Origin of the sequence: Shewanella sp. WE21 (assembly GCF_002966515.1) — a bacterium.
In the GTDB taxonomy this organism is placed as follows: Bacteria; Pseudomonadota; Gammaproteobacteria; order Enterobacterales; family Shewanellaceae; genus Shewanella; species Shewanella oncorhynchi.
This window is the reverse complement of record NZ_CP023019.1, coordinates 1,730,142-1,960,827: the sequence shown is the minus strand read 5'-3', so window position 1 is coordinate 1,960,827 and position 230,686 is coordinate 1,730,142. Positions and strand designations below refer to the sequence as shown.

Below are 230,686 nucleotides of genomic sequence, written 5' to 3'. Positions count from 1 at the left end.
GGTTTATTTTGCAGAAGAAAAGGGCTACCAGGGGCCACAAAAGAAAATTTCTTGCGTCGTATAATGGACTCTGGCACCGTTTTGGTTGCGAGTTGTTTGAGCAGGTATTTTTCATTGCCGTTTTTTAGCATCAACTCTGGTGGTATCGTGCGTACAAAATTAATTAAATCAATATCAAGAAATGGATATCTGGCTTCCACCGAATTAGCAAATGTGACTCTGTCGCCATGATCGGCTAATAAGTGATCGGCGATACGTAGTTTAAAATCAACATAAGAGCGCTGATGAGTGGGATGACGATTGGCTATCCGTGCAGGGTTAATTATGGGCTGGGAAGTACAGTGTTGCCCAAGCAAAGCGGCGTTGGTATCAGCCGAATAAAGTGAGCTCTTGAGAGTATGAAACTCGTGATAGTTCTTTTCGTAGAAAAAGTTTTCATCTCCCCATAGCGTTTTTCTGGCTTGTTGTTCCAGCATAAACTCAAGGTCAAAGGATTCTTCTTGTCCGCGTGATTGCTGGGCCAGACGATAACCCACATATCCCGCAAACAGTTCGTCAGCACCTTCACCAGTTAATACTGCTTTTATTCCTTGTTGTTGAACCATCTGTGATAACGCTAGCGAGCAGGTATTATAGGACTCTTTTAAGGGGGATTCGGCTGCGATAACAGCCTGAGTCAAGCGTTGGTTAATTTGCTCATAATCAAAAATCTGTTCATGATGGTTTGAATGTATTTGGTTAACCACTTGTTGTTGATATTGCCGTTCGTCAATATCCGCACGGCCAAAACCAATGGCGAATGAGTTGAATACTTGCTGGGGGTCCATATCGTGGGCCAGTGTGGCGATAAGTGATGAGTCTAGGCCACCACTCAAATAAAAACCCACAGGAACATCAGCATGCAAGCGTGTTTTTATTGCCTGACGTAGTAAATAATCCAGTTTTTCAACGTAATATGCATCTGTGTGAGGTTGGATATTAGGGTTATGCTCAGGGTAATCAAGATCCCAATATTGCTCAATCTGCATACCTTGCTTATCTACTGTCATGACATGACCGGGCGGCAAGCATTTAACGTCATTAAAAATGGTTCTTGGGCTAACCATACCTGGAAAGGTGACAATTTGATCTAGGCTGATTAAATCAATGCTACGACTGACATCAACACTGTTTAAAAGGGTTTTTATTTCAGAACCAAATAACAATGTATTATCTTTATAATGATAATAAAGTGGAGCAATACCAACATGATCTCTGGCTAGGATAAGTTTTTGCTGCTTAACGTCGTGTAAAGCAATAGCAAACTGGCCGTTAAGTCTGTTAAGAAAATTGATGCCATATTCTTCATATAAGTGCGGTATCACCTCGCAATCCATTTGCGAGCGAAAGCGATGCCCGCGTTTAATTAAATCATTTCTAAGTTCCTGATAATTAAAAATCTCACCATTGACGACACAAGCAATACTTTCATCCTCGTTAAAAATAGGTTGGTTACCCAGCTTCAAATCAAGAAAAGACAAACGTCTGAAACCAAAGCAGGCTTGCTCGCTGGCATACAACCCCAGATCGTCAGGTCCTCTATGAATAATGCTTTGAGTCATTCTTTTTAATAGTTCAATATCAGCATGTTGGCCGGCTTGAACATCTTGCATAAAAATCCCTGTAATTCCGCACATATTTCTTCCTTAAAATTCTTCGTCTATGGCGAGAGCGGCATCTAAAAATTCAGCTTGGGCTTGTTGTTCTCTTGTACTGAGCAAGCTTTGTTTTAATTCTCTGATTGTGCGCTGAGGCTGTTCCAATATTTGTGAAATTAACTGGATCAACTGATCCTTCATGGTCGTGATGCCAGCTTCATCTAGCAGTTGATTGTTATATTCGATCACCAGTTCGAGGGCGTCACCCTTGACCAGCATAATATTCAGATCTGCTCGGCTAGTGGTGGCCGTTTCGAGGATCTTGTTAAAGCGCAATCCATCTAATTGGTAATGTGAGTAACTTTCATATTCCATCACATTTAGGATGATGCGATAAAAATCGCCAATCGTTCCTTCTATTAGATCAAGCTCTTCTAGTACTTGCTCAACGGGATAGAGCTGGTGTTGCATTATGTTGTGCAATTGAGTCTTTGTGGTATTAAGCAAGTCAGCGAAACTGAGCTCGGAGGTTAGCGCTTGTCTCAATAAAAAGGTGTTTAAGTAAAATCCGACTTGTGACTGTAACTGTGGCAATTGGCGATCTGCGATGGGTGTGGCATAAATAATCTCATCAGTGGCACAATAATGACTGAGTAGTACACTGGTTACCGAAGCAAAGAAGGTGTAGAGACTGATACTATTATGTCGGCAGTAGTCTTGCATTGCACTGGCTAGAGCTTCATCTAGGATGCTCCGGTACCAATGTCCGCTATACCGTTCAGTGTTGCTGGCATTAGGTAATAACATGGGGCGATTGACCCCTGCCAGTTGTGTTTGCCAGAAGGCTTTATCGTTCAGTGCTTGAGCAGTGTTAAGCACCTTGTTGTGCCAAGCTGTATAATCTTTATATTGAATGACTAAAGGCTGAAGAGTCGGTGCTTGCTGCCGGCGATAGCAAGTATAGAGTTCGGATAATTCTTTTAAAATAATGCTGTTTGACCAGCCATCACAAATAATATGATGGGCATTAAACATTAATACTTGGGCCGGTTTTTCAGTGCTTAGTTTAACTACAGTGATCTGAAATAGAGCATCGGTTTCTAAGTTAAAATGATGTTGTGCTAACTCCAAATACAGTTGGTTAAGTGCAGGGGAGTTAATGGTGATTGCTGCGGGTTCGAGCAAGGTTAATGGAAGTTCGATATCTGAATGTATGTGTTGTTTAGGTTCACCTTGGGTAAAAATAAAATTAGTACGTAACGATTCATGTCGACAGATCAACTGAGAAAAGGCTTGTTTGAAGGATGGGATGCAGAGTTCACCTTCAAGTAAAAATGCGGCATGGACATTATAGGCAACACTTTGTTCTTTGACCTGAGAGACTAACCACAACCTTTTTTGTGCACTCGATAAGGCATAGAACGCTTGCTGCTTTATGGGTGAAATCTCAATCAATGATTGCTCATTGGTCGTCAGCCATAAATCGAGGGCGGCGATATTTGGGTGTGCAAATATTTCATTGATGGATACTGGGGTTGAAAACTTCTGTGATAGCGCAGCACTAATGAGCATGGCTTTGAGGCTATGCCCCCCGAGCGCAAAGAAGTCATCGGTTAAGCCCATCGATGGTATTTGTAAATGTTGTTGCCAAACATCAAAAATGACTTGCTGAGATGCGGATAATTTATCTGTTGTAGTCGTGATGCTGATGGGTGTTTTCTCGTGGCTGTTAAGCAGTTTGTTTATGTCGAGTTTACCGTTGGCATTCGTTGGAAAATGCACGACTTCAAGATAATGGCTGGGACATGTATAGGCAGGTAAATGCTCGGACATGAACTTTCTGAGATCTGTCACTGTCACAGGTTCACTGCTTTGGTAGTAGGCAACTAATTCATTACCACTCTTATTTTGTTTGTTGATCACTACCGCGCGTTGTACTTTGGGGTGTTGCTCAAGTACATTGATGACCTCTCCAAGCTCTACCCTGTACCCCCTGATTTTTACCTGATCATCAAAGCGGCCATTAATGTGTATCTCATGATTAATAACAACGCCGCAATCTCCTGTTTTATACACACGTTTGTCTGGTGAGAGGGGCAGAGTGATAAATTTAGCTTGTTCAAGATCATCATGGTTTAAGTAACCCTGAGCTAGGCAATCTCCTTCAATACAAATTTCACCATGTTCACCATCGGCTACCACAATATTGTTGTGATCGAGTATATAAACCTTACAGTTAGCTATGGGCTGACCAATACTCATGTTGTGACGGTATTGCTCAAACGTTGCGGCATTAAACTCACGTGTGATACAACCGATAGTGGCTTCTGTCGGACCATAATGATTAACAAATACGGTTTCTTTGAAGCATTGCAAGTAATTGGCGACATCATCAGCTCTGAGCTTTTCACCGCCGAGTATCATTAATCGAAGTTTTAACCCTAGTGCGGGGGTGAAGTCATGGTGATTGACCAAGACTTGAAACAATGAAGGGGTCATTTTGATAAAAGTCAGGCGTTGCTGCGCAATATAATGCAGTACGAAGCTAATATCCTGCCGAGCCCCCTTATCGAGTAGATGCAAAGAGGCGCCAGACAGTAAGCAACCCCACATAGAGGTATAGCCTAAGTCAAAGGCATAAGAAGACAGTAAAACACTGCTATCCATATGGTTTATAGCGTATTTTCCAGTAAGCCAGCGACAATAGTTCATCAGTGAACTATGGCTTATTTTAACGCCCTTGGGTCGGCCAGTGGTACCTGAGGTATAAATAATATAGGCCAACGTATCAGCTGTTATTGCCGTTACAAGTGGCTGCTGACTGAATACGGCGTAATCTACTCGGTTTAGATCGCAGCGTGAATAAAAGTCTTGCTGAGAGATATGGGATTCAGTGAGTAGCACTTTAGCCGCGCTATCTTTAAGGATGTAATTAACCTTTTCCCTTGGAGCATCAGGATCAATGGGGATATAACAGCAACCAAGTTTTAATACCGCAATTAACGCTGAGATCAGAAAATCACCTGACTCAATTTGAATGGCAATGCGCTCTTTGGGACAAATATTATATTGCTCTTTAAGCATGTGGGCCAATTGGTTGCTTTTCTGGTCTAGCTGCTTATAGCTGATTGTCTTATCTTGATATTTTACCGCAACATGGTTGGGGTAAAGTTTTGCTACAGCATTGAAACGCTCAATTAAGTGAGCGCTTTCAGACCAATCAAGCTGCTGTTCAGCTTCGAGTTCAGCAGGAATATCTACGGGTATTGGCAGAATATGCTCAAGTTTTTGCTTGGGTGATTGTAATACGTTGTCCAGCAACAACAAGGTTAAGTCTCCCCAACTGGCAATGGTCGCTAAATTAAACAGATTTTGATTGTAATGAAAATTAATACTCAGTTGTTGTTGCTGTACGATAACCTCAAAGGAAAAGTCATAAACACTCCCTTTTTGAGCTAATGTTTGTGGGATAAATTCAAGCTCAGGGATGGCCAGCACTCGATCGTCTGCTTGTTCAAACACAAAACTGACATCAAATAATGGATTACGGCTTCTATCACGGCGCATGCCTGATTGTTCAAAGTGTTGTGCAACTAGCTGATCAAAAGGATATTCTTGATGGGCATACACTCCTAGACAATTTTCTTTGACACTTTGTACTAAACCTTCAAAGGTATGGTGGTTGTCGAGGTGATGTTTGTACACCACGGTATTGGTCAGCATACCCACTATGTGATTAAAGCCTTTGGGTTGACGCAATGCTACCGGAGCACCAATGATAGTTTCATTATTGCCCGTGAGTCTGCTGAGCAGTAGGTGGCAACCGCTCAGCAGTAACATATATAGAGACACATTTAATTGTTTAGCCAGCGCGGTTAATTGCGCCGTTTTTGCTGGTGATAAAGAAAATGAGTGGGTATGACCGTTAAAGGTTTGCAGTGTGGGTCGTTGATGATCCAGTGGTAACTGTGTGGTCTGTTGATAATTGGCAAAGTTATTTTGCCAATACTGTCGGTCTAACTGGAATTTAGTTGAGGTCAAATAGTCCGTTTCCCAGTTGACAAAATCTTCAAACTGACTTGGAGTCGCTAGCGTCGTATCGCCATTGTTGCTGTAAGCACTGATAAACTCTTGAAACAGAATGTTAGCGGAATAACCATCGGCAGCAATATGGTGGATATCCAGCATAAAGACATGTTCATTGGGCGCTAGGTTGACTAATTTAGCCCTTAGCATGGCGTCATTTTTTAGATCAAAAGGCCTGAAAAAATTGGCACTGGACTGAGCTAAGGTTTCTGCTGTTGCCTGTTCAAGGCGGGGAGGGAGCTCAGGGTGAACAACGCGGATAAACTCACCCTCGAACAGCTCAAAGGTGGTCCTAAGACTCTGATGACGCTGAGATAATAATGTTAACGCCTGTTGTGCCCTGTTAGCATCAATGGGGCCATTAATTTTTGCAATATACGATAGGTGATAAGCTTGCTCTGCTCCTTTAAGGCTATTGAGTGTAAACAGACGTTTTTGTGCAGAGCTCATTAAAGAGTGCTGCTGACTGGATTTACGCAGCGACTCCTTCGGGGGTAAGGGCGAAGTTGTAGTGGTAAAGGTAAATCCACCCTGTCTAAGTTCGTTAATACTATCGATGACGGCAGTGATAATATTGTCGATATCTACTCGAGTGTGGCAAGTGGACATAAAACAGATCCGACGCTCCCAAGTGTAAATGCCTTTGGTCATCATCAGGTAAAAGAATAGATCCATTTCAATGGGTTGCAACGCCAGTGCATAGCGCCCAAAAGATTCAAAGCGGAATATGGGGCCACAGCACTTGACTTCAATTGGCACTTGGTTTGCAGCGAAATAATCATTAAGTCGAGTCACCAGTGACAATGTAAGGGCATTAGTTTGCTGGTATAAAAGCGCTCCCTTAGCTTTTATTTCTAATAGTACTGATTTTGCAGCTGCCAATGCCATTGGATGATTTGCAAAAGTTCCTGCGATAAAAGTCGCGGTAGTTTGAGGAATTGAATCGTCCTGATACTGCCAGAGCCCCCCATCGATCACATCCATAAAGCGACGTTTTCCGGCGACAATACCTATGGGTAAGCCGCCGCCAATGATTTTTCCGTAGGTGACTAAGTCGGCTTGAATATCAAAAAATGCCTGGGCGCCACCGGATTGAAGTCTAAACCCAGTAATTATCTCATCGAAAATAAGCACGGTATCCGATGCTGTAGTTAGGGCTCTGAGCTGTGCTAGAAACGTCTTGGGTTGCAGCGCTGGATTGCGACTCTGTACCGGCTCGACCAAAACGGCAGCGAGTTCGGTTCCCAACTGCTCAATGATTTCCAGTGCTTTGGGATCCCCATAAGTGAGAACTATCGTATCCTGCACTGAGCCCAGAGTTATTCCAGGGGTGGTTGGATAGCTGCCTTGTTCATCATTTTCCGCCAGAATGGCATCATAAATACCGTGATAGGAACCAGAAAATTTGACTATCTTAGTGCGACCAGTCTGGGTTCTGGCGATACGCAGTGCTAGCATTATAGCTTCTGACCCAGTGTTACAATAGGATACGCGGTCAACACCGGTTATTTCTTTGAGCATCTGGGTGACTTCGCCTAATAATGATGAATGCGGGCTCAATACAAAGCCTTTGTCCATTTGCTGTTTGACCGCATCGATAACAAATTGTGGTTTGTGACCAAAGAAATGGACACCATAACCGATGGCTAAATCAATATACTTGTTATTATCAATATCCCATAAATAGGCTCCCTTGGCTTCATTTGACACAAGGGGATAAAGAATTTCTTTGAGTGTTTTACGAAAATTAAGACTTGTCAGATAATGAGCAAAATCACCTTTGTGAGTCTGACTAAAGGCCTTGGACTTTGCGGTTTTGATGCAATATGCGCTAATTAACTGGTTAACGAAGGCTTGCTGTGTATCTGAGAGGTTATCCTCACTAAATTTAGTTAACCTGAAATTGGTTTCAGGATAAGCCGTCCTTGGTGACGGCGGTATTGCTTTGGATGGCTCTGAATTTGTAATGTTATCCTTGCCGAGATAATTCAGTTGCGCTTGGCATATCGCCTGTACGGTTTGAAGCTGCTGGCCCAATAAATTCGCAATATCATCATTTGAGGTAACTGGATTCGATAATGAGACTTGCTGTGGTTCATCTAGTTGCGGTTGTTGATTGTTAAATGGTTCTGGTTGCAGGGTGATCCGTTCAGACAAATAGTGGTGCAGCTTTTCTCCACTGCTGCATTTGTCATAAAAATAGGCCAAAGGGATGTCAATGCTAAACTCTTCAAAAACCTCATTTTTTAATCTGGCTAGCATGAGGGAGTCTAGTCCTAAATTGAGAAAGTTCAGATGTTGTTTTTGCTGGTCGAGTTTGATGCCTGAAATACCTTCAATCAATCGAGCTAGAGAATTTATGATCCCCACAGAAGGTAATGATATCGGTTTCAGAGGTTGGGTATTTTCCCGTGACGTTGCAGGTTGCGTCGAGGTGCTCTCTAGGACATCAGCATGTATCGGGAACGTTGTTTTCTCAAATCCATAATAGGGAAGATCAATAATTTTGCCTAATGGATGAGACACCATTGCCTTCCAGTTCACAGGATAATGACGGACATATAAATCAGCTAAAGTCTGATAAAAAGTATCCAGTGATGGCTTAAGCGCTCCCCGTTGGCTGGCAAGATTAAGCAAGTCTGAGTGTGATTTTAAGGTTTTCGCGGCGAAAGCAGATAGCGTTGCAGTGCCTCCTATTTCGACAAAAGCATGACAGCCATGTTTGGATAGGGTGTCGAGTCCGGCACTAAAAGTGATGGTTTCGCAAATATGAGTGAGCCAATAATCTTTATGAGTGATTTCACTGTGTTTACCCGGAGTCGTCAGAAAGCCAGTCAAATCACTGACTATCGGTAATTTCGGAGGATGCAGTGTCACTTCATCGAGAATGTGACTAAAAGGCTCTAGTACGGATTGCATTAAGGGTGAATGGAAGGCGTGAGAGACCTTCAATTCTCGATAAGGAAGCCCCAAGTCTATCATTGCCTCAATGATAAGATTGATCTCTGCGATACTGCCACTCAAAGTTAAATCAACAGGGCTATTAATTGCTGCAATCGCAACGCTATTACCTTGTTTTGTGACTAGGTCCTGAATAATCGAAATTGGCGCGGCAACAGCGACCATGGCGCCCTGGAGTTTGACCTTGCTCATTAATAGCGCCCGATTAGCGACTAAATGAACCGCATCTGGGAGGGTTAATACCCCTGCAGCTAAGGCTGCGGTATATTGTCCTATGCTGTGTCCTAATACGAACTGGGGTTTAATGCCGAAATCTTCGAATAATTTTATCAGGGCATAACCTATAGAAAAAATGATAGGTTGTGCATATAAAGTATTATCAATTAATTCAGATCCGTCTTGATATAATACGTCTTCAATAGACTTATTGAGGTAAGGGGAAAATAACTGGGCACATTCAGCTAAGGCTATATTGAAAACCGAAAAATGTTGATGAAGCGCTTTCGCCATATTGAAGTATTGCGATCCCTGTCCTGTAAAAATAAAAGCGATATTTCCTGGGTTTTCTGTTGGCTCAGAGTGGTAAGTGTTATGGATTAATTGCGCTAAAAGTGATGCTTTATCACTACCCACTACCGCCAAGCGGTAGGGGTAATCTTGCTGGTTACGCTGGCTGGCAGTCGTAATGTCCTGAGCGCTATGCTGGCTATGGCTTAAAAAATCGATGTATTGATTTTTACAATGACGTAAACTCGTTAGAGTTTTGGCTGTTAGTATCAATATTCCAGCTTTATTATCTTCAATATCAATCGCTTCATATATAGGATTGTTTTGTAGAATAAGATGTGAGTTGGTACCCGACAGACCAAAAGAGCTGATACCACAAGTGATTTTTTGGGTATTGTCCAGAGTGTGGTGTTCACTTAATGGCTTAAGAGGGATTTTGTCCCAGGGCACTAGCCTATTATATTGGTTTAGATGTAAGTTTTTCGGAACAATGCCATGCTCCATGGACAAGATAAGTTTAATTACTCCAGCGATACCTGCAACCGCCTCCAAGTGGCCAATATTTGATTTTATAGATCCTACGGGTAAGGGATTGTTAGCGGCACGCTGTTCAAAAATGTTGCTTAAGGCATTAAGCTCCTGAGGATCGCCGAGCTTAGTGCCAGTTCCATGGGCCTCAAGATAGTGAATATCGTGAATACCCACCTTTGCTTGAGCCATAGCATCACAGATAACTTGCTGTTGTGCTAATCCATTAGGTACTGTCAGGCCACTGCTTTTTCCGTCGTGATTGACTGAAGAACCAGCAATAATCGCGCGAATAGAATCACCATCTCGCTGTGCATCCGATAGACGTTTAAGCACTAGCATTGCACAACCTTCACCACGGCCATAACCATTGGCACTGTCATCGAAAACTTTACATTTTCCATCATCAGAAAGTGCATTAACCCTACTAAGGCTAATATAACCTTGTGGCGTTAGTATTAAATTGACGCCACCAACCAGTGCCTGATCAGCTTGCCCGGTTAGTAAGCTGGTACAGGCAAGATCGATAGCAACTAAGGATGAGGAGCAAGCTGTATCTAAGGTAAGGCAGGGGCCCGTTAATCCATAATAATAAGAAATACGACCTGAAGCGATACTGGCGATGTTGCCAGTTAAGCTATGTTCTTTTAACGTTGAACTGCGATTTTGTTCGAAGGACTGATGAGCAAAATCACTGTTTGCCATAGCAATGTAAACTGCAGTTTTTGAACCATTAAGGCTTTCATTTCTAATACCAGCATTATCAATGGCATGCTGACTAACGGTGAGCAGTAAACGTTGCTGAGGGTCCATTACTTTGGCCTCAACGGGTGTGATACCGAAAAAACTGGCATCAAACTCATTAACCTGATCAAGAAAATAACCTTTTTGGGTTTTTATACTTCCAGGGGTATTTGCTTGATCATAATATGATTTATTGCACCAGCGGTCGCTGGGTATCTCTGAACAAAGGTCTTTACCTTCATAGAGATTATTATAAAAAGTTTCGTTTGATTGCTGACTTCCTGGAAATTGACCTGCAAAACCGATAATTGCAATGGCCTCTTTTTCTTGGCGGATTGATTTGGTATCTGGAAGTTGCAAGTTTTCGGGTGGCTTCGTTTGAGCTTTAACTTGTTCTAGTAGAAAGTTTTCGAGTTGTGTGAAGGTTGGGTAATCGAAGAAGCTTGATACAGGTATCTCGATGGCTAATGTCTCTTGCAGTACGGCATGAAACTCAACCACTTTTAGCGAATCAACACCATGATCTGCTAATTTATCATGATAATTTGTTACCTGATAACCGAGTAATTTTGTTAGTGTTGTGTGTAAATAATAGTGGAGTGTTTCGTCACTCATTGGTGGCAATTGTGTATTTGACTGGGTTTGTTGCAGTTGTTTTATCTCATTAAGTATGGGCTGATAATCACCATTAATGAAATTTTGCTGAAGTTGGAAGCGCTGAACCTTGCCACTAGTGGTTTTTGGTATATCGTTAATGGGTACCAAGGCATGAATACTCAGACCCATACTGGTTTGTAGATAACGTCTAAGCTTATCGGCTACGTTTGTAAACTCATCAAGATTTTGTTTATAACGTATAAATATAACCAGTTGTTCTATATTGTTTTTATTTAAGCAAACGCTGCAGGCAACAATATTACGCAATTGTATTTCAGGTATGCGAGCACACATTTGTTCAATGTCATGGGCATAAATATTTTGGCCATTGATAATAATCAAATCTTTGGCGCGACCCGTGATGGTTAGCTGCTGGTTGTTGATAAAGCCTAAATCACCAGTGTTAAGCCAGCCATCTGGGTGTAGTACTCTGCGAGTTTCCTCCTGGTTATGAAAATAGCCGGAGGTAACATTTGCTCCTTTTATGTGGATTAACCCTATGTGGTTGTCAGGTATATCCTTGCCAGTAGCATCGGCAATTTTGATCGCGCATTCATCAATCGCAGTGCCTACCTCAATAAAGGTAATGGCATCAGGGTTATCAGGCATCACATGAACAATTTCTTGTTGAAAATTAAGCTTAGTGCGATCAAGGTAGTGCGCTTTTATTGGGGCGCCTGGTTTCGGGACCGAGACTCCAACACTGGCTTCTGCAAGCCCGTATACTGGATACATGCTATTGTGAGCTAATCCATAAGGGGCCATAGTGGCAAGAAATTGCTCAGCTAAGGTGAGAGAAATAGGTTCGGCACCATTAAATATGATCCTGACACTTGATAGATCCCAGTCCGGTTGACGCTTTTTCATTGACAGTAATAGTGCGTTTAAACCGTAATTAGGAGTAAATAATATAGTGCCTTGATGCTGTGATGTTTTATCCAGCCATAATAAAGGTCTTCTGATAAATGTGCGGGTATCAATCAGCACTTGTTTGATGGCCAGTAAGGTCGCGGTTAAATGAACCGCAATCAGTCCCATGTCATGGGTTAATGGCATCCAGCTGATCATGACATCGTTGATTGTTATCTCTGAACAGTTTGCAAGAGCTTTGATATTGGCTACCAAATTCTTGTGGGTTAATACCACACCTTTAGGTTGACCAGTAGAGCCTGAGGAGAATTGAATAAAAGCGGTATCATCGGGGTTGACATCGCAGATAAGGCTAGCAAGATTTTTATCGGAATTCGAAGGTAGCAAAGACAGATCAAGTGCTTTATCTCTTATTTTAGCAAAGTCGCTTTGTGAGCCTGTACGCTGAGAATATTTTTCAAGATTTTCCAATAATATGGGAGAGTCAAAACACAAGGTGGGATTATTAAGAAGTGCCCAGACGGAAAACACTTTTTTTAAACTGTCATCTTTGGTGCCAACAGAAATTGGCACAGGGATTATCCCCCCCAGAATACACGCCCAAAAGGTTGTCGTAAAATGTTGAAGGCCTTCTAACTGGAAAACTAACTGATCCCCTTTTCGTAAACCTAGATGATCAAGGTGTGATAATAATTGCAATGACTGGCTATAGAGTTGTCGGTAATCAGAAGTGACTTCATCACTACTATTGTTGCAGTATATTAATTGCTGTTTGCTACTCTTATGGGCAAGCAGGGTATCGACTAAAGTCGTAATTTTATTAAGTGAGGCCTTACCGTTCTTGTTAGTCAAAATTAATATCCTATATTATTTAACTGAGCTGATAACTGATAGCTGATAGCTGATAGATAAGGGGTCATGATTCACATAGATTACAATTTAAATATTTCAATTTTAATTTTTGATAATTTAGAGACCTAGAACCTCAGGGCGAGCGCATGAACGTTTTTCAACCTAAATACGTGCAAATAACAATCATACCAAGTTCAGTCAATAACCAATTTCATGGCTGGAACATGAAGTATTTGACAACATGCCACCTTGTATAAAAAAGGCCCTCTCATGCGGTAGTCTGCCTAGAACCTTTATCATCTGGCTCTCAGCAGAATGAAAACCCACATCGTCATGCCTCAAATAGCGGTTGAATTCTGCAGAAACATGCTCTTCGAGCACATGTAACGCAACACCTGCATATCCTATGATTAAATGCTGTATAAATACGTCCACCCTCCGTATGAAACGCAGCTTAATATAAGCAAAGAGTGACAATTATCTTGAAAAACACCGAACGTGCTGATGGTGAGATATAATGTTCTAGTTCACTAAGAAAAACTCGTTTAGGATGAAAATTCTGGCAAGGAAGGAATAAAGCCGAGATGGTTAGGTGTTGAGCCTGAGTCGATAAGTAAACGGAGGGAGAGTAAAGAGTGTAGGATGTCATAGCAATAGCTTTATTATTTAGCGGTATAGTAGTATATACAATAGTCAACCCCACGATTTCTATTTGTGCTAGAAGCGTTTCATTTTATGCCCGAGAGCGGGATTGACTTATTATCATTACGTAATAACGAGTACTTACTGTGGTAAAAGCTAAAATATTTACTATACCAAAACCTAGAATAGCGCCAAAGCTTCGTGTATTTTGCTTTCCTTTTGCTGGCGGCTCGTTCACCACTTATATTCCTTGGGTTCATTGCCTTAATGACGACGTAGAATTAGTATTAATTACTCTCCCTGGGCGAGCCTCTAGAGTGAGCGAACCTTCACATGAACAGATGGAGTCAATTATAAGTGAATTACTGGGGCAGAAATCTATCTTTGCTCATGTCCCATATATTTTCTTTGGACATAGCCTAGGTAGTCGAATTGCTTTTGAATTAGCAGTGAATCTACAATCTTTAGGTATCACAGCGCCACAGTATTTTATCGCTTCAGGCAGTAGAGCTCCTCATTTAGAGTCCCGCCGTGGAAGTATTCACCACCTTCCTAAAGCAGAGTTTCTTCAAAAATTAGGCGAGCTCAATGGCACGCCTAAAGAAGTGTTATCTAATAGTGAATTGATTGATTTTTTTATTCCTGCTCTTCGTGCTGACTTTAAAGTCGCCCACGATTATAGGGCAAAAAAAATACCGATAGTAAGCCCTATTCTGGTATTGGGTGGGGAGGATGATATTGATGTTACGCACCTTGAACTTCTAGCGTGGACGGAACTTTCTCAACGTGGAACCCAGATAACGCTTATACCAGGAGGTCATTTTTTTATTAATGAACATCAAAGTGCAGTGATAGAGCAAGTTGATTTTGTGGTAAATCTTGTTTTGACTTGTAATGAAATACAGCATATTGATAAATGTGAACTTAGCCAATAGAAAGGTATCAATATGGGTAACTTTATTAATAGCACTTTACTTCCCTTCATTAAAGAGCAGCCTATGTCTATCAGTAACGTTACTGATAAGGCATTTTGTCACGGTGTGATAAATAGTTTCATTTCTAATGAATGCTGCTGGCTTATTGAAAATCCTGAGATTGTGATATTTTCGTGTGATTTTGACAAAAAGCATTTTCTAAAAGAACTCTTCAAAGAGTTGTCGATCTACTTTCCTTGTGAGCTGGCTCAGGCCGTCAAAAAAAGACAAGCTGAATTTTTAGCTGGAAGATATGCTGCTAAGCAAGCCATGGCTCAATTAAAAATGCCTTCACATCCGTTGCCAATAATCTCAATAGGTAAGGATCGTTGTCCAATATGGCCTAATGGGCTAGTAGGCTCAATTACCCACAATAATACACAAGCGCTATGCGCGCTGCTCGTTGAACCACATTCTGCTGGGGCGTTCATCGGGATAGATATTGAGAGTTATATTTCTGCTGAAGAGTCAATCGGATTTGTAGAACTGGTACATACAGATGCTGAACTTGCGATAATATTGGCACAAGGGATCCCTGTGCATATGGCAACAACACTGATATTTTCCGCTAAAGAAAGTTTATTTAAAGCCCTGTATCCACAGGTTGCTAAATATTTTGACTTTAATTGTGCAGTTGTAACAAGTTGTTCCTTGGAGCATCAGCAATTAACGTTTGCGCTGACCAAATATTTCCCAGATCAAAATTACATAAAAAAAATGTTTCGATGTAGTTTTAGGCTAAATCCGCAATCTGTAGTCACGTTAATTACCGGAAAATGGTAGTTCTGCCCTCACTTGTTGGCACTACATCTGAGGTCTCCTCCATGCTCCGGATCCTGTCGTGAAAACTGAGAATCTCTAGAGCGCGCCTTGATAGGAGATCTTATTGATACACCAATACTGATCTGATCCGCTAACTCTGGACACTTGTGAAGCGACAATAAAGTTTGCTACCACGAGGGGTTAGTGTAATAGCAAAATAACGATTGATCGGTTTCAAACTCACTTCTTGACAAAAATACCTTATATCTAATGCACTTAAGATGAGTAATAGCATTAGTAAAGTTATGGCAACCAGATTAGTTTTCACTGACCACGCATATTCTTTGCTGATATCCACTAACGCAGGCTTGCCATTGTGTTCACTCTCCGACACGCAGCAAGTCCCTCCCTGAATGCTCGACCGCCCCGGTCGTATCGCTAATCACCGGGCCCACCTGTTTAACATCGGTGTAGCCTGTTTGTTTTAAAGTAGATATGTGACTCGTTTTTGGACAAAACCTTGCTAGATTTTTTACACTAATTTATTAGTTTCGGATTAATATTTCTATGGAGTAACGCCTTACTAAGGTGTGAGCAACGCTGCCACCTTATCTAAACCATTGCACAGTAAACATGAACCAACCTGAACTGAAAATGCCAAGCGTTGGGAGTCACCCTTAAATGCTTTGTTGAACGAAGCCGCTTTGCGGCAGGAACAAGATAAAGCCATCCTTTTGCCCCTCATCCTAAATACTTGCTAGACGCGACCTGCTTCGGTCGCAAACCTAGGAGTATCATCATGGACATTCACGAACAACAACGCTTTGATTTACTTTATGAACAACATCTTACCAACTTAACCTTGCAAGGCAAGCGGCCTGCAACCATTGATGCCTACAGCCGAGCTATACGCCGTATTGCGGCATATTTTGACTGCTGCCCCGATACCCTGACCTCCGATGATTTAAAGCGCTATTTTGCCGATTTGATTGCCTCACATTCATGGAGTACCGTCAAACTCGACCGCAACGGTTTGCAGTTTTTCTACTTTCACGTCCTCAACAAATCTTGGCAGTTGCTTAATATTGTTAAGCCACCACAGGTGAAACACCTGCCCGATATCCTGACGCCCTGCGAGGTCGCGATGGTTATCAGCCTCACGCGTCAACTGCGTTATCAGGTCTGTTTCTTAACCCTGTACAGCATGGGTTTGCGCCTAGGAGAAGCGATTTCATTGCAGGTTGGAGATATTGATGCGGGACTGATGCAGGTGCATATCCGTGATGCTAAAGGTGGCAAGGATAGACTGGTGCCTTTACCTCAACACACCTTGTTAGCCTTACGCTATTATTGGCGCACCCACCGTCATCCTCGTTGGCTATTTCCGGGTAAAGATAATCAACCTGACTCACTCATGGACAGAGGCGGGCTTCAAAAAGCCATGAAGCAAGTCATTTTCGAGTGCAACATTCATAAAGCCATCAGTCCGCACAGTCTACGCCACAGTTATGCCACCCATTTGCTGGAGCAAGGACTCGATTTACGCTCAGTGCAAACACTGCTCGGCCATCACAGCCTGAATACCACCGCCCGTTACACGCGGCTCACTGATATCACCCGTAAAAATACCTGTGAGGCAATTAACCAACTGACCAACGACTTGGCCTTGAGGTGGGAGTGTGGGTTATGAGCCAGTTTATCAATATTTTACGTCAACATCTGGCGGATTTTCGGCGGCGTTATGCCCATCAAATCACCCCAGAAATACATGCTGCTATCCATGCCATGCTCAGCTGTCGTTGCAACACGGCGAGGGTTAGCTGCTGGGGTTGTCAAACCTGCGAGCAACAGCTTGAGTTTCCGCTCTCTTGTGGTCATCGCAGTTGCCCACAGTGTCAACATGGCACAACATGTGAATGGCTGAGTAAACAACAAGCTAAGTTATTACCGGTGAATTATTTTATGGTGACCTTTACCTTGCCGTTTGAATTAAGAGCCATAGCGAAGTCGCAACCCGAGCCGTTCTATCACGCCATGTTTACCGTGGCAGCGAGTGTACTCAAAGACTTTGCAGCACGCTCCCCTAAGCTCAGTAGTGACATCGGCTTCACCGGCGTACTGCATACTCACAGTCGACGCAGAGACTACCATCCACATCTGCACTTCATTATCCCTGCAGGGAGCTACCACTCAGGCAAGCGGCAATGGCGCAAGTGTAAAACCCATTACTTATTTAACGCCTTTAATCTTGCCAAGGTGTGGCGAGCACGTTTACTGGCTTATCTGAGTGACACACTTCAACTCACCCTGCCACATCAATCCCACTCAAAATGGGTGGTCGATTGTCAGTTCGTGGGTAATAAAGGCGCACCTGCACTGCAATATCTGTCGCGCTACCTTTATCGGGGCGTATTACCCGACAGCAGTATTTGTCGGCATGTCGATAATCAGGTGAGTTTTACCTATCAAGACAGTCAGACTCGCTGCCAACAAGTACGCAGCTTGCCCGCGGTCGAATTTTTGTGGTTGATATTACAACATGTGTTACCCAAAGGATTACGGCGAGTGCGTGACTATGGCTTACTGCGAGGCAATGCCAAAAAGCTAAGGCAACAAATCCAACTGATGCTGGCCGTCGCGGGTGCAGTGTTCCCCATGTTACCTGAGGTCAAACGTACCTTAGCCGTGCGCTATTGCCCTTGTTGCCATCAAGCGATGCATTTTATGGGCGTTCATATGCGTCATCGACCGACAGGGGCTAATATCACCGCCTAAGGCGAGAAGCATAAGGATAACGGGTTAACCAAACAGAATGAGGACTCGATAACGGCTTGATGAACAAGTGATAAAAATATTAGCTCGTTCGCTAAGGGCGGGTCATGTCTGCATAAAAGTCTCTTTCAAAATAAGACCTTCACCAGTACAAATTCTCAATCCGCTATTTGCATAATAAAGTGTCAACAACCAGCATCGGGCTTGTTCAACACTTGGGATAAGGTCGCGGCTACGCGCGGCCTATCCTTATTTGTTATAAATCATCAAACTCCAGCGCAAAATCAGTTCTTGATACCTTTGCTCGCTTGAACTTTACAAGGCTAAACTCAGGCTCACTATTCAAAATTTCATGAATCGAAGTAATTAATGCTTCATCTGCATTGGCACCAACAATCACCTCAGTAACAGCAGAACAAGGGAAATCAAATAAGTAAGCCGCAGGAGTTATTTGCTCATTTACTGAACTGGCATCAGTAAGAACAGAGCACATCCTCCATTCTTGTTCATACTTCCACTCATTTGATTTAAGCAGAAACATCTCAATTGAACTCATATCCATCATAGATTTTGATGGTCTTTTATCTGAATACTTAACCTTCCGAAGATGATAAAACTCGTCTTTTTCTGAACGTTTTGTATTAAAAAACTCAGCGCTAGCATCAAAACCTAAACAAAACCCTCGATGTGAATCAGCATAATGCGCCCACATTAGCAAATTATCATATTTATCAGTAAGACTTAGAATACCAATTAGTTCATTGGACTTTTCAGTAAATACATCTGAAACTACAGCTCCCGTGTTTTCAAGTATTTCACTTACAGGGTTATGATTGCTAGCTAGAATTCCACCGAGCATATCTCGTAAATCTGACTTAGAAACCTGACTTCTCAAATGAGCTGGAAGCTTAGATAATTGCTCATCAACTAAAACATCAAAGTTATTAATAAGGTAATTCTGAAAATATTCAGGCGATGCAACTGTTGATATTCTTGGTTTAAACTCAAAAGGGTCATTGAATGCTGATGGCTGAGAAAACCTGATTGATTTATTCTTAAGAACATCAATGCGAGCAGGTTGAAGGTATTTGAATAATTTCATATTTTCAACTTTGATTTATAACGCTGTTTTAAGCGTCTAAAAATGGTTTGTTATAATTTTTGAAGCACGAACAAAGCCGACTGTTTTTTGTCCGACTTGAAAACCCTTGTTAGCTATTCAATTCATTAATAGCTCGACTCATACCTTTTTCAATTAATTCCAATGCTTTCTCTTGGGACAATTCTTGATGACTACAGCGACAAGTAACCAAATAGTTAGAGTTGTTGTCTTTAGGGTACATAGCGAAAGTAATGTATTCATGATCACTTTTAAATACTTTTGCCCCCTCAATTAGGCCAAATGATAAAGGCAAACGTTGATCATAGTCATGGCATCTTTGTACAAGATCTAAAGCGTCACCAGCATTATTATTTATTTTAATAATATATTTGTCTTTTCCCGTTGGAGTAACGTCTTTATACACCGTAGCATTTACTGCATAAACCGATATTGATTTCACTTCGTTCATTATGACTCCATTGCAAATTTGATGAATAGCTAACATTTTATTCGTGCGTATGCGCGTTTACCACGGCCAGCTTGGCGCATCATTTCCCGTTACGGCTTTAGAAAAACTAGTTCCAGTAAAAAACATAACCTATTTGTCGCAGCTGCATAGGCAATTTCAAAAAATTCACTCACTATCTATCACTCCAGAGTCATAACATTTTAATATTTATGCGATGCGACGCATAAATCGCTTGTTGGATTTGGCCGCTGCCACATCCACATATTTGTATAAGTGATGCTATTGAATGAGTTTTAATCCTTAAGGCCGTATAAATTCATTAGCCGTATTTTTTCTTGGTTAAATATGTAGTCATAGTCTAAAGTGTCTTCAAGGCTATCTTTTATAGACATTAATTTCTTAATAATCATCCAAGCGCTATAATTTGCGAATGGATTAAGTCCAATAAAATTACCAGCATTATCATCTTTAACCTTTTGTATTTCATTTATTTTTACAACCTTCTCCCATGCTTCTTCTGTATTCCAGTTTGATACAAATAGTAATAAGGATGAAAGTGCCATCAGCGGGTTAGATTTAAGAAGTGCATTAGTAGTTAGTTTTTGTGATAAGAAACTATCATTCTTGCAGATCTTTATTGCAAGTTTTAGACACTGTAGATACTTATCAGCTAGCACACTTCTGTCGAAGCTTAGGGTATTTGAGTCGCTTTTTACTATAGCTATAGCTTTTTTTACGACAGCCTTAAGTTGTATCTCTGTATAGATAGGGCTCTCAACGACATAATCCCCTAATTTGTAATGAGGGTATTGATGACATAGGGACTCATAAACCTCTCTATTAATATCAAAGCCTTCTCTTGATGCCGCTGTGATGTCTAGAACAAATTCTTTAAAATTTCTTTCAGATCTAACAAATGAGCTTCTAGCAAGGTTTATTATATGTGGAGAAATATCAAACAAACATTGACCATTTTGCCTTAGATCAAGAAACCATTGCCTCATATCACGCATGTCACATTGACTAAACAGATTGTTTTCTATACCAATGCTTACCATGACACCAATTTGCTTTGTTATAGGAGATCTAGAATTTCTAAAGTCGACTTTACCATCATTGGCTATCAATTTTTGCTTGTCTTCCCCATTATAGAATTCACAAAATGGTAAGTGGGCATCAACTCCATGATCATTTCTAAACGCAAAGTGAGTCTGCGATACTGTTCTCCCTGTCTTTGTAGAAACACCTTCTCTAACTACATAGCCACCTGTAACATTACATGCTGGACACTCAATGTCATTTTTTACAAAATTTTGAAACGAAATATTTGTAGGGTTAAGTCTTTGATCGAAAAGTGACTCTAATTGAGTTACATCTAATTCTCGTTTATAAGCATTTGAATAGGCAGTGATTGGCATTTTTAAACTCTCAACGTTTTGGGTTATAGCATCATTAATTATCAGTAGTTAAGATACCACCTTAAAGACAAACTGTACTGGTCAACCTAAACTAGACCCTTTCACATCAACTTTTCTATAGGCAAAGCTTTACTTGGCCCATTTCCCTTTTGAACTGCGAAACACACTTTGGGGCATAAACGTGCCAGAACTGATCGGCTTGACACGAGTTTGGACAAAACCTTGTTAGGTTGTTAGCTCTAATTCGTGAATTTCGGATTAAAATTTCTATGCGTAACGTTGCGTTCACCTGCGGATTGTAAGTAGCGCGTTGAGATAAACTTAGCGCAGCGATATTGCAAAAGCGCTACTTACAATGCGTCAGGTGCAATGCCTTGTTATATTAATTTTTTAACAGATTGAGCACCAAAATAAAAACCAATGATGACTGTTAAAGAGTTTGCAAGAATATCTGGTATTGGCATTTGTTTGATAGCAAGATAACCAATTGCCAAGTTAACGGTAGTGTTCAAATTTCTGTGTCATTTCTTTAAGCTATACCAAAAAGAGATGATTTATGACCACACCTACTTTTGATATCAATGCTGCCATTCAAGCACTACGCTGTAGGATCCCCTCATAATTCATAACCCCAACAACCATGAATTAATGAGAATTCAGCTAGTTTCTTCGCAGCACAAAGCAAATCATCTGCTGATATGGGGTAATCATGCCGTCGACGCAGCAGTTCTTTGCCCATCCTGATTGTTGATAGCACATTCCTTTTCTTTAACGTGTTTGCTTGGAAGTGCCGCTGTAATTGCTGTGTTTCCCCGTATAATCCTACCCACCAAAATGCCAGTTGCACCAATAACGCTATCAATAGCAGTATGTCCATCCTCACCGCATAACGTGTTCTGCTATGACGTAAACCAAAGCCATATGCGGGACTTTTTAAATCTCTAAAGGTTTCTTCTATTTGCATCCGCTTTTGGTAGATATTGACCAGTTTTTGAGGCGACATGGCTTCCATGGTCAAGTTAGTCACCAGTGCCCAAGGCTCTTTGGCGGTCAACTCATACGTCCATTGCGCAGTATGGTGACAGTCTGTTGTCGTACTTCGCTGACCTTTTCTGCCTTTACTTGGGGCCCTGAACAATACCATCTCACATAACAAAGGTTTCTTTACCGATAACGCCACCCGCCCAACATGTTTTGCGCGACGACGGGCTTGGGGATAAAGCGCTTTTAGTGAAAATTGGCGACCGAAAGGATGCGGCCGATAGACACTCAATCCTCTTACGCGACCCAGCCAATACCAACCGAGCTGCTCAACTTTTCGAAACCATGGATTACGAAAGCCCGCGTCAGTGACTATCAGCGGGGTGATGTTGTCAGGTAATACTTTTCTGAGTTCATTAAGAAACTGATTATGGGCGGTTTGAGTGCCTTGCAGCACTAACGGAAATGTTCGTTCGTAGAGCGTGATAGAGCGACCTTTGATAGCGATAGAGGCGCGTAGCGCAATAAGCTCACGACCTTCACGCATATCTGACCAATCCACCAATATTGTCGGCATCGTATGTGCTGTTAGCAACCACTTTGCATGCCACTGATAAACAGCCATTCTTTCATGGTGAAGATGCGGGTTGCCCAACAATCTATCCATGCGTTTTATTGAGTGCTTAATATGAGTGCTGGTGCCATCAATGTGCCGCCCTAAATGCGTTAGGGTGAGGCAATCCGCGTTGATAAGTGCTCGGCAAGCAACCATGAGGGTATTGAGTCGCTTTTGATGGATTTCTGGACAATGTTGATAGAGAGATTGATGTAAGATAGTTAACACTTGCACCTTGAAGCCCTGTGATTGATGTTTGTTCGCACTTCCATCAGATCACACTTCAAGGTGCAAGTTCACTCCAATCTAATGATTTATATGTAAATCATCAGGGGATTCTTCAGAGCACTACGTGAAGGTAAAGACCTCACCGGCAAGGATGGCATCTTAACCCCTTTGATTAAGCAACTCACTGAAGCGGCCTTGGCGGCTGAGCTGGATGGCCACTTGGCGAGCACTGAAGGCGCCAATCGTAAGAATGGCAAAACCACTAAAACAGTTAAAAGCCCCCTTGACAACTTCGAGTTGAACACGCCCAGAGACAGAGCGGGCACCTTCGAACCTAAATTAGTCAAAAAGCACCAAACCCAACTTACCGATGAAATGGAGCGTAAAATCATTGGCTTATTTTCATTAGGCTCCAGCTATCAAGATATTCGCGCGCATATCGAAGACATGTACGGCATGTCGGTGTCCAACGGCACAGTGAACGCCATCACTGACAAGTTACTACCAGAGCTTCAAGCGTGGCGGGAGCGCGAACTAGAGCCACTTTACCCCGTCATATGGCTCGGTGCGATTCACTATAAAATTAAAGAGAACGGCCGCTTTATCAGCAAAGCGGTTTACACCATTTTGGCGCTTAACGTCGACGGTAAAAAAGAACTATTAGGCTTATATCTGTCTGATAATGAAGGCGCTCACCATTGGTTAAGCGTGCTAACCGACCTGTATAATCGTGGCGTTAAAGACATCCTCATCGCCTGCGTTGATGGCCTTAAAGGCTTTCCTGAAGCGATTGCAACCATTTACCCGCAGACGGAAGTGCAACTGTGTGTCATCCACCAAATTCGCAACTCGATGAAGTATGTCGCCTCTAAGCATCAAAAGGCCTTTATGGCGGATTTAAAGTGCGTTTATAAGGCAGCCACCTTGAATGCGGCCGAGATGGCATTGGATGAGCTGGAGACGAAATGGGGCGATAAATACCCCGTGGTGATTAAATCATGGCGCAACAAATGGGCGCTGCTATCGGTGTATTTCAAATACCCTGACTATGTCCGCACCGCTATCTACACCACCAATGCGGTTGAAGCGGTACATCAACAATTCAGGAAGTTAACCAAAACGAAGGGCGGTTTTGCTAACGAGAACAGTTTACTCAAACTGCTTTACGCGGGTATATTGAAGGCCTCTGAGCGCTGGACTCATCCTATCCAAAACTGGAATTTGACGCTATCACAGCTCTCAATCCATTTTGAGGGGCGCTTAGAAAACCATATCGACCTGTGAAATTAACCTGACACAGAATTATGAACAGCCTCAAGTAAGTATCCACTTAAGACTTCCCTCAAAATGTATCAACAAGTAGTGACAAGAAAATGGATTTTTGGAACAAACATTTTGCAGAAAAAAGAAAGGACAGAGAAGAAAAAGCTTATTTAAAATGTGTGATTAAACTTACTCACAAGGCCATTCAGTAGAACAATGATTCCCAAGCATTCATAACAAGTGGAAATAGATCTTCATTCAGCACATGTAAATAAGTTTCCGTAACGTATAGCTTAAAGAAATGACACAGAAATTTGAACACTACAATCCGACAAAAGTGCGTTATCTCGGATGATGTAGCGTTCATTTTGGTTTGTCATACATCTAATCTGTAGCAAAGCTAAAAATTTAGATGAGCACTGTTCCTATTTGATCTAACTTTTTTCTCTCGACTCACTTCTGTTAAGAACAAAAATAAGTTAAAAGTTAGATGACTTTGATGAAAATTAGATAATTGGCCCACAAGCCCCGCCAGCATTGGCTTTACTAACTTTCAAATCTAACTTTTAGTTACATGTATTTTTTTGCCTTCCACACTTAAACTCTTGTCGTCAACTTTGCGACAGAACCGACTAGAGAGGGTTGCCAGCCCTCCCTTCCGACGACGCTTACTGGCCTTGATCCGGCAGCGCCTCGTCTTCGTGCCAGAAGAGATCAGTGCGGTTGGCGTAGCGCTCGGCGAACGACATCTCGGGGCTCAGATCATATCTGAGCATACTCTTGAGGCGATCGAATGCCTGCAGGGCAACCTCAGGCGAAGCGGTCGCGTGGGGGTTGATGAGCAGCTCGGCGGTGCGGTGCTCCGCCTGCTCGAGTAGGTCGGAGTATCCCAGCTCCAAGTTGGTGAAGGGACCGATGGCAAACATGATGTCCTCGGGGGGGATGTTGAGGGTGGCTACCTCGTGTAGGGGGAGGTAGCGCACCGTGGTATCCACCGCCCTTCCCCCATGGTTGAGCTCAATGGCGTAGACATATCCTCTCTGGTTGTGCAGGGCGTAATTCACGGCGATCCGCTCCTTGAGGGTGGTGGAAACGACCCCCCGAATGCCTCGAGTGTGCTCGGCCAGTTCCACAAACCTGACGGGCTCAACTCGGCGATTGAAGCCAGCGTGAAATAGCTCATCGGGCAGTCGGGTGTCGCCTCGAAAGACCAGAGCGCCCTTTAGCTCAGGCTGATAGCTCTGTAGGAAGGGGATCTGAGTGGCCTCCTGCTGCGCCGCTTGGCTGGTCCTGTGCAGCGCCTTGACGTCGGTCAGGTAGGCCTGAGGGTCTACCTTCTGCTCCAGCTCCCAGAAATCTCTGGCGGCCTCGATGTCGCGTCCGCCGGTCATGTCGGCGTAGCCCGAGCCTCCGATGCCTGGACGCGTCGGCAGATCTTCGGGGAGCAGGATATCGGGCAGCTCGCTGTGGGGGCTTCCGTCGCTTGAAATGACTTCGTTACTCTGGGGGTTGCCCCCTTGCAGGCCAGCTCTCTCGAGCCACTGGGGCTCACCACTTTCTAGATCTAGGGCGCGGCGAATCGGCGGTGTGTCCAGCAGACGGCCGCTGGCCGCATCGACCTCCCGGTAGAAGCCCCATCCATTGGCTCTGAGTAGAGCGCCGCGGCCACTTTGGGTCAGCCGGACACCGAGCAGCTCCTCCCCTGTCTGGGGGTGGATGATAATACGCGGCATGGCGGCGAAATGGTCGAGTTCCGCTGTGGGAAACCCCCTGTTCAGAATAATTGAGCTCTCCAGCTCGCTGCTGACTGTCTCGATCGAGCGGGAGAGGGCCCGCCCATATTGGGCCAGAGCGGGCAGCAGGGTGGTGGCCCCCAGAGCTGCGGCGTTGACGGCGCTCATCCGGGTACCTTCCATCCGCTCAGCCAGGGTATCACCGTGGAGGGCCTTATCCAGGTTCAAGCCGAACTGGGTGCTGCTCAGGCCGATGCCGAGGGGGATCCCCACCTCGGGGGCAACCAGATCGATAACAGGGAAGAGCGTCATGACGCTGTAGGCAACCGATAGGTAGTAATCCCGCTGGCTCTCGCTGTTGGACTTGATCAGGGTGTCCCCATCACTTTCCTGTCGCGTTCTGACCTGCTCGGTGATGCGGGCAAACACATCGCCGTTGATGGGACGATGCTTCATCATCATGTAGCCGTTATCCCAGCTGCCCGTGGCAAAGCCCTCCAGGGCGCTATCGACCCCTGAGTAGCTGGTGCCATTTTGCCTGAGGTAGAGGCTGAAGTGTTTGGCCATAGCGTTGCGATTGACCACATTGCCCAAGCTCTTGAACAGGTATTTCTTGAGCTGCCGCTCGCTGTCGTAGGCAATAAAGGGCTGCTCTGCACCCGGTATATAGAGCAGTCCTGCGTTGCCCCCCTGCTGCTCAATCAGCAGCATATCGGTCGAGTCATAGCCGTAGATATCGAAGCGATAGACGTTGATATTGTTCGGGCGCCGAGACTTGAGCAGTGAAGAGGCCAGTTGATATTGGGCCTGATCGAGCAGCCCCAGACGATATTGCTGATGGGCGGAGAAAGCATAGCTGTCACGTATCAGCTGGGTATAACGCTTCCCATGCTCCTTCCAGAAGGAGGAGAGGACCTCCGTGTAGCTCTTCTGTACGTCGAGATCGTAATAGGCGATATTCCATAGTGCCGATGAAAGCAGGCGCACCTCGTTGCGCTCATTGAAACGTGTGCCATCGGCCCCCTGGGTGTAGATCCCGGTATACAAGTCGATGGTGTTGGGGGGGGAGTCCAGAAACTCGCCGAAGACATTAAGCATGACCGCCTGGGTTAGGGTATAGGAGTGGATTGGAGTCTCACGATGCTCCCACCCGTTGTAACTGCGCGAACTGCTGATGGCTCCAGTAAAACGGTTATAAAACACTCGGTCCGGATCTATATTCCGATACCCTTTCTTGACCAGTGCCGTCTTCAACTCCCTAGAGGCGATATGGACCGGATCCGGTATGGCTTGGATAAGCTCTGCATAATCCTTGGCAAAATGGAGTTGCCAACTCTTGTCAAACAAATATTCGTTGCTCTGAGTGACGCCATCCGGGGGGGGTTGATCTCCGATGGCGGGGCCGATGGGCATTAAAAAGAGGGAGGCTATCAAGAGTGAGCTTATTTTTCGCTTTGTCATTTTTATACCGTAATAAGAGTGGGTGTGACAGGTAAGTAATTGATTTAATGCTCATCATGGCATTGTCGAAAAGTATTCACCTGAGGCTTGGATGCTAACATGGATTAATACAAGCCCAAGCAATAATAGAATCCTTGTAAGCGTCCGGGCAAGTACATCTGGTTCTGTCGCAAAGTTGACGACAAGAGTTTAAGTGTGGATGATCTTCCTAATATGAATTTGGAGCATCCACTGCATGACACTCAATTTTCTGGCAGACATTTCCCATCTGATATCATCATGCAAGCACTACGATATTACCTAGCCTATAAACTTAGTTACCGTGATATTGAGGAAATGTTCGCGGAGCGAAACATTCATTTTGACCACTCAACCTTGAACAGCTGGGTTATCAAATATGCTCCGCAACTCGAAGCCATATTCAGGAAGAAAAAGCGTCCAGTTTGGGTTGACCAGTACACCGTCGATGATGCGTTATTACAGTACCTGTCGCCGCTGGGCTGGGAGCACATCAACCTGACATGGGATTACCTGTGGCGCAGAAGCGCCAAGATCGGTTCAGGTAAGTTCAGGCCGCTATGACTTCTATCACCGGCTTAGCGTGCTTTATTTTCCGTTTTCTGAAGCGACCCAATGTAGGTCTCATCCATTCGCCATCTAGCCCCCACAGCCCGTTTATGGCGCAGGGAAGCCTTGTTGAGCAAGGGAGTCAATCTGATTATCCAGCGGTATAGGGTGGAATGGTCAACGAGAATGCCGCGCTCAACCATCATCTCTTCGAGGTCACGTAAGCTCAGGGCATAGGCAAGGTACCTGCGAACGTACTGGGCGATGACATCGATAGGTAATGGAGTCGTTTGAAGGCTTTTCGGATCAGAGGCATGGAAGGTTACTTGAGAAAATAAGGGAGAGTTTGCCAGAGCCCTACCTTAATGTAACAGAACCTGCCAGCCTCCTCCCTTATTACAATAGAACCCTTCACCGCATCAACTACTCGGAAGCATCACCAGCTTGCGGATACGCTTCTTGTTAAGCTGGGTTTGATCGTCATCCGCCTGTTGTGAGGCTCGGGCTGAGTACGGGCTTTGTTCGCAAGCGGCTCATCAAGCCTGGTGTGATTCCAAGCGGAGCCCCTTTCATCGGCAACACTTGATGTGTTTCGCGTCAAGCCATGATTATGTTGTTGCGGACTAATTGTAACGTTATTGCCTGCAGTAATATCGCCAATAACAACATTCACTCTCGACACACTTGTGCCATATATATTGCTTATTGGTTCAAGAGTGAAATCCCTAGCAAGAGAAATATTGCCTGTTGATAATTCAAAATCCACTCTCCCACCCAAGCCTGATATGTTTATCCTTGGCTTGATGAAGACATCTCTGCCTGATTGAATATTTTTAATATCAATCTTTACCATATGGTTTCCATGGCTTCCTGATATATTTATTTCCGGTGTGATTATTACATCCTTTCCTGCATTTAGATCTCCCAATGTAATAGACATGAGTGAGTCCCCCATGAATTCACCAGAAACATTAATTTTAGGGGAAATGGTAATGCTATCACCGGCGTCGACATTACCAACTTCAGTTAGCATACTCATGCTAACAGGTTCTTTGTTTAGGCCCGCAAGATGAGAGTCACCTAATACAGATATATTTTGCCGCGGGATCATATTAACATTATTTGATTGCACGCTTACTTTATGTTTTTGACTGATAGCATGCTCATTTTCATGAGGCGGCCTATCCTTTCTTTCTGAGTATTCCCCGTTAGGGTCCGCCATAGAAACTGGGTTGTTATTTACCATACGATATAGATTCAGGCCATCCACCGGGCCCGCCGGATCCGCAGAGAGCCACCGCCCAATCCACGGTTGGTAATATCGGTATCCGTAATAATACAGCCCCGTAGCATCACGCTCCTTGCCCGAGTAGCGCACCGTTTTATAAGCTGCTTCCACCTCGCTGCGGGCTGTCCATACCGCCGTGCCACCGTACGGATAGTACTCCTCCATGCTGATAACGCTTCCGTTACCATCCACCTCCAGGCCGCAACTACCGATGAGATTGTCATAGCTGTAACGTACCTGGTCATTGCCGATGCCGTCCGGCTTCCCGATCTCCCAGTGCAGCAACCGCACCTTCGCACGCCCAGCCTCACCCACGGTGATAACCTGCAGGCTTTCCGTTTCGGTATCGCCGGTTTTTTTGGTACGCAGCTCTAGGCCCGGCAGGTACAGCGCCCGCTGCATCTGAGTGGTGTTACCGGTTTTCTGGACGCTCACCTTCAGGCATCGCTGGCTGCTGCCGTCATAGCGGTAGCTTTCCAGGTCATCCGTACTGCCGTCACGCACCACCGGCGTCACCTTCAGCAGCTCGTTGCACGGCGTCCAGACCAGATTCTGCCCCGGCTGCAGCTGCTTCTGCTGTCCACCTGCCGTAAACAGTGCTTCCACATCTGACGGATTTTCCGTCAGGGTGCTCAGCACTCCCCGGTTGCTGCGGTCACTGACCGTAATACCGACGGTGTAACTATTATTGGTGGCTGGGGCGAGGTGACGTATCTGCGTCAGGTTGCCGGCGCTGTCGTAGGTGTAAGTGCGGGTGTAATTCGTGTACGCGGCACTGTCGGTGGGAAAGAGGACTGTGGCAGACGGAAGATTGCTACCCTGCTGACCGGCGTTGGCCATTTCGCGTCCGGTAGCACTGATCAGCTGGTACAAACTATCGTAAATGTACGTGTTTTGTGGCACAACTTTCTGATTACGCCAATAGCGGGCCTCTTCTGCTTCGTTACGTACAGTCAGCACGTTACCAACTGGGTCATACTCGTAGCGCAGGTCTTGCAGCACCTTAGCCCCGGAGGTATGCCCGGCTGGACGTTCCGTTTTAATCCCAGTCAAGCGCTGGGTCTCTGCTTCATACGCGTACGTTGTCACCACGCCGTTACCGTGCACCTCTCGCAGCTTCTGCCCAGCTGCAGAGTACGTCAGGGACTTCACTATAGTTTGTTCCACTCCATCCTTCACCGTCAGCCAGCTGCCGCTAAGCAAGCCCGCCACGTCGTACGCCACCCGCTGCTTGTTGCCTTTTGCATCGGTAGTGGTCAGCACCGACCCGGTGGCGTTTGCGGTGGTCAGGGTGGTGTAGTCCTCACCATCAAGCAAGGCATTCCATGCCGATGCTTCCGTCCCCTGCCAGTCAGCCACAGTGTCCGGATTATCCGCGTCCTTCAGCAGGCGGCGGGTGACGGCGAGGGGCACGCCGGTCAGGGCCATGCTGTCGGTCTGCGCCAGTCCCGCCGTATCATAGTGGCTGACGCACGCACCTGCGAGGTTCAGGGCTTTCTCCGTATCGGTATTGCCGGCATAAACGAAGCGCTCCGTGATGCGGGCCGCTTTTCCGGTGATCTGTTCGGTCACACTAACCGGACGTCCCTGCAGTTCTGCGTCCTCATACTGCCAGGTACGTGTCACCGCCTGACTTCTGTCCTCGGTGTCGTCGGTGGTGCTGATATTGCTGACCGCGATAAAGGGTCGGCCTGCGGCGTCGTTCAGAGCCACAGTGATGCCGTTATCCACACCCTGCGAGCGCAGAACGTTGCCGGCCAGGTCCGTAAGGTACGTGAAGTTCGCCAACCCAGCGTTGTGCAACCGGGGGTCGGTACTCTGTGTCAGGGCACTGCGGGCATCATAATAATGGCGGGTGATTCGCGCATCGATCACTGTCGGTGTGTCGGGATGGCGGTGGTACGCGATATCGCACACCGTCAGGCCTCGGTTATCAAGGACCGTGACCGTCGGGGTTTTACTGAACAACGATGTGCTCATAGTGTTCTCCTGTCGAGCTATAGCTATTTTCGGTGTATGAAGGAATGGGAGGGCATAGTGTATCTTGCTGATTGCTCTGGCCCATTTAGGGATGATTGCTTGAACATGACGGGGCAAAAAACCGTTATGGACATGCAGGGATAAGCGCTGAAGCGGGGCAGGTTTCTACCTCCCCCCCAAGACCAGTCCGTCAAGCATGCCAGTAAAACATCCATGAACTGAATCAACAAGTGCGGCTGCCACAACAAGGCGTTACACCTCTGCTAGCGTGTCGTTTTCATCCTCGCTGACGACAAACCAGGGGGTAAACACCCAACGCCGCAACCAGCCTTTTGCCGTTCTGGTTTGCCACAGACGCCTCAGCGGATCATAGAAGTGCGTATCTGCATACAGGTCCTGACGAGCTGTGTCATCATTGACGTATTTCCAACTATCGAGGAAATAAGGCTGATATGTTCGGACAGGTTGTCCCTTATTGTCATACTCGGTCCTACCGGAAACCGCCCATCGGAAGTTGGTCTCAGCTATGGTGGGCTGATTGTCTGGCCCTGTGTTCAAGCTACCGCCCTCTGCTCTTTGCCAAGCATTCCCCGCCGTCTGTCGAACTGAAGACTGAAGCACTCGCCCAAACCCATCACTGAATGTGACCTGCTGGCGGATTTGCTGCTGCGGATCGCTGTCATAGAGATCTGTGGTCAACACAACAACGTGGGGAGGCAGTCTGTCTGTCTCTTCCTGTTGCCAACTGTCCGGGATGTAAGTCACGCATTGATGGACAGGCAGAGGGCCTGAAAGTGCAACCGCTGCATCTGCTGTGACTGGTGGCTTGAAAGGCTTGTTGCTGTACCCAACATTCTCCCCATTCTCTGTACCCCAAAAGGCATTCGTTATCACGCGTCCCAACGCGTCAAGAGTGAGGCTCTGAATGTTATCATTCACATCTTTGACTCTGACCGGCTTCATAAACCGCCAGTCATACTCTGCAGAAACGGTCAGGCCCGCCGCATCTGATATTTGGGTTATTACGCAGTTATACGGATCGCGGAAGAGGTTCATCTCACCAGTGAGTAGCGTATCTCTGGCCGCCACTGGCAAGAAGAAGTGTTCTTCAGATGCATACTTCATGTATCCGCTGCGCACTGTCCATACTCTCTTTGATTCTTCATCATCTGAATGAGCAAACAGATACGGAGACTGTGTATACTCCGCCTCAACTAGGCGCGCTTGGGTAACATCCTCCGCTAGCGAAGCCACCATGCCTTCGTCAAGCACTGCCACTTCACTGAACGCCACCCGCGGTGGAAATGCCAAATGACTAGTCGTAGCTTCCTCCTGCGCATCCAGATACCAGATCTGTTGCTGCCCACCAAACAATGGCTCTTCATCAGCAAGCGGGCCTTCCTCCGCCAAAAAATCCTCAAGCATCCAGCCCTCCTCCTGCACAGCTGTATCTGTTAGCGTGAAGAGATCGTGGCGGGTCGCGTCGGCCAGACCACTTATCCAGATACCACTAGCTGGATCGGATAAACTATGCCAAGAGGTTCGGGTTAACGTCAGGCGAAGCGCTTGCTGTTGCTCATCATAAGAGTGGTTAAAAAGCGTATCGGGTAAGGTATCTGGATACGGATTGTTGTCAGGTTGTGCGCGGCGCGGATAATTGATACCGACCTGTTGCAGCGGCTGGCCATATTCATCACTACCCAGTAACACCTGCTGGCTACATTGTGGGTCGCAACTAATGCGTTCATAGCTATAGTTCCTGCTTTCAACCGTCATCGGGAAGATAACGGGATAAGCACCAAAGGACGCAACCAAGCGGGCCTGAGGCCGACTTTCGCTGACAGAATAAGGGATATCAGCCAGATCACTTCCGTCACTGCCGTACAACTCTGTGCGCAACAGCATCCCCTTCAGGCCACGGCGAAGCCAATATGCCACCCGCTCATCTGGGATAAAGGGCTGTTCGTCCTCGCCACTGCCAGCTGTAAAGCGTGGGAGATAATGAGGGAAAGCGTGTTCATCACCGCTCCAGTATTCATTCATCAGGCCGTCATCTACCGCTTGCAAACCAGTGGCGTACCAGTAGCGGCTGATGGCTGGCTTGCTTATCCCCTCAGCGATACCTGGTTCTGCCACCACGTCGGCGTCGCTAATCTCAACGAAGCCAAACCCCCGAAACTCTCTCTCCCGTCCGTCCCAGACACCGTGCTGGTAGCGAACGGTACTGGTGAGATGATTACCCGAGATTTCATCAATGACATCCGTGCGACACAGCATGTGTAGGGCAAACGGTAGATAACATGGCGGAACTGATTTGCCATTTGCCACAGCATCCGCCTTTTCATCTAGCCAGAACTGGGCCGAGCTGCGGTAAGTCAGGGTGTGACGAGCCCCCATATTATTGTTCGTGCCGTTAAGCAACCATGGCTTGCTTTGCGTCAGGTGACAAACCCAATGGGTGGGCTCGGGATGGGGAATAGTCAGCACCAGACTGGCCACGCCAAGCCCTTGAATGTCCGTCAATTGCAGGTTGCAGGTCCGATCATAATGGACACCCTCTGGCAAGTTGATGCTTAGGGGCGCGGCAAAATGGTTTCCGCTCTGATTGAGCCAGACCAGCAGCTTGTCGTTCAGGGCATAGATCAGATCGGTAGTTCCCGAGCCATTCACATCGGCAAGGTAAAGCTGCTCTGGGTTGAAAGTATCGGCTGGCCAACTGAAACCATTCATATTGACGGGCGGAGCAAAGCGGCCGTGCCCCAGTGTAGGCCAGTAACGCACGCCTTCTGCTCGCACCTCTACCAGATGTTGCTGACTACTGCCCGCCATGTCACTGAAGGCAACCAGTACACGGTCATCTGGGTTAAACTGAGGTAGGGTGATATCATCCGGCTGCATGACGATTTTCGCGGGTTGCCAGCCTTCACCAGTTCCGCTGTACAGACGAACGCTTTTAGGCCCGATAAGTACCAGATCACTCAGTCCTGCCCCAGTGAGATCTGCAAGCTGTGCGCGAATGTGCGCGTACTCAACCGGTAGCGCCTTAAATGGTGTGAAACTCGTCCAGCCGCGTTCCGGTGTACGTTGATACTGCCCGGCAGTACCAGATGCCGTCACTATCCACTCCAGATACCCGTCTCCGTTCAGGTCGGCCAGTGCGCCTCCGTCCTGTAGGGACGGGGTCACTGGCAGCAGTGTGGTGTTATCCCAAGTGACAGCATCCGGTTCAGCTCCCAGGTTGCGAACAGGTGACCGGTACCACCAGGCATTCCCGTCCTGATATAGAATGCCCGCTATACCCTCCCCGTTCAGGTCAACCATCTGGTAAGACTGCTGAAGGTTAAACCTGTTCATGTCTATCCGTTTTTGCCATTCCACAGTGTCCGGCAGGGAAAAAACCTGCCAGTCCAGCACCAGTGGAGGAAGCGTAACGGGACGGTTATCCGTCTCGTAAGCGATCTGCTGAACCACTTTCAACGTGGTGATCGATGTGTTTTCCTCATAGCTCAGCAGTAAGCGCGACACAAGGTAAGGCTCGTCCTCCGCCTTTGCCTCTCCAGACAGTGCCGTAACGGCATGATATGTCAGTACCTGACGACAAAGGCGACGTGTGCGCACTTCAAAACCAGCATCGTAACCTGAAAAACAATCCTGACGGCACAGCCAGGCACCGCTGCCAGGAACCAGCCAGTCAGGTGGGGCGTCAGACGCGGTTCCCCGTTCTCCATAATCCAGGACTAGCGTAAATAACCAATCAGCGGATGAGGGGACAGACACAAGAGCGGGTAATTTACGTGCAGCGACCTTGTTGCCGTACCAGACGGCAGTCAGGTAGCGTTGCGCGGTGGTATCTGGATGTGCCGTGATCTCTGTTTCATCGCAGCCAAGCTCATCTTCAGCCCGGTATTGCCAGTATATTTGTTCCCCCGTAACTGACACGGAAGATTCAGCTAACCAGACGGCTACCTGTGATGGGTTTTCTGGATGACTGATACAGGCCTGAGGGGTGCGTCCCAGCAGATGCACCTCACCATCTGGGTTGTACAGCACCCAGAAGTTAGGTTCGCTGTGATCATCCGCTTCCCAGTACTCCAGACGACTGAAGTCATGTTCAATACGGGGACGCCAGGCAGAAATGGTAAAGTTTTTTCCCAGCTCAACGCCAAGTAGTGTACTAGCATGGCGCACATCCGGAGCCTCCTCATTATTCAGTACCTGAACCAGCACGTCCCCATCAGGCCCGATGAACTCGTCTTTTTCGTCATACGCCGGTACACCCTTGCTGGTTCGACGGCGCACGGTGGGCTGGCCAATATTCCAGCCAATCCCAAAGGGACCATTCCCTGCATGGCTGTGATAGCCCAGAGTTAGCGTGGGGGCATACCCGCGCCCCGCATTGACTGGTAATGCGAGTGTAAACGTGGCCGCACCATCCGGGCCTGCCGCAGCCATATCCCCTTGCAGTCCTGTGATTGCCCCACCGCCCTTCGGTAATGAAGGCAATTCCAGTTTTAGTGAGTCTGAGTTTTGCATATAAAGATCCCTTACGGCCCCCAGAAGGGGACCGAATAACAACAGAAAATACCGAATGCTCTGTCACGCATCAACGCATGATATAGCGGATGTGATAAATAATATCGCTGAGGTTTTCCACTATAGAGCGCTGATTGGGTGCCTCTGCATTAGCTCCTTTCACATTGAAAATGCTCAGCGTCAGAGTCAGAGCTGTCGGATCCGTACCTTCAAACGGTAGGAAACGGCTATCGTCGAAATTCACGACAAAGCGCCCTGCATCCTGCATACCGTGAGACAAGGTGGCGATAGTTCCATCATTACCTGACAGCGTAGCGGCAATGTCCTGATATGGCCCCAGCAGGGTCGGTAACGTGACGGCAATACTCTTGATAAAGAGCTGTTTGCCCGAGCTTGTCGTGCCGTAGTCATGGGCCAGACCCAGTATTGACATATTGAGCGTTGAGCTGAAAATGTCATCCTTCAACTTAAGCTGGCCGGGAACATTACCCTCTTCGTCTTGACCGCCAAGCACAGCACCGATTGCAGCACTGAGGCTGTTATTTTGCTTACCGCGCAACGCAGCCAGGGATACTGTGCGTGTGGCCTCCAGCCCCTTCGCACTGTTCTGGATCCAGATATTCTCCATCTTTTGCAGTTCGGTGGTGAGCCCCTCGCCGGCGAGCAAGCCCTGATACAGATCGTTCCAAACCGGCGTGCTAAAAATGCCGTCCGTTAGGCTACCACCCAGTTCACGTTTGAGTGCTTCACGGGCTTGAATACAAACCGGAATGGTGGCGTCGTAGAGCTGGTAATAGAGCGAGGAGAGGCGGCTGACCATCCAGTTATAAAGCCCTGTCCAGAGAAGCGGTTGCTCTGTAGGTCATACACGGCCTGCGCATTGGCCGACTCTATCACCGCAAGGGAAATCTGTTTCTGCTGCATGGCAATCTGTGTTTTCAAGCTTTCTATTTGCGATTCGGCTTTGCTTACATCCTTATCAGCAACGTCACGCTGCAGCCCCCAGTCTTCCTTGCGGCGCTGGTAGTTTGCAGTCATTTCACTAATAGCGGCAGATTGGTCCTGCGCCATCGCCGCAACTTGTGTCGCCTGGGTGGCTGCATGTAACGGTGCCCCAAAGTCTCCACCGCCGTTGGCCAGACCAAATGTATTTGGCATGGCACTTAACACCCCGGCACCAATTGCCGTGCCCACGGAGACCAGATTTGTAGCCATCGCCGTTGAGCGCAGGGTCAGTCCGGCGATTTCCGCCGCCGACAGGTCACCGTTTATCAAGTGACCATAATAGGCTTTACGCAACGCAGCACTGGCCCGGTCGATATTCAGGGCGTCCAGGCTGGCATTGAGGCTGTCAATATTCTTTTGTGCAATATCTTGCTGTAGCCCCAGCACGGTAATCTGCTGCGCCTGCAACAGCAACGTCAGTTGCTCACTATCACGGCGCTCAAGTGCGCCGAGCAGGTTGCTACCAAACTGAGTCAGTTGGCCAACGGCATAGCGGGCATGGTCAGCCAGCCGAGGATAACGCCAGCCGGTATCACTCTTCCCATCAGGGCTGACATCATTCATGACCCCATCACCGCCGGATTGCTGACGATGAAGTTCGGCAGGGTCGACCGGGGAGGCAAACAGCGGCAGGCTGAGTGGTTGACCGTCAAGGCTCAGATTATGACGCAGGTTATAAAGCCGAATTTCCAGCTTATCCCACATGGCCAGCAGTACCTCATTATACGGAGGCAGAAAATCACCATCCCCCATATCGTGGGTGTCACCGCTGCGTAACCACTGAGCAAAGGTCAGCGATGCGCCCTCACTGCTGCGCGTTGCCGGGGACGCTATTGACTCAGCCTCCGTAGATAGAGTCGGATTATTCCAGGAGTTCGTAATGCGGATATCGGGGCGCGGGCCGAGCAGCTGTAGCGCTTGGACATAGTACATTTTGGCTTCGGTCAGCGTGTCACGCTCCAGCAGGCGATAGGCCGCATCCCCTCTGGCAATCAGCAGGTCAAGAGTATGCTGAAAAATGGCCAGCTTGTAGTGCATCGGGTCGGCGGTGGCAATCACATCCGGGTCGGTGCTGGCAGGCATCGCCGTGAAGGAGTCCCAAGCCCCATCCTGCTGCAACGGGTAACAGTTCCAGTAACGTGGCTTGCCATGGTCGTCCGTCAGAACATTACCATTTCCATCACGGTAGCCTGCGCTGTTAAAGATATATTTATACCAACGCTCGGCTTCTTCGAAGCGCTGCTCGGTGGCAAAGCGGGTCGCGAGCAAGAACGGGAGATGGAAGAATATTTCCCACAGGTACTGCCCATACGGTCCGGTAAACGCATCACCACCTAGAGTTGGTTCATTTGGTTTGGCGTTGTAAAACCATGCCCCGGCCTCTGCAATCATTTTTTGATTGTCATAATGCAGAAAATCATCAATTCCACTTTTCAGTAAACCTTTCAGTGAAATTATGGGAGGCGATACAGTGAATGCAGTATTACGTGGACTGAGTTCTAGCCACATATTTCCTTTGTCATCGCGATTGAAACTGCCAGACTCAAAAGGATTTGACGGTAACATTTCAAGAGATAACATTAATGGATCTATCACTTCTTGCCCATCATGCCCATCATGTCTTTGAAAGAGGAAACCCAGAGCATACATCGAACGATCCCCCAATCGAATAAACAATGACTTACTTTCATCTTTACTTATCCTTGCTAATATTTTATCTACTAGATAAATATCATCTTCTTGATGGAGGCGCACAACCCTCACCTCATGACACTCCTCGGTATCGGTCACTTTCACTGTCAGCGCACTTGTAAGTTCGTCCCATTTAATTTCGCTGTTAAAAGATATATATCTTTCAGAATATAGGTATTTATAGCCGCTTACGTTATAGCTATTAAATTCTGTGGAGGCATTAAGCGTCCAACGATTATCCCCAACTGGGGTAAGCGTAAGTTTATCACCGTCTACATACCGTTCCCATTGTCCATCTCGCCTCATGACCCAGCAGTAAGATATTTCAACATCTTTAGCTTGATCGGCTGAGACTTGATTTTTCTCCATTGCGCTCCATAAGCAGAGCACCCCTTGCGGGCTATCTATCATGACAACCCTGTCATCAATAGGGGACTTTATCGCGGCTGGCAAAGGCTGCCAGTAGCCCCAGTGTATGGGCTTGCCACACTCATCGATAGAATTGTCCAGCCAGACCTCACGCCAGCAGTATTGGTCATCACTTTGTCGACCCGTAATGTACAGGCGAGTTCGCTCGGCGTTACCAATGCCGGCGCAAAGGTGTGTAATTTCGGCGGTTTTATCAACCTGGCTGAGATAAGTAAACAACGCACTTTCCACCAGTTCGGTAGTCAGCTTGCCTTGGTTTATCTTATTTTCCAGCTCTTTAAATTGTGGGCTCTTATTAGTGCGTAACGATGGTTCCACATAGTTGCCTGCATAAAAACGAAGCTTCTCTTTACCCGCCCAGGTGCTGTACCGCTTGTTATAGCGGTCCCAGTTATCTAGGAAGGCATCTTTCGCCAAATATGAGGCTGCACCACCATCCAGGTCACCTTCATATCCTTCGAGGCCCCGATGAATAAGCAGCTGCAGGCTGCTGACGGCTTCTGCCAGACGCGAGGTGGTCACAGCATTGCTGATTTTGGTATCCAGTAACAGATATTCGTACAGGTCATCAGCCGTCGTAACGGCACTCCCTTGTGGCAGCATTGAGACAGTATGTGTCGCCAGATAGTGGCTGACCAGCGCGTCGCGACGCGCTTCCTTAAGGTTCTGGTTAAATAATGAGATTGACATCGTGTTTCTATCCTCTATTCAGTTTACTCTGCCGCATTCAGCGGGTCAGGCCGGCGGTCAGGGTGTCTGCCACACGCGCAATCAAGTCGCTGTCTTCTGCATTCTCATCGTTTTGTGCCATGGTTAACAGACTATACAGCGTAGTGGAGCCAACGTTTAGCATCTGGCCTGTGCGTAACCAGGTGAGCAGCTTGTACAGTTGCGCAAAGCTGTGCGGAAACTCGCCTTCGCCAAAGATGAGAGTGTTCATAGTGCTGACGCTGTCTGTCGTGAGATTGTGCATGACCGCAATTTTATCCGCCACGGTGTTGGCATCTGACTCGGCATCAACCAGCACAGGCAACAGACGCAGAGCCTCATCGACGGAGGTAGTGACCTGGCCTTGCCAGCGCTTAAAGCGGGTCAGCAGCAACAATAGGTACAGGGATGGTTGCAACGTTGCAGGCAGAGAGTCGTCCAGTTGCGCAGGTGTCTCTGTGAGTAGCCTCAGGTCCTGCTCACTCAGATTCAACCAGCGTGCCACCAAAACCAGCTGACTCAGCCGCTGTGTCGCCGCCACCAGTCCGGTTGTATCTTTCTGCAGGTCATCCACAGAGGTGTTTTGCGGATTTTCGAAGAATGTCGCGATGCTGTTCCAGTAGACATCCAGTGTGAGGTTACCATCCGTTTTAGTCAGCCATTCCGTTACCGGTCCCATGATGTTGGTCTTCATACCAAAACCGCCGGCTAACGCCCGCAATACCTTCTGCCGCAGTGCGGCATCCATTTTGCGGATGCCAGAAGGGGAATCCTTCACGCTGCGGTAGGTGTTTTGCAGGAAGGTGAACATCTCTGCTGTCGCGGTGCCACTATAGACCTTGCTCACCATTGCCTGTACCTGAATAAGGTTCAGGTCATTATCACGCATCCAGCCCAGCACCTGTTCGGTGCGACGGATAAGGTCGATAGCAGCCAAACCTGTTTTACATCCGAGCGCCTTCAGGAGCGTGTCAGTGCCTTCGGCCATCAACAGCCACAGACACTCTGCCTCAGCAAATGTCAGGCCCAGCATGCGAGGAATAGCACCAAAGCGGTAAATCTGTCCGGCGGTGTTCTCATCCATGGTGAATGAGGTTGCGTCACTACCGAAGCAGTAACGGACAATACGAGCAAATTCGTCACTGGTTACGCCAAGTGCTTTGGCGCAAGTTGATTCATACACAGCTTGGTCACCCTCACCATTGCATGTAACTTGCTGGCCAATAGGGATGCAGCCTGTTTCATCGGGATAGGTGAACAGGGTTTCATAGAGGCTTTTTTCCTGAGCGGGGGCATAAGGGTTAACCGCACCAATAAAGCTGGCGAAAACATTTTCACTGATGCCGTAGCGCTGTTTGAAGTCCACACAGGAGGCTAGAACACCTAGTGTCACACTGTCCAACGTGAGAGGGTCATAACTGGCAGCGTGACTGGCCTGAACAATAATCCAGTCCAGCATCTCAAATGACAGACCGGTTGTGTTGTGCAGGCGGATAATCTTTTCGGCATTCCCTGCAAGGGATACTACGGTATCGTCCCTGAAATTAAGGGCTGCCGGGGTGGTGATAACGCCATTTTTGCGTATTTCCGGTTGAATCCACAACAACGCATTTTCAGTGCTGGGTTCCACCTTAGAATTGATAAAGGCAGCGCCGTATTGATGCACATCTGGAATGGACTCCATCCCGTACATACGGAAACGGGACATTGGGTGTTTATTTTTATCACCAGGCGTTCCTCCTGATTGCTCATAAGAATATTGAGCGGTCAAATCCAGCACCTGGTTGAACGTCAATCCCGTCTTCTCACAGAACGTCGGGATATTATTTAGTGCTTCTGCCAGCGTACTATCTTCCCGGGCGGATTGAGCTAACAAACCATAGTGATCACGGATATCTTCGTCTGTCAGACTGGTATTAGCCATCAACTGATAGCTGACTGGAGTCAGGTTCAACAAGACCCTCGCCGGTGGGTTTGGGGAAGTATTTGGGGGAAGGAGTGTTTCTGGTGCAATGACCTCAGCACCATCAACATCACTGCAGAAGGCAAACAAAAGAGCATCCTCTTTTTGGGCATCCAGCGTTAATCTCTTTGGCGCGTCAGTAAGGCCTTTTTCTTCATGCCCAAGATAGCCCTTTGGAGTCTGAATAAACCAGTTGTCGTTATCGGCAGCTTCCAGCGTGATAGCCAGATGCTTTGCAGGGTTAATGTTCGAGTTGTCATCCGGTCTTGCCATGCGGGCAAATGAACCATCACCTCCAAAATCTGTACCGTTATTTGCCATTAGATGGCTCCCGGCCAGATGGATACCATTTATAGTGACGTCACCCGCAATACTCAGATAAAGCAAACCATTCTTTCGGGAAAAATGCAGATTAGCTGTTTGGGGGGGTTCAACCTGCGGCCTTCCAACATTAAGATACCCCCCTGGAGGGAGAGCATCTCCTCCATCAACAGCATGTGCCAAATAGATCATTTCTCCTTCCTCTTGCGTTTTTAGGAAAAATGGTTTTCCAGAAGACTCATCAGGAAGTGCACTACGCTTGATTGATTGTCCCTCAACGGCGAAGGCCGATGCCTGCGTGTCAAAAAGCACATCCCAGATACCGTTCAAAGTTCGAGCCTGTGCCCCCAATGCCGTATTGATTTGTGTCAGCTTGTCGTCATAGGGCAGTGTCATCGGGAAGAAGCTCTTTGACAACGAGCTAAGCGTGTTGTTCTCATCGCTTTGCAGTACCTCTAGTAGAAGGTCAAGGGAAGTGAGCTCCTGATTCATCGTGGTTTCACTGAGTATCAGGTCTTGCAAGTCAGGGCGACGATTATCAATATGGAATGCAGAATTGCTGTTATGGAGTGTTTTGGCGACCTTATACAAAGCAGCAGCATAGCGTCCCGGAGAGAACAGGGACTGAATCGAGGCAGCATCCGCATAGTCAGTGCTGCGCGCCATCAGGTCAGAAAAATCACCGTCCCCTCCTAGGTTGCGTAAAAGCGCTTCTTTGAGATGCAGGGACGGGGATGGCGCGAGCTTCTTCAGCCCACCAATGACCGGCTCCTGACGTAACTGCCACGAACGGAACAAACTTTTCAGGGTGTCAGCGTGCTCCCGAGCATGACGATAGATCTGCTGAGCACAGACAGCATCGATATCTGGGGTCGTCTTAACAAAGGCGGCACGGCTCTGTCTGATAATGTCAAAAATTGTTTGATAACCTGCTTCATTGAGTATGATTACGAGCTTCTCTTCTGAAGCTGAATGCAAACGACTTAAATGCATAGAATTATCTCCATGTGAAATAGTTGTAAGGCACTTCCGTTCGATTGAAACGGTATGATAGGGGGCGATGGGCACTTCATGGCATTCCTTGGCGTTTAGGGGGCTCGTTGCAACGACGACTGATATTAGCCCAGTAAGCCCCTTGCGTTATCGTTGTAAAAACGCATAAAACCGGGGATAAAGGGAAGATTAACGGCCCCTCAGATAAATTCGATTGAGTCTGTCATTTTTGTATCGATATAGTCCAACTCACTTTGAAGAATCTTCACCCTTAGCGTTAGATACTTTTTGGCGACCGCTACGAATATTAAATGCTTTGTCACCCGTGTGGCAACAGCAAGACCGCCAGTCACTGCGGTATCAAATGCGAGGCCGGGTACCGCTTTAATATTTAACCCTAAGCCCGCTTCCCACCAAGTAGCTGGGATGATGTCAGCTCCAACAGGATTACGCTCAACTCCGTAAAATGCAAATGGATCGTGGGTTTCGTTGATGATACCGACGGGCATCAGGAATAAACCCGCTTTACCCGTGAAGCTCTGGTTAAAATCATGTTCGATATAGGCTTGTTCTATCTCTACTTCACCCTTTTTACCTTCGCTAGCCAATGCATGTTCCACTTCTAACTCAGAGAGAAAACGGGGTTTATCAGTAAATTCATGGCCAACGAACAATACAAAACGATGAAAATCGAACTCTTTTTTGTCTTTGCCTTTAATGTTGTCTGAAATGTTGTAGTGCAGCTCGCCATAACCCCCTATGGTCGTAGCGCTCTTGCTTGAGCCAGTTTCTTCAACGGCATCGGCGGATTTTTCTACTCGTTTTTCAGTTTCTTCTAAGCGTTTTTCCAGATCCTGCAGCACTTGCTGCTGCTCAATCACTTTACGCAGTTCTTGTGTTTCATCCCTCGCGAGAGCTTGATGACTAGCAAAGAGGCCCAATAGCGCAGTAGCAAGTAGTGTTTTGTTCATTACTTCCCCTAAAATGATTACGATTTGTAAATATATGTAAAAAATTGTGGAGATTTTACATGTTAAGCTAGATAATGCAAATAATTCGTATTTGGGTTTATATTCTAGGTCAATTCTTTTTGTAGCGGTTTGCACACACAATGGTTCTGTCGCAAAGTTGACGATAAGAGTTTAAGTGTGGACGATCTTCCAATATGAATTTGGAGTATCCATTGCATGAAACTCAATTTTTCTAGCGGACATTTCCCATCAGATATCATCATGCAAGCTCTACGATATTACCTAGTCTATAAACTTAGTTACCGTGATATTGAGGAAATATTCGCGGAGCGAAACATTCATTTTGACCACTCAACACTGAATCGTTGGGTTATCAAATATGCACCACAGCTTGAAGCTAAATTCAGAAAGAGAAAGCGTCGAATATCTAGCTCATGGCGAATGGATGAAACCTACATAAAAATTAAGGGTCAGTGGGGTTTACTATTATCGTGCAGTGGATAAGTGGATAAATTCGGTGCTGTGATTGATTTTTACTTAAGTGAAACCCGTGATGAGCCTGCCGCGCACGCTTTTTTCACTAAAGCTATCAATCAACATGGCTCACCTGAGAAGGTCGTCATTGATAAAAGTGGCGCTAATGCAGCAGCGTTAGAGACTGTTAACATTCGGCTGTGGCTATCATGGACACGGCTCAAATGATGACTCCATGCGAACAAATTTATTCTTTAACGGCCCAGTTGTATCTGAGAGATACTGTCCCCGCTATTTGGAGCGGCAAGATCTCAATTTGTGACAGAACCCATCATCCCAGCTACTTGGTGGGAAGCGGGCTTAGGGTTAAATATTAAAGCGGTACCCGGCCTCGCATTTGATACCGCAGTGACTGGCGGTCTTGCTGTTGCCACACGGGTGACAAAGCATTTAATATTCGTAGCGGTCGCCAAAAAGTATCTAACGCTAAGGGTGAAGATTCTTCAAAGTGAGTTGGACTATATCGATACAAAAATGACAGACTCAATCGAATTTATCTGAGGGGCCGTTAATCTTCCCTTTATCCCCGGTTTTATGCGTTTTTACAACGATAACGCAAGGGGCTTACTGGGCTAATATCAGTCGTCGTTGCAACGAGCCCCCTAAACGCCAAGGAATGCCATGAAGTGCCCATCGCCCCCTATCATACCGTTTCAATCGAACGGAAGTGCCTTACAACTATTTCACATGGAGATAATTCTATGCATTTAAGTCGTTTGCATTCAGCTTCAGAAGAGAAGCTCGTAATCATACTCAATGAAGCAGGTTATCAAACAATTTTTGACATTATCAGACAGAGCCGTGCCGCCTTTGTTAAGACGACCCCAGATATCGATGCTGTCTGTGCTCAGCAGATCTATCGTCATGCTCGGGAGCACGCTGACACCCTGAAAAGTTTGTTCCGTTCGTGGCAGTTACGTCAGGAGCCGGTCATTGGTGGGCTGAAGAAGCTCGCGCCATCCCCGTCCCTGCATCTCAAAGAAGCGCTTTTACGCAACCTAGGAGGGGACGGTGATTTTTCTGACCTGATGGCGCGCAGCACTGACTATGCGGATGCTGCCTCGATTCAGTCCCTGTTCTCTCCGGGACGCTATGCTGCTGCTTTGTATAAGGTCGCCAAAACACTCCATAACAGCAATTCTGCATTCCATATTGATAATCGTCGCCCTGACTTGCAAGACCTGATACTCAGTGAAACCACGATGAATCAGGAGCTCACTTCCCTTGACCTTCTACTAGAGGTACTGCAAAGCGATGAGAACAACACGCTTAGCTCGTTGTCAAAGAGCTTCTTCCCGATGACACTGCCCTATGACGACAAGCTGACACAAATCAATACGGCATTGGGGGCACAGGCTCGAACTTTGAACGGTATCTGGGATGTGCTTTTTGACACGCAGGCATCGGCCTTCGCCGTTGAGGGACAATCAATCAAGCGTAGTGCACTTCCTGATGAGTCTTCTGGAAAACCATTTTTCCTAAAAACGCAAGAGGAAGGAGAAATGATCTATTTGGCACATGCTGTTGATGGAGGAGATGCTCTCCCTCCAGGGGGGTATCTTAATGTTGGAAGGCCGCAGGTTGAAACCCCCCAAACAGCTAATCTGCATTTTTCCCGAAAGAATGGTTTGCTTTATCTGAGTATTGCGGGTGACGTCACTATAAATGGTATCCATCTGGCCGGGAGCCATCTAATGGCAAATAACGGTACAGATTTTGGAGGTGATGGTTCATTTGCCCGCATGGCAAGACCGGATGACAACTCGAACATTAACCCTGCAAAGCATCTGGCTATCACGCTGGAAGCTGCCGATAACGACAACTGGTTTATTCAGACTCCAAAGGGCTATCTTGGGCATGAAGAAAAAGGCCTTACTGACGCGCCAAAGAGATTAACGCTGGATGCCCAAAAAGAGGATGCTCTTTTGTTTGCCTTCTGCAGTGATGTTGATGGTGCTGAGGTCATTGCACCAGAAACACTCCTTCCCCCAAATACTTCCCCAAACCCACCGGCGAGGGTCTTGTTGAACCTGACTCCAGTCAGCTATCAGTTGATGGCTAATACCAGTCTGACAGACGAAGATATCCGTGATCACTATGGTTTGTTAGCTCAATCCGCCCGGGAAGATAGTACGCTGGCAGAAGCACTAAATAATATCCCGACGTTCTGTGAGAAGACGGGATTGACGTTCAACCAGGTGCTGGATTTGACCGCTCAATATTCTTATGAGCAATCAGGAGGAACGCCTGGTGATAAAAATAAACACCCAATGTCCCGTTTCCGTATGTACGGGATGGAGTCCATTCCAGATGTGCATCAATACGGCGCTGCCTTTATCAATTCTAAGGTGGAACCCAGCACTGAAAATGCGTTGTTGTGGATTCAACCGGAAATACGCAAAAATGGCGTTATCACCACCCCGGCAGCCCTTAATTTCAGGGACGATACCGTAGTATCCCTTGCAGGGAATGCCGAAAAGATTATCCGCCTGCACAACACAACCGGTCTGTCATTTGAGATGCTGGACTGGATTATTGTTCAGGCCAGTCACGCTGCCAGTTATGACCCTCTCACGTTGGACAGTGTGACACTAGGTGTTCTAGCCTCCTGTGTGGACTTCAAACAGCGCTACGGCATCAGTGAAAATGTTTTCGCCAGCTTTATTGGTGCGGTTAACCCTTATGCCCCCGCTCAGGAAAAAAGCCTCTATGAAACCCTGTTCACCTATCCCGATGAAACAGGCTGCATCCCTATTGGCCAGCAAGTTACATGCAATGGTGAGGGTGACCAAGCTGTGTATGAATCAACTTGCGCCAAAGCACTTGGCGTAACCAGTGACGAATTTGCTCGTATTGTCCGTTACTGCTTCGGTAGTGACGCAACCTCATTCACCATGGATGAGAACACCGCCGGACAGATTTACCGCTTTGGTGCTATTCCTCGCATGCTGGGCCTGACATTTGCTGAGGCAGAGTGTCTGTGGCTGTTGATGGCCGAAGGCACTGACACGCTCCTGAAGGCGCTCGGATGTAAAACAGGTTTGGCTGCTATCGACCTTATCCGTCGCACCGAACAGGTGCTGGGCTGGATGCGTGATAATGACCTGAACCTTATTCAGGTACAGGCAATGGTGAGCAAGGTCTATAGTGGCACCGCGACAGCAGAGATGTTCACCTTCCTGCAAAACACCTACCGCAGCGTGAAGGATTCCCCTTCTGGCATCCGCAAAATGGATGCCGCACTGCGGCAGAAGGTATTGCGGGCGTTAGCCGGCGGTTTTGGTATGAAGACCAACATCATGGGACCGGTAACGGAATGGCTGACTAAAACGGATGGTAACCTCACACTGGATGTCTACTGGAACAGCATCGCGACATTCTTCGAAAATCCGCAAAACACCTCTGTGGATGACCTGCAGAAAGATACAACCGGACTGGTGGCGGCGACACAGCGGCTGAGTCAGCTGGTTTTGGTGGCACGCTGGTTGAATCTGAGTGAGCAGGACCTGAGGCTACTCACAGAGACACCTGCGCAACTGGACGACTCTCTGCCTGCAACGTTGCAACCATCCCTGTACCTATTGTTGCTGCTGACCCGCTTTAAGCGCTGGCAAGGCCAGGTCACTACCTCCGTCGATGAGGCTCTGCGTCTGTTGCCTGTGCTGGTTGATGCCGAGTCAGATGCCAACACCGTGGCGGATAAAATTGCGGTCATGCACAATCTCACGACAGACAGCGTCAGCACTATGAACACTCTCATCTTTGGCGAAGGCGAGTTTCCGCACAGCTTTGCGCAACTGTACAAGCTGCTCACCTGGTTACGCACAGGCCAGATGCTAAACGTTGGCTCCACTACGCTGTATAGTCTGTTAACCATGGCACAAAACGATGAGAATGCAGAAGACAGCGACTTGATTGCGCGTGTGGCAGACACCCTGACCGCCGGCCTGACCCGCTGAATGCGGCAGAGTAAACTGAATAGAGGATAGAAACACGATGTCAATCTCATTATTTAACCAGAACCTTAAGGAAGCGCGTCGCGACGCGCTGGTCAGCCACTATCTGGCGACACATACTGTCTCAATGCTGCCACAAGGGAGTGCCGTTACGACGGCTGATGACCTGTACGAATATCTGTTACTGGATACCAAAATCAGCAATGCTGTGACCACCTCGCGTCTGGCAGAAGCCGTCAGCAGCCTGCAGCTGCTTATTCATCGGGGCCTCGAAGGATATGAAGGTGACCTGGATGGTGGTGCAGCCTCATATTTGGCGAAAGATGCCTTCCTAGATAACTGGGACCGCTATAACAAGCGGTACAGCACCTGGGCGGGTAAAGAGAAGCTTCGTTTTTATGCAGGCAACTATGTGGAACCATCGTTACGCACTAATAAGAGCCCACAATTTAAAGAGCTGGAAAATAAGATAAACCAAGGCAAGCTGACTACCGAACTGGTGGAAAGTGCGTTGTTTACTTATCTCAGCCAGGTTGATAAAACCGCCGAAATTACACACCTTTGCGCCGGCATTGGTAACGCCGAGCGAACTCGCCTGTACATTACGGGTCGACAAAGTGATGACCAATACTGCTGGCGTGAGGTCTGGCTGGACAATTCTATCGATGAGTGTGGCAAGCCCATACACTGGGGCTACTGGCAGCCTTTGCCAGCCGCGATAAAGTCCCCTATTGATGACAGGGTTGTCATGATAGATAGCCCGCAAGGGGTGCTCTGCTTATGGAGCGCAATGGAGAAAAATCAAGTCTCAGCCGATCAAGCTAAAGATGTTGAAATATCTTACTGCTGGGTCATGAGGCGAGATGGACAATGGGAACGGTATGTAGACACTAATGAATTTACTTTCACATCAATTGTTGCTGATTGGAGTTTTGTTCCAGCGAACTTTAATTCTTATGACGTAACATATGATTACGATGATGGCAAATACATTGTTGATAGTTACATTCAATGGGATGGAACTAGGGTAACAATAACTGTAAAGAACACTGTGAATATGTACGGCATGGGAGTGTGCAAGTCTGATGATATAGGGGAATCTGACATGGATGTGCTCCTATCTGTAGGTAAAAATGAAACTGCATCAATAGTACTTCCACTAGATAATAATGAGACATATACATTAATCCCTCAGCACGATGAATCTTCTTTTCATAGTCTTAGGGGGTTGGCAATGTTTCTTGGACATCAACAGTCGATAACTTGGCAGTGCGGCAATTTCAATATGGATGATAAGGGGAGCCTGTGGCTAGAACTCAGTCCACGTAATACTGCATTCACTGTATCGCCTCCCATAATTTCACTGAAAGGTTTACTGAAAAGTGGAATTGATGATTTTCTGCATTATGACAATCAAAAAATGATTGCAGAGGCCGGGGCATGGTTTTACAACGCCAAACCAAATGAACCAACTCTAGGTGGTGATGCGTTTACCGGACCGTATGGGCAGTACCTGTGGGAAATATTCTTCCATCTCCCGTTCTTGCTCGCGACCCGCTTTGCCACCGAGCAGCGCTTCGAAGAAGCCGAGCGTTGGTATAAATATATCTTTAACAGCGCAGGCTACCGTGATGGAAATGGTAATGTTCTGACGGACGACCATGGCAAGCCACGTTACTGGAACTGTTACCCGTTGCAGCAGGATGGGGCTTGGGACTCCTTCACGGCGATGCCTGCCAGCACCGACCCGGATGTGATTGCCACCGCCGACCCGATGCACTACAAGCTGGCCATTTTTCAGCATACTCTTGACCTGCTGATTGCCAGAGGGGATGCGGCCTATCGCCTGCTGGAGCGTGACACGCTGACCGAAGCCAAAATGTACTATGTCCAAGCGCTACAGCTGCTCGGCCCGCGCCCCGATATCCGCATTACGAACTCCTGGAATAATCCGACTCTATCTACGGAGGCTGAGTCAATAGCGTCCCCGGCAACGCGCAGCAGTGAGGGCGCATCGCTGACCTTTGCTCAGTGGTTACGCAGCGGTGACACCCACGATATGGGGGATGGTGATTTTCTGCCTCCGTATAATGAGGTACTGCTGGCCATGTGGGATAAGCTGGAAATTCGGCTTTATAACCTGCGTCATAATCTGAGCCTTGACGGTCAACCACTCAGCCTGCCGCTGTTTGCCTCCCCGGTCGACCCTGCCGAACTTCATCGTCAGCAATCCGGCGGTGATGGGGTCATGAATGATGTCAGCCCTGATGGGAAGAGTGATACCGGCTGGCGTTATCCTCGGCTGGCTGACCATGCCCGCTATGCCGTTGGCCAACTGACTCAGTTTGGTAGCAACCTGCTCGGCGCACTTGAGCGCCGTGATAGTGAGCAACTGACGTTGCTGTTGCAGGCGCAGCAGATTACCGTGCTGGGGCTACAGCAAGATATTGCACAAAAGAATATTGACAGCCTCAATGCCAGCCTGGACGCCCTGAATATCGACCGGGCCAGTGCTGCGTTGCGTAAAGCCTATTATGGTCACTTGATAAACGGTGACCTGTCGGCGGCGGAAATCGCCGGACTGACCCTGCGCTCAACGGCGATGGCTACAAATCTGGTCTCCGTGGGCACGGCAATTGGTGCCGGGGTGTTAAGTGCCATGCCAAATACATTTGGTCTGGCCAACGGCGGTGGAGACTTTGGGGCACCGTTACATGCAGCCACCCAGGCGACACAAGTTGCGGCGATGGCGCAGGACCAATCTGCCGCTATTAGTGAAATGACTGCAAACTACCAGCGCCGCAAGGAAGACTGGGGGCTGCAGCGTGACGTTGCTGATAAGGATGTAAGCAAAGCCGAATCGCAAATAGAAAGCTTGAAAACACAGATTGCCATGCAGCAGAAACAGATTTCCCTTGCGGTGATAGAGTCGGCCAATGCGCAGGCCGTGTATGACCTACAGAGCAACCGCTTCTCTGGACAGGGGCTTTATAACTGGATGGTCAGCCGCCTCTCCTCGCTCTATTACCAGCTCTACGACGCCACCATTCCGGTTTGTATTCAAGCCCGTGAAGCACTCAAACGTGAACTGGGTGGTAGCCTAACGGACGGCATTTTTAGCACGCCGGTTTGGAACGATCTGTATCAGGGCTTGCTCGCCGGCGAGGGGCTCACCACCGAACTGCAAAAGATGGAGAATATCTGGATCCAGAACAGTGCGAAGGGGCTGGAGGCCACACGCACAGTATCCCTGGCTGCGTTGCGCGGTAAGCAAAATAACAGCCTCAGTGCTGCAATCGGTGCTGTGCTTGGCGGTCAAGACGAAGAGGGTAATGTTCCCGGCCAGCTTAAGTTGAAGGATGACATTTTCAGCTCAACGCTCAATATGTCAATACTGGGTCTGGCCCATGACTACGGCACGACAAGCTCGGGCAAACAGCTCTTTATCAAGAGTATTGCCGTCACGTTACCGACCCTGCTGGGGCCATATCAGGACATTGCCGCTACGCTGTCAGGTAATGATGGAACTATCGCCACCTTGTCTCACGGTATGCAGGATGCAGGGCGCTTTGTCGTGAATTTCGACGATAGCCGTTTCCTACCGTTTGAAGGTACGGATCCGACAGCTCTGACTCTGACGCTGAGCATTTTCAATGTGAAAGGAGCTAATGCAGAGGCACCCAATCAGCGCTCTATAGTGGAAAACCTCAGCGATATTATTTATCACATCCGCTATATCATGCGTTGATGCGTGACAGAGCATTCGGTATTTTCTGTTGTTATTCGGTCCCCTTCTGGGGGCCGTAAGGGATCGGTTCTGTCGCAAAGTTGACGATAAGAGTTTAAGTGTGGATGATCTTCCAATATGAATTTGGAGCATCCACTGCAGAGATCTAAGTTATGAAATGATTTAATCAACAACGCACTATGAAACCATTAATCAATACATCAATCACAAACTAACAAAACAAGGTAAAAATGAAAAAATGAAAAAATCCATTGTATTTTCAGCTTTATTAGCATTCTCCTCTTTTTCACAAAGTGCAGAAATAACATATGACCTTCTTCATGCATCAGGTAACACCTATGTTATCTCTAATTATTCAGAGCGTGACATTGTAAACTTTTCTTATAAAAACATACTGTCTGACCATAACAATAAACTACCTAAAAAGATGATGTGCCTCGTTTCAGGCTATCGCGATATGCTGCCAAAATTCAAGGTGATTAATAACAAAGACTTTTCATTAAAAAAATTAGAATATAATGAAACTTCAAAAGTAATTACATTTAACCTCTCTAGAAATCAGAAGAAGGCCAGCGGAACGACATTTAAAACCACAACCACCATTGATGGTGGGTACAAAGATAGGGCAATTCACTGCGTGGTTAGCTACTAATCATTTAGCTGACACCTCATATATCCCCCTCCGATTAGGCGAGAGTTTACGGGGCGTCGGCTAAAAAACGGATAGAGACCCCGATCAGGGAAACAATTAAAACATCTAATCGCGGCATTAAATTAATAAAACCCATATTAATATGGGTTTTATTGGATAAGAACCTAAATCGCAGCAATAAGTGATACACGCTTGCCCGGGCCTTGTTTCCTAAATCGAGTCAGCGAACAAAACGCTCATCATTGTTCAAATATCAAGCTACATAGTGGGTTTCAGGCATACCTAGTCCAGTAAGCTTGTTCAAAGCCCTAATCATCGCGTAAGTTTCTCCCACCTGAGCGTTATAATTCCGCATGCTCAACGTGCCTCCTAGCAGTTGTTTTATCCTGTACATGGCAGTTTCTGAGATTGAACGGCGATGATAACCATACCGTTTTTTCCACTGCTTATTTGAGCCATGAAGCTATTGCCTACTGACGGCTAAGTTTCGTGGATGCCCTTATTCCCATAGCGCAGCACCTTCCCTAGGTGGAATGAGCACTAAAGCGCGTTTTCGACGAACGGCTTCATGACAGGCTTTCGTGTCGTAAGCACCATCACCCGAGATATTGCGGATTTTTCGATGGGTTTGCTTAAGTAAATTGGGCATCACTTCAGCGTCTGTGACACCTGATAAACTGAGTTCTGCGGCAATAATTTCATGGCTATGTGTATCTACGGCAATATGCCGTTTACGCCACACTCGGCGCTTTACATCTGTGCCATGTTTCTTCACTTTCCACTCACCTTCGCGATAGACCTTCAAGCCTGTTGAGTCGATAGCTAAGTGCTCAATGGCGCCGCGAGTCTTGGTTTTAAAAGCAATATTAACCGTTTTCGCGCATTTACTGATGCAGGTGTAATGCGGGCAAGATAATGGGATGTCACCCAGTTTAAACACCGAATTGATGAAGCCTTGTAAGGCTCGCAGTGGCATAGAGAAAATACGCTTAACCATCAACGCAGTGGTAATGGCTAAGTCGCTAAACACTTGAGGGCGACCTTTCTTTTGACTGCTCGACCTTGGCTTTCCACTTAGCAATTGCATCCTCATCAATCCAGAAGGTAAGTGAACCGCGGTTGATTAAGGCTTGGTTGTATTGCTTCCAGTGGGTTGTTTTATAGCGAGGTTTTGACACGGTTGATGGATAAGTTGATAGGCGATGCCGATCAGATCTGCGGCTACGGTTTTAGTTCAACCTATTTAGGAAACAAAGCCTCGTCGCGGTTGAGATCAGCTTTAAATGTTCGTTAACATATTCGCGATTGGCATGTGGGGCAATAATGGCTTGTGTAGCGCCTGTTGGCGGATATAAATAGGGACAGCCCGTGAACGAGTGCTTTTTTTGGCCAAAATACGGGTGGTTGTATTCTGTTGGACAAATCGGGCTTCATCTTGAAACCAAACATCGATGCGATCGAGTACAACATGCCCAAGCGTATTAAGGATAGTTGCCATCCGGAAGTTTTTAAAAGCATCTTGTGCGGCTTCAGATTGTTTCGGGTGGCAAGGCATTGGCAAGTGTAAAGATGATGAACAAAGTCACAAGGCTAGGTATGCCTATCCGCCAGAGGGTCAATTAGCACAGTAACATAAGGTGGGGATGGGTTCGCCTGAGAGTGATTTAAGCAATAGAGCAATACCTAGCATGACTATGAAGTCAAAATTTATTTTACATTATTTACGTAATTACCATTAAATAAAACTATTTTTATAATTGTTTAAGTTACTGAGCTGGACTAAATTGTAACGGCTCTGAATTAGAGTAAAATAAATTTGAATATTTCGCTATAGGTAAAATAAATGTCAATAGACACTCAAGTCGAATTTAGCAAGGAGATCGGTCCAAATTGGTTTGCCTCAGTAATGGGTACGGGTATTATTGCTAATGCAGCTGTAGGTTTGCCATTGTATGGCACACAATTAACCAATATAGCGTTGATTATATGGCTGTTAGCATCAGCCATGTTAATGATTTTGTTAGCCATTAAGATTATTCAGACCATCATTAAACCACAGATAATAAAACGCCAATTTAATGATCCTGTTATGGCACAATTCTTTGGTGCTCTCCCGATGGCATTATTAACAATAGCTGGAGGGACTATCTTACTGGGGCAGCATATTTTTGCACAAGATACTGCGAAAACGATTGCTTGGATACTCTGGATACTAGGTACTATTAGCGGTTTGTTAACAGCAATTATCATTCCTTATCGCCATTTTACTCAGTATGAAGTACGTGGTGATGCTGCTTTTGGCGGTTGGCTTATGCCTATTGTCCCACCTATGGTCTCGGCTGCTATTGGTGCTATGTTAATTCCTTATGTGGAAAGTATTACTCTGCAACAAACGCTATTATATGGCTGTTATGCAATGTTTGGCATTAGCCTGTTTTGTGCATTAATTATTATCACCATGATCTGGAGTCGTTTAGCTCATTCAGGAAGTTCTGGTGGTGCTCGGGTGCCAACTTTATGGATCGTTTTAGGGCCACTTGGGCAGTCGATAACCGCTGTTGGTGCTCTTGGATCTGTTGCATTATTTGTGGTTGATGAACCAATAGCTTCAAGCTTAAATAATATGGCTATTATTTATGGTGTCCCAATCTGGGGTTTTGCACTATTTTGGTCAATCTTAGCAAGTCTACTTACATTGAGAGCGCTACGCAAAAAAATGCCTTTTGCAATGACATGGTGGGCATTTACTTTCCCTGTAGGTACATGTGTTACAGGCACAACACAGCTTGCTAGACATACAGGATCTACTGTATTCGAATGGGCTGCTATTTTTCTATTTGTCGGCTTAATTTGTGCTTGGTTTATTGCAGCAATTGGGACGATGAAAGGTATTAAAGGGGGAAATATTTTTAATAATCCCACGAGAACTGTACATATCGTATCAAGAAAAAGCTAATCACAATGGCTTAATAAGTGTGTTGCAAATTATTTCTAAGGAAATTTATTAATGAGTAATATAAATAGAATAGTATCAAAGTCTCGCCGTCAATTTTTGCGCAACGCCAGTGTTGCAACGATAGCCGCGACCCCGATAGCTGCATTGGCGGAATCAGTTATTAAATTCGCTGATGGGGATGGAGTAACATTTGCTGATGGTTCGCGCCCAATCGTGAATGATTTCCCTGGTAAGGACGATATGATTTTGGTGCATTCGCGTCCCCCACATCTTGAAACTCAAATGAAAGTTTTTGATAACGGGCTAATCACTCCGAATGAAAATTTCTTTGTTCGTTATCATCTTGCTGATATCCCTACTTCTATTGATCCTGATACATATACAATTAATATCAAAGGGTTGGTGAGTAAACAGTTAGCTCTTACACTTGCTGAGCTGAAGGAAATGGATGGAGTTATAGAAATTGTTGCAGTGCAGCAATGTGCTGGTAATAGTCGAGGTTACTCATCGCCACGCGTATTTGGTGCCCAGCTTGGTAACGGTGCTATGGGTAATGCCAAATTTAAAGGTATTCCTCTTAAAAAAGTACTTGAGTTAGCTGGAGTTAAAAATGGGGCTAAGCAAGTCACTTTTAATGGTTTAGATAAACCAGTACTTGATACTACTTCTGACTTTCGTAAGGCACTGGACTATGATCACGTTATGACTGGTGAGCCTATGATTGTTTGGGAGATGAACGGGGAGCCGTTACCGTTCTTAAATGGCTATCCAATAAAATTAATTGTACCAGGCTATTATGCTACTTATTGGGTTAAACATCTCTCCGAGATTGAAGTGATTGACCATATTTTTAATGGCTTTAATGCGTATTTTATGACACATGCCTATCGTATTCCTGATAATGATTGTGGATGCGTTGAGCTAAATAGTGTTCCAGAAAAGACCCGTTCTATAACTCAACTTTCAGTACGCAGTTTTATTACTAATGTTAAATCTGGTGACACATTAATGGTTGGTAAGAAGACAGAACTTAAAGGTATTGCCTTTGATGGAGGTTCTGGCATCAAAAGCGTAGAAGTCTCTATTGATGGTGGTGAGCATTGGCTGCAGACAATATTAAGTGATGACCTAGGACGATTCTCTTTTCGAGGTTGGATGATTGCAGTAACCTTTGAGAAAAAGGGACGAATTCAGTTGATGGTTCGGGCGGTTAGTCATAAAGGTGAAACTCAACCAATAAAAGCGACTTGGGACCCTAATGGTTATCTGCGTAATGCTATTGAACATACGCATGTGCGTATCGCTTAAGGAGAATATAATGAGTAATAATGTATTAATTATATTAGGTTTTGTTTCTGTAGTGATCAATAGTGCTTCAATTGCAGAGCCAGTAATGATTAAGTTACCAGCAGATACCTCGACTTTAAAGTTTTCGACATTACCTGGTTACATCATTGCTGAACAGAAGTGCAATATTTGTCACTCGTCGAACTATATTAGTTATCAGCCTCCTGGTATGACTCAAGCACAATGGACGGCTGAAATGCATAAGATGCATCAGAACTATGGTGCTCCAATAAATGAACAACAAATTAATAGTTTAGGCGCGTACTTATCAGTTGCTTATGGTTCAGCGAAAATGACAGATGAGAATATCATTGAAGCATCTAAAAAAGTGGAGGAGGTAAAGAGCAGTGGTCCAGTAAATGTGCAAGCTTTATTAAAGGACAACTCTTGTCTTTCTTGTCACGGTCTGGACCATAGAGTGGTGGGGCCTGGTTATAATGAGGTCGCAGCAAAGTATAAATCTGTGCTAGATGCTAAAAAAATTGTTGCTGAGAATATTCAGAACGGTGGGAGTGGAAGGTGGGGAGCAATACCTATGCCGCCGATGACAGGTTTGAGTGAAACTGAAGCAAAGGCTTTAGCCGAGTTTATATTAAGCCAATAGGCGTTGTTGAATAAATCATTTCATAGATCGTAATCATTCCAAGGCTTCTGGCCGATTAAGCGACTTGCTAGAGAACGGGAATACCCAGTCTAATGACTTTGTTCATCGCCTTCACACTGGCCAATGCCTCTGCGACTTGCCCATTGTAATCACGTAAACTTAGCATTGGACTATTCAACTGTTTATATCGGCCCATGGCGGTCTCTGCTAGAGAGCGCTGGTGATAGCCGTTATCGACTTTCCATTGGGTAGTGTGCACGGATTTGTTCTACAAAGCCAGTTACATTAAAAACACTAACATTACACTACTATCGACTAAAACATCATTAGCAGTGCCACTAGAGGATTTTCCCCTTCGAATGTCCTTTGTAGTGCAAGAATAGCTCCCAATTGAGAGCCGTACATGTCTTTAAATCTTGGTAGTTATATTCAGTTCTGAAACAGAAGTAAATTTGAAGCTATGTTCAGATGTTATTAGCCAATTATTCAAGCTATTAATTACATAATTATCACTAAGATCATAATGGGTTGTTGGACCTAGAATACTAAGCTCCCTTCCCAAAGATAAAGCACCATCTAAACTCATATTATTCGCATGGAACATTTCAACACTACCATCTTTATTTTTCTTTATATATGCAGTGTGAACGACTCTAGAGTTTTTATCATCAATAAAATTTATAATCCCAGACTCTTTTACCAACGAAGTATCAAAATATCTCCTTGTTGTTGACATATTCACTTCCATTAAGTCTGAATATCTTTGATTGTACCCCCCCCCCTTTAACATGTTGTTAATAGTATCTCTGGTTTCTTTCTTAATTGTTTTATCTAATACACCAACTTTTAATGCTATAGAGTAACAAATCATTGGTTCCCAAGATGATTTATCTTTTTTGTAATGACTCTCTACCTTCTTATTTAACACACCTTTCTCTAATCCAGATTTTTCTTCACTATCGGCTCTTGGAGAGAAAAAGGTTGATCTTATACATGATGAAAACACTTTCACAAAAAACACTCCATTCATATACTTTTATCATCGTAATGATCCCCCCAGTCGAGGGCTGATCATATTTGATCACGTGGATGTGATCAAATAGCACTCTTTTTCTTTGCCATTTGAAGCCTTATGCTTAAACATCTCGATTGTATCACCGACTGCCGTTCTCATATAAATCAAGACCATGACCTAGTTGATATCTGCTTCCTTGTACTCGCTGCCGTCATTTCAGGTGCCCAGACTTTGGCCGATTGCCATCAATTTGGCACATTAAAGCTCGACTAGTTACGCCTGCATCGACCTTACGCCAATTGGATCCCCAGTCAGCAAAGCATAGGACGTATCTTCAGAGGTATCTCGCAATTATCACTCTTAGGGGTACGAAGCCCAATGGAACAAAAACGTACACTAAGCTTCTTACCCCGAAGACATAATATTCTTCTCTCACAGGATCTTAAAATTCAGATCTCGTATTGAAATTCTCTTAAGGTTTATTTCGAGGGGATGGGCGCCCCCCTAACTCTATGCTATCTGCTGGCGATGTGTTACTGCCTTTTGTGTAATCAGCCACTAAACTCACACCGCTATAACTGCGATAAGCTTTCAACATCACATGATAACGGCCGTTGCCTGAATTTAATGTACAGCTTTCGTTATTACCATTTTTAAATGGTCTGCAATCATAGCTATTTGAAGTTGGTTTATTGTCTTTTTTTACATGCAAATCAGCGTCACCAATCCCACCTGATAACCTAATGGTAATATTGCTAGCGTCCATTGGTACGTCAATATAGTAAAATATTTCTGAACCGGAGCCCCCTGTCATTCCCGTTTTAGGTTGCCCTTTTACGAGTTCATTATTAGGCAATGTGCCGCCGGAAGTCACGGACACTTGCTGAGTTAAGGTATCACTTTGGTTATTAGAATCTAGCACTGTTAGGCTGACATCATAAGTACCTGAAGCCGCAAAAGTATGGGCGAGTTGTTCGCCAGCGCCTATTTGATTATCACCGAAGTTCCAATCGTAATGACTAATTGAACTGTTTGAACTAGAGCCGCTGGCATTAAAGCGGCACAGCTCAAAATCACAGCTATAAGTGAAGCGTGCTGTAGGCGTTGGAATATTGCCGACGTTATCACCTATTGGTACAACGCCATTAAAATGGTCTGATACTTGTGGCCAAATCTTACTGATTTTTGCCCCTTTATTGTAGCAACCCCCTAAGTGATGTAAGGCTATTGCGTTATTGCTCGATGCCGCTATAACAGGTGACCCGGACGATCCGCCAATAGTGTCGCAGTTATAACCAATATCGGTATTGCTGCCACGGCCATTTGTCGATGCTGCATTCACTTGACACAGACCATTACTGTCTTGATCTGACTCAATCGCAAGCTCCTTTGGATTACCCGAACCATGCTGTGGAATATAAATCAGTTCACCTTGCAACGCATCACGTACCTCGAGACCCAGGTGGCCAAACTGGGTAATAGCGGTAAAGTTATTGACGCTAAACAGAGTGTAATCGAGGGTGTAGTCTGTTTTAAAAAACTCATTTCCGGTCACTTTGACTATGGTTTCTTTAGTGTTGCCATTACAACTTTTATTTTGATAATTAAACCACACTTCAGTAGATGCTAACTCTTGCGCAGTCTCCACACAGTGGTTATTGGTAAACATTTTATTATCAGCCCCAACGCGCCAGCCAGTGCATAAACTGCGTCCACCAATAACCAAACGCGCGATTGGCCGGCTTCGTTCAAACTCAATGGGATGGCTATCCGCCCAGCATTGAACGCCTTTACGTTCATTCACGCCACAGGTCGAAAGGGGTGACACATCATCAAGGGGATCGTCAGCAGGTTGAATAACGCTTTCAGTGCCATAGAAATAACTATCCACCGTCCCAAATTCACTTTGCTCATCTACTGCAGCGCTGGTACTAGGATAATACTCAATGACAGCGCTGTCATTTGATATCGACATAACAGAAAATGAGTGTACACCATCATCTCCGAATTTAGCATCGAGCGTCGCCGCTCTCATATCAGTAGCTGTATATTCATATCGTTCGCTGTTATCTGGGCTACGTACCACTAATTTTGCGCCGTTACTTAACTGCACATTAGTAAAATGCAACTTGATATAATCCGCATTAGGATGACTTAACTCGCGGCGGATTACAAAGCCCGCATCTGATGCGCTAATATATTGATTGTTTAATACCAAATTGGCTGGTGCTCTCTCACCAATGATCACTTTGCTCGTCTCGCTAGCCATTTCAGCATAACGCAATATTTGTCGCTCATCGACATTGGCGGACGCCGTTGAACCATACACCGCCACGATTGCCGATAGTAAATAATGTAATTTCATGCTTATTCCCTTATTTTTTGCTGATTAATTTGTCATTAATACTGCTCTTCCAATGAACGCACCATTACAGGCACAAAATTAAGGATATAAGCTAAATGAAAGAATACCAGTTAACAAATGAAAAAAATCGCTTGTGATTTAAACGGTAATCCAACGGTAAAAAATAACTAAAACAGTCAAAGACAAACTCCTTGCGTATCATCATGCAAGCTCTACGATATTACCTAGCCTATAAACTTAGTTACCGTGATATTGAGGAAATGTTCGCGGAGCGAAACATTCATTTTGACCACTCAACACTGAATCGTTGGGTTATCAAATATGCACCGCAACTCGAAGTCATGTTCAGGAAGAGAAAGCGCTAGGTATCAGGTTCTTGGCGGACGAATGAAATCTATATCAAAGTTAAAGGTCGGTGGGTTTACTTAATACGCCACCCTTAACTAAGTCTACATTGGTCCAATATGATAATAAGATCGATTCATTTAGGATATACCCCAAGCAAACTAGCAACATCACTCTGCCAACTGGTTCGCTATATATTGATTTTAAACCCTACTCGCACTACCATCGTAAACCATATCCTAAAAACACCAAATGAGGCAAAATGTTTATACGGGCCTACCTGCGTGCATCGACAGATGAACAAGATGCCAATCGAGCCAGAAATGAGTTGGTTCAGTTTTCAGAAAGTAAAAATGTTCGCATAGCCAGTTTTTATGCTGAGACGCAATCAGGGGCGCAAATTGAACGGCCTGAACTTGGACGCTTAATCATGGACTCTCACCCTGGCGATGTTTTACTCATTGAAAAAGTCGATAGGTTGTCTCGCCTCCCCTTTGAACAATGGAAGATCTTAAAAAGTAAGTTGGTAAAAGCCAATATTCATATTGTTGTCGTTGACCAGCCAATGACACATGGGATCTTAAATGGCACAGAAGAACATACCATGATCGCAAAGGTACTGACTGAGTTCATGATTGATTTAGCCGCGGCAATGGCCAGAGATGATTACGAGACAAGAAGAAAGCGACAAGCGCAAGGCATCGAAAAGGCCAAAACCTTAGGCAAATACCTTGGACGTCAGCCTGACCACGGATTAAGGCAAAATATTCGGTTACTACTCGATGAAGGGAAAAGCTGGTCACAAGTGCAGGGTCTGCTTAAATGCAGTCGTTCTACCATTGCCAAAGCAGCTAAGTTGAATGAGCTAAAAACCGATGAATCAATTATCTAAAGATTTGATTCATTCTAAGGCAATAAAAAAATGCCCCGTTGGAAGGAATATACGGGGTGAAATGGATCAGTTTTATGGCTCGCGTCAATCAGTATGGTCTAGAGTGATTCACTGGCTCACTTTTGGACAAAACTTGTTGTTAGGAGCCTTACAAAATTTACGAACCATAAATTAACTCAGGTATGGCAAATAGAAAGCAGCGTATCTGAGTTGACGCCCCACTTACTGGATACCGGAGTTTTGGGAAGTGAGGCGTGTAAAATTACTGAACACAGCGGTTATCCTGCCCTCAATATAGATCACCACGCGAGATTATACGTTCTGCCTCCCTATCGTAGCTATCAGCAACTTCCCTCAATGTTAAAGCTAACCGTTGGTATCCAGCATTCTCAACTTCATTGGCACGTCGCCGATATTTGTCGGCTAACGCTCTTTCAGGCTTAGCTTCTGGGTCAACTATGTGAGCTTCTCGAGAATTTAAAATTCCTGTCCGATATCCATCTCTAAGACTAGAGCGCTCTCTGCTATTCATTGCATTTGCTATCACAGGGTGTATCCATAAACCATCTGTTCCAGCAGGAGAATGAACGAGTACATTGCCAAGTTGAATCAGCGCGACATCATAATGCCCAGATGCTTTTACGATATCTTCCATTGCCGTTAGCCATTCAGAGAATGCTTCAGGATTAAATACCCCATTTGGTTGAGTACCTGGAACAGAACTCCATGTAGAGAGTAGACGATACGCGTTAATGGCAATACTGCGGCTCAGTTCAGTTTGTTCTGCTGCGTCAGCCGCAATGTCCTTCGCTCGATATACGAGCTGAATCAGCTCACAGAAGAAACTAGGGGTGGACGCTAACCTGTTTTCTAAGGTCACTGGCGAGCCTTCAGCATGCTGATCCAATAACGAAACATATGCCCATTCGACCTGAAAGAGTTTGTCTTCGTCTGTGTCGATATTCTTTTGAAGATACTTAATAATTTGCGTGATATGGTAACTGTCAACTCTTTCCGCTTGTTCTTCTGACTGCACAAGTGCCAGCAGTGCCTTGCAAGCGAGTTCAGGGTTTATCTCCTGTTTATTGAAGAGATTACTCGACAATCCACCAATTACAGCACTTGGTCGGTCGTGTTCAAGAAGCTTTACTAATGCATACTCTGTGTCACCGTCAGACTGGTAAATGTTAGCCCCTGTATGTTTCCAGTACTCGCACTCATTCTCACCAAGTAACCGCGCAGCTCTTTCCCATGCATTCCTATTAAAGGGCAAAGCGCAGAGCAGGTTGGAAATCTGTTTGGGATTCCATTCTGACTTGTCTATATCATCAAACCATTGCCAGTCACCCATATTTCTACGACGCCATGCATATGAAGCAACCAGAGACCAGTTCTTTTGCTCTGTCATATCGAGCAAGCTAGGTAATAGCTTTGCATCAAAGTCCAGACAGTCAAAATCTGCAAGCACCTCCCCAACTATGTGGGAGTTCGTCACCTTTGACGAAAACTCTAGCACTTTATCTATGCCGCCTTCAGCTAAAATATCCTCTATTGCAACCTTACGAATTTGGCACAGTTTTTTCTGTTCTTCACGCCAATCACCATTGCCTTCATAGAAGTTGGAATCTGAGTCAGAGAACAACCTCCTATGTAATAGGCTTGGAGTGTTTGGTGCTAACCTGTTGGCAATGTCCTCCAGAGGTAAAAGTTGTTCGTCACCAAATGACCATTCCGCCTCAGGGAAGCGACGATGACGCGCAATGAACTTGCACAATCTGCTCCAGATAGGCAGTCGCTCCTGCTCTGACAAGCTTAAACAATAGTCAGACAATAACTTATCTCTCAACGCTTCCGATGCTGGTGATGGTAGGTGGTCATAGTTTCCTGCCAGCGATGCGAGCTTTGCAATGTCGTACTCAGCTTGCTGGACGATAAGCTCGGCACAGAATCGAGATTGTTCCCAATACTCACCGTTTGTAACCCCTTGTTCCCAATCTTCAGGAATTATTTTTCTCCAAACTGGCTTGTGGGTTCCCGAGGTTGTGGAGTGTTGGCTAGGTAATAAACTTTCAAGCAGCTTCCATGCGACTTCCGGCTGTTCGGCACATATTGTTCTTAAAGCGACCTGTCGCTTTTCAATCGAAGCTAGTGTATGAGGCATCCATGGTAGAAAAATATTCGTTAAGGAATTTCCCGGCCTATTTGCCCAATTGCCTCCAGGGTCATGCGACGCTATCTCCGCCAAAACAACCGTAGATCGACTTAGATGCACTTCATCCCAAGCAATGCCTTCAAGCGCCCATAACAGACCAGTTATATAATTCCGACCGAAGACGCCTGTGTCTTCTTGCTCAAATAGCGCATCAAGTGGAGAGGAAGAAACGGCTATAGCGTTTTCTACAGCGGAAAGAAATTCACCTGGATGAGCTTCAGAAAGAGTAGGAAGCAAACTGTTGAGACTCCCCCACCGCAGCCAATCACTATTTTCAAAGAGTTCACGGATAGTTAGTACCGCGATACAGTCAGCCTTGCCTATGCTGCAATTTGCTAATGAGTCATGTTGACTACCAACTAGTGCTAATGTTTCAGCCAACCCCTCACGTAAATTGCCAGAGTGCGGAAGCACCTTACCGTGAATGGCAGCCGCATACCGCTCATTGCTTGGTAATTCAAACGACGGATCATTGACACAAAGGACTTCCAATACAGTAGTTTTAAAAATATCCAGGTGGTTATCGAAAAGCCTACCGCCTAAATCTTGCCATGATTGCAAGCGCTCCTTGAATTTCCAAAGACCATTTTTGTAGATTAAGGGAGTATCGTGAACATGTAATGTTTCTCTGAGGTCAGCTATCCAGTCACTATATTTCTCACCAACTATCTGACTGACTACTTCAATATCTACCTTATTAGACTCATTCCAGCTACCAAGTAGCATTGCTAAAGCCAATTTAGAAGCTGTTGCATGTTGGTTCCAATCAGTAACGATAGATTCATCGGTTACTTCAGCTTCACGAACAGCTTCTTCCTTGGTAAAGCCCTTCGGGATATGGGTAATCTCAGACTCTCTAAAATGATCGACCAAATTCTCAGATAGAGTTTCAGTTGTAATTGTTCCAGCATACTGATTGAAGTCTTGCACTTCACTGAGGATTTGGTACCAAATTTTATCTGGGATATCTTTATTAAACTGGGAAATGTGCGAGTGTAGTAGAGACGAAACAACACTTCCCTTTTTGGCTAGATCATAGCCAAGCAGGTGAAAATGTTTAAGAAATTCATGCAAATCAACATTATTAACATCATGACCTCCATTAGCTGCCTTTAACTGTGCTTTAAAAGCTTCAAGTTTAGATCTAACTATATTCGAACAGAAATTAGCACGAGCAACCTGAGTGAGAAATTCTTCAGCATCTCTGGTGTGACGAGCTTGTTCCAATAAGATGTTTACTCCATCAGTATCCGTCGCATTAATCGGCCCAGTAATCAACGCGATTATATCTTTTCCTTTAGTAAAGACATCCGAATTGTTGAAGTCATTCCATGCGGCCTGAATAACTTCGGCAAAAAGAGGACTTTTAGTGGTGATTGTAATAGAGTTTTTAACTTGCCCGAGTAATCGACGTCTTTCTTTACTTGCTGGATTCTCAACAAATACAATTAGGTCATCCGTACAATAGCCTGAAACAGCACCTTGTAACTTAATCTCGACAATTGGCCATGTGGGTAAACAAGGTGCATAGCCGCCACTTAGCATTAAAGTAACGAATGTAGCCTGAATATTAGCTTCAAACCTTGGACCACCACTACCGGTAGAAAAAGGATTACTGAGTTGCTTCCCGTCTTGTGCCATTTTCTGTTTATTCCCTTGTTACCGATGCTCCCTCACTCTGGTAATTATTTTACTAGTAATAGAAAAGCTAAAGCAATGTAACCGTAAGTATTTATTGAAAGTGTTCTCACTGGGGCATAAACGTTTTAGATAGGCAGCGTACCGATGAAATAGCTGCCTTTTTGTGTGAGACTTTATTACTTTTCCACACTTGGATAAGAACTTTATTACTCTCCCACAGGAGCGCAGCGACGAGTACCAGGTTGATTTGCTTGTTATGCATCAACTTTCACTAAGTAAGGCTTTTTTTAAGGTAGCACCATGCCCATGACTGAATGTTAAGCGGAAAAACATCATCGTACTGCGCTATATTCGATGCGATACTAATAATTTTGTTTGTGATCAGTTACTGGACAATACCATCAGTATAATGAGCCAAAACCTTTTTCGTATTATTTTCAATATACTGATTCAGAAAGACTTTCTCTCCTGGAGTTAGCTGGTGCAACTTTTCTCGATAGAACTTCATCTTTCGTAGATGGAAGATGCGACCTTTGGCTCATTTAACTCCTGGAATGAAAAGCTCAGCAGCTAACAGAGATACGCAAAGGAGCCAAACAACACCTAGCCAAGGTTGAGCCAACTCCTTCGCCTTTTCTAAACCAAGCAGTGTTGTCAGTTTATCGCCACCAAAAAGTAAAATACTTGTAAGCACTAGCAAGATGAAAGCTTGCTTAGGGGATAGTTTGAGCCAGTCAACAATCTTCTTTGCTTCCAACATAATCACCCTTTGATGCATAACGTTTTGTTAGTACGCTTTAATTTACTTAAGAAAGGAATGAATCGATTGATAACCCTACATCTGGAATCCCCATAGCTTTCTTATAGCAGATTGGCAAATTAGGAAACATTTCAATTTCCTCGATAAGATGTTGAATCCAATCGGAATTAGGGCCGATTTTTTGAACTAGATACCAAATTATAACGATTAAACCGTAAAGTTTCTTTTTGCTGTCATCTGTTAAATTGAAGTTAGCAAAATACAAAGAATCTTCACTATCACCAGTAGGGAGCCCTATTGGGTTATTATGTGTTTGATTCCAAACCCGTGTATGATGAGCACATCTATTTCTCAAAATATTTATTGTCTGCAACCAACGAACAAGAAGAATAGGATTACTTACTCCAAGTCTAGCTGCGATATTATTTTGATGGGATTGTTTTAACAACTCAAAGTATTTGGATAACGTGCCAAAAGACCACGCCTCCACGGCAACCCAAATTGGAATTGCTCTCTTAGATTTTTGATGCCAAACGATGGCATCTTCCTTACTTCTGGACAATTCAGTTCTTTGACGGTTGCTCCATTCTATCCATGAATTTTTAATCGTCCCTTTATTATAATAATCTTTTAACTGAGTGGGATTAATGAATGCTGGATTTTGATAGGCTAACTCATCAACTTTACCAAGCTCATGTGCAAGAACTGTTTTTAGGTTGATTTCTATACGTTCAATACCGTCTAACAACAAGAATCTTAATCTTTTATCTAAAGTGTACAGCTTAAAAATTTCATCAAAATCTGTTGTTGGTAAGAATTGATTTAGACGTTTCGGTTTACCATATAGCTTTACAGCAATACCTTTTTCATCAAATTCGATTTCTCTACATGGATACCAAAATCCACTTAATCGATAATACCCTACCTGAGAAATTTTCCTTGCAGCCCTTTCAGAATCAGCAACCAACATACCTCTTTGCTCTAAGGTAGCAACTAGTTCCGAATGTTCTTTGAATGGTTTAGCGCCTTCCATAGACAACTTACCAACCTCCAGATATAAGAAGGCCCAGACATAATACTAAACTAGGTTTAGTAACAGTGGTCTAGGCGCTATTGCCATTTATAATACACGTCTAGAATATTTAGTCAATAGATGAGGCGTTTTTTAGCGTATAATTGCTTATTAAACGGCTTGCACAGTAAAGTTGGCCGTTTGAGTTATTGATTAATTTCTTCCTACATTTACTTCTAGATGGTTAATGTCGCGAAGATCGGGGGGGTAAAAAATGCTTAAGAACACAAGCTAAGCATTTTTGAGTCTTGCATCCTGCTTCGCACTACCCTACCACCTAAACCCACTTAGTAATTTACGGAATCACATGAAGGAGACAAAATACTTCTGGCTATACTTTTTCTAACATTTTCAATTACTTTTCCGACATATTAAACTGAACGTTAGGACTGTCATAGTTGATTTTATATTTAAAACCAGAGTGAATAGCCGCTGCAATGAACACGCCATTTGTAATATATCCAATATCTCTTTCAGCTAAATGTTTTATTCCGTAGCTGCTACGGCGTAAGTTGAAACTCTTGATTTCTTCGATTTGCTTTAACCAACTGACTGTTTTTTCGAAAGACTCTGAACTCCCCAATAAAGACGACTGACTTTTATCGAATTCGGCTTTTTTCTGCGTTTTGTCTAGTACTCGGCCATTAGTATAAATACTGATCCCAAAATCAGTTAATTCAGGCACCTGGTTAATGACAGCTTGAATCGCTTCTCTACTCATATTATGTTCCTTATTTCATCTAGAGGCATAAAGGCGAAGTCACAATAATATACTTAACACTGTTATTCTATTTTTGGTATAAGTTTCAAAAGGGACTGCCCTTCAGAAAACTCTATCAGGGTAACGCCTTTTACAACTGACACTACGTCGAATCCCCCTGCAGCAGATCTGAGCACCTCCTTTGCGATGGAAGCCCCTTCTTCAATATTCAGCTGAGGCAAGCTCTGATTGCTATAGATAAGGAGGATGTTTCTATCACATTTCTGATATTCTCCTGTACCTAACTTCGTCGCTTTACCAGCGACAACCTCTTTCAGCATTGCGCTAAATTCCTCCTCTACCGAGTTCCCCATCCAAGGCAATCCTGACAACTCAGTTTGTAACGCAAGCGCTTTAAGCTCAGCCAAACTCTTTTTGGGCGTCCCCCACTTGAAATGCGAGGAGTCAATAAACCATGGTTCAGGACTTTCCCGCTCAAGTAGTGCTCTCAATCGATTGTAGTCGGGATGTATTGCCTCTGTTACTTCAGTGCCCCAACTAGCTTCAGGAAAATCCAAGATGAAATCAGGACTTTCAGTTTTTCTAATGACAAATGGATAATGTAGATCTGAAGTATGAGCGGTTAGGAAATATGAAAGCGTCATCCACTCGACTTGCTCCTTGGTCCTGTCCTTTAAGGTAGGCGAAACCCGCTGAATACCGCGAATTACCTGTATTAATGTTTCAGCATTATCTATATTGAGCATTTCATTGCCTGTTAAGTGTTGCTGGCTAAATAAAAGTAGGCACTTGTATGCATTCTATGATCGATATTCAGATCTCATTTCATTTTGATAATCTCTAAGAATACTGACACACAAGCAGTATTTATCCAGCTTTTCTTTCAAAATATCCATTTGATCGTGGAGCTTCCTAAGGTTTATATGCTGAATACCATCAAGATTTTTGTTTCCATTTTTGTCTTTTGGGTATCTGAATGCAAACGACTCAGGATCAACCTTCACGAATTCTGTAATGATCATTTTAATGATCTGAACATCTTCTCTAGTGATATAGTTTTTTATAGATTTATCATGATCTTTGATAATTCTAACCATAAGAGAATTCACGGTGTTCCACAAATCACCAATTTTGTGGTTCTCAGGAAAACTAGCCTCTTCTTCGAGAAATATCCTTGACTCTCGAATAATATGCTTAAGTTGCAGTTCAATATACTGACGATAAAGAAATGATATAGGAAAAACCAAAATATCCTGGTTGGTTCCCGATTGAACTACATCATGGACAAGTTTATCAGCAGCCTCCCTATAACCTTCGATATAAAGTCCCATAGAATCGTGTGACCAATTTAAACATGCATTCGCCTTCCAATCCTTATCGCCTGAAAATAATGAATTACTCAATTGACCCCCTAAGCATAGTTGTTTAATCACTCGTTACTGCATCCACAATGGCCTAGTCGTTAGCCATTTCATGAGCAAGGCAGCTGGCAATTCTGACCAAATTTGTCCAATGCGCCAAGCAAAACTACACTATAACCCTCTTTGCTCATAGATAGGTACAGAAGCAAACCATTCTAGAAAACCATCTAAACTTGAATTTATTTCGATGGTTTTTTTCTGAGGATCATTTAAACGTGCCAGTACATTAGGTGTTTGTAGAAGCTCTTCTTTATATTCGCTAAGTTCGATAGCTCGTAAGCAAAGTGCTTGGTATGGTTTAAATGCTTCATAGTCGAAAAAGTTATGAACAGCTCGTGCATAGGATTTTTGTCTTTTACCTAGCTTAGTTGACAGATCATATCCAAGGATTAACATAATTTTTTCGAGCACACTTAAGCTCATATTTTTGTGGAAACCAAAGCCTAAATGACTCAACTTTAGTGCAAATTGTTCCCAACGCTTATATGAATTAGGCATGTCTGATGCGTAATATCGAATGATAGTTAGCGCAGTGCTTTTTACTTGCAGTACACGCCGATAATAGTCATCTTTAAACACAGAATGCAGCCAATCACCATCGCTGCTCATATCCAGAGTTGGCCAACATATCTTAGCAGTAACTAAAAATTGGCTCCAATCGCGGTATTCTTGGTTTTTGAAATGGTCAATATTTGCTAAAACTCTTAACTTCCCTTGCTCAACCAAATCTGCTTTTAGCGCACGATCTAAGGCGTAGAAATCCCTATAAAAAGTTTCACCATCGTAATGGGTGAGTTGGTCGTAGGTAACGCTATATTGACACCAATCATAATAAATCTTTTTACCTGCTAAGCAGGGCTCCCACACTTTCGTTAATATCGTAAGCTGCTTATTTTCGAGTGATTGGGAAGCTAAGACTTTATTGAAAATGAACCAGTTCCCTCGGTTACAAAAGGCAATATCCTTCTGCACTTGTTTTACCGCAATTCTTTCTTTATCAAAAAACTCAAGGATCTGGTCTTCATTCTCGGCACTTAGCCAAATCAATGGCCATCCTTTTTCCTGATAGAAATGTTGTCGATCAAGGATGACTTTTGGGGATTCACTACGAAGTTGGATTTCAAACGCAACATCTGTACAGAGATATCGAGCATGGAGGTCGGGTTTTGCACGTTTGAGCTTGTCTAGGCTAAAAACAAACTGCGTATCGATATCAATCACTTCCCAATTGGGGAGGTTAATAAGCGTCTTAGCAAGTAGTTCTTTCATTTGCCAATGCTTATCTCCTTCACCTACACCTGCGTAAATTTCCGCACGAGACTTACTATCGGACTTCCAATCGCAATCGATCCCTTCTGGATGACTAAAGTAATATTGATGCCCGTGCCGGCTATCGTCATCTCTTTTTGCATGAAGATACACCAGTTGTCTGCAGTTTTGGCAGACGAAACGATGGTGTTTTATGTTGGCTTGACGTATTTCTTGCAGTTCATGCTGCTCATAGATCCAACTTAATGATTCAACCCAAATGGGCTCATTACGCTCAGTATCAATGACAATAGGAATTTGGCGCTTTGAATTTTCCATAATCCTGCAGCTTTAATCCAAGCTTAATTCAATGGCTTTCTCTCGCCCCAGTTCAGTCAACGTAAACGAAAGCCTGAACGTCTGCAAGGACCGGTGCATATGGACCAAACCATTCTCATTGAGTTTGTGGCAAGATACCCTAAAGTTTGTCCCAAAGACCTCTGTTGCTCGACTTTTATTCAACATAGTAAGAATATCTGTCGCAGGTATAGGTTTTAAAAAACCACGAAGCTCTAGCTGGTATAGCACAAATAGGATATCTTTTTGGACTGCTGAAACTCTCATCAAACATCACTCTTATTCATGTGTGATATGATTAAGATATCAAATTTAAGGGTAAAATAAAATGAAGTTGGCAACTTCCCTGGCATTATCAAGTCTGTTGTTTACGCCGATCACACTTGCCCAGGACTTATTTGCAGAAAGTACTAAATCAACGCTCAATGATGCGATAGCGAGCCCGTTTACAGGATATGTGGTGGGCGCGTTTACCGCGATTATCATCATTGCTTTAATTGTGTACGCGCTCAAAGACTAATCACTCATTAAGCTGGTGTTTACCCTTCAAATTACGCAAGCGCTGTAACCGATTGAATACCTGCAAAATAAGATTGACGCCCTTAGCCTCATTAAACGCTTTTAAATCATGATAACCCGGGTTCCTGTAATTATGCCTATCCGTGGTATTTATCACCCCCGTCGCCTAGCATGTAACGCACTTACCACTGACACTGTAACGCTTAGGCGTCTCACAATGACAGCCGTCGCAGCGATGAACAGATGTGTACATTCGCTGAAGTGCCAGCATTGCCTCAAGGCGTTCACCTTCAATTGAAGGAATATTTTCAGACATAGGAAATTTTATCTTAGAAATAAACGCGTAGAACCCAATCGACGAATGCCCTTTTCGTTGTGACAGGGCGTGAGGCATATTCAAGTACGTTGCGGCCTTCAAAACGGCCAGTAACCAACGTGGCACCTTTTTCAACATGCCAATAATGATTGTTATGCTTAGCTGTAAATATTCCGTTTTCTTCAATGGCAATAATATCTAGCGAGTTCAATGTAGGTCCTTTTTTAGGTTGACACCATGATGATGCGTACAACGATGTTCAATATCAAGCTCAATCAACCGCTGATTCATATGGTCTGGGTGTTGCCAGTATACCTCACCCTTCACCGGTGCGATTTGTAATGTTAAATGCTGAGCAATATCATCATTTTGGCTATCCGGTGCCCCGATTAACCACACAGGGTAAGGACTCACAAACGCATCTAGTTCCAACTTTTGCGCCATTGCCAACATAGCCGATGCAGTTGCCGCCTCAGGGACAAAAATCAGTTTTGCAATGATGCTATTGCATCTTGAACAGGGAAAGGATTTATTTTCAATGACCTGAACATTATCTGGCACGTTTTCAGTGAAAATAGGAAGTTGTTCATTCAATGGCTTTTGGGCTTGATGTTGTAATAGGGGGCAGTTTGGATATCGAAAATGATTGTACGTTAAGAGCGAAATTTGTTCAGTTCATAGTTCTAACCTATTGATTGTCTAAGCTGCTTATCGTTTTTAAGTTGTCGCATAAAGGCTGTCGCATTTAAGTTAACGCATTAATATGATTACATGCTGTAATGCCTTATGTCATTGGGCTACACCCAAATGAGAGAGGCTACATCAGAACCCCTACCGTACAATAATTTTCGATATCCAAGTTCACCCCTAATAATGCATCCGTCATTTGCTGCGCAACAAACGCAATTACAGCCTTGTTATCACTCGCATCCACATTCATGTAAGGCTGAAGCTGCGTATTTCCTTGGGTGGTTTCACTGACTATCACCCCACCGATGGCCTCATGACCATCGCGAAAAATCACGTAAGCCTTACCTTGTCTTATCACCGATACCCCTGGAGGAAGGGCTAATTTTTTTTGTGCCATTGATGATTTTCCCACTATTTTGCACGAGCCTGAACGAACTTAGCGCGGCGCTGGTAGTTCTCTTCATCATAGAGCGCTAAGGATTGCACCACCTCGCCGGCTACTAGCGCCTCTTTATATTTAATAAAAAAGAGTGGGGACTTCATACCCTCTAACCGGAAAGTGACTTTATCCGCAGTATTGGCATTAAGGCCCCAAGGGTGCATTTTTAACACCTGAGCACGAATAACTGTCGCAAATTTCCGCTGGCCTTCGGTGCCACTTTTAAATACCGTCATAAATCATCAACCTAATCAATGTTTAAGATAGTATTCTTACGTTATGTGGAGTTTATTTGCAAATTTTAAGGGGAATACTTCCGATAAATTGAAAAGTTGACCTCGCTCATTTTGGGTGGCGATTTGTTGTCCATCTTGCCAACCTTGAGACCAATATATGCCCTCCTCCCCAGAATAAGGGTTGACCAGCGCCTTATTTAAGTGAAAAGCTTGCAAGCCCGCTTGATATATACCATCAAACCGATGCTGAGCAATGATATCATCCTCGATACCACCGCAAACCTCTTTACCCTGCTGCACTTCATAAACATGCCTTTCCATGAGTGCTAGCCGATGTAACTGGAATTGTGATTGAAGTGGGGTTAACGCCTCTTTAGACGTTAATGCTTCAAGCCGTTCAATGACACTCTCTACCGCGTTGCGCGGTAGCGGAACGCTACCCAATGAAATAGTTAACTCACAAAGACCCATTGACTCAAGCGAAAGAACCTTACCAACAAAAAAGGGTTGTTTATCAAAATCAACTTGGGAACACTTTGGTATAGCCACCATGATTGGCGCCATATCAACTTTAAATGGCTTGACGTAAGCCGTACTGCCCTTTATGACCTCAGTAATTTCCCAGATGGACGTATGCGCTGCGATCACGGCGGAAAAATATAATCGTGCCATTGCACCTTCGCGCCAACCTCTCTTACGCAAAAAATATTCTCCGACCGTTTCAGACTCAGATATCGGGTAACAAAAAGCTAATTCATCCGTTAAATCATCCGAAAAATACCATTCAGGAAGGTGAGTCGAAGAAATATCAGGGGCTAATCCGTCGAGAACAGTGTTAATAAGGCATTTTTTATATTGATTGAAATAGAATCCTTCTAAGTGACTCAAAAAAATTTGAAAAAAATGGTCGTATTTACGCTTAACCTGACTCATAAACACCTCACTATATGGGGTTTTGCGCCCATCCCCTCGAAATTAACCTTAAGAGAATTTCAATACGAGATCTCAATTTTAAGATCCTGTGAGAGAAGAATATTATGTCTTCAGGGGACGAAGCCCAATGGAACGAAAACGTACGCTAAGCTTCTTACCCCGCTGAACGCTCACTTGCCAGCTTCTTAGCAACCCGAATTACCGTTCTATCCGACACATTGGTGAGTTTGGCGGTATCGCTGATACTCAGCTTATTGATAACTCGTAGCTGATAGATTTTTTCGTGAAGATCTGTGTCTGCTTGCCGCCCCCGATATTTCCCTTCCTCTTTTGCTTTATTTATACCTTCAGCCTGTCTGCGGCGGCGATCTTGGTAATCTTTTCTCGCGATAGCGGCCAACATATCCATCATCATGCTATTTATCGCTTTGATCATCGATCCGGTAAATTCATCGGTGATTTGCGGAGATAGTGCGATATGGCTGGTTGGTAAATCCAAGCTAATCACTTTTAATTCTTTCTCGTGCAGCATTTCTTTTAATGTGAACCAGCTTTTCTCATCCAGACGAGAAAGACGATCGATCTGCTCTATGATGATTGCATCACCTTTTGCGGCATCATCAAGTAAACGAAGAAGCTCTGGTCTTTGCAGTGAGGCTCCTGATTCATTTTCAATATACCAGCCAGCGATACGAAACCCTTTATCCTGAACAAACTGTTGTAAAGTGCTCTGTGCACGTTTTGCGTTTTGATCGCTAGTTGATGCTCTAAGATAGCCAAAGATGTACATAATCCGACCTAAGTGACATTTAAGTTATGACCTAATATGGTGTGCCACATAGGTTATGACAAATATATAAAAACTGCTACTTTTTACATGTGATCATGAGGTATACCTTATTGTCATGGTGTGGTTAACATTACTTTGATTTGGTATCCAACATCATATATTATTGCTGTGTTAATTATTCACACAAATAGGTGGGAACATGTCACGGACTACTAGTGTTACTATCGGTTCACAGTTAGATGAATTTGTTGGTCAGCTTATTTCGTCAGGTCGCTACGGCTCGACAAGCGAAGTTGTTCGTTCTGCCTTACGACTATTAGAAAGACAAGAAAACCAGACCATAGCTTTGAAAATGGCGATTGAAGCTGGTGAGCAAAGTGGTGAATGTGCATTATCACTTCATGACATCGCTGCAATGGTGAAACAAAAGCACAATGTATAAACTTTCCAACCTTGCTGCCGAAGACTTTGAGCGAATTTTTGAATACACCTTATTGAACTTTAGTCTTAAGCAAGCGGATGACTATACAGTAAGTATGCATAACGCTTTGTTGGCAATCACTGAGCAGCCTCAATGGGGCATGAGTGCCCAGAAATTGCCAAAGAACTTCGACGTCACAATCATCATAAACATGCGATTTTCTATAAAAAACAGCCTTATGGGATCTACATCCTCCGCATCCTTCATCAACAAATGGAACCATTACGGCATTTTTATCCAGATACTGACTAAAGCCCAACGCGCCAAAAATGTAAAGTTAGCTTTTACATAGCTCAACTCTCTGTGAGCTTGTTGGATCATGGCTGTTTAATGGCACGCTAAGATGAATGCAAGCCCGTTGTTAGTTAATCTGAGTCGGCGGATCTGCTTATTGTCAATTAATGTGAGCCCATTTGAGCCGATATAATCGCGCCGAAGGGATTATGTGTGCAAGCCGCTACATGTAGCCTTTAAAGGTGGAACCGCACTCAGTAAATGTTGGGGTGCTATTGAGCGATTTTCAGAACACATTGATTTATCTATCCACTGGGCTGATTTATCCGGGTTATCTGAAGAGGATGAGTTGACCGCGTGGAAAACAAGCACTCAAAGCACTAGCCAAAATAGAAAGTTTAGAGATGCTCAACAAAAACGCTTAGTGCAGTGGAGCAATAACTTAGTTGAAACACTGAATGCTCGATTCGCCCAGTACAACATAACAGGGTTCTGCGCCAACGTTGAGCCTGACTCTCATGGTGAAAAAATTGATATCCATTTCCCGCGAGTCACCCATAGCGCTAATGACTATCAACTTGATCATATACTATTAGAATTTGGTGGTAGAAATCGCGGCAAACCAACGGAAGTCATCGATGTCGCATGCTACATGGATAGCATTACGGCTTTCCAATCCCTGGCATTGCCCAAAGCAAAAGTGATGGCATACCAGAGAAACTTTATTCTTTGGGAAAAATTAACGGCACTCCATCAATTTGCCACCCAAGAAAAGGAGCCTAATCCAAACAGACTCGCTCGACATTGGTATGATGTCGATTGCCTGTTAAGGATGGGATTTGCAGATCCTTATAATACGCCAGAGGCGATGCTGGCCGTCATCGAGATGAAAAAATACCGCTTCGCAAACCCAGGCGTCGATTACGAAACAATCCTTCAAGGACAGCTAATACTGATCCCAGCACCTAAAAGATTAGACGAGATAGCCAAGGATCACGCCCAGGCTATCGCGGGAGGGATGTTTTTTACCACACCGACATCGTTTGACAGCATAGTGATGCGCCTTAACGTCATACAAAACGACCTCAATCAGCATTTTGCTGCATTGCTCAAGTAGCATGAGCCTACGTGATCCGCACCGCTGGCGATCCGTCACACTCAGGTATGGCTGTCGAGCAGGATGAGTGTTGAAAAGAATATGCCTGAGATTCGCTTCAATGGATTTAGTGGTGAGTGGAAAACCTCCCAACGTTCTAAGCTTGCTTTCTTTAATCCTAAAGATGTAATGGCCAATGAGAACAAGCCATTACACCAGAACATAACCGCTGGCCCGTTTGAATTACACTAGCTTGAGCGGAAAACCTGCAGCTTTGAAATGCAGATGTTGTAAATTCAAGATACGAGCGGTTATGGGTAAACAGGTAAGGAACGTCGCGGCCAGAGGTGGTAGGCAGGCCTTTCCCTTCCTTATACACCCGAAAATCATCTACTAATGCTTTGGTAGCTGTAACGCGTGATAGAACCACTTAATGTGGTTTGTCGTTTATAGAAACGCGATATTCGAGGGTGAATGAGCACGTTGGATTCACACTTTCAAATGTGACAAAAAACGACTATAACTAGCTTAATTTATATCGGATAGTGTTCTTCTTCGTATGCTTCAACAAAAGAAACTAGCAGCTCAAGTTCATCACCTTCAGGTGAACCTGGCTCCGCATCGAATAAGGCTTCAATCCTTATTAAAGCCATTCTGTAATCGATTTCGGATGGTGTGCTTGATTCAGCAAGCACTTTAATGGCTTTAAGATTTTCACCATCAAGAGTTCCATTTTTATTAAAGCGCTCAGCCATTTTTAGCAATCTTTCCATTCGGGTTGCGTCGAAAACGTCATCTCTTTGAATTAGAAAATCGCTGTCAGCCTTATCCGTATCTTCAGAATAAGATCCCCAATCTCTTTCACTTGTAGTAGCGAGTTCATCAGCGTTTGCTGTATGGCGTGTTAGTCCTTCTAAAAGGTCTTTTTCTGACAACCGTTTTTTAACCATGGCACGCTTCTCGATTAAAAATGACATTAGATAATTTATAGCATAACTAATTACTGGCTTTAAGATAAGTTATGCGCCTGAAACTCGGAAAGGGGCAACTGCGCATTAAGATTGAGAACATCTACATTAAAAAATCTTGGGTTTACGCCACGTACAACGCAAAGGTATTCGACCACTTATGCCAAGTAGTATGTTCCATGCGATCTCATATGTCGGTCTTTACGTGACAACGCAGCAGATTATGTTTATACCAAAAAATATTCTGTCGCTTTACCCATTTTTTCACGTCCGAGTATTCCAGCAGTAACCATATCATCAAGTTTTTGCTTTACTGTGTTGTAACTTACCCCCAGTAATCTTTCAGTCTCTCTCGCTGTAATCGTAGGTTTTTTTCGATAACGAGGCTCACCAGCAACAAAGCCAATAATTTTTTTATCAATATCTTCTAAGCCAGAATACTGCTCGTCTAATTCATTCATTCGATATGCTGCACGTTCATATATAGACATAAATTCAGCAATGGCCAGATGGATAACACTTAACTGATATTTGATAAAATACGTTAAATCTAAGTTGTCATGCTCACAATCCAAATAGCTTTGACCATATTGAATTGGCGCTTTTTTCAATAATGCTGAAATCGCAATGTAACGGAATCCTGTATAGCCACACTTAAACATATACCAATAGAACAAAGCTCTTGCCACCCGACCATTACCATCAAGGAAGGGATGAACATAGCCGATCACAAAATGCAGAGTAATGGCCCGTATAACGGGATGAATCTGATCGTCAGTCGAGTTTAGCCAATTCGCTACCCGAGACAATAAGCGCTCAATAGCATCATGTTTTGGCGGCTGATGAACGGTTTCACCAATAGAGTTAACCACAACCACATTGTCTCGGATCCTAAATGCTCCCGATGCGTACTTTTTCTGTTCTAGAGTTTGGGTACCAACCTTATGCAGCTCTTGTATCAACCCAATACTGAGTGGCTCTTCTTTGAGATCCCACGCAGCCTGCATTAAATCAAAGTTCCCCGAAATCATGCGTTCGTCTTCTGTGCGAGGCTTACGCTTTTTCCTGAGCATTTCTTTTGCAAGAATAGTGGTTGTCGCGGCCCCCTCTAATTGACTACTGGATATCGCCTCATCATCAATTAAGTTGTTTTTTAAGTGCTCGAAATGCGCGCTCTCTCCTATCTGCTCAAGAATCCCAAGCATCGCACCATGAGTGGTATAGCGATCAATCTGCGATAAAACACGACTAAACTCATGCAGGTTATTGAATCGGCAATTTGTAATAAAATCTGGGGATTGTAACAACGCTTGATTGACGGACTCAGGCAGATCGGGCGGTAATGGCTTATCTTCTAATGGCGCTAGATTTATTAATGCGTTATTGCGAGACAACCGCATTAGCCACCAGCAGTATTTGGCGTCTAAGCCAGACTTGACTCTGCGCCTAAATTCATTAAATGAATGGTACTCATCAAGCAGGTAAATGTAGTCCTTGTATTTATTGGGATCATCACCCTGACTGCCAATCTCAAGTAAAACATCGCCTATCGTTTCAAAAGGACACTCAGGCGGAGATAAATACTTACCAGGCATGATTTTCATCTCAAAAAACAAATTTATTGAGATGAGATTAATCAAGTTAGTACAATTTAGCCAGCTTTTGTTACATAGAACCTCAGTCTCAACCTTACTGTCATAACGTTCATATGCTTCATTGGACAAGTACAGAACCACTAGCACCATCTTTCGCCACCCACTTATACAAACTGCTCGTCAATTGCCGACAGCATGATGGCCAGTTCATCAGCACGGGCAAGCACTGCTGTGGCACACTAACGTTGACCACCAAATAGCATCGCTAAGCCAGGTTATAATGCAACTTGTACGCAAACGAACAATAGCCGTATTCTTTTATCAGTCTTGCAACGTTAGGTACATTTTCACGTAAGACCTCAGCAGCATCAAATGCGGGCATATCAAGCTTATTGGCATCGTTTTCGGTCTCTATTTCAATTAGGCATTTTCTTATCTCATCGAATGAAAAAAACGTTAACCCTATTGAGAAGTAGGGACCCGCAAAGTCCTTAATCACTTCTTCAGTACCTGATGCAATGATGTAAGTTAGCCCTTCTCCTGTCGCAAAATACTCACCAAAACCGATAATGTTCTGCTTCATAACGCCTCTATTATTAAAAAAATGATCATCTGTATTAGTGTACTCATCAATCACATTGTTCGCTTAACTCACAAATTCAACAACCGAATCTCCCGCCTCAGGAACCAACATCTTCATGATTTTCATTGATTGCGGGGACAGCAAAAACCGATGCTGCTTAAAATTAGAACTCGAAAACGTCAACAGATCTACATCGAGGGGAAAACCTCTCATATAAAGAAACTCACGAGCCGCATAGCCTTAATGATGGTCGCTACGACATCATGATAAGACTCAACGGCAACATCCAGAGGAAAACGGCGCCATTGCGTACCAGGCGATTAACGCGAAAAGACAATACTTATTTCAATCAAGGATTACCAAAAATGAAGGTGTCAGTTCTCTGATAGATTCTAATAAAAATAGGGCTACTTACGCAGCCCAAATTCACTAACGCTTTTTATTAGACTGTGACAACACAGAAGCAGCAAGAGACTTGGTCACGTCGCTATACTTATCACTTTGCAGCACACCTGAAGCGACACTTTCCATTTCTGCACTGGTCTGATGCGATGCTCCAGTTTGACTCAGTACAGAACCTGCCAACGTTTTTTGGATTTGAGAAGAACCACTGTCCGTCAAAAATAGACGAAGCCAATGATGCCATCGTTGATGAACTTTGCTTTTTGTTAGTCATAATTGACTCCTTGTTTACGGTTTAACGTCAAGCAACAGACTTGAACTCGGTATGAATAATTACAGGCTCCTTTCCAGCTTCATTAGAGATCTTCAAATCCCACGGATATCTAACTACTTGGTGACGCTCGTATTGGTAAACGGAAATCTTGGGCAGATTCCGTTTGTCATAGGCCTGCCCAAATCTAAAAGCTATGCTATTTTGAGAAGTGACTCCTTCACCTGTAGCAAAATATTCACAAAAGCCAATAATGTCTTGCTTCATAATACTCCCGTCATGTCACAAAATGACTCACATTACAAACCAATGCCTTACTATCAAAAACAATTCTTAGAATAACTAATGTTCAAATATATATGGATCTTGGTATCTACTATCGTGCTTTTTCCATTTGATAAGTTCTAGCTTATAATCTAAAGCCAGATTCTGGATAGCTATGCGCTTGAATAATTTTGAGTTTCTGGTCACGAGACATATTTTTAATAGTTTCTCGTTTTTCTTCATAAGTGTAACTCTCGGCTCTTGTTACGTAATCTATTAATAAGTAATTATTATAATCACATTGCATTCTTAATGGAAAATATTCATCCGCGTACAATATTGTTTGATTAGCTGAACACCTGTCATACCGACAGTTTGAGCAACTTTGAAATTTAAGTTTATAAAAACTAATATGGATTGAAGTTTTGTTTATAAATTCTTTTTTAAAAGTAAATAATTCAGCAAACTTCATTATATCAAAATAACTCTGCTCTCTTGTTTCCTTTATCGTTTCATATATCTGTTGGAGAGTTCCTAATTGCCTTGTTGAAACATCTCTAACATGTATGTATCTATAATAATTGACAGGCAGAACGCTAGCCGTAAATAATACACGCCTCAAAATTTTTAACAGACACGGAGCGAATTGTTCTCTTTTAGATTGAGGCTCCATTAAAGACTCATTGCAAGGCATTACAATTGGAGGAATAAATTTTAATTGATGTATTTCAGCCAAGCCTTTTAAGCACCGATAGTAGGTAGACTCATTTATTTCAACTAAAGTCTCGTTATGCTCTAAACACTCCCTATTTCTTAACCAGCTATTTTTAAAATAATGAAAACCTAACATATTAAACTGCTCAAAAATGCAAGATTTACAATATCTAATTGGAAATGAATAATTGAAAAATGACGGCAGAGCTTTATGTATAAAAAAATCACGCAATCCTGAAATGCCATTAACAGACAATGAGAACATATTTTGTTTATGGCTAAAGAAATTAATTTCTTCAAGAAGACCATAAAATAGATTGCCTAGTTCAGATTGATAATATTGCAATGTACTATCTAAAAGAAAAGGCCTATTTTTCCACCCCCCTTTGGGATCAATTATATTTGAAAAATTTAAAACACCATTTACAACATGAGTTCTGAAAATAAAACTGTAAATAGATTCTTCTTTTTGAATTATAAGCAATTACACCCCAAAATTTATTTATATGTGTATACAATAAAACGTAAACACTCTGCCCTTGCCCTGAATATTTCTCATAAATGTGCATATAGATATCCGAACATATTTTTGGCCAAAAATCATCATCAAAGCTATCAGGCAATACATCCAACTTTTCTTCAATAAAGTTTCGAACTCTAGCTGTTCTTCGCTGCTTCTTACCCCAATCAATGACTAAAATCTCTTTCATATTATTAACCAACTCTTTAGCGATTTGCTTTACCTCATTTATCTCCTTTTCATTGAGAGGGACAACCATACTCATCAAATCAAAAACGGCCAGATCTTTTTCACTGAGACCTTCTCGCACAGTCCGTTTATCTTCATGATCAAGATATTGGATGTAATTTTTAAGCTCATTAAAGAACTCTTCAGCACTATATGTGGCTAAATTATATTGTTCGATTAACTCGAGAAACTTCTGGTGTAAATCTTGTCTGGACTTATTTTTAACATCATAACTTGGAGCTTACGTTCAATGATACTTTTCAAACGATCAGCATCTGATTTTTTTGGTTTCTTAATTTTATTAACCATTTCAGCCAAGGCATCGAAATCTATACCCGAAATATTGATAGGCTCCGGTAAATTACTTTTTATCTGAATAGTTGTTATAGCATCATCAAGCCATGTTGCTTACCGTCAGTTATCTCGCCTTTGGCTAACTCAAACGGATCTTCGTAATAAGAGTTCCCTTCACGAATATCACCTTGCAAGATGAACAGCTAGGTTCATTTTAGATAAACGTACTGTATCACCTATCTTCTCTTGGCCGAAGATGGACAATTCATCCGATGCGTTAGCGCCAGCAGTACCTGTAGTTGATCGGTTATGACTCGAGACGAAGTCTGCCGAACTGACAAACATACCTCCGCTACCACAAGCAGGGTCGAATACTTTGCCGCTATATGGTTCGATAATTTCAGTGATTAAACGAACTAATGCTGATGGTGTGAAAAACTCGCCACCGCCTTGACCTTCTGTTTTAGCAAACTCATTAAGGAAGTATTCATAGATACGACCGAATACATCTGAGCCCATGCCAAAATCAATAGCGGTAAAGTTTTTCAGTAGACCTTTTAGAATATCGTTATCGAAACGGGTATAGGTTTTAGGTAGGGCGTCTTTAATGGCTTCGTTTTCAACTTCTAACGCCTTCATGGCGTTATTGACGTTGAGACCAATATTCGCACCTTCTGGCAGTTCTAACAGGTTGCTATATAACGCTTCATCTGGCACATACATAGCGCCTTCGGCTTGAATACGTGATTTGATACTGCCAGTTGTTCAACGACGGCTTGAGCCATCATCGAGGCGTTGCTTAGCTTGAGTAAAGCGGTATTCAGCATAGCGTAAGAAGATAAGCCCCAAAATTGGACGAGAATATTCCTGAACGGTTAAACCGGTATTAGCACGTAAACTGTCTGCTGCGCTCCAGAGCTGCTTTTCAAGCTGCTCCATTTTTTTGAAATCTGCCATTTTGCTGAATTACCGAATAAAATATTAGGACCGATTCTATCAACAATTAGCCAATAAAAAATACTATTAAGATCGTAAATCTGTAATAGCAAAAGAAAAATTATGCTTGGATTAACTTATGATACGCATTCATTGTTAACGGCAACTTATGCTTCTTTTTTGTTAACCAATCATGACCACCTAGTCGTTTATCTAGTTGGGTTCGTGATAATTGATTGTTATGTTGTTGCATGATGGATATCACCTTATGAACCAACATGGCGTCACGTTCTTGCCAATCGACTCTTGGTTTAGCTACCGGCTTTTGAGCTATGGGAAGGTGTGATTCTAGCCATAATTTGTCATATGCATACAGCCAAAAGAAAGCGGCATTACATGAGGACTTAATCTGTTGTCGAATCGCCTTTGGATTACGCTTGATAAATCTGGTGATTTGAAGCTTGTATCTTCGTCTTTTAGACTCATGTCGGCATTGCTTACGCCATTGGACTAACTCAGGCGATGTGGATATTTGCTGCTCAACACTTCCAACAGATATACCCACTCGCATTGCAATTGCGTTTCGATGAAAGCCCTTTCTGGCGAGGAACATAATCTTAGATTTCATATCCCCTGTTATCTGTTTTGGTTTAAGGCTAACGGGGATATTAAGCCTTAATGCGAGAGCTTTAACATAACAACGGCTTTTACCAATAAGCCGCCCCACACTTGCCATCGATTCACCTTGATGCAGTAATTTAATGCACTTGCTTTCAAGTAGCTCTGCTGGATCGGAATCATTCGGCAAAGGATCATTATGTTCTTCACAAGGCAAATGCTTAGATAGCCAGAATCCCAACAAGAGGTATTTAAATGGATGTTGAGAAACCTTACCTGAAAGCAAATACGAAACATATCTAAAGTCTGTTGATGACTCAGGTAACAGATGTTGTGACTGGTAAGCTAGGTCTTGAGTAAATTGATAGAAATCTTCGACTAATCTTTTCCTACGAAAATGCCCATCTTTAGTAACAAAACCTAGTTTATCGAGATTGGCGATTATTTCTTTTACATTGAAGCTCTGATTATTTTTGCTTACACCGTTAAGGTAGCTCGCGGCATATTTTGCCAGCTCATAGCTAAGTAAACTGCTTTTTTGGGGGTTAAAATCCACTTGAGGTAAGAAACAATGGCTCAGCTTTGACCTTTCAACTAATGCGAGATGAACTAGCCATACTTGATGCTTATAGCAAGACTCGATACCTGGGATTTGATGAGGACGATGCCAATACGATGTACCAAACTCTTGGATATTTTCTATTGCACATTGGGGACAAAACTTAATAGATAAAGACTCTTTTTCTTTGACACTTGTTAACTGACAAGCCCTGATGGCATGAGCGGCATTACTAGACACTAACCCTGTGGAAATAGTTGATTGGTAAGATGGCAAGAAATGAATAAACAAGGGCGCAAGCGTCTGATCACTCATCAGTTCAACTGACGACTCCAGGCTAAATTTACTGAGTTGAGAAAGTCCGGCAGTCAAATAGGGGTGAATAGTTACCTTGTGATTATCGAATACAGTCGAGAGGTAATTCTCGATTGTCATGCCAGTTAAGGTGAAATGACGGACAAGACGGCTAAACAAGATTTCATTCGGAAAGGCTAGGGGAAGTATCATTCTTTCCCCCAAAATATATTATTAGTTACTCAGTAACTAAATTTTAGACGAAATTATGTAAATTGCAGTATTTAAGGTTGTGATAATCTTTTCAAAGGCTTTTAACACAGGTTATTTAACGGATCATCAAGCATTAATTTTTTTTGCCTCAAAAAGCTAATGGGATCTTCTAGCCCTGCGGCTTGTTGAAATATATCAGGATCTTTTATCCTATCGAGTAAATCAACTGCACCAAGTAACTCAATCAGTCTAGAGGAAAACTCTGGATGCTGCGGTTTTGTGATATCGCCTGTCTTATCAACGGTTAGCACTTTTTGCGTATCAACTTTCATACTGCGACGCTGTTTTCCCGTTGGTAACACAATAGAACTTATTAACTCTTTAACTTCATTGGTTTGTCGTGATAAACCACATGCAATAGCATTACCCGCTTCAAGGGTTGATACTGTAATTCTCTCATCGGCACAGCCTATCACTAAACGCTGCGCTTCTCGATAAGTACGGCTCGCCATATCAATATTACCTACAGATAGTAGGTGAAGGGAGTCATTAAGCTCATCTGTCAATTCTGTGTATACATTAGTCCACTGGTAGTTCCAAAGCTGGGCAATGAATGCATTCCACGAGGTACTTTCCTTCGCAAGAACTGACATTTTGTGATGATACCCGCTTTCAGCTCGTCTAGCGGCTTTTAGCTCTTTAACTAACGTCTGATCGAATGGAGGATTAGCAACAAAGAAAAGTGGTACTCCTAATTTGTTCACTAATCGATGCAAAAATTTAAGTAGATTATTCTCCCCCCCTGTTCGTTTAAACTGTAAATTTTGCATCTCATCAATAACTAACATTCCAAGAAAGCTAGATTTAATACACTGCTCTAATTGGCGAACCAGTGCACCAATTGTTCCTGCTGGTTTAGTCTTTTCTCTATCCAATGAAAGATCTAACGCTGCTAAAATCTCTTCACACAAATCTCTTACGCTTGAATTACTCGGGCAATCGACCTTTATCCAAACAACTTGCTTCCTAAGATTTAAAGGATGGTCTTTGTATGAGTCATGTTCAATTACGCTAGGAAAGTAATTCAGCACTTGCTCAAGCATAGATGTTTTGCCTACACCGCTTTCTCCAATTAGCGTTAAACCCTCTCCTTTGGGTTGAAAGAAGCCTGTTCTTGGCTCTATTTCTGGTCTTTCATCAACCAAATAATGCAAATACTGGGCAGTGGTTGGACTTAGTGGGTTTTTCGCTGAATATCCCTTTTTAATTGCTCTTTCTATCGCTCTAAAGCAGGCTTCATAGTCTGTCAAAGGTTGCCTAAGTTCTTCAATTCTATTTAAGTACTCATCTCTTACTAAAGGGTTTGGATGCTCAGCAATATCTTCTGCATAATCAGGATAATTGCTGAAGACTTCCATAACGGTTTCCCAGGAGCTCTTTGGGGGGAGCGCTTCAATTAATGGATTTCCTCGATGTTCCGGCAGTATTGCATCATGGTAAATTGCTTTAGTCGTTATCATGATGGATTTCCTTTTGTTTTTCTTTTCCTGCCAACTGGCAGAGAAACGACATTACCAACTATTTCATTTAATGACGTAGAATCGATAACGTTTTGTCTCTTTGTTTCTGCCTCGAGCACATTGGTTGTTGCTTTTAGCTCATCTTTGCGGTGTTGGCGGACATTTTTCGTTTTTTCAGCAAATGATATCTTTTCAGAGTTCTTGCTTCGTTCTTTAGCATGTTTAGACATCTGTTGACGACTTTGGTGATCATCAATAGATGCGACACTTATAGGTGCTAACTCTTTTTTTGAGTCTAACCAGTCTTGCATAAAGTCAGACTCATACATTGATTTATCTTTGAACATACGGCTACGAGGCAGCAGATGACAAAGTGTAAAACCATGATTTTTATCTAGCCTCACATAAATATGGTTTGTAGTATTCTCATCGATTCGTGCTTCTAATCGCCATTGACCAGACGATCGAGCAACCGATGCTAAATTACGTTCTTCAACTTCTAAACATGAATAATACAACCCATTAAAATATATACCACTGCGTGTCATACTGACTTCAGCCGGAGGAAGTAAACGAGCGATAACCTCATCAGGAAGTGCAGCTTGAAGCTCATGTTTATGCTTAGCAAGATGAATCTTCCAATAATTGATAGGGGTTGGTGATAAGTCATTTTCGACTAGTAATGGACTTGAAAAAGCTAGGTCGTTAAAAATAGACCTATTATGTTCTAGAATGGTTTTTATTATTTCAGTAGTCACTTCTTTCAAAGTGTAGATAGCATCCTTTCTTGGGTCACGACTACCTCTGACAATATCCCCCCCCCTCGTAGTCCCCAAAAATTCATGAATAACTTCTTTATTCAAAATATCAAAACGTTTCTCAACCACTCCTTTACGGTCCGGTCTGTAAGGAGGGGTAAACGAAAGCTTAGTCATCGGATTGAGTGCGGTCTTAGGCTGTAAGCCAATCATCTCACCATTATCGCAAACGAGTTCCTTTGGAATATGTGAGCAAGGCCATTCTGAATCATCGATATCTACACCAAACTCTTTGCAATAGCGAGATTTAGATAAAAAACTATTTGATAATGCTTGTCTAGCTGCACGCCATGAAGCATGGAAAAGCGATACATGCATGCCAACTATCATCCGGCTAGCTCTGTCGATAACAATGTAAATTGTTGGTCTACCTAATATATGCTGCGCCCCCAGTTCAGAAACAATATGAACATCTGCGACTGTTGCATCGATCTCAAAGTGAGTTCCAGGTAAATAGCTATCCTGAATGACACTCCCTAATAAACCTCTTTTATTCCTGAGGTGATCATTTTCTGTTGTCCGGCCCTTAATGAACTCATCTTGGCTAAATATTTTCTTTGACCAATAGCTAAACTGTTTAAGCGTTGGTACAGCAGGCGGTTTACCACACGCATTAGCAATGCGAACTTCATCAGCATAACTATCTATTAGCATGTAATTATAAGTTTTTGATAACGTCAAGCGAGTCTGCTTTAGGTAGTATTTTTTCAGTGCTTTCTTAAACTTACTTTTGTCGATATCAGTGATTATGTATTTAACCGCTCTTTCTACCGCCACTGTTCTTGGTTGTTTAGGTGCGCCGAGTGGCTTGTCTGTTGGTATCCTATCCTTTCCCGAACCGCCGCTTTTAGAAAATGCAGGAAGAAGAGCCATTTTCTCCTGACCGTAACGCCAATATTGCGATAAAAGTCGGGATAATGCTTTACGATCGATATCTACTTTTTTTGCATACTCTGCAAGATGTGGAACACGTTTTTTCGTCGCGTAATCAAAAACAAAAGCCCGATCTGAAACAATATTTTCAATAAGTCCATAGTTTTTATCTCTACGGGCAATATGTTCCTCAGGGATATTCTCCTCTGCGACCAAAAGAAAACTTGGTAAAGTAAACTCCGATTTTTTGGCTTTCTTACTTTTTATATGTTCAATAAATGCTTCCATAGAAAAAACCAAAGGCCGAGAGGTTGGCGATTCGGTATTAAGGGGGAATAGGACGACAGATGTAACATCGTGCATAATTTCTAAAACACGGTATAAACCATCTTCAGCTAAATCAGAGCCTTTTAACTCCCAAACACTGTTTCTAGGAAATTCCATTCGCTACGTCCTCTTTGCATATCTGCAATCGATTTAACATCTAAAATCCCTAATTCAGGAATATATGATGATAAATCCACATCAATGAACTTATCTGCGATTAAGTAACGAATAAGTAATTGAGCCTCATCGTGTGAAGCTATATTCATAGAAATCAATTTATTACAAAGATCTTCGAAAAAAAACTGGCCAACATTTATAACATTTAATGCGCTATTTATCTGTCCATCAGAAAAATAAGGTGGATTTTCACGGAACGGGGCTGTTACCCAGTCAAGATTACGACTTTGTACTTTGGTTAACTCATTGCCAGTGAAGTAGCTAAACCTAACTCCAAGCAGTTCCCAACAAACTCTTTCAATATCAATCTTTTCGAGCACTCGTTGTTTATCAGATTCGCTTTCAGGTTTAACAGAAACTGCGTGATATGAAATGCCTTGAATAGAATCAATCGTAAGCAACTGATCCGTTGTCATAATGATTGGTTCTTTAGTTTTGGGATGGATAGGGTGCTTAACACCCAACATACTCGCCACTTTCTGCGTGTAGTTAAGAGGTAAAATTGGAAACTGCTCTCTTATATCAACGACACTGTCGGAGAACTCCGCTAAATAGAAAAACTCACTCTCGATTGAGGACATCATATGATGACTTCTCTGAGACTTTCTTCCTAAAATTATCGATCTAGTACCATGACTTTTCACATCCTGAATTCTCAGCCACGGCTTATAATCGGAACCTTGCCCAATTCCATACTTATTTTTTAAGGCTCGTTGATAATCTGGCAAAGATTCAAGCTTTCTTCCGCGTGACATAACATTTCCTGATATATTCCATCCAGAAAAAGCATAGTATCAAAAGTCACTACGGGCAAACTTTATTGTCTGAAAATATTCTTACGGGCAAACTTTAGTGCTTACGGGCAAACTTTATTGTCTCTACACAAGACTAAACCGCTTGTCCTGCAGCCACGCCAGATGCCCAGGCCCATTGAAAATTAAACCCGCCTAACCAACCACTTACGTCCATGACTTCACCGATAAAGTAGAGTCCTGCGACTTTGCTGGCTTCCATAGTTTTAGATGACAATTCATTACTATCAACGCCGCCTAACGTCACTTCGGCGGTGCGGTAGCCTTCGGTGCCGTTCATCAATACTGTCCAGTGGTGTATATCATCCACCAGTGTTGCGCGCTCGGCGTGCACTAGCTGATTTAACGCTTTATTCAACAGGGCTTCATCGAATAACACTTCCACCAGCCGTTTAGGCAACCATTGGCTGAGGGTGTTGCGCAGGCTTTGTTTTGGATGTGCGGCGAGCTGTTGCTCTAGCAATTGCGCCAAATCCATATTCGGCAAAAGATCGATTTCTATGGTTTCGCCCGCTTTCCAATAGTTGGAAATCTGCAAAATTGCGGGGCCAGATAAGCCACGGTGAGTGAATAGCAGCGCTTCGCTAAATGCAGTGCCATCTTTGGCGGTAATGCGGCTCGGCACTGCGATGCCAGACAAAGGCTCGAAACGAATTTTATCTTCACTGTGCCATGTAAAAGGCACCAGACCCGCGTGAGTTGGCAATACTTTGAGGCCAAACTGCTCGGCCAGTTGATAACCGTAAGGCGTGGCGCCGAGTTTAGGCATGGATAAGCCGCCCGTGGCGATAACCAGTGAGTCGCAGCTCAGTTCGCCGTTAGAGGTGTTGAGCTCAAAGCGCCCTGCTTCGGTCTTTTTAACGGCCAGAATATCGGTGCGCAGCTTAATGGTCACGCCCGCCCATTCACACTCGGTCAATAGCATAGTGACTATCTCTTTAGCCGAGTCATTGCAAAACAGTTGGCCGTGATCGCGTTCATGGTATTCAATCCCGTGACGCTCGACCAATTCAATAAACTGCTGCGAGGGATAACGCGCGAGTGCCGACTTAACAAAGTGGGGATTACCACAGAGGAAGTTACCGGGCTCGACTTTAAGGTTGGTAAAGTTACAACGCCCGCCGCCGCTGATGAGGATTTTACGCCCGGCTTGCTTGGCATTGTCGAGTACGAGTACATCACGGCCTCGGTAACCCGCGGTCGCTGCACACATCAATCCCGCGGCGCCGGCTCCAATAATAATGACATCATGATGTTTCACGCTCTTACTCCACACAGATAAATTGATTGGTATTGGCTGCCAACGGGCAATTTGATAACTCGCGAACCTTTAGCAAGCAAGTCATGCAACAGCTAAACGGAGCAAAGATAAGCTCAAACGCTAGGCATAAAAAAGGGCGCTATTTTAGCACCCTTTCTTTTATTCGGCATACAGCATCATCACGGCTCGCGGTTTATTGCGTAGGCGTTTCTGATTTCTTTTCTCTGCTGAGCAGCTCTTTAGCAGCATCAACTGGCGCTTTGCCTTGATACAAGACTTGGTAAATCTGCTCAGTGATCGGCATTTCAACCCCGAGGCGTTTCGCAAGCGTAAACACTTCTTTGGTATTGCGATAACCTTCAACCACTTGGCCGATTTCAGCCTGTGCTGTCATCACATCACAGCCTTTACCTAAGGCTAAACCGAAACGACGGTTACGGGATTGGTTGTCGGTACAGGTCAACACTAAGTCGCCTAACCCCGCCATTCCCATAAAGGTGGCTGCATTGGCACCTAAGGCTTCGCCTAAACGCGTCAATTCGACTAAACCACGGGTAATCAAGGCTGTTCTGGCATTCGCACCAAAGCCGATACCGTCGGACATGCCCGCGCCAATCGCGATCACGTTCTTTACCGCGCCGCCCAGTTGCAGTCCGGTAAAGTCGTCATTGGCGTAAACCCGCAAACGTTTAGGGCTATGTAACAGCTCGACGAGATCGTTAGTGAACGTAGGACAAGTGCCCGCAACCGAAATGGCCGTAGGTAAACCCATGGCGAGTTCTTTCGCGAAGGTCGGCCCAGATAACACCGCCAGCGGATATTGCTCACCTAACACATCACGGGCCACATCTTGCAGCAAACGTCCGGTTTCAGGCTCGAGCCCTTTCGTTGCCCATACGATGCGCGCATCGCTACGGAGTAACGGTTTAGCTTGCTCAAGCACAGTACCAAACACATGGCTTGGCACGACCACTAACACATTGTTGCTGGCGGCTAAGGCTTTGGCTAAATCGGCTTCGATCTGTAAACAATCAGGAAACGCAATACCAGGCAAAAAAGCTTGGTTGCACTTGTCTTGAGCGAGCGTTTGCATGTGGACAGGATCGTGTCCCCATAACAAGGTCTTATGACCGTTGCTGGCTAGAGAAATGGCAAGGGCGGAGCCATAAGAGCCCGCCCCTAATACCGTGATATCGGCAGAGTTTTTCATGTAATTAAGCGTTAGCTTCTTCGGCAGCTGGTGCAGTCGCAGCAGCTTGACGTTGTTGCACGTATTGGGCAAACAGCGCGTCGAAGTTAACAGGTGCTAAGTTCAGTTGTGGGAAAGTACCACGACCAACTAAGCTGCCCACGGTTTCGCGAGCATATGGGAATAGGATGTTAGGGCAGTATGCACCTAATGAATGGGCCAATTGTGGCTCAGTCAGACCAGTGATAGAGAAGATACCGGCTTGTTGTACTTCACATAGGAAAGCAGTATCGCCACCGTTTTGTGCAGTCACAGTTAAAGACAGGACAACTTCATACACATCGTCAGCTAATTTAGCGCTACGCGTGTCTAAATCTAACTTAACTTCTGGGTTCCATTCTTTTTGGAATACCGCTGGGCTGTTAGGCGTTTCGAAAGACACATCTTTAGTGTAAACACGTTGGATGTTGAATTGTGGGGCTTGTTGTTCGTTGTTTGCTACTTCAGCCATAATTTCCTACCTATCCTATCAATGTTGTATCGGCTTTTCGTTGAAAGCCAATTATTATTTGAAAGCCAATTACCATTTGAACGTAAATTGGCTCGGGGCTTATGTTACTCAAGGCCTATATCAGATCTCGGTATCATCCCAACTTGTACCCATATACGGGTATCGATCGAACCAGTCTAAAAACTTACATTAAGCCCTTAGCGACCGTAGGATCAGTATGCCAAACAATGATGACTTTATTACTGCACTATCCAGTGGATTGAGTGCAGCTTAAATCATAACTGCCGCCGACAACTTATCTTTTGCTTTTTGAAACAGGCATATTTGCTGCCTGCCATTCACCCATACCACCTTTCAAGTTGTACAGGTTTTCAAAACCTTGCTTACTCAAAAGCTGAGCGGCTTGAGACGAGGTCATGCCAGCATTGCATACCAATATAATGGGACTGGCTTTATACTTTTCAAGGGCTGATATCTGATTATTTTTAATATCGGCGAGCGTAACGTTAAGTGCATCAACAATATGGCCCTTGCGGAACTCGTCATTCGAGCGCACATCAACCACTTTAGCATCCTGTCTATTCACCATAATCGTTAATTCTTGATGAGAAATACTTTTGATTTTTGACATGCTCGATTTGATGATACTCGCGACAAGCACAACAAATAATCCCACCCAAGCCAGACTGAGCATTGAGTGAGCTTTAAAAAATTCGATATATTCTTGCATGATGATTGCCCGCATAAATGGCGAAAATTCGATAAGGGCACAGAGTATACCGATTGCCTTGGCAGAATGCAGCAGTTTAGTCACAGTTCGAGATCGCACTTTTAGTGCAATTGACTCTGTACTTGTCACAAGCCACTCACAGAATCGGGCGAATTAGTGATTCGATGACCTTAATCGGGGTAAAGCGCTTTTTCATACCCCGCTAACGTAGTAATATTTGACCAATTTCAGATTTCTATCGCTTCTATAAAACTTAAAGGTATCACTATGACGACAGCTAAACGTCCGCTCGCGTTGTTGATCCTCGATGGCTGGGGCTACCGTGAAAACACGCATAATAATGCGATTTTCCACGCCAAGACTCCGGTACTCGACCGTCTCAACGCTAAATATCCCCATAGTTTGATTTCAGGTTCTGGCTTAGATGTTGGCTTACCTGATGGCCAGATGGGAAATTCTGAAGTTGGCCATATTAACTTAGGCTCTGGCCGTGTGGTTTATCAAGAACTCACTCGTATCAGTAAAGCCATTGCAGATCATGAGTTTGAAAAAAATCCTGCGCTATGTGATGCGGTAGACTCAGCCATCAAAGCTGGCGGAGCCGTGCACATTATGGGCTTGCTTTCCCCCGGCGGCGTCCACAGCCATGAAGAGCATATCGAAGCTATGTGCCGTATGGCCGTTGCGCGCGGTGCAACTCAGGTTTATCTGCACGCTTTCCTCGACGGACGCGATACGCCACCGCGCAGCGCTAAGGGCAGCTTGAGCCATTTTGATGATCTGTTTACTACATTAGGCCATGGCCGTATCGCATCGATTATTGGTCGTTACTTTGCTATGGACAGGGATAATCGTTGGGATCGCGTGTCGCAAGCCTACGATTTAATCACCCAAGGTAAGTCAAAATTCCAATACGACAATGCCGTTACAGCATTAGAAGCGGCTTACGAACGTAACGAAAACGACGAATTCGTCTCTTCATCTGCGATCACAGATGCCAACGGTCAAGTTGCGACCTTAAAAGACGGCGATGCCCTGATTTTTATGAACTTCCGTGCTGACCGCGCCCGTCAAATCACCCGTAGCTTTATTCACCCAGACTTCGATGGTTTCGAACGCGCTGTTATGCCGAAAATGCACTTCGTCACTTTGACTGAGTATGCTGGCGACATCACAGCACCTATCGCTTATCCATCTGAAAACTTAGTGAATACCTTAGGTGAAGTGCTGCAGAAACAAGGTCGTACTCAGCTGCGTATCTCTGAAACTGAGAAATACGCCCATGTGACTTTCTTCTTTAACGGCGGTAAAGAAGAGCCATTCGAGGGAGAAGATCGCATCCTAATCAACTCGCCTAAAGTGGCAACTTACGATCTACAGCCTGAGATGAGTTCAGCTGAGCTGACTGACAAGTTAGTCGCAGCAATTGAATCAACTAAGTACGACGTGATCATCTGTAACTACCCCAATGGTGACATGGTTGGCCACACGGGTAATTTCGATGCCGCCGTTAAAGCTTGTGAAGCTGTCGACGCTTGTATCGGCCGTGTGGTTGATGCGCTGGCGAAAGTGGGCGGAGAATGTATTATTACCGCCGACCACGGCAATGCCGAGCAAATGACCGACGAAACCACAGGTCAGGCTCACACGGCCCACACCAGTGAACTCGTGCCTTTCGTCTTTGTTGGACGCGATGCGACCATAGATGAAGGTGGTAAACTCAGCGATGTTGCACCTACCATCTTGACCTTGATCGGCGAAGCCATTCCAGCTGAGATGACGGGCAAACCCTTAATCCACATAAAAGAGTAACCGTTACCTAGTGAGCACTCGACTCCTTGTTAAAGCCAGCATTATTGCTGGCTTTATGATGTTATCTTTCTCGGCACACGCTTCTGATTTGGAGAAGCGTAAGTCCGAGTTAAAATCAATCCAAACGCAAATAAATCAACAACAAAGCGCATTAAAAACCACCAGTAAACAAAGAGAAAAGCTGCTGTCATTGCTGCGTAGCGATGAAGAAGCGATTGCGTCAGCTGCCAAAAAAGTCAACAGCACCAAAAATAGCTTAGCGCAAATCGACACTAAACTTGCCGAGCTAAAACAACGTCAAGATGAGTTAGAAACGCTTAAAGTGACTCAACAACAAACACTGTCGAAACAGCTGTCGAGCGCCTATCTTGCCGGTAATCACGATTACACTAAGATGATGCTTAATCAGCAAAGTCCCGCCACTATCGAGCGTATGTTGGCTTATTACCAATACCTCAATAAAGCGCGGATGAAGTCGATCAACGAATTAAAGCAAACCTTGACCGAGCTAGATGAGATCAAGGTGTCGCAAACGAGTAAACAAAAGCAATTAACGAAACTCGTAGCCGAACAACAAGTACAAGCTAAACGTTTGAGCCAAGAGCAAGATCAGCGTCAACTGACCATCAAAGAGCTGCAACGCACCTTAAATTCTAAGGGTGCAGAGCTTGAGCAGTTGCAAATTGAAGAGGCCAGCTTAAAGCGCGTCGTTGAACAAGCGCTGCGGGCCATGAAAGATAATCCCTCGATGGAAGGATTTGGTAAACAAAGTGGCAAACTTAAATGGCCGACAAAAGGTCGTGTGAGTGCTAGCTTTGGTAGCCAACGTTCCGGTCAAGTAGTGTGGAAAGGCACTATGTTGTCTGCACCAGAAGGGCAAAATATTCGAGCCGTTTCAGGTGGTAAAGTCATTTATGCCGACTGGTTACGCGGTTTTGGTCTTGTTATGGTCATCGATCACGGTAAAGGTTATATGAGTCTTTACGGTCACGCTCAAACCCTACTAAAAAGCCCTGGTGAGATGGTAAAAAGCAGTGAAGCGATTGCTTTAGTCGGACGTTCAGGTGGACAGAGCGAGCCTGGCCTATACTTTGAAATAAGGCATAAAGGGCAAGCCGTCGATCCAGCGAAATACTGTCGCTAATCATAACGGTCCCCTTATCACAGGGGACCGTTATGAAATACATGATCCGCTATATCAGTTGCGTTGGATTAGGTCTCACTTTAGGCCTATCCATCAGCCTCTCCAGCCAAGAGAATGCTAAATCCTACCGCGACAACTTTGACTATCCATTACTACAAGATGTACTTGAAACGGTTGAAACTTACTATATCAAAACCGTTCCCAAAGAAGAGCTAGTGCAAGCCGCCATCAAAGGCATTTTTGAACATCTCGACCCCTATTCCAGCTTCCTGAATCATCAAGAATTACTCGATCTTAAAGATTCTAATCGCGGCGAGTATTTTGGTTTCGGTTTCGAAGTCGCGGCCCAAAAAGACCATATCAGCATCATAGCCCCCTTTGCCCATTCTCCCGCAGAGCAAGCGGGAATACGTGCGGGCGATATTATTATTAAACTTAACGACACCCTAGCGACTGAAACGAATCTAGCCGATATCCTTACTGAAATAAAAAGACATAGTCTCAATAATCAGAGTATTAACTTAGAGCTAAAACACAGTAATGACGATGCCACCTTTAAAGTGTCACTCAAGCCAAGCAATATCACTATAGAGTCGGTCAGCACTCAACTGCTTGATGGCAATATTGGCTATGTCAGATTAAGCAACTTCCAAGAAAACTCTACCGAAGATATGGTGCGCTCGCTCAGCCAATGGCAAAACAAACCGCTCACAGGACTTATCTTAGATCTACGTAATAATCCCGGCGGCCTACTCGACCAAGCGGTTAAAATTGCGGATCTCTTTCTCGCCAAAGGACGCATAGTCTCGACCTCTGGCCGCTTCTTCGACGCCAACTCTGACTACTATGCCTCACCGCAAACCATGCTGACTAACGTGCCTATGCTAGTGTTAATCAACAAAGGTTCGGCCTCTGCATCCGAAGTTCTCGCCGCCGCATTACAAGAAAATGGTCGTGCTAAACTCTTAGGTGAGACCAGTTTTGGCAAAGGTACAGTACAAAGCCTGATCCCCATCTTAGAAGATGGTAACGCGATTAAACTCACAATTGCCCAGTACAATACTCCTAGAGGTGAAAACATTCACAACATAGGGATCATACCTGACATAAAAATTGCCGCCGAAACTGGTTCCGGCGTTGGTAATTTAGCTATAATCGACGCCCTATCAGCCCATGCATCACTGGCCCAAGATCATCAAGTGACCTCTGCCATTGCATGGATACAGCACCATGACGAATAAGAAGAAATTGTGCGCTTACTTTATTCCTTGGCCCTATTGGCCCTAAGCATTTCTCAAAGCTATGCTGCCCAGCTTGCACTCATTATTGATGACATAGGTTATCGTCATACAGATAAAGCCGTGCTGGCACTGCCCAGTACAGTAACACTCTCAGTATTACCTCATACCCCACTTGGCAAAGAACTCGCTAACGCAGGACACCAAAAAGGCCACGAAATTATGCTACATCTTCCCATGCAGGCGCTTAATGGTAAGACGTTAGGGCTGGGGGGGTTAACCAATACGATGACTGAGGCACAAATTCGCACCAGTGTTATTGATGCGATTAACAGCGTTCCCTTTGCCAAAGGTGCCAATAACCACATGGGGAGTCTATTAACTCAACTGGACGATCCCATGCTCTGGGTCATGGAAACACTCAAACAAAAGCAGCTGTATTTTGTCGATAGTATGACAACACGATTCACTAAGGCAGGGGATAACGCAGATAAGCTAGGCATTCCTTTACTAAAACGCCAACTGTTTCTAGACAATGATACCAGTGCCAATGCACTCGAGAGACAATTTAACTTAATGATAAGTCAGGCACATACCCAAGGTAGCTTGGTGGCGATTGCCCATCCTTATCCGGAAACTATGCGCTTCTTGGAGGCTAACCTACACAGACTTAAAACCGAGGGGATTGATCTGGTGCCAGCATCGAGTTTGCTCCCCATCGGTATTGCACTTAAAAGTGGTACTAATCCAGTTGCAGTACTGAAATAGAAAAGTCTGGCAGCAAGGCGACTAACTCATCACGGTTACTCACAATATCCAGCAAAGTATATTGATCCAGCACATTCAAATAAGCTTCAACAGCCTGGGCTAACACGCCTTTAAGCTTACAGGCTGGTGTAAATCGGCAGTAAGGTTTGCTGCAATCAATCGGTGCGAGTGAGTTTTCTAATACTCGAACTAACTGGCCTAGGTTAATCTCACTAGCAGGCTTACCCAAACGGAAACCGCCCATCTTACCGCGGATGGTTTCAAGGTAACCCATCTTGCCTAAATGATGCACTATCTTAGAGACATGATTTGGTGACAGATCAAACACCTGTGTAATTTCAGCAATCCTAAATAAAGTTGTTCTATCTGGCTGAACCGCTAAATACATCAGGGTACGAACGCCAAAATCGGTATAACGAGTTAACTGCATATTTCACCTGTCAGCGATAAACTTAATGAGAGGTCTGAGATTCGAGTTGGGTAATCAACCAAAGCGCCTCTTCGTTCGAATGACCACAAACATCTTCAGATGCATCGAAATCACTACAAACCGCAGGACGATCAGGCGAGCCGAAAATCAAACATAAATTGGCATCGCTCAATTGCACACAACGCTCACCCGCCGCCTTACCCTTTGGCATACCCGGGATACCGCTGCTTATTGAAGGCGCAATACAGCAAGCACCACACCCAAGACGACAATTCATTTTCGTTACTCATGAAAGACATAAGGCATTATACCGTTTAATTTGTCCGAGATCAGTGTCACAGGTCAATACTGCCAAGTCGCGCACAGGAGGTTTTCAGAACGTGAAAGAAACAATATCGATAAAGTGGAATAAAGATCGGCAAAAAAGTAGGTTTTGATTTTTAACATTGAAGCGAAAGCTTCATATTCTGATAAGGATTTCATCTACATGATGGCCGAGTATGAGGATAACCATGTGCTTCGAGCCCGAAGCATGTGCGTCACTGACACGAATTATCAGCAACGCCATAACGAAAAAAGCCTCATCTTTCGATGAGGCTTATCTCTTAATGTTGGCGGAGCGGACGGGACTCGAACCCGCGACCCCCGGCGTGACAGGCCGGTATTCTAACCAACTGAACTACCGCTCCTTTAGCTTAACGTCTACACGTTAACCTAAATTAGGCGCTTGGCGATGACCTACTCTCACATGGGGAGACCCCACACTACCATCGGCGCGTTTGCGTTTCACTTCTGAGTTCGGGATGGGATCAGGTGGTTCCACAAGGCTATTGTCACCAAGCAAATTCTGTTTATTACCGTGTCCATCTCTGGCTCACGTTAATAATAATTCGGAAAGCTGATTTTCTTTGTTTGAGTTCAAACTTTATCAAGTATCTGTATTCTGTCTAAGGCTTCTTTGTAAAACCCATCTGGGTTGTATGGTTAAGCCTCTCGAGTCATTAGTACATGTTAGCTCAACGCCTCACAACGCTTACACACCATGCCTATCAACGTCCTAGTCTCGAACGGCTCTTTAGAGGAATTAAATTCCTAGGGATGACTCATCTTAGGGCTCGCTTCCCGCTTAGATGCTTTCAGCGGTTATCGATTCCGAACGTAGCTACCGGGCAATGCCATTGGCATGACAACCCGAACACCAGCGGTTCGTCCACTCCGGTCCTCTCGTACTAGGAGCAGCTCCCTTCAATCATCCAACGCCCACGGCAGATAGGGACCGAACTGTCTCACGACGTTCTGAACCCAGCTCGCGTACCACTTTAAATGGCGAACAGCCATACCCTTGGGACCGACTTCAGCCCCAGGATGTGATGAGCCGACATCGAGGTGCCAAACACCGCCGTCGATATGAACTCTTGGGCGGTATCAGCCTGTTATCCCCGGAGTACCTTTTATCCGTTGAGCGATGGCCCTTCCATTCAGAACCACCGGATCACTATGACCTACTTTCGTACCTGCTCGACGTGTATGTCTCGCAGTTAAGCTGGCTTATGCCATTGCACTAACCGTACGATGTCCGACCGTACTTAGCCAACCTTCGTGCTCCTCCGTTACTCTTTGGGAGGAGACCGCCCCAGTCAAACTACCCACCAGGCACTGTCCCTAATCCCGATAAGGGACCTAGGTTAGAACATCAAAACTACAAGGGTGGTATTTCAAGGACGACTCCATCATGACTAGCGTCACAACTTCAAAGTCTCCCACCTATCCTACACATGTAGGTTCAATGTTCAGTGCCAAGCTATAGTAAAGGTTCACGGGGTCTTTCCGTCTAGCCGCGGGTATACGGCATCTTCACCGCAATTTCAACTTCACTGAGTCTCGGCTGGAGACAGCGTGGCCATCATTACGCCATTCGTGCAGGTCGGAACTTACCCGACAAGGAATTTCGCTACCTTAGGACCGTTATAGTTACGGCCGCCGTTTACCGGGGCTTCGATCATGAGCTTCTCTTGCGATAACCCAATCAATTAACCTTCCGGCACCGGGCAGGCGTCACACCGTATACTTCCTCTTGCGAGTTTGCACAGTGCTGTGTTTTTGATAAACAGTTGCAGCCACCTGGTATCTGCGACTCCCGTCAGCTTAGAGAGCAAGTCTCATCACCAACAGGAGCGTACCTTCTCCCGAAGTTACGGTACCATTTTGCCTAGTTCCTTCAGCCGAGTTCTCTCAAGCGCCTTGGTATTCTCTACCCGACCACCTGTGTCGGTTTGGGGTACGATTCCCACTAACCTGAAGCTTAGAAGATTTTCCTGGAAGCATGGCATCAACTACTTCAGTCCCTTAGGACCTCGTCATCAGCTCTCAGTGTGTACATTAAAGTACGTGTCCCCGGATTTGCCTAAGAACACCACCTACCACCTTAAACGCGGACTACCAACGCCGCGCTAGCCTAGCCTTCTCCGTCTCTCCATCGCAGTTAGCGGAAGTACAGAAATATTAATCTGTTTCCCATCGATTACGCCTTTCGGCCTCACCTTAGGGGTCGACTCACCCTGCCCCGATTAACGTTGGACAGGAACCCTTGGTCTTTCGGCGAGGGGGTTTTTCACCCCCTTTATCGTTACTCATGTCAGCATTCGCACTTCTGATACCTCCAGCGTGGGTTACCCCTTCACCTTCAACGGCTTACAGAACGCTCCTCTACCGCGCACAGTAAACTGTGCACCCGTAGCTTCGGTGACTAGCTTAGCCCCGTTACATCTTCCGCGCAGGCCGACTCGACTAGTGAGCTATTACGCTTTCTTTAAATGATGGCTGCTTCTAAGCCAACATCCTAGCTGTCTAAGCCTTCCCACATCGTTTCCCACTTAGCTAGTACTTTGGGACCTTAGCTGACGGTCTGGGTTGTTTCCCTTTTGACGACGGACGTTAGCACCCGCCGTCTGTCTCCCGAGTAGTACTCATTGGTATTCGGAGTTTGCAAAGGGTTGGTAAGTCGGGATGACCCCCTAGCCTTAACAGTGCTCTACCCCCAATGGTATTCGCTCGAGGCGCTACCTAAATAGCTTTCGAGGAGAACCAGATATCTCCCGGTTTGATTGGCCTTTCACCCCCAGCCACAAGTCATCCGCTAATTTTTCAACATTAGTCGGTTCGGTCCTCCAGTTGATGTTACTCAACCTTCAACCTGCCCATGGCTAGATCACCGGGTTTCGGGTCTACACCTTGCAACTAAACGCGCAGTTAACACTCGGTTTCCCTACGGCTCCGCTATTCGCTTAACCTCGCTACAAAATGTAAGTCGCTGACCCATTATACAAAAGGTACGCAGTCACGGTCTCAAGAACCGCTCCCACTGCTTGTACGTATACGGTTTCAGGTTCTATTTCACTCCCCTCACAGGGGTTCTTTTCGCCTTTCCCTCACGGTACTGGTTCACTATCGGTCAGTCAGGAGTATTTAGCCTTGGAGGATGGTCCCCCCATATTCAAACAGGATGTCACGTGTCCCGCCTTACTCGTTTTCATCAATGGTTAGTTTTCATGTACGGGGCTATCACCCTGTGCCGCTGCGCTTTCCAACGCATTCCACTAACACCCCACTGACTTAAGGGCTAATCCCCGTTCGCTCGCCGCTACTAGGGGAATCTCGGTTGATTTCTTTTCCTAAGGGTACTTAGATGTTTCAGTTCCCCTCGTTCGCCTCGCAACACTATGTATTCATGTTGCGATAACAGCTTATGCTGCTGGGTTCCCCCATTCGGACATCGTTAGCTCAAATGCTTGTTACTAGCTCGCCAACGCTTTTCGCAAGTTACTACGTCCTTCATCGCCTCTGACTGCCAAGGCATCCACCGTATACGCTTAGTCGCTTAACCATACAACCCAAATGAGTTTCACTCACCTGCGCCGCATTGCGACCAGCTTGGTTTTACTTGTCTCACTTCTGACCAAAGAAGTGGACGCGCCTTAGACGTAAACTATTCAGCAAAGAATAATTTACTATTGAATATTCAAGACACTTAATAAAGTGTTTGAGAACTCATGTTCAATGCTTTCGCATTAAACGTTTTGTAATTAATCACATGACAGACTCATGTAATTAAATACTATCAGCTTTCCAAATTGTTAAAGAACAACATCTACCTGCAAGAGGGATGTTTCGCTCTGACTTCTCCTGAGAGAAGCTAAACAAGCAATCTGTGTGAACACTCAACAAACATTAAGTTAGTCGTATAGGTAAGGAGGTGATCCAGCCCCAGGTTCCCCTAGGGCTACCTTGTTACGACTTCACCCCAGTCATGAACCACAAAGTGGTGAGCGCCCCCCCGAAGGTTAAGCTACCCACTTCTTTTGCAGCCCACTCCCATGGTGTGACGGGCGGTGTGTACAAGGCCCGGGAACGTATTCACCGTGGCATTCTGATCCACGATTACTAGCGATTCCGACTTCATGGAGTCGAGTTGCAGACTCCAATCCGGACTACGACGAGCTTTGTGAGATTAGCTCCACCTCGCGGCTTTGCAACCCTCTGTACTCGCCATTGTAGCACGTGTGTAGCCCTACTCGTAAGGGCCATGATGACTTGACGTCGTCCCCACCTTCCTCCGGTTTATCACCGGCAGTCTCCCTAGAGTTCCCACCATTACGTGCTGGCAAATAAGGATAGGGGTTGCGCTCGTTGCGGGACTTAACCCAACATTTCACAACACGAGCTGACGACAGCCATGCAGCACCTGTCTCACGGTTCCCGAAGGCACTAAGCTATCTCTAGCGAATTCCGTGGATGTCAAGAGTAGGTAAGGTTCTTCGCGTTGCATCGAATTAAACCACATGCTCCACCGCTTGTGCGGGCCCCCGTCAATTCATTTGAGTTTTAACCTTGCGGCCGTACTCCCCAGGCGGTCTACTTAATGCGTTAGCTTGAGAGCCCAGTGTTCAAGACACCAAACTCCGAGTAGACATCGTTTACGGCGTGGACTACCAGGGTATCTAATCCTGTTTGCTCCCCACGCTTTCGTGCATGAGCGTCAGTCTTTGTCCAGGGGGCCGCCTTCGCCACCGGTATTCCTCCAGATCTCTACGCATTTCACCGCTACACCTGGAATTCTACCCCCCTCTACAAGACTCTAGTTCGCCAGTTCGAAATGCTATTCCTAGGTTGAGCCCAGGGCTTTCACATCTCGCTTAACAAACCGCCTGCGCACGCTTTACGCCCAGTAATTCCGATTAACGCTCGGACCCTCCGTATTACCGCGGCTGCTGGCACGGAGTTAGCCGGTCCTTCTTCTGTAGGTAACGTCACAGATATAACGTATTAAGTTACACCCTTTCCTCCCTACTGAAAGTGCTTTACAACCCGAAGGCCTTCTTCACACACGCGGCATGGCTGCATCAGGGTTTCCCCCATTGTGCAATATTCCCCACTGCTGCCTCCCGTAGGAGTCTGGGCCGTGTCTCAGTCCCAGTGTGGCTGATCATCCTCTCAGAACAGCTAGGGATCGTCGCCTTGGTGAGCCATTACCTCACCAACTAGCTAATCCCACCTAGGTTCATCCAATCGCGGAAGGCCCGAAGGTCCCCTCCTTTCCCCCGTAGGGCGTATGCGGTATTAGCAGTCGTTTCCAACTGTTATCCCCCTCGACTGGGCAGATCCCTAGGCATTACTCACCCGTCCGCCGCTCGCCACCTCAGAAGTAAACTCCCTTGTGCTGCCGCTCGACTTGCATGTGTTAGGCCTGCCGCCAGCGTTCAATCTGAGCCATGATCAAACTCTTCAATTAAAGTTTTGGTGTTTGACTTTCGTCAAACGGCTCAATGAATTCTGATTTTTTGTTTCTAACTAAAGAAACAAACTGTACATATTACTATGAACACTCATTGTTACATTGATTTAAATTTTTGACTGCCAACCCGAAGGCTAAGCAGTTTCGATTAACTCAACACCTGTGAGTGTCCACACAGATTTCTTGTTTTATCTTGTTAAAGAGCAACTCAATATCCGTAAGAGAACTTGAGTACCACACTGAGCGCCGAACGCTTCCAGTTGGCTAGGGCTGCGTATTTTACGCATTTCCCGTTTCGCGTCAAGGAGTTTTTTTCAACTTCTTGCTACGATTGAATTAAGTGCTTAAAAGCGACTCAATTTAACTTAACTCGTCAGCTGGCTTTCGCTGTCTGCCGTGTCAGTGGATGCGCATTATAGGGAGATTGAGAAAGTCCGCAACCCCTATTTTTAAGATAACTGTCATTTTCTCACTGTTCGTTGGATATTTGACCTGACCCGCTAGTTTTTAACCTTTATAATGCTAAAAACCACTCAATTAGGGACTTTTCTATGTCAGGGCCACTCAGAACTTACCAAGGTATTCATCCTCAATTAGGCAATAACGTATATGTAGATGAAGCTTCGGTGCTTGTTGGCGATATTGCGTTAGATACTGATACCAGTATTTGGCCTATGGTGGCGGCGCGTGGTGATGTTAACCATATTCGTATTGGTAAGCGCTCGAACGTACAAGACGGTAGCATATTGCATGTAACGCGTAAGTCAGCTGCTCGTCCCGATGGTCATCCACTGATTATTGGTGATGACGTGACTATTGGTCACAAGGCTATGCTTCACGGTTGCAAAGTCGGTAACCGAGTATTAGTAGGCATGGGTGCGATTATTCTCGACGGTGCGATTTTAGAAGATGATGTGATCTTAGGTGCGGGTTCTTTAGTGCCACCGGGCAAGGTATTACAGAGTGGCTATTTATATGTAGGCAGCCCAGTTAGGCAGGCTCGCCCATTAACGCCAGCCGAAATTGCCTTTTTGCCAGAATCTGCCGACAACTATGTCAGACTGAAAAACGAATACTTAGTTGAGTTACAAAACATCTAATCACTTATAGCTAATCTCTTATAGTTAGTCGCTTAGTGTCACTATAGCTATATAAGAAAGGCGGTAGAGACTCATTGAGTCTCTACCGCCTTTTGCTATTCGCTGATTCAGAAAACTATCTAAGTTCGATAAGTTTAGCCTAAGTGTACTGCCCCAAAATCATCAAACTCTTCGGCTTCAATTAAATCTTCCGCCATTTCTTCGGCATCAAATCTCACCGCATCAAACAATGCCAGTATAGCGGCGGCTTCATTGGCACTCGGCTGTTCAGAGAAATCATTCAGCTCGGCTAACTTATTCACACTGATATAGCACTTGATGTTCATCCCCTGTGACTGCGCGATAAAACAGACTCGCTTGTGGGCGTCGTCCCAATATTGCAGTTCGGGAAAAAGAATACTTTGATTCATGCTTCCTACTTAGGCTCGGCCATTAGTTTATCCCTCAAAAGATTTAATACCACTTGAGTGTCGGGCTCGATACCTCGCCATAGGGTAAAACTCTTAGCCGCTTGTCCGACTAACATGCCGAGCCCATCAATAACCTTAGCTGCACCTTGAGATAGCGCCCATTGGTTAAAAGCGGTGACCGAGGCGCCATACATCATGTCATAACAAACAGTTTGGGTGGTGATGATATGCGCTGGCAAAGTTGGCAACTCGCCCGCAAGACTGGCCGAGGTTGAATTGATGATGACATCGAACTCGCCCACAAGCTCATTCATTTCTACGGCGGTGACTCTATTTGCGAAAGCACCGTTATCCACCGAAGTAAAGATATCGACCAGAAGCTGTGCCTTAGTGTGAGTGCGATTACTGATGATCATCTGCGCAATTCCCGCATTTAATAACGGCAGAATACAACCGCGCGCCGCACCACCAGCACCAATAAGTAACAGGCGCTTATCTTGCAGGCTGCCTAAGTTAGCGATGAGATCGGCCACCAGCCCTAAACCATCGGTGTTATCACCGCGAATAGTGCCATCGGCCAATAAACTTAAGGTGTTTACCGCGCCAGCAAGCTTGGCCTCTGGGCTGAGACTGTCACACAACGCAAAAGCTTGCTCCTTAAAAGGCACTGTCACATTCGCGCCCTTGCCGCCCGCATTGAAAAACGCCGTCAGTGAGGCTTCAAAACCATCGACCGGAGCAAGAATGGCTTCATAGGTTAATAACTCTTGGGTGGGCGCGGCAAATTGTCCATGAATGAACGGCGATTTACTGTGGCTAATTGGATTGCCAAACACTGCGTATCTGTCTGTCATAGCGATATGAAATTTTAGGTTCAATGGCTTTGCAGTCTACCGCGCTTTTGAGCCTAGGCAAGACGAATTATGCTCAACTAAATTTCACGCTGGGTTTCACGCTATAATGCGCCATCGGCTCAATACACTCTATTTAGTGAACGACTATTCCAATGAACTGGCTTAAAAAGATTTTTAGTAAACACACTCCGCCACAGGATGATCGCGATCCGAGTCAATCTAACGCCTATGATTTAATCGGCGGCGAACAGGTGATACGTGCTATCGCAAAGAGTTTTTATCAAAAGATGGCAAGCTCGGCAGAAACGACAACACTATTTGCTATTCATAGAGCGCCAATCGCAGAATCAGAGCAGAAGTTGTTCGAATTTTTAAGTGGTTGGCTCGGCGGGCCGCAACTCTACCAGCAAAAATATGGTCATCCCGCATTGCGAGCACGACACATGCATTTCGCCGTCGATGAGGCGATGCGGGATCAATGGCTGTTTTGTATGAAATTTGCGATTGAAGAAAACATTAATATGCCAGAGCATCGAGCCGCCATTCTGAAGGCAATTTCAACTCTGGCTGATCATATGCGTAATCAATAAAGTGGATGCTGCATCCACTTCATTGATTACTGGCTAAACCCAGTCGCGGGGTTTGAGGTAGTTATCGTACAAATCTGCCTCAGGGCTTCCCGCCTCTGGTGTATAAGCATATTGCCAACGCACTAATGGCGGCATCGACATTAAGATAGACTCGGTACGGCCGCCCGTCTGTAGGCCAAACAAAGTGCCTCTGTCGTAGACTAAGTTGAACTCAACATAACGACCACGACGATAGAGTTGGAACTGACGCTCACGCTCACCGAATTCAGTCTCTTTACGACGCTCGACAATCGGCGCATAGGCCGTTAAGAAGCCATTACCTACAGCTTGCATAAAGCTAAAGCTTTGCTCGAATCCTGCTTGATTCAAGTCATCGAAAAACAATCCACCCACGCCGCGGGTTTCATTACGATGCGGTAGGAAGAAATACTCATCGCACCATTTCTTATACTTGGGATAAACCTCATCCCCGAAAGGCGCGCAAATATCCTTAGAAGTCTGGTGCCACTCGCGCACATCTTCCTCGAACGGATAATAAGGCGTTAAATCAAAGCCACCGCCAAACCACCACACGGGATCGGCATCCTCTTTTTGAGCGATGAAGAAGCGCACATTGGCATGAGTCGTTGGGATATAAGGATTATTAGGATGAATCACTAAAGAAACGCCCATAGCTTCAAAACTACGGCCCGCTAACTCAGGGCGATGCGCCGTAGCCGACGCAGGCATAGCAGCACCAGTCACATGGGAAAAGTTAACCCCAGCTTGCTCGAACACTGCACCTTGGGTTAATACTCGGCTAGTACCACCACCACCTTCAGCGCGAGTCCATGAATCGGCGGCGAACGTGGCTTGGCCATCCAGCGCCTGTAAACCAGCACAAATTCGGTTTTGTAGATCGATTAAAAACGCTTTTACCACTGCAACATCAGGCACACTCATCTTGTTATCCTTATTATTGGTTTGCTCATTGTCCATTTCGTAAAATCTTGCCGCTTCGCGCATCGATAATGGTCGAGGGCTGACGTTGCTCACCGAGTTCACCTAATACGAGTGCATCAATTTTACCTGTAAAATCTGCGAGAATTTCATCGGCAGTTAATGCTGGATCTTCACCCGCAAGGTTAGCGCTAGTAGACACTAAAGGTTTATTGAGCGCGCGGCACAGGGCTTGCACCCCAGTATGGGCTGATACTCGCACTGCAATAGAGTCAAATTCACCACAGAGGTATTTTGAAACCTGCGCTTTGATTGGCATTACAAAGGTAAAAGGCCCCGGCCACTTGGAAAATGCAAACTCGAGCTGCTCAGCCGTTAATTGCGATTCATCAACATAAGCTAAAAGCTGCTGAAAATCACTGGCGACTAAGATCAGTCCCTTTTGCCATGGGCGCTGTTTTACAGCCAATAACTTTTGGATAGCGGTGTCATTATCGGGGTCGCAACCTAGGCCATAAACGGCCTCAGTTGGATAAGCGATAACGCCACCGTTAAGCACAATATCTTTTATGTCAGATGGGTGCAGCTGCAACATCTTAGGATCACCTTTTGAGTATTGTCGATTTCAACAATCAAATTATTGGATAAATTCGAATACTGACCACCCCATCAGCGGTCAGCCGAGGATTATACGCAAGCCACTTTCATCGGCCAAATATTAAGATGCAGGTCACACAATAAACTAAAGTGGTCTTTTGTATTTACAGCTTTTTTGCGGGCATTCTAAACGCATCCCCGCCGCACCTTTACGCTCGACTAAGATCCCAAAACCACAACTCGGGCAAGCTTCAGCAACCGGAGGATAATTCACAATAAACTTACACTTAGGGTAAGCACTGCAGGCATAAAAACTCTTTCCGAAGCGACTCGTTCTGTGCTCAAGCTTACCCGCTTTGCATTCAGGGCAAGGAATGTCAGGCTTGTCACTCGCTTGATCCTGTTTTTCAATATGCGTGCAGCTAGGGTATTGAGTGCAACCGATAAAGATCCCAAATCGACCAGATTTTACCGCCAGCTCGTGGCCGCATTCAGGACATACAGAACCTTCAATCACTTGAGTTTCAATAGATTCGTGCTGCACTAAGGGTCGAGTGTAATTACAGCTAGGGTAATTATTACAGCCAATAAAACCGCCGTGCTTACTGTGTTTAACCGATAACTCGCTGCCACATTCAGGACAAAGTTCGTATTCTTTTTCCAGTGCGTGTTCGTGGGCACTAAATAATTGTTCATCAATCTTAGACATAATCATTCACCACCTGTAGTAGCGCATTAGGATATCAAGCGCAGTGCCATCAAGGAATTTATGGCATCAAAAAAGGAGGTCTTAGCCTCCTTTCTCTCATAATTCATCTTTCACAACAATTAAGAATGCAGTCGGCCTTCGGGCTGTTCGAAGATTAAATCTTCCATTTGCTCATAAGCGGACTCATGGCCAGGAGCATTAAACAGCACCATTAAGATAACCCATTTGAGATCTTCTAAAATCAGGGTTGGTTCATCCAACTCCATCACTCTATCGATCACCATTTCACGGGTTTCGACATTCAGCACTTTAACTTGCTCTAAAAACAACAAGAAACCGCGGGATTCTACATCCAGCTTGTCCATTTCGTCCTTCGTATAGATACGAAACGAATGCTGATCGTGATTACAAAGATAAGGTTTATCCCCTTCTTGTAATTCAGCTAAGCGCTCTAACCAAGTTAACGCTTTTAAAATCTCGGATTGATGAAATCCGGCACGAGTGAGTTCCTTGGTTAACTCGTCTTCATCAACTAGTAGTTCAACTTCACTGTGAACATAGTTTTCAAATAGATACATGAGGATATCAAACATGGCTAGCTCCTCTTTACTCTGACGTAACCACCGGGTACTGCTATTACCCAACCTTGCAACTCAAGTTCAAGCATTTGTTCTAACACCAGATCTATCGTTTTTCCACTATGTTCAACGACTGCATCAATTGATGTAGTTTCATAACCTACACTAGCTAACAGAGACGAAAATGGCAAATTACAAATCTCGCCTTGCTGTATATGGTGGCATAACTTCAATTCTTCAAGGTGGAAAGCGGTTAAACTTGCCAACTCTTCCACTATATCGGCAGCGGTTTCCACAAGCTTTGCTCCATCACGTAATAAATCATGACAGCCTTGATGGTAACCACCTAAGATTGAGCCCGGAACGGCAAACACCTCACGCCCTTGTTCCATCGCCAACCTAGCAGTGATTAAAGAGCCGCTTTTGCGACAAGCTTCAACCACAAGAGTACCTAAAGATAGACCGCTAATAATGCGATTTCGTTTCGGGAAATTACCCGCAAAGGGACCAGTATCAGGCCAAAACTCGCTAAGTATACAGCCTTGCCGCTGAATATCATGATAAAGCTGTCGATGTTTTCGTGGATAAATGATCTCTATGCCCGTTCCTAGTACGGCAATAGTGCGCCCTTGATGGTCAACACAGGCTTTATGGGCCGCCCCATCAATCCCCATCGCCATGCCACTACAGATACCAAATCCCATTGAGGACATCTCAACAGCCAATTGATAAGCGACCTGCAATCCGCCTGGAGAAGCATTACGACTGCCAACAATCGCAAGATAAGGAAGGGCTAACGCCTCTAAGCAACCTTTAACGAACAGAACGGCGGGCGGATCTGAGAGTTGTTTTAATAATGGGGGATAAAGCGGATCAGAGAAACAAAGCAGATGATGATCGGCGGCTTGCTGTTGCCATTCGAGGGCGACATCCACTTTTTGATAATCAATAACAAGGCTATGGAGCAGATGATCAGATAAAGGTAGCGCTTGTCTCTCATGCTCTAACCTTTGTCTGAGGTCGTCCACTTCCATGTGCGTTAATAATTGTTGGATCCGAGCGGGTCCTAGCCCAGATACAGCACAAACAACTAACCAATCGACCAAATTTTCAGAGATTATAGACCTCTTAAGGCTAAAGATTCTGGGGCGATTAACTTATCGTCGACACGAACAGGCCGCTCGGTGGAGACAATCAAACCTAAGCTCGCCTTATCAAACACTTTAAACACTAACAACTTACCATGATAAACATCCGGCATCTTAACTGCACGATCCGAAGAGACTGACGCCATTAGGTTATCATAGGCAGTACGTTCAATTGCAGGAACCGGCATACCGTCATTGTTGATAACAATAACCTCACCATCACGGTAAATAGAAAATACCACCCCAGGCTCGACGCCATCCTGAGTGCCTTTATCTAAGTACACGACATTCAACTTACCCGCTTCACGCAAATTTGATTCTGTCGCTAACACTAAAGCCGGTATCTTTAATTCCGCAGGTTTAGGAGTAAAGTAAGCTGACATCAAGGAATCACTTTCCATCGGCAATACTCTGAAGCCCGCTTTGGTTTCGCGAAAGCTCGTTAGCAACTTAATTTTTGAAACCTTACCAGACTCAATCACTTGCCCAGTAGACGACAAAATGGCTTCTTGTCCTAACGCTTCGCCTGACTCTTTATTGAAAAACTCGCGACCGCGTTCGTAAATACCATACTTTTGGTTTATTGGCAGTTCAGCATCAATATAAATCACATCACCCACAATATGGTGACGCGATGGACTTTCACCTGCCAGCACCATAGGTTGCTCAGTAAGCCAGTGAGTCTCGACGACCCGATTCTGCACTAAATATTGTTCAATCAAGGCTAAATCAACCGCTGGAATAGCATTACTCTTAGCAATGACACGTCCCTCGGGACTCTTTTTTACATGGGGTTTAGCACTATCGACAGTAGCACCATTACGCACAAGGCGCGGCTGACCATCAATAAATACCAGAGTGAGTTGATCGCCAGGGTAAATAAGGTGGGGGTTAGCAATCTGTGGGTTTACATCCCAAAGACTCGGCCATTTCCATGGGTCATTCAGAAACGCGGCGGAGATATCCCAAAGAGTATCGCCCTTTTTCACTACATATGACTCAGGATGCCCCGCCTTAAGCGTCAGGGTATCTGCGGCAACAAACGTGCAATTGAATGTCATTAACGCGAGTAAAATTAACCGTTTCATGGGTATTTCCATGTTGTTTAACTCTTAGTTTGAGCTTTTACTGTTATTGGTAGGCACTAAAGATTAAAATTAACTCATTAGCATCAGTCAGTATAACTAACTGGCAGAGATTTGACAGACTTGTTAAGAGTTTATGTATGACACTATTAAAAGTATTACAATTCCCTGACGAAAGATTACGAACACAAGCCACACCCATCACAGAGTTTAATGCCGAGCTGCAGACTCAAATTGATGATATGTTCGAAACCATGTACCAAGAAAAAGGTATCGGTCTGGCCGCGACCCAAGTTGATTACCATAAACAACTTATTGTCATGGACTTACAGGATGAAGTCGAACGACCAAAAGTGTTTATCAACCCTGAAATTATCGCCAGCAGCGGTGACTTCTGCAATGAAGAAGGTTGCCTGTCGGTTCCGGGGATTTACGCCAAAGTCGATCGCGCCGAATTTGTCACGGTAAAAGCCTTAGACAGGCACGGTAACGAATTTATAGTTGAAGCCGATGAGTTATTTGCCATTTGTATTCAACACGAAATGGATCACCTCAAAGGCAAATTGTTTGTCGATTATTTGTCGCCGCTAAAACGTCAGCGGATCAAACAAAAACTTGAAAAAGCGGCCCGATTGGACGCCAAAGAAGCATAGGATCAGATTTGAAACCACTCAACATCATCTTTGCCGGAACACCGGATTTTGCCGCTCGCCACTTACAAGCACTTTTAAACTCACACCACAATGTGATTGGCGTTTACACTCAGCCCGATAGACCCGCTGGCCGCGGCAAGAAACTGACCGCCAGCCCAGTAAAAGAACTCGCTATCGCCAATAGTATTCCAGTGTTTCAACCCGGCTCATTACGTAAAGAACCCGCGCAACAAGAACTTGCCGCACTCAACGCCGATATCATGGTGGTCGTAGCTTACGGTCTGATCTTGCCAAAAGTCGTGTTAGATACACCGCGTTTAGGTTGTATTAACGTTCATGGTTCTATTTTGCCACGCTGGCGTGGTGCCGCACCGATCCAACGCGCACTTTGGGCCGGCGACAAAGAAACTGGTGTAACAGTTATGCAGATGGATGTGGGTTTAGATACAGGTGACATGCTGCTTAAAACCTATCTGCCGATCGAAGATAACGACACGTCAGCCAGCCTTTACGAGAAACTGGCAGAACAAGGTCCCGTTGCCCTATTGCAAGCACTCGAAGGTTTGGCAAATGGCACCTTAGCCGCTGAAAAACAAGATGAAGCCTTAGCAAACTACGCAGAAAAACTCAGCAAAGAAGAAGCCAGACTCGACTGGAATAAATCCGCTAAACAGTTATGGCAAGAAGTCCGTGCCTTTAATCCTTGGCCTGTGAGTTACTTTGAGCACCAAGGTAACACTATAAAAGTGTGGCAAACTCAAGTCAGCGAAACCACCAGCACAGCCGCTCCAGGCACTATTATCAGCGCCAGCAAAAAAGGCATAGACGTTGCCACCGCTGATGGTGTGTTAACCCTGCTGAGTATGCAGCTTCCGGGGAAAAAGCCACTCAATGTTGCTGATATTCTCAATGCTCGAGGTGAATGGTTTAGCCCGAATACTCGCCTCGCACACGAGGCACAATAATCATGAACTTGCGCGCGCTTGCTGCGAAAGCCATCTTCGAAGTATTAGAAAAAGGCGTGTCACTGTCAGTGGCATTGCCTGATCAACAAAAGCATCTTGCCAGCGGCAAAGATAAAGCCCTACTTGCCGAGATCTGCTACGGCGTGATGCGCACTCTGCCACAAATAGAAAAACGCATCAGTGAATGCCTAGAGAAACCACTTAAAGGCAAACAAAGGATTATCCACCAGCTCCTGATCGTAGGTTGCTATCAACTGTACTTCACTCGTATTCCAAGCCACGCCGCAATTTCAGAAACTGCCGAAGCCTGTCGCCAATTAAAATTTGAAGGCATGGTCAAAGTGGTTAATGGTGTACTGCGCAATATTCAGCGCCAGCTATCGCCGCTAAGCACAGAATCAGATACCTTAAGCTATAACACACCCGCTTGGTTAATTAAGCGCTTAAAAGAAGCCTATCCCGAGCAATGGCAAGACATCATTCAACAAAGCCATGAACGCCCGCCCATGTGGCTGCGTAACAATCGCTTATCCCAGAGCCGTACCGAATACCTCGCTGCCCTAGCCGAAATCGACATTGAAGCGAGCGAAGGCAGCAGTGCCGATGCCATTATCCTAGCGCATCCAAAGGATGTCGCCACTCTGCCACACTTTCATGAAGGTGCAGCGTCAGTGCAAGATGGCGCGGCACAATGGGCGGCGACCTTACTTGCCCCGCAAGCGAATGAATTAATACTCGATGCCTGCGTGGCACCCGGTGGCAAAAGTTGTCACTTACTCGAACTTGAGCCGAGTATCAAATTAGTCGCTGTTGATTTTGATGCCAAACGCCTTGAACGTGTGCAACAGAACCTTGACCGCTTATCATTAAAAGCGGAGCTTATCCATGGTGATGCGGCCAACATAGACTCATGGTGGCAAGGCGGACAATTTGATCGTATCTTACTGGACGCGCCTTGCTCAGCCACAGGAGTGATCCGCCGCCATCCCGATATTAAATGGTTGCGAAAAAACCATGACATTGAAGAATTGGCTGAACTACAACAGCAAATTCTCGATCATTGCTGGAAGTGGCTAAAACCCGGTGGCACGCTTCTTTATGCCACTTGTTCGATTTTACCGCAGGAAAACCGCGACCAGATCAGTGCGTTTTTAGATAGAACGGTAGATGCTAAGCTAGACACACTTGCCCAGCAAAATTCGCCACTGGATATAGGTTGGCAAATCACGCCAGGACAAGACAATATGGATGGGTTTTATTATGCCCGTTTATTGAAAGCGACTGATTAGGAAGTAAGCAAGGCCATGAAAATTATCATATTAGGTGCGGGTCAAGTTGGGGGAACCTTGGCCGAAAATTTGGTGGGTGAGAACAATGACATCACCATTGTCGATTATGACAAATCCAGATTACGCGCCCTGCAAGATAAATATGACCTTCGCGTCGTAGCGGGCCATGCCGCTCACCCTGATGTGCTCAGAGAAGCAGGCGCAGAAGATGCCGACATGCTTATCGCTGTAACCAATAGTGATGAATGTAATATGGCTGCCTGCCAGATTGCCTATACCCTTTTTGGTACGCCGACTAAAATTGCCCGTATCCGCTCAGAACCCTATTTGGCGATGCGCGATAAACTCTTTATCGACAGTGAAACCAAAAATAGCGATGGTCGTCCCCGTGGCGGCTTCGTGATCGATGAATTAATCGCCCCTGAACAGTTAGTGACCGCTTACATCCAGCGACTCGTAGAATATCCAGGCGCATTGCAAGTGCTTGAATTTGCGGAAGGCCGGTTGAGCCTAGTGGCTGTTCGAGCCTATTACGGCGGCCCACTGGTGGGGAATGCATTAGCGGCACTTCGCGAACACATGCCCAATATTGATACCCGGGTCGCGGCGATTTTCCGCCAAGGCCGCGCTATTATGCCTCGCGGAACGACCATTATCGAAGCCGATGATGAAGTCTTCTTCGTTGCAGACAGTCGCCACATTCGTGCTGTCATGAGCGAAATGCAAAAACTCGATAACTCCTACCGCAACATTATGATCGCCGGTGGCGGTAACATAGGCCTAGGTTTAGCAAAACGCCTTGAGCGCACCCACTCGGTCAAACTGATTGAGCATAAATTAGAACGTGCAGAAGCCTTATCGGAGCAGCTGGAAAATACCACAGTGTTCTGCGGTGATGCCTCAGATCAAGAATTACTGCTCGAAGAACACATAGACCAAACCGACGTATTTATTGCGGTCACCAATGACGACGAAGCCAATATTATGTCCGCCCTGCTAGCAAAACGTATGGGCGCGAAAAAGGTCATGGTGCTTATTCAACGCGAAGCCTATGTGGATATAGTGCAAGAAGCCAACATCGATATTGCAATCTCACCACAGCAAGCGACGATTTCAGCACTATTAACTCATATTCGTCAGGGTGATATCTGTAACGTTTACTCTCTACGTCGTGGGGCGGCCGAGGCAATTGAAGCCATCGCCCACGGAGATGCCAGCACTTCTAAAGTCGTTGGCAAAGCCATTGGTGATATTAAGTTGCCACCGGGGACAACGATTGGCGCCATTGTCCGCAATGATGAAGTGCTGATGGCCCACGACAAAACCGTGATAGAGCAAGGAGATCACGTGATCTTGTTCTTAGTGAATAAAAAGTTTGTCGGCGAAGTCGAGAAGCTTTTCCAACCAAGTGCTTTCTTCTTCTAAGAACCTTAGTAAGCCAACTTATGCTGAACTTTAGACCGCTATTGTTTATTTTAGGACTGTTTTTGTCCATGCTGACAGCCTTCATGCTGATCCCACTGCTCCTCGCCGCATACAAAGGTGAGGAAACTGTGGGCTCTTTTATGGTGTCAGCATTAGTCACAGGCATTAGCTCAAGCCTGTGTTTACACAATGGCCAGAGCAAAAACATTAACCTCAATATCCGCGATATGTTCCTACTAACCAGCCTAACGTGGTTGATCGTAAGCCTATTCGCGGCCATGCCATTTACCCTTTATCACGGTATTGGTTATACCGACGCCTTCTTTGAAACCATGTCCGGCATCACGACCACAGGTTCTACTGTACTCTCAGGGTTGGATACTATGGATCACAGTATCTTAATCTGGCGCTCTTTATTGCAATGGCTAGGTGGGATTGGTTTTATCGTAATGGCGGTGGCGATTCTACCCTTCTTAAACGTTGGCGGGATGCGGCTATTCCGCACTGAATCATCCGATTGGAGCGATAAAGCCGTGCCTCGCACCCAAAGCATGGCTAAGTATTTATTCTTTATATATATTTTACTAACGAGTATCTGCTGTGTTGCCTATCATCTGGCGGGAATGACTTGGTTTCAGGCCATCAATCATGCAATGACCACCCTCTCGACTGGTGGCTACTCGACCTCAGATAGCTCAATGGCGGCGTTCTCCAACTCTGCACACTGGGTTGGGACTTTCTTTATGGCAGCAGGTGGCTTGCCACTACTCATGTTTGTACAAACCATACAGCAAAGGGATCTACGGATTTGGAACGATGCTCAGGTCAAAGGCTTCTTATTTTTCCTCACGTTTGTCTCTTGTTCTATTGGCTTCTGGCTGTGGCAAACCCGCGACATTGAACTTCTAGATGCACTGCGTTTATCCAGCTTTAACGTGGTATCGGTAGTCACCACTACAGGTTATGGCTTAACGGACTACGGTGCTTGGGGCGCCTTTGCCAATATCGCCTTCCTGTTTTTAATGTTTGTCGGTAGTTGCTCTGGTTCCACTTCGGGTGGGATTAAGATCTTCCGTTTTCAAATTGCTGGGGCCATTATGCGCGAACAATTGAAACAGCAATGTCATCCAAACGGTATCTTTAGGGAACGTTACAACAACCGCATCATCAGTGATGATATCGTGCGCTCTCTGATCACTTTCGTCCTGCTGTTTGTGATGGTGATTGTAGGCCTGTCAGTGATTTTAGTGCTCACGGGTCTCGATCCTGTGACCAGTTTCACGGGCGCGATTACGGCAGTCACTAACGTAGGCCCTGGTTTAGGTCCTATTATTGGACCTGTAGGCAACTTCTCAACGCTACCCGATGTCGCTAAATGGGCGTTGTCACTCGGCATGCTCCTCGGTCGTTTAGAAATATTAACCGTGGCGGTGTTGTTCCACCCGAGTTTCTGGAAGTACTAATTCAGTAGAGCTTGAATACTAAAAAGGCGCTTAACTTGTTAAGCGCCTTTTTTATTAAGCAGTTGCAGTAACGTCAGCTAATTCCAACAGATGATCAGCATAGACTTTCACATCAGCCCAGTCGGTATAATCGATAACTGACTTAGGATCAGTTGGACCCTTGGTCATCTTCATAATCAACTGAATCGCCAATCTGTCATACCAAGGCCATGAAGGATAATCCACTTTGCCCGCAATAATTTTAAGATCAGCAGGCGTCCATGGCGATAACGCAATGAACTTTTGCAGATATTTATTATTTGCAGGGATACGTTTTTCAGGATTTCTCGCCACAACATTGACGCAGAAAAAACTGTTTGGCAATGCGCCCAGAGCCTGTGCATGCTGCTCAATAAATTGAAAAACGCTCTTATCATAGGTGCCATAGAGCACGCAGGCACCTAAGGCAACGACATCATAATCAGGCCAATTAATACAAGTCGCGGCAGCACTGTTGATATCGATGAGGTCAACCTTAGCGTCACGAAATCTTAATTGCTCGGCAATTGCACTGGCAATCTTGGCCGTATGGCCACCACGGGTAAAATAAAGTACGAGGACGCGTGTCATAGGCAATTCCCGATCCACTGAGTAATACCACCATTGTGGCAAGGTTACGTTAAATAAACCTCTGATAGGATCACAAATCAGTCGTATCTCATATTCTGAGATGCAAAAATTGAGATCTGCATTGCCGAGCAGTATGATTGCGTAAACACATGTGTTCAATTAGAATTATCTAATCAAAAGCGATAAAGTGAGTGACCTTATGCAAAATGACATAGATGTAGATGCAATGGTAACTAATGCGGAAAGTGCGGCTAAATGGCTCAAGGCCATAGCGAACCCTTATCGCCTAATGATTTTATGTCTATTACTAGACAAAGAATTGAGCGTAACCGAGCTCAACGCCACAGTGCCATTAAGCCAGTCGGCCCTATCCCAGCATTTAGCCGTATTACGCGCAGAAGATCTGGTGGATACCCGTAAGAGCTCGCAAATTGTTTACTATAAACTCAAGAACGAGCAAGTCACCCAAGTGATTTCGATTCTGCATAGCCGCTACTGCGCGGCCTAACACTGCAAAATTAGCCTAAATTTAAGCCCTAACCTCTTGCAAGTGATTAGGGCTTAATGGTTTTTAATGTTGGCTAAAACGGTTACCGAAGGCATCGACTTTTGCCCAATCGGTAAACTCAAAAGTGCCTGTGATATCCGTTGGCCCTTTAGTCAACCACATGATAAAACGTATCATGGTCCGATCGAAGAAACCGTATTTAGGGTAATCAATCTTGCCTGCAAACACTTCTAACAGCTGGGGTTGCCACAGTGAAAGCTTGAGAAACTTTTGCATATAAGGATTGGTTTCAGGCGTATTTTTTAAGGATTTGCGCGCCACTACGTTAACGGTAAAAAAACCATTAATCTTAGTATCTAGCACTGCATGGTGGCGATTCACATACTGATAAAGCTCTGGTCTATGTTTACCATAACGAATACTGGCACCAATCAGCACTTTATCAAAATCCACTAGACTCAACGCTTCCGCCTGCTCTAATGTGGCGAGCGAAACCTGCTCTCCCGCCTGTTCAGCAATCGTCTTCATTTTTTGGCAAATTGCCAATGTTTGGCCATCTATCGTCGAATAGATTATTAACGTCTGCATGATTAATTCTTCCAAAAAGTTGGCGTAAACAAAATCAGTAAGGTAAATACTTCGAGGCGACCAAACAGCATAGCCACGACCAATACCCACTTGGCTCCATCACCAATACTGGCATAATTGCTCGCTACCTCACCTAAACCTGGGCCTAAGTTGTTTAAGCATGCCGCCGTGGCACTAAAAGCCGTAATATCATCTAATCCCATCGCCATGAGTGCAAGCATACAAATCACAAACACCAGCGCATAGGCAGAAAAGAATCCCCAAACAGCATCAACCACGCGATCGGGCAAGGCTTTAGAGCCAATCCTAATCGAAAACATTGCCTTAGGGTGAACGAGTCGTTTCAATTCACGGGAACCCTGTAACAGCAGTAAAATTACTCGAATGACCTTAATCCCACCCGCCGTTGAGCCACCACAGCCACCGATAAAACTCGAAAACATTAATAGTATGGGTAAAAATAATGGCCACAGATGGAAGCTATCAGTGCCAAATCCAGCCGTAGTGGCAACTGAAACTGCCTGAAATAAAGCATGATCTAAGGTTTCTTCTGGCGAATCATAAATACCAGAACGATAAAGCGTGAAGAAACAAATCGCTGTGAGAATAAGTTGAATCGCCACCAGCATCTTAAATTCAGCATCTTTAAAATAGACTCTAACGTTAATCCCACGTCGTGAGAATGCCGCAAAATGCACGCTAAAGTTAACCGCAGAAACAATTAAAAAGAACACACAAATAAGATTAATAGTAGGACTATCGAAATAGCCCATACTGGCATCGTGGGTCGAAAAACCTCCAATGGCTATGGTCGAAAATGAATGACAAATGGCGTCAAAAATACTCATGCCCGCCCACCAATAAGCCGTCGCGCAGGAAATCGTTAGCAGTAAATAGATATACCAAAGTGCTTTAGCGGTTTCGGCTATCCGCGGGGTCATCTTACTGTCTTTCACTGGCCCCGGAATTTCTGCGCGATAAAGCTGCATTCCTCCCACACCGAGCACAGGTAAAATAGCCACTGCGAGCACAATAATCCCCATGCCGCCAAGCCATTGCAACATATGGCGGTAAAACAAAATGGCCTTAGGTAGGAAATCGAGCCCGACAATGACAGTGGCTCCGGTGGTAGTTAACGCAGAAAAAGATTCAAAGAAGCTGTCTGTCCAGCTTAAGTCTGGCTGACTCGAAAAGATAAACGGCAAGGCACCAATAGAACCCAGTACAGTCCAGAACAGCACGACAATCAGGAAGCCCTCTCGCGTACGCAATTCTTCTTTGCAGTGGCGGTTTGGATACCAGAGCCAAAAACCAATAAATAGGCTAACAAAAAATGCCTGCATAAACGCCGTGCCGCCGCCATCGTTATACCAAACAGCGATCAGTGCTGGTGGCAGCATAGTGATTGAAAATAAACCAATCAGCAGGCCTATGATTCTAATTATGGTTTTATATTGCATTACGCGAGTTCAATTATTCCATTGGCTGTAAAGGTATTTTCAGCATTTGGGCTATTTTGGCATAATTTACGCAGGCATCACAGCTCAAACTCGGGCCTCAAACTTCCTTGACTCAGTGTCGCCAGCGACTCACAAAGCCATGCCTGTTGCTCTCGCCCTATCTCAAACACAATATCGACCGCTGCGGCAAATTGCTTATCGATGATCACGGCATCCACTTGCTGTAATAGATGCTCGACATCGCGCAGCTGCGCATAATCACAATGCAACTTGGCGGGATACCGTAACTGTTTGAGTCGCGTCGGTAATTGAATCAAGCCTTGCCTTAAGCCCGACGTATAAGCCCGAACGAGTCCACCTACGCCTAGCTTAGTACCGCCATAGTAACGCACGACAACGGCGCCAACTTCGCCAATATGTGCCCCTTGCAACACAGCTAACATAGGGCGGCCTGCACTGCCAGCGGGCTCACCGTCATCACTCGAACCAATCAAGACGCTATCATCCGGTGCGCCAGCAACAAAAGCTGAGCAATAGTGGCTTGCGCCGGGATAGTCACGCTTTATGTCAGTAAGTACTAACTTTAATTTATCGACACTATCGCAATGAAACAGAAAAGAGATAAAGCGACTATGCTTTATCTCTTCTTCAATGACGATTTCATCACAGGGAACGTTATAACTTTCGAGCACGAATTCGCCCTAATCTATTTTCAAACATCAATCGGCTAAGCCGAGCTCACGGGTCATATTCTCGTTTCTATCTTGGTGCACTATGACGTTATCTTCGATACGAATACCGCCAAAAGGCCTTAACTCATCAACCGTTTGCCAGTTGATCTGTTGGCCACGACTATCTTGTTTAAGCTCATTGAGCAAAGTATCTATGATGTATAACCCAGGTTCCATAGTCAGCACTTGGTTTGGCGCTAAAATGCGGGTGCAACGTAGGAATGGATGGGCCTCGGGGGCCGCGATATGTGTACCGCGCTCATCGTGGGAGAAGCCACCCACATCATGCACTTGTAAACCTAACATGTGGCCTAAACCATGGGGGAAGAAAGCACTGGTAATGCCTTCTTCAACCAAACCTTGGGCATCACCCGTGGCTAAATCAAAATCCAATAGCATTTGCGCGACTTTAGCGTGAGTCGCTAAGTGTAAATCAGGATAACGCACGCCGGGGCGCATCATGTCGATAAGCTCAAGCTGCGCCTTATTCATCGCAGCGATCAACTCATCGAAACGATTCTTCTCGAATGCATAGGTTCTAGTGATATCAGACGCATAACCAAAGTAGCTCGCGCCCGCATCGATAAGAAAAGACAAACGTTTCGCAGGGCTTTGATGCTCGAGCGCGGTGTAATGCAAAATCGCCGCATTTTGATTAAGAGCGATAATATTGCCGTAGGGCACTTCATTTTCGCTCTGACCCACGGCAGATAAATAATGCTGTTGGATCTCGAACTCACTAGCACCGTTATAAAACGCATTTTTAGCAGCCAAATGTCCCTGCACCGCAATTTGGTTGGCGCGGCGCATACATTCCAGCTCATATTCAGTTTTAGTGGTTCTGTGGTAATGCAAATAGCTCATCACAGCATCGGGATTGCGACTGGTAAAACCCAGCACTTCGGCTACATCTAAATGCTCACCCAAATAAGCCCAATTAACTGTGTCTTTAGGTAACAGCTCAGCGACCTTATCGGCCTTAGTTAACAGCTTAATATCAAAATGCTCGGTCCAGAACATATCCGGCACATCGGATACTTTGTGCCAAAAATCCACAGGACGATAAAAAATCAGCTGCGGCTTATCGCGACCATTGACGACTAACCAGCAATTCGGATTATCCAACACTGGCAACCATGCCTTGAAGTGCGGGTTTGCTTTAAAGGGATAATTGATATCATCCAAAAACATCCGATGCGGCTGACCCGAATGGATCACTAAACCAGACAAGGCTTCTCGAGACAAAATCTCTGCGACTCGGCGGTTTAACTCGGCAATATGGGCACGATAGTGATGAGCCAACTGATCCATTTGTCATCTCCTGCAATGAATAAAAGTTAATATTATGAGCCAAATTTGCCCACATAATCTTAATCTGATCATGAACAACAGATTCAATCAAAACGTTAAACTGTCACTCAATCTAAAATACATGGCTGCTAAACAAAGAACATAAAAGCGATAACATCATGATTATTTTTAATAATTCTATTCAACCCTAGCGTGGCTGCAGCGTTTAAACGTCTAAGGAAAACAGCCACAAAGACCTATTTATCTGCAAAGTGATTTAACGCACTCTAGGTGTTCTACACTCTGTGCAGTGTATCACAAAGGTGAAAAATCACTCTAGCCGACAAGAAATTAAACAGTCGTTTAAATTGGGTGTTGTAATTTATCGAATTTCGAAGCACACTGGCATACAACTGGTCAAATGATGGCCGAAGCTGCTGTGAGATAGAGAGTCGTACTAGCACCAACACATAATGGTGGGTATCACTTTTAAGCCAAAAGGAAGCAAGCAATGATCTACCAAAGTCCTACAATTCAAGTTGAGTTACTCGAGGATAATATTGCCAAGCTGTGCTTTAACGCACCCGGTTCGGTGAACAAATTCGACAGAGAAACCCTCGCTTCGCTCGATGCCGCATTAGACAGCATCAAGCAAAATTCCAATATCAAAGCGTTAGTGCTGACCTCCAGTAAAGATACCTTTATTGTGGGTGCCGACATTACCGAATTTTTAGGCCTATTCGCACAAGATGACGCCGTACTGCTCTCTTGGGTTGAACAAGCCAACGCTGTCTTCAACAAACTCGAAGACTTACCTTTCCCAACAGCATCTGCAATCAAAGGCTTTGCCTTAGGTGGCGGCTGTGAAACCATTCTGGCAACGGATTTTCGTATCGCAGATACCACAGCCAAAATCGGTTTACCTGAAACTAAACTCGGCATCATCCCAGGCTTTGGCGGCACAGTTCGTCTGCCACGTGTGATTGGTGCAGATAACGCACTTGAATGGATCACCACAGGTAACGACCAACGCGCTGAAGATGCACTGAAAGTCGGTGCTGTGGATGCTGTGGTTGCGCCAGAAGCATTAGAAGCGGCTGCGATTCAAATGCTCAAAGATGCTGTTGCTGAAAAGTTGGATTGGCAAGCGCGTCGTAACCGCAAGCTGTCTGCACTAACACTGCCAAAACTTGAAGCTATGATGTCATTCACCACAGCCAAAGGCATGGTGTTTGCGGTTGCGGGTAAACACTACCCTGCACCAATGGCCGCAGTAAGCGTAATTGAGCAAGCATCAACTAAAGGCCGCACCGAAGCACTGCAAATCGAGCATCAAGCCTTTATCAAACTGGCTAAAACTGACGTTGCTAAAGCGCTTATCGGTATCTTCCTTAATGATCAATTCGTTAAAGGCAAAGCGAAAAAAGCGGGTAAATTAGCCAAAGAAGTGAAAAACGCTGCCGTATTAGGTGCTGGCATTATGGGCGGCGGTATCGCCTACCAAAGCGCCAGCAAAGGCACACCGATTGTCATGAAAGACATTGCCCAGCCAGCATTAGATTTAGGCCTCAATGAAGCCGCCAAACTGCTGTCTGCCCAAGTTGCTCGTGGTCGTTCAACGCCAGAAAAAATGGCCAAAGTGCTGAACAACATCACGCCTTCATTAGATTATGCTGCGCTCAAACACAGTGATGTCGTCGTTGAAGCCGTTGTTGAACATCCAAAAATTAAAGCACAGGTTTTAGCCGAAGTTGAAGGCTATGTGAGTGAAGATGCAATTATCGCGTCAAACACCTCAACGATTTCAATCAACTTGCTCGCTAAGAGCATGAAGAAACCTGAGCGTTTCTGCGGTATGCATTTCTTCAACCCAGTGCACAAAATGCCGTTGGTAGAAGTTATCCGTGGTGAGCACAGTTCTGAAGAAACCATCGCCTCTGTTGTGGCTTACGCCAGCAAAATGGGCAAAACCCCAATCGTGGTAAACGATTGCCCAGGCTTCTTCGTTAACCGCGTACTCTTCCCTTACTTTGCAGGCTTTAACGGCTTACTTGCCGAAGGTGGCGACTTTGCTGCAATCGACAAAGTAATGGAAAAACAATTCGGTTGGCCAATGGGCCCTGCTTACCTGCTCGACGTAGTGGGTTTAGACACAGGTCATCACGCCCAAGCCGTTATGGCTGAAGGTTTCCCTGATCGCATGGGTAAATCAGGCACTGATGCGATTGATGTGATGTTTGAGAACAAACGTCTTGGCCAGAAAAATGGCAAAGGTTTCTATGTCTATTCAGTCGATAGCCGTGGTAAACCGAAGAAAGATGTCGATCCAACGAGCTACGGCCTATTGAAAGCTGCCTTTGGCGAATTAAAAGTCTTTGAAGCCGATGACATTATTGCTCGTACTATGATCCCTATGATCATCGAAACCGTGCGCTGTTTAGAAGAAGGTATTGTCGCATCACCAGCCGAAGCGGATATGGGCCTAGTTTATGGCTTAGGTTTCCCGCCATTCAGAGGCGGCGTGTTCCGTTATTTGGATACCATGGGTGTCGCAAACTTTGTGGCCTTAGCAGACAAATATGCTCACTTGGGCGGTCTGTATCAAGTCACAGATGCGATGCGTACATTAGCAGCCAATAACGGTAGCTACTACCAAGCCTAATTAGCGGGAAAGGAATTTAATCATGAAACAAGCTGTTATCGTAGACTGCATCCGTACTCCGATGGGCCGCTCAAAGGCTGGCGTATTTCGTAATGTACGTGCAGAAACTCTGTCTGCCGAATTGATGAAAGGTCTGTTACTGCGTAATCCGCAACTCGACCCAAACCTAATTGAAGACGTGATTTGGGGTTGTGTGCAACAAACCCTAGAGCAAGGCTTCAACATTGCCCGTAATGCTTCACTATTAGCCGGCATTCCAAAGACCGCTGGCGCTGTGACGGTTAACCGACTATGTGGTTCATCAATGGATGCTATCCATCAAGCGGCGCGTGCGATTATGACAGGCATGGGCGACACCTTTATTATTGGTGGCGTAGAACACATGGGCCATGTGCCTATGAGCCATGGTGTCGACTTCCACCCAGGTCTTGCTAATAACGTGGCAAAAGCCTCTGGCATGATGGGTTTAACGGCTGAAATGCTGGGTAAATTGCACGGTATTACCCGTGAGCAGCAAGATGCTTTTGCAGTACGTTCTCATCAACGAGCTTATGCTGCGACGATTGAAGGCCGTTTTGCCAAGGAAATCTATGGCATTGAAGGTCACGATGCTAACGGTGCCTTAATTAAAGTACTGCAAGACGAAGTGATCCGCCCAGAAACCACAATGGAATCTTTGGCTGCACTGCGTCCCGTATTTGATCCAGTAAACGGTACTGTCACTGCGGGTACTTCTTCTGCACTGTCTGATGGCGCTTCAGCCATGCTGATCATGGAAGAATCTAAAGCGCGCGCACTTGGCTTACCAATTCGTGCACGTATTCGCTCTATGGCGGTTGCGGGTTGTGATGCGGCTATCATGGGTTACGGCCCTGTTCCAGCCACGCAAAAAGCGCTGGCTCGTGCCGGTATCACAGTTGCCGATTTAGATGTGATTGAACTGAACGAAGCGTTTGCAGCTCAGTCTTTACCTTGTGTAAAAGATTTAGGCTTAGCGGATGTGGTTGACGACAAAATCAACCTCAACGGCGGTGCGATTGCATTAGGTCACCCACTGGGTTGTTCAGGTGCGCGTATCTCTACGACGCTGATCAACTTGATGGAAGACAAAGACGCGACCTTAGGTTTAGCGACCATGTGTATTGGTTTAGGCCAAGGTATCGCCACCGTGTTCGAACGTGTTTAATTCGTTAATCGAATAATTATCAAAGCCGGAACTTGTTCCGGTTTTTTTTATGCCAAATATTCTGCCATCGTAAATATTAATATTTCTCATTTCTTCTGCTGTTCATTTGAAAATCAGTCCGTTATCGACTTAACTACAAGGGCATTACTGGCTATTGTGGACGACAACAGGCAAGCAATCATCAGCCAAATCTAGGCAGTGTAGTGCAAGGATGCAATTCGTTGTTTTACCAGAGGAATGCCTGATGCTACAAACGGAACAGACCCTTTTCGAACAAATGCGGATCACTGAGCTGGAGATCGAGTCTCGTAAAGCGCTCTTCTCTTTTACTGGGGGAGATGTAAAGGCCCTGCAATCCTTTAAGCCTATCATCGAAGAAAACATCGATAAAATCGTCGATGACTTTTACGGCTTACAAACCAGTGTGTCAGAAATTGCGCTCTTGATTGGAGACTCAGACACCCTTGCCCGCCTGCGTACCGCACAGAGAAGATATGTGCTTGATTTATTTAATGGTGTTTATGATCTTGAGTACGTAAACAATCGCCTACGGATTGGTTTAGTCCATAAACGCATTGGTGTTGAGCCCAAACTTTACCTGTCTGCGGTACACACACTCAAGGAGTTGATCTATGCAGTGATCAACGGCTCAGTACAAGATGTACGTCAAGCCGAACGTATTCGAGCCGCAATTGATAAACTCGTGCTGTTTGATGTCACACTAGTATTCGATACTTATATTCGCAGTTTAGTCTCCGAGATTGAGAACGCTAAAGATAAGGCCGAGAAATATGCCCAAAGCATGGAAAGCAAAGTCAAAGAGCGCACCCAGCAGTTAGAAGAACTCTCGCAAACCGATCCCTTAACAGGTTTGCTCAACGTAAGGCACTTACAAGAAACCGCAACTCGCATACTCAGAGCTGCCCAAAGACGCGCCGAGCCTGTATGTGTCATCTACTTAGATGTAGATGATTTTAAATTATTTAATGACACTCAAGGCCATAGATCAGGTGATGAAGTACTTTGTGCTGTCGCAAAAGCGATTAAAGAAACCACTCGTGCTGAAGATCATTGTTTTCGATATGGTGGAGATGAGTTCTGTATCATCATGCCTAACTGTCGTGAGGAACAAGCTCGCGAGAATTTCATCACTCGGTTTAATCAAAAAATAAAACTCAGTCTAAACAATATTTCCTTAAGCTTTGGCATTACAGATACTGGCCCCTATGAATATGAAGAAGCCAATAGCTTAATTCATAAAGCCGATCAAAAAATGTATAGCTACAAACGGGCGTCCAAATTGCAGCAACAAACTATGGCAGCTGCAAATGATTTAGCACCAGAGAATAGTACAGCTGTTATCCATCCAATCTCTCAATCTCAAAGCGCTGCTGATAAAGCCGTTGAGTAATGTTAATTACTATCAGCCATAAGTTTGTTCCACGTGGAACATTTTATCTCTAGCTTTGGTAACGACAAAAAGCACACCAATCAAACCACATCACAAATTGAGACCACCAACTTGGTTTATCATGGGGGCTGGAGTAACATTAGCTAATTCTGCTTAACCGTTCAGTAGAGGTAATATGAACGACGCTTTCTCAACCGCACAGCATAGGCTCGATGCACTAGGCTTACGTTGCCCAGAACCTGTAATGATGGTGCGTAAAACGGTAAGACAAATGGCTGCAGGCGAGACACTGCTGATCATTGCCGATGACCCTGCAACGACACGCGATATTCCAAGCTTCTGTGAGTTTATGGATCACACCCTTATCGCCAGCGAAACGGCTCAGACGCCATACCAATATTTGATCAAAAAAGGACTTTAAGTCGTATCGTTTTAGCGACTTAATCATTAAAAAAGGATGTGAGGAACTATGCCAAAACTGCTGGCAATTGCCTATAAAACTGTAAAGCGCGGCCCAATGAATGAGGTTCTCTGTGCCAATGTCACCCAGTTAAATGGTGTAGAGAAAGATGTATTTGGTCGTCCTGGCAAACGCCAAGTCACTGTGCTTTCCAAACAACAATGGCAACAAGCCTGTCGTGCTATCGAGGCAGAATTGCCTTGGACGACTCGCAGAGCAAATCTGCTCGTTGATGGTCTGGTATTTAGCAGTGCAGATGTTGGTAAACATTTACAAATTGGTGAGTTACTACTTGAAATTACAGGTGAGACCGATCCCTGTAAAAAAATGGAAATTGCACATGTCGGTTTAGAAGCCGCACTCACCCCAGATTGGCGAGGAGGTGTAACATGCAGGGTATTAAATGATGCCATGATCCACCTAGGTGATGAAATAGCAATTTTCTTTCCTCGCTAATCCAATCACCTATCTCAGCTAGTTATCCATATTCCTCTATAAATAGAACCAAATAACTTGGTTCTATTTCTGTTGTCCCAATCCTAATATAAATATCAGCTTTCTAGCTCGAACATCAATTGAAACAGTATTTACGTTTTCCTTCCTATCTATTTATGCGATAACTACACCAAGTATTAACAAAACTTTATCTTGTATTAATACCGCTCATGTAGCCCATAAGAACGATAACAGGAAGTGACATGTTGAACTCTAAACTTACCCCGCTTTATATTGCCCTCACTCTTGGGATGAATACCCTCGCAGTTAACGCCACAGAAACGAAAGAATCGACTTGGAATGTTAACGCTCCAGCGAATGCTCCCTTAGTGCAAGTCAAAGTTGATGTTAATGAAGGCACTTGGATGAACTTAAGTGTCAGCCCAGATGGTAAGCATATCGTCTTCGACTTACTCGGTGACATCTACCAAATTCCAGTAACAGGCGGTGAAGCTAAGCCATTAGTCCAAGGCATAGCTTGGCAGATGCAGCCCGTCTATAGCCCTGATGGCAAGCACATTGCTTTTACGTCCGATGGTGATGGTGGTGATAACATTTGGATTATGGATGCTGATGGTAAAAACCCAAGAACAGTTACCCAAGAAACCTTCAGGCTGCTAAACAGTCCAGCTTGGAGCCCAGACTCCCAGTATCTGGTTGCCCGTAAGCACTTTACCGCCAGTCGTAGTTTGGGTGCGGGCGAAGTGTGGCTATACCACGTTGCGGGTGGTGAAGGCGTTAAATTGACCGAGCGTCCTAATGATGAGAAAGATTTAGGTGAACCCGCGTATTCACCTGATGGTCGCTATATCTACTTTAGCCAAGATGACACGCCGGGTAAAACATTCCATTACTCAAAGGATTCGGTCAACGGTATCTACAAAATAAAACGCTACGATACTCAAACTGGTGAGATTGAAGTATTAATTGAAGGCACGGGTGGTGCAATTCGGCCAACGCCGAGCCCAGACGGCACTAAGCTCGCCTATATTAAGCGCGATGATTTTCAGTCATCACTCTACCTACTCGACCTTAAGTCGGGAGAGACGACTAAACTGTTTGGCGAACTAGACCGTGATATGCAAGAGACTTGGGCGATTCATGGCGTCTACCCGACAATGGCGTGGACTCAGGATAACAAGGATATTTTCTTCTGGGCTAAAGGAAAAATTAACCGCCTGCATGTTGCCAATAAAACACTCACAGATATCCCCTTTAGTGTAAAAACTGAGTTAGCCGTACAGCCCTCAGTGCGCTTTAAGCAAGATATCGATAAAGACGTTTTCGATGTAAAAATGCTACGTATGGCGCAAGTCTCACCGGATGGTAGCAAAGTCGCCTTCGAAGCACTGGGTAAGATTTGGTTAAAATCCTTACCCGACGGCAGAATGTCACGCTTAACTGAGTTCGATAAAAATATCGCGGAGCTTTATCCACAGTGGTCGCGCGATGGTAAAAATATTGTTTTCACCACTTGGAATGACCAAGACCAAGGCACAGTACAAGTGATTAGCGCCAAAGGTGGCAAACCTAAGCAGCTAACATCTGAGCCAGGAAAGTATCTCGAACCCACCTTTTCACCCAATGGTGAACTTGTTGTGTATCATAAAACTCAAGGCGGTAACCTCACTCCAAGAACTTGGTCGCAGGAACCCGGGCTATATAAAGTCGATATCAAAGGTAAACAAAATAGCAGGATCAGTGCCGATGGTTATCAAGCTCAATTCGGTGCCAATGCCGATCGCGTCTTTTTTATGAATAGCAGCGAAGATGAAACGCCGCAGTTATCATCCATCAACTTAGACGGCTTCGATAAACGGGTTCATTACAGCAGCAAACATGCAACTGAATTTAGGGTTTCACCCGATGGTGAGCAACTCGCCTTTGCTGAACGCTTTAAAGTTTGGGTAACACCTTTTGCTAAACACGGCGAGACAGTTGAGATTGGCCCCAATGCCAGCAATCTACCTGTAAGCCAATTGAGTGCACGTGCGGGCGAAAATATCAGTTGGAACAGTAAAAGCGACCAACTCTATTGGACGCTTGGCCCCGAGCTGTACCAAGCCAAGGTTGACACTCAATATCGCGATAAAGATGAAAAGGCACAACCAAGCATTGTCGATTTAGGCTTTACCGAAAAGGCCGATGTTCCACGTGGAACAATCGCCTTCGTCGGCGGTAAAGTGATTACGATGGAAAATGACCAGGTGATTGATAATGGTGTGGTCATAGTCAAAGACAATCATATTGTCGCCGTAGGTGATGCCAATGTTGCGATTCCTAAGGATGCGCAGATCATCGACATCAAAGGCAAATCCATTATGCCAGGACTATTCGATGCCCACGCCCATGGACCGCAAGCAGATGATGAAATTGTGCCACAACAGAACTGGGCGCTGTATTCCGGTTTATCCTTGGGTGTCACCACGATTCACGATCCCTCGAATGACACCACAGAAATCTTTGCCGCATCTGAGCAACAAAAAGCAGGCAATATTGTTGGCCCACGAATATTCTCCACCGGCACCATACTCTATGGCGCAAATGCGCCTGGCTACACATCGCACATAGACTCACTAGATGATGCCAAGTTTCATCTTGAACGCCTGAAAAAAGTCGGGGCGTTTAGCGTAAAAAGCTATAACCAACCGCGCCGCAATCAGAGGCAGCAAGTCATAGCTGCAGCACGTGAACTCGAAATGATGGTCGTGCCTGAAGGTGGTAGCTTGCTGCAACATAATTTAAGCATGGTCGCCGATGGACATACTACGATTGAGCACTCACTCCCCGTTGGTTCAATCTATAACGATATCAAACAGTTTTGGAGCCAGACTCAAGTTGGTTACACGCCAACCTTAGTGGTCGCCTATGGTGGTATTTCTGGTGAAAACTACTGGTATGATAAAACCGATGTGTGGGCCCATCCACGCCTATCCATGTATGTGCCAGCCGATATTTTGCAAGCAAGATCAATGCGACGCCCCCATGCTCCAGAGAGCCACTACAATCATTTCAATGTTGCTAAGGTTGCTAACGAGCTCAATAAGTTAGGGGTTCACCCAAATATTGGCGCCCACGGTCAGCGTGAAGGTTTAGCGGCACATTGGGAAATGTGGATGTTTGCCCAAGGCGGCATGAGCAATATGGAAGTGTTGAAAACGGCCACCATTAATCCAGCGACGACCTTTGGCATGGAGCAGCAACTAGGTTCTATCAAAGAAGGTAAGCTCGCAGACTTGATCGTTATTGATGGTGATCCATTAGCCGACATTCGAGTCACCGACAGAGTCACTCATACTATGGTCAATGGTAAGTTATTTGATGCAGAGACTATGAATGAACTTAATGGGGATAAAGAACAGCGTAAGCCGTTTTTCTTTGAGAAAATCTAAGTTCGACCTCAAGGCAAAATGAAATTGTCGCTTTTCTATAAGGCCATTTAGACTTTATAAGAGGGATGACTAACTCCTGCGAATAACAAAAAGCATGTTCCACGTGGAACATGCTTTTTTATCGCTAGGCTTCTAATACCACGACAAGTCCCAACCCCTACTTCAACATAGGCAAGCTCTGCGATTAATGTTACTCGTGGTTATGCAGTCCGGCACAAGAATCGACACAGGCCTGATAAGCAATACACTCGACAAGGTGATCGTTCACCATACCCACCGCCTGCATAAAGGCATAACAAATGGTTGGGCCGACAAAATTGAATCCGAGTTTCTTCAACGCTTTTGACATGGCTTCAGATTCTGGTGTTTGTGCAGGAACCTGCGACATTGCCGTAATCTGATTAACTATGGGTTTTCCGCCCACAAAGCTCCATAAAAATGCAGAGAAATCCTTCCCATCGGCAGTATAGGCTAAATAACCTTTAGCATTCTTGATGATAGAGTTCACCTTCAAGCGATTGCGCACTATAGCGGGATTCAACATGAGCTCCTCTACCTTCGCCTCATCGAAAGTCGCAATAATCTCAGGTTCAAAATTAGCAAAGGCCTGTTCATAGTTTTGTTGCTTCTTCAGGATAGTTATCCAAGATAATCCGGCCTGTTGACCATCTAAACACAACTTAGCAAACAGCTCCTTTGGATCATAAACAGGTCGCCCCCACACTTTGTCGTGATACTCACGATACAAGGGATCATCACTTACCCAGCCACAGCGGATCTCTTCCATGGTATATAACCTTATTGTTTTAATTAAGAAGGTAAAAAATAACCTACATAAGCAGATATCTACAAGGTATAATCGAACCCATTTTCTATTCAGGCTGACGGCAGTAGACAAGTAGACATGACGACAAAACACGACGTAAAAACATTTCAGGGTTTCATTCTCACCCTGCAGGAATATTGGGCACAGCAAGGCTGTGCAATTGTTCAACCTTTAGATATGGAAGTCGGCGCGGGTACATTCCACCCACAAACTTTCCTACGTTCTTTAGGGCCTGAACCTATGAGCAGTGCCTATGTGCAGCCATCGCGCCGCCCTACGGATGGTCGTTACGGTGAAAATCCTAACCGCCTGCAGCACTACTACCAGTTCCAAGTCGTGTTAAAACCTTCACCTGACAATATTCAGGAGCTGTATTTAGGCTCACTGCAAGCACTGGGTATTGATACTCAAATCCACGATATCCGCTTTGTGGAAGATAACTGGGAATCACCAACACTAGGTGCTTGGGGCTTAGGCTGGGAAGTCTGGCTTAATGGTATGGAAGTGACTCAGTTTACTTACTTCCAACAGGTCGGCGGCATCGAATGCAGCCCTGTCACAGGTGAAATCACCTATGGCCTAGAGCGTCTGGCCATGTATATCCAAGGCGTTGATAGCGTTTATGATCTCGTATGGACCGATGGTCCACTAGGCCTAATCACCTATGGCGATGTGTTCCATCAAAACGAAGTCGAGCAATCGACCTATAACTTCGAGCACGCCGATGTGGACTTTATGTTCACCCTGTTCGATCAGTGCGAAAAAATGTGTCAGCATTTATTGTCGCTAGAAAAACCTTTACCTCTGCCCGCCTACGAGCAAGTGATGAAAGCCTCACACGCCTTCAACCTGCTCGATGCCCGCCATGCCATTTCAGTTACCGAGCGCCAGCGCTACATCTTACGCGTTCGTACTATGGCGAAAGCGGTCGCTGAATCTTATTATCAGGCACGCGAAGCGCTTGGCTTCCCAATGTGTAAGTAGAGGTAAAAACATGAATTTTGAAAACTTACTCATAGAGTTAGGTACGGAAGAGTTACCACCTAAGTCACTGCGTAAACTGGCTGAATCCTTTTTAGCTAACTTTACTGAAGAACTCACCAAAGCCGATTTAGCGTTCAGCTCAGCCGTTTGGTACGCAGCGCCACGTCGTCTGGCTATTAACGTCACTGAACTGGCCCTTGCGCAAGCTGACAAAGTCGTTGAAAAACGCGGTCCAGCCGTAAGTTCAGCATTCGATGCTGAAGGCAAACCGACGAAAGCCGCTGAAGGTTGGGCACGTGGTAATGGTATTACTGTTGAACAAGCCGAACGTTTAGTTACAGATAAAGGCGAATGGTTAGTCCATAACGCCAAAGTTGAAGGCGTCGAAACCAAAAGTTTGATCGCTGCTATGGCTCAACGTGCACTCGATAAATTGCCCATTCCTAAGCCAATGCGCTGGGGCAATAATAAAACCCAATTTATTCGCCCTGTGCACACCGCGACTATGTTGTTAGGCAGTGAGTTGATTGAAGGTGAATTGCTGGGTATCAAATCGGCACGCACTGTTCGCGGTCACCGTTTTATGGGACTCAAGCAGTTTGAATTAGCCCATGCTGATCACTACCTTGCCGACCTAAAAGAAAAAGGCAAAGTCATCGCCGATTACGAAAGTCGTAAAGCGTTAATCAAAGCCGATGCCGAAAAAGCCGCAGCTAAGATTGGTGGCACAGCCGATATCGAAGATAGCCTGCTTGAAGAGGTCACCTCTTTGGTTGAATGGCCTGTGGTATTGACCGCTAGCTTCGAAGAAAAATTCTTAAGTGTACCGTCTGAAGCTTTGGTCTATACCATGAAAGGCGACCAAAAATACTTCCCAGTCTTTGATGATGCAGGCAAGTTACTGCCAAACTTTATCTTTGTGGCCAATATCGAATCTAAAGATCCCGCGCAAATTATCTCAGGTAACGAGAAAGTCGTTCGTCCACGTCTTGCCGACGCCGAGTTCTTTTTTAATACCGATAAAAAACACACGTTGGAATCACGTTTACCTAGCCTAGAAACCGTCCTGTTCCAACAACAGCTCGGCACCTTAAAAGACAAAGTGAATCGTATTTCTGCCCTAGCCGCCTTTATTGCCGGACAAACTGGCGCGAATGCGGTTGATGCAGCCCGTGCAGGTTTGTTATCTAAAACCGATTTGATGACCAATATGGTGATGGAGTTTACCGACACTCAAGGCACTATGGGCATGCACTACGCCCGCCTCGATGGTGAAACCGAAGCCGTTGCAGTTGCAATGGAAGAGCAATACAAGCCTAAGTTCTCTGGCGATACAGTGCCTAGTGCCGGTGTATCTTGCGCTGTTGCATTAGCAGACAAGCTCGACACCTTAGTCGGCATCTTTGGTATTGGCCAAGCACCTAAAGGCGCAGCCGATCCCTTTGCCCTACGCCGCGCAGCCATTGGCGTGCTGCGTATTATCGTTGAGAACAAACTGCCACTGGATTTAGTAACGCTGATAGCTAAAGCTCAGGAACTCCATGGTACTAACTTAAGCAACGCAAACGCTGCAGAGGAAGTACTTGAATTCTTAATGGCTCGTTTCCGCGCTTGGTATCAAGATAAAGGTATTGGTGTTGATGTGATCTTAGCTGTGCTAGCACGTCGCCCAACACGCCCAGCTGATTTTGATAGTCGTATCAATGCGGTATCACACTTTAGAAGCCTAGAAGCTTCTGGCGCACTTGCAGCAGCGAACAAACGTGTATCTAACATTCTGGCTAAGGTTGAAGGCGCTTTACCGACAACGATCAATGCAAGTTTGTTGACCGAAGCCGCAGAGCAAGCATTAGCGGCCAAGTTGAACGAGCTGCAACCACAGTTGGCACCTTTGTTTGCCAATGCAGATTACCAACAGGCCTTAACTTTGTTAGCTGCCCTACGTGAAAGCGTGGATCAGTTCTTCGAAGATGTAATGGTTATGGCGGATGATGAAGCTTTGAAAAACAATCGTTTAGCATTGTTGAATAATCTACGCGAGCAGTTCCTGCACGTAGCGGATATATCACTACTGCAATAACGATACTAAGGTTTTTTAAATTATCGCTTTATAAAAAAACGCGCTCAATAGCGCGTTTTTTATTGTCCTGATTTCTTATACCAAACGTATTAAATTGCCCAATCAGAACTGCAGCAGTTTTTGATGTAAGCTATCAAATTGAGTTTGATCTAAGTTAACTTGCTGCAGTAAATTCGCCAGTATCTCAGGGGATAATTGCCCTGCTTGATGCAGCATAGAAATCTCGCTAATCACATTCGCCCGCCATACCACAGCGGCGAGCCCCGCTTGCGGGCGCGAGTTCACACTGGCGAGCTTGTCTAATTCTGTTTCAAAGGTATTGGGTAACTGCCAATGCTTAGCAAGCAATGAACTCAAGGTTAACGATTTCGTCGTCATCACTTGTCTAAATAATCCAGAATTAGGCTGTTCTCCCGGCTCTGCCTGTACAAATGTATCAAGGAGCATTTTAAAAATGGCTAACTTGCCGACATCGTGTAATAGGCCCAATAAAAAAGCCGTATCTTGATCTTCATCGCTTAACTCACTGGCAAGAAAAGCAACCTGCATCGAATGGCGCCAAATTTCAGCCCCAAAACGACGAAAATAGATTGGTTTGATATCCAACATTTCACGCACTAAACAAGTGGTGACAAATTTTCTCAACTGTTCGCGGCCAAGCTGTACCAAAGCCTGCTGTAAACTGGTGATATCCCTATCGCTACGTTTAAACGCGGGAGAATTACACAGCTTAAGCACCTCCACACTCAATAAAGGATCTCGCTCGATAAGCGCTAATAGATCCTTAATATCAAATTGTGGGTCGGACAATTTACGATCTAACTCCAATACCTTTGACGGCAGCTTTAACACTTTTTCGGCGATGACTTGTGGCGACGCTAAGGCCTGCTCTATCTCAGCCATGACTCTACGTTCAAGATTATTCGCTACACCGCCAGTGTCCTTAACCCGTGTCGGAAATAACAAACTATAAAAGAGTGCAGATAAATCGACAGATACCACGCTAATGTCTTCGAGAGGTTTAGCTGGCTTTCGCGCAGTTTCAAGCGACTTACCTAAGTCCGTCGTTGAAAAACTTTTGGGTCTCTCAACGGTCGCCGTATCGCGAATATTAAAGAGTTTATTAAAAAGTGATTTAATCAAGAAGCATCAACCTGTCATTATAAATAATTGTTAAAAAGTCAGTTAAATATTGCCCATCATAAATCCATTTTGATCAGCTCAAGCCATGTATTAAGACATTGTAGACAGGCTAATACTTAGCTTAAGTGTAACATATTCAATTCATTTCGGACTTCTTCTATCCCACCATTACTGCTTTTACAAAGACAATCTTGGTTACAAGTTGAAACCTCAAAAAACTTACATTTCAGCATCATTTAACTGACAATATGCCTACCATTTATAAAGGGATACGTATTTTGTCTCCCTTTAAGGGATTAACAATCTACTCGCGAGCTAACAACGGAAAATTTGATGATCGAGGTAATAAAAGCGGGTGCACTAACCACAGTTCAAGATATCGGACGCATGGGATATCGACATTTAGGCGTAACCCAAGCTGGTGCCTTAGATAGACCTGCACTGTGTTTAGCAAACCGCCTACTCTCAAATCCAGACAATACACCCGTACTGGAATTAACCTTCGGACAATCGATTTTTTTGTTTAAACGTGATGCTTGGATTGCCTTAACGGGTGCCGATTTCGATGCCCGCATAGACAATAAACCCATAGTTTGCGGCTGGCGTTACTCAATTAAGGCAGGACAAAAACTCAGTCTTAGAGGGGGAAATAAAGGCATGCGTGCCTATGTTGCGATTGATGGCGGCGTTAAAGTGCCGTTAGTGATGGATTCTGCTGCAACTGATTTAACCTCAGGTATCGGTGGATTTCATGGTCGCGCATTAGAAGCTGGCGATAACCTGACCTTAGGTTCCGCACATCCACTAAGAAGACAAGTTGGCGCAATTCAAAAAAGTTGGAATGGGCATATTCGCGCACTCGCAACAAAGCACACCCAAGCCTTCTCGTTGAAATCTCAGCAAACATTTTGGCAAACACAGTGGCAACTTTCGGCAGAAAGCAATCGTGCAAGTGCAATACTCAACGGGGAAATATTGACCTTAGCAAAATCATTTCCCGTTCAATCCCATACAGTCAAGCCCGGAGTCATTCAAGTGTCAGCTTCGGGGCAACCTTTAGTGTTACTTGCCGATGCTAAGACCACCAGCAATCATCCTCAAATCGCCGTGATTATTGAAGCCGATCTGTGGAAACTCGCGCAAACTCGCCCAGGGCAGACAGTTAAATTCGAATTGGTTGACGATGAACAAGCGGCAACGGCGCAAGCGGAATGGCATGACTACTTCTACCGACTACAACGTAGCCTAGGTTAACGAACCACTGCATAATCAAATCTACAAAATATCGCCCCGTATCCCTACTAAAGCCCATATCGGTTTAATTCAAATAACACACTATACTCGCGCTAATTCGCACTTAGGTTCGGTGTAACTTGCTGGCTATAAAACAGCGCCACATCTTGTAATTGCTCAGAACTTAACGCGCTGACTTGTGATTGCATCAAAGGATCGAGTCGTAAACCGGTTTTAAAATCGACGAGCTGTTTATTAAGATAAGCTAATTTTTGTCCCTTTAAGTTTGGGAATTGCTTGGCCATAGCGATCACCGCATTGCCATGGCATGACTCACACTGTGCTGTAGCCAATGCCTGACCTCGCTCTATATCTGCTTGATAAACCTCTCCATTAACCTCTGTGGATAAGCCACATAGTGCAATCAAACTTATGATAATCACTTTCATTTTGGCTCCTTAGGGAAAGGTTTAACTAGCACAGGCTGCAGGCTCGGTTCTAAAGGTAGACGTCTGAAGATCGTCATATCCATTTCAGCCTGCCCATAATGAGTGCTTAGATAACTCAAGGTGGGCTCCCAAGTATCCGACAAGTCCCATAAACCCTGAGTGTCTATCATCCACTGCAAAGTCTCTTTCCAAAAGGCTTTATCACCGTGGTTTTGCACGACTATCATACTGGTATGGCAAGCATTACATTGATAGTTCACTAACTCCCAGCCAGGAGCCATGATCAAACCCGATTTAGGGTCCACTGGATACTCAGCAGCTAGCGAAATACTGGATGCCACTAACCCAAGCAATATCAGTTTATTGATATGTGATTTCATCACACCACCCTAACGGCAATACGGTGGCAGCCGTTAAACATATATCCCTTAGGATTCCATTGCGGTTGTACGACAGGCTGACTATCACCTTCACTATCGGTTGCTTTGGCCCAGATTTCATAATAGCCCTGCGACGGTAATTGCAATTCAATCTTCCATTGCTGCCATGCTGTTATGTTTTTAGGTTTTTCTAATTCAGCGGCAAACCAACGGGTGCCATAATCGTAGCTTACTTCCACCTTAACTACTTCCCGCAATCCCGCCCAAGCATGGCCTGCGATAGTCATCTTTTGACCCACAGCTAATTCGGTTCCAGATTGGGGTTGAGTGATCAATGACTTCACTATCATTTCTTCAATGATTTTATAGTCTTTATCATCAACGGACTCACCTGGCGCTATAGGATATTTAGGGAGTTGATACGCTGGTGCTTCCATTTTATGTCCATCATGGACTTTATTACGCACACTGATCCCCGTCGCCGCTTTTTGCGAAACGGAGCCTGGCCGTCCACCAAACACAATACGTAAGGGATATCCATGTAAATACGGAATGTCCTCACCGTTCATCGACCATGCAATAAGCCCAAGCTCTTCGAGCGCCGCCTTTATTGGTACGCCGCGTGAAATAGCCTCACCTTTGCCGCTCAAATGCCGATCAACACCGTGATGGCCTGTGTAAACAGCATCAGATTTAATACCGCAATCCTTAAGCACATCACTCACTAAGACACCTGTCCACTCGGAGCAAAATACGCCGGCATTATTCCACTGATTACCCTTAGTACTAGGAAAAAAGCCAGAGCGACTATTACCGCCACATTCAATCAGCAACTGCAATGTGTAATGCTTAAAGCGACGCTTAAGTTCATCAATTGTGTAGGTTTTTGGGGTGATTACAGACTCACCATCCACTTGAAAAGTCCAAGTTTTAGCATCTAACGCCTTAAAATCGGGCACTATGCCATTCCAACGGATAAACGATGCATCGGCAGGCGTCACAGCAGGAGCGAGCTTATGCTCCGGCGGAAACGCATTCAGTGGATGAGTGTTTAACACTTTGAAATAACTCGGTAAGTCCTCTGCCTTAGTCCAAGTTAATGCTGATATATCCAGAGGAGTGACGGCTGCGGGAAGCTGATCGGCAAATACCCACTTAACGGGTAAAGCTGATAACACAGACGTCGCTACCGCACCTTTAATAAAAACCCGACGATTAAGATCCATGTTATTTATCCTTTCCGAGGTAAAAGTAATCCGCCATCAGCTGCATATCAGCCTCAGTCAAGAGTTGGGCGACTTTAGTCATAGTGGGATCTTGGCGATCCCCCGCCTTAAAGGCTCGCAGTTGCTTCAATAGGTATTCTGAGTTTTGCCATCCGATATTAGGAATATGCTCAAAACGACTCACACCGGACTCGCCATGACAGGCCTTACACATATTCAATAACTTATTTGCCTCATCGGCGTTTGCCACCGCCGATAGCATAAAAATCAGTGCACTTACGGGGTAAATCACTCGCTGCCACATCCATTTATCTCGCCAATTAGCCTTTATCTCGACAGAATCCATCGAGCAAAGTAATTAAGATATGGTTAAATTATCTCAATGCTGTGGGTCGTTTAAATTCAATAAAAGTGACTCGTAAGCTCAAGAGAAATGACGCGTATTAGCGGATGTAGAAAGGGTAAAATATCCATTAGTCATAGGTGAAATGAGTCCATATAGTAGCTTTGCAGAAACACTCGGCATTTCACTCAAGGACAAACAATGGATCTTTATATTGGCAATAAAAACTACTCTAGCTGGTCACTGCGGGCTTGGTTTATGGCCGCAAAATCTGGCGTGCAGTTCAACGAAGTATTACTGCAACTCGATACCGACAGCTTCTATCAGCAACTCAAAGCCATTTCGCCGACTTTAAAAGTACCGACATTAGTCGATGGTGACATTACGGTATGGGATTCACTTTCGATTTGCGAATATCTCAACGACACCTATCTTGCAGGTAGCGCATGGCCGCAAGATCCTAAACAAAAAGCCAAGGCCAGATCGATTGCCAGTGAAATGCATTCAGGCTTTAATGCCGTGCGTAACGCTCTACCAATGAACATACGCGCGAGGCGCTATGTTGAGCTCACTGATGCGGTCCGCAAAGACATTGAGCGCATCGATGCGATTTGGTCAGCACAAATGGCCGAGTTTGCCCCATCACATGCGGAAGGTACTTGGTTATTTGGCCAATGGTCGATTGCCGACATGATGTTTGCCCCTGTGGTTATGCGTTTTCTTACCTACGATATTGAAGTCTCGCAGGCAAGCCGTGCCTATATGCAGCATGTGATCAGCTGTCCGGAAATGCAGGCGTGGATTAATGCGGCTAAAGCAGAGACTGAAATTGTTGCAGCGGATGAAGCGGGTATTGATCGATAAAGAGATAAATCATAGAGATAAAAAAGGGAAAGCCTTGGCTTTCCCTTAATCATTCAAGTACTAACGCGTGTCACTTAACACGCATTACACGTCTAAGTTAGCCACGTTCAATGCGTTCGCTTCGATGAACTCACGACGAGGTTCAACTTGATCACCCATCAAACAAGTGAACAACTGATCGGCACCCACAGCATCATCAATCGTGACTTGCAACATACGGCGTGATTCAGGATCCATTGTAGTTTCCCACAATTGCTCAGGGTTCATCTCACCCAATCCTTTATAACGTTGAATGTATAAGCCGCGTTTGGCTTCAGAAATCGTCCAATCTAGCGCTTCGAGGAAGCTGCCGACTTCTTTAACACGATCGCCGCGTTGTACATAGCCGCCTTCTTCAATCATGCCATCTAACGCCGCACCTAACTTACCGATACGTTGATAATCGCTTGATTGGAAGAAGTCATAAGTAAACAGATAGTTAGTATCGATACCGTGCTTACGAATGGTGATCTTAGGCAGATACACTTTACGCTCAGGATCGAGAATCGGCTCAGCAGAATACAGTACACCGCTGTTTTCCATTTCCACCAGCTCATGGATAAAGGCATCGATCCACTCTTTCATCTTGCCTTCATCGGCCAACATATCGTTGGTGATCATTGGGTGGTAAAGCATACGGTTAGTAATGTGCGTTGGATAGCGCTGCTCTAAACGGGCAACAATGGCTTCCACTTCACGATACTGAGTCACTAAACGCTCTAACGGCTCACCTGACATACCAATCGCACCTTGCGTTGGATACACAACAGTGCCATCCAATGCTTGAGTCGTGAGGTATTGAGTCAATGCTGGCTCATCTTTCAAATACTGTTCTTGCTTGCCCTTTTTCACTTTAAATAAAGGCGGTTGAGCAATATACACATAACCACGTTCAATCAATTCAGGCATTTGACGGAAGAAGAAGGTCAACAGCAAAGTACGAATGTGCGAGCCGTCGACGTCAGCATCCGTCATGATGATGATGTTGTGATAACGGGTTTTATCTGGGTTATATTCGTCGCGACCAATACCACAGCCAAGTGCCGTGATCAGTGTGGCCACTTCTTGAGAAGACAACATCTTATCGAAGCGGGCCTTCTCAACGTTTAGAATTTTACCTTTCAGTGGCAAAATCGCTTGGTTCTTACGGTTACGTCCCTGCTTAGCACTACCGCCAGCAGAGTCACCTTCCACTATGTAAATTTCTGAAAGACCAGGATCTTTTTCTTGGCAATCGGCCAGCTTACCTGGCAAACCACCTAAATCGAGTGCGCCTTTACGACGGGTCATTTCACGAGCTTTACGCGCCGCTTCACGGGCACGGGCAGCATCGACAATCTTACCGACGATCAACTTCGCGTCAGCTGGGTTTTCCAGCAGATAATCGTTCAGCTTCTCACCCATGGTTTGTTCAACCGCGGTTTTCACTTCACTAGAAACCAGTTTGTCTTTGGTTTGCGAGCTGAACTTTGGATCTGGCACTTTAACAGAGATAACGGCAGTCAAGCCTTCGCGGGCATCGTCGCCAGTCGCGCTGGTTTTGCCTTTCTTGTTATAGCCTTCGTTTTCCATGTAGCTGTTGAGGTTACGTGTCAACGCACTACGGAAACCGACTAAGTGAGTACCACCATCACGCTGTGGGATGTTGTTGGTAAAACAGAAAATATTTTCCTGATAACCGTCATTCCACTGCATAGCCACTTCAACGGTAATGCCATCTTCACGTTCTTGCATAAAGTGGAATACATCTTTGTTGACTGGCGTTTTATTACGGTTCAGGTAATCGACGAATGCGCTAATCCCGCCTTCGTATTTGAAAAATTCATTTTTATTGTCGCGTTCATCAACCAGACGAATACCCACGCCTGAGTTAAGGAAAGACAGTTCACGCACACGCTTTGCCAGAATTTCAAAGTGAAACTCAACATCGCTGAAGGTATCTTCACTTGGCCAAAAACGGATTTCAGTACCGGTTTTGGTTGCATCACCAATCTCTTTGATCGGCGCATCAGGCACACCGTGAGTATAAAACTGCTCGTATACTTTGCCAGCACGACGAATGGTCATTTGCAGCTTTTTAGATAAAGCGTTTACAACCGATACACCCACGCCGTGGAGACCGCCAGACACTTTATAGGAGTTATCGTCGAACTTACCGCCGGCATGCAATACCGTCATAATAACTTCTGCCGCCGATACGCCTTCTTCCTCATGGATAGAGACCGGAATACCACGGCCGTCATCCTTAACAGAAACCGAACCATCTACATGGATAGTAATCGTAATATCGCTACAGTGGCCGGCTAAGGCTTCATCGATAGAGTTATCGACTACTTCGAACACCATATGATGTAGACCCGTACCGTCGTCGGTGTCACCAATATACATCCCAGGTCTCTTACGTACTGCATCAAGGCCCTTAAGGACCTTAATACTCGAAGAATCGTAACTATTCTCTGACATATTATTCTCTCAATGATTATTCAATTACCGTTACACGTCCCTGTTCCACATGAAACATCCTACTGGGAGGCGTGTGTAACGAATCGACTATTGCAGCAGGATCAATGGCGGTCACAAAAACTTGTGCTCCGGTATCCGTTAACTGCTTAAGCAATAGCTGCCTATGCTGTGCATCCAACTCGGACGGAAGATCGTCCACAAGATAAATACTGTTTTTATCTATTTGTTGTTTGAGCAACTTTCCCTGTGCAATACGCAGTGCACAGACTAATAATTTCAATTGACCACGGGACAGGGCATCCTGCGCCGGCAAAGTGCCTACACGAAGTCTAAGGTCAGCTTTATGGGGACCGCTGACGGTATGACCTGTGGCCAAATCTCTGGAATATTGGTTTTCGAGTAGTTCTGCAAAATCCGTTTTACTATCCCAGCCGCGCGTAAATGAAACCTTCACATCTACACTCGGTAAAAACTCCCCGATTATACCCTTAAGTAGCTCATTTAACGAGTCTACATAATGGTTTCGTATTTCGGTGACCTGCTCGGCATAGCGCACAAACTCTTGGTCCCAAAATTGAATATGACTGTAAGCTGAACCGTTCCTAAGCAATTGATTTCTTTGCTTAAGAACGCGACGAACATTCGTCCAAGCGCCATAAAACTGTGGGTCAGCATGAAATGCGCCCCAATCGATAAATTGTCGACGGGATTTTGGGCCTTCAAACAGTAAAGAAAAGCTTTCAGGTGTGATCACTTGAATAGGTAAAGCTTCGGCTAAGGTCGACAGACGTTTGACTTTTTCGCCGTCGATTTTCACTTCCGTCTCACCATTGCGAAATCGGCGTAAACCAATTTTACTGTCACCGCGCGCTAAATTTAAAGTCGCAAATAGCGTTAATTTATCGTCATCATGATTAATCACTCGTTGGGATAAATGGCTGCGAAACGAGCGCCCCATACCGAGGAAATAAATGGCTTCTAAAATACTGGTTTTTCCGCTGCCATTTTGACCATAAATCACGTTAATCCCAGGTGCGGGGATTAACTGTGCGGACTGAATGTTGCGAAATGCTTCGATATTGAGACGGGTCAGGCTCATGCATTACTCATTAAGCCGCGTAAACGGCGTAGGCAAGGATTCATAGCACTTAACGAGCAACTCAATCGCTGCCACAGGCTAAGACTATCGGTAAATGAGTGAAGGAATGGCCAATGCTGCGTATTAAACACTATGCCGCCGTTAAGCGGCATAGACATCGAAGACAGAGGTACAGACACGGGTAACGTAAAAATCGATGGTTTATAAGCGCATCGGCATAACCACATACATGGAATCTTCTTCCAAATGGTTTTCGATTAGGGCGCTGGAGTTACCATCAATGAGCGTGATACGCACATCATCGGACTTAAGGTTGTTGAGCACGTCCAGTAAATAACTGACGTTAAAACCAATTTCTAAGGCCTGATTGTTGTATTCCACATCAATGATTTCTTCCGCTTCTTCCTGTTCAGGATTATTAGCGGTGATCTTGAGCAGACCATTTTCGAGTTGAATACGCACACCACGGAATTTTTCATTGGATAAAATAGAAGCCCGCGTCAGCGCTTGCTTCAAGTGATTACGACTCGCAATCACAATTTTATCACCGCCCTTTGGCAATACACGGCGATAATCAGGGAAGCGGCCATCGACTAATTTACTGGTAAATACTGTGTTAGCCGTGGTAGCACGAATAGCATTATCACCAATAGCAATGGTGATATCGAGATCGTCAGACTCCAATAAGCGCGCCATTTCAATTACGCCTTTACGAGGCACAATGACTTGTTTTTCCGGTAATTGTGCTTCAATCGTACGATGACTTAAGGCTAAACGATGGCCGTCGGTCGCTATCGCACGCAACACATTACCTTCAGTTTCAAACAATAAACCGTTGAGGTAATAGCGTACATCTTGGTTAGCCATCGAAAACTGCGTCGAATCGATAATTGACTTCAACACGCCCTGCTTCAAGCTAAATTCAATCTCAGCTTGGAAGGCTTCAACATTGGGGTATTCTTCTGCGGGCAACGTCGCTAAGGAAAAACGGCTACGGCCTGAACGCAGCAACCATTTATTATCTTGTTGTTCGACTTTCAGTTCGCTTTGTTCTGGCAAAGACTTAACAATATCGAGCAGTTTCTTCGCCGGAACCGTAGTACGACCTTCTTCGATATCACCGTGAACCACAGCTTGGCCCACGAGTTCGACCTCTAAATCTGTACCAGTCAGCTTAAGTGAGTGACCACTTACTTCTACAAGGAGGTTAGACAAAATGGGCAAGTTATGGCGTCTTTCTACCGCACCACACACCAATTGCAACGGCTTTAATAGGGCATCCCTATCAATTGAGAATTTCATCGTGTCCAAATTCCTTGTTTTAAGAAGATAAGGTTCTAATCAAATTAGCATAATCTTCTTTAATGTCGTGGCTCTCTTCCCGTAGCTGAGCAATCTTACGACAGGCATGCAACACTGTGGTGTGATCTCGACCACCAAAAGCATCACCAATTTCCGGCAAGCTTTGGTTAGTTAATTCTTTGGATAACGCCATTGCCACTTGCCTTGGGCGCGCGACACTGCGTGAACGACGCTTAGACAACATATCAGCCATCTTGATCTTGTAGTATTCAGCTACGGTTTTCTGAATATTGTCTATAGTGACTAATTTTTCTTGAAGTGCCAAGAGGTCACGTAAGGCTTCACGAACAAAATCAATAGTAATTGGCCGACCCGTGAAGTTAGCGTTGGCGATAACGCGGTTTAATGCCCCTTCTAGCTCGCGTACGTTTGAACGTAAACGCTTAGCAATAAAGAAAGCCACTTCATCGGGTAAATTAATGCCGCTCTCTTGAGCTTTACGCATCAAGATCGCTACGCGGGTTTCTAACTCTGGTGGCTCAATAGCCACAGTTAAACCCCAACCGAAACGCGATTTCAATCTGTCTTCAACACCGTCGATCTCTTTTGGATAACGATCTGAAGTCAAAATAATTTGGTGATTCCCTTCAAGCAGCGCATTGAAGGTATGGAAGAATTCTTCTTGGGATCTGTCTTTATTGGCAAAGAATTGAATGTCATCGATAAACAAGGCATCAACACTACGGTAGTAACGTTTAAATTCTTCGATCGCATTGTTTTGTAGCGCTTTAACCATGTCCTGAACAAAACGCTCGGAATGCATGTAAACCACTTTGGCATTCGGATTATTTTTAATGATCCCGTTACCGACAGCGTGCAACAAGTGAGTCTTACCTAGACCTGTTCCGCCATATAAAAATAGTGGGTTATAAGCACCACCCGGATTTTCAGCCACTTGTAACGCCGCAGCCTTACCTAATTGGTTCGACTTACCTTCTACGAAGTTATCAAACTGGTAGCTCGGATTAATGTTACTGCGGTGATTCGCGTTCGCCATAGGCTCGGCTTGGACATTAAACGTCGTGCCTACCGTCGCTTTAGTTTGGGTATTCGCTACACGAGTTGGCGCAATCGGTGCTGGAACACTAGGCTTTTTCGCCGAAGGACGACTACCTATATCGAAACGCAATTTAGGCGCGTCGCTACCCATTTGCTCAGTAAAGAACTGATTAATGATATTGATGTACTTATCTCTGACCCAATCAAGCACGAAGCGGTTGGGCGCATAAAGCACCAGAGTATCTCCATCCATTTCGGCTTGTAACGGTCTGATCCACATACTGAACTGCTGAGCAGAAAGCTCATCTTGCAGTCGTCCGATACATTGTTGCCAAAGTGAAACAGCCACTTAGTTATCCCCAAAAGATCATCAAAAAAGAGGTGTATTCTATAGCGAGATCTCAAGGATCGCTATCCTTAAAAAATATTTATCCCCAGCGAGATCATTCTATGTGGATATCCTCGATCATCAAAGATCCAAAACGATCCTTTTATTCAGCACTAACCGCAAATCCTGCTTTATTAAGCGATCCACATTGATCTATAATGGCGCCCCTTCGATCGGCTCGAAGATCCCCTGCACTACTACATGTAGTGTCCGTACACAGAGTTATCCACATCTTATGGTGTATTCTGGGGGTTGATCTAAGGATACGCTGGCAGAAATAAAGCACTTACTTACTTTCGTTGTTGACGTGACTAAGTATTGTGATTACAATTCGGCCTCTTTTTTGCCCTTACCTCTATCCTAGAGATAAGGATATGTTCACTAATAACAAAGACGGATTGCCATCATGAGTAAACGTACTTTTCAACCTAGCAACCTGAAGCGCAAGCGTTCTCACGGCTTCCGCGCTCGTATGGCTACTGTAGGCGGCCGTAAGGTGCTTGCACGTCGTCGTGCGAAAGGTCGCGCTCGTTTATCTGCTTAATAAGTGGGTAACTAGTTGACTAGCTATACCTTTTCGCGGGAGTTACGTTTGTTAACTCCCGCGCAATTTAAATCTGTATTTTCCAATCCCATCAAAGCATCTTCTGCTGAAATTACCTTGCTCGCTATTCCTAACACGGAACAACATCCGCGTATGGGCCTTACTGTTGCTAAACGCTATGTAAAACGCGCCAATCAACGTAACCGTATTAAGCGCGTGATCAGAGATAGTTTTCGCTTAAATCAACACGACATTCCTCATCTTGATATTGTTGTGCTTGTCAGAAATGGCGTGATGGAAATGGAAAACGCTGAAATCAACAAATTGATAGAAAAGCTATGGCGCAAACTCAGTCGCCGCTACAATGGCTAGCGACCACGTTAATTCGTGGCTATCAAGTATTCATAAGCCCTATACTGGGCCCTCGATGCCGTTTCAATCCCACCTGCTCTCACTACGCTATTGAAGCAATAAAAGTGCATGGAACCGCGAAAGGTTGTTGGTTTGCATTGAAACGCATATTAAAATGTCACCCTTTACATCCCGGCGGTAGTGATCCCGTCCCCCCTAAAAATGATAGGTGTAATAAATAGGCTATGGAATCTCAACGCAATATATTGCTCATAGGACTACTGTTTGTCAGCTTTTTGCTGTGGCAACAGTGGCAAGCAGACAAAGCTCCTAAACCCGTTGCAACCGAATCGTCCTTAGTGGCGAACGCGGCAAGCTCGCACAGTGCCGATGTTCCAGAAGCTGATACAGGTGTTCCTGCTGCAGCAGTTACTGCAAACAGCAAACTGATTACGGTAAAAACAGATCAGTTAGACATTCAGATCAATCCAGTGGGTGGTGACATCGTTTTTGCTGCGTTAGTTTCGCACAAAAAAGAACTAGAGAAAGATCAACCGTTCGTATTGCTTGAGCAAACGAATGATTTCACTTATATCGCTCAAAGCGGCCTAATTGGTCGCGATGGTATCGATAGCAGCGCAAAAGGCCGTGCCGCATTTAGCACAACGGCAACTGAATATACCTTAGCCGAAGGCCAAGATACCTTAGAAGTACCGTTAACTTATATCGCTGACAATGGTGTGACTTACACTAAAGTGTTCGTATTCCATCGCGGTAAGTTCAACATAGATGTTGACTATAAAATCAACAACACTTCAGCAGCACCGCTGCAAGTTCAGATGTACGGTCAGATTAAACAAACGATCAAGCCATCTGAAAGCAGCATGATGATGCCTACCTATCGTGGTGGTGCGTTCTCAACGAATGATGTGCGCTATGAAAAATACAACTTTGACGACATGGCCAAAAGTAACCTGAACCAAGCCACTTTAGGCGGTTGGGCAGCCATGTTACAACACTATTTCGTTTCAGCTTGGGTACCACCCGCAACTGACAGCAACACTATTTTTTCTAGTGTCAGTGCTGGCGGTTTAGCTAATATTGGTTTCCGCGGCGCGGTATACGATATTGCACCTGGTGCCAGCCAAGAAATTAGCTCACAGTTCTATGTTGGTCCTAAGGATCAAGCGGCACTGTCAGCGATTTCTGAAACCTTAAATCTCGTGGTCGATTACGGTTTCTTATGGTGGTTAGCAGTTCCTATTCACTGGCTATTGATGTTCTATCAATCATTCGTCGGTAACTGGGGTGTGGCAATTATTCTGATCACGTTAACCGTTCGTGGTTTACTGTTCCCGCTGACAAAAGCGCAGTACACCTCAATGGCGAAGATGCGTAATCTGCAACCTAAGCTGACAGATTTGAAAGAACGCTTTGGTGATGACCGTCAAAAGATGGGTCAAGCCATGATGGAACTGTATAAGAAAGAAAAAGTTAACCCTATGGGTGGCTGTTTACCTATTATTTTACAGATGCCAATCTTCATTGCCTTATACTGGGTATTGCTAGAAAGCTTCGAATTACGTCATGCACCATTTATGCTGTGGATCCACGATTTATCGGTACAAGATCCTTACTACATACTGCCGCTGCTGATGGGCGTCTCTATGTTTGTAATGCAGAAGATGCAACCAATTGCGCCGACAATGGATCCAATGCAAGTGAAAATGATGCAATGGATGCCAGTAATCTTTACCGTATTCTTCCTGTGGTTCCCATCAGGTCTAGTACTGTACTGGTTAGTAGGTAACATAGTTGCCATCACGCAGCAGAAGATTATTTATGCAGGTCTTGAGAAAAAAGGCTTAAAATAAGCCCTACCTTTAGCAAAGCATAAAGTGAAAATAATACTAAAGGCGGCTTAATTAGCCGCCTTTTCCTTTACATGATTTGGTAGATATTAGTTTGGTGGGTATTTCCGTGACAACTGACACTATCGTGGCTCAAGCCACCGCGCCCGGACGTGGCGGCGTTGGCATCATCCGAATTTCAGGCAACAAGGCCAGTGATGTCGCTATGGCCGTATTGGGTCATCTTCCTAAAACAAGATATGCCGATTATTGCGACTTTAAAAGTGCAACAGGCCAAGTAATCGACCAAGGCATAGCGCTTTTTTTTAAAGGCCCCAATTCCTTTACCGGCGAAGATGTATTGGAACTTCAAGGCCACGGCGGCCAAATCGTTCTAGACATGCTGATCAAACGTGTAATGGAAGTCGGTGGTATTCGAATAGCCAAACCCGGTGAGTTCAGCGAACAAGCCTTTATGAACGATAAGCTAGACTTGACCCAAGCCGAAGCGATTGCCGATCTTATCGATGCCACCAGTGAGCAAGCGGCTAAAAGTGCGCTGCAATCACTCCAGGGTGATTTTTCTAAGGAAGTACATGAGCTGGTGGATCAAGTCACTAACCTACGTTTATATGTAGAAGCTGCGATTGATTTCCCCGATGAAGAAGTCGACTTTTTAAGTGATGGCAAAATTGCCAATGCACTCTATAAAATCATCGACAAACTTGACCTAGTGCAAGCCAGTGCTAAACAAGGTTCTATCATCCGCGAAGGCATGAAAGTCGTGATCGCGGGTCGTCCTAACGCCGGAAAATCCAGCTTATTAAACGCCTTAGCCGGTAAAGAATCGGCTATTGTTACCGAAATTGCTGGTACAACACGGGATGTATTACGTGAGCACATCCACTTAGATGGCATGCCGCTGCACATTATCGATACCGCAGGCCTACGTGATACGACAGATACCGTTGAACAAATTGGTATAGAACGCGCTTGGAATGAAATAAACAGTGCCGATCGGGTGTTATTTATGGTGGATGGCACCACCACTGCCGCCGTTAATCCCCATGATATTTGGCCTGACTTTGTCGATCGCCTACCCTCAAATTTAGGTGTAACAGTGATCCGGAATAAAGCCGATCTTACTGGCGAAGACTTAATGATGACAGAGGAACAAGGTTATAGTGTTTACCGGATCTCGGCGAAAACAGGCTTAGGTGTTGAAGAATTAAAGCAACATTTAAAGTCACTCATGGGTTATCAGAGTAATCTCGAAGGTGGGTTTATCGCCCGGCGTCGTCACTTAGAAGCCCTTGAACTCGCCGCAAGCCATCTGCAATTGGGTAAAGAACAATTAGAAGTGTATCTAGCAGGAGAACTGCTGGCAGAAGAGTTACGCATGTGCCAATTAGCACTATCAGAAATAACTGGCCGCTTCACTTCTGACGATTTACTCGGCAAGATTTTCAGCTCTTTCTGTATCGGAAAATAACTAACCTTAATATTATTTTCATATAAATCAGCCCATACAATATGGGCTGATTTTTTATCTACAACCGAATATTTCCACCCATCCTCATGATTCGACGTGGCGGTAATGATCTTGCATTTGATAGGATCTTGCATAAAGCGCAAACATCAATGCCGCCAAGATGGCAAAACCTGCGAAGAAAAACATCTGAAATGCGGTAATACTGATCCCCGTCTGGGCAATTTTTTCGGTCACAGCCGGACTTTTCACACTGACGTTCGCCAGTAGCACCCATAAGTTACCGACGGTCACCGATAAGGTCCAAAAACTCATAATAGTGCCTTTCATGGCTTTAGGCGCTTGGCTGTAAGCAAACTCTAGCCCAGTGGCAGAGACTAATACTTCACCAAAGGTGAGCAAAGCATAGGGCACAATCTGCCAAAATATTGATAATACCGAGCCGCCATCCATCACCAATTGAATGCTACCAACGACTATCCAACTCACGCCCGTGATGGCAATACCAGCCCCCATTTTACGCAAAGCAGTTAACTTTATACCCATGCGCTCAATCGCCGGATATAACACAAAGTTATTAAATGGGATAAGTAACATAACTAATAATGGGTTTAAAGCTTGCATCATGGCGGGTTCAAACCATTCCGGTTTAGACATGTCATTGGCTTGCAGTATCCAAGTGGACGCTTTCTGATCGAACAAAGACCAAAAAGGAGTCACTAACGCAAATAAGATTAAGATCCGTAGTACTGAGCGTACCCCATCAACGGCGATATCCGGATGGATCCCCCTAGCACGTTCGAGTTGCAATGAAGCCCCTGCGCCAACAAATCCCATCACTAGCACTAACGCACAACACAAACCAGCAACGATACCTAAGGTTGGAATATTCACTAAAGCATACGCGGCAGAAATTATCCCAACTAAAGCTAACACTAAACCTATGTTGGCTTGACCAGCAATTTTAGTGAGCAATGCGGTACGAATAACAGGTAAAAAACCATGGGGATTTTTCGGCTCGGGTGGCATATGCACATAACGTTTGCGGCCTAACCAGAAGAACACAGTTGCAATAAACATTAAGACACCAGGGATCCCAAATGCGACCGCAGCACCATAATATTTCAATAGTAATGGCATAGATAACGAGGCGAAGAAGGAGCCAAAGTTAATCGTAAAATAAAACAGATCAAACGCTTTCTGCGCCAATGTTTTATTGGTTTGATCAAATTGATCCCCCATAAAGGAAGAAACCAAGGGCTTAATCCCACCCGATCCGAGCGCAATTAAAAATAATCCCGTATAAAACCCTTGAATACTGTGTTCAAAAATAGCGAGAAACGCATGGCCAACACAGTAAATTAAACTTAACCATAAGATAGTATTGTATTTACCGAAAAAACGATCGGCAATCCAACCACCGAGTAACGGGAAAAAATACACTCCAATGACAAAGGAATGGAACACATCCTTAGCCATAGTTCCGCGCAGTTCTTCTGGAATAGACAACAAAAGTGCTGTCATCAAGAATGGGGTAAGAATATTCCGCATACCGTAAAAGCTAAAACGTTCACAAGCTTCACTGGCTATGATGTAAGGAATTTGCCGTGGCCACTGGGGCGCATTTACGGGTGTTGTCATGGGTCATCCTATTATAATTATTTGATTTTAAATGAAATTAACTTTTTAAATATATTAATTATGTATCAAGAAGCTAAAGGTAACATGTAAGCGAAACCAACCTTATATAAAGGATGCAAAAACTGCAAAAATCACGTATTGCTTCTGTGGTCCTATCCACATTTCCTTTATGATGAACATAATAATAGCCATTCAGCTATCTATTTAATTGAAATTAGTTTTAAAAACAACAACACACTGAGAAATCATAATGGCAAAGATTGAAGTAATCGTTGGTACAACATTGGGCAGTGCAGAGTATGTTGCCGACGAAATGATGGCCCAATTAACGGAGCAAGGACACCAAGTTCAAGTTCATTTAACCCCAACATTGTGCGAAATAGACACCCATGCACTGTGGATTATCGTGTCATCAACTCATGGAGCTGGTGATCTTCCAGATAATATTCAGCCTTTTTTCAACGAAATTACCGAGCAAAAACCGGATCTCAGCCAAGTAAACTTTGCCTTATGTGCAATTGGTGACTCAAGTTACGATACCTTTTGCCAAGGCCCAGAAAAATTAATTTCGGCCATTCAAGACTGCGATGCAAAAGCCTTTGTGGATAAGATCCAGATCGATGTACAGCTTGATCCTGTGCCGGAAGACCCAGCCCTTGCATGGTTAGCACAATGGCAACAGGACATTTAAGATAGCTTATTGGATAAGGTCCCGATCTATGTACAGTTTAGATCCTATTTATCCACAATTTACTTATTTAAAGTATAAACATGTGGATAAGCTATTATTTAGATCTGATCAACCTCTGTACTATTCACAGTCCGATCTGCTTAATGATCCGCCTTGTGGATAAGTAGGCGATCTATCCCCATGTTTAATGACATTAGATCGCGATCAGATCACAGGATCAAGATCGCGCTAATTAATGATTTATATAATGAATTTAGGTTATGCACAGAAAAACGCGATCCTAATAGTAAACATAATAAGAAGATCTATATAAAGATCTTAAGATCTATTAGTCCGGATCATCTCGATCGAACAGCGTAAAATGATCATTCACCTAAGACCAAGCAAATGCTAAAATGCTCGGCTCGTACTGAGTCTCTTAGCAATTGAAGGTAGTGGCATGCATTTTCATGAACGGTTTGATGTTATTGTTGTTGGTGGTGGTCATGCCGGAACTGAAGCCGCGTTGGCAGCAGCAAGAATGGGATCAAAAACATTATTACTAACGCACAATATCGATACGTTAGGACAAATGTCATGTAATCCAGCGATCGGTGGCATAGGCAAAGGCCATTTAGTAAAAGAAATTGACGCCTTAGGTGGTGCAATGGCAATCGCAACCGATTATGCAGGGATCCAATTTAGAACCTTAAATTCAAGTAAAGGCCCAGCAGTACGAGCAACACGAGCACAAGCTGACCGTGCACTGTATCGTCAAAAAATCCAAAATATATTACAAAACCAACCTAACTTACGTATTTTCCAACAAGCCGTAGATGACTTAATTGTTGAAAATCATCAAGTAGTTGGTGTAGTTACCCAAATGGGTTTAGCTTTTGAATCTCCAGCTGTTGTATTAACAACAGGTACATTCTTAAGCGGCAAAATTCATATAGGCTTAGAAAACTACAGCGGTGGCCGTGCAGGCGATCCACCAGCGATTGCTTTAGCAAATCGATTACGTGAATTACCGATCCGAGTCGGTCGTTTAAAAACAGGTACACCGCCACGTATCGATGCAAACACGATCGATTTTTCTCAAATGGCTGAACAGAAAGGCGATTCTCCGTTACCTGTCATGTCATTTATGGGAGATGTAAGTCATCATCCAAAGCAAATTTCTTGCTGGATCACTCACACCAATGAAAAAACACATGAAATTATTCGTGGTGGTTTAGACAGAAGCCCTATGTATTCAGGCGTCATCGAAGGTATTGGTCCACGTTATTGCCCATCGATTGAAGACAAGATCCACCGCTTTGCGGATAAATCTTCGCATCAGATCTTCATCGAACCAGAAGGTTTAAATACCAATGAGATCTATCCTAACGGGATCTCTACTAGCTTACCTTTCGATGTACAGTTGAATTTAGTACGTTCGATCAAAGGCATGGAAAACGCAGAAATCATGCGTCCAGGCTATGCGATCGAATACGATTATTTCGATCCAAGAGATCTGAAAAACTCATTAGAAACCAAAGCGATCAACGGTTTATTCTTCGCTGGCCAAATAAACGGCACTACAGGTTATGAAGAAGCCGGTGCTCAAGGTTTGTTAGCAGGCATGAATGCCTCACTGCAAGTGCAAGGCAAAGAAGCCTGGTGTCCACGCCGTGACGAAGCGTATCTTGGAGTGCTAGTTGACGATTTATCGACTCTGGGTACCAAAGAACCGTACCGCATGTTTACTAGCCGTGCCGAATACCGTTTGTTACTCCGTGAAGATAACGCTGATATTCGCTTAACGGCAAAAGGTCGCGAATTAGGTTTAGTTGACGACACTCGCTGGGCGGCATTTAGTGAGAAGTTAGAATCGATCGAACTTGAGTTACAACGTTTGCGCGCTCAATGGGTGCATCCAAATTCACCTTTGATCCATGCGTTAAACCCACACTTGAATACGCCTATCTCTCGCGAAGCATCATTTGAAGAATTACTGCGTCGTCCAGAAATGGATTACAGCAAGTTGATGCAGATCGAAGGTTTTGGTCCAGGGCTTGAAGATCCACAGGCGGCTGAGCAAGTTCAGATCCAAGTTAAGTATTCTGGTTATATTCAACGTCAGCAGGAAGAGATCAACAAAGCTGTGCGTAATGAGAACACTGGTTTACCTTTGAAGCTCGATTACAAAGAAGTACCAGGCTTATCGAATGAAGTGATTGCTAAGTTAAATAACCATAAACCAGAAACCATAGGCCAAGCCTCACGGATCTCTGGTATTACGCCTGCGGCTATTTCAATTTTGTTAGTTCACCTCAAAAAGCGTGGCTTATTACGTAAGAGTGCGTAAAAGCTAGCTTAATCGCTGCTTAGGTCATAGAAGGGAAGCATTCAGGCTTCCCTTCATCGTTTTCGGGCTTCATAATAGCCTTCGCGTTCATAATCGTATCTTTGTTGAGGTTGCTCAGTGTTATCTGCCCAGTTAGAGGCTTATTTAGCCGAAATTAATTTGCCCGCAACCGTCGAGCAGAAAAAACAACTAATTGATTTTGTTGGTATGCTCAACAAATGGAATAAAGCCTATAACCTGACATCGGTGAGAGATCCCGAAGCTATGCTGATCCGTCATATCATGGACAGTTTAGTGGTTTCAAAACACCTGCAAGGTGAACGTTTTATCGATGTAGGCACTGGACCGGGTTTACCTGGGATCCCGTTAGCCATTATGAATCCCGATAAACAATTTGTGTTATTGGACAGCTTAGGTAAACGTATTCGTTTTCAAAAACAAGTGTCCTTTGAATTAGGCATACATAACATCAGCTCAGTTGAAAGCCGTGTAGAAGCGTATCAACCGGAGGATAAATTCGATGGTGTATTAAGTCGTGCATTTGCCTCAATCCAAGATATGCTGACTTGGTGCCATCATCTCCCCGCCGAACATGGACAGTTTTATGCACTTAAAGGCCAGTTAAATGATGAAGAGATGCAACATATTCCAAATGGATTTGTGGTGAAAGAAGTTATCGAGCTTAAGGTGCCTAAACTCGATGAAAAAAGACATTTATTGAAGATAATCAAAGAATAACAGGCTTAAAAGTGATAAATAAATCATTTATAAGCAAGGGCAATAAACCAGCATTTACATACAGGGTGATATTGTGGGTAAAGTGATTGCCGTGGCTAACCAGAAAGGTGGCGTAGGAAAAACAACTACTTGCGTTAACCTCGCCGCTTCGTTAGCAGCAACAAAACGTAAAGTATTATTGATCGATCTCGATCCTCAAGGTAATGCCACCATGGGGAGCGGTGTCGATAAGTATGACGTAGCTAATACAGCCTATGAATTATTGGTTGAAGAAAAATCCTTCGACGAGATCGTCATTAAAAACACTGCGGGTAAGTATGATCTGATCGCCAGTAATGGCGATGTCACTGCGGCAGAAATCAAATTGATGGAGTTTTTTGCCCGTGAGATCCGTTTGCGTAACGCGCTCGCACCGATCAAAGATCAATATGATTATATCTTCATCGACTGCCCTCCTTCATTGAACATGTTGACCGTAAACGCTATGTCTGCGGCCGACTCTGTACTCGTGCCTATGCAGTGTGAATATTATGCCCTCGAAGGCTTAACTGCACTGATTGATACCATCACTAAGCTTGCTGCTATGGTTAATCCTGGACTTGGCATCGAAGGCATTTTACGTACTATGTATGATCCGCGTAATCGTTTATCTAATGATGTGTCCGATCAGCTAAAACAGCATTTTGGTGACAAAGTCTACCGTACTGTTATCCCACGTAATGTGAGGCTGGCAGAAGCACCAAGTTTTGGAGCGCCTGCTATGTATTACGATAAATCGAGTGCTGGCGCTAAGGCGTATCTAGCGCTTGCGGGTGAAATGATCCGTCGTTCAGAACAACAAACTCAGGCTAAGCAAGCGTAAAGGATCACCATGACGTTAAAGAAAAGAGGATTAGGCAAAGGGTTAGATGCCCTACTGAGTAACAGCCATGCCGCCAGTAAAAAGCACACTGACGAAGCTGATGTTGTCGATAAAAAAGAAGAGCTTATCCATCTCGATTTAGACTTATTACAGCCAGGTAAGTATCAACCTCGTAAAGACATGTCCCCCGAAGCGTTGGAAGAACTGGCACACTCTATCCGCAATCAAGGCATTATTCAGCCTATCGTTGTGAGACAAGTGACGAATAACATGTATGAGATCATTGCGGGTGAACGTCGTTGGCGTGCTGCGCAACTTGCTGGCTTGAATAAAATCCCCTGCATAGTAAAGCAAGTAGCTGATGAAGCCGCTGTTGCTATTGCTTTGATTGAAAACATCCAGCGTGAAGACTTAAATGCCATGGAAGAAGCCATTGCATTGCAACGTTTAATGCAAGAGTTTGAACTGACTCACCAACAGGTTGCCGATGTTGTGGGAAAATCCAGAGCGAGTGTATCTAACTTGTTACGTTTAAACGGCTTAAATGAGCCTGTTAAGCGTCTACTCGAGTATGGCGACATTGATATGGGTCATGCTCGCGCTTTGTTGGCAATTGAGGGAGAAGAACAAACAAATCTTGCGAGATTAGTGGCCGCTAAGGAATTAACCGTTCGCGAAACTGAACGATTAATTAATCAAACCTTAAATCCGCCTAAACAAGCCGAAACTACGACTAAAGATCAAGATGTTTGTCGTTTAGAGCAGCAGTTAATTGAAAGATTAGGTGCTAAGGTTTCGATCGCTCATAGCAGTAAGGGCACGGGTAAAATTGTAATTAACTATCAGAATCTGGCTGAATTAGACGGAATTCTTAGTAAAATTCATTAATGTCTGTAGATTAACAGTTTTTAATGTAAATTTGTGACAGATGCTAATCTTACATTTTAACTCGTTTGGCGCGAGATCACGTTAAAAGTGTTGTTTTTCCTTATCTCAAAGTTGCAATGAAGGCGTGAAAAGGTATACTTTCGCAAGCTTTTTGTGCATCGACATAAATACGGGTATTTGTCATCCGGTCATCGAAACAAAAAGTATGAATGCGGAGAGGATGAATTGAGTAAGGTTTTAGCGCGTCGTGGCCGGTGGTCAGCCTATAAATTGGTGATGATGCAGGCGGCGGTCGCTGGGGGTGCTTCAATTCTCTTTTTCGCCGTGTGGGGAGTTCAGTTTGGCTATTCTGCATTAGCAGGTGGTTCAATCGCTGTGCTCCCTAATTTTGTATTCGCAACCCTCGCTTTCTCCCACACGGGAGCAAGTTCAGCTGCAAAAGTCATAAAGACTTTTTACTGGGGGGAAGCGGTAAAGTTGCTGTTAACCATCGCAATGTTTTCGTTTGTGTTTATCAATCTTAAGGTCGCTTTTATGCCGCTTTTTGTTTGTTATGTGCTGACGCTAATCGTGCATTGGACAGCTCCTTTATACTTCAAGCAAAGTTAAGTGGGATGAATCATGGCTGCAACTGGTGAAGCGTTAACACCGCAGGGCTATATCCAACATCACCTTACCAACTTAAGTGTTGGTGAAGGCTTTTGGACATGGCACATTGATTCGTTGTTCTTTTCGGTTGGTCTTGGTGTTCTGTTCCTGTGGATTTTCCGCAGCGTTGGTAAAAAAGCGACTTCCGGTGTTCCTGGCAAACTGCAATGTTTTGTTGAGATTATCGTCGAGTTCGTAAATAACAGCGTGAAAGAAAGTTTTCATGGTCGCAATGCTCTGATCGCGCCTTTAGCTCTGACCATTTTTGTATGGGTATTCATGATGAACTTCATGGATATGATCCCTGTAGATTGGCTGCCTCACGCAGCAAGTTTAATGGGTATTCCCTATCTAAAAGCGGTTCCGACGACTGACGTTAACATTACCTTTAGCTTAGCTATTGGTGTGTTCGTGCTGATTATTTTTTACAGCATTAAGGTCAAAGGTGTGTCTGGGTTTGTTAAAGAATTGACACTACAGCCCTTTAACCATAAGGCAATGATACCCGTCAACCTCCTATTAGAGACTGTTACTTTGATTGCTAAGCCAATTTCATTGGCATTGCGACTCTTTGGTAACTTGTACGCAGGTGAGTTGATCTTCATCCTTATTGCGCTGATGTATGGTACCAACTTGTTATTATCTACCCTAGGTGTGACTCTGCAACTGGGCTGGTTAATATTCCACATTTTGGTTATCACGCTGCAGGCGTTTATCTTCATGATGTTGACCATTGTTTATTTAAGCATGGCGCATGAAGATCATTAAGGATTGCTGAAGAAATTTTAAACTAAATCATCAACTAATATAGATTTAGATACTGGAGATACAGATGGAAACGATTTTAGGCATGACAGCTATCGCTGTTGCTCTGCTGATTGGTATGGGTGCTCTTGGTACTGCAATCGGTTTCGGCTTATTAGGCGGTAAGTTCTTGGAAGGCGCTGCGCGTCAACCAGAAATGGCTCCTATGCTACAAGTTAAAATGTTCATCGTAGCGGGTCTTCTTGACGCCGTAACTATGATCGGTGTTGGTATCGCATTATTTATGCTATTTACCAACCCACTGGGTGCAATGCTGTAAAAAACGCTTCTGTCTTAACTCTAAATAGGAGGCTGTTGTGAATTTCAACGCTACCCTAATCGGTCAGACGGTCGCCTTTATCATCTTCGTGTGGTTTTGCATGAAGTTTGTATGGCCCCCTTTGATGAATGCCATCGAAGAGCGCCAAAAAAGGATTGCTGACGGTCTAGCTGATGCTGATCGTGCGGTAAAAGACCTGGAGTTGGCACAAGCGAAAGCGACTGACCAACTAAAAGAAGCCAAGGTAACGGCTAATGAAATTATTGAGCAAGCTAACAAGCGTAAAGCTCAAATAGTTGAAGAAGCCAAAACCGAAGCAGACGCTGAGCGTGCTAAAATCATCGCTCAGGGTAAAGCAGAAATTGAAGCTGAACGTAATCGCGTCAAAGAGGATCTGCGTAAGCAGGTTGCTACTCTTGCCATCATGGGTGCTGAGAAGATCCTTGAGCGTTCTATTGATCCAGCCGCCCACAGTGACATAGTTAATAAACTAGTCGCTGAAATTTGATAAGGGAGTTGAGTTATGGCTGAATTAACCACCATCGCTCGCCCTTACGCAAAGGCAGCTTTTGACTTTGCTATTGAACAAGATGCAGTGGATTCTTGGGCTGAAATGCTCACGTTTGCCGCATTGGTGAGTGAAAACGAAACCATGCAACCACTGTTAGCTGGCTCTTTAGCCAGCACTAAGCTCGCAGCACTCTTTATTAGTGTGTGTGGTGAGCAAGTCAATGTGCAAGGTCAGAACCTGATAAAGGTAATGGCTGAAAACGGTCGCTTAAAGGTGCTACCTGCTGTATCTCAGTTATTTACTGAATACCGTAATGAGTGGGCAAAAGAAGTAGAAGCCGATGTGGTTTCTGCAACTGAGTTGAGCTCTGAACAACAACAGCAGATTAGTATTTCTTTAGAGAAACGTCTCGCACGCAAAGTTAAGCTGAATTGTAGCACTGACGCCGCGCTCATCGCCGGTGTAATCATTAAGACAGGAGACCTAGTCATCGATGGCTCGGTCCGCGGTAAGTTATCGCGTCTGTCTGATAAGCTGCAGTCGTAATTGGGAGTTTGAGCATGCAACTGAATTCCACTGAAATCAGCGATCTGATTAAGCAGCGGATCGAGCAGTTCGAAGTCGTTAGCGAATCTCGTAACGAAGGTACTATCGTTGCGGTAAGTGACGGCATCATCCGCATCCACGGCCTAGCCGACGTGATGCAAGGTGAGATGATCGAACTGCCTGGTAACCGTTTTGCAATCGCGTTGAACCTTGAACGTGATTCTGTCGGTGCCGTAGTAATGGGTCCTTATGCTGATTTAGCAGAAGGCGTAAAAGTGAAAACGACTGGCCGTATTCTGGAAGTTCCAGTTGGCCGCGGTCTTCTTGGCCGCGTTGTTAACACTCTAGGTGAGCCAATTGACGGTAAAGGACCTATCGATAACGATGGTTTCTCGCCAATTGAAGTTATCGCACCAGGTGTTATTGAACGTCAGTCTGTTGATCAACCAGTTCAAACTGGTTACAAAGCCGTTGATGCCATGATCCCTATCGGTCGTGGTCAACGTGAATTGATCATTGGCGACCGTCAAACTGGTAAAACAGCAATGGCGATCGACGCAATTATCAACCAGAAAAATTCTGGCATTAAATGTGTGTACGTCGCGATTGGCCAAAAGGCTTCTACTATCGCTAACGTAGTGCGCAAGCTAGAAGAACACGGTGCTTTAGCTAACACTATCGTTGTTGTTGCAACTGCTTCTGAAGCCGCTGCTCTACAATACTTAGCGCCATATTCTGGTTGTTCTATGGGTGAATACTTCCGTGACCGCGGTGAAGATTCTTTGATCGTATACGATGATTTGTCTAAGCAAGCAGTTGCTTATCGTCAAATTTCGTTACTGCTCAAGCGTCCACCAGGCCGTGAAGCTTACCCAGGTGACGTATTCTATCTACACTCACGTTTATTAGAGCGTGCATCACGCGTTAACGCGATTTATGTAGAGAAGTTCACTAAAGGTGCAGTAACTGGCAAAACTGGTTCTTTAACCGCGCTGCCGATTATTGAAACGCAAGCGGGTGACGTTTCTGCATTCGTACCGACCAACGTAATTTCTATTACCGATGGTCAGATCTTCCTTGAGACCGATCTGTTTAACTCTGGCCTACGTCCAGCGGTTAACCCAGGTATTTCTGTTTCTCGTGTTGGTGGTGCGGCTCAGACTAAGATCATCAAGAAACTGTCTGGTGGTATTCGTACCGCACTAGCACAGTATCGTGAGCTTGCTGCGTTCTCGCAATTTGCATCTGATCTTGACGATGCAACACGTGCTCAGCTTGAGCATGGTGTGCGTGTTACCGAACTGATGAAGCAAAAGCAATATGCTCCTATGAGCGTAGCCGCTCAAGCTGTGTCTATTTTCTCAGCTGAAAAAGGTTACCTGAAGAGTGTTGAGCTGAATAAGGTCGGTAATTTCGAAGCCGCTCTGCTCTCGTTCATGAACAGCGAGCATGCTCCTTTAATGAAGCTTATCAACGAAACTGGCGATTATAGCGCTGATATCGAAGCTGAATTAAAAGCTGGCCTCGACAAGTTCGTAGCAACCCAAACCTGGTAACAATGATAGAGGTGTCTTAAGACACCTCAGGTCCAGATTGGAGAGTAGAGATGGCCGGCGCTAAAGAGATTAAAACCAAGATCGCGAGTGTGAAAAACACTCAGAAGATCACGTCCGCCATGGAAATGGTGGCAGCCAGCAAAATGCGCAGAGCGCAGGAACGCATGGCTGCGAGCCGTCCATATGCGGAAAGCATGCGTAAGGTGATCGGTCACGTCGCGCAAGGTTCTCTCGAGTATAAACACCCCTATTTGGAGGTGAGAGAGGCTAAGCGGGTTGGTTACATTGTTGTAGCAACCGACCGTGGCCTTTGTGGTGGTCTGAACGTTAACCTTTTCAAAAAGGTTATTGCAGACGTGAAAAGCTGGAAAGCCCAAGGTGCAGAATTTGAATTTTGCCCTATCGGTGCACGTAGTGTGCAGTTTTTCAAAAACTTCGGTGGACAAGTGTCTGCTCACGCTTCAGGTTTAGGCGATGCTCCAAAGCTCGCTGACTTGATCGGGACAGTCGGTGTCATGCTAGAAGCTTACAACGAAGGCAAGCTGGATCGTCTGTACGTGGTATTTAACAAATTTGTGAATACTATGACGCAGACTCCTGTGATCGAGCAGCTGCTACCTTTGCCTAAATCAGAAGATGATGAAACTGCTCATCGTTGGGATTATATCTACGAGCCAGATCCAAAAGCACTTTTGGATACTTTATTGGTCCGTTATGTAGAATCTCAGGTTTACCAAGGTGTTGTTGAAAACATTGCCTCTGAACAAGCTGCCCGTATGGTGGCAATGAAGTCGGCAACAGACAACGCGGGTGAGCTTATCAACGACTTGCAACTGGTCTATAACAAGGCCCGTCAGGCTGCGATTACGCAGGAACTGTCGGAAATTGTTTCTGGTGCCTCTGCGGTTTAGGTTAGGTAACGAATACAAGTTTTAGAGGATTAATCATGAGCACAGGTACTGTTGTCCAAGTGATTGGCGCGGTTGTGGACGTAGAGTTCCCACAAGATGCCGTACCTCAAGTATATGACGCTCTGAAAATCGTAGGTGAAGGCCCGTGTAATGGTTTGGTGCTGGAAGTTCAGCAACAGCTAGGTGGTGGTGTAGTTCGTACCATCGCTATGGGTTCTTCTGACGGTCTGCGTCGTGGTCTTGAAGTAGTAAACTCAGGTTCACCTATTACTGTTCCAGTTGGTACCGCCACTCTTGGCCGTATCATGAACGTATTAGGCGAGCCTATTGATGAAGCGGGTCCAATCGGTGAAGAAGAGCGTTATGTTATTCACCGTACAGCTCCTTCATACGAAGATCAATCAAGCTCTACTGAACTGTTAGAGACTGGCATCAAGGTTATCGACCTTGTTTGTCCATTCGCTAAGGGTGGTAAAGTCGGTTTGTTCGGTGGTGCGGGTGTTGGTAAAACAGTTAACATGATGGAACTGATTAACAACATCGCTAAAGCCCACTCGGGTCTTTCTGTATTCGCCGGTGTAGGTGAACGTACTCGTGAAGGTAACGACTTCTACTACGAGATGAAAGATTCTGGCGTTCTCGACAAAGTGGCCATGGTTTATGGTCAGATGAACGAGCCTCCAGGTAACCGTTTGCGTGTTGCACTGTCTGGTCTGACTATGGCAGAGAAGTTCCGTGACGAAGGTCGTGACGTACTGTTGTTCGTTGACAACATCTACCGTTATACCTTAGCCGGTACTGAAGTATCTGCACTGTTAGGTCGTATGCCTTCTGCGGTAGGTTATCAACCAACATTGGCTGAAGAGATGGGTGTTCTGCAAGAGCGTATCACTTCAACTAAGACGGGTTCTATTACTTCTGTACAAGCGGTATACGTACCTGCGGATGACTTGACCGATCCGTCACCAGCAACAACCTTCGCTCACTTAGATGCGACTGTTGTACTGTCACGTCAAATTGCTTCTCTGGGTATTTACCCAGCGGTTGACCCATTGGATTCGACTTCACGTCAATTAGATCCATTGGTTGTTGGCCAAGAGCATTATGACGTTGCTAACGGCGTGCAAACTGTACTGCAACGTTACAAAGAGCTGAAAGACATTATTGCGATTCTGGGTATGGATGAATTGTCTGATGAAGACAAGACTGTCGTATTCCGTGCTCGTAAGATTGAGCGTTTCTTATCTCAGCCTTTCTTCGTAGCAGAAGTCTTTACTGGATCTCCTGGTAAGTACGTTTCTCTGAAAGACACTATCCGTGGCTTTAAGGGTATTTTGAACGGTGAGTTTGATCACCTGCCAGAACAAGCGTTCTACATGGTTGGCTCAATCGATGAAGTCATCGAGAAAGCGAACAAAAAGAAATAACTAAGTATTCATACTTAGTTTTTTAAGGAGAACGGGATGGCAGCCATGACAGTACATCTTGATATTGTAAGCGCAGAGAGCAAAATCTTCTCTGGTCGTGTAGCTTCGCTGCAAGTGACTGGTTCTGAAGGTGAGTTGGGCATAATGCATGGCCACGCTCCTTTGCTTAGTTATATCAAACCTGGCATGGCGCGCATCGTCAAGCAAGACGGCAGTGAAGAAGTGTTTTACCTTTCAGGTGGTATTCTGGAAGTGCAGCCTTCTTCTGTCTCCGTATTGGCTGATGTGGTTATGCGTGCCAAAGATATTGATGAGCAAGCGGCATTAGAAGCTAAGCGTCGTGCAGAAGCCCATATGGCAACTGCTGGCGCTGACTTCAATTATGACGCGGCTATGGTTGAGTTAGCTAAGGCTATGGCTCAATTACGTGTTGTTGAAACCATCAAGAAAAACATTGCCAGATAAGGTTATTGTTTGTGAAAAAAGGCGACCATAGGGTCGCCTTTTTTGTGTCTAAAAATGGGATAGATTGGCATTCTTGCATGTCTTTGATTGATTAGCATCGCTATCTACTTCGCTTTTCGATGTGCTTTCCGTTAAAATTGCGCCACTAAATCGACCGCAATTTTTCACCCTCTTGGGTATTTTTTCAAGGATATGGTAATGGCATTAAATGTAGTGATCTTAGCGGCTGGCAAGGGAACACGGATGCGCTCTGATCTTCCTAAGGTATTACATCCCATCGCCCATAAGAGCATGGTGCAACATGTCATCGATACCGCTAATAAAGTTGGCAGTGACTCTATTCAGTTAGTCTATGGTTATGGCGCCGACAAGCTACAAGCCTGTTTGGGTGAGCAACAACTTAACTGGGTATTGCAAGCCGAGCAATTAGGCACAGGCCATGCGGTTGCACAGGCTAGCCCACATATCGCCGACAGCGATACAGTGCTTATTCTTTATGGCGATGTGCCGTTGATCCAAACATCAACTCTCGAAGCATTACTCGCCGCCCGTCCTGAAAATGGTGTTGCTATTTTAACAGTGAATTTAGCGAATCCTATGGGTTATGGCCGTATTGTCCGTGAGCAAGGAAAAGTCATTGGAATTATTGAGCAAAAAGATGCGACAGCAGAACAGTTGCTGATCAACGAAATTAACACTGGCATCATGGCGGTTCCGGGTAAACAACTTAAAACTTGGTTGAGCCGTTTATCGAACAATAATGCTCAAGGCGAATATTATCTAACGGATATTATTGCTATGGCGCACGCTGATGGCGTTGCTATTGATACTGCTCAGCCACAATCGGCCATTGAAGTGGAAGGCGCTAATAATCGCATGCAATTAGCGCAACTTGAACGTGCTTACCAAGCTCGTGAAGCCGAAAAGCTCATGTTGGCGGGAGCTAACCTTCGCGACCCAAGCCGTATCGATATCCGTGGTGAAGTCACTGTTGGTATGGATGTGATGATCGATATTAATGTGATATTCGAAGGCAAAGTGACCTTGGGTAATAATGTGACTATTGGCGCAGGCGCGATTTTAATTGATTGTGAGATTGCTGATAATGCTGAGATCAAGCCTTACTCTATTATCGAAGGTGCTACGCTTGGCGTTGCTGCCAGTGCCGGCCCATTTGCCCGTTTACGTCCCGGCGCAGAGCTTAAGCAAGATGCACATATAGGCAACTTTGTTGAAGTGAAAAAAGCGGTGATTGGCGTGGGATCAAAAGCAGGGCACTTAGCCTATTTAGGCGATGCCATCATTGGTGATGGCGTCAACATTGGTGCTGGTACTATTACCTGCAACTATGATGGCGCGAATAAGCATCTTACAGTTATCGAAGATAACGTCTTTGTCGGCTCTGACACTCAGTTGGTGGCTCCAGTGACCATAGGTAAAGGGGCAACTTTAGGGGCCGGTTCAACGATTACCCGTGATGTAGGTGAGAATGAGTTAGTGATCACTCGTGTTAAACAAAAACACCTCACAGGTTGGCAACGTCCAGTGAAAATTAAAAAGTAAGTTTTAAAACTCAACTTAATGTCAAAAAAGCGGCCATGTGCCGCTTTTATCTTTATTGTGTTCAATCTGTTGCACTAAAAAGCCTTTTTATTAAGTAATGCTTAATAATTAAGATTTGCTTCATGTTTTTGTGGTATGTGCAAATTGTTGGTTTTTAAGTTAATTTGATCACTATCACACTCAATTGTAAATTTTCGTAAAGAAGAGAAAATAAAAACACTTCTCATTTATATTGCCTGCAATTCTAAGACGAAAGGTCTATTTGGGGTGTTGGCAATGGTATTTAAATATTCAGTTATAGGTTTAGCTGTAGGCTCGGCATTAATGGCTATGCCGGTTATTGCAGAAGTGGCGAGCGATAAAAATATTGAGCGCATCAATGTGACTGGCCGTACTTTTAACGACTATAAAGTCGGTAGTGCATCGGGTGCCATGCGTGGCGATATCGACTTAATGGATACTCCACAGTCAGTTAATGTTATCCCTGATTTTGTGACTGATGAACAGTTGGCCACTAACCTTGCCGAGGTTTTAGTTAACGACTCCAGTGTGACGGCGGGAACCACGCGCTGGAACCGTCAAGTCTTCAGTATCCGCGGCTTCGAGCTCGATTCGGGTAACGGTTATCTTATCAATGGCCATCAACAATGGTCTCACTACGTACAACCAATTGAAACTTTACAGCAAGTCGAAGTATTGAAAGGTCCTTCGAGCATGTTGTACGGCCAATCTGGCCCTGGTGGTTTAGTGAATATGGTCACTAAGAAACCGACCTATGATTCAATGCTCGATTTAGGTTTTGATACTGATGGTTTGGGTTCGACCCGTGCTCAGCTAGATGCGGGCGGCAGTTTAAATGATGCTCAGAGTCTTCGTTACCGCGGCGTGTTAGTGAAGCAAGACACAAAATACTGGCGTGAGTATTCCGCTAACGATGAGAATCAAGAGCGTGACCGTTGGTTGGGCTACTTAAACTTAGAATTTGATGTCAGTGATGATGTTCTGTTATCGGTTAAGTACGATCATACCCAAGATAAAGCAGGCATTGATGCGGGTGGGTGGTTAGATAAACAAGGTAATGTTATCGGTGAACGTAAAACCGTATGGGATGCACCTTGGGCCTTTACCGATAACACAGTCTCTAACTTAGGTGCCGATCTAACTTGGCAGATGAGTGATGATTGGAAAGTCAAAGTTGGTTATAACGATCAGCAGTTTAATCGCCAACGTTTAGACTCTGCGCCAAGCTTAAATAAAGGCTCTGAAGATCCATACAAAGATGGTTACACCATAAACCCGTTTGATCGTTATGACGATTGGCAGCATAAAACGGCCTATGTGGATTTCACGGGTGAATTTTCTTTGGCAGGAATGGAGCATCAATTCCTTATTGGTGCTAACTATTTAGACTATTTCTATCAGCAGCAAATTCAGAAAGGCAAAAGTCAGCCCGTAATTCCTGGGCAACCAATTATTCAGCAAGATCTTGATTATCACCAAGGTAAGCTAAGCAACCCAAGCGAATACAAGTATTACGGTTTCTATTTACAGGATTTGATGACGCTTAATGAGCAATGGAAATTGCTTGCTGGTGTGCGTTACGACGAACAGAAGAAAGACGGAGAAGGTGAAAACAGCTATGCCGTGTCGCCTAAGTTTGGGGTAATTTACTCGCCAATGGCTAATGGTAGCATTTACGTTAATTATTCAAAAAGCTTTACACCACAGGGTTCAGTAACCAGTTCTGAAGATGTCAATCATGGAGATAACCTGAAACCTGAGTACGGTACTCAATATGAACTAGGGACTAAATGGGAGTTATTTAATGACAGCCTACTGCTAACAGCAGCCCTTTTTGATATTACGGTTTCTAATATCACCACAGTACAAGATATTCCTGTAACGAATGAAGGATATAAAACGATCACTACCCAAGGTGGTGAGCAGCATCATCGAGGTTTTGAAGTTGGCGCCCAAGGCCAGTTAGGTGGTAGCTGGTTTGTGACTTCTTCTATGATGTATTTAGATGCTGAATATAATACCGGTGCAGGCAAAATAGGTGGCAAGAACTTAGATGGTAAAACCCCTATTGATGCCCCTGAGTGGTCGGCCAATATCTGGACCCGTTACGAAGTGACAGACAACTTTGCGATGAACTTTGGTGCTATTTATGTGGGTGAACGTTTTGCTGATGCTGATAACACCATCACCAAAGATGGTTATGTTCGTTTCGATATAGGTGCGGCTTACACTATGGATATCATGGGTAAAGATGTCAGCCTTCGTGCCAACGTCAGAAACCTCTTCGATACTGAATATTTAGACGGTGGCAGCGATAAGATGGTGACTATAGGTCAAGATCGTAACTTCAGTGTTGCTGTTGAAGCTAAGTTCTAATACTTATTAGGATTTTTAATCTATTTAAAGCAGTTTATCCCTAAAGGATAAACTGCTTTTTTATTGGTTGGTTTTTAAGTTCACAATTTTAAATTAATTAAAATGACTCGTGATCGTGCGAAAGAGTGCTTCGTATGACTAGCAAAAAAGTTTCGTTTCACTATAATGCACCTTTCGAATCGAAACTTAACTGAAAGGTTTTATGAATAAACGAAACACACAGCAGCGTCGCCACAGCATAATCACCATATTGAACGAACAGGGTGAAGTGAGCGTTGATGAACTGTCGTTACGTTTTGAAACCTCTGAAGTGACGATTCGTAAGGATCTCGCCGCGCTTGAAAAAACTGGCCTGCTATTACGCCGTTACGGTGGCGCCGTGGCGATTCCAGACGAAGTCACTCAACAGTTCTCTGCCAAGATAGCGCCTAATAAGCTGTCTATTGCGAAAACCGCCGCGCAGCTGATTAAAGATCACAATCGCATTATTATCGATAGTGGCACTACGACGTCAGGCTTGATTGAACAGCTGAATGATAAGCGTGGGCTGGTGGTCATGACGAATGCACTGCACCTTGCCAATGTCATCCATGAACTCGAAAACGAGCCAACCTTATTGATGACCGGTGGCACTTGGGACCCGCATTCTGAATCCTTTCAAGGTCAAGTCGCCGAGCAAGTGTTGCGTTCATATAATTTCGACCAACTGTTTATCGGTGCCGATGGTATCGATCTTGAACGCGGGACCACCACCTTTAACGAGTTAACAGGCCTAAGCAAAGTGATGGCCGAAGTTTCCCGCGAAGTGATCGTTATGGTCGATTCAGACAAAATCGGCAAGCGGATCCCTAACTTAGAGTTACCGTGGTCCAAGGTCAGTGTGTTGGTCACCGACTCACGTATCGACGAGAGTGCGCTCAAACAAATTTCAGATCAGGGCGTGCGAGTTATGTTAGCGCCCTATGCTCATTAGACAAAATAGCTTAACAACTTCATTTTAATTTATAGGTAAAGACTATGTGTGGAATCGTAGGCGCCGTGGCGCAAAGGGATGTGGCTGAAATTCTGGTAGAAGGCTTACGCCGTTTAGAATATCGCGGATATGACTCTGCTGGCGTTGCCGTTATTCACAATGGTGAACTCAACCGTACGCGCCGCGTTGGCAAAGTACAAGAGTTGTCGGCTGCGCTTGAAACTGACCCATTAGCAGGCGGAACCGGTATCGCGCACACTCGTTGGGCGACTCACGGTGAGCCGAGTGAGCGTAATGCTCATCCGCATTTATCGGAAGGTGATATTGCCGTGGTGCACAACGGTATTATCGAAAACCACAATAAACTGCGCGAAATGCTTAAAGGTTTAGGTTACAACTTTAGTTCAGATACCGATACCGAAGTGATTTGTCACTTAGTGCACCATGAGCTGAAAACCCATAACACTCTACTTGGTGCTGTACAAGCCACAGTTAAACAACTCGAAGGCGCCTATGGCACAGTCGTTATTGACCGTCGTGATAGTGAACGTATGGTTGTTGCTCGCTCTGGTAGTCCATTGGTGATTGGTTTTGGTCTAGGTGAAAACTTTGTCGCTTCGGATCAACTTGCCTTATTACCCGTCACTCGCTCATTTGCTTTCCTAGAAGAAGGTGATGTGGCCGAAGTGACCCGTCGCAGCGTGAGTATTTTCGACTTAAACGGTAATGCCGTTGAGCGTGAAGTCAAAGAATCTGAAATTACCCACGATGCCGGTGACAAAGGCGAATATCGCCACTATATGCTTAAAGAAATTTACGAGCAGCCATTGGCACTGACGCGCACAATTGAAGGTCGTATTGCTAATAAGCAAGTGCTAGACACGGCTTTTGGTGACAACGCTGCTGAGTTTTTAAAAGATATCAAACATGTGCAAATCATCGCCTGTGGTACTAGTTACCATGCGGGCATGGCGGCACGTTACTGGTTAGAAGATTGGGCTGGCGTGTCTTGTAACGTCGAAATTGCCTCTGAATTCCGTTATCGCAAGTCGCACTTATTCCCAAATAGCCTGTTGGTGACGATTTCACAATCGGGTGAAACTGCCGATACCTTAGCGGCCATGCGCTTAGCGAAAGAAATGGGTTACAAAGCCACATTGACGATTTGTAATGCGCCAGGTTCATCACTGGTTCGCGAATCTGACATGGCTTACATGATGAAAGCGGGCGCCGAGATTGGCGTGGCATCGACTAAAGCTTTCACAGTACAACTTGCTGGCTTATTAATGTTGACTGCGGTGATCGGTCGCCACAATGGTATGTCTGATCAAATGCAGGCTCAAATCACTCAAAGCCTACAATCTATGCCAGCAAAAGTGGAACAAGCTTTAGGGCTAGATGCTGCGATTGCAGAATTGGCTGAAGATTTTGCCGATAAACACCATGCATTATTCCTTGGCCGTGGCGATCAATATCCGATTGCGATGGAAGGCGCGTTAAAGCTGAAAGAGATTTCTTATATTCATGCTGAAGCTTATGCCTCTGGCGAATTAAAACACGGCCCACTAGCGCTTATCGATGCCGATATGCCAGTGATTGTCGTTGCGCCAAACAATGAATTGCTCGAAAAACTGAAATCGAATGTTGAAGAAGTGCGTGCCCGTGGCGGCTTAATGTATGTGTTTGCCGATGTAGATGCCGAGTTCGAGTCGGATGACACGATGAAAGTGATCCCTGTGCCACACTGTGACATCTTTATGGCGCCACTGATCTACACTATTCCTTTACAGCTATTGTCGTACCATGTTGCGTTAATCAAAGGTACTGACGTGGATCAACCACGTAACTTGGCAAAATCTGTAACAGTAGAATAAATAGAGGTATTTAAATGAAAACCGCTGTGGGGGAGTAATAAAGTATCATACTAAGCAATAAAGATTCATGCTAAGTATTAAAGTATCATACTAAATGGCAGCGATCGCATAGGTACGCTGCCATTTCTAAAACGTTTATTCTCCAAAGCTCGTTAGAACACCTTTGGTCAATCACAAACAGACGAATGAGTTGCTCTACAAAATCTCATCTATAAACCCTGCTTTTCGCGCTTTATCTGATTGTTTGACTGAGTCGTATTAAAACCTAATGGGTTTTGTGAGTTTTTAAACTCATTAGGTTGCACGTTTTTTTGATGGTGTATTTGATAATTTATTTACAATACATTGGTTATTGGTGTGCTATCTCACTTGTATAATGAGATAAACGCGCATGCTGCTAATCAAATGTTATGTATATTGGAGATTTAAAGTGTTTCATGACAGATTGATTAATAAGCCTAAAGACTTAGAAAACTACGTGCAATATGTATATTCAAGCTTGCTAAACCTCCGAGATGAAGGTGTCATGGTTAGTAGTAATGTCATATTGGTTGGAAAGTCCGGTGCTAAACACGAAGTAGATGTTTATTATCAGTTTGAGAAGTCAGGTGTTGTCCACAAGGTTGCATTTGAGTGCAAATTTAAATCTCGAAGAGTTCAGAAATCAGATGTCATCGACTTTCATGGAAAACTACAGGACATTGGGAACATTCAGGGCATATTTGTAAGTAAGACTGGTTATCAACAAGGTGCCAAAGACTATGCTAAGCACTATGGTATTCAGCTTTTGACGTTAGATGATTTACCAACCTTAAATATATTGGTAGCGAAAAGAATAGAGTCAGTCGCCTTACCTGATGAATCATATATAGGTGAGCCTTTTTGGTGCTTAATGGAAATTTCAAATGATGGATTAACAGGTAGCTATTATTCACGTTCAGACGGCATAGTTTTTAAGAAGCATTTAATACCGTTATTTATTTCTAAGCATGATGCATGTGGTTACCTAGAAGCACTATTTGACAAAAATAATTTTGTCGTAAGAGGTTTACCGCAGCATTCTTTAAAGTTCTTGTTCGAAACAGCCGACTTAAGTAAGGGTAAGGTTAGTTTTGCCTTAATGTTACACGGGGTTGGTCCTGACGGTTTTTGGCCGGGAATCTCATACTCACTTGAAGAGTTGCAGTCGCGATTCTTGTTAGAACAGGCGTAAGATACATAAAGCGTTTAAGAGTGATTCCCAACGCTTGGTATTTTTAGTTCAAGTTGGCTTTTGTGTATACGGTTCAATGGTTTAGGCTGGTTAGTGAGCGTTGCTCACACCTTAGTGCAGCATTAATCCATATAAATTTACATCCGAAACTGGAGTTAGGTATCTAGTTTACTTTTGTCTAAACTTTGTCAGATGTACAGAATAGGGCTGCGGTGAAGTGTTTTCAAGTTGGCCAAATTTTGGTAACGCGAAAAAGTGGCTATTGTATCGATGACGATTCGCTTTGATAAATAGGTGTTACACTCATAAAAAATCGATTAGTTGAGGTATTGATATATGAGTACCAAAGAATGGGTTTATCAAGATAATGAGCTGTTTGGGCTTTATCAGGAAATAACCTTCGACAAGGATAATGACAATCCCGCTGTTATTGAGATAACCAATCCTATTGATTTCAAAATAATTTATGAGTCGAATGCTGAAGGTAAATTTTTCGGAAAGTTGGACGTTGAAATTCCAGCTGATGTGTTTGATGAAATTGCGATTGCATGGTGCAAAAAGAGAAAGTTGCAAGGTGCTTTAGGTGGTCCAGTTGGTTTGGAGCTTGAGAGTCCAGACTGTGATTGGGATTAGGCCTGATTTATATAAGTTAAAGTGAATATATGAACTATTTTGAAGAGGATCCCTTCTAGGTAATGTAAACCTGAAGGGTATATGAAAAAGCTAAAACAGCATTATAAACATAAAGTTGATGAGAAACATTCGCAGTATTTGTGGAATTTTTATCCCAGTATTCGAAGTGGTATTCATAAGCGTTTTAGTACTAAACAAGAAAAAAGCTTTTACTTCATTCATTTGATTGAATGTAGGGGATATCCGGTAAAGCTTCGCGCTGCGCGTGGAAAGGCACTAGCTGAACCTTGGGATGACTATCCTACGTATGTCTATGATGTGGCAAAAAGCTGGAAGCATAGTTCAAAAAGAAAGCACCAATATTACCGTTAGGATGATAGCACTATAAGGTCATCAGCTTTGAAAAAAGAGAGGTAATAAAGTTGCATACTAAAACCATCGTCATTATGCTCGATTAACGAGCTAATATCGGTGGTTTTTTTATGGCTTCACGATTAAAGGGCTGTTCAGAGCAGCAATTTGCCAAATGGATAAAGGAAGGTCGAGGGAGTGGCCAGCATGCAGACTACAAACCTTGGTTAACCGTTAGGGATTTTCCATCTTTAGGGCGTGTTCATCGTGTATTTGGCCACAAATCGCAAAGAACCCATCACCTTTTTTCTGATATAGAACTTTCGGTATTCCTTATGCTGGAGTGGCACTGCGAAGTCACTCAGATCCGCGAGCAATTTCCTCTTGAGCGCGATACCACTCGCCGACTTGCAAACGGCACAGGGATAAAACATCCAAACATCGCGGGTATTGATCAGTACATGTCGTCGGATTTTTTGGTCGATTCTACCGATGAGGAAGAACCAAGGTTTGTATTGCAGGCAAAGTATTCCTCGGCTTTGAGTGATGTGAGAACTGTCGAAAAAGTTGAACTCGAGCGTCTCTATTGGCAGGAGAAAACCTTGCCTTGGTATCTGATCACAGAACAAGATGTGCCTGATGTGGTGACTAGAAACATCAAATGGCTTTATTCGGCACAAAAGGAAGAAGCTGAGGACGCCGAGCTGGCGCTGCAGCAGATCGAATTCTATGCCCATCATTTCAAAAAGAACCCTAATAAGACGGTACTCGCCTTGTGCAAGGAATTGGATGCGGCCTATGACCTGCCGCTCGGCGAATCGCTTTACGAAGTAAGGTGCTTGCTGGCCAAGCGCTATTTCTCCTTCGATATCTTCATTCCGACCACCAAACTCAAGGCGTGTGATTTGAACGCTGGGGAACTAAGTTTTATCAGGGAGGCATACCTTGTTTCGAATCAATGAAGTTCTTAAGTTTGGTGAGCATAGATATAGAGTTCTGCAGCAACTTTATGACTATTTGGTATGGATAGATATCGATGACGCATCTGCTTTTCCTGAATTAATATTGACTAGCGAATTGATAAAGGCAATTGATCAGGAAAATCTTGAACGTACAAATGATCCGTATAAAGAACTTTCCTTTGAAACACCAATTGAAGGTAGTGTTGCTAGAACCAAGCGCGATACAAACTACGCATTAATTAAACCATTGCTTGCTCTACCGGACTTTTATAGGCCTCAAAGCCGCGGGGCGGTTATCAAATGCATCCTTGCTGAGCATGGTTCAACCAAACAGACGCTATATCGACTGGCTCGTCGTTACTGGCAGCGTGGGCAGACGCCGAACGCTCTATTACCTGATTATAAAAATTCCGGTGGCAAGGGCAAACGCCGAGTGGCCAAGGATAAAAAGCTTGGGCGTCCGCGTAAATATGAGCCAGGAACTGGGGCTAAAATTGATGAATTTATTGAACGTCTTTTTCGTATCGCAATTGACCGTTATCTCCTGAAAGATAAGGGGCATTCATTCCCTTATGCTCATCGTCGTTTCGAGACTCTGTATCTAAATTATTTTCCTGATACGTCTCAAGAAGAATTACCCAGTAACTGGCAGATGATGCACTTCTACAAACGTGAGTATTCTCAACCTGAAAAGCTAAGAAAGCGTGTGTCGAGCATTGAATATAATAAAGATATCAGGCCCCTTCATAGTACTGCCAATACTCAAGTGCTTGGACCAGGATCTCGTTACGAGATAGATGCCACCATAGCTGATCTCTACCTTGTATCAGATAGTGATAGGGCAAACATCATCGGCCGTCCCGTTGTTTATATGGTTATTGATGTGTTCAGCCGCATGATTGTTGGTTTCTATATTGGTTTTGAAAATGCTTCCTATGCTGCAGCTATGCAGGCTTTTTTTATGGCTGCTACCGATAAAACGTCATACTGCAAAGCGTTGGGTTTTGATATTGAATCGGAGGATTGGCCTAGTGTAGGTCTACCGGATGCCATTCTAGCTGATAGAGGTGAGTTACTAGGTCATCAGATTGAGAATCTGGAGAGCAATTTTGCAGTCAGAATAGAAAATACGCCGCCCTACCGAGGTGATGCAAAAGGTATTGTTGAACGTAATTTCAAAACTATTCAGGCTTCCTTTGGTCCGTTTGTGCCAGGTTATGTCTCGGGTACTATGGTAAAAAAACGCGGTGGAAACGACTATCGTTTAGACGCGAAGCTAACAGTAAAAGAGTTTTCTCAGATCATTATCTCATCAGTGCTTTATCATAATCAGTACGCAGTACTTGAAAAGTATGACAGAGATTCAGATATGCCGACTGATCTGCCTACAACCCCTATTCACTTGTGGAACTGGGGTTTACAGCACAGAACTGGACGCTTGCACCAAGCTGATGAAGATGCGCTGCGTATTGCCCTTTTGCCAAGAAAAACGGCCACTTTATCTGAGCTGGGAGTTTGTCTATTCGGTATTTACTATACGTCTTCTGAACTGCTGCAGTTGGGTTGGACGCATAGAGGGAAGGATGTGAAGCGTCCAGCCAACATGGAAGCGGCTTACGATCCACTAGTTGCCGATAGAATTTACCTTTTTCCGGAAAAGGGTAATAACAAGTATTGGGTATGCAACTTGGCTGACCGATCAAGAGAGTTTCAAGGCGCCTCGTTTTGGGATGTCTGGCAACTTCGTGATGAACAGAAAATGACGACTGGGCAAGCTCGTGTGCAGTCGAAGGTAAAGAAACGGCAACATGAGCAATTTGTCATCGATAAGATAGCTCAAGCGGAGAAGACTGCACCTGATACTTCGGGGATATCCAATGCGGAGCGGATACGTGCTATCAACGAGAATAAGCGGGAAGAAAAAGCTAGGGAGAGAGCTGAGAGGGCGCACCATCCCACTACAAAGGATAATAGAAAGCCAGGTAAGGTGATTCATCTTGTAAACCCTGAGCCAGACTTGGATTATCCCGATTATATCGATGAACTGTTTGGGGAGGATGACTGATGTCATTACCAGCTAACTTTGTCGATGCCGTTTACATCGATCCTAGTCTCGAACGCTATCGCGGTAATCCGCTGATTGAGGCTCTACCGCCTATAATGGATTTACAAGACCTCAAGGTTAAGCTAACAGGTAAGGTGGAGTTCAATCCTAAGGACTGCTATGTAAAAGGGCATATACGTGCTCACGAGATTAGTGCACTACTCGATGATTTTTTCCAGCCACTGTCTATTCACAAGCAGTTAGAGGAGAAAATATCAGTCATGATCCGCGGTGGTTATGTGGGGCGTAATATCGCGGATGGTTCCCTGAATCAGAAGATGCAGGAAGGCTACCAAAGGATTATGTCAGGAGCGATAAACGATTTTCGTTTTACACAATCGAACTCGACGGCAAAGAGCATGTCATTGATAGGTTGTTCTGGTAGTGGCAAGAGCTCGACTATTAACCGTATTCTCGCGACTTATCCGCAGGTCATTTATCACCAAAAATATAACTTCATTCAGATGCCCTATCTGAGAATCGAGTGCCCGTCAGATGGCTCGTTGAAGAGCTTATGCCTGAATTTTTTCCGCGAAGTTGATCGTACCCTCCATACTGGATATGAGGAAAAGTATGCACGTAAACGCCATAGTACAGAAGTCCTGCTTTCTCTTATGGGACAGGTGGCAACACAGCGGGCAATAGGTGTTTTGGTCATCGATGAAATTCAACGACTAACGCTGAAGCGTTCGATAAGCAAAGAAGCGATGCTGGAGTTTTTCGTTGCGCTTGTTAACGTGGTTGGGGTGCCAGTTGTGATGGTAGGTACGCCTAAAGCTAGGCCTATATTTGAAATGGAACTTCAGGCTGGTCGACGCAGTGCTGGTTTTGGTTCGCTGTTTTGGGAGCCTATGCAACAAGGTTTAGTAAAAAAAACAGATACGAAGACGGGAAAATCGAGAAGAACCGAATGGCAGGCATTTACTGACAAGCTTTGGCAATACCAGTGGTTGAGCAATCGTGATGAGGTGTTGAGTGACGAAATTCGCGATTGTTGGTTTGATTTGTCGCAGGGTGTAATAGATATAGTCGTGAAAATATTCGTGCTTGCACAGATGCGAGCTATTTCTACGGGGTTGGAGCGGATCACCACTAAATTGTTGCGAACCGTATATGAGCAAGAGTTAAAGCCAGTACATCCCATGTTGGACGCTTTACGTAGAGATGATCCTCAGCTTATCGTTAAATATTCGGATTTACAGTTACCAGAAATTGATAAGCGCCTTATTGAGCTAAGGAGACTAATTGAAGAGCGGCAGGGAGAAAAAGAAAATGAAGCGGCCTTTGCTGGTGATGAGAAAGCTATGCGGCTGTATACCATGTTACAGGCTATGGGATGCGACTCAGCATTGTTGCAGCCACTGATTATTAATGCTTTCAAGCAGCATCCCAATTTGTCTCTTCCCGAGCTAAGCCGAATTATTCTGGACTGGTATTCGAAGCCTTCCGAACCCCCTAAAAAGGTCAAAACTCAGACTATTAAACCCTCGGGTTGGCATACGCTGCCTTCTGAAGATTTGAGGTTCAAATTCTCTCAGGCTGGCAAAGGGCGACTTTACGAAGAGTTGAAATACGGTAAAGAATTGTTCGACGTGCCTAAGTGGCTGAAGAAAGTAGGCTGATATGTTGGGCTTTCCTTTGCCTTATCGCGATGAACTGCTGTACAGCACTATTGCGAGGCATGGGATCCACTGTGGTATAGCTTCGCCGAAGGAGCTGTTATTTGAAGTATTCGGTGATACTAAGATCATTGCTTCGTCAGATTTGCCATCGCACCTACAACATATCGCAGCACTCTATCCTGAAGAACTTGAGATTACACCGCTCGATTTGCTCTATCGAAATACCCTTTTTCCTTTGTATGCACCTTTCGTAGGTGAAATAAAACGGATAACTCTAATTAAGGAGCTTACGGCAAACAGTAACAGTTCTGTTCATCTCTCGGTCGGGGCAGCAGCTTCGCGCATAAGACAGCCTAAATACCTAAGATATTGTCCAGCCTGTATGCGCGAGCAGTTAAGCAAACATGGAGAATGCTATTGGCGGCGTGATTGGCAGGTTGCTGGTTCCGAAATTTGCCTTGTTCATGGCAAGCTCATTGATTCACAAAAATTTCGCCACGATGTGCATAGGCATGAGTTTTTAGCTGCTGATTTGACTATTTGCCCTCAGATTGAACAGCTTCAAGGTGAATGGCAATACAACTTGCTTGCTGAAAGTATTAATGACTTATTGAACCTAGGTGTTGTGCTTGCACCAGAGTTCTCTCAATGGAGTCTTTGGTACGCCAATCTAGCAGCTAACCACTTATTCACTCGTGGCTCTTTTATACGTCATGACCTTATCCGTGACAAAGTCCTTAGATTTTGGGGCGCAAACTGGCTTTCCCGATACGGGCTAGTGCCAAATAACGACGAAGCTAATTGGCTTAAAAGTATATTTCGTAAGCACCGTAAGGCTTTTAGCTACTTAGAGCATTTAGTTGTACTTCATACCTTCTTAGAACCCAACTGGAAGCTGGCAAGTGTCATCGATACTGTTATGCGGCTCAAGCCAGATAAGAAAAAATCGAGCAAGATACTGAGTGGAACAGATAAACATTTACTGAATGAATGTCGCAATCGATGGTGGAAAGCCATAGAAATACAAGGAACCAAGCAAGCACGCCTCAATGGTTTTGATGATCTTTACGCTTGGCTTTATCGTCGTGACAGAGATTGGTTACTCAAAACAAATCAGGTTAATAAAATGCCGCAACCAAGACATAAAGCAAAAGTTGACTGGCAGAGGCGAGATCGAGATACAGTTAAAAAGCTGATACGCATTCGTGAATTGAGCGAGTTACGGCAGGATATGCCCAGATGTTCAATAAACTGGTATCTAAATCAGCTTGAGCATAAAGCTAGTATTGAAAAACACTTGAAATTACTTCCCTTGTGCAGATTGTTTTTTGATCGTTATTGTGAAAATATCTTTGAATATCAAATAAGAAGAATAACCAGAACAGTTATATCTATTATGTTGGATGGCGAGCCCCTGAAACGCTGGCAGGTTTTGAGAAAGTCAGGACTTAGCGAAGAACGTCTCACCGAACCAGCAAGTTTATTTCTAAAGGAAATTATCGCGATTTGAACGGTACTACACATTTTAAGGGATTTAAAGACGATACTTGGATCAATGGCATAGGTGATCTATTCCGTAAAAAGGATAGTAAACAATGGGGAATTAACCTCAGCATTTATCCAAGTAAAGATAACGGTCCAGATGCTATTATCCTTTCTAATGCACCTATCCTTATACGTAAGCACATAATCAATCCGACCAAAGACTATTATCGTAAATATTTTGAAAAGACAATTAAAATATCTGCAACCAGTAATTGGCAAGTTGATAAGCTCGAAAATTGTCCTGCTCTTGAAAGACTATTACCCAAGGAATTAGGTCAATACTGTTTTGTGTTTCAACTGACTGACGGAACTAGAGTGTATCTACCTCAGTTTGAGCTGGCGCGATCGTTATTCTTCCATAATGCCTATTTAGCCCGTTCTTCGGTGGTTCACGATCTATTAAGTAATGAGTTTTCCCTTGAGCAAGATGGTGATAATACCATCATCAATGTGCTGGAAACCTTTTCTGGAAACTGGGAGTTATTCAACGATTATGGTTATCGTCGGTTAATTGCTTGGTTACTAATGGACAAAGATGCTAGGCGTTCGTATGACAGTATCGGCAATTACCAATTGAACGACGGATACGATGTGGGGCAATACCGGCGTTGGGCCTTTAGGTTTGACCCTCCTGCGCTAAAAGGAGCTAAGTTGAAGCTGAAGGGGCATTTTGATCTCAAGACTAATGCCCTGTTTGCCTATGAAATATCCAGTATTTTAAATATACCTACCGATCTGCCGGAACATATCGAATTTTTCAGCCCGAAATTCTATACCCAAGTAAACGGACAGGGCCGAGGAGCCAGAACAGGGGCTGATCGCCCACCTAACCATGATATCGACGAAACCGCAGAGGGAAGTCGTGATAATAAGCCGGTCATGATAAGCGAAAATACTACGGAGTTTGAGTTTGACCGAGCTGTGCAAACATCTAAGGTCAGCAAGAAAAGAAAGTCAGTGGGCCGTGGACAAAAAGACATTGAGGAACCAAGTGAAGCCTCTAGCGATGTCAGTACTGAAGAGCAGGGGCCAAACGGTGATCTGCCGAGTGCTGAATGGGATAATTTGAACGAGCAAACGGACGATGCTCACCTGTATCTGAATAAGTTCGATAGCTACTTCCAAATGCTTAACTTACTCGAGGGGAAGCACGGCTGCGAGGTCGTAAAGTACCCGCTCAGAAAGCTGCCCGCGGTTGGCAAATGCAAAAGGCATATTCTAGATACAGATGGCAATCCTAGATGCCTATCGGTCGCCCATATCACCGTTGGATCAGCTGGTTATTACCTGTTGGAAGTCGATACCTCTGATGCAAGCAAGGCCTTGTCGACTAGAGTAATCCGCGCCAGCGTAATCAGCGATATTGAGCCACACCTACATGAGATAGAAAAACAACTGCTAAAGGCTTCCTTGTCTTGGCCTAAGGAGCATCTGAATGCTTTAGTTGGTAATGAAAATCACTTTTGGGTTCCGCATCAGAAGTCTGGCAAAGGAGGAGCCTTAAGCGAAAAAGAGGTTGTGAAATGGAGTGATAGGTTTTTTGAATCCCTTACATAACTAATGTTTAGCGATAGACTTATCAGCTATCGATACTGAGTGCCTTAGTCTATTTTGTTATCGATGCCCGTTTATCATTGACCCAGTGGTACAATATCGATATAAGACACTAAATAACTGTATTTTTAACAACACTATGTCTACTCATTCAAAAGCTGAACGTAAAGCCTTAGGCGCCTATTACACACCTAACAACTTAAGCCAAGTGTTATGTGATTGGGCTATTCGTGCCCCTGATGAGGTTGTTTTAGAGCCTAGTTTCGGGGGGTGTGGTTTTTTGGAAACTAGTGTCAATACGTTGAAATTATTAGGGTGCGAAGCTCCAAATAGCCAACTTTACGGGGCTGATATTGACCTGAAAGCATTTGACTTTCTATTTGATAAATTAGGTAAAATTGCAAGTATTAGCAATCGTTTTATCTGCAAAGATTTTATCCAAACAACAACGCAAGACTTTGGTTGTGCTGAGTTTGATGTAGTTATTGGCAATCCCCCTTACGTTTCTATGCATAATATGTCTGAACATCAGCGGGCTAGCTGTAAAAAAATCCTGAGAGAATCCCTTTATGCAGATGAAACAATAGGAAGTAATGCGAGTCTGTGGGCCTTTTTTCTACTTCATTCTCTATCATTTCTTAAAAAAAATGCACGAGTAGCTTGGGTGTTACCTAGTAGTGTGCTTCATGCTGATTATGCAAAAGCTTTACTTTCAATATATAAAAAACATTTTGAGAGTCTTAAAGTGATAAAACTCAACCAGAGATTTTTTCAGTCATCAGGAGCTGATGAAATATCCGTTGTTTTATTAGCTGATGGTTTCAACAATCAGCCTCGGGATAGTGCAATCATTCAGTACTCTGTTGCTGAGGATTTGAATTCACTTAAAGAAAAAGTGACAGTTAGTAGCGAGTTGCAACAATTTTTTCCTGAAAACTATAAATACTCTTTAATGACTTCAGCAGTCATAACACTTATGAATAGATTAGAACAAAGTCACTTAACTCAACGAATGGGAGACATATCAAACGTCGTTATAGGGATGGTGACTGGTGACAATAAGAAATTTGTTCTTAGCGAGAAAGAAACAAACGATCTGAACCTTGAGCAAAGAGATTTACGACCTGTAATTGGGCGTTTTTCGCAATTAAAAGGGATTATTCATACCCCAGCTAGACATGCCAGAATAGTTCAAGAGGGTCATAAATGTCTACTTTTATGCCCTGAAAATTTGCAGGTGAAAAATTCTTCAGTCAGAAGTTATTTAGCAAAAGTTGATCGAAATAAACGTAAGACTAATAGAACTTTTGCAAAAAGAGTGAATTGGTATTATCCAGATGATGGTAGGTATCCTGATGGGTTTCTTTCATATATGTTAGATAAAGGGCCACGATTGGTCATTAATACTTCAAATATTAATTGTACTAACTCTATTCATCGAGTGTTCTTTACAAATAATATGAGCTATACAGAGAAAAAGGCTATTGCAGCATCTTTCTTATCATCTTATTCTCAACTTTCAGCGGAATTAGTCGGTAGATCATATGGCTCTGGAGTCTTGAAACTTGAGCCTACAGCGGCAAAGAATATTTCTATCTTTACTAGCGCGAAAGTAATTAAAGCACTCGCACACACAACATCTAAGATAGACGAATTGGTTGCTGAAGGGTTAATAGTAGAAGCTCAAAACGTTGTAGATAAAGTTATCTGTGAAGCAGAAGGAATACTCTTAAGTGATTTTGATGAGCTAAAAAAGTGTGCATATATGCTGCGGCAAGATAGATACCAAGGTCTGAGTCGAAATCGTTAATATTACTAACTTTAGAAAAATTATAGCCGTATCATATACACATAGGTAGTGTTCAATATTTTTATATCAGGTTAATTTTACCGATCTATATGGTTTTCTAAGCCCTTTAAAAATGGATTGAGAGAGTGGTACAGAACCTCTCGTGTAAAGTAGTGATCTGAACTAATACTTTTTAAATATCTCGCTAAGTCAGTAAACTCGCTTTGTTGATGACAAAATATTAACTAAGAAATTGTTATAGATATAAAATTACATATTTAATTACCTTTTATTATTTTAGCCTGTGTATAGGTGTCTTTCTGGATGCACTCCGTAAGCGAGTTAAAATCGCATCATAATATGGTTCAAGCCATATCTTTTCGCACTGCATTACATGTTTATTCCAGCCACTATCGTTTATAACTTCCTGCCCCCCTAATCCAAATTCCCTCATTATAAAATCTAACAGTAACACAATGTCGTAAGGTTGTTGTGGTAGCCTAGGGTGATCAAGCGGCGAGAAAAGGTTGTAGTGTACATTGTTCATTTTAAGATAATCTCGCTCAAAATTCCCGCCGTACTGTAGGTGAAATTTAGGTTTGCTTACGTCATCATTCTTCACATCGAGATCAAAATGAAAACGCCTCAAAATATGACATCCATCGACGATAGGGTAACTGTTCCATTCTTCTGGGATATCTTCGTATTCTTCAGTATTATGCTCCAACATTAGGTTTAAACATAAACTCTGTCTGCAGATAATACCCTGATCAAAGTTGATAGCTCCGCCAAGAGATATATAAAATTTTCTTTCACCTCCCTTGGGATTGATATAAGGAAAAACGATATTGGGATTAATCGAAATATCCTCGACGAATGCCTTTTTTTGTCTCAATTTGAGTCCAAGTTTAGTGTGTAACTCACTGAAAAAGCAGTATAACTGATTATTGTTAGATTGAGGCAAGACGGTATGTCTTTCAATTACGAGCTTGGAAAAATCCTTTAGTGCTAGTAAGTATGCGTGGGTAAATTCACGATCGATCATATACACACTATGCTACCTCAATGACGCGGGGATTTCGAAAAAATGGTTCTTGGGGAAGAGTGTCATTAAATTCTGAGCAAGAAATATGAACAGGGAGCAGTTCATTTTCTTGATCTGTAACTATACCCAGTCCATCAGGATATGGTTCTTGGCATACGACACATTTTGATAAATCATTTTCGTTTGTCGCACCAAGTAGTTTTGAAGCAGCTTCTTTAAATGGATATTTTTCTAAATAATTTTCGGGATCAGTTTTTTCAAAAACTTTATCTTCAAGCAACACCCCCCACCAACGCTTGTCAAAAGATTGGTTAAATATCCCATTATAAAGTGCATTATCGAATTGCGGTGAAATGCTATCAAAGTAGTTAACACTGATACCTAATAGCCCAGCAGCTCCAGCTCGACAGACTAAAGGTCCCTCTTTCCTTAATAGTGAGCGGGCTAGCCATCTGAATAATCGCAGGTTTAAACTGTCTGCTATTTCCTTTTCAGGTATTTGGTTTTCATTATCTTGAGTATAGGATTCCGGCTTTGCCAGTATAGGCTTTATCATTGTAGCAATATCATCTTGAAGCGCTTCTGGGCATTGAATCAGTGCAACAAATGCACTAAGTGAAGTGCAAGATCTTAATGCAATGTGGCTTTCTATGTCCGCCTTAAAGGCATCATGGTTGTTGATCGCGTCATCATTTATGAACAGGTCAAAATCGCCAATTTGGTTGGTTGGAGCTGTTTTTACCGAAATTAAGTAAATTGGGGTTCTATGCGCATATGCATGAATGAGTGAGTAGAGGGCGGTCCCTGTCTTAAAAATAGTTCGGGCTCTTTCTAACATATAGTCCACTATGATTAAGTCATACTCACCAGTCTGAATTTTTTCTAGTTTTTGTTTCAGTGCTTCTGGATCGGGTTCAATAATGTCACAAGTAATTTTTTGTCGCTGTTCAAGTACTTCTAACAGCCCTTTTCTTGGGTAAGAGCCGTCGTTGGATTTATCATCAATGACTAGGATTTTCATTTTAATTTCCGATGGTTACTTGCACTTCTGCATTCCAGTTAGAAGACGGCTCAATAAACTCAATACTACCTTTGTGTTTCTTAAGAATGTTTTGGACGATATTTAATCCCAAACCAGAGCCCTTGCCTAAGTTACTTAGTTTCTCGTCCCCCAGTTTGGAAGAGACAGAGCTGTATAGTTTCCCTTCTGGATCAAATGTTCTCGGCTCAAATACTTTTTTCCAATGCTCTTTTTTAAGCCCTATGCCATTGTCTCTAACAGTTAGATAGTGAACCTCATTTTCTTTTACAACTTCGACTTGGATAAGCCGCTGCTCTGAATCACTAGCAATCAGTGATTTAATGCTATTTGAAATTAGGTTGATGAGTACAGAATATGCTTCTGCTGAGTTGAGTTTCGGTACTCCCAAAATGGCGCTTACATCCTCAAACTGTAATGTGATTCCGTATTGTTTTAAGAAGAATCGAAAGCCAGTTTGGATACGATTAAATAAGCTTCTATAAGTGACTTTCTTCGATGATTTACTCGTTGAGTCTGAAAAGACCTCAAACAACTCAAATAGATCATCAAATGACTTTTTATACATATCTGCAATTTGTGCCATTGATAAAAGTTCTTGTTTGATTCCTGCGTCTTCAATCTTGTCGGCAATCAACCTTAGCTGTGCGGATTGACTGATTAGGGTCTGTGCAATCCCTTTTACTTCATGTGCAAATACAAACAATAATGGTGCTGTTGCGGATACAGCCCGTAAAAGTTCGGACTCTGCTTCAAGTTCTTTATATTCTGAAAGAAGATATGCTTGAGCGGAGCTTTTTTGGGCTTGAGTTTCTTTGGACAGTGTTTTTAACGCTGTGTCTACAGAGGTAACTCCCCCATCGCCAGCCAGTAGAAGTTGGGCAGTCGGTAATTCGGGTTTGGCTGGTAAATCCCCTTTAGATGTTTGGGGATCGGATTGTTGAGGCTCTGATTTCGTGGACTTCCATAAATTCTTATCATCGCTTGCTGCAGATGAATCTTCATCAACATTTTCTTGAGACAAAAGTGTGTTGATGGCCTTAGTAATTCGGCTTTCAGTACTTTCGAATTTATTTCCAACAGACTCTTCGAAATCTTTAATAACTTTAGTATGCCGCTCTCTACGGCAACGTAATAACCAAGCTTCATAGTTAATTGTAGCCCAGTCTAGAGACATTCGAATAGCATCTTTTAAACTCAAATAATTTTGGTTGGCAACTAAGCCCTCTCGGTCCATTTTTACTTGGAATGCGTCAACGGCTTTCCCTTCTATGATGACATTACCAATTAATGAGCGAGTACCTGGGTGATTTAACATTGCTCGGGTAGGCGTAGGAATACCCATGTGTACAGCAAGGTCTTCAAGCTCTTTATAATCACTGGGTCCTCGGCGACGAGACAGATCATGTGCAATATCTAGCCAGTCATCACCTTCGTTTATGTCGCCATACGGATATACTCTAAATCCGTTAAGGTATAACTTAATTCCCGAATGCACATCGGTAATGTCTCTTAAAACAGAGTGAGTTAAAAGTGTGGGGTCTCTAAGATTTTCTATACCATCTCGGCTTTTTAACGGTATTATATGAATCTTAAATGATACGCCCGCTAAGGGGATAAACTTATCATTCGTGTAAGAATAAGTTTGTGTATCTGAATTTTTACTATCGAGCTTAAACGCAAGAACTCCGGTATCTTTGATATGACCTGTTAGCGTACCCCATCCAGCACTCAATACCTTTTCATCAGCTTTGAAGATTGCGCTACCGGTGAGCTCTTTAAATTCAGGTGCATGAATTTTGACTTTAAAACCAGTATCTTCCTCAAACCCAGCACGTTTAGTTGGAATCGCGATAGATATTAACGTGATACTTTTAAGAATCATTTTAAAATCGCGGTCTGTTACTCGGTCTCTCAAACCTTTTAGCTTAAGAGTCGTACCAATAGGTCCGTTAGGAGAAATATAAGTTTTGTACTGACATTTTACCGTAGACAAGCGTCTGCCCGGTACAAAGTCGTCCCAATCAAACTTAACGATAGTATGTTCAAATCCATTATCAACTTTGGCACACGTAGTTAATTCTAGATGCTCGGCTAATCTTTGACATGCAAAACGACCAATGCCTTTATTACCAGTGACCGGACGACCATATAGTTTACTGACGGGGTTATTGCGTTTGTTACTTGTGCCGATGGTCATCCAATGATCTGACACGGTATCAAAGGTCATTCCTAAGCCTTTGTCAGCTATAACCAGCTCAGATTTACCCAAGTCGTTGTATTCAGATGAATTAGTTAGCGACACATCAACTATTGGGCTATCTGCATCGTACGCATTTTTTATTAATTCGGAAATGCCTATATGATTTCGACTGACTAGCCTTTCACCTAGCTCTGTAATTAACTGAGCATCTACATCAAAAGTAAATGAATCGTTCTTTTCGTTAAATATCTCAGCCACAAGCCTGACCTTATTGTTCTATAAAATGTTTGTTTGCTAATGCCAAAATAATCCCTGCGGGACTGGAATTACTAAAAAGAGAATAGGTGTAGAGTACGCTGTTGTTCATTTTGCCAAAGTAGAGTTTGCCAGTTTCTTTTGACTGACGTTCTTCTTTGATATGCAAATTCACCCGCCCATCAATCACTATGTTTTCCTTATCTCTTGCCCACAAAGGTTTGAGAAGAGATTGCTCTGAATCATCGAGAACAAAGTACATTCTTTGGTTGGTAAATACCAACCAACATTGCTGAGTATCACTTTTGAACACAAGTAGAGCATCTGCTTCGTCAACGTTCTCACATTTATCGAATCTTTCAAAGCTACGGATTGACTCGATAACTTGCGTCTTTTTTTTAAAACTGGAGCGACCTAGTAAAAAATTCAGCATAAACTACTCCGTAGGAACTCTTTCACGAGAAAGATCTTGATTTGCAGAAGCTAGTAGTCTTGGTAATATTACGGGCCAACCCGCGCCCACAAAAACACTAGCAGTTCGACTTATTTCAAATATATCAGCGGCGGCTCCTACTAGCCCTGCGATACCTGCGCCAATCCCCCACAATAGGAAAATCCAAAATCCGGCATAACCGCTATAGGAAAGTTTAAGGAGGCTATTCTTTTCTGTTGCCTTTGATGTACAAAAATCGAGCATCACGATCAGGAGGCCAAACATTGCTGCTGCGAAGCCAAAGGTAACAACCGAATAGTTTTCATTCGTAGCGTCTCCTAAAAATGCTAAATCGAGTGCAAGTTGTATTGTATCCATTTAGTGAATTTCCATTGCTAACGTGTCCGTTAAGCTAACTATTGATATTTAATATCAGTGGCCTACATGTTTTATTGTGTTGATAATACCCCCCACGATTCAGATAAGCTACATCTGTTCTCAATGAAAACTGACTATGGAAGAAATAAAGTATCATATTAAGGATGATGGCAGATTGCTTAGTTTTTCTATTTCTAACGGACTTTTTATGACGAAGTTTCAATAGTAACTAGTTAGGTTGTAAAGAGTTGATAATTTTGAACAATGGCTTCATCCCGCTATTTTATTAATTATTTGTTATCCCTTCGATTAGTCGGAGGAATCGCTTCCATTATAATCCCAATCTATAGGATAGGCCTTTCTGAAAAGGCCATGGGTCTAGTGATGATGTAATGATTGTAGTGGCATAGTGAAGTAAGAAAAGTTGAGCCCAATGACTTGGATATAAGACTGGATTATCTAACCATCATGGCTTACCAGCAGCTTATATGTAAGTTATAGATTTTTAGTATGATACTTTAATACTGGTATTTGACACTTTATCTGTAGAGGTGCGTGCTGAAGTATGATTCTATTTTTTTAAAATTTGTTGAACTTGTTACTACAAACTGGGCTTTATATGAATAATCAGTATGAAACTTTATTCCTCTCCCACAACCGCCTTTATTGGCGGTTTTTTCATTTAGATTCACGACAAAATGACGATTAACTTATAGCAATAGCAAATGCTGGTGGCTTAGCTTTCTATGCTGGAATGGCATCTAGTTCGTGCTGCTTTTTTGCCTCAATGCGTTTCCACACTTTGTCATGGAAGTAAAACACTACAGTGTTAATCGCGGGTTCTACTAAGGCTACTGCGCCACCGACGACCACACTGCCAGTTAATAAATAGGTTACGGTAAAAGCGACGCTAAAATGTAGTACAGCAAAAGTGAGTGTCTTAGTCATGATCTTGTCCTCTAAATAGGCTCCCAGCGGGAATATTTAGATGATAACAATTCTCATTAAAATTAAAAGCCGTGTTTTCAGATTAGTTTAAACGGTTTTATCTATTTATCCGTTGTAAAAAACATAAAGCCCTCACGATGGAGGGCTTTGAGCATTTAAACGTAAATTAATACGATTCTAAAATTAGTAGTGCCAAGGGAAGGCTGAAAAATCTTGATCGCGTTTTTCGAGGAAGGCATCGCGTCCTTCCTGTGCTTCGGCGCTCGCATAGGCTAAACGCGTCGCTTCACCGGCAAATAATTGCTGACCGACCATACCATCATCAGTCATGTTGAAGCCGTATTTAAGCATACGCATAGCCGTAGGTGATTTAGAGTTAATCTCTTTCGCCCACATTAATGCTTCGGTTTCTAGCTCTGCATGGGGAACGGATTTATTAACCATACCCATGTCGAAGGCTTCATCAGCACTGTAGTTAAATCCGCAGAAGAAGATTTCGCGGGCACGTTTTTGACCTATCATTTTGGCGAGATAAGCACTGCCATAACCTGAGTCGAAGCTTGCAACATCGGGATCGGTTTGTTTAAATATTGCGTGTTCTTTCGAGGCTAAGGTTAAGTCGCACACTACGTGTAAACTATGGCCGCCACCCACCGCCCAGCCCGGCACAACGGCGATGACCACTTTAGGCATAAAGCGGATAAGGCGTTGTACTTCTAATATATGTAAGCGGCCCATTCTGGCTTGATCGGCCTTACCTTCTTCGGCGCCTTCATATTTATAGCCATCTTTGCCGCGAATACGTTGATCGCCACCCGAACAGAACGCCCAGCCACCATCTTTTGCCGAAGGACCGTTACCCGTAAGCAGTACGCAACCCACATCAGACCATTGGCGTGCATGGTCGAGTGCGATAAATAATTCATCAACGGTTTTAGGTCGGAAGGCGTTACGGCACTCTGGGCGATTAATGGCAATGCGTACTGTGCCGTGCGCTTTGGCTCTGTGGTAAGTAATATCGTCGAAATGAAATCCACTGACTTCATCCCATAGGGTGGGATTAAAAATGTCTGATACTTGTTGGGTCATGATTCATAGGCCTTTATGCTGTAATGCCTCAAAGGCTAGGCGGAATCATATATAAGGTCAATCACCTAAGTCTAAACCTTAGCGCTATATAGCAAAATCCCGTTTGCCTATGAGTCTGTAATGATTAAAGGTGATCACATAGATAAAGCTGATTATCTTTGCTAAACACTGGATGTTGAGGTGCCATAGTACCGCAATAGTTAGCCTTAAAGTCGGCAATAGACTCGGGTGTCATTGGAATTTGATTGAAGGCTTCGAGTTCTAATGTGGATAAACGTTCTATGATGTCGGTTCTTACCTTAGTCAGTTTATGGTCGATTTTAATAATTTTTGTTCCTGTCATAGAGTCAACTTTATTCTCTATTTCTTTGATCATCGCCTCAGTCTTTGCAATAGGAACATCTAATTTATCTGTTTCTGTGTATAAGTAATATAAAGCACCCGCGAGTAGCGCCAATATGATCCAACCTTTCATCTTTTAGTCCAACATAAGTGAATAACCATTAAGAATATGGGTATAATAAGCTAGTTTTCGTCCAATATTAAAGCAGTAAAAGGCTGTAACGATGAACTCAGAATCTAACAACAAGGACTATTCGAAAACCAATCGAATTAAGATTCACCAGCCAGATGCGAGTAAAGCCGATCGCTTTAATCCTCGTAATCGGATTTATGTCCGAGCCATAGACGGTTTGTGGAGTAGCGTACGTCGCCGCATGGGCTGGATCGCCATGTTATTTTTCCTGCTTTTACCTTGGATCCCTTGGGGCGACCGTCAAGCCGTATGGTTTAACTTGGGCGAACAAAAGTTTCACGTCTTCGGTTTAACGATTTGGCCGCAGGATCTCACCTTGCTTGCAGCGTTGTTTATGATCGCTGCCTTCGCTCTGTTTTTTGTGACCACCTATCTTGGCCGTGTTTGGTGTGGATACACTTGCCCCCAAACAGTATGGACCTTTATGTTCATCTGGTTCGAGGAAAAACTTGAAGGCGCACGCAATAAACGCATTAAGTTAGATCAAATGCCATGGAGCTTTGACAAACTCTGGCGTAAAACGGCAAAACATACGGCCTGGCTATTGCTCTCACTGATGACGGCGATGACCTTTGTGTCCTATTTTGTGCCAAGTCGTGAAGTCTATGTCGACGTATTTACACTTAATGCTTCTGGCGGTATCTACTTCTGGGTCGTGTTTTTTACACTTGCCACATACGGCAATGCGGGTTGGATGCGTGAAATCATGTGTATCCACATGTGCCCTTATGCTCGTTTCCAAGCGGCTATGTTCGATAAGAATACTTTTATCGTGGGTTACGATACTAAACGTGGTGAGACCCGTGGTCCGCGCTCACGCAAAGATGACCCTAAAGAGCTAGGGCTTGGCGACTGTATCGACTGTGACTTGTGTGTGCAGGTATGTCCTACGGGAATCGATATTCGTAATGGTCTGCAATATGAGTGTATTAACTGCGGCGCTTGTATCGATGCCTGCGATCAAACCATGGATCGTATGGGATATGAAAAAGGACTTATCAGTTATACCACCGAGAACAAGTTAGAAGGAATTAAGCAAAAAGTGCTGCGACCTAAACTTGTCGGTTATGGCGTGGTACTGATAGCGATGATATTAGTCTTTATATACTCCAGTGCGACCATAGCGCCTGTGCGTATGGACATCATTCGTGACCGCAACCAGCTCTATAGAGAGAACAATCAAGGTTTGATTGAAAACACCTTCACCTTGAAGATTCTTAATAAGACAGAGCAATCCCACGAATACACTATGAGTGTCGAAGGATTAGACAACTATAAATGGTACGGTCCAACTTCGGTCACTATTGCGGGTGGTGAAGTGTTAACTCTCCCTATTAGTGTGGGTATCGATCCGGTTGAGCTGTCTCGTTCAGTTACTAATATCGAGATAAAAGTGAAAACTCATATCGACGGTGAAGAAGTCGAAGTTGAGCAAGAATCTCGCTTCTTTAGTCCATAGATAACAGTATTTATGATGATCTAGCTGAGCGTGACTCATATAGATTGCCAGACTTAATCGAGATAAAGGGGCTTTTTAGCCCCTTTTTTATACGTATCGTTTGATAAGTAAACGTCTAAACCATTAATCGTTATTTTCCTACAAAAAGCCCTTGCACAAAATCTCCTGCTCCCTATAATGCGCATCCACTGACACGGCAGACAGCGAAAGCAAGCTGACGAGTTAGGTTGAATTGAGTAGCTTTTAAGCACTTAATTCAAGCGCAGCAAGAAGTTGAAAAATACTCCTTGACGCGAAACGGGAAATGCGTAAAATGCACCACCCTGAGCTGATGAAGCATCAGCACGACCCGCCGGCAACGGTATGTGGTCAACGCTCTTTAACAAGATAAAACAAGAAATCTGTGTGGACACTCACAGGTGTTGAGTTAATCGAAACTGCTTAGCCTTCGGGTTGGCAGTCAAAAATTTAAATCAATGTAACAATGAGTGTTCATAGTAATATGTACAGTTTGTTTCTTTAGTTAGAAACAAAAAATCAGAATTCATTGAGCCGCTGAAGTCGCAAGACGGAAGCAACAAAACTTTAATTGAAGAGTTTGATCATGGCTCAGATTGAACGCTGGCGGCAGGCCTAACACATGCAAGTCGAGCGGCAGCACAAGGGAGTTTACTTCTGAGGTGGCGAGCGGCGGACGGGTGAGTAATGCCTAGGGATCTGCCCAGTCGAGGGGGATAACAGTTGGAAACGACTGCTAATACCGCATACGCCCTACGGGGGAAAGGAGGGGACCTTCGGGCCTTCCGCGATTGGATGAACCTAGGTGGGATTAGCTAGTTGGTGAGGTAATGGCTCACCAAGGCGACGATCCCTAGCTGTTCTGAGAGGATGATCAGCCACACTGGGACTGAGACACGGCCCAGACTCCTACGGGAGGCAGCAGTGGGGAATATTGCACAATGGGGGAAACCCTGATGCAGCCATGCCGCGTGTGTGAAGAAGGCCTTCGGGTTGTAAAGCACTTTCAGTAGGGAGGAAAGGGTGTAACTTAATACGTTATATCTGTGACGTTACCTACAGAAGAAGGACCGGCTAACTCCGTGCCAGCAGCCGCGGTAATACGGAGGGTCCGAGCGTTAATCGGAATTACTGGGCGTAAAGCGTGCGCAGGCGGTTTGTTAAGCGAGATGTGAAAGCCCTGGGCTCAACCTAGGAATAGCATTTCGAACTGGCGAACTAGAGTCTTGTAGAGGGGGGTAGAATTCCAGGTGTAGCGGTGAAATGCGTAGAGATCTGGAGGAATACCGGTGGCGAAGGCGGCCCCCTGGACAAAGACTGACGCTCATGCACGAAAGCGTGGGGAGCAAACAGGATTAGATACCCTGGTAGTCCACGCCGTAAACGATGTCTACTCGGAGTTTGGTGTCTTGAACACTGGGCTCTCAAGCTAACGCATTAAGTAGACCGCCTGGGGAGTACGGCCGCAAGGTTAAAACTCAAATGAATTGACGGGGGCCCGCACAAGCGGTGGAGCATGTGGTTTAATTCGATGCAACGCGAAGAACCTTACCTACTCTTGACATCCACGGAATTCGCTAGAGATAGCTTAGTGCCTTCGGGAACCGTGAGACAGGTGCTGCATGGCTGTCGTCAGCTCGTGTTGTGAAATGTTGGGTTAAGTCCCGCAACGAGCGCAACCCCTATCCTTATTTGCCAGCACGTAATGGTGGGAACTCTAGGGAGACTGCCGGTGATAAACCGGAGGAAGGTGGGGACGACGTCAAGTCATCATGGCCCTTACGAGTAGGGCTACACACGTGCTACAATGGCGAGTACAGAGGGTTGCAAAGCCGCGAGGTGGAGCTAATCTCACAAAGCTCGTCGTAGTCCGGATTGGAGTCTGCAACTCGACTCCATGAAGTCGGAATCGCTAGTAATCGTGGATCAGAATGCCACGGTGAATACGTTCCCGGGCCTTGTACACACCGCCCGTCACACCATGGGAGTGGGCTGCAAAAGAAGTGGGTAGCTTAACCTTCGGGGGGGCGCTCACCACTTTGTGGTTCATGACTGGGGTGAAGTCGTAACAAGGTAGCCCTAGGGGAACCTGGGGCTGGATCACCTCCTTACCTATACGACTAACTTAATGTTTGTTGAGTGTTCACACAGATTGCTTGTTTAGCTTCTCTCAGGAGAAGTCAGAGCGAAACATCCCTCTTGCAGGTAGATGTTGTTCTTTAACAATTTGGAAAGCTGATAGTATTTAATTACATGAGTCTGTCATGTGATTAATTACAAAACGTTTAATGCGAAAGCATTGAACATGAGTTCTCAAACACTTTATTAAGTGTCTTGAATATTCAATAGTAAATTATTCTTTGCTGAATAGTTTACGTCTAAGGCGCGTCCACTTCTTTGGTCAGAAGTGAGACAAGTAAAACCAAGCTGGTCGCAATGCGACTCAGGTGAGTGAAACTCATTTGGGTTGTATGGTTAAGCGACTAAGCGTATACGGTGGATGCCTTGGCAGTCAGAGGCGATGAAGGACGTAGTAACTTGCGAAAAGCGTTGGCGAGCTAGTAACAAGCATTTGAGCTAACGATGTCCGAATGGGGGAACCCAGCAGCATAAGCTGTTATCGCAACATGAATACATAGTGTTGCGAGGCGAACGAGGGGAACTGAAACATCTAAGTACCCTTAGGAAAAGAAATCAACCGAGATTCCCCTAGTAGCGGCGAGCGAACGGGGATTAGCCCTTAAGTCAGTGGGGTGTTAGTGGAATGCGTTGGAAAGCGCAGCGGCACAGGGTGATAGCCCCGTACATGAAAACTAACCATTGATGAAAACGAGTAAGGCGGGACACGTGACATCCTGTTTGAATATGGGGGGACCATCCTCCAAGGCTAAATACTCCTGACTGACCGATAGTGAACCAGTACCGTGAGGGAAAGGCGAAAAGAACCCCTGTGAGGGGAGTGAAATAGAACCTGAAACCGTATACGTACAAGCAGTGGGAGCGGTTCTTGAGACCGTGACTGCGTACCTTTTGTATAATGGGTCAGCGACTTACATTTTGTAGCGAGGTTAAGCGAATAGCGGAGCCGTAGGGAAACCGAGTGTTAACTGCGCGTTTAGTTGCAAGGTGTAGACCCGAAACCCGGTGATCTAGCCATGGGCAGGTTGAAGGTTGAGTAACATCAACTGGAGGACCGAACCGACTAATGTTGAAAAATTAGCGGATGACTTGTGGCTGGGGGTGAAAGGCCAATCAAACCGGGAGATATCTGGTTCTCCTCGAAAGCTATTTAGGTAGCGCCTCGAGCGAATACCATTGGGGGTAGAGCACTGTTAAGGCTAGGGGGTCATCCCGACTTACCAACCCTTTGCAAACTCCGAATACCAATGAGTACTACTCGGGAGACAGACGGCGGGTGCTAACGTCCGTCGTCAAAAGGGAAACAACCCAGACCGTCAGCTAAGGTCCCAAAGTACTAGCTAAGTGGGAAACGATGTGGGAAGGCTTAGACAGCTAGGATGTTGGCTTAGAAGCAGCCATCATTTAAAGAAAGCGTAATAGCTCACTAGTCGAGTCGGCCTGCGCGGAAGATGTAACGGGGCTAAGCTAGTCACCGAAGCTACGGGTGCACAGTTTACTGTGCGCGGTAGAGGAGCGTTCTGTAAGCCGTTGAAGGTGAAGGGGTAACCCACGCTGGAGGTATCAGAAGTGCGAATGCTGACATGAGTAACGATAAAGGGGGTGAAAAACCCCCTCGCCGAAAGACCAAGGGTTCCTGTCCAACGTTAATCGGGGCAGGGTGAGTCGACCCCTAAGGTGAGGCCGAAAGGCGTAATCGATGGGAAACAGATTAATATTTCTGTACTTCCGCTAACTGCGATGGAGAGACGGAGAAGGCTAGGCTAGCGCGGCGTTGGTAGTCCGCGTTTAAGGTGGTAGGTGGTGTTCTTAGGCAAATCCGGGGACACGTACTTTAATGTACACACTGAGAGCTGATGACGAGGTCCTAAGGGACTGAAGTAGTTGATGCCATGCTTCCAGGAAAATCTTCTAAGCTTCAGGTTAGTGGGAATCGTACCCCAAACCGACACAGGTGGTCGGGTAGAGAATACCAAGGCGCTTGAGAGAACTCGGCTGAAGGAACTAGGCAAAATGGTACCGTAACTTCGGGAGAAGGTACGCTCCTGTTGGTGATGAGACTTGCTCTCTAAGCTGACGGGAGTCGCAGATACCAGGTGGCTGCAACTGTTTATCAAAAACACAGCACTGTGCAAACTCGCAAGAGGAAGTATACGGTGTGACGCCTGCCCGGTGCCGGAAGGTTAATTGATTGGGTTATCGCAAGAGAAGCTCATGATCGAAGCCCCGGTAAACGGCGGCCGTAACTATAACGGTCCTAAGGTAGCGAAATTCCTTGTCGGGTAAGTTCCGACCTGCACGAATGGCGTAATGATGGCCACGCTGTCTCCAGCCGAGACTCAGTGAAGTTGAAATTGCGGTGAAGATGCCGTATACCCGCGGCTAGACGGAAAGACCCCGTGAACCTTTACTATAGCTTGGCACTGAACATTGAACCTACATGTGTAGGATAGGTGGGAGACTTTGAAGTTGTGACGCTAGTCATGATGGAGTCGTCCTTGAAATACCACCCTTGTAGTTTTGATGTTCTAACCTAGGTCCCTTATCGGGATTAGGGACAGTGCCTGGTGGGTAGTTTGACTGGGGCGGTCTCCTCCCAAAGAGTAACGGAGGAGCACGAAGGTTGGCTAAGTACGGTCGGACATCGTACGGTTAGTGCAATGGCATAAGCCAGCTTAACTGCGAGACATACACGTCGAGCAGGTACGAAAGTAGGTCATAGTGATCCGGTGGTTCTGAATGGAAGGGCCATCGCTCAACGGATAAAAGGTACTCCGGGGATAACAGGCTGATACCGCCCAAGAGTTCATATCGACGGCGGTGTTTGGCACCTCGATGTCGGCTCATCACATCCTGGGGCTGAAGTCGGTCCCAAGGGTATGGCTGTTCGCCATTTAAAGTGGTACGCGAGCTGGGTTCAGAACGTCGTGAGACAGTTCGGTCCCTATCTGCCGTGGGCGTTGGATGATTGAAGGGAGCTGCTCCTAGTACGAGAGGACCGGAGTGGACGAACCGCTGGTGTTCGGGTTGTCATGCCAATGGCATTGCCCGGTAGCTACGTTCGGAATCGATAACCGCTGAAAGCATCTAAGCGGGAAGCGAGCCCTAAGATGAGTCATCCCTAGGAATTTAATTCCTCTAAAGAGCCGTTCGAGACTAGGACGTTGATAGGCATGGTGTGTAAGCGTTGTGAGGCGTTGAGCTAACATGTACTAATGACTCGAGAGGCTTAACCATACAACCCAGATGGGTTTTACAAAGAAGCCTTAGACAGAATACAGATACTTGATAAAGTTTGAACTCAAACAAAGAAAATCAGCTTTCCGAATTATTATTAACGTGAGCCAGAGATGGACACGGTAATAAACAGAATTTGCTTGGTGACAATAGCCTTGTGGAACCACCTGATCCCATCCCGAACTCAGAAGTGAAACGCAAACGCGCCGATGGTAGTGTGGGGTCTCCCCATGTGAGAGTAGGTCATCGCCAAGCGCTTAATTATCTCATTGAGATGTAACGAAGCCAGCTGAATAAGCTGGCTTTTTTGCATTCGCAATTTGTTAAATTATCATTTAAGACCAATGCTATCTAGCATTGTTCTATTCATTTTAGTTTTGGTTCTTCTGCTAGTTCTTTACGTTTTTTCCTTCCTTTATTTCAGACTTTTATACTCTAAGTTGATTATTTACATGAAGATCTCGCTTAGTTTGATAAGTCCTTTTGCTTAGTGGTTCGTTTCCCGTTAGCATACAAAAATATTAATTTTTTTGTTAACGGCCATCTGTTGCCTATGCTTCGTAAGCTTTCGCTCGCGGTACTGCTTCCTCTTTGTATGCTGACCCTATATTTAGTGTTGGTCATAGGCGAGTACCTGTTCGAAAGTGACCAAGTTAGGGCTGAACTTGCGCAGCGACAGTCGGCTTTGATAAAGCAACAGTTGTTCCGCATGCAGAATGTGGTTCAATCGGCGCAAGCTTTACAGGATGTGGAGCGGATTGAGCAGGAAGTATCCTTAGCTGCACTGGATATGGGCACTATGGTGTATATCTTGGTTGATGCTGAAAGCCGTATTCGTTTTGCTAATCATACTGTGTGGCGTGATAGCAATGCGACTCAAGTCATCGATGGTTATGATGTAGACCTTCACCGCTCTGTGGTTCAAGCTTTTCTTCCGCAGATCCTCGTTAATCTCGACCGTTTAACTATTCAAGCATATTATCCCGTTCTTCCCCAGTATGGTGGGGCTGTTGATTTGGTTTATCTTGAAGCCGATTTAGCCCCTTTAGTTGCCGAAGCTTCTGCTAAGTTGCAGCAACGTTTTATGCGGGTTTGGGGTCTTGGCGGATTATTGCTGATTGGCTTTACCTTTATTTTATATTTCCTGTTGATCCGCCCATTCCAAATGTTGAGCGAGGCAGCTAAGCAGGTAGGCACCTCTTCCTTTTCGACATCGATACCTTGGAGTTCATCTGAAGTTTTATCTTTGCAAGCCAGTTTGCAGCAAGCACATGAGCGTTTAAGTCGGGCAGTTAAACAGCTGAATGACAGTGAATTGCGTTGGTTATTTGCTGTGGAAGGTTCGCGTAACGGTATTTGGGATTGGGACATCAGTACGGGGGAGGTTTTTCTTTCTGATCGCTGGAAAGAGATGATTGGTTATGCGCCTGATGAATTGGCTGGAGTATTCCAGACCTGGGAGACGCGGCTACATCCCGATGATAAGCAGATTGTGTTAGATGCTTTGCAGGAATACGTTAGCGGAAAGAGTAAAGAATTTGAAAGTGTTCACCGCTTACGGCATAGAGATGGCCATTATGTGTGGGTGTTAGACCGCGGTATGTTAGTTGATTGGGATCCCCAAGGGCGCCCGACTCGCATGATAGGCATTCATATGGATGTGTCAGAAAGCGCGAAGAACCATGCTGCAATTACTGAGCTTGTGGATCAATCTGTTGTCGGTCGCAAGATGTTGCCCGATGTCTTTATGGTGCGTTTATCGCAATTTTTAACCCAAGGTAATAGTTCGGGGCAATGGGGAGCATTGCTGCTCGTTGAGGTGGATCGCTTAGGATTGGTCGCCACTTTAAATTCCCATGAATTAGAGCGCTTGTTAACGCAAATCGCGGCCCGTTTATCGAGTTATTTCACTGAAAATATAACGGTCGGTCGATTAGAGTCTGGTAATTTCGTTTTGCTTGCTAAAGATTTAGCGGCAGATGCGTCAGCCGCTGCTCGTCGTGCTTTAGCCCTTGCGAGTGAGTTAAGGCAAGTGATTGCTCGACCATTCCATTACGGTCATCATCACTTTGAGCTTAGCGCGTGTGTGGGGATCTGTTTACTCGATAGTATAGAAACCTTAGAGCCTGCTTTAGTGATGCGTCGTGCCGAGTTAGCAACGTTAAGCGCTAAGCAAGCAGGTCAAGCTGGGTGCGCTTTTTACCATGCTGAAATGGACTTTCGCCAGAGCCGTGATGAGCTGTTGCAACAGGAATTACAAACCGCATTACAACAAGATAGCTTAACGTTAATGTTCCAGCCTGTGATCAATGCGACCAGTGAACTTGTCTCGGCAGAAGTGCTCACGCGTTGGTATCGTGCTGATGGAGAGTTTATTCCGCCAGCTGAATTTGTGGCGTTAGCAGAACAAGGGGGAATTATTGCTGAGCTTGATCTTTGGGTGGCTAAGCGGGTGTGTCTGTTTATTCAGAAATCGCGGGCTCAAGGAAGGAGTTTGCCTCCTTTGACTCTCAATATCAGTGCATTCTCATTTGGTCAGGCAGATTTTGTTGATACATTCGTTGGGTTGGTTAAGGAGCATGGTATTGGTGCTAATCAACTGGGTATTGAGCTCAATGAGGCCGCATTTTTAATGCAACCACAGTTTGTGGATGAGCGTGTCTCTAAGTTAGTTGAAGTAGGTGTAGGTATCATCCTCGATCATTTCGGTTCGGGCTTGAGTGCCTTGAGCTGCTTAGCTAATCAGCCATTAGTTGCGGTTAAATTGGATATGAGTTGTATTGATTCATTAACCACAATGCCAACAAAAGTGAATGTACTTATTACCTCTGCGCGGCAATTCAATTTGAGCGTTGTCGCCAAAGGTGTCGAATCATCCCAACAATATCAAGCTTTTGTTGAACTTGGCTGTGATGGCTATCAAGGCTATTTATTCAGTCGAGCCTTAAACCAAGCGGACTTTATCCAGCTTGTTTGTCCTCGTCCTTTATTGCGTAGCGTTTAAAGAAGTCGAGAGCATAGTTTAAGGCTTGGTTTCGGCAGGCGTCTTTTTCCATAAAAATCTCATGGGCAGCCCCAGCGATTACTTTCAATTGGCAATGGGTACTCACGGCGAGATTCTGGGCCGCATTATCAACAATCTTATCTTCACTCGCTTGCAGTATCAGTATCGGAGTGCGAATTTGTGCCGTTGCCAGTACGCAAGTATCTGCCGCATCTAGAGATTCAGTCAACCAACGGTTCGTGGGTGAACCGAGTTGTAACTTAGGGGCAGCATCATACAATTCTCGGTAGGCTTGGTATCGGGTTTGGCTGTGAGTTAGCTCATTCCCTTTGAATGGAACAGGTTTATAGTTTTGTCCTGCAAGTACATAATTAGGCTCGCCACCATTGAGTGTGGTATCGAGTTTACTGGCTAACCAGCGTACGAACGCTTTTGGCATAGGTAATTTAATGCCATACATGGGCGCTGAAAATGCCGCGGCGGTAAAAATATCGGGATGCTGTTTGAGATACAAAGTGCCAATCGCGCCACCCATTGAATGGCCAAGTAGCATGAGTTGTTTGTCGTTTTGTGGTAACACTATCTTCTGCATAAATAGTGCAAAATCATCAATATAATCATTGAATCTTCGCACATGGCCCATGTGTGGATTGATTGTCATACGATCCGATAGCCCTTGGCCACGGTGATCTATGGCATAAACAGAGTAACCTTGTTGGTATAAGTCGAAGACCAATTCTTGATACTTTAAATAGGACTCGACTCGGCCACTGCTGAGAACGATTGCGGTATGCGCTTGGGGATGTTTGACCATCATATAGGCCAGCGTGACGCCGTCGGCAGAGGCTAGCGTGTCTTGAACAACGCTTTGCCAGAAGGCTTGCTGCTCTGAGGTATTTAAATCGTGTTCAGTCGAAAATGTCGCTTTGGCTTGGCTCATACTCAGTCGCAAATCATTTGGCTTGAATGGTTTGTTAGAGTGTAACAGACAACCATGGGAGTCTGAAAATACCGACTCCCATGAATTTCATTAACTTAGCGTGTCGCCTTTTTCGCTTCAATAAAATCATTGATTTGCTGTTCGAGGATCGACATAGGTACAGAGCCATTTTCGAGCACAGCATCGTGGAAGGCACGAATATCAAATTTGTCGCCGAGTTCCTGTTCTGCCTTGGCACGTAATCGTTTGATTGTTAACTCACCAATTTTGTAGGACAAGGCTTGTCCTGGCCACGAAATATAGCGGTCAATTTCGGTAGTGACATTGTGCAGTGATAGTGCGGTATTGCTGGCCATAAAGTCGATGGCTTGTTGACGACTCCATCCTTGGGCGTGCATGCCAGTATCTACGACTAAACGCGCCGCGCGCCACATTTCATAGGTTAAGCGACCAAAGTTACTGTATGGATCTTGGTAGAAACCAGCTTCTAAACCTAAATATTCGCAATATAGCCCCCATCCTTCACCAAAGGCAGAGATATAGCCATAACGACGGAAATCTGGGAGTGAGGTTAGCTCAGAGTTGAGCGAAATTTGCAGATGATGACCGGGTACGGCTTCGTGCAAGGTTAAGGCTTCTAGCTCGTAGAGTGGGCGCTTATCCAATGCATAAGTGTTGACCCAGTAGTAACCGGGTTCGTCATCGCTGTTTGATCCTGAATATCGTCCTGTGGTGTATTTCGGCGCAATTTCGGTGGGCACTGGCGCTATACCATAGGGTTTACGGGGAAGTTTGCCGAAGTACTTAGGCAGCATGGCATCGGCTTTTTTGGCAATAAATGCCGCTTCTTTGAGTAACTGATCGGCACTTGTGGTGTAGAACTGGGGATCGGTCCGCAGGAAATGTAAGAAGTCGGCAAAGCTGCCTTTAAAGCCAACGGACTTGATGATTTGCTCCATTTCTTGGCGGATACGTTGTACTTCTTTTAAGCCCAGTTCATGCACTTGCGTCGACGTCATATTCAAGGTCGTATAGTAACGTACCCTATTCTCATAAAATTCTGCGCCGTTAGGAAAGCTACTGGCCGCGATATTTTCCCGTGCATTGGGAATGTACTCTTTAGTCATGAAATCATAAAAGTTTTGGTACAGAGGTAGAACTTTTTGCTCAACTAAAGCGCGGCCTTCTTGGGTCAGCTGAGTTTTTTGTGCCTCAGTGAAATAGTTGGGATATTGAGTAAAAGGTTTGAAATAACTGCTCTTTTCAACAGGGACGATATAAGCACTGATACTGTCTTCAAAGCCATTGAGTGTCACTTTTGGCGGCGTTATTCCCTCGGCTAATCCTTGTTTTAGCCAGTGGGTTTGCTGTGCGAAATAGGTCGGGAGTGCATTGAGTTTGGCAATATAGTTGCGGTAATCCTCAAGGGTGTTGAATCTTTCCTGTGCGATTGACGTGATATAAGCGTGGAAGCCGCTTTCCGCCGTAATGGGCTGGTAATAATCCTTGAAACGATATAGGTCGACATCGTTTTGGATCTGATCTTCCAGTATTTGAGCGTTAATCTTATCTTCTTTACTCAAGCTGCTGCGGTCGAGTGCTTTGAGCTGCGCTAGTACTGCGATTTGACCTTGATTAAGCTTAGCAAGCGCGGCTGGCGAGAGATCCGCTAATTTTCCTGCTGCACTGGCATCGCCCATGCTGTAAGCCATTTCAGGACTCGCACTGAGTTGTAATTGCCAGCTTTGGTCGATAATCGCTTGCAGCGCTGGGGCGATTGGCTCAACTTGCGATTGTGCTGCTGATATTGCCTGTGACGATGGAGTTTGAATATTTTTTGTGGTTTGAGTGGCACTGCAGGCGCCTAATGCGCATATCAATAAACTGGGGGTTAAGAGTTTATGCATGTTAGATCTCTGATATTTTCGTTGTTATTGAAGTCATTATGCCTGATGAATGCGGCCGTTCCTTGTATGGATATTAAGCAGAATTGTGACTGAATGTGAATTTAAATGCGTTTGGCGCATAAATGCCCCCGAAAATGCGTGTTAAACTTAGTGTCCGCCCGCGACCAAATAACAAAAGCATTGGCTGGGTAGTTCAAATAGGGGTTAAATATGATTGATACATCCATTCCATTGGTGGATCTGCATCGTCACCTAGACGGTAATGTGCGGGTAAATACCATTTGGGAACTAGGACACCAACACGGCATTGCGCTACCTGCCGATTCTTTAGAGACACTCGCACCTTTTGTGCAAATTCAGGGGAAAGAAACTAGCTTAGTCGCCTTCTTAAAGAAGCTCGATTGGATGGTTGCTGTACTCGCAGATTTGGATGCGGTTAAACGCGTCGCCTATGAAAACGTTGCCGATGCGGCGTTATCTGGCTTAGATTACGCTGAGTTACGTTTTAGTCCTTACTATATGGCGATGAACCATAAGTTACCGATTGAAGGCGTAGTTGAGGCGGTAGTTGACGGCGTTAAAGCGGGCTTAAAAGACTATAACGTGAAGATCAATTTGATTGGCATTATGTCACGTTCATTTGGTCAAGCTGCTTGTACTCAAGAACTTGAAGGCTTACTCGCCCATAAACAACATCTCGTGGCTATGGACTTAGCCGGTGATGAATTAGGCTTCCCTGGCGAGTTATTTAACGATCACTTTAAACGTGTTCGTGATGCTGGCCTCGCGATTACGGCTCACGCCGGTGAAGCTGCGGGTTCACAAAGTATGTGGCAAGCGATTCAAGAACTTGGCGCAACTCGAATTGGTCATGGGGTGAATGCGATTCACGATCCTAAGCTGATGGAATATCTTGCTAAGCACCGTATTGGCATCGAATCTTGCCCAACCAGTAACTTGCATACTTCTACTGTGGCTTCTTACGCTGAGCATCCATTCAGAACCTTTATGGATGCAGGCGTGTTGATAAGCCTAAATACCGATGATCCCGGTGTGAGCGCTATCGATATTAATCATGAGTATCGTATCGCCAAATCTGAACTCAAGTTAACCGATGCTGAGTTAGCGCAGGTGCAACGTAACGGCGTTGAAATGGCGTTTTTATCCGACAGTGAGCGCAAAGCACTGTATGCCGCTAAGGTATAAGTTGATTCTGAGTCGTTAATAAAAATAGCTATAAATAAAAATCCGACTCTAGAGTCGGATTTTTTATGAGCGTTTTCGAGTGCAGCAATAAGCGTTTTAGATCACGCGTGAGAACTGTTGCTGACGCGCTTTTTGACGATAGTAAAGATCGAAGCACATACAGATATTGCGGATCAATAAACGGCCAGTAGGGCTGATAGTGATCTGTCTGTCGACGATTTCAACTAATTTGTCATCGATAAATGTCTGCATTAACTTAAGATCTTCCGCGAAATAGGTTTCGAAGTTAATCCCCAGTTTCTCATCAATTTTCGCCATATCCAGTTCGAAGTGGCAAATCAGCTGTTTAATCACGACGCGGCGGATTTCATCGTCACGGTTTAGGCTGCAACCTTTCCACAAAGCATGGCCTTCCTTATCTATGGCCTCATAGTAAGGGCGGATATCTTTCTGGTTTTGCGCATAGCAGTCGCCAATCTGACTGATAGACGACACGCCAAGACCTAACAAATCGCATTCTTCTTGGGTGGTATAACCTTGGAAGTTGCGGTGCAGTCTGCCTTCGCGCTGCAACTTGGCTAACTCGTCATCGGGTTTAGCAAAGTGGTCCATGCCGATATATTGGTAACCAGCGCCAGTTAAGGTCTCGATAGTTTGGTGCAGCATTTCGAGTTTTTGTTTTGGCGAAGGTAAATGCTCGTCTTTGATCTTACGTTGAGCGGCAAAGCGCGCAGGTAAGTGAGCATAGTTAAATACCGACAGACGGTCAGGCGATAAATCTAAAACGCGCTGCATAGTGACGGCAAAGGTTTCTGGCGTTTGGTGTGGCAAACCATAGATTAAATCTATGTTGGTTGACACAAAACCCATGGCTTTCGCTTTAGCCATTAAGTCGAAGATAAATTGCTCATCTTGTTCGCGATTAACGGCAATTTGCACTTCTTTATTGAAATCTTGTACACCGATGGAGATCCGGTTAAAGCCCGCTTCTTTCAACGTGTCGAGCATTGACAGCTCTATCTCGCGAGGATCGACTTCAATCGAGTACTCGCCTTCATCCGCAAAATTAAAGTTGGCTTTAATCAATGACGTCAGCTTTAGTATTTGCTCTGGATTTAAGAAAGTGGGTGTACCGCCGCCCCAATGCATTTGGGTCACACTGTAATGTTTGAACAGGGGCGCGCGTTTAATAATTTCTTGGCTTAAATATTCAATGTACTGATCGGCTTTGTGTTGGTGGCGGGTGATGACTTTATTACAGCCGCAGTAATAACAAAGCTTGGCGCAGAACGGGATATGAATATACAGCGACAGTTTATCGCTTTTGCTATTTTCAATGGCCGTCAGCAGGCTTTGTTCGGTGAATGTATCATCGAACTCTAATGCCGTTGGGTAAGAGGTATAACGGGGACCGCTGTAGTTATATTTTTCGATCATCGACTGATCCCAGCTAATCTGAGTGGGCTGCTTCAAGGCGTGTCCTCCGTGGGTAAATTAGCAACAAGCGAAGTATGCAAGGTTCTTAAGTAAATAACCTTGATCTAGGTTGTAAAAATGACGTCTGTCATTTTAGAAGTTACGCAATATCTATCAAAAAAGTACGCTTGTCTGTCGATATTTGGCGGTTTTGTGCGCAGGCTCACGGGAGTAAGGAGGGTAAGATTAGTACGGGTTTTATCGAGATGACCTCAAAACCACAATATAAGTGGTCTTGAGGTATAACAATGAGCGGGTTTAATGCATCGCTTTGGCTTGGTAATCCGCCAGCTTTTTCGCATCATCACTAATGCCTTGCTCTAATGCCGCTTCGGACTTCATTCTGATCAAGTCTAACTTCATCCTTTCTTGCTTAGGCAAGGCTTGGCGAGCATCCATGATGGGATGATCTTTAATTAGCTCAAAGTGTTTGAATAATGAAGGGTAATCGGGAGCCACACGCTCACTTAATGACAGGATTTCAAATAATCGCCCAATCCTAACCACGCCTTCAGAGATCTCACAGCGGTCTTCAATCATGGCAGTGGCGATATAGCGGATATCATCTAAAACTTGGGCACGTTTTGCATTCGCCGTGACTTCATGCTCGGCTTGTTCGGCCTGCTGACGCTTTTTTTGCTGCTTGAGTTTTAGGATTAAGAAGGTGGCGTAGCTACTAAGCGCTACTATGATGATAAAACCGAGAATAATGATAGTCGTAGACACAAAGACTCCTTATATGAATGGCATAAGGAGCCACAGCTAAAAACTGAGTTCCCTATGCCTTAGCACTGAGAGGTTAGAACTTGTCTTGATAATCTTTTAGTAAGTCAGCGCCTGATTCGAACTTGTCGAACAACTCATCGTCAGACAAAGACTTAGCAGGTGATGAAGGTGTGTCATCATCCATATCGTCGCTAATGCCCAGTTTAATCATCAGAGCTTCAATCTTATTTAGCTGTTGATCTAACCACTTTTGGTCAACCTCGTTGAGGTCGCGGCCTTCTTCAAGCATATCTAACAGCTGATTTAGTCTTGGATCTTCTTCCAGTTTCAGCAGTTTTTGCTCGTCAGTCAGCTTAGCTTGTTTTACTTTTGGCTGAGCGGCTTTATCTGTTACCACTGCCGCAGGAATTGCTAAAGCCACAGGCTTTTTACTGCCATGACGCGGGTCTTTTTTCTTAGCGGCCTGCTGTTGCGGCGCTTGCGCTAAAATTAAGCTTTCGTTATGACGACTACCTGATTTATTGCCAGAATCTTTACGTTTGCCAGTCGCTACAGCGCGATCTTGCTTCTTCACTCTTGGCTGTAACTTAGGGCTGTTCTCGCCGCCCTTGCGTGTTTTCTTGCTACGAGACATGGTCTTCTCAATTATTTACAACGTATGGCCTTGCAGACTAAGGGTGAGCTTGTCTACAAGGTGCGAAATTAGGCCGAGTGTTATACCAGATTATGATGTTTTTTGCATCAAAACGAGGTCCTTTGCGGCAAATAATAGTTCAAAATCGCTATTGTTTGCGAGGTACTCGAAGGTTTGTCGCTGATAAAAGCTCACATGGGTGAGGTTGTTCTTATAATGCCACTTAGCAAAACCATCTAATTCAGTCAGTAATGGTGTGCTTATCGCTAACCAACCACCAGAATGCAGTAGCCGAGAGAGCAAAGTCCACTCTTTTATAGGGTTTTGAAAATGCTCAAACACCCGATAACAGCAGATAAAATCATACTCTAGCTTTAACACGTCATGATTAGGGGCAAAAAAGGGATCATATTGATTTAACTTGTGGCCCGCATTTTCTATGGTCGTCAGGCTCTCATCATCGAGTATGCGGCCAAAATTCAATCCTAATAAACTGCCCGCTTGTTGCTGCTCTAATTGCGCTAACAGCGGCAAAATAAATTGCGATAACTGTTTTTGCTTCGACGCTATGCGTGAACGACCGTATCTTTGCTTCTCTGCCGCTGGGGGTAAATGGCTATTCGCATCCGCAAAGGTTAACTCACATGTCTTGCAAACATAAAAACTCCGCTTTTTATCTTGATGAAGGAGTCGTGTCTGACTGTTATGACAAAGAGGGCATCTGGGCATTGAGTCTGCTGAAGTGGTTATTAAGGCTTTGATTGTACCAATTATATTGGTTGAGTGCACATTTTAGACACTAATGGGGTGTTACAAAAGAAAAAAGGCGGCAGTTAAACTGCCGCCTTACAAAGGGTGCTTTAGCACCTTATCCTGATTCCAAGTATCCATACTTGCTATGCGACTTTCCCGGTCGGTATCCTTCTTTTTTTTACTGCTTTCCCTGCATTATTTTTGTTAATGGTCTTCCAGACACTTTATTTTTTTCTGTCGCCATCCTGACTACAGTTTCCGTAGATGGTCTCGCGACACATCTTTTAAAGCATCGTCATCATTGACGTCGAGTTAACCATCCATGTTACTTAAGTACCTTCCTGTGATAACAAGCATCCAGCCAGTGCATCCTAAGCTTATCGCTTCCTTTGCTACAGTTTACATCATGTAAACTATGTCCTGATGGGGCAAGTTACCCTTAGTGTAAGGTGTTTTGCTAGAAGCAAATTGGCGTTATCGGCCATCCCTTACAAAATTGTGCTGACCTGGATTTCAAGTGGAAATCACGACTCTTGTTATTATTAGAGAGTGGTCTTAAGTATATTATTGTTATTGAGTATCTTTATTCTTATATCTTGAATGTTAATTATACCGAAACCTGTAAGTTATTATTAATCTTTTTGTACAAACAGATGGGTTTATCTCGGTACGGGGCTTATTAAACCGAAATCTGTGATCTATGTCAAGCACGAATCTTTGCAGTTTACGTCCACGTCAACTTTGGGGTGTAAAAAAAGGGTGACAATACACCCTTCTTTTCACTCGCGAAGATTACTTCAGGCTAGAAAGATACTTTGATAGCGCGTCGATATCGCTATCATTTAGTTTTTTAGCCACATCTTGCATCATGCCATTTAAGTCATTATGGCGGCCCGCTTCACGGAATTTTGTCAGCTGGATCTTGATATAGTTGGCGTGTTGGCCTGCCAACGTTGGAAAACCTGCAAGCTCAGCGCCTTTACCATCTGGGCCATGACATGCCATACAAGCGGTAATGCCACGAGAAACATCACCACCCTTGTAAAGTTTAGCACCTAACTCAGGAACATCTTTTGCTTCAGCCACTTGGATTGCTTGGCTAGAAAAATATGCGCTAATGTCGAGAATATCCTGATCGCTTAGAGGCATTGCCATGCCACTCATGATAGGATCCATACGACCATCTTTACCGCCAGTTTGTGCTGCGCTACGGAAATCATGTAGTTGCTTTTGGAGGTAAGTGGCGTGTTGGCCCGCAATTTTGGGGTACATATCGATCATACTGTTACCGTCCATACCGTGACAGGCCGAACAGACAATGATTTTCGTTTTTCCCGCTTCAGCATTACCTTCAGCAATCGCAGGTGAAGATATGGCGGCAATTACAACAGACAGCGCAAGAGCTAGCTTTTTCATGGCGTTCCAACTTCTGGTTAAATTATTATCCTGAGCTTACTAGGGTGACCCGCAAGCGTGGTAAAATATGATTAATGTGATCGGAGTAATATTTTACACGAAAACGTGGGAAAGTAAGTAATTCTTCATAAATTATGGTATTGCGTAGAAAAATTTCGGAGTAAATAGTGACTGAATCTCGTATAGATTTTCGTAGGGCAAAGTTTTTAATCAGTGCACCTGACATTGCACATTTGGATCAATATCTGCCCGGCGATGTTGGAGTTGAGATTGCATTTGCTGGCCGCTCTAATGCTGGAAAGTCTAGTGCACTCAATGCATTAACTGAGCAAAAAAGTTTAGCAAGAACCAGTAAAACACCGGGCCGTACTCAACTAATTAACGTATTTGAGTTAGATGCTCAGCGTCGTTTAGTTGACTTGCCTGGTTATGGCTTTGCGCAAGTCCCACTTGCGTTGAAAAATAAATGGCAGCAAGCATTGGGTGAATATTTGCAAAAACGCGCTTGTTTAAGTGGCGTGGTTGTCTTGATGGATATTCGTCATCCATTAAAAGATCTCGATATGCAGATGATTGAATGGGCAGTTGCTAGTGAAATTCCTGTATTAGCTTTGCTAACGAAATCAGACAAATTAGCCCAAAGTGCTAAGATGAAAACCGTAAATGAAGTGCGTCTCGCACTAAGTGAGTTTGGCGACTGGGTGCAAGTTGAACCCTTCTCATCACTTAAAGGAACCGGTAAGCCTAAAGTGTTGGCAATTCTTAATGAATGGTGTCATCCACAGTGGTTGACTGATGAGTTAGATGCAGCGAATAACGCTGAATAATATCGCCTGTTTTGGTGTACATGGTAGAATTTGACTGTGTATACCTCCTCTTTGTTTTTACTGCAATTTTTTCTCTTTTGTTCAGTCTCATTCCCATCGGTTATTCGTTAATCTCAGGCAAAAAAATAGCCGATGATATTATCATCGGCCAAAAATATTAGCTCTTTTGGGGAGAAGCTAAATTCAACAAGACTCAAGCACCATCAAATTAGCTTCAATGGTTCTCAATGAAACTAGCATACAGCCAATTCATTCCTTATTAAAGTAAATACTCTAAAATTTACTTAAAGTCTGAAAAAAGAGCAAAAAAAAGCCTCAGCAAACAAGTTGCTGAGGCGCCAGAATTTGGCTCATCACTATAAGTGAAATAAAGGTCTGAAAGATAGAACATCTTAACCTCTGTACCCTACGCAGAGAATATTACTCTATTTATCTTTAAATGGAAAACAGTTTTTTCAAAAAAGAGGTAATTATGTGCGCTTGATCTCAGGTTGTGAGTGAAAAAGCATCTCAAATTGATCCTAAAATTTCATTGAAAATGATTAATTGGCTGATTTATAGATGAAACTCGAAATTTATATACAAAAGTGATCAATATTTGAGATTTGATTTTTTACTCTAATCCTGACCTAAGATTTTGGTGTACGCGAGAGAGAACAACCGTTATGGCACTCTTGAGCATATATGGCTGACTTGAATGCAGTTTCAATTAGAGTAAATCACACCCTTTAATATCCATCTGCTGTGGCAGTGTATCGATGAACTCTACTGCCAAATGTATCAGATAAAGATTGTTTGACTGTGAGTGAATCATTTCTGCCGATGAAGTTTGTCTAACTTAACGAGCTAATTTGTATTGTGAAAGGGTTATTTATGCTGAGTGATGAAAAGGACTCTGTATTGATGTTCTTAGAGGCGATTAAGACGGGAGAGAGCTAATCTGAGCTCAAAATATTGAAGTCAGATTAGCTTTATTTTCAGTTAAATCATATTGATAGTGTTCTTCTGGATATTACTGAGATTAGTGGGCTTCATCCCAGTTATCACCAATGCCTGCTTCGGCAAGCAGTTCAACATCGAGATTAGCTGCTTGCGCCATCAAGGTGCAGATTGTCTTTTTAAGTGCCTCTGCTTTATCCGCATCGACTTCAAACACTAATTCATCGTGAACCTGCATGATCATAGTGATTTCGCCTTGGGTTTCTGTTTTGATCCACTGGGCAATATTGATCATGGCCTTTTTGATGATGTCAGCAGCCGTACCTTGCATTGGCGCGTTAATCGCAGCACGTTCAGCACCTTGACGGCGCATCGCATTACGATCACGGATTTCGGGCAAGTAGAGGCGACGACCAAACAGAGTCGACACATAACCTAAGTCAGCAGCACCCGCGCGCGTTTCTTCCATATAACGTAATACGCCAGGATAACGGGCAAAGTAGGTATCGATATAGGTTTGTGCTTCATGGCGTGGGATATCAAGCTGACGCGCCAAACCAAAGGCTGACATGCCATAAATTAAGCCGAAGTTAACCGCTTTGGCACGGCGGCGTTGTTCTGTGGTGACTTCATCAAAGTCGGTACCAAATACTTCTGCAGCAGTGGCTCTATGAATGTCTTTGCCCTCGGCGAAGGCTTTGAGTAAGCCTGCATCTTGGGATAAATGGGCCATGATCCGTAGTTCGATTTGCGAGTAGTCGGCGGCCAAAATTTTACGGCCTGCTGGGGCGATAAAGGCTTGGCGAATACGGCGACCTTCTTCGGTGCGAATCGGAATATTCTGCAGGTTAGGTTCGCTTGACGATAAGCGACCTGTTGCCGCATTAGCTTGATGATAGCTAGTGTGTACGCGACCCGTTTTAGCGTTGACCATCAGTGGCAGCTTATCGGTGTAAGTACTCTTTAACTTAGATAGACTTCGATGTTCGAGGATCACCTTTGGCAGTGGGAAATCTAATGCTAATTCGACCAACACTTCTTCCGCGGTCGATGGCGCACCCTTTGGGGTCTTTTTGGTGATCGGATAACCTAGCTTTTCATAAAACAATACTTGCAGCTGCTTAGGTGAACCAAGATTGAATTTTTCACCAGCAATGTCGTAGGCTTTTTCTTCTAAGGTATCGATTTTACGCGCCAGTTCATCGCTCTGTTGGCCGAGTAACATACTGTCGATTAATACCCCTTGACGTTCAATGTCCGACAACACTTGGATTAGCGGCAATTCGACTTCAGTAAACATGGCGGCAAGTTCGGCTTCTTTTTCGAGTCTTGGCCATAAATGTTGGTGTAAACGCAGTGTGATGTCGGCATCTTCGGCCGCATAAGGCGCAGCCGTCTCTAGTGGAATTTGGTTGAAGGTCAGCTGTTTTGCACCTTTACCGGCGATTTCTTCAAAGCTGATATTCTTATGGCCTAAATACTTGAGTGCTAAACCATCCATATCATGGCGCGAAGCCACTGAGTTGAAAACATAGGATTCGAGCATAGTGTCGAAAGCGACGCCCTGTAGTTTGATCCCTGCATTGGCTAAGATGCTAATGTCGTACTTAAGATTTTGACCGACTTTCTTGATCTTTGGATCTTCAAGCAGTGGACGCAGTTTTTCTAACGCCACAGTTTTATCGATTTGAGTCGGTGCGCCAACGTAATCATGGGCCAAAGGAAGATAAGCGGCTTTTCCTGTCTCAACGGCGAAGGAAATCCCGACTAATTCGGCCACCATGTAATCTAAGCTGGTGGTCTCAGTATCGACTGCCATTAAGTCGGCTTGTTTAAGCTTAGCAATCCAAGTGTCTAATTCGGCTTCGGTGAGAATGCAGTCGTACTGTGTTTCAATCGCTTCGACTGGAGATGAGTCTTCTTGTGTTTCTGTGGATGCCGCATCAATTGAGGTATTTGCCGTCATTTTATTATCTAAGACTTCGGCTAACCAACGTTTAAACTCCATCTCGCCGTAGCATTTGATCAGTTCATCTTTGTCTGCTGGCATGATGGTAAGTTCATGCCAATCTTGCTCAAGTTCGACATCGGTTTTGATGGTGGCGAGTTCGTAAGAAAGCTTGAGCATGTCGGCATTTTCAATGATCTTTGCCGCCATGGTTTTAGAACCTCTAAAGCCGAGCTCGGCGACTTTTTCGGGTTCCGCTAATAAGTTACTCACACTGCCGGCTCCCGTGAGCATAGCGAGCGCCGTTTTCTCACCTACGCCGGGTAAGCCTGGAATGTTGTCGGCCTTGTCGCCCATCAGTGCGAGTAAATCTATGATACGGTCTGGACCGACACCAAATTTAGTGACGACTTCTTCTGGGCCCATTATGGTGTCTGTCATGGTGTTGATGAGCGTAACGTTCTCATCCACTAACTGGGCCATGTCTTTATCGCCTGTGCTGATAAGCACGGCACGGTTTTCTAAGCTGGCTTGGCGGGCAATAGTACCGATCACGTCATCGGCTTCGACGCCGGAAATTGAAATCAGTGGTAAACCTAGTGCGCGAATAATGCGATGCAAGGGTTCGATTTGCGAACGTAGATCATCAGGCATAGGTGGGCGCTGTGCTTTGTATTCGCTGTACATGTCATTGCGGAAGGTTTTTCCCTTGGCATCGAACACGACTGCGATATGGCTTGGTTGATAACGGGTCAACAAGCTGCGTAACATATTCACTACGCCATAAACGGCACCCGTTGCTTCGCCCTTTGAGTTTGTCAGGTGAGGAGGCGCATAATAGGCGCGATACAAATAAGAAGATCCATCCACAAGCACAAGTGGGTTTTTAGCGACGGTTGGCATAGGTATTTTTCGTTTATCGATGACTTAGATGGCGCTAAGCATGCCACAGAAGCACTATTTCAGCCATGGCAAAATGACTCTCAGCCTGTGGATAAGTCTGTGAGTGAAAAAGTCAACTGAGAATAATGGCGATGATTACGGCTTAGTGCGATTTTTTTAAGTTGTTGTTTTTTATGTTTATAAAAGATTTGTGTGAGTTCAATACTGTTTCTTAAAAAATCTTCCCAATTTGTGGATTTTTTATTGACTCCGTAAAATACATCTAAGGATTGGCTTAATTTTCGGCACTCGTCAGATTCGACGAATTAAGTTAGCACGATTTTTAATCAGATCAACTAGTTTGTTTATGGTTTGTTAAAACTTAATGACATAAGAAGGATATTTTTAATGAAAAAAGTCGCAGTGTTACTGAGTGGATGTGGTGTTTTCGATGGAACTGAGATACATGAATCGGTTTTAACGCTTTTATGCTTATCCCGATCAGGGGCTCACTACCAGTGTTTTGCACCTGATATCAAACAGATGCATGTGGTAGATCATCTCACTGGCGAGGTCGATGCTGCTGCAAGTCGTAACGTGCTGGTGGAGTCGGCGCGTATCGCCCGTGGCGAAGTCAAAGCGACCACAGAATTAGATATCGCCGAATTTGATGCCTTGATCATTCCCGGTGGCTTTGGTGCGGCGAAAAATCTGTGTAACTTTGCGACGAATGGCAGTGAGTGTGAAGTGGAACCGCTGGTGACTGATTTTATCAATGAGTTCATTCTGGCGAAAAAGCCCGTTGGTTTTATCTGTATTGCTCCTATGATGATCCCGCGTTTATATCCCCACGGTGTAAAAGGCACTATTGGTAATGATAGCGATACTGTCGCAGCGTTTAATTTGATGGGCGGTGAGCATCAAGTTGCGACAGTACATGAGATAGTCGTGGATGAAGCAAATCGGATTGTCAGCACTCCCGCTTATATGTTGGCTGGTAATATTGCTGAAGCGCATTCAGGCATCGAGAAGCTAGTCGTTAAGCTACTAGAAATGACTGATCAGAGTTAGTTTGAGCTGTTTGTAGAAGAGTGAAGCGAGTCATTAAACCAAGATAAATTTCAGGATTTATCTTGGTTCACAATATTAGATTGAGTTATTAGATTGAGCTCGAGGATTTGCGGCTATCAAATAAACCTTGGGCTAAACCTATGAGTAAGCCGCCAATGTGGGCACCATTAGCAACCGAAACCCCTAGAATATCTGTGAATCCCAATGCCAACCATATCATCATAAAGCCCATATATGATGGTGGGAAATCTATTCCAGCTGCGGGTTTACGTATACCCATGATCCAAGTGTAACCCACCACTGCATACACAACGCCGGACAGCCCGCCAAAGTTAGGTCCACCGACATAATATTGGATAACGTTTGGCAGAGTTCCTGCGACAAACAGCAAAATGAGCAATGGTGCAGTACCAATACGGGTTTCTATTTTTCCACCTAAATACCACCACCAGAGCAAGTTAAAGATGACGTGCATTGCAGAAAAATGTAGCAGGCTCGGTGTAAAAACACGCCAGAATTGGCTGAACTCTGAATGAGGTACTGCCCCAAAATAGGACAGTGCTTCGTAGGTTTGGTTGGCGAATCCTAAGTTCATCGCCGCAAAAATGAGTACGCAAACCGCAAAAACGATCAACGTGACTGGGCCTGCGCCGGTAATAAATTGGGTGAATAACTGCAGCGAAGGGGCACCATAATCGAGTTTGGTTTGGGTATCGCCGTGTTCCCATGAGGCTTGCAGATATTTATTGTCGTAAGGGTGAGCAATAAAGTGGGCAAACTCTTTGCGTGCTTGCTCCACATCTTTGTCATGGATAACCAGAATGGCAACACCCTGAACCAGCGGCTCAATTTGGCAGTCAATGTCTTCCCCTTTGAGGTAATCGACAAATGCCTGCGCGGCTCTGCTGTTGGGGAGTCTGCCAATTTCTATCATGCATTCGCCTCATGCCAGGCGCTATAGCCGCCGTCTAGGCTGTAAACGTCATCAAAACCTTGTTCGCATAAATATTGCGCCGCATTTTGGCTGCTCATGCCGTGATAACAAACCACCACCAGTGGGCTATCCATATCGGCTTGGCTAATAAATTGCGCTAGGTTTTCGTTATTCAGGTTAGTTGCACCTGCAATATGGCCGTTGGTGAAGCTATTGCCATCGCGGATATCGACGATTTGCACTGGCTGTGCTTCGGTCATTTGCAGCAATTGATTAACGCTTAAGTGTTTAAAGGAAGACATAATAAAACCTGACAAAGCTAAGAGATGGAAATCAAGATGGGATAAGTGTGCAACAAGGGGCTGCGAGTGTACAGCCCCTATCTAGGTAATGCTCTGCAGGATTAATCCCAGCTGAGGATCACTTTACCCGATTGGCCCGAGCCCATAGCGTCGAAACCTTGTTGGAAATCATCAATCTTGAAGTGGTGAGTGATGATAGGTGAAATATCTAAGCCTGATTGGATAAGACTGGCCATCTTGTACCAAGTTTCGAACATTTCACGGCCGTAGATGCCTTTAATGACCAAACCTTTGAAGATCACTTTGCTCCAGTCGATGGCCATTTCACCACTTGGAATACCGAGCATAGCGACTTTGCCGCCGTGGTTCATAGTATCTAACATGGCGTGGAAGGCTGAGGGTACGCCAGACATTTCTAATCCAACGTCGAAACCTTCGGTCATGCCCAGTTCTTTCATCACGTCTTTTAGGTTTTCTTTTGACACGTTCACAGCGCGCGTGGCGCCCATTTTACGGGCCAGCTCTAAGCGGTATTCGTTGACGTCAGTGATCACTACATGGCGAGCACCTACGTGACGACATACTGCAGCCGCCATTATGCCGATGGGACCTGCGCCTGTGATCAACACGTCTTCACCGACTAAATCGAAGGATAATGCTGTGTGCACAGCGTTACCAAAGGGGTCAAAGATTGAGGCTAAATCATCGCTGATATCATCAGGGATTTTAAAGGTGTTAAAGGCGGGGATAACTAAGTATTCCGCAAATGAACCTTCACGATTGACACCCACGCCAGAGGTGTTACGGCATAAATGGGTGCGGCCTGCGCGGCAGTTACGGCAGTGGCCGCAGGTGATATGGCCTTCGCCAGACACGCGGTCTCCAATCTTAAAACCACGAACTTCTTGGCCGATATCAACCACTTCACCTACATATTCATGACCAACAACCATAGGGACTGGAATGGTTTTTTGTGACCATTCGTCCCAGTTGTAGATGTGCATGTCGGTGCCACAAATCGCCGTTTTTTTAATTTTGATCAGCAGATCGTTGTGGCCCATCACTGGCTTAGGCGCATCGACTAACCAAATACCTTTTTCGGCTTTTAACTTGCTTAGTGCTTTCATTGTCTCAAGTCCTAAATAGGGGTTAAATAATGCCCATTTCTTTGGCAATACGGGTAAAGGCGGTGATCGCTTTGTCGAGTTGCTCACGGGTATGTGCCGCTGACATTTGCGTACGGATACGGGCTTGTCCCTTAGGAACCACAGGGAACGAGAAGCCAATAACATAAATATGTTCTGCTAATAAGCGGTTAGCAAAGTCGCCCGCCAGTTTAGCATCACCAATCATCACTGGGATAATCGCGTGGTCTGCGCCGCCTAAGGTAAAGCCAGCTGCTGACATTTGCTCACGGAAATAACGGCTGTTTTCCCATACGGCTTCGCGCAGGGCTTGGCCTGATTTGAGCATTTCTAACACATGGATAGACGCAGTCACGATTGACGGCGCTAATGAGTTAGAGAACAGGTAAGGACGTGAACGCTGGCGTAACCAGTCGATGACTTCTTTTTTACCCGAAGTGAAACCACCCGATGCGCCGCCTAGCGCTTTGCCTAAGGTGCCTGTGATGATGTCGACTCTGTCCATCACATTGCAATATTCGTGGGTGCCACGGCCGTTTGCGCCAATAAAGCCTACCGCGTGAGAGTCATCGACCATCACCAGTGCGCCGTATTTATCGGCTAAATCACATACGCCTTGCAGGTTAGCAATCACGCCGTCCATCGAGAATACGCCATCGGTGGCGATCAAGATGTTACGGGCGCCTGCTTCTTTCGCGGCGATCAACTGAGTTTCTAAATCGGCCATGTCGTTGTTGGCATAGCGGAAACGCTTCGCTTTACATAAACGCACACCGTCGATGATAGAAGCATGGTTTAACGCATCGGAAATAATTGCGTCTTCTGCATCTAACAAGGTTTCGAATAGACCTGCGTTCGCATCAAAACATGAAGAGTAAAGAATGGTGTCTTCAGTGCCGAGGAATTCGCTCAGGCTAGCTTCTAGCTTTTTATGTATGTCTTGGGTACCGCAAATAAAACGTACTGATGCCATACCAAAGCCGTGGCTGTCTAAGCCCTGTTGGGCGGCTTTGATTAGCTCTGGGTGATTCGCTAGGCCTAGGTAATTATTCGCGCAAAAGTTAACAACTTCTTGGTGATTAACTTGAATGGCAGTCTGTTGTGGTGAGGCAATAACACGCTCGCTTTTATATAAGCCTTCGGCTTTGATGTCTGCAAGCTGTTGATTAATCTGTGCGTAGAATGAGGTAGAGGCCACCTGATATCTCCTTAGTTAACTTTATTCTGATTTTGGGAGTGGCGGCATTCTAACTCTAAACCTAATCGGCCTACAGCCTTTTTTTCATGCAGGTTCGCAAGATAAACTAGTTTAGGGCTAAAGTGGTTTTTACATTATAAAAACTAATGTGCAACATAAGTTTGCCACTGTTTGACTGAGTATTCTTTTAAGCGTTGTAGAGCGAAAACGGGTTCGCACTCAGTACTATAATTGCTTTGAGTTTAGTTCCGAATGCGAGTTCCCAACATAGGCGTTTGGGATGATGTTATAGGGATTCTTGACTCGCTAGCGCGTGGTAATGTTGCTCTAGGCGAGTAAAAGTCGCAACGGAAGTCGGGGTTGCATAGGCTTTGAAAATCATCAGCACCCTTAAAACGCCTTCATAAAGTGTCGCTTTCGTAATGGTTGACGTGCTGGATTGTGTGAGTTGATAACCAATCCAAAAGCTGACGATCATCTTAATGGTATCCGCCAGTGGCGTGATTTTGTCAGCATCGACACACAGAAATCCATCTTGTGTGAGTTTATGCAGCACATGGCTTGAACGCGTTAAGACTTGCTGCTGTGCGTGCAAATAGCGTTTTTTTAGTTCTCCATCGCGGGCGAGAATATCCGCAAGATTGGCGTACATAAAGCGGAATTGCCACAAGGTATAGAACATAGCATCGAAGTAGCCGATTAACAGTTCTACATCCACTTGCTTATCTTCATAGGGTTGGAAACCCGATTCGAGATGATTCTCATATAGACTGAAAATACAGCGGATAATGTCTTCTTTATTGCGAAAATGGTAATAAAGATTCCCGGGACTCATATTTAAGTGAGCAGCAATGTGATTGGTGGTGATGTTTCTTTCGCCATGCTCGTTGAACAGTTCAAGACTGGCATAGATTATTCTGTCGCGGGTTTTCATAAGTTATCCAAATTGCTAGTGAACGCCACATAATTGATCAAAGAAAGCTAACCAACGACCGCCGAACTGCTGGTAAATTATCCCTAATTTGGTGCATATGCTAACATTGCCGCTATTCATCAGGCAAAACTCATAAGCACGTTTTTAATGAATCGTTTTCTCTATTCCACGATCTTATATTTATTATCCCCTTTGCTAGTCGTCTATTTAGCATTTCGTGCTATTAAAAGCCCTGATTACCGCGGTCGTTGGGGGGAGCGTTTTGGATTAACCCGACTTAAATCGACGGATTTACTGGTCCATTCTGTGTCTATGGGCGAAACGCTCGCGGCAATCCCATTGATCCGTTTGATTATGCAATCACACCCTGAGCTAAGCATTACGGTTACCACAACCAGCCCAACAGGGTCTGCAGAAGTGCGCAAAGCCTTTGGTGACTCAGTGCAGCATTGTTATTTGCCCTTTGACTTACCTTGGTGTGTGAGGCGTTTCTTGTGCCAAGTCTCGCCTAAGTGGTGTGTGATTATGGAAACTGAGCTGTGGCCTAACTTAGTTGCTGTTGCTGCCAAACGCGGTGTGCGCTTGATGTTAGCCAATGCCCGCCTGTCGGCCAAGTCGGCGGCGCAATATGCTAAGCGCCCTAAACTCAGTCGACCTATGTTGCAACGACTCGATGTTATTGCGGTGCAGACTCAAGTAGAAGCGCAGCGTTTTATCGAGTTAGGTGTATCGCCGGACAGAGTGACAGTATGCGGTAGCTTGAAGTTTGATCTCAGTATTACGCCTGAGCGTTTAGCCAATGCCAAGCTGTTGCGTCAGACTTGGGGGCGTAAAACCTCGCCGATTTGGGTCGCAGGCAGTGTGCATCCTGGAGAATTTGACGCCATGCTCATCGCCCATAGGCAATTATTGGCTCAGTGGCCCGATGCCTTGCTGATTATTGCACCGCGTCATCCTGAGCAGTTTTCTGCCGTTGCTGAGGTTGTTGCCAGTCAAGGTTTTGAATTAATTCGTCGCAGCAGTAATCTTCCTGTGACGGCCACGACTCAAGTGCTGGTCGGCGATACCATGGGTGAACTTCTGACCTTTTATGGCACGGCGGACCAAGCCTTTGTCGGTGGCACGCTGATCAATAATGGTGGCCATAATCCCTTGGAGCCTGTTGCTATGGGCGTACCTGTTATGGTGGGGCCGAACCATTGGGACTTTGCCCAGATTACGCAGATGTTGGCGGATGCTGGTGGGTTAAGGGTTGTCGCTTCGGCGGATGAACTTGCCGCTAACTTGATTGAGTATTTTGCTAAACCTGAGTTACGCCAGCAGGCGGTGAACGCGGGATTGGCTGTGGTTGAGGCTAATCGTGGTGCCTTACAGCGACAATTTCTTCTCGCGCAATATTTAATAACCGCTTAATTTAACTGGATAATTTTTTTTAGTGGTTCAGGCGCTTTGCATCGCCGCTTGATAGCCCTGCATCAGTGATGACCAGTTATCAGCGGTGAAGGCAAGGTTTGGTAACTTGCCTTGTTCTTTATTGAAGGAACGTAAAAGTCTGTCTAGATTCGATTGCTGCCATTGCGGGCTCGGTGTTTTTAACTCGCCGCGGTCGAAATCGATAAGATAAAACCGTTCTGGCGTTAAGGGTGCAGTTTGCGCGGGCTGGAACAGAATATTCTTGGCATTGAGATCGGCGTGGTACACACCACGCTGGTGGAAATGGGCGATGCAAGCCCCTAATGCTTGCCATTGCTCAGTGCTCATGACCCCTTTGCCTAGTTTAGCGACTAAATCTTCGGCGCCTTCGACCCGTTCGATAATAATATCGGCGCGGTAAAATAATCCATCGCGCACTATGTTGGCGGCAATCGGTTTAGGTACAGCAAAATCTTCGCGATACAAAACGTCTAATAAGCGTAACTCACCCATGGCGCGGGTATTTTCGAGGCCAGTATAAACGTAAGCATCTTTGCTGAATTTTTCCATTAAGCCGCCACGCCAATAATGACGCAATACCCAATGACTATGCTCAAATGCCACAAACCAAGTGGTGTAGCGGCCTTTGGATGAACCGACGACAGCATTTTTAGCCCGCCAAAAATCCACCGAGAACCACGCGGGATCGATATCTGTTGGCGTATCTTGGCAAACTGCCATGTGACCTTGGACGGTTTTTATGAGCTGTATCTGAGCATTCATCGGAGATTTGTTGACTTAAGCGTGGCACCTAGGGCCATTCTACATTAAGATCCTTAGCTTGCGCCAAATAACCTTAAGAGCTTTTAGCTTCAATCCCAATGAGTTTAAATCCCAATACCATGAATTCTCTTTGTTTGCTTCGCTTATCCGCTATCGGTGACGTCTGTCATGCCGTGGCTATGGTGCAGGCGATTCAGCGGCAATACCCCGAGCTCAAAATCACATGGGTGATCGGTAAACTCGAATATCAATTGTTGAAGCATTTACCTGGTATTGAGTTTGTTATTTTCGATAAATCTCAAGGATGGCGCAGCTATTTTAATTTGCGTAAGGCGTTAAAAGGCCGACGTTTTGACGTGCTGCTGCATATGCAGGTTGCGCTACGTGCAACTTTGGCTTCATTAGCCATTTCGGCAAAGGTGCGCATAGGTTTTGATCGTGCCCGCGCTAAAGAAGGTCAGTGGCTAGTGACAAATCACAGGGTGGAGCCCTTGGCCAAGCCCCATGTGCTCGAAGGATTTATGGGATTTGCTAAGGCGATTGGCGTTAACGATCTCACTCCTCAATGGCATATTCCTGTGCCAATTGCGGATACTGAATTTGCCCAGACGCAGATTAAAGACAATGAAAAAGTCTTTATCATTTGCGCCGCAGCCAGTAAGGCAGAACGTAACTGGTTACCAGAGCGTTATGCTGCCGTTGCGAGCCATGCGATTGCGAAAGGATTTAGAGTCATGCTGTGCGGTGGCCCAACTCAGCTTGAGAAGGATTTAGCCGAGCAAATCTTGCAGGCTTGTCCCTCTAAAATCGATAATTTAGTGGGCAAAACCAGTCTGACGCAATTATTGGCGCTGCTAAAACGCGCAAGATTAGTGTTAGCTCCGGATACTGGCCCTGCGCATATGGCGGTTACCCAAGGTACCCCTGTCATTGGTTTATATGCCCATTCCAATCCTGGGCGCACAGGTCCTTATCTATCGCAGCAATATGTGGTGAGTGCCTATGATGAGGCCATGAGAGCGCAACATAGTGGACAAATTAAGTGGGGAACTCGCGCTAAAGGTGAGCATTTGATGGCTTTGATCAGTGTTGAAGCCGTGATTGAGAAGTTTGAGCTGGTGGTTCAGTAGACACTCAGTTAAGGCTTGTTAGTATCGAGCATTCTTGTTCAGCACTCTTGATGTATCGCTGCGTTAGCGGTTGGTATTCAGAATATCGTTTAGGAGATAAATCATGCGGATAGCCATTGCCATTGACAGTTTAGCGGGTGGCGGAGCCGAAAAGGTCATGATTACCTTAGCCAAGCAATTTATTCGCTTAGGGCATGAGCCGCATTTTTTAGTCATGGAAGATAATCGTTATTATGAAATCCCAGAGGACTTACCCATTCATCAATGTTTTGCCCCTAAGGATAAAGATTTCGACCATTTTGGGCGATTGAATGCTTCGGTTAACAAACTCAGCGCAAAAATCGCGGAAATTGAATCTCAAGTGGGCAAGTTTGATTTGTTTTTATCAAATTTAGATAAAACCAATTTAATGATGACCAAAACAGGTGTTTCACCGCTTTATGTCATAGTCCATTCCTCTGTAGAAGAAGAGTTGAGCCGCCAATTTAAACTGGGACCGTTTGCTTATTTCAAGAAGCTAAAATCCAAAAAATCGCTCAATGGCCAGCATTTGATTACTGTCTCAAATGGCATAGCAAAGGAGATTAAAGATAAAGGTCGTTTGCATCCAGCATCTATGCAAACTATCTATAATCCATTTGAATTTAACGAAATCACATCTCAATCACAGCAAGATAATCCGCAAATCCCTCAGGGAGATTATCTTATTCATGTCGGTCGTTTTGCTAAGCAAAAGCGCCATGATGTGTTGTTTGAAGCCCTCAAGCTCACGCAAAATCAACTTCCTGTCGTGCTCTTGTGCCATAACCACAAAAAAGCGATAAAAGCAGCGAAAAAGTTTGGTATTGAAAAGCGATTAATTATTCCCGGTTTTCAAAGTAATCCTTTTCCATGGATTAAGCAGGCTAAGGCATTAGTGCTCAGCTCTGATTTTGAAGGTTTACCGACAGTCTTGATTGAATCTTTAGCTTGTGGGACTCCTGTTGTGAGCACTGATTGCCCACATGGACCCAGTGAAATTTTAACTGGGAATTTAGTGCCTTATCTCGTGCCGCGTCGTGATCCCAAAGCGTTAGCTAAAATGATAGACGAGGTTGTTAGTTTGCCGCCATCCCTCGAGCAGGTTGAGATTTTGGCCAAAGTCGATGCGACCTTAATTGCCGAACAATATTTAGCGTTGGCAAAATAATTTATTCGTTTGTGTTTTAGGAGCATGCTTGTGGAAGAAGCCAAACAAGCCAAAAGACGTTATTTATTTTACATAGCGCAAAACTATTCCTATGCGATGTTAAGGCCACTTCAACAAGTCATTTTGGAAAGAGGTGATGAGGTTAGCTGGTTCTTAGAGGGAAATGAGGTCGATCCTAAGTTTTTAAAAACCGATGAACTGCGCTTGCAGAGCATCGATGCTGTGAAAGCGTGGAAACCAGATGCGGTATTCGTCCCTGGGAACGTTGTCCCTCGTTTTATTCCTGGGGTTAAAGTGGGCGTATTTCATGGATTTAATGCGGGGAAAATGAATCATAAGGGCCGAGAAGATCACTTCGAAATCAGAGATTGTTTTGATTTGTATTGTACCCAAGGCCCTGCGACGACTCTGCCCTTTCTGAAACTAGAGAAAAAGTTTGGTACTTTTACTGTAGTTGAAACGGGATGGCCTGCGCTCGACCCCCTATTTCTTGAGAATAAAGATAATCCCTATATCAAAGCTGATGACCCAAGGCCAGTAGTACTCTTTTGCTCAACATTTTCCCCAAGTTTGACCTGCGCACCTGTGGTATTTGAGCAGATTAAAGCCCTGTCGCAAAAGAGCCAATGGCGCTGGTTAGTGCAATTTCATCCAAAGATGAATCCTAAGATTGTTGAGCAGTACAAGGCTTTAGAAAACGAGAATTTACAGTTTGTTGAAACTGATAATGTGATCCCTTTGCTGCAGGCGGGGGATGTGATGTTGTGTGACACTTCATCGATTCTGTTGATGTTTTTGATGCAGCGAAAACCAGTGGTGACCTTTAAAAATCAGTCACCGAAAGATCATTTAATCGATATCAGTCGGGTTGAGGATATTGAATCTGCATTAACGCGAGCACTGAGTCGTCCTGATGATTTGATGGCGCACATCCATGATTATTGCAATCAAATTCACCCTACGGGCGATGGTCAATCTAGCCAGCGAGTTTTAGCCGCAACAGATGCTTTGATTGATAAAGGCACTGATTGGCTAAAACCTAAACCATTGAACTTGTTGCGCCATTTTAAGATGCGGCGCAAGCTAGGTTATTGGAAGTTGTTTTAGCTAGCTGTCGTTACTTATGGGCCGATATTGAAATATCGGCCCATTTTGTTAGCCTTGCAGTTTCGTTTCTTCAACCAGTTTAAAGATGATTTCTTGCATATTTTTCTGGAAATCTTCAATACTGTGGTTTGCTTTGATGTAGTCAACTGCCTTAACCGCGAGTTCTTGTCTTAGTTGTTCGTTTTCCATCAGATGGCGTATACCATCGACAAATAAATCGACTTTATCAAAACCATCTCCGAGCACTGTACCTGTAAATACGCCAAATTGACTCGTCAGCTCATCGGGGTCACGGCAACTGACGAGAAGGGTGCCATAAGATAACGCTTCTAAGAAAGAAATAGGTAGAGCTTCGTGAATTGAAGTGTTGACTAAAATTTTAGCATCTTTGATTAGCTGGTTTTTTCGATCGCCTTCTACATGCCCTACAAAATGTAGGTTGGGAATATTTAGGTAGTCATTCATGATGGACTGATTTTTCTTTGACTGCCTAAATGACTGACCTAGCATGAAAAATTCATATTCAGGCATCAGTTTAGCTATCTCGCAAAATAACCAACCACGTTTGACTGACTCAATTCGTCCCAGAAAAATAATGTGATTTTTCTTCGGGTGTGCTTCTACATCGAAATTATGATCGATCTCGATAGGATTGGGTAAATATTTGATTTCTGTCTTGTTGTCGAGATTGTAGAGGTCCCTGGCTTTACGATCTAAAAAGCGTGCCTGAGAAATAAATGAGACTTTCCCTGCCGCCCAAAGGTCATGAACAAACTGATAAATATTACTGTCCCAATAACTTTTCTCAGGGAAAAGTTTTACGGTATTTATTTCATCCCATTCATAATCAGGTCTTGGATCTTGAACCCAAAATAGGAGTTTTTTATCAATATTGGGGATAGTTTTTAGAATACGATATGAGTGGGTTGTCATTTCTATTGACAGAAATATATCGTAATTCTTCTTTTTCAGAAACCTAATATTAAGGAAATCCATAAACTTAGCAGCTAAGCGATAAACTTTAATGCCATCTATCATATAGCGACGAGGTATTAATCTTTGCTTGCTGCAGTCTTTTTTTATCAGCACTTCTACTTCAATATTTTCGTTGGGTAAGTGTTTGGCGATTAAGTGGCGTGCTAGAAAACCGTATCCACCATACACTGTGCCTGTACCACCAAAGTACTCATCAACTAATAAAGCCACTTTAAGCTTACTCATTACTACCCCAAAAAATCATTTATTGCTAATTCTACTTAAGCAGAATTATTTGATGGGAAGTATTTTGATATTTTTCAAATAGAC

172 protein-coding genes, 1 tRNA gene, 6 rRNA genes and 10 pseudogenes (1 of these 189 running past the window's edge) are annotated in these 230,686 nt (G+C 44.6%); 87 read left to right on the top strand and 102 right to left on the bottom strand.

All coding sequences use genetic code 11. From position 1 onward, the window contains the following. Positions 1–1,676, bottom strand: partial view of an asparagine synthase (glutamine-hydrolyzing) gene (asnB, locus tag CKQ84_RS08380; RefSeq protein WP_105250886.1) — the 5' portion only. 190 nt of this gene lie to the left of the window's left edge; the window shows 1,676 of its 1,866 coding nt (coding positions 1–1,676); its start codon is at positions 1,674–1,676; the stop codon falls past the left edge of the window. A 9-nt stretch (positions 1,677–1,685) separates the two neighbouring features. Continuing rightward, on the bottom strand, positions 1,686–12,842 hold the full coding sequence (locus tag CKQ84_RS08375; RefSeq protein ID WP_105250885.1) for a hybrid non-ribosomal peptide synthetase/type I polyketide synthase: 11,157 nt from the start codon (positions 12,840–12,842) through the stop codon (positions 1,686–1,688). 788 nt (positions 12,843–13,630) lie between these two features. On the opposite strand from CKQ84_RS08375, the gene CKQ84_RS08370 reads away from it, so the two are divergent. From CKQ84_RS08370 to CKQ84_RS08350, 4 genes are all read left to right on the top strand, one after another. Then, positions 13,631–14,419, top strand: coding sequence for a thioesterase II family protein (locus CKQ84_RS08370; protein ID WP_105250884.1), 789 nt, complete (start codon positions 13,631–13,633; stop codon positions 14,417–14,419). Positions 14,420–14,431: 12 nt separating this feature from the next. Next, complete coding sequence (locus tag CKQ84_RS08365) at positions 14,432–15,241, top strand: 4'-phosphopantetheinyl transferase (RefSeq protein WP_105250883.1); 810 nt, start codon at positions 14,432–14,434, stop codon at positions 15,239–15,241. A 778-nt stretch (positions 15,242–16,019) separates the two neighbouring features. Beyond that, positions 16,020–16,910, top strand: coding sequence for a site-specific integrase (locus tag CKQ84_RS08355; protein ID WP_105250881.1), 891 nt, complete (start codon positions 16,020–16,022; stop codon positions 16,908–16,910). Further along, positions 16,907–17,995 (top strand): IS91 family transposase, encoded by a 1,089-nt coding sequence (locus tag CKQ84_RS08350; RefSeq protein ID WP_105250880.1) that lies wholly within the window; start codon positions 16,907–16,909, stop codon positions 17,993–17,995. The genes CKQ84_RS08355 and CKQ84_RS08350 overlap by 4 nt, the downstream gene beginning before the upstream one ends. A gap of 253 nt (positions 17,996–18,248) precedes the next feature. On the opposite strand, the gene CKQ84_RS08345 is transcribed toward CKQ84_RS08350, so the two are convergent. The 4 genes from CKQ84_RS08345 to CKQ84_RS08330 form a co-directional block, all read right to left on the bottom strand. Next, complete coding sequence (locus CKQ84_RS08345) at positions 18,249–19,094, bottom strand: DUF2971 domain-containing protein (RefSeq protein ID WP_254053176.1); 846 nt, start codon at positions 19,092–19,094, stop codon at positions 18,249–18,251. A gap of 109 nt (positions 19,095–19,203) precedes the next feature. Continuing rightward, the gene (locus CKQ84_RS08340) at positions 19,204–19,563 is read right to left on the bottom strand and encodes a hypothetical protein (protein WP_105250879.1); all 360 of its coding nucleotides are present in this window, start codon (positions 19,561–19,563) and stop codon (positions 19,204–19,206) included. A gap of 293 nt (positions 19,564–19,856) precedes the next feature. Continuing rightward, positions 19,857–20,981, bottom strand: a complete 1,125-nt coding sequence (locus tag CKQ84_RS08335) for a hypothetical protein (RefSeq protein ID WP_105250878.1) — start codon at positions 20,979–20,981, stop codon at positions 19,857–19,859. 616 nt (positions 20,982–21,597) lie between these two features. Next, positions 21,598–22,812, bottom strand: coding sequence for an IS4 family transposase (locus tag CKQ84_RS08330; protein WP_105250877.1), 1,215 nt, complete (start codon positions 22,810–22,812; stop codon positions 21,598–21,600). Between the two features lie 90 nt (positions 22,813–22,902). Here CKQ84_RS08330 and CKQ84_RS08325 point away from each other — a divergent pair, with 90 nt between their 5' ends. After that, entirely contained in the window at positions 22,903–24,090 is a 1,188-nt protein-coding gene (locus tag CKQ84_RS08325) for an IS256 family transposase (RefSeq protein WP_105250876.1), read from the top strand. A gap of 647 nt (positions 24,091–24,737) precedes the next feature. On the opposite strand, the gene CKQ84_RS23755 is transcribed toward CKQ84_RS08325, so the two are convergent. Further along, complete coding sequence (locus CKQ84_RS23755; protein WP_158683026.1) at positions 24,738–27,263, bottom strand: DUF6543 domain-containing protein; 2,526 nt, start codon at positions 27,261–27,263, stop codon at positions 24,738–24,740. 213 nt (positions 27,264–27,476) lie between these two features. Here CKQ84_RS23755 and CKQ84_RS08310 point away from each other — a divergent pair. Next, positions 27,477–27,701: pseudogene (locus tag CKQ84_RS08310) on the top strand (hypothetical protein); the annotation flags it as partial. A gap of 194 nt (positions 27,702–27,895) precedes the next feature. On the opposite strand, the pseudogene CKQ84_RS08305 reads toward CKQ84_RS08310, so the two are convergent. From CKQ84_RS08305 to CKQ84_RS08275, 7 genes and pseudogenes are all read right to left on the bottom strand, one after another. Then, positions 27,896–28,146: pseudogene (locus CKQ84_RS08305) on the bottom strand (IS6 family transposase); the annotation flags it as partial. 120 nt (positions 28,147–28,266) lie between these two features. Next, complete coding sequence (locus tag CKQ84_RS08300; RefSeq protein WP_254053175.1) at positions 28,267–31,098, bottom strand: RHS repeat domain-containing protein; 2,832 nt, start codon at positions 31,096–31,098, stop codon at positions 28,267–28,269. A 252-nt stretch (positions 31,099–31,350) separates the two neighbouring features. Continuing rightward, the gene (locus CKQ84_RS08295; RefSeq protein WP_105250875.1) at positions 31,351–35,631 is read right to left on the bottom strand and encodes a SpvB/TcaC N-terminal domain-containing protein; all 4,281 of its coding nucleotides are present in this window, start codon (positions 35,629–35,631) and stop codon (positions 31,351–31,353) included. Between the two features lie 70 nt (positions 35,632–35,701). Beyond that, positions 35,702–36,451, bottom strand: a complete 750-nt coding sequence (locus CKQ84_RS23915; RefSeq protein ID WP_216822576.1) for a hypothetical protein — start codon at positions 36,449–36,451, stop codon at positions 35,702–35,704. Continuing rightward, positions 36,346–39,447 carry a neuraminidase-like domain-containing protein gene (locus CKQ84_RS08285; protein WP_105250873.1) on the bottom strand — a complete coding sequence of 1,034 codons (3,102 nt, stop codon included), beginning with the start codon at positions 39,445–39,447 and terminating at the stop codon, positions 36,346–36,348. The genes CKQ84_RS23915 and CKQ84_RS08285 overlap by 106 nt, the downstream gene beginning before the upstream one ends. 37 nt (positions 39,448–39,484) lie before the next feature. Further along, positions 39,485–42,742, bottom strand: a complete 3,258-nt coding sequence (locus CKQ84_RS08280) for a Tc toxin subunit A (RefSeq protein ID WP_105250872.1) — start codon at positions 42,740–42,742, stop codon at positions 39,485–39,487. 200 nt (positions 42,743–42,942) lie between these two features. Continuing rightward, positions 42,943–43,713, bottom strand: coding sequence for a hypothetical protein (locus CKQ84_RS08275; RefSeq protein WP_367870058.1), 771 nt, complete (start codon positions 43,711–43,713; stop codon positions 42,943–42,945). A gap of 216 nt (positions 43,714–43,929) precedes the next feature. On the opposite strand from CKQ84_RS08275, the pseudogene CKQ84_RS08270 reads away from it, so the two are divergent. The 5 genes and pseudogenes from CKQ84_RS08270 to CKQ84_RS08250 form a co-directional block, all read left to right on the top strand. Continuing rightward, a pseudogene (locus CKQ84_RS08270) lies at positions 43,930–44,397 on the top strand (IS6 family transposase); the annotation flags it as partial. A gap of 120 nt (positions 44,398–44,517) precedes the next feature. After that, positions 44,518–44,687, top strand: a pseudogene (locus CKQ84_RS08265) (porin); the annotation flags it as partial. Between the two features lie 261 nt (positions 44,688–44,948). After that, the gene (locus CKQ84_RS08260; RefSeq protein ID WP_105250871.1) at positions 44,949–48,206 is read left to right on the top strand and encodes a Tc toxin subunit A; all 3,258 of its coding nucleotides are present in this window, start codon (positions 44,949–44,951) and stop codon (positions 48,204–48,206) included. Positions 48,207–48,243: 37 nt separating this feature from the next. Then, on the top strand, positions 48,244–51,951 hold the full coding sequence (locus tag CKQ84_RS08255; RefSeq protein ID WP_105250870.1) for a neuraminidase-like domain-containing protein: 3,708 nt from the start codon (positions 48,244–48,246) through the stop codon (positions 51,949–51,951). Between the two features lie 238 nt (positions 51,952–52,189). Beyond that, positions 52,190–52,603: a hypothetical protein gene (locus CKQ84_RS08250; RefSeq protein WP_105250869.1), complete on the top strand. Its 414-nt coding sequence runs from the start codon at positions 52,190–52,192 to the stop codon at positions 52,601–52,603. Positions 52,604–52,856: 253 nt separating this feature from the next. Here the strand turns inward: CKQ84_RS08250 and CKQ84_RS08245 are convergent. Then, positions 52,857–53,781, bottom strand: a pseudogene (locus tag CKQ84_RS08245) (IS5 family transposase). A gap of 81 nt (positions 53,782–53,862) precedes the next feature. Further along, a pseudogene (locus CKQ84_RS08235) lies at positions 53,863–54,149 on the bottom strand (IS630 family transposase); the annotation flags it as partial. Between the two features lie 297 nt (positions 54,150–54,446). On the opposite strand from CKQ84_RS08235, the gene CKQ84_RS08230 reads away from it, so the two are divergent. Genes CKQ84_RS08230 through CKQ84_RS08220 form a run of 3 tightly spaced genes read left to right on the top strand, consistent with a single transcriptional unit; the run spans position 54,447 to position 57,510 of the window. Beyond that, positions 54,447–55,559, top strand: coding sequence for a TDT family transporter (locus tag CKQ84_RS08230; protein ID WP_105250867.1), 1,113 nt, complete (start codon positions 54,447–54,449; stop codon positions 55,557–55,559). Between the two features lie 51 nt (positions 55,560–55,610). After that, on the top strand, positions 55,611–56,867 hold the full coding sequence (locus CKQ84_RS08225; protein WP_105250866.1) for a molybdopterin-dependent oxidoreductase: 1,257 nt from the start codon (positions 55,611–55,613) through the stop codon (positions 56,865–56,867). Between the two features lie 10 nt (positions 56,868–56,877). Continuing rightward, the gene (locus CKQ84_RS08220) at positions 56,878–57,510 is read left to right on the top strand and encodes a c-type cytochrome (RefSeq protein WP_105250865.1); all 633 of its coding nucleotides are present in this window, start codon (positions 56,878–56,880) and stop codon (positions 57,508–57,510) included. A 67-nt stretch (positions 57,511–57,577) separates the two neighbouring features. Here the strand turns inward: CKQ84_RS08220 and CKQ84_RS08215 are convergent. After that, positions 57,578–57,757: pseudogene (locus CKQ84_RS08215) on the bottom strand (IS5/IS1182 family transposase); the annotation flags it as partial. A 162-nt stretch (positions 57,758–57,919) separates the two neighbouring features. After that, positions 57,920–58,522, bottom strand: a complete 603-nt coding sequence (locus CKQ84_RS08210) for a hypothetical protein (RefSeq protein WP_105250864.1) — start codon at positions 58,520–58,522, stop codon at positions 57,920–57,922. A gap of 120 nt (positions 58,523–58,642) precedes the next feature. Between CKQ84_RS08210 and CKQ84_RS08205 the strand changes: the two are divergent. Next, a pseudogene (locus tag CKQ84_RS08205) lies at positions 58,643–58,888 on the top strand (transposase family protein); the annotation flags it as partial. 109 nt (positions 58,889–58,997) lie between these two features. Here the strand turns inward: CKQ84_RS08205 and CKQ84_RS08200 are convergent. Then, complete coding sequence (locus CKQ84_RS08200) at positions 58,998–60,890, bottom strand: PKD domain-containing protein (RefSeq protein WP_105250863.1); 1,893 nt, start codon at positions 60,888–60,890, stop codon at positions 58,998–59,000. A gap of 203 nt (positions 60,891–61,093) precedes the next feature. Here CKQ84_RS08200 and CKQ84_RS08195 point away from each other — a divergent pair. Together CKQ84_RS08195 and CKQ84_RS08190 are read left to right on the top strand one after the other, a co-directional pair. After that, positions 61,094–61,315, top strand: a pseudogene (locus CKQ84_RS08195) (IS6 family transposase); the annotation flags it as partial. A 182-nt stretch (positions 61,316–61,497) separates the two neighbouring features. Next, positions 61,498–62,127: a recombinase family protein gene (locus CKQ84_RS08190; protein WP_105250862.1), complete on the top strand. Its 630-nt coding sequence runs from the start codon at positions 61,498–61,500 to the stop codon at positions 62,125–62,127. 289 nt (positions 62,128–62,416) lie between these two features. Here CKQ84_RS08190 and CKQ84_RS08185 read toward each other — a convergent pair whose 3' ends face one another. The 7 genes from CKQ84_RS08185 to CKQ84_RS08155 all read right to left on the bottom strand — a co-directional run bounded on the left by CKQ84_RS08185 (position 62,417) and on the right by CKQ84_RS08155 (position 71,541). Then, complete coding sequence (locus CKQ84_RS08185) at positions 62,417–65,980, bottom strand: hypothetical protein (RefSeq protein WP_105250861.1); 3,564 nt, start codon at positions 65,978–65,980, stop codon at positions 62,417–62,419. Positions 65,981–66,518: 538 nt separating this feature from the next. Then, on the bottom strand, positions 66,519–66,740 hold the full coding sequence (locus CKQ84_RS08180; protein WP_105250860.1) for a super-infection exclusion protein B: 222 nt from the start codon (positions 66,738–66,740) through the stop codon (positions 66,519–66,521). Between the two features lie 46 nt (positions 66,741–66,786). After that, positions 66,787–67,773, bottom strand: a complete 987-nt coding sequence (locus CKQ84_RS08175; protein WP_254053174.1) for an Abi family protein — start codon at positions 67,771–67,773, stop codon at positions 66,787–66,789. Positions 67,774–68,167: 394 nt separating this feature from the next. Then, positions 68,168–68,533: a hypothetical protein gene (locus CKQ84_RS08170; protein ID WP_105250858.1), complete on the bottom strand. Its 366-nt coding sequence runs from the start codon at positions 68,531–68,533 to the stop codon at positions 68,168–68,170. A gap of 62 nt (positions 68,534–68,595) precedes the next feature. Continuing rightward, entirely contained in the window at positions 68,596–69,279 is a 684-nt protein-coding gene (locus CKQ84_RS08165) for a hypothetical protein (RefSeq protein WP_105250857.1), read from the bottom strand. A 54-nt stretch (positions 69,280–69,333) separates the two neighbouring features. After that, on the bottom strand, positions 69,334–69,936 hold the full coding sequence (locus CKQ84_RS08160; protein WP_105253032.1) for a hypothetical protein: 603 nt from the start codon (positions 69,934–69,936) through the stop codon (positions 69,334–69,336). A 129-nt stretch (positions 69,937–70,065) separates the two neighbouring features. Then, positions 70,066–71,541: a DUF6035 family protein gene (locus CKQ84_RS08155; protein WP_105250856.1), complete on the bottom strand. Its 1,476-nt coding sequence runs from the start codon at positions 71,539–71,541 to the stop codon at positions 70,066–70,068. A gap of 346 nt (positions 71,542–71,887) precedes the next feature. On the opposite strand from CKQ84_RS08155, the gene CKQ84_RS08145 reads away from it, so the two are divergent. Then, entirely contained in the window at positions 71,888–72,079 is a 192-nt protein-coding gene (locus CKQ84_RS08145; protein WP_105250854.1) for a hypothetical protein, read from the top strand. A gap of 328 nt (positions 72,080–72,407) precedes the next feature. Here CKQ84_RS08145 and CKQ84_RS23750 read toward each other — a convergent pair whose 3' ends face one another. The 6 genes from CKQ84_RS23750 to CKQ84_RS08115 all read right to left on the bottom strand — a co-directional run bounded on the left by CKQ84_RS23750 (position 72,408) and on the right by CKQ84_RS08115 (position 75,482). After that, positions 72,408–72,605, bottom strand: coding sequence for a hypothetical protein (locus CKQ84_RS23750; RefSeq protein WP_014620459.1), 198 nt, complete (start codon positions 72,603–72,605; stop codon positions 72,408–72,410). Then, positions 72,602–72,988, bottom strand: coding sequence for a hypothetical protein (locus CKQ84_RS08135; protein WP_254053173.1), 387 nt, complete (start codon positions 72,986–72,988; stop codon positions 72,602–72,604). The genes CKQ84_RS23750 and CKQ84_RS08135 overlap by 4 nt, the downstream gene beginning before the upstream one ends. 223 nt (positions 72,989–73,211) lie before the next feature. Further along, positions 73,212–73,481: a hypothetical protein gene (locus tag CKQ84_RS08130; protein ID WP_254053172.1), complete on the bottom strand. Its 270-nt coding sequence runs from the start codon at positions 73,479–73,481 to the stop codon at positions 73,212–73,214. Between the two features lie 14 nt (positions 73,482–73,495). Next, the gene (locus tag CKQ84_RS08125) at positions 73,496–73,759 is read right to left on the bottom strand and encodes a hypothetical protein (protein WP_011839972.1); all 264 of its coding nucleotides are present in this window, start codon (positions 73,757–73,759) and stop codon (positions 73,496–73,498) included. 36 nt (positions 73,760–73,795) lie between these two features. Next, on the bottom strand, positions 73,796–74,692 hold the full coding sequence (locus CKQ84_RS08120; RefSeq protein ID WP_105250853.1) for a hypothetical protein: 897 nt from the start codon (positions 74,690–74,692) through the stop codon (positions 73,796–73,798). Positions 74,693–74,846: 154 nt separating this feature from the next. Beyond that, positions 74,847–75,482: a recombinase family protein gene (locus CKQ84_RS08115; protein ID WP_105250852.1), complete on the bottom strand. Its 636-nt coding sequence runs from the start codon at positions 75,480–75,482 to the stop codon at positions 74,847–74,849. Between the two features lie 199 nt (positions 75,483–75,681). Between CKQ84_RS08115 and CKQ84_RS08110 the strand changes: the two genes are divergently transcribed. From CKQ84_RS08110 to CKQ84_RS08100, 3 genes and pseudogenes are all read left to right on the top strand, one after another. Beyond that, on the top strand, positions 75,682–75,924 hold the full coding sequence (locus CKQ84_RS08110; RefSeq protein WP_011074401.1) for a type II toxin-antitoxin system ParD family antitoxin: 243 nt from the start codon (positions 75,682–75,684) through the stop codon (positions 75,922–75,924). Continuing rightward, positions 75,917–76,215 (top strand): annotated as a pseudogene (locus tag CKQ84_RS24185) (type II toxin-antitoxin system RelE/ParE family toxin). Before CKQ84_RS08110 ends, CKQ84_RS24185 begins: the two are co-directional and overlap by 8 nt. A gap of 193 nt (positions 76,216–76,408) precedes the next feature. Further along, on the top strand, positions 76,409–77,314 hold the full coding sequence (locus CKQ84_RS08100) for a nucleotidyl transferase AbiEii/AbiGii toxin family protein (protein ID WP_254053171.1): 906 nt from the start codon (positions 76,409–76,411) through the stop codon (positions 77,312–77,314). Positions 77,315–77,826: 512 nt separating this feature from the next. Here the strand turns inward: CKQ84_RS08100 and CKQ84_RS08090 are convergent. The 16 genes from CKQ84_RS08090 to CKQ84_RS08015 all read right to left on the bottom strand — a co-directional run bounded on the left by CKQ84_RS08090 (position 77,827) and on the right by CKQ84_RS08015 (position 93,970). After that, positions 77,827–78,270: a hypothetical protein gene (locus tag CKQ84_RS08090; protein ID WP_158683024.1), complete on the bottom strand. Its 444-nt coding sequence runs from the start codon at positions 78,268–78,270 to the stop codon at positions 77,827–77,829. A gap of 218 nt (positions 78,271–78,488) precedes the next feature. Beyond that, the gene (locus CKQ84_RS08085) at positions 78,489–79,985 is read right to left on the bottom strand and encodes a Fic family protein (RefSeq protein ID WP_254053170.1); all 1,497 of its coding nucleotides are present in this window, start codon (positions 79,983–79,985) and stop codon (positions 78,489–78,491) included. Positions 79,986–80,121: 136 nt separating this feature from the next. Continuing rightward, the gene (locus CKQ84_RS08080; protein ID WP_158683022.1) at positions 80,122–80,439 is read right to left on the bottom strand and encodes a hypothetical protein; all 318 of its coding nucleotides are present in this window, start codon (positions 80,437–80,439) and stop codon (positions 80,122–80,124) included. A gap of 703 nt (positions 80,440–81,142) precedes the next feature. After that, complete coding sequence (locus tag CKQ84_RS08070) at positions 81,143–81,379, bottom strand: SAVED domain-containing protein (RefSeq protein WP_158683020.1); 237 nt, start codon at positions 81,377–81,379, stop codon at positions 81,143–81,145. A gap of 142 nt (positions 81,380–81,521) precedes the next feature. Beyond that, a complete protein-coding gene (locus CKQ84_RS23745) occupies positions 81,522–82,574 on the bottom strand; it encodes a hypothetical protein (protein ID WP_158683018.1) in 1,053 nt (350 codons plus the stop codon). Further along, positions 82,483–83,016 (bottom strand): type I restriction enzyme endonuclease domain-containing protein, encoded by a 534-nt coding sequence (locus CKQ84_RS08060; RefSeq protein ID WP_254053185.1) that lies wholly within the window; start codon positions 83,014–83,016, stop codon positions 82,483–82,485. The genes CKQ84_RS23745 and CKQ84_RS08060 overlap by 92 nt, the downstream gene beginning before the upstream one ends. Before the next feature lie 299 nt (positions 83,017–83,315). Then, complete coding sequence (locus CKQ84_RS24000) at positions 83,316–83,849, bottom strand: N-6 DNA methylase (protein WP_254053169.1); 534 nt, start codon at positions 83,847–83,849, stop codon at positions 83,316–83,318. A gap of 48 nt (positions 83,850–83,897) precedes the next feature. After that, the gene (locus CKQ84_RS23995) at positions 83,898–84,089 is read right to left on the bottom strand and encodes a type I restriction-modification system subunit M N-terminal domain-containing protein (RefSeq protein WP_254053168.1); all 192 of its coding nucleotides are present in this window, start codon (positions 84,087–84,089) and stop codon (positions 83,898–83,900) included. Positions 84,090–84,189: 100 nt separating this feature from the next. Continuing rightward, on the bottom strand, positions 84,190–85,752 hold the full coding sequence (locus tag CKQ84_RS08050; protein ID WP_105250848.1) for a TnsD family Tn7-like transposition protein: 1,563 nt from the start codon (positions 85,750–85,752) through the stop codon (positions 84,190–84,192). Between the two features lie 101 nt (positions 85,753–85,853). Continuing rightward, on the bottom strand, positions 85,854–87,272 hold the full coding sequence (locus CKQ84_RS08045; protein WP_105250847.1) for an ATP-binding protein: 1,419 nt from the start codon (positions 87,270–87,272) through the stop codon (positions 85,854–85,856). Beyond that, positions 87,269–89,407: a DDE-type integrase/transposase/recombinase gene (locus CKQ84_RS08040; protein ID WP_105250846.1), complete on the bottom strand. Its 2,139-nt coding sequence runs from the start codon at positions 89,405–89,407 to the stop codon at positions 87,269–87,271. Before CKQ84_RS08040 ends, CKQ84_RS08045 begins: the two co-directional genes overlap by 4 nt. Next, positions 89,374–90,222, bottom strand: a complete 849-nt coding sequence (locus CKQ84_RS08035) for a TnsA endonuclease N-terminal domain-containing protein (RefSeq protein ID WP_105250845.1) — start codon at positions 90,220–90,222, stop codon at positions 89,374–89,376. Before CKQ84_RS08035 ends, CKQ84_RS08040 begins: the two co-directional genes overlap by 34 nt. A gap of 133 nt (positions 90,223–90,355) precedes the next feature. Then, on the bottom strand, positions 90,356–91,540 hold the full coding sequence (locus tag CKQ84_RS08030) for an NAD(P)/FAD-dependent oxidoreductase (protein WP_105250844.1): 1,185 nt from the start codon (positions 91,538–91,540) through the stop codon (positions 90,356–90,358). A 193-nt stretch (positions 91,541–91,733) separates the two neighbouring features. Then, entirely contained in the window at positions 91,734–92,750 is a 1,017-nt protein-coding gene (gene gpsA, locus CKQ84_RS08025) for an NAD(P)H-dependent glycerol-3-phosphate dehydrogenase (RefSeq protein ID WP_105250843.1), read from the bottom strand. Between the two features lie 4 nt (positions 92,751–92,754). After that, on the bottom strand, positions 92,755–93,240 hold the full coding sequence (secB, locus tag CKQ84_RS08020; protein WP_006083777.1) for a protein-export chaperone SecB: 486 nt from the start codon (positions 93,238–93,240) through the stop codon (positions 92,755–92,757). Between the two features lie 295 nt (positions 93,241–93,535). Continuing rightward, positions 93,536–93,970 (bottom strand): rhodanese-like domain-containing protein, encoded by a 435-nt coding sequence (locus CKQ84_RS08015; protein WP_105253030.1) that lies wholly within the window; start codon positions 93,968–93,970, stop codon positions 93,536–93,538. Positions 93,971–94,237: 267 nt separating this feature from the next. Here CKQ84_RS08015 and gpmM point away from each other — a divergent pair, with 267 nt between their 5' ends. The 4 genes from gpmM to CKQ84_RS07995 are packed head-to-tail and all read left to right on the top strand — an operon-like array spanning position 94,238 to position 98,932. Continuing rightward, positions 94,238–95,782, top strand: a complete 1,545-nt coding sequence (gpmM, locus tag CKQ84_RS08010; protein ID WP_105250842.1) for a 2,3-bisphosphoglycerate-independent phosphoglycerate mutase — start codon at positions 94,238–94,240, stop codon at positions 95,780–95,782. A gap of 10 nt (positions 95,783–95,792) precedes the next feature. Then, positions 95,793–96,926 (top strand): murein hydrolase activator EnvC, encoded by a 1,134-nt coding sequence (locus CKQ84_RS08005; protein WP_105250841.1) that lies wholly within the window; start codon positions 95,793–95,795, stop codon positions 96,924–96,926. Positions 96,927–96,958: 32 nt separating this feature from the next. Next, on the top strand, positions 96,959–98,167 hold the full coding sequence (locus CKQ84_RS08000; RefSeq protein WP_105250840.1) for a S41 family peptidase: 1,209 nt from the start codon (positions 96,959–96,961) through the stop codon (positions 98,165–98,167). A 9-nt stretch (positions 98,168–98,176) separates the two neighbouring features. Beyond that, the gene (locus tag CKQ84_RS07995) at positions 98,177–98,932 is read left to right on the top strand and encodes a divergent polysaccharide deacetylase family protein (protein WP_105250839.1); all 756 of its coding nucleotides are present in this window, start codon (positions 98,177–98,179) and stop codon (positions 98,930–98,932) included. Here CKQ84_RS07995 and CKQ84_RS07990 read toward each other — a convergent pair. The 6 genes from CKQ84_RS07990 to CKQ84_RS07965 all read right to left on the bottom strand — a co-directional run bounded on the left by CKQ84_RS07990 (position 98,907) and on the right by CKQ84_RS07965 (position 105,150). Beyond that, entirely contained in the window at positions 98,907–99,362 is a 456-nt protein-coding gene (locus CKQ84_RS07990; protein ID WP_105250838.1) for an Rrf2 family transcriptional regulator, read from the bottom strand. The two genes, CKQ84_RS07995 and CKQ84_RS07990, sit on opposite strands and share 26 nt — an antisense overlap. Positions 99,363–99,384: 22 nt before the next feature. After that, entirely contained in the window at positions 99,385–99,639 is a 255-nt protein-coding gene (locus tag CKQ84_RS07985; RefSeq protein WP_105250837.1) for a YkgJ family cysteine cluster protein, read from the bottom strand. Positions 99,640–99,974: 335 nt separating this feature from the next. After that, a tRNA-Asp gene (locus CKQ84_RS07980) sits at positions 99,975–100,051 on the bottom strand. Between the two features lie 36 nt (positions 100,052–100,087). Continuing rightward, a 5S ribosomal RNA gene (rrf, locus tag CKQ84_RS07975) occupies positions 100,088–100,203 on the bottom strand. Positions 100,204–100,342: 139 nt separating this feature from the next. Next, a 23S ribosomal RNA gene (locus CKQ84_RS07970) occupies positions 100,343–103,245 on the bottom strand. 362 nt (positions 103,246–103,607) lie between these two features. Next, positions 103,608–105,150: ribosomal RNA gene (locus CKQ84_RS07965) — 16S ribosomal RNA — on the bottom strand. A gap of 554 nt (positions 105,151–105,704) precedes the next feature. Between CKQ84_RS07965 and CKQ84_RS07960 the strand changes: the two genes are divergently transcribed. Next, entirely contained in the window at positions 105,705–106,253 is a 549-nt protein-coding gene (locus CKQ84_RS07960) for a gamma carbonic anhydrase family protein (protein ID WP_105250836.1), read from the top strand. A 134-nt stretch (positions 106,254–106,387) separates the two neighbouring features. Here the strand turns inward: CKQ84_RS07960 and CKQ84_RS07955 are convergent, their stop codons facing one another. Together CKQ84_RS07955 and aroE are read right to left on the bottom strand one after the other, a co-directional pair. Then, the gene (locus CKQ84_RS07955) at positions 106,388–106,663 is read right to left on the bottom strand and encodes a DUF1488 domain-containing protein (protein ID WP_105250835.1); all 276 of its coding nucleotides are present in this window, start codon (positions 106,661–106,663) and stop codon (positions 106,388–106,390) included. A 5-nt stretch (positions 106,664–106,668) separates the two neighbouring features. Next, complete coding sequence (gene aroE, locus CKQ84_RS07950) at positions 106,669–107,517, bottom strand: shikimate dehydrogenase (protein ID WP_105250834.1); 849 nt, start codon at positions 107,515–107,517, stop codon at positions 106,669–106,671. 152 nt (positions 107,518–107,669) lie between these two features. Here aroE and CKQ84_RS07945 point away from each other — a divergent pair, with 152 nt between their 5' ends. Further along, on the top strand, positions 107,670–108,107 hold the full coding sequence (locus CKQ84_RS07945) for a group II truncated hemoglobin (protein ID WP_105250833.1): 438 nt from the start codon (positions 107,670–107,672) through the stop codon (positions 108,105–108,107). 33 nt (positions 108,108–108,140) lie between these two features. Here the strand turns inward: CKQ84_RS07945 and hemF are convergent, their stop codons facing one another. The 6 genes from hemF to CKQ84_RS07915 form a co-directional block, all read right to left on the bottom strand. Beyond that, complete coding sequence (hemF, locus tag CKQ84_RS07940; protein ID WP_105253029.1) at positions 108,141–109,049, bottom strand: oxygen-dependent coproporphyrinogen oxidase; 909 nt, start codon at positions 109,047–109,049, stop codon at positions 108,141–108,143. A gap of 25 nt (positions 109,050–109,074) precedes the next feature. Further along, a complete protein-coding gene (locus CKQ84_RS07935; RefSeq protein WP_105250832.1) occupies positions 109,075–109,641 on the bottom strand; it encodes an L-threonylcarbamoyladenylate synthase in 567 nt (188 codons plus the stop codon). 147 nt (positions 109,642–109,788) lie between these two features. After that, on the bottom strand, positions 109,789–110,352 hold the full coding sequence (locus CKQ84_RS07930) for a type I DNA topoisomerase (protein ID WP_105253028.1): 564 nt from the start codon (positions 110,350–110,352) through the stop codon (positions 109,789–109,791). A gap of 119 nt (positions 110,353–110,471) precedes the next feature. Beyond that, positions 110,472–110,945, bottom strand: coding sequence for a DUF494 family protein (locus tag CKQ84_RS07925; RefSeq protein WP_006083793.1), 474 nt, complete (start codon positions 110,943–110,945; stop codon positions 110,472–110,474). Positions 110,946–110,947: 2 nt separating this feature from the next. Further along, positions 110,948–111,964, bottom strand: a complete 1,017-nt coding sequence (dprA, locus tag CKQ84_RS07920; RefSeq protein ID WP_173913166.1) for a DNA-processing protein DprA — start codon at positions 111,962–111,964, stop codon at positions 110,948–110,950. A gap of 83 nt (positions 111,965–112,047) precedes the next feature. After that, entirely contained in the window at positions 112,048–113,178 is a 1,131-nt protein-coding gene (locus tag CKQ84_RS07915; protein ID WP_105250830.1) for a LysM peptidoglycan-binding domain-containing protein, read from the bottom strand. Positions 113,179–113,303: 125 nt separating this feature from the next. On the opposite strand from CKQ84_RS07915, the gene def reads away from it, so the two are divergent. Genes def through CKQ84_RS07890 form a run of 5 tightly spaced genes read left to right on the top strand, consistent with a single transcriptional unit; the run spans position 113,304 to position 118,958 of the window. Further along, positions 113,304–113,816 carry a peptide deformylase gene (gene def, locus CKQ84_RS07910; protein WP_206766142.1) on the top strand — a complete coding sequence of 171 codons (513 nt, stop codon included), beginning with the start codon at positions 113,304–113,306 and terminating at the stop codon, positions 113,814–113,816. Positions 113,817–113,824: 8 nt separating this feature from the next. Continuing rightward, positions 113,825–114,781, top strand: coding sequence for a methionyl-tRNA formyltransferase (fmt, locus tag CKQ84_RS07905; RefSeq protein WP_105250828.1), 957 nt, complete (start codon positions 113,825–113,827; stop codon positions 114,779–114,781). Positions 114,782–114,783: 2 nt separating this feature from the next. Beyond that, positions 114,784–116,070 (top strand): 16S rRNA (cytosine(967)-C(5))-methyltransferase RsmB, encoded by a 1,287-nt coding sequence (gene rsmB / locus CKQ84_RS07900; protein WP_105250827.1) that lies wholly within the window; start codon positions 114,784–114,786, stop codon positions 116,068–116,070. Between the two features lie 15 nt (positions 116,071–116,085). Continuing rightward, complete coding sequence (trkA, locus tag CKQ84_RS07895; RefSeq protein ID WP_105250826.1) at positions 116,086–117,495, top strand: Trk system potassium transporter TrkA; 1,410 nt, start codon at positions 116,086–116,088, stop codon at positions 117,493–117,495. A gap of 20 nt (positions 117,496–117,515) precedes the next feature. Beyond that, complete coding sequence (locus CKQ84_RS07890) at positions 117,516–118,958, top strand: TrkH family potassium uptake protein (protein ID WP_105250825.1); 1,443 nt, start codon at positions 117,516–117,518, stop codon at positions 118,956–118,958. A gap of 54 nt (positions 118,959–119,012) precedes the next feature. On the opposite strand, the gene hemG (CKQ84_RS07885) is transcribed toward CKQ84_RS07890, so the two are convergent. Continuing rightward, on the bottom strand, positions 119,013–119,567 hold the full coding sequence (gene hemG, locus CKQ84_RS07885) for a menaquinone-dependent protoporphyrinogen IX dehydrogenase (protein ID WP_105250824.1): 555 nt from the start codon (positions 119,565–119,567) through the stop codon (positions 119,013–119,015). A 199-nt stretch (positions 119,568–119,766) separates the two neighbouring features. Between hemG (CKQ84_RS07885) and CKQ84_RS07880 the strand changes: the two genes are divergently transcribed. After that, a complete protein-coding gene (locus tag CKQ84_RS07880) occupies positions 119,767–120,075 on the top strand; it encodes a metalloregulator ArsR/SmtB family transcription factor (RefSeq protein ID WP_105250823.1) in 309 nt (102 codons plus the stop codon). A gap of 63 nt (positions 120,076–120,138) precedes the next feature. On the opposite strand, the gene hemG (CKQ84_RS07875) is transcribed toward CKQ84_RS07880, so the two are convergent. The 4 genes from hemG (CKQ84_RS07875) to pepQ form a co-directional block, all read right to left on the bottom strand. Further along, complete coding sequence (gene hemG / locus CKQ84_RS07875; RefSeq protein WP_105250822.1) at positions 120,139–120,663, bottom strand: menaquinone-dependent protoporphyrinogen IX dehydrogenase; 525 nt, start codon at positions 120,661–120,663, stop codon at positions 120,139–120,141. Positions 120,664–120,665: 2 nt separating this feature from the next. Beyond that, the gene (locus CKQ84_RS07870) at positions 120,666–122,123 is read right to left on the bottom strand and encodes a TrkH family potassium uptake protein (protein WP_105250821.1); all 1,458 of its coding nucleotides are present in this window, start codon (positions 122,121–122,123) and stop codon (positions 120,666–120,668) included. A 77-nt stretch (positions 122,124–122,200) separates the two neighbouring features. Continuing rightward, a complete protein-coding gene (locus CKQ84_RS07865; RefSeq protein WP_105250820.1) occupies positions 122,201–122,815 on the bottom strand; it encodes a YigZ family protein in 615 nt (204 codons plus the stop codon). Positions 122,816–122,842: 27 nt separating this feature from the next. Then, positions 122,843–124,165 carry a Xaa-Pro dipeptidase gene (gene pepQ, locus CKQ84_RS07860; protein ID WP_014609504.1) on the bottom strand — a complete coding sequence of 441 codons (1,323 nt, stop codon included), beginning with the start codon at positions 124,163–124,165 and terminating at the stop codon, positions 122,843–122,845. 490 nt (positions 124,166–124,655) lie between these two features. Here pepQ and fadB point away from each other — a divergent pair, with 490 nt between their 5' ends. The 6 genes from fadB to CKQ84_RS07830 all read left to right on the top strand — a co-directional run bounded on the left by fadB (position 124,656) and on the right by CKQ84_RS07830 (position 133,750). After that, the gene (gene fadB, locus CKQ84_RS07855; RefSeq protein WP_105250819.1) at positions 124,656–126,806 is read left to right on the top strand and encodes a fatty acid oxidation complex subunit alpha FadB; all 2,151 of its coding nucleotides are present in this window, start codon (positions 124,656–124,658) and stop codon (positions 126,804–126,806) included. Positions 126,807–126,828: 22 nt separating this feature from the next. Beyond that, positions 126,829–127,992 carry an acetyl-CoA C-acyltransferase FadA gene (gene fadA, locus CKQ84_RS07850; protein ID WP_014609502.1) on the top strand — a complete coding sequence of 388 codons (1,164 nt, stop codon included), beginning with the start codon at positions 126,829–126,831 and terminating at the stop codon, positions 127,990–127,992. 244 nt (positions 127,993–128,236) lie between these two features. Next, the gene (locus CKQ84_RS07845; RefSeq protein ID WP_105250818.1) at positions 128,237–129,403 is read left to right on the top strand and encodes a diguanylate cyclase; all 1,167 of its coding nucleotides are present in this window, start codon (positions 128,237–128,239) and stop codon (positions 129,401–129,403) included. Positions 129,404–129,578: 175 nt separating this feature from the next. Continuing rightward, positions 129,579–129,824, top strand: a complete 246-nt coding sequence (gene tusA / locus CKQ84_RS07840; protein ID WP_105250817.1) for a sulfurtransferase TusA — start codon at positions 129,579–129,581, stop codon at positions 129,822–129,824. A 48-nt stretch (positions 129,825–129,872) separates the two neighbouring features. Then, positions 129,873–130,319, top strand: coding sequence for an MOSC domain-containing protein (locus CKQ84_RS07835; RefSeq protein WP_105250816.1), 447 nt, complete (start codon positions 129,873–129,875; stop codon positions 130,317–130,319). A gap of 242 nt (positions 130,320–130,561) precedes the next feature. Next, a complete protein-coding gene (locus CKQ84_RS07830) occupies positions 130,562–133,750 on the top strand; it encodes an amidohydrolase family protein (RefSeq protein WP_105250815.1) in 3,189 nt (1,062 codons plus the stop codon). 190 nt (positions 133,751–133,940) lie between these two features. Here the strand turns inward: CKQ84_RS07830 and CKQ84_RS07825 are convergent, their stop codons facing one another. Continuing rightward, positions 133,941–134,537 carry a DNA-3-methyladenine glycosylase I gene (locus CKQ84_RS07825; RefSeq protein WP_105250814.1) on the bottom strand — a complete coding sequence of 199 codons (597 nt, stop codon included), beginning with the start codon at positions 134,535–134,537 and terminating at the stop codon, positions 133,941–133,943. A 117-nt stretch (positions 134,538–134,654) separates the two neighbouring features. On the opposite strand from CKQ84_RS07825, the gene glyQ reads away from it, so the two are divergent. Both glyQ and glyS read left to right on the top strand, forming a co-directional pair. Then, positions 134,655–135,560 (top strand): glycine--tRNA ligase subunit alpha, encoded by a 906-nt coding sequence (glyQ, locus tag CKQ84_RS07820; protein WP_006084781.1) that lies wholly within the window; start codon positions 134,655–134,657, stop codon positions 135,558–135,560. A gap of 10 nt (positions 135,561–135,570) precedes the next feature. After that, entirely contained in the window at positions 135,571–137,640 is a 2,070-nt protein-coding gene (glyS, locus tag CKQ84_RS07815; protein ID WP_105250813.1) for a glycine--tRNA ligase subunit beta, read from the top strand. 102 nt (positions 137,641–137,742) lie between these two features. Here glyS and CKQ84_RS07810 read toward each other — a convergent pair whose 3' ends face one another. Next, on the bottom strand, positions 137,743–138,783 hold the full coding sequence (locus CKQ84_RS07810; protein ID WP_105250812.1) for an HDOD domain-containing protein: 1,041 nt from the start codon (positions 138,781–138,783) through the stop codon (positions 137,743–137,745). 333 nt (positions 138,784–139,116) lie between these two features. Between CKQ84_RS07810 and CKQ84_RS07805 the strand changes: the two genes are divergently transcribed. Then, positions 139,117–140,037: a biotin-dependent carboxyltransferase family protein gene (locus tag CKQ84_RS07805; protein WP_105250811.1), complete on the top strand. Its 921-nt coding sequence runs from the start codon at positions 139,117–139,119 to the stop codon at positions 140,035–140,037. Between the two features lie 92 nt (positions 140,038–140,129). On the opposite strand, the gene CKQ84_RS07800 is transcribed toward CKQ84_RS07805, so the two are convergent. From CKQ84_RS07800 to CKQ84_RS07785, 4 genes are read right to left on the bottom strand one after another with little or no spacing between them, the layout of a single operon-like run. After that, the gene (locus CKQ84_RS07800) at positions 140,130–140,465 is read right to left on the bottom strand and encodes a c-type cytochrome (RefSeq protein ID WP_105250810.1); all 336 of its coding nucleotides are present in this window, start codon (positions 140,463–140,465) and stop codon (positions 140,130–140,132) included. Then, entirely contained in the window at positions 140,462–140,845 is a 384-nt protein-coding gene (locus CKQ84_RS07795) for a cytochrome C (protein WP_105250809.1), read from the bottom strand. The genes CKQ84_RS07800 and CKQ84_RS07795 overlap by 4 nt, the downstream gene beginning before the upstream one ends. Next, positions 140,845–142,071: a sulfite oxidase gene (locus tag CKQ84_RS07790; RefSeq protein ID WP_105250808.1), complete on the bottom strand. Its 1,227-nt coding sequence runs from the start codon at positions 142,069–142,071 to the stop codon at positions 140,845–140,847. The genes CKQ84_RS07795 and CKQ84_RS07790 overlap by 1 nt, the downstream gene beginning before the upstream one ends. Position 142,072: 1 nt before the next feature. After that, positions 142,073–142,375: a cytochrome C gene (locus tag CKQ84_RS07785; RefSeq protein ID WP_105250807.1), complete on the bottom strand. Its 303-nt coding sequence runs from the start codon at positions 142,373–142,375 to the stop codon at positions 142,073–142,075. Positions 142,376–142,615: 240 nt separating this feature from the next. Between CKQ84_RS07785 and CKQ84_RS07780 the strand changes: the two genes are divergently transcribed. After that, complete coding sequence (locus tag CKQ84_RS07780; protein ID WP_105250806.1) at positions 142,616–143,278, top strand: glutathione S-transferase family protein; 663 nt, start codon at positions 142,616–142,618, stop codon at positions 143,276–143,278. An 84-nt stretch (positions 143,279–143,362) separates the two neighbouring features. Here CKQ84_RS07780 and gyrB read toward each other — a convergent pair whose 3' ends face one another. From gyrB to dnaA, 5 genes are read right to left on the bottom strand one after another with little or no spacing between them, the layout of a single operon-like run. Next, positions 143,363–145,780 (bottom strand): DNA topoisomerase (ATP-hydrolyzing) subunit B, encoded by a 2,418-nt coding sequence (gyrB, locus tag CKQ84_RS07775; protein ID WP_105250805.1) that lies wholly within the window; start codon positions 145,778–145,780, stop codon positions 143,363–143,365. A gap of 16 nt (positions 145,781–145,796) precedes the next feature. Next, positions 145,797–146,879 (bottom strand): DNA replication/repair protein RecF, encoded by a 1,083-nt coding sequence (gene recF, locus CKQ84_RS07770; RefSeq protein WP_105250804.1) that lies wholly within the window; start codon positions 146,877–146,879, stop codon positions 145,797–145,799. Then, positions 146,876–147,106 (bottom strand): hypothetical protein, encoded by a 231-nt coding sequence (locus tag CKQ84_RS23740; RefSeq protein ID WP_158683016.1) that lies wholly within the window; start codon positions 147,104–147,106, stop codon positions 146,876–146,878. The genes recF and CKQ84_RS23740 overlap by 4 nt, the downstream gene beginning before the upstream one ends. Then, entirely contained in the window at positions 147,081–148,181 is a 1,101-nt protein-coding gene (gene dnaN, locus CKQ84_RS07765) for a DNA polymerase III subunit beta (protein ID WP_105250803.1), read from the bottom strand. The genes CKQ84_RS23740 and dnaN overlap by 26 nt, the downstream gene beginning before the upstream one ends. A gap of 19 nt (positions 148,182–148,200) precedes the next feature. Then, positions 148,201–149,589, bottom strand: coding sequence for a chromosomal replication initiator protein DnaA (dnaA, locus tag CKQ84_RS07760; RefSeq protein ID WP_006083826.1), 1,389 nt, complete (start codon positions 149,587–149,589; stop codon positions 148,201–148,203). A gap of 445 nt (positions 149,590–150,034) precedes the next feature. Here dnaA and rpmH point away from each other — a divergent pair, with 445 nt between their 5' ends. The 5 genes from rpmH (at position 150,035) to mnmE (ending at position 153,865) form a co-directional block, all read left to right on the top strand. Then, positions 150,035–150,172 carry a 50S ribosomal protein L34 gene (gene rpmH, locus CKQ84_RS07755; protein WP_006083827.1) on the top strand — a complete coding sequence of 46 codons (138 nt, stop codon included), beginning with the start codon at positions 150,035–150,037 and terminating at the stop codon, positions 150,170–150,172. 15 nt (positions 150,173–150,187) lie between these two features. Beyond that, positions 150,188–150,544, top strand: coding sequence for a ribonuclease P protein component (gene rnpA, locus CKQ84_RS07750; protein ID WP_105250802.1), 357 nt, complete (start codon positions 150,188–150,190; stop codon positions 150,542–150,544). Next, positions 150,511–150,765: a membrane protein insertion efficiency factor YidD gene (gene yidD, locus CKQ84_RS07745; RefSeq protein WP_006083829.1), complete on the top strand. Its 255-nt coding sequence runs from the start codon at positions 150,511–150,513 to the stop codon at positions 150,763–150,765. The genes rnpA and yidD overlap by 34 nt, the downstream gene beginning before the upstream one ends. A 3-nt stretch (positions 150,766–150,768) precedes the next feature. Beyond that, positions 150,769–152,397, top strand: a complete 1,629-nt coding sequence (yidC, locus tag CKQ84_RS07740; RefSeq protein ID WP_105250801.1) for a membrane protein insertase YidC — start codon at positions 150,769–150,771, stop codon at positions 152,395–152,397. Between the two features lie 106 nt (positions 152,398–152,503). Next, entirely contained in the window at positions 152,504–153,865 is a 1,362-nt protein-coding gene (gene mnmE, locus CKQ84_RS07735; protein WP_105253027.1) for a tRNA uridine-5-carboxymethylaminomethyl(34) synthesis GTPase MnmE, read from the top strand. 84 nt (positions 153,866–153,949) lie between these two features. Here mnmE and CKQ84_RS07730 read toward each other — a convergent pair whose 3' ends face one another. Further along, positions 153,950–155,503, bottom strand: coding sequence for an oligopeptide:H+ symporter (locus CKQ84_RS07730; RefSeq protein ID WP_105250800.1), 1,554 nt, complete (start codon positions 155,501–155,503; stop codon positions 153,950–153,952). Between the two features lie 250 nt (positions 155,504–155,753). Between CKQ84_RS07730 and mioC the strand changes: the two genes are divergently transcribed. The 27 genes from mioC to CKQ84_RS07595 all read left to right on the top strand — a co-directional run bounded on the left by mioC (position 155,754) and on the right by CKQ84_RS07595 (position 186,760). Continuing rightward, positions 155,754–156,194: an FMN-binding protein MioC gene (gene mioC, locus CKQ84_RS07725; protein WP_105250799.1), complete on the top strand. Its 441-nt coding sequence runs from the start codon at positions 155,754–155,756 to the stop codon at positions 156,192–156,194. A gap of 439 nt (positions 156,195–156,633) precedes the next feature. Then, positions 156,634–158,523, top strand: coding sequence for a tRNA uridine-5-carboxymethylaminomethyl(34) synthesis enzyme MnmG (gene mnmG, locus CKQ84_RS07720; RefSeq protein WP_105250798.1), 1,890 nt, complete (start codon positions 156,634–156,636; stop codon positions 158,521–158,523). Positions 158,524–158,640: 117 nt separating this feature from the next. Continuing rightward, positions 158,641–159,261, top strand: coding sequence for a 16S rRNA (guanine(527)-N(7))-methyltransferase RsmG (gene rsmG / locus CKQ84_RS07715; protein ID WP_105250797.1), 621 nt, complete (start codon positions 158,641–158,643; stop codon positions 159,259–159,261). A 73-nt stretch (positions 159,262–159,334) separates the two neighbouring features. Continuing rightward, positions 159,335–160,123: a ParA family protein gene (locus CKQ84_RS07710; protein ID WP_105250796.1), complete on the top strand. Its 789-nt coding sequence runs from the start codon at positions 159,335–159,337 to the stop codon at positions 160,121–160,123. A 9-nt stretch (positions 160,124–160,132) separates the two neighbouring features. After that, positions 160,133–161,011 (top strand): ParB/RepB/Spo0J family partition protein, encoded by an 879-nt coding sequence (locus tag CKQ84_RS07705; RefSeq protein ID WP_105250795.1) that lies wholly within the window; start codon positions 160,133–160,135, stop codon positions 161,009–161,011. Between the two features lie 225 nt (positions 161,012–161,236). Then, entirely contained in the window at positions 161,237–161,620 is a 384-nt protein-coding gene (locus CKQ84_RS07700) for an ATP synthase subunit I (protein ID WP_105250794.1), read from the top strand. Positions 161,621–161,632: 12 nt separating this feature from the next. Next, on the top strand, positions 161,633–162,427 hold the full coding sequence (atpB, locus tag CKQ84_RS07695; protein ID WP_105250793.1) for a F0F1 ATP synthase subunit A: 795 nt from the start codon (positions 161,633–161,635) through the stop codon (positions 162,425–162,427). A 64-nt stretch (positions 162,428–162,491) separates the two neighbouring features. Then, a complete protein-coding gene (atpE, locus tag CKQ84_RS07690; RefSeq protein ID WP_006083840.1) occupies positions 162,492–162,743 on the top strand; it encodes a F0F1 ATP synthase subunit C in 252 nt (83 codons plus the stop codon). 37 nt (positions 162,744–162,780) lie between these two features. Continuing rightward, positions 162,781–163,251 carry a F0F1 ATP synthase subunit B gene (atpF, locus tag CKQ84_RS07685; RefSeq protein WP_006083841.1) on the top strand — a complete coding sequence of 157 codons (471 nt, stop codon included), beginning with the start codon at positions 162,781–162,783 and terminating at the stop codon, positions 163,249–163,251. A 15-nt stretch (positions 163,252–163,266) separates the two neighbouring features. Next, positions 163,267–163,800: a F0F1 ATP synthase subunit delta gene (gene atpH, locus CKQ84_RS07680; protein ID WP_006083842.1), complete on the top strand. Its 534-nt coding sequence runs from the start codon at positions 163,267–163,269 to the stop codon at positions 163,798–163,800. Between the two features lie 14 nt (positions 163,801–163,814). Then, positions 163,815–165,356, top strand: a complete 1,542-nt coding sequence (atpA, locus tag CKQ84_RS07675; RefSeq protein WP_105250792.1) for a F0F1 ATP synthase subunit alpha — start codon at positions 163,815–163,817, stop codon at positions 165,354–165,356. Between the two features lie 50 nt (positions 165,357–165,406). Further along, positions 165,407–166,267, top strand: a complete 861-nt coding sequence (atpG, locus tag CKQ84_RS07670) for a F0F1 ATP synthase subunit gamma (RefSeq protein WP_006084762.1) — start codon at positions 165,407–165,409, stop codon at positions 166,265–166,267. Positions 166,268–166,302: 35 nt separating this feature from the next. Continuing rightward, positions 166,303–167,694, top strand: coding sequence for a F0F1 ATP synthase subunit beta (atpD, locus tag CKQ84_RS07665; protein ID WP_105250791.1), 1,392 nt, complete (start codon positions 166,303–166,305; stop codon positions 167,692–167,694). 36 nt (positions 167,695–167,730) lie between these two features. Continuing rightward, positions 167,731–168,159 (top strand): F0F1 ATP synthase subunit epsilon, encoded by a 429-nt coding sequence (locus CKQ84_RS07660; protein ID WP_105250790.1) that lies wholly within the window; start codon positions 167,731–167,733, stop codon positions 168,157–168,159. Positions 168,160–168,357: 198 nt separating this feature from the next. Continuing rightward, positions 168,358–169,722, top strand: coding sequence for a bifunctional UDP-N-acetylglucosamine diphosphorylase/glucosamine-1-phosphate N-acetyltransferase GlmU (gene glmU, locus CKQ84_RS07655; protein ID WP_105250789.1), 1,365 nt, complete (start codon positions 168,358–168,360; stop codon positions 169,720–169,722). A 276-nt stretch (positions 169,723–169,998) separates the two neighbouring features. After that, positions 169,999–172,119: a TonB-dependent siderophore receptor gene (locus CKQ84_RS07650; protein WP_105250788.1), complete on the top strand. Its 2,121-nt coding sequence runs from the start codon at positions 169,999–170,001 to the stop codon at positions 172,117–172,119. Between the two features lie 202 nt (positions 172,120–172,321). Beyond that, positions 172,322–173,092 (top strand): DeoR/GlpR family DNA-binding transcription regulator, encoded by a 771-nt coding sequence (locus tag CKQ84_RS07645; RefSeq protein WP_105250787.1) that lies wholly within the window; start codon positions 172,322–172,324, stop codon positions 173,090–173,092. A gap of 44 nt (positions 173,093–173,136) precedes the next feature. Beyond that, positions 173,137–174,966 carry a glutamine--fructose-6-phosphate transaminase (isomerizing) gene (gene glmS, locus CKQ84_RS07640; RefSeq protein ID WP_105250786.1) on the top strand — a complete coding sequence of 610 codons (1,830 nt, stop codon included), beginning with the start codon at positions 173,137–173,139 and terminating at the stop codon, positions 174,964–174,966. Positions 174,967–175,396: 430 nt separating this feature from the next. Then, entirely contained in the window at positions 175,397–176,179 is a 783-nt protein-coding gene (locus tag CKQ84_RS07635; RefSeq protein ID WP_158683014.1) for a restriction endonuclease, read from the top strand. A gap of 336 nt (positions 176,180–176,515) precedes the next feature. After that, on the top strand, positions 176,516–176,812 hold the full coding sequence (locus CKQ84_RS07630; protein WP_105250784.1) for a hypothetical protein: 297 nt from the start codon (positions 176,516–176,518) through the stop codon (positions 176,810–176,812). Positions 176,813–176,893: 81 nt separating this feature from the next. Continuing rightward, positions 176,894–177,184: a hypothetical protein gene (locus CKQ84_RS07625; RefSeq protein ID WP_105250783.1), complete on the top strand. Its 291-nt coding sequence runs from the start codon at positions 176,894–176,896 to the stop codon at positions 177,182–177,184. 110 nt (positions 177,185–177,294) lie between these two features. Then, positions 177,295–178,125, top strand: a complete 831-nt coding sequence (locus CKQ84_RS07620; RefSeq protein ID WP_105250782.1) for a TnsA endonuclease C-terminal domain-containing protein — start codon at positions 177,295–177,297, stop codon at positions 178,123–178,125. Then, on the top strand, positions 178,109–180,190 hold the full coding sequence (locus CKQ84_RS07615) for a Mu transposase C-terminal domain-containing protein (protein ID WP_105250781.1): 2,082 nt from the start codon (positions 178,109–178,111) through the stop codon (positions 180,188–180,190). The genes CKQ84_RS07620 and CKQ84_RS07615 overlap by 17 nt, the downstream gene beginning before the upstream one ends. Beyond that, on the top strand, positions 180,190–181,851 hold the full coding sequence (locus CKQ84_RS07610) for an AAA family ATPase (protein ID WP_105250780.1): 1,662 nt from the start codon (positions 180,190–180,192) through the stop codon (positions 181,849–181,851). Before CKQ84_RS07615 ends, CKQ84_RS07610 begins: the two co-directional genes overlap by 1 nt. Position 181,852: 1 nt before the next feature. Then, positions 181,853–183,361, top strand: a complete 1,509-nt coding sequence (locus CKQ84_RS07605) for a TnsD family Tn7-like transposition protein (protein WP_105250779.1) — start codon at positions 181,853–181,855, stop codon at positions 183,359–183,361. Continuing rightward, entirely contained in the window at positions 183,358–184,953 is a 1,596-nt protein-coding gene (locus CKQ84_RS07600; protein WP_158683012.1) for a Tn7-like element transposition protein TnsE, read from the top strand. The genes CKQ84_RS07605 and CKQ84_RS07600 overlap by 4 nt, the downstream gene beginning before the upstream one ends. 136 nt (positions 184,954–185,089) lie before the next feature. Next, the gene (locus CKQ84_RS07595) at positions 185,090–186,760 is read left to right on the top strand and encodes an N-6 DNA methylase (protein ID WP_105250778.1); all 1,671 of its coding nucleotides are present in this window, start codon (positions 185,090–185,092) and stop codon (positions 186,758–186,760) included. A 271-nt stretch (positions 186,761–187,031) separates the two neighbouring features. On the opposite strand, the gene CKQ84_RS07590 is transcribed toward CKQ84_RS07595, so the two are convergent. From CKQ84_RS07590 to CKQ84_RS07555, 8 genes are all read right to left on the bottom strand, one after another. Then, positions 187,032–187,784, bottom strand: coding sequence for a hypothetical protein (locus CKQ84_RS07590; RefSeq protein WP_105250777.1), 753 nt, complete (start codon positions 187,782–187,784; stop codon positions 187,032–187,034). Positions 187,785–187,791: 7 nt separating this feature from the next. Then, a complete protein-coding gene (locus CKQ84_RS07585; RefSeq protein WP_105250776.1) occupies positions 187,792–188,805 on the bottom strand; it encodes a response regulator in 1,014 nt (337 codons plus the stop codon). Between the two features lies 1 nt (position 188,806). After that, complete coding sequence (locus tag CKQ84_RS07580; protein ID WP_105250775.1) at positions 188,807–191,284, bottom strand: sensor histidine kinase; 2,478 nt, start codon at positions 191,282–191,284, stop codon at positions 188,807–188,809. Positions 191,285–191,294: 10 nt separating this feature from the next. Next, the gene (locus tag CKQ84_RS07575; protein WP_105250774.1) at positions 191,295–191,714 is read right to left on the bottom strand and encodes a hypothetical protein; all 420 of its coding nucleotides are present in this window, start codon (positions 191,712–191,714) and stop codon (positions 191,295–191,297) included. 3 nt (positions 191,715–191,717) lie between these two features. Next, the gene (locus CKQ84_RS07570) at positions 191,718–192,092 is read right to left on the bottom strand and encodes a hypothetical protein (RefSeq protein WP_105250773.1); all 375 of its coding nucleotides are present in this window, start codon (positions 192,090–192,092) and stop codon (positions 191,718–191,720) included. 744 nt (positions 192,093–192,836) lie between these two features. Further along, complete coding sequence (locus CKQ84_RS07565) at positions 192,837–193,040, bottom strand: DUF2061 domain-containing protein (protein ID WP_105250772.1); 204 nt, start codon at positions 193,038–193,040, stop codon at positions 192,837–192,839. 183 nt (positions 193,041–193,223) lie between these two features. Continuing rightward, positions 193,224–194,129: a 1,4-dihydroxy-2-naphthoyl-CoA synthase gene (locus tag CKQ84_RS07560; protein WP_105250771.1), complete on the bottom strand. Its 906-nt coding sequence runs from the start codon at positions 194,127–194,129 to the stop codon at positions 193,224–193,226. A gap of 124 nt (positions 194,130–194,253) precedes the next feature. Further along, positions 194,254–194,604 carry a hypothetical protein gene (locus tag CKQ84_RS07555; RefSeq protein ID WP_105250770.1) on the bottom strand — a complete coding sequence of 117 codons (351 nt, stop codon included), beginning with the start codon at positions 194,602–194,604 and terminating at the stop codon, positions 194,254–194,256. Between the two features lie 91 nt (positions 194,605–194,695). On the opposite strand from CKQ84_RS07555, the gene ccoG reads away from it, so the two are divergent. From ccoG to CKQ84_RS07530, 5 genes are all read left to right on the top strand, one after another. After that, a complete protein-coding gene (gene ccoG, locus CKQ84_RS07550) occupies positions 194,696–196,123 on the top strand; it encodes a cytochrome c oxidase accessory protein CcoG (protein WP_105250769.1) in 1,428 nt (475 codons plus the stop codon). Between the two features lie 586 nt (positions 196,124–196,709). Beyond that, a 16S ribosomal RNA gene (locus CKQ84_RS07545) occupies positions 196,710–198,252 on the top strand. Between the two features lie 362 nt (positions 198,253–198,614). Further along, positions 198,615–201,517 (top strand): 23S ribosomal RNA (locus CKQ84_RS07540). Between the two features lie 139 nt (positions 201,518–201,656). Next, positions 201,657–201,772 (top strand): 5S ribosomal RNA (gene rrf / locus CKQ84_RS07535). A 298-nt stretch (positions 201,773–202,070) separates the two neighbouring features. After that, on the top strand, positions 202,071–204,521 hold the full coding sequence (locus tag CKQ84_RS07530) for a GGDEF domain-containing phosphodiesterase (protein WP_105253025.1): 2,451 nt from the start codon (positions 202,071–202,073) through the stop codon (positions 204,519–204,521). Here the strand turns inward: CKQ84_RS07530 and CKQ84_RS07525 are convergent. Continuing rightward, on the bottom strand, positions 204,478–205,461 hold the full coding sequence (locus CKQ84_RS07525; protein WP_105250768.1) for an alpha/beta fold hydrolase: 984 nt from the start codon (positions 205,459–205,461) through the stop codon (positions 204,478–204,480). The two genes, CKQ84_RS07530 and CKQ84_RS07525, sit on opposite strands and share 44 nt — an antisense overlap. 95 nt (positions 205,462–205,556) lie before the next feature. Next, entirely contained in the window at positions 205,557–207,368 is a 1,812-nt protein-coding gene (locus CKQ84_RS07520) for a DUF885 family protein (protein WP_105250767.1), read from the bottom strand. Between the two features lie 210 nt (positions 207,369–207,578). Here CKQ84_RS07520 and add point away from each other — a divergent pair, with 210 nt between their 5' ends. Next, positions 207,579–208,574 (top strand): adenosine deaminase, encoded by a 996-nt coding sequence (gene add, locus CKQ84_RS07515; protein ID WP_105250766.1) that lies wholly within the window; start codon positions 207,579–207,581, stop codon positions 208,572–208,574. Positions 208,575–208,670: 96 nt separating this feature from the next. Here the strand turns inward: add and hemN are convergent, their stop codons facing one another. From hemN to CKQ84_RS07485, 5 genes are all read right to left on the bottom strand, one after another. After that, positions 208,671–210,011 carry an oxygen-independent coproporphyrinogen III oxidase gene (gene hemN, locus CKQ84_RS07510; RefSeq protein ID WP_216822578.1) on the bottom strand — a complete coding sequence of 447 codons (1,341 nt, stop codon included), beginning with the start codon at positions 210,009–210,011 and terminating at the stop codon, positions 208,671–208,673. 297 nt (positions 210,012–210,308) lie between these two features. Continuing rightward, positions 210,309–210,776, bottom strand: a complete 468-nt coding sequence (locus CKQ84_RS07505; protein ID WP_105250764.1) for a DUF2489 domain-containing protein — start codon at positions 210,774–210,776, stop codon at positions 210,309–210,311. 73 nt (positions 210,777–210,849) lie between these two features. Further along, a complete protein-coding gene (yihI, locus tag CKQ84_RS07500) occupies positions 210,850–211,410 on the bottom strand; it encodes a Der GTPase-activating protein YihI (protein ID WP_105250763.1) in 561 nt (186 codons plus the stop codon). Positions 211,411–211,500: 90 nt separating this feature from the next. Further along, positions 211,501–212,139 (bottom strand): class I SAM-dependent methyltransferase, encoded by a 639-nt coding sequence (locus tag CKQ84_RS07495; RefSeq protein WP_105250762.1) that lies wholly within the window; start codon positions 212,137–212,139, stop codon positions 211,501–211,503. An 816-nt stretch (positions 212,140–212,955) separates the two neighbouring features. Then, a complete protein-coding gene (locus CKQ84_RS07485; protein WP_105250761.1) occupies positions 212,956–213,579 on the bottom strand; it encodes a cytochrome c in 624 nt (207 codons plus the stop codon). 167 nt (positions 213,580–213,746) lie between these two features. On the opposite strand from CKQ84_RS07485, the gene yihA reads away from it, so the two are divergent. Beyond that, on the top strand, positions 213,747–214,406 hold the full coding sequence (yihA, locus tag CKQ84_RS07480) for a ribosome biogenesis GTP-binding protein YihA/YsxC (protein WP_006079362.1): 660 nt from the start codon (positions 213,747–213,749) through the stop codon (positions 214,404–214,406). 1,021 nt (positions 214,407–215,427) lie between these two features. Here yihA and polA read toward each other — a convergent pair. Further along, on the bottom strand, positions 215,428–218,196 hold the full coding sequence (gene polA / locus CKQ84_RS07475) for a DNA polymerase I (protein WP_105250760.1): 2,769 nt from the start codon (positions 218,194–218,196) through the stop codon (positions 215,428–215,430). Between the two features lie 387 nt (positions 218,197–218,583). On the opposite strand from polA, the gene elbB reads away from it, so the two are divergent. Continuing rightward, complete coding sequence (gene elbB / locus CKQ84_RS07470) at positions 218,584–219,246, top strand: isoprenoid biosynthesis glyoxalase ElbB (protein WP_105250759.1); 663 nt, start codon at positions 218,584–218,586, stop codon at positions 219,244–219,246. An 88-nt stretch (positions 219,247–219,334) separates the two neighbouring features. On the opposite strand, the gene glpG is transcribed toward elbB, so the two are convergent. The 5 genes from glpG to CKQ84_RS07445 all read right to left on the bottom strand — a co-directional run bounded on the left by glpG (position 219,335) and on the right by CKQ84_RS07445 (position 223,759). Continuing rightward, positions 219,335–220,180: a rhomboid family intramembrane serine protease GlpG gene (gene glpG, locus CKQ84_RS07465; protein WP_105250758.1), complete on the bottom strand. Its 846-nt coding sequence runs from the start codon at positions 220,178–220,180 to the stop codon at positions 219,335–219,337. After that, the gene (glpE, locus tag CKQ84_RS07460) at positions 220,177–220,482 is read right to left on the bottom strand and encodes a thiosulfate sulfurtransferase GlpE (RefSeq protein WP_006084745.1); all 306 of its coding nucleotides are present in this window, start codon (positions 220,480–220,482) and stop codon (positions 220,177–220,179) included. Before glpE ends, glpG begins: the two co-directional genes overlap by 4 nt. A gap of 101 nt (positions 220,483–220,583) precedes the next feature. Next, on the bottom strand, positions 220,584–221,609 hold the full coding sequence (gene tdh / locus CKQ84_RS07455) for an L-threonine 3-dehydrogenase (RefSeq protein ID WP_105250757.1): 1,026 nt from the start codon (positions 221,607–221,609) through the stop codon (positions 220,584–220,586). A 22-nt stretch (positions 221,610–221,631) separates the two neighbouring features. Further along, positions 221,632–222,825: a glycine C-acetyltransferase gene (locus tag CKQ84_RS07450; protein WP_105250756.1), complete on the bottom strand. Its 1,194-nt coding sequence runs from the start codon at positions 222,823–222,825 to the stop codon at positions 221,632–221,634. Positions 222,826–223,111: 286 nt separating this feature from the next. Next, on the bottom strand, positions 223,112–223,759 hold the full coding sequence (locus tag CKQ84_RS07445; protein ID WP_105250755.1) for a TetR/AcrR family transcriptional regulator: 648 nt from the start codon (positions 223,757–223,759) through the stop codon (positions 223,112–223,114). Between the two features lie 147 nt (positions 223,760–223,906). Between CKQ84_RS07445 and waaA the strand changes: the two genes are divergently transcribed. Continuing rightward, positions 223,907–225,172 (top strand): lipid IV(A) 3-deoxy-D-manno-octulosonic acid transferase, encoded by a 1,266-nt coding sequence (gene waaA, locus CKQ84_RS07440; protein ID WP_105250754.1) that lies wholly within the window; start codon positions 223,907–223,909, stop codon positions 225,170–225,172. 27 nt (positions 225,173–225,199) lie between these two features. Here waaA and CKQ84_RS07435 read toward each other — a convergent pair whose 3' ends face one another. Further along, on the bottom strand, positions 225,200–225,955 hold the full coding sequence (locus CKQ84_RS07435; protein ID WP_105250753.1) for a 3-deoxy-D-manno-octulosonic acid kinase: 756 nt from the start codon (positions 225,953–225,955) through the stop codon (positions 225,200–225,202). Between the two features lie 98 nt (positions 225,956–226,053). Here CKQ84_RS07435 and CKQ84_RS07430 point away from each other — a divergent pair, with 98 nt between their 5' ends. The 3 genes from CKQ84_RS07430 (at position 226,054) to CKQ84_RS07420 (ending at position 229,381) form a co-directional block, all read left to right on the top strand. After that, on the top strand, positions 226,054–227,085 hold the full coding sequence (locus CKQ84_RS07430) for a glycosyltransferase family 9 protein (protein WP_105250752.1): 1,032 nt from the start codon (positions 226,054–226,056) through the stop codon (positions 227,083–227,085). Positions 227,086–227,188: 103 nt separating this feature from the next. After that, positions 227,189–228,274 carry a glycosyltransferase gene (locus tag CKQ84_RS07425; RefSeq protein ID WP_105250751.1) on the top strand — a complete coding sequence of 362 codons (1,086 nt, stop codon included), beginning with the start codon at positions 227,189–227,191 and terminating at the stop codon, positions 228,272–228,274. A gap of 30 nt (positions 228,275–228,304) precedes the next feature. Then, the gene (locus tag CKQ84_RS07420; protein WP_105250750.1) at positions 228,305–229,381 is read left to right on the top strand and encodes a CDP-glycerol glycerophosphotransferase family protein; all 1,077 of its coding nucleotides are present in this window, start codon (positions 228,305–228,307) and stop codon (positions 229,379–229,381) included. Positions 229,382–229,429: 48 nt separating this feature from the next. Here CKQ84_RS07420 and CKQ84_RS07415 read toward each other — a convergent pair whose 3' ends face one another. Next, a complete protein-coding gene (locus CKQ84_RS07415; protein WP_105250749.1) occupies positions 229,430–230,602 on the bottom strand; it encodes a glycosyltransferase family 4 protein in 1,173 nt (390 codons plus the stop codon). Positions 230,603–230,686 lie beyond the last annotated feature (84 nt).

What these genes read in the sequence shown, in the direction of transcription:
- CKQ84_RS08120 (WP_105250853.1), bottom strand. Translation starts at nt 74,692, where the DNA reads ATGAGTCAGGTTAAGCGTAAATACGACCATTTTTTTCAAATTTTTTTG.
- CKQ84_RS07800 (WP_105250810.1), bottom strand. Translation starts at nt 140,465, where the DNA reads ATGAAAGTGATTATCATAAGTTTGATTGCACTATGTGGCTTATCCACA.
- mnmG (WP_105250798.1), top strand. Translation starts at nt 156,634, where the DNA reads ATGCATTTTCATGAACGGTTTGATGTTATTGTTGTTGGTGGTGGTCAT.
- CKQ84_RS08180 (WP_105250860.1), bottom strand. Translation starts at nt 66,740, where the DNA reads ATGTTGGAAGCAAAGAAGATTGTTGACTGGCTCAAACTATCCCCTAAG.
- hemG (WP_105250824.1), bottom strand. Translation starts at nt 119,567, where the DNA reads ATGACACGCGTCCTCGTACTTTATTTTACCCGTGGTGGCCATACGGCC.
- CKQ84_RS07425 (WP_105250751.1), top strand. Translation starts at nt 227,189, where the DNA reads ATGCGGATAGCCATTGCCATTGACAGTTTAGCGGGTGGCGGAGCCGAA.
- atpB (WP_105250793.1), top strand. Translation starts at nt 161,633, where the DNA reads ATGGCTGCAACTGGTGAAGCGTTAACACCGCAGGGCTATATCCAACAT.
- yihI (WP_105250763.1), bottom strand. Translation starts at nt 211,410, where the DNA reads ATGTCTCGTAGCAAGAAAACACGCAAGGGCGGCGAGAACAGCCCTAAG.
- CKQ84_RS07485 (WP_105250761.1), bottom strand. Translation starts at nt 213,579, where the DNA reads ATGAAAAAGCTAGCTCTTGCGCTGTCTGTTGTAATTGCCGCCATATCT.
- gyrB (WP_105250805.1), bottom strand. Translation starts at nt 145,780, where the DNA reads ATGTCAGAGAATAGTTACGATTCTTCGAGTATTAAGGTCCTTAAGGGC.
- CKQ84_RS07530 (WP_105253025.1), top strand. Translation starts at nt 202,071, where the DNA reads ATGCTTCGTAAGCTTTCGCTCGCGGTACTGCTTCCTCTTTGTATGCTG.
- CKQ84_RS08145 (WP_105250854.1), top strand. Translation starts at nt 71,888, where the DNA reads ATGAAGTTGGCAACTTCCCTGGCATTATCAAGTCTGTTGTTTACGCCG.
- atpG (WP_006084762.1), top strand. Translation starts at nt 165,407, where the DNA reads ATGGCCGGCGCTAAAGAGATTAAAACCAAGATCGCGAGTGTGAAAAAC.
- CKQ84_RS07825 (WP_105250814.1), bottom strand. Translation starts at nt 134,537, where the DNA reads ATGGAAGAGATCCGCTGTGGCTGGGTAAGTGATGATCCCTTGTATCGT.
- CKQ84_RS23740 (WP_158683016.1), bottom strand. Translation starts at nt 147,106, where the DNA reads ATGTGGTTATGCCGATGCGCTTATAAACCATCGATTTTTACGTTACCC.
- CKQ84_RS07415 (WP_105250749.1), bottom strand. Translation starts at nt 230,602, where the DNA reads ATGAGTAAGCTTAAAGTGGCTTTATTAGTTGATGAGTACTTTGGTGGT.
- CKQ84_RS07625 (WP_105250783.1), top strand. Translation starts at nt 176,894, where the DNA reads ATGAAAAAGCTAAAACAGCATTATAAACATAAAGTTGATGAGAAACAT.
- hemN (WP_216822578.1), bottom strand. Translation starts at nt 210,011, where the DNA reads ATGATCGAAAAATATAACTACAGCGGTCCCCGTTATACCTCTTACCCA.
- rpmH (WP_006083827.1), top strand. Translation starts at nt 150,035, where the DNA reads ATGAGTAAACGTACTTTTCAACCTAGCAACCTGAAGCGCAAGCGTTCT.
- CKQ84_RS07870 (WP_105250821.1), bottom strand. Translation starts at nt 122,123, where the DNA reads ATGCAATATAAAACCATAATTAGAATCATAGGCCTGCTGATTGGTTTA.
- CKQ84_RS08300 (WP_254053175.1), bottom strand. Translation starts at nt 31,098, where the DNA reads ATGAGCACATCGTTGTTCAGTAAAACCCCGACGGTCACGGTCCTTGAT.
- CKQ84_RS08295 (WP_105250875.1), bottom strand. Translation starts at nt 35,631, where the DNA reads ATGCAAAACTCAGACTCACTAAAACTGGAATTGCCTTCATTACCGAAG.
- atpA (WP_105250792.1), top strand. Translation starts at nt 163,815, where the DNA reads ATGCAACTGAATTCCACTGAAATCAGCGATCTGATTAAGCAGCGGATC.
- CKQ84_RS08185 (WP_105250861.1), bottom strand. Translation starts at nt 65,980, where the DNA reads ATGGCACAAGACGGGAAGCAACTCAGTAATCCTTTTTCTACCGGTAGT.
- pepQ (WP_014609504.1), bottom strand. Translation starts at nt 124,165, where the DNA reads ATGGATCAGTTGGCTCATCACTATCGTGCCCATATTGCCGAGTTAAAC.
- CKQ84_RS07525 (WP_105250768.1), bottom strand. Translation starts at nt 205,461, where the DNA reads ATGAGCCAAGCCAAAGCGACATTTTCGACTGAACACGATTTAAATACC.
- fadB (WP_105250819.1), top strand. Translation starts at nt 124,656, where the DNA reads ATGATCTACCAAAGTCCTACAATTCAAGTTGAGTTACTCGAGGATAAT.
- CKQ84_RS07785 (WP_105250807.1), bottom strand. Translation starts at nt 142,375, where the DNA reads ATGTGGCAGCGAGTGATTTACCCCGTAAGTGCACTGATTTTTATGCTA.
- hemF (WP_105253029.1), bottom strand. Translation starts at nt 109,049, where the DNA reads ATGAGTGTGCCTGATGTTGCAGTGGTAAAAGCGTTTTTAATCGATCTA.
- CKQ84_RS08115 (WP_105250852.1), bottom strand. Translation starts at nt 75,482, where the DNA reads ATGTACATCTTTGGCTATCTTAGAGCATCAACTAGCGATCAAAACGCA.
- atpH (WP_006083842.1), top strand. Translation starts at nt 163,267, where the DNA reads ATGGCTGAATTAACCACCATCGCTCGCCCTTACGCAAAGGCAGCTTTT.
- atpD (WP_105250791.1), top strand. Translation starts at nt 166,303, where the DNA reads ATGAGCACAGGTACTGTTGTCCAAGTGATTGGCGCGGTTGTGGACGTA.
- CKQ84_RS07925 (WP_006083793.1), bottom strand. Translation starts at nt 110,945, where the DNA reads ATGTTTGATATCCTCATGTATCTATTTGAAAACTATGTTCACAGTGAA.
- CKQ84_RS23995 (WP_254053168.1), bottom strand. Translation starts at nt 84,089, where the DNA reads ATGGCAGATTTCAAAAAAATGGAGCAGCTTGAAAAGCAGCTCTGGAGC.
- CKQ84_RS08110 (WP_011074401.1), top strand. Translation starts at nt 75,682, where the DNA reads ATGTCACGGACTACTAGTGTTACTATCGGTTCACAGTTAGATGAATTT.
- CKQ84_RS07590 (WP_105250777.1), bottom strand. Translation starts at nt 187,784, where the DNA reads ATGATCGATCGTGAATTTACCCACGCATACTTACTAGCACTAAAGGAT.
- CKQ84_RS07520 (WP_105250767.1), bottom strand. Translation starts at nt 207,368, where the DNA reads ATGCATAAACTCTTAACCCCCAGTTTATTGATATGCGCATTAGGCGCC.
- glpG (WP_105250758.1), bottom strand. Translation starts at nt 220,180, where the DNA reads ATGATAGAAATTGGCAGACTCCCCAACAGCAGAGCCGCGCAGGCATTT.
- CKQ84_RS07795 (WP_105250809.1), bottom strand. Translation starts at nt 140,845, where the DNA reads ATGAAATCACATATCAATAAACTGATATTGCTTGGGTTAGTGGCATCC.
- CKQ84_RS07610 (WP_105250780.1), top strand. Translation starts at nt 180,190, where the DNA reads ATGTCATTACCAGCTAACTTTGTCGATGCCGTTTACATCGATCCTAGT.
- tusA (WP_105250817.1), top strand. Translation starts at nt 129,579, where the DNA reads ATGAACGACGCTTTCTCAACCGCACAGCATAGGCTCGATGCACTAGGC.
- fadA (WP_014609502.1), top strand. Translation starts at nt 126,829, where the DNA reads ATGAAACAAGCTGTTATCGTAGACTGCATCCGTACTCCGATGGGCCGC.
- waaA (WP_105250754.1), top strand. Translation starts at nt 223,907, where the DNA reads ATGAATCGTTTTCTCTATTCCACGATCTTATATTTATTATCCCCTTTG.
- glpE (WP_006084745.1), bottom strand. Translation starts at nt 220,482, where the DNA reads ATGTCTTCCTTTAAACACTTAAGCGTTAATCAATTGCTGCAAATGACC.
- CKQ84_RS08345 (WP_254053176.1), bottom strand. Translation starts at nt 19,094, where the DNA reads ATGAAATTATTCAAATACCTTCAACCTGCTCGCATTGATGTTCTTAAG.
- CKQ84_RS07435 (WP_105250753.1), bottom strand. Translation starts at nt 225,955, where the DNA reads ATGAATGCTCAGATACAGCTCATAAAAACCGTCCAAGGTCACATGGCA.
- CKQ84_RS07660 (WP_105250790.1), top strand. Translation starts at nt 167,731, where the DNA reads ATGGCAGCCATGACAGTACATCTTGATATTGTAAGCGCAGAGAGCAAA.
- gpmM (WP_105250842.1), top strand. Translation starts at nt 94,238, where the DNA reads ATGACGACAGCTAAACGTCCGCTCGCGTTGTTGATCCTCGATGGCTGG.
- CKQ84_RS07565 (WP_105250772.1), bottom strand. Translation starts at nt 193,040, where the DNA reads ATGACTAAGACACTCACTTTTGCTGTACTACATTTTAGCGTCGCTTTT.
- CKQ84_RS07570 (WP_105250773.1), bottom strand. Translation starts at nt 192,092, where the DNA reads ATGGATACAATACAACTTGCACTCGATTTAGCATTTTTAGGAGACGCT.
- CKQ84_RS08070 (WP_158683020.1), bottom strand. Translation starts at nt 81,379, where the DNA reads ATGAAGCAAGACATTATTGGCTTTTGTGAATATTTTGCTACAGGTGAA.
- gpsA (WP_105250843.1), bottom strand. Translation starts at nt 92,750, where the DNA reads ATGAAAAACTCTGCCGATATCACGGTATTAGGGGCGGGCTCTTATGGC.
- mioC (WP_105250799.1), top strand. Translation starts at nt 155,754, where the DNA reads ATGGCAAAGATTGAAGTAATCGTTGGTACAACATTGGGCAGTGCAGAG.
- CKQ84_RS08225 (WP_105250866.1), top strand. Translation starts at nt 55,611, where the DNA reads ATGAGTAATATAAATAGAATAGTATCAAAGTCTCGCCGTCAATTTTTG.
- CKQ84_RS07645 (WP_105250787.1), top strand. Translation starts at nt 172,322, where the DNA reads ATGAATAAACGAAACACACAGCAGCGTCGCCACAGCATAATCACCATA.
- CKQ84_RS07555 (WP_105250770.1), bottom strand. Translation starts at nt 194,604, where the DNA reads ATGAAAGGTTGGATCATATTGGCGCTACTCGCGGGTGCTTTATATTAC.
- CKQ84_RS07430 (WP_105250752.1), top strand. Translation starts at nt 226,054, where the DNA reads ATGAGTTTAAATCCCAATACCATGAATTCTCTTTGTTTGCTTCGCTTA.
- hemG (WP_105250822.1), bottom strand. Translation starts at nt 120,663, where the DNA reads ATGCAGACGTTAATAATCTATTCGACGATAGATGGCCAAACATTGGCA.
- CKQ84_RS23755 (WP_158683026.1), bottom strand. Translation starts at nt 27,263, where the DNA reads ATGACAAAGCGAAAAATAAGCTCACTCTTGATAGCCTCCCTCTTTTTA.
- trkA (WP_105250826.1), top strand. Translation starts at nt 116,086, where the DNA reads ATGAAAATTATCATATTAGGTGCGGGTCAAGTTGGGGGAACCTTGGCC.
- CKQ84_RS08255 (WP_105250870.1), top strand. Translation starts at nt 48,244, where the DNA reads ATGTCAATCTCATTATTTAACCAGAACCTTAAGGAAGCGCGTCGCGAC.
- CKQ84_RS08220 (WP_105250865.1), top strand. Translation starts at nt 56,878, where the DNA reads ATGAGTAATAATGTATTAATTATATTAGGTTTTGTTTCTGTAGTGATC.
- elbB (WP_105250759.1), top strand. Translation starts at nt 218,584, where the DNA reads ATGAAAAAAGTCGCAGTGTTACTGAGTGGATGTGGTGTTTTCGATGGA.
- CKQ84_RS07930 (WP_105253028.1), bottom strand. Translation starts at nt 110,352, where the DNA reads ATGTCTAAGATTGATGAACAATTATTTAGTGCCCACGAACACGCACTG.
- CKQ84_RS07650 (WP_105250788.1), top strand. Translation starts at nt 169,999, where the DNA reads ATGGTATTTAAATATTCAGTTATAGGTTTAGCTGTAGGCTCGGCATTA.
- polA (WP_105250760.1), bottom strand. Translation starts at nt 218,196, where the DNA reads ATGCCAACCGTCGCTAAAAACCCACTTGTGCTTGTGGATGGATCTTCT.
- secB (WP_006083777.1), bottom strand. Translation starts at nt 93,240, where the DNA reads ATGGCTGAAGTAGCAAACAACGAACAACAAGCCCCACAATTCAACATC.
- CKQ84_RS08045 (WP_105250847.1), bottom strand. Translation starts at nt 87,272, where the DNA reads ATGATAACGACTAAAGCAATTTACCATGATGCAATACTGCCGGAACAT.
- CKQ84_RS07780 (WP_105250806.1), top strand. Translation starts at nt 142,616, where the DNA reads ATGGATCTTTATATTGGCAATAAAAACTACTCTAGCTGGTCACTGCGG.
- recF (WP_105250804.1), bottom strand. Translation starts at nt 146,879, where the DNA reads ATGAGCCTGACCCGTCTCAATATCGAAGCATTTCGCAACATTCAGTCC.
- CKQ84_RS08080 (WP_158683022.1), bottom strand. Translation starts at nt 80,439, where the DNA reads ATGAAGCAGAACATTATCGGTTTTGGTGAGTATTTTGCGACAGGAGAA.
- CKQ84_RS07945 (WP_105250833.1), top strand. Translation starts at nt 107,670, where the DNA reads ATGAACTGGCTTAAAAAGATTTTTAGTAAACACACTCCGCCACAGGAT.
- CKQ84_RS08350 (WP_105250880.1), top strand. Translation starts at nt 16,907, where the DNA reads ATGAGCCAGTTTATCAATATTTTACGTCAACATCTGGCGGATTTTCGG.
- CKQ84_RS07790 (WP_105250808.1), bottom strand. Translation starts at nt 142,071, where the DNA reads ATGGATCTTAATCGTCGGGTTTTTATTAAAGGTGCGGTAGCGACGTCT.
- CKQ84_RS07620 (WP_105250782.1), top strand. Translation starts at nt 177,295, where the DNA reads ATGGCTTCACGATTAAAGGGCTGTTCAGAGCAGCAATTTGCCAAATGG.
- CKQ84_RS08170 (WP_105250858.1), bottom strand. Translation starts at nt 68,533, where the DNA reads ATGAGTAGAGAAGCGATTCAAGCTGTCATTAACCAGGTGCCTGAATTA.
- CKQ84_RS08155 (WP_105250856.1), bottom strand. Translation starts at nt 71,541, where the DNA reads ATGGAAAATTCAAAGCGCCAAATTCCTATTGTCATTGATACTGAGCGT.
- CKQ84_RS08175 (WP_254053174.1), bottom strand. Translation starts at nt 67,773, where the DNA reads ATGGAAGGCGCTAAACCATTCAAAGAACATTCGGAACTAGTTGCTACC.
- CKQ84_RS08035 (WP_105250845.1), bottom strand. Translation starts at nt 90,222, where the DNA reads ATGTCACGCGGAAGAAAGCTTGAATCTTTGCCAGATTATCAACGAGCC.
- CKQ84_RS08090 (WP_158683024.1), bottom strand. Translation starts at nt 78,270, where the DNA reads ATGTCATTTTTAATCGAGAAGCGTGCCATGGTTAAAAAACGGTTGTCA.
- dnaN (WP_105250803.1), bottom strand. Translation starts at nt 148,181, where the DNA reads ATGAAATTCTCAATTGATAGGGATGCCCTATTAAAGCCGTTGCAATTG.
- CKQ84_RS08165 (WP_105250857.1), bottom strand. Translation starts at nt 69,279, where the DNA reads ATGCTCAATATAGATAATGCTGAAACATTAATACAGGTAATTCGCGGT.
- CKQ84_RS08050 (WP_105250848.1), bottom strand. Translation starts at nt 85,752, where the DNA reads ATGATACTTCCCCTAGCCTTTCCGAATGAAATCTTGTTTAGCCGTCTT.
- CKQ84_RS08355 (WP_105250881.1), top strand. Translation starts at nt 16,020, where the DNA reads ATGGACATTCACGAACAACAACGCTTTGATTTACTTTATGAACAACAT.
- CKQ84_RS07835 (WP_105250816.1), top strand. Translation starts at nt 129,873, where the DNA reads ATGCCAAAACTGCTGGCAATTGCCTATAAAACTGTAAAGCGCGGCCCA.
- dprA (WP_173913166.1), bottom strand. Translation starts at nt 111,964, where the DNA reads ATGGAAGTGGACGACCTCAGACAAAGGTTAGAGCATGAGAGACAAGCG.
- CKQ84_RS08040 (WP_105250846.1), bottom strand. Translation starts at nt 89,407, where the DNA reads ATGGAATTTCCTAGAAACAGTGTTTGGGAGTTAAAAGGCTCTGATTTA.
- CKQ84_RS08275 (WP_367870058.1), bottom strand. Translation starts at nt 43,713, where the DNA reads ATGAACAAAACACTACTTGCTACTGCGCTATTGGGCCTCTTTGCTAGT.
- CKQ84_RS07960 (WP_105250836.1), top strand. Translation starts at nt 105,705, where the DNA reads ATGTCAGGGCCACTCAGAACTTACCAAGGTATTCATCCTCAATTAGGC.
- aroE (WP_105250834.1), bottom strand. Translation starts at nt 107,517, where the DNA reads ATGACAGACAGATACGCAGTGTTTGGCAATCCAATTAGCCACAGTAAA.
- CKQ84_RS08130 (WP_254053172.1), bottom strand. Translation starts at nt 73,481, where the DNA reads ATGGCACAAAAAAAATTAGCCCTTCCTCCAGGGGTATCGGTGATAAGA.
- ccoG (WP_105250769.1), top strand. Translation starts at nt 194,696, where the DNA reads ATGAACTCAGAATCTAACAACAAGGACTATTCGAAAACCAATCGAATT.
- CKQ84_RS08190 (WP_105250862.1), top strand. Translation starts at nt 61,498, where the DNA reads ATGTTTATACGGGCCTACCTGCGTGCATCGACAGATGAACAAGATGCC.
- CKQ84_RS07805 (WP_105250811.1), top strand. Translation starts at nt 139,117, where the DNA reads ATGATCGAGGTAATAAAAGCGGGTGCACTAACCACAGTTCAAGATATC.
- CKQ84_RS07730 (WP_105250800.1), bottom strand. Translation starts at nt 155,503, where the DNA reads ATGACAACACCCGTAAATGCGCCCCAGTGGCCACGGCAAATTCCTTAC.
- CKQ84_RS08285 (WP_105250873.1), bottom strand. Translation starts at nt 39,447, where the DNA reads ATGTCAATCTCATTATTTAACCAGAACCTTAAGGAAGCGCGTCGCGAC.
- CKQ84_RS07445 (WP_105250755.1), bottom strand. Translation starts at nt 223,759, where the DNA reads ATGAAAACCCGCGACAGAATAATCTATGCCAGTCTTGAACTGTTCAAC.
- atpE (WP_006083840.1), top strand. Translation starts at nt 162,492, where the DNA reads ATGGAAACGATTTTAGGCATGACAGCTATCGCTGTTGCTCTGCTGATT.
- CKQ84_RS08365 (WP_105250883.1), top strand. Translation starts at nt 14,432, where the DNA reads ATGGGTAACTTTATTAATAGCACTTTACTTCCCTTCATTAAAGAGCAG.
- CKQ84_RS08125 (WP_011839972.1), bottom strand. Translation starts at nt 73,759, where the DNA reads ATGACGGTATTTAAAAGTGGCACCGAAGGCCAGCGGAAATTTGCGACA.
- CKQ84_RS07575 (WP_105250774.1), bottom strand. Translation starts at nt 191,714, where the DNA reads ATGCTGAATTTTTTACTAGGTCGCTCCAGTTTTAAAAAAAAGACGCAA.
- CKQ84_RS07990 (WP_105250838.1), bottom strand. Translation starts at nt 99,362, where the DNA reads ATGCAGTTAACTCGTTATACCGATTTTGGCGTTCGTACCCTGATGTAT.
- yidC (WP_105250801.1), top strand. Translation starts at nt 150,769, where the DNA reads ATGGAATCTCAACGCAATATATTGCTCATAGGACTACTGTTTGTCAGC.
- CKQ84_RS07830 (WP_105250815.1), top strand. Translation starts at nt 130,562, where the DNA reads ATGTTGAACTCTAAACTTACCCCGCTTTATATTGCCCTCACTCTTGGG.
- CKQ84_RS07890 (WP_105250825.1), top strand. Translation starts at nt 117,516, where the DNA reads ATGCTGAACTTTAGACCGCTATTGTTTATTTTAGGACTGTTTTTGTCC.
- CKQ84_RS07935 (WP_105250832.1), bottom strand. Translation starts at nt 109,641, where the DNA reads ATGTTGCAGCTGCACCCATCTGACATAAAAGATATTGTGCTTAACGGT.
- CKQ84_RS07985 (WP_105250837.1), bottom strand. Translation starts at nt 99,639, where the DNA reads ATGAATTGTCGTCTTGGGTGTGGTGCTTGCTGTATTGCGCCTTCAATA.
- CKQ84_RS08280 (WP_105250872.1), bottom strand. Translation starts at nt 42,742, where the DNA reads ATGCATTTAAGTCGTTTGCATTCAGCTTCAGAAGAGAAGCTCGTAATC.
- CKQ84_RS07845 (WP_105250818.1), top strand. Translation starts at nt 128,237, where the DNA reads ATGCTACAAACGGAACAGACCCTTTTCGAACAAATGCGGATCACTGAG.
- CKQ84_RS07915 (WP_105250830.1), bottom strand. Translation starts at nt 113,178, where the DNA reads ATGGAAATACCCATGAAACGGTTAATTTTACTCGCGTTAATGACATTC.
- CKQ84_RS07605 (WP_105250779.1), top strand. Translation starts at nt 181,853, where the DNA reads ATGTTGGGCTTTCCTTTGCCTTATCGCGATGAACTGCTGTACAGCACT.
- CKQ84_RS07595 (WP_105250778.1), top strand. Translation starts at nt 185,090, where the DNA reads ATGTCTACTCATTCAAAAGCTGAACGTAAAGCCTTAGGCGCCTATTAC.
- CKQ84_RS08015 (WP_105253030.1), bottom strand. Translation starts at nt 93,970, where the DNA reads ATGCAAGAATATATCGAATTTTTTAAAGCTCACTCAATGCTCAGTCTG.
- add (WP_105250766.1), top strand. Translation starts at nt 207,579, where the DNA reads ATGATTGATACATCCATTCCATTGGTGGATCTGCATCGTCACCTAGAC.
- yidD (WP_006083829.1), top strand. Translation starts at nt 150,511, where the DNA reads ATGGCGCAAACTCAGTCGCCGCTACAATGGCTAGCGACCACGTTAATT.
- CKQ84_RS07560 (WP_105250771.1), bottom strand. Translation starts at nt 194,129, where the DNA reads ATGACCCAACAAGTATCAGACATTTTTAATCCCACCCTATGGGATGAA.
- CKQ84_RS07955 (WP_105250835.1), bottom strand. Translation starts at nt 106,663, where the DNA reads ATGAATCAAAGTATTCTTTTTCCCGAACTGCAATATTGGGACGACGCC.
- CKQ84_RS08335 (WP_105250878.1), bottom strand. Translation starts at nt 20,981, where the DNA reads ATGCCAATCACTGCCTATTCAAATGCTTATAAACGAGAATTAGATGTA.
- rsmB (WP_105250827.1), top strand. Translation starts at nt 114,784, where the DNA reads ATGAACTTGCGCGCGCTTGCTGCGAAAGCCATCTTCGAAGTATTAGAA.
- CKQ84_RS08250 (WP_105250869.1), top strand. Translation starts at nt 52,190, where the DNA reads ATGAAAAAATCCATTGTATTTTCAGCTTTATTAGCATTCTCCTCTTTT.
- glmU (WP_105250789.1), top strand. Translation starts at nt 168,358, where the DNA reads ATGGCATTAAATGTAGTGATCTTAGCGGCTGGCAAGGGAACACGGATG.
- glyQ (WP_006084781.1), top strand. Translation starts at nt 134,655, where the DNA reads ATGACGACAAAACACGACGTAAAAACATTTCAGGGTTTCATTCTCACC.
- CKQ84_RS07585 (WP_105250776.1), bottom strand. Translation starts at nt 188,805, where the DNA reads ATGAAAATCCTAGTCATTGATGATAAATCCAACGACGGCTCTTACCCA.
- CKQ84_RS08260 (WP_105250871.1), top strand. Translation starts at nt 44,949, where the DNA reads ATGCATTTAAGTCGTTTGCATTCAGCTTCAGAAGAGAAGCTCGTAATC.
- CKQ84_RS08340 (WP_105250879.1), bottom strand. Translation starts at nt 19,563, where the DNA reads ATGAACGAAGTGAAATCAATATCGGTTTATGCAGTAAATGCTACGGTG.
- CKQ84_RS07495 (WP_105250762.1), bottom strand. Translation starts at nt 212,139, where the DNA reads ATGCCCAGATGCCCTCTTTGTCATAACAGTCAGACACGACTCCTTCAT.
- CKQ84_RS08200 (WP_105250863.1), bottom strand. Translation starts at nt 60,890, where the DNA reads ATGAAATTACATTATTTACTATCGGCAATCGTGGCGGTGTATGGTTCA.
- CKQ84_RS23915 (WP_216822576.1), bottom strand. Translation starts at nt 36,451, where the DNA reads ATGGTCAGCCGCCTCTCCTCGCTCTATTACCAGCTCTACGACGCCACC.
- tdh (WP_105250757.1), bottom strand. Translation starts at nt 221,609, where the DNA reads ATGAAAGCACTAAGCAAGTTAAAAGCCGAAAAAGGTATTTGGTTAGTC.
- CKQ84_RS08000 (WP_105250840.1), top strand. Translation starts at nt 96,959, where the DNA reads ATGAAATACATGATCCGCTATATCAGTTGCGTTGGATTAGGTCTCACT.
- CKQ84_RS07705 (WP_105250795.1), top strand. Translation starts at nt 160,133, where the DNA reads ATGACGTTAAAGAAAAGAGGATTAGGCAAAGGGTTAGATGCCCTACTG.
- CKQ84_RS08230 (WP_105250867.1), top strand. Translation starts at nt 54,447, where the DNA reads ATGTCAATAGACACTCAAGTCGAATTTAGCAAGGAGATCGGTCCAAAT.
- glmS (WP_105250786.1), top strand. Translation starts at nt 173,137, where the DNA reads ATGTGTGGAATCGTAGGCGCCGTGGCGCAAAGGGATGTGGCTGAAATT.
- CKQ84_RS07630 (WP_105250784.1), top strand. Translation starts at nt 176,516, where the DNA reads ATGAGTACCAAAGAATGGGTTTATCAAGATAATGAGCTGTTTGGGCTT.
- def (WP_206766142.1), top strand. Translation starts at nt 113,304, where the DNA reads ATGACACTATTAAAAGTATTACAATTCCCTGACGAAAGATTACGAACA.
- glyS (WP_105250813.1), top strand. Translation starts at nt 135,571, where the DNA reads ATGAATTTTGAAAACTTACTCATAGAGTTAGGTACGGAAGAGTTACCA.
- CKQ84_RS07880 (WP_105250823.1), top strand. Translation starts at nt 119,767, where the DNA reads ATGCAAAATGACATAGATGTAGATGCAATGGTAACTAATGCGGAAAGT.